The organism is Kribbella sp. NPDC004536 (genome assembly GCF_042873835.1).
Classification (GTDB): Bacteria; Actinomycetota; Actinomycetes; order Propionibacteriales; family Kribbellaceae; genus Kribbella.
On record NZ_JBIALY010000002.1, the window covers coordinates 1,519,836 to 1,746,617 of the forward strand.

The 226,782-nt window shown below is 68.6% G+C and carries 207 protein-coding genes, 7 tRNA genes, 1 pseudogene and 1 riboswitch (2 of these 216 running past the window's edge); of the genes and pseudogenes, 89 read left to right on the top strand and 126 right to left on the bottom strand.

The window, feature by feature from the left end:
• The 4 genes from ACFYRU_RS22050 to ACFYRU_RS22065 form a co-directional block, all read right to left on the bottom strand.
• Positions 1-37: the 5' end (the start) of an MFS transporter gene (locus ACFYRU_RS22050; protein WP_387661841.1), read on the bottom strand. The gene continues 1,223 nt to the left of window position 1, outside the view; the window shows 37 of its 1,260 coding nt (coding positions 1-37); the start codon lies at positions 35-37; its stop codon lies beyond the left edge, outside the window.
• Positions 38-86: 49 nt separating this feature from the next.
• On the bottom strand, positions 87-938 hold the full coding sequence (locus ACFYRU_RS22055) for an alkaline phosphatase family protein (RefSeq protein WP_387661843.1): 852 nt from the start codon (positions 936-938) through the stop codon (positions 87-89).
• A gap of 128 nt (positions 939-1,066) precedes the next feature.
• A complete protein-coding gene (locus ACFYRU_RS22060) occupies positions 1,067-1,783 on the bottom strand; it encodes a polysaccharide deacetylase family protein (protein ID WP_387661845.1) in 717 nt (238 codons plus the stop codon).
• Positions 1,780-2,631 carry a glycosyltransferase family A protein gene (locus tag ACFYRU_RS22065; RefSeq protein WP_387661847.1) on the bottom strand — a complete coding sequence of 284 codons (852 nt, stop codon included), beginning with the start codon at positions 2,629-2,631 and terminating at the stop codon, positions 1,780-1,782. Before ACFYRU_RS22065 ends, ACFYRU_RS22060 begins: the two co-directional genes overlap by 4 nt.
• A gap of 149 nt (positions 2,632-2,780) precedes the next feature.
• On the opposite strand from ACFYRU_RS22065, the gene ACFYRU_RS22070 reads away from it, so the two are divergent.
• Positions 2,781-6,029, top strand: a complete 3,249-nt coding sequence (locus ACFYRU_RS22070) for a hypothetical protein (protein ID WP_387661849.1) — start codon at positions 2,781-2,783, stop codon at positions 6,027-6,029.
• Here ACFYRU_RS22070 and ACFYRU_RS22075 read toward each other — a convergent pair.
• Positions 6,001-6,633, bottom strand: a complete 633-nt coding sequence (locus ACFYRU_RS22075) for a DUF2461 family protein (RefSeq protein ID WP_387661851.1) — start codon at positions 6,631-6,633, stop codon at positions 6,001-6,003. The genes ACFYRU_RS22070 and ACFYRU_RS22075 overlap by 29 nt on opposite strands.
• A 141-nt stretch (positions 6,634-6,774) precedes the next feature.
• Between ACFYRU_RS22075 and ACFYRU_RS22080 the strand changes: the two genes are divergently transcribed.
• Positions 6,775-8,370 carry a SpoIIE family protein phosphatase gene (locus tag ACFYRU_RS22080; RefSeq protein WP_387661852.1) on the top strand — a complete coding sequence of 532 codons (1,596 nt, stop codon included), beginning with the start codon at positions 6,775-6,777 and terminating at the stop codon, positions 8,368-8,370.
• A gap of 32 nt (positions 8,371-8,402) precedes the next feature.
• Here the strand turns inward: ACFYRU_RS22080 and ACFYRU_RS22085 are convergent, their stop codons facing one another.
• Positions 8,403-9,149: a methyltransferase domain-containing protein gene (locus ACFYRU_RS22085; RefSeq protein WP_387661854.1), complete on the bottom strand. Its 747-nt coding sequence runs from the start codon at positions 9,147-9,149 to the stop codon at positions 8,403-8,405.
• On the opposite strand from ACFYRU_RS22085, the gene ACFYRU_RS22090 reads away from it, so the two are divergent.
• Positions 9,148-9,591, top strand: a complete 444-nt coding sequence (locus ACFYRU_RS22090; RefSeq protein WP_387661855.1) for a MerR family transcriptional regulator — start codon at positions 9,148-9,150, stop codon at positions 9,589-9,591. The genes ACFYRU_RS22085 and ACFYRU_RS22090 overlap by 2 nt on opposite strands.
• Positions 9,592-9,902: 311 nt before the next feature.
• Here ACFYRU_RS22090 and ACFYRU_RS22095 read toward each other — a convergent pair whose 3' ends face one another.
• Positions 9,903-10,592 carry a VOC family protein gene (locus ACFYRU_RS22095; protein ID WP_387661856.1) on the bottom strand — a complete coding sequence of 230 codons (690 nt, stop codon included), beginning with the start codon at positions 10,590-10,592 and terminating at the stop codon, positions 9,903-9,905.
• Between the two features lie 66 nt (positions 10,593-10,658).
• Here ACFYRU_RS22095 and ACFYRU_RS22100 point away from each other — a divergent pair, with 66 nt between their 5' ends.
• The 3 genes from ACFYRU_RS22100 (at position 10,659) to ACFYRU_RS22110 (ending at position 14,416) form a co-directional block, all read left to right on the top strand.
• Positions 10,659-11,564 carry an alpha/beta fold hydrolase gene (locus tag ACFYRU_RS22100; protein ID WP_387661857.1) on the top strand — a complete coding sequence of 302 codons (906 nt, stop codon included), beginning with the start codon at positions 10,659-10,661 and terminating at the stop codon, positions 11,562-11,564.
• 10 nt (positions 11,565-11,574) lie between these two features.
• Entirely contained in the window at positions 11,575-12,168 is a 594-nt protein-coding gene (locus tag ACFYRU_RS22105; protein WP_387661859.1) for a DapH/DapD/GlmU-related protein, read from the top strand.
• A 79-nt stretch (positions 12,169-12,247) separates the two neighbouring features.
• Positions 12,248-14,416 (top strand): MMPL family transporter, encoded by a 2,169-nt coding sequence (locus ACFYRU_RS22110; RefSeq protein ID WP_387661861.1) that lies wholly within the window; start codon positions 12,248-12,250, stop codon positions 14,414-14,416.
• An 81-nt stretch (positions 14,417-14,497) separates the two neighbouring features.
• Here the strand turns inward: ACFYRU_RS22110 and ACFYRU_RS22115 are convergent, their stop codons facing one another.
• A complete protein-coding gene (locus ACFYRU_RS22115) occupies positions 14,498-15,901 on the bottom strand; it encodes an FAD-dependent oxidoreductase (protein ID WP_387661862.1) in 1,404 nt (467 codons plus the stop codon).
• Between the two features lie 78 nt (positions 15,902-15,979).
• On the opposite strand from ACFYRU_RS22115, the gene ACFYRU_RS22120 reads away from it, so the two are divergent.
• Complete coding sequence (locus ACFYRU_RS22120) at positions 15,980-16,327, top strand: metalloregulator ArsR/SmtB family transcription factor (RefSeq protein ID WP_387661864.1); 348 nt, start codon at positions 15,980-15,982, stop codon at positions 16,325-16,327.
• An 11-nt stretch (positions 16,328-16,338) separates the two neighbouring features.
• Here the strand turns inward: ACFYRU_RS22120 and ACFYRU_RS22125 are convergent, their stop codons facing one another.
• From ACFYRU_RS22125 to ACFYRU_RS22145, 5 genes are all read right to left on the bottom strand, one after another.
• The gene (locus tag ACFYRU_RS22125; protein ID WP_387661866.1) at positions 16,339-16,740 is read right to left on the bottom strand and encodes an arsenate reductase ArsC; all 402 of its coding nucleotides are present in this window, start codon (positions 16,738-16,740) and stop codon (positions 16,339-16,341) included.
• Positions 16,737-17,441, bottom strand: coding sequence for an aquaporin (locus ACFYRU_RS22130; protein WP_387661868.1), 705 nt, complete (start codon positions 17,439-17,441; stop codon positions 16,737-16,739). The genes ACFYRU_RS22125 and ACFYRU_RS22130 overlap by 4 nt, the downstream gene beginning before the upstream one ends.
• The gene (locus tag ACFYRU_RS22135) at positions 17,438-18,127 is read right to left on the bottom strand and encodes an ArsR family transcriptional regulator (RefSeq protein WP_387661869.1); all 690 of its coding nucleotides are present in this window, start codon (positions 18,125-18,127) and stop codon (positions 17,438-17,440) included. The genes ACFYRU_RS22130 and ACFYRU_RS22135 overlap by 4 nt, the downstream gene beginning before the upstream one ends.
• 63 nt (positions 18,128-18,190) lie before the next feature.
• Positions 18,191-19,138: a magnesium/cobalt transporter CorA gene (gene corA / locus ACFYRU_RS22140; protein ID WP_387661871.1), complete on the bottom strand. Its 948-nt coding sequence runs from the start codon at positions 19,136-19,138 to the stop codon at positions 18,191-18,193.
• Positions 19,138-20,073, bottom strand: coding sequence for a hypothetical protein (locus ACFYRU_RS22145; protein ID WP_387661873.1), 936 nt, complete (start codon positions 20,071-20,073; stop codon positions 19,138-19,140). Before ACFYRU_RS22145 ends, corA begins: the two co-directional genes overlap by 1 nt.
• Before the next feature lie 214 nt (positions 20,074-20,287).
• On the opposite strand from ACFYRU_RS22145, the gene ACFYRU_RS22150 reads away from it, so the two are divergent.
• Both ACFYRU_RS22150 and ACFYRU_RS22155 read left to right on the top strand, forming a co-directional pair.
• On the top strand, positions 20,288-20,743 hold the full coding sequence (locus ACFYRU_RS22150) for an Hsp20/alpha crystallin family protein (protein WP_387661875.1): 456 nt from the start codon (positions 20,288-20,290) through the stop codon (positions 20,741-20,743).
• Positions 20,744-20,773: 30 nt separating this feature from the next.
• A complete protein-coding gene (locus tag ACFYRU_RS22155) occupies positions 20,774-21,652 on the top strand; it encodes a DnaJ C-terminal domain-containing protein (protein WP_387661877.1) in 879 nt (292 codons plus the stop codon).
• A gap of 127 nt (positions 21,653-21,779) precedes the next feature.
• Here ACFYRU_RS22155 and ACFYRU_RS22160 read toward each other — a convergent pair whose 3' ends face one another.
• The 15 genes from ACFYRU_RS22160 to ACFYRU_RS22230 form a co-directional block, all read right to left on the bottom strand.
• Positions 21,780-22,388, bottom strand: coding sequence for a manganese catalase family protein (locus ACFYRU_RS22160; protein ID WP_387661879.1), 609 nt, complete (start codon positions 22,386-22,388; stop codon positions 21,780-21,782).
• Positions 22,389-22,437: 49 nt separating this feature from the next.
• Entirely contained in the window at positions 22,438-22,692 is a 255-nt protein-coding gene (locus ACFYRU_RS22165; RefSeq protein ID WP_387661881.1) for a UBP-type zinc finger domain-containing protein, read from the bottom strand.
• Between the two features lie 142 nt (positions 22,693-22,834).
• Positions 22,835-24,454, bottom strand: coding sequence for an FAD-dependent oxidoreductase (locus tag ACFYRU_RS22170; RefSeq protein ID WP_387661883.1), 1,620 nt, complete (start codon positions 24,452-24,454; stop codon positions 22,835-22,837).
• 22 nt (positions 24,455-24,476) lie between these two features.
• The gene (gene trxC, locus ACFYRU_RS22175; RefSeq protein ID WP_387661885.1) at positions 24,477-24,911 is read right to left on the bottom strand and encodes a thioredoxin TrxC; all 435 of its coding nucleotides are present in this window, start codon (positions 24,909-24,911) and stop codon (positions 24,477-24,479) included.
• Complete coding sequence (clpB, locus tag ACFYRU_RS22180; RefSeq protein ID WP_387661886.1) at positions 24,908-27,535, bottom strand: ATP-dependent chaperone ClpB; 2,628 nt, start codon at positions 27,533-27,535, stop codon at positions 24,908-24,910. The genes trxC and clpB overlap by 4 nt, the downstream gene beginning before the upstream one ends.
• The gene (locus ACFYRU_RS22185; protein WP_387661888.1) at positions 27,526-27,834 is read right to left on the bottom strand and encodes a chaperone modulator CbpM; all 309 of its coding nucleotides are present in this window, start codon (positions 27,832-27,834) and stop codon (positions 27,526-27,528) included. Before ACFYRU_RS22185 ends, clpB begins: the two co-directional genes overlap by 10 nt.
• On the bottom strand, positions 27,831-28,787 hold the full coding sequence (locus tag ACFYRU_RS22190; protein ID WP_387661890.1) for a DnaJ C-terminal domain-containing protein: 957 nt from the start codon (positions 28,785-28,787) through the stop codon (positions 27,831-27,833). The genes ACFYRU_RS22185 and ACFYRU_RS22190 overlap by 4 nt, the downstream gene beginning before the upstream one ends.
• Complete coding sequence (locus tag ACFYRU_RS22195) at positions 28,787-29,281, bottom strand: nucleotide exchange factor GrpE (protein ID WP_387661892.1); 495 nt, start codon at positions 29,279-29,281, stop codon at positions 28,787-28,789. Before ACFYRU_RS22195 ends, ACFYRU_RS22190 begins: the two co-directional genes overlap by 1 nt.
• Positions 29,282-29,286: 5 nt before the next feature.
• The gene (dnaK, locus tag ACFYRU_RS22200) at positions 29,287-31,161 is read right to left on the bottom strand and encodes a molecular chaperone DnaK (protein ID WP_387661894.1); all 1,875 of its coding nucleotides are present in this window, start codon (positions 31,159-31,161) and stop codon (positions 29,287-29,289) included.
• A 120-nt stretch (positions 31,162-31,281) separates the two neighbouring features.
• The gene (locus tag ACFYRU_RS22205; RefSeq protein WP_387661896.1) at positions 31,282-31,773 is read right to left on the bottom strand and encodes a general stress protein; all 492 of its coding nucleotides are present in this window, start codon (positions 31,771-31,773) and stop codon (positions 31,282-31,284) included.
• Between the two features lie 19 nt (positions 31,774-31,792).
• The gene (locus ACFYRU_RS22210) at positions 31,793-32,245 is read right to left on the bottom strand and encodes a Dps family protein (RefSeq protein ID WP_387661898.1); all 453 of its coding nucleotides are present in this window, start codon (positions 32,243-32,245) and stop codon (positions 31,793-31,795) included.
• A gap of 110 nt (positions 32,246-32,355) precedes the next feature.
• Positions 32,356-35,160 (bottom strand): ATP-binding protein, encoded by a 2,805-nt coding sequence (locus ACFYRU_RS22215; protein WP_387661900.1) that lies wholly within the window; start codon positions 35,158-35,160, stop codon positions 32,356-32,358.
• Positions 35,160-36,494, bottom strand: a complete 1,335-nt coding sequence (locus ACFYRU_RS22220; protein ID WP_387661902.1) for an AAA family ATPase — start codon at positions 36,492-36,494, stop codon at positions 35,160-35,162. Before ACFYRU_RS22220 ends, ACFYRU_RS22215 begins: the two co-directional genes overlap by 1 nt.
• Positions 36,495-36,596: 102 nt before the next feature.
• Positions 36,597-38,012 (bottom strand): RAD55 family ATPase, encoded by a 1,416-nt coding sequence (locus ACFYRU_RS22225; protein ID WP_387661904.1) that lies wholly within the window; start codon positions 38,010-38,012, stop codon positions 36,597-36,599.
• Positions 38,009-38,674 (bottom strand): response regulator, encoded by a 666-nt coding sequence (locus ACFYRU_RS22230; protein WP_387661906.1) that lies wholly within the window; start codon positions 38,672-38,674, stop codon positions 38,009-38,011. Before ACFYRU_RS22230 ends, ACFYRU_RS22225 begins: the two co-directional genes overlap by 4 nt.
• A gap of 241 nt (positions 38,675-38,915) precedes the next feature.
• Between ACFYRU_RS22230 and ACFYRU_RS22235 the strand changes: the two genes are divergently transcribed.
• The 3 genes from ACFYRU_RS22235 to ACFYRU_RS22245 all read left to right on the top strand — a co-directional run bounded on the left by ACFYRU_RS22235 (position 38,916) and on the right by ACFYRU_RS22245 (position 40,750).
• Complete coding sequence (locus ACFYRU_RS22235; protein WP_387661907.1) at positions 38,916-39,185, top strand: hypothetical protein; 270 nt, start codon at positions 38,916-38,918, stop codon at positions 39,183-39,185.
• Positions 39,186-39,191: 6 nt separating this feature from the next.
• Entirely contained in the window at positions 39,192-40,109 is a 918-nt protein-coding gene (locus tag ACFYRU_RS22240; protein WP_387661909.1) for a PrsW family intramembrane metalloprotease, read from the top strand.
• Between the two features lie 191 nt (positions 40,110-40,300).
• Complete coding sequence (locus tag ACFYRU_RS22245) at positions 40,301-40,750, top strand: DUF1931 family protein (protein WP_387661910.1); 450 nt, start codon at positions 40,301-40,303, stop codon at positions 40,748-40,750.
• A 21-nt stretch (positions 40,751-40,771) separates the two neighbouring features.
• Here the strand turns inward: ACFYRU_RS22245 and ACFYRU_RS22250 are convergent, their stop codons facing one another.
• Positions 40,772-41,131 (bottom strand): hypothetical protein, encoded by a 360-nt coding sequence (locus tag ACFYRU_RS22250; protein WP_387661912.1) that lies wholly within the window; start codon positions 41,129-41,131, stop codon positions 40,772-40,774.
• A 331-nt stretch (positions 41,132-41,462) separates the two neighbouring features.
• Here ACFYRU_RS22250 and ACFYRU_RS22255 point away from each other — a divergent pair, with 331 nt between their 5' ends.
• Both ACFYRU_RS22255 and ACFYRU_RS22260 read left to right on the top strand, forming a co-directional pair.
• Positions 41,463-41,822 carry a hypothetical protein gene (locus tag ACFYRU_RS22255; protein WP_387661914.1) on the top strand — a complete coding sequence of 120 codons (360 nt, stop codon included), beginning with the start codon at positions 41,463-41,465 and terminating at the stop codon, positions 41,820-41,822.
• 314 nt (positions 41,823-42,136) lie between these two features.
• Entirely contained in the window at positions 42,137-42,385 is a 249-nt protein-coding gene (locus tag ACFYRU_RS22260; RefSeq protein WP_387662928.1) for a cation transporter dimerization domain-containing protein, read from the top strand.
• 81 nt (positions 42,386-42,466) lie between these two features.
• On the opposite strand, the gene ACFYRU_RS22265 is transcribed toward ACFYRU_RS22260, so the two are convergent.
• The 3 genes from ACFYRU_RS22265 to ACFYRU_RS22275 form a co-directional block, all read right to left on the bottom strand.
• Positions 42,467-43,330 carry an alpha/beta hydrolase gene (locus ACFYRU_RS22265; RefSeq protein WP_387661916.1) on the bottom strand — a complete coding sequence of 288 codons (864 nt, stop codon included), beginning with the start codon at positions 43,328-43,330 and terminating at the stop codon, positions 42,467-42,469.
• A 74-nt stretch (positions 43,331-43,404) separates the two neighbouring features.
• Positions 43,405-43,536 carry a hypothetical protein gene (locus ACFYRU_RS22270; RefSeq protein WP_387661918.1) on the bottom strand — a complete coding sequence of 44 codons (132 nt, stop codon included), beginning with the start codon at positions 43,534-43,536 and terminating at the stop codon, positions 43,405-43,407.
• Between the two features lie 934 nt (positions 43,537-44,470).
• Positions 44,471-45,838, bottom strand: a complete 1,368-nt coding sequence (locus ACFYRU_RS22275; RefSeq protein ID WP_387661920.1) for an acyl-CoA dehydrogenase family protein — start codon at positions 45,836-45,838, stop codon at positions 44,471-44,473.
• Positions 45,839-45,922: 84 nt separating this feature from the next.
• On the opposite strand from ACFYRU_RS22275, the gene ACFYRU_RS22280 reads away from it, so the two are divergent.
• From ACFYRU_RS22280 to ACFYRU_RS22295, 4 genes are read left to right on the top strand one after another with little or no spacing between them, the layout of a single operon-like run.
• Positions 45,923-46,708 carry a TetR/AcrR family transcriptional regulator gene (locus tag ACFYRU_RS22280; protein ID WP_387661921.1) on the top strand — a complete coding sequence of 262 codons (786 nt, stop codon included), beginning with the start codon at positions 45,923-45,925 and terminating at the stop codon, positions 46,706-46,708.
• The gene (locus ACFYRU_RS22285) at positions 46,705-47,982 is read left to right on the top strand and encodes an acetyl-CoA C-acetyltransferase (RefSeq protein ID WP_387661923.1); all 1,278 of its coding nucleotides are present in this window, start codon (positions 46,705-46,707) and stop codon (positions 47,980-47,982) included. Before ACFYRU_RS22280 ends, ACFYRU_RS22285 begins: the two co-directional genes overlap by 4 nt.
• Before the next feature lie 8 nt (positions 47,983-47,990).
• The gene (locus ACFYRU_RS22290) at positions 47,991-49,337 is read left to right on the top strand and encodes a 3-oxoacyl-ACP reductase (protein ID WP_387661925.1); all 1,347 of its coding nucleotides are present in this window, start codon (positions 47,991-47,993) and stop codon (positions 49,335-49,337) included.
• A gap of 1 nt (position 49,338) precedes the next feature.
• Entirely contained in the window at positions 49,339-50,196 is an 858-nt protein-coding gene (locus tag ACFYRU_RS22295) for a MaoC/PaaZ C-terminal domain-containing protein (RefSeq protein ID WP_387661927.1), read from the top strand.
• Positions 50,197-50,240: 44 nt separating this feature from the next.
• On the opposite strand, the gene thrS (ACFYRU_RS22300) is transcribed toward ACFYRU_RS22295, so the two are convergent.
• From thrS (ACFYRU_RS22300) to ACFYRU_RS22315, 4 genes are all read right to left on the bottom strand, one after another.
• The gene (thrS, locus tag ACFYRU_RS22300; RefSeq protein ID WP_387661929.1) at positions 50,241-51,488 is read right to left on the bottom strand and encodes a threonine--tRNA ligase; all 1,248 of its coding nucleotides are present in this window, start codon (positions 51,486-51,488) and stop codon (positions 50,241-50,243) included.
• A 151-nt stretch (positions 51,489-51,639) separates the two neighbouring features.
• A complete protein-coding gene (locus ACFYRU_RS22305; protein ID WP_387661930.1) occupies positions 51,640-52,497 on the bottom strand; it encodes a HEAT repeat domain-containing protein in 858 nt (285 codons plus the stop codon).
• On the bottom strand, positions 52,494-53,339 hold the full coding sequence (locus ACFYRU_RS22310; protein ID WP_387661932.1) for an acyl-CoA thioesterase: 846 nt from the start codon (positions 53,337-53,339) through the stop codon (positions 52,494-52,496). The genes ACFYRU_RS22305 and ACFYRU_RS22310 overlap by 4 nt, the downstream gene beginning before the upstream one ends.
• A 51-nt stretch (positions 53,340-53,390) precedes the next feature.
• A complete protein-coding gene (locus ACFYRU_RS22315) occupies positions 53,391-54,305 on the bottom strand; it encodes a proteasome assembly chaperone family protein (protein WP_387661934.1) in 915 nt (304 codons plus the stop codon).
• 147 nt (positions 54,306-54,452) lie between these two features.
• On the opposite strand from ACFYRU_RS22315, the gene ACFYRU_RS22320 reads away from it, so the two are divergent.
• From ACFYRU_RS22320 to ACFYRU_RS22330, 3 genes are read left to right on the top strand one after another with little or no spacing between them, the layout of a single operon-like run.
• Positions 54,453-55,469 (top strand): hydroxyacid dehydrogenase, encoded by a 1,017-nt coding sequence (locus ACFYRU_RS22320; protein WP_387661936.1) that lies wholly within the window; start codon positions 54,453-54,455, stop codon positions 55,467-55,469.
• Positions 55,466-57,367, top strand: a complete 1,902-nt coding sequence (locus tag ACFYRU_RS22325) for a DUF2264 domain-containing protein (protein ID WP_387661938.1) — start codon at positions 55,466-55,468, stop codon at positions 57,365-57,367. The genes ACFYRU_RS22320 and ACFYRU_RS22325 overlap by 4 nt, the downstream gene beginning before the upstream one ends.
• 4 nt (positions 57,368-57,371) lie before the next feature.
• Complete coding sequence (locus ACFYRU_RS22330) at positions 57,372-57,899, top strand: ferritin (protein ID WP_387661940.1); 528 nt, start codon at positions 57,372-57,374, stop codon at positions 57,897-57,899.
• A gap of 49 nt (positions 57,900-57,948) precedes the next feature.
• On the opposite strand, the gene ACFYRU_RS22335 is transcribed toward ACFYRU_RS22330, so the two are convergent.
• A complete protein-coding gene (locus ACFYRU_RS22335; RefSeq protein WP_387661942.1) occupies positions 57,949-59,829 on the bottom strand; it encodes a DUF2207 domain-containing protein in 1,881 nt (626 codons plus the stop codon).
• Between the two features lie 120 nt (positions 59,830-59,949).
• On the opposite strand from ACFYRU_RS22335, the gene ACFYRU_RS22340 reads away from it, so the two are divergent.
• Positions 59,950-62,100 (top strand): elongation factor G-like protein EF-G2, encoded by a 2,151-nt coding sequence (locus tag ACFYRU_RS22340; RefSeq protein WP_387661944.1) that lies wholly within the window; start codon positions 59,950-59,952, stop codon positions 62,098-62,100.
• Here ACFYRU_RS22340 and ACFYRU_RS22345 read toward each other — a convergent pair whose 3' ends face one another.
• From ACFYRU_RS22345 to ACFYRU_RS22355, 3 genes are read right to left on the bottom strand one after another with little or no spacing between them, the layout of a single operon-like run.
• The gene (locus tag ACFYRU_RS22345; protein ID WP_387661945.1) at positions 62,101-63,351 is read right to left on the bottom strand and encodes a tetratricopeptide repeat protein; all 1,251 of its coding nucleotides are present in this window, start codon (positions 63,349-63,351) and stop codon (positions 62,101-62,103) included.
• Complete coding sequence (locus tag ACFYRU_RS22350) at positions 63,348-64,223, bottom strand: tetratricopeptide repeat protein (protein WP_387661947.1); 876 nt, start codon at positions 64,221-64,223, stop codon at positions 63,348-63,350. Before ACFYRU_RS22350 ends, ACFYRU_RS22345 begins: the two co-directional genes overlap by 4 nt.
• Positions 64,220-64,669: a hypothetical protein gene (locus tag ACFYRU_RS22355; protein ID WP_387661948.1), complete on the bottom strand. Its 450-nt coding sequence runs from the start codon at positions 64,667-64,669 to the stop codon at positions 64,220-64,222. Before ACFYRU_RS22355 ends, ACFYRU_RS22350 begins: the two co-directional genes overlap by 4 nt.
• Positions 64,670-64,726: 57 nt before the next feature.
• Here ACFYRU_RS22355 and ACFYRU_RS22360 point away from each other — a divergent pair, with 57 nt between their 5' ends.
• A complete protein-coding gene (locus ACFYRU_RS22360) occupies positions 64,727-65,134 on the top strand; it encodes an HIT family protein (RefSeq protein ID WP_387661950.1) in 408 nt (135 codons plus the stop codon).
• On the opposite strand, the gene ACFYRU_RS22365 is transcribed toward ACFYRU_RS22360, so the two are convergent.
• From ACFYRU_RS22365 to pgsA, 3 genes are read right to left on the bottom strand one after another with little or no spacing between them, the layout of a single operon-like run.
• A complete protein-coding gene (locus tag ACFYRU_RS22365; RefSeq protein WP_387661952.1) occupies positions 65,106-66,224 on the bottom strand; it encodes a glycosyltransferase family 4 protein in 1,119 nt (372 codons plus the stop codon). The genes ACFYRU_RS22360 and ACFYRU_RS22365 overlap by 29 nt on opposite strands.
• 10 nt (positions 66,225-66,234) lie before the next feature.
• Entirely contained in the window at positions 66,235-67,101 is an 867-nt protein-coding gene (locus ACFYRU_RS22370) for a phosphatidylinositol mannoside acyltransferase (RefSeq protein ID WP_387661954.1), read from the bottom strand.
• The gene (pgsA, locus tag ACFYRU_RS22375; RefSeq protein ID WP_387661956.1) at positions 67,101-67,736 is read right to left on the bottom strand and encodes a phosphatidylinositol phosphate synthase; all 636 of its coding nucleotides are present in this window, start codon (positions 67,734-67,736) and stop codon (positions 67,101-67,103) included. Before pgsA ends, ACFYRU_RS22370 begins: the two co-directional genes overlap by 1 nt.
• Positions 67,737-67,844: 108 nt before the next feature.
• Here pgsA and ACFYRU_RS22380 point away from each other — a divergent pair, with 108 nt between their 5' ends.
• A complete protein-coding gene (locus tag ACFYRU_RS22380) occupies positions 67,845-68,798 on the top strand; it encodes a hypothetical protein (protein ID WP_387661958.1) in 954 nt (317 codons plus the stop codon).
• Between the two features lies 1 nt (position 68,799).
• On the opposite strand, the gene ACFYRU_RS22385 is transcribed toward ACFYRU_RS22380, so the two are convergent.
• Together ACFYRU_RS22385 and thrS (ACFYRU_RS22390) are read right to left on the bottom strand one after the other, a co-directional pair.
• A complete protein-coding gene (locus tag ACFYRU_RS22385) occupies positions 68,800-69,369 on the bottom strand; it encodes an HIT family protein (protein WP_387661960.1) in 570 nt (189 codons plus the stop codon).
• On the bottom strand, positions 69,366-71,387 hold the full coding sequence (gene thrS / locus ACFYRU_RS22390; RefSeq protein ID WP_387661961.1) for a threonine--tRNA ligase: 2,022 nt from the start codon (positions 71,385-71,387) through the stop codon (positions 69,366-69,368). The genes ACFYRU_RS22385 and thrS (ACFYRU_RS22390) overlap by 4 nt, the downstream gene beginning before the upstream one ends.
• Before the next feature lie 107 nt (positions 71,388-71,494).
• On the opposite strand from thrS (ACFYRU_RS22390), the gene ACFYRU_RS22395 reads away from it, so the two are divergent.
• A complete protein-coding gene (locus ACFYRU_RS22395; protein WP_387661963.1) occupies positions 71,495-72,145 on the top strand; it encodes a DedA family protein in 651 nt (216 codons plus the stop codon).
• Here the strand turns inward: ACFYRU_RS22395 and ACFYRU_RS22400 are convergent.
• From ACFYRU_RS22400 to ACFYRU_RS22415, 4 genes are all read right to left on the bottom strand, one after another.
• Positions 72,117-73,631 carry an AAA family ATPase gene (locus ACFYRU_RS22400; protein WP_387661964.1) on the bottom strand — a complete coding sequence of 505 codons (1,515 nt, stop codon included), beginning with the start codon at positions 73,629-73,631 and terminating at the stop codon, positions 72,117-72,119. The genes ACFYRU_RS22395 and ACFYRU_RS22400 overlap by 29 nt on opposite strands.
• Positions 73,632-73,763: 132 nt before the next feature.
• Positions 73,764-74,426, bottom strand: a complete 663-nt coding sequence (locus tag ACFYRU_RS22405; protein ID WP_387661966.1) for a response regulator — start codon at positions 74,424-74,426, stop codon at positions 73,764-73,766.
• Positions 74,423-75,958 carry a sensor histidine kinase gene (locus ACFYRU_RS22410; RefSeq protein ID WP_387661968.1) on the bottom strand — a complete coding sequence of 512 codons (1,536 nt, stop codon included), beginning with the start codon at positions 75,956-75,958 and terminating at the stop codon, positions 74,423-74,425. The genes ACFYRU_RS22405 and ACFYRU_RS22410 overlap by 4 nt, the downstream gene beginning before the upstream one ends.
• 47 nt (positions 75,959-76,005) lie before the next feature.
• Positions 76,006-77,079 carry a LacI family DNA-binding transcriptional regulator gene (locus ACFYRU_RS22415; RefSeq protein WP_387661969.1) on the bottom strand — a complete coding sequence of 358 codons (1,074 nt, stop codon included), beginning with the start codon at positions 77,077-77,079 and terminating at the stop codon, positions 76,006-76,008.
• An 82-nt stretch (positions 77,080-77,161) separates the two neighbouring features.
• Between ACFYRU_RS22415 and ACFYRU_RS22420 the strand changes: the two genes are divergently transcribed.
• The 3 genes from ACFYRU_RS22420 to ACFYRU_RS22430 are packed head-to-tail and all read left to right on the top strand — an operon-like array spanning position 77,162 to position 79,970.
• The gene (locus ACFYRU_RS22420; RefSeq protein ID WP_387662930.1) at positions 77,162-77,878 is read left to right on the top strand and encodes an SDR family NAD(P)-dependent oxidoreductase; all 717 of its coding nucleotides are present in this window, start codon (positions 77,162-77,164) and stop codon (positions 77,876-77,878) included.
• 32 nt (positions 77,879-77,910) lie between these two features.
• A complete protein-coding gene (locus ACFYRU_RS22425) occupies positions 77,911-79,374 on the top strand; it encodes an ArnT family glycosyltransferase (RefSeq protein WP_387661971.1) in 1,464 nt (487 codons plus the stop codon).
• A 2-nt stretch (positions 79,375-79,376) separates the two neighbouring features.
• Positions 79,377-79,970, top strand: a complete 594-nt coding sequence (locus ACFYRU_RS22430; protein ID WP_387661973.1) for a formylglycine-generating enzyme family protein — start codon at positions 79,377-79,379, stop codon at positions 79,968-79,970.
• Here the strand turns inward: ACFYRU_RS22430 and ACFYRU_RS22435 are convergent.
• The 4 genes from ACFYRU_RS22435 to ACFYRU_RS22450 all read right to left on the bottom strand — a co-directional run bounded on the left by ACFYRU_RS22435 (position 79,960) and on the right by ACFYRU_RS22450 (position 82,101).
• A complete protein-coding gene (locus tag ACFYRU_RS22435; RefSeq protein WP_387661975.1) occupies positions 79,960-80,946 on the bottom strand; it encodes a zinc-binding dehydrogenase in 987 nt (328 codons plus the stop codon). The genes ACFYRU_RS22430 and ACFYRU_RS22435 overlap by 11 nt on opposite strands.
• Positions 80,947-81,805: 859 nt before the next feature.
• Positions 81,806-81,877: transfer RNA gene (locus tag ACFYRU_RS22440), tRNA-Val, on the bottom strand.
• A 31-nt stretch (positions 81,878-81,908) separates the two neighbouring features.
• Positions 81,909-81,979: transfer RNA gene (locus ACFYRU_RS22445), tRNA-Cys, on the bottom strand.
• 49 nt (positions 81,980-82,028) lie between these two features.
• A tRNA-Gly gene (locus tag ACFYRU_RS22450) sits at positions 82,029-82,101 on the bottom strand.
• Between the two features lie 177 nt (positions 82,102-82,278).
• Here ACFYRU_RS22450 and ACFYRU_RS22455 point away from each other — a divergent pair.
• Entirely contained in the window at positions 82,279-83,097 is an 819-nt protein-coding gene (locus tag ACFYRU_RS22455) for an aminotransferase class IV (RefSeq protein WP_387661977.1), read from the top strand.
• 1,120 nt (positions 83,098-84,217) lie between these two features.
• On the opposite strand, the gene ACFYRU_RS22460 is transcribed toward ACFYRU_RS22455, so the two are convergent.
• Entirely contained in the window at positions 84,218-84,784 is a 567-nt protein-coding gene (locus tag ACFYRU_RS22460; protein WP_387661979.1) for a CGNR zinc finger domain-containing protein, read from the bottom strand.
• A gap of 121 nt (positions 84,785-84,905) precedes the next feature.
• Here ACFYRU_RS22460 and ACFYRU_RS22465 point away from each other — a divergent pair.
• Positions 84,906-84,977: transfer RNA gene (locus tag ACFYRU_RS22465), tRNA-Val, on the top strand.
• A gap of 925 nt (positions 84,978-85,902) precedes the next feature.
• Positions 85,903-87,075, top strand: a complete 1,173-nt coding sequence (locus tag ACFYRU_RS22470) for a M20/M25/M40 family metallo-hydrolase (protein WP_387661981.1) — start codon at positions 85,903-85,905, stop codon at positions 87,073-87,075.
• 10 nt (positions 87,076-87,085) lie between these two features.
• Here ACFYRU_RS22470 and ACFYRU_RS22475 read toward each other — a convergent pair whose 3' ends face one another.
• Entirely contained in the window at positions 87,086-88,051 is a 966-nt protein-coding gene (locus tag ACFYRU_RS22475; protein WP_387661982.1) for an aldo/keto reductase, read from the bottom strand.
• Between the two features lie 43 nt (positions 88,052-88,094).
• On the bottom strand, positions 88,095-88,535 hold the full coding sequence (locus ACFYRU_RS22480) for a pyridoxamine 5'-phosphate oxidase family protein (protein ID WP_387661984.1): 441 nt from the start codon (positions 88,533-88,535) through the stop codon (positions 88,095-88,097).
• 92 nt (positions 88,536-88,627) lie between these two features.
• Between ACFYRU_RS22480 and ACFYRU_RS22485 the strand changes: the two genes are divergently transcribed.
• From ACFYRU_RS22485 to ACFYRU_RS22500, 4 genes are all read left to right on the top strand, one after another.
• Positions 88,628-89,494: a sigma-70 family RNA polymerase sigma factor gene (locus ACFYRU_RS22485; RefSeq protein ID WP_387661986.1), complete on the top strand. Its 867-nt coding sequence runs from the start codon at positions 88,628-88,630 to the stop codon at positions 89,492-89,494.
• A gap of 146 nt (positions 89,495-89,640) precedes the next feature.
• Positions 89,641-89,713 (top strand) — tRNA-Gly (locus ACFYRU_RS22490).
• A 24-nt stretch (positions 89,714-89,737) separates the two neighbouring features.
• Positions 89,738-89,808: transfer RNA gene (locus tag ACFYRU_RS22495), tRNA-Cys, on the top strand.
• A 31-nt stretch (positions 89,809-89,839) separates the two neighbouring features.
• Positions 89,840-89,911: transfer RNA gene (locus ACFYRU_RS22500), tRNA-Val, on the top strand.
• Between the two features lie 231 nt (positions 89,912-90,142).
• On the opposite strand, the gene ACFYRU_RS22505 is transcribed toward ACFYRU_RS22500, so the two are convergent.
• From ACFYRU_RS22505 to ACFYRU_RS22520, 4 genes are all read right to left on the bottom strand, one after another.
• The gene (locus tag ACFYRU_RS22505; protein ID WP_387661988.1) at positions 90,143-90,955 is read right to left on the bottom strand and encodes an EamA family transporter; all 813 of its coding nucleotides are present in this window, start codon (positions 90,953-90,955) and stop codon (positions 90,143-90,145) included.
• A 175-nt stretch (positions 90,956-91,130) separates the two neighbouring features.
• Positions 91,131-91,874: an SDR family NAD(P)-dependent oxidoreductase gene (locus tag ACFYRU_RS22510; RefSeq protein ID WP_387661990.1), complete on the bottom strand. Its 744-nt coding sequence runs from the start codon at positions 91,872-91,874 to the stop codon at positions 91,131-91,133.
• Positions 91,875-91,923: 49 nt separating this feature from the next.
• Positions 91,924-92,994: a ribosome small subunit-dependent GTPase A gene (gene rsgA / locus ACFYRU_RS22515; RefSeq protein ID WP_387661992.1), complete on the bottom strand. Its 1,071-nt coding sequence runs from the start codon at positions 92,992-92,994 to the stop codon at positions 91,924-91,926.
• Positions 92,995-93,147: 153 nt separating this feature from the next.
• A complete protein-coding gene (locus ACFYRU_RS22520) occupies positions 93,148-94,335 on the bottom strand; it encodes a YhjD/YihY/BrkB family envelope integrity protein (protein ID WP_387661994.1) in 1,188 nt (395 codons plus the stop codon).
• 18 nt (positions 94,336-94,353) lie between these two features.
• Here ACFYRU_RS22520 and ACFYRU_RS22525 point away from each other — a divergent pair, with 18 nt between their 5' ends.
• Positions 94,354-95,976, top strand: a complete 1,623-nt coding sequence (locus tag ACFYRU_RS22525; protein WP_387661996.1) for an acyl-CoA dehydrogenase family protein — start codon at positions 94,354-94,356, stop codon at positions 95,974-95,976.
• A riboswitch (ZMP/ZTP riboswitch) is annotated at positions 95,975-96,057 on the top strand. (Overlaps the previous gene by 2 nt.)
• Before the next feature lie 31 nt (positions 96,058-96,088).
• The gene (locus ACFYRU_RS22530) at positions 96,089-97,555 is read left to right on the top strand and encodes a glycine hydroxymethyltransferase (RefSeq protein ID WP_387661998.1); all 1,467 of its coding nucleotides are present in this window, start codon (positions 96,089-96,091) and stop codon (positions 97,553-97,555) included.
• Positions 97,556-97,590: 35 nt separating this feature from the next.
• On the opposite strand, the gene ACFYRU_RS22535 is transcribed toward ACFYRU_RS22530, so the two are convergent.
• The 3 genes from ACFYRU_RS22535 to ACFYRU_RS22545 form a co-directional block, all read right to left on the bottom strand.
• Complete coding sequence (locus ACFYRU_RS22535; RefSeq protein ID WP_387661999.1) at positions 97,591-98,769, bottom strand: acetyl-CoA carboxylase biotin carboxylase subunit family protein; 1,179 nt, start codon at positions 98,767-98,769, stop codon at positions 97,591-97,593.
• Entirely contained in the window at positions 98,766-99,896 is a 1,131-nt protein-coding gene (locus ACFYRU_RS22540; protein ID WP_387662001.1) for an aminotransferase class I/II-fold pyridoxal phosphate-dependent enzyme, read from the bottom strand. Before ACFYRU_RS22540 ends, ACFYRU_RS22535 begins: the two co-directional genes overlap by 4 nt.
• A gap of 89 nt (positions 99,897-99,985) precedes the next feature.
• Positions 99,986-101,524 carry a DHA2 family efflux MFS transporter permease subunit gene (locus ACFYRU_RS22545; RefSeq protein WP_387662003.1) on the bottom strand — a complete coding sequence of 513 codons (1,539 nt, stop codon included), beginning with the start codon at positions 101,522-101,524 and terminating at the stop codon, positions 99,986-99,988.
• A 62-nt stretch (positions 101,525-101,586) separates the two neighbouring features.
• Between ACFYRU_RS22545 and ACFYRU_RS22550 the strand changes: the two genes are divergently transcribed.
• Positions 101,587-102,057, top strand: a complete 471-nt coding sequence (locus tag ACFYRU_RS22550) for a GbsR/MarR family transcriptional regulator (RefSeq protein ID WP_387662004.1) — start codon at positions 101,587-101,589, stop codon at positions 102,055-102,057.
• Positions 102,054-103,142 carry a hypothetical protein gene (locus ACFYRU_RS22555; RefSeq protein ID WP_387662006.1) on the top strand — a complete coding sequence of 363 codons (1,089 nt, stop codon included), beginning with the start codon at positions 102,054-102,056 and terminating at the stop codon, positions 103,140-103,142. Before ACFYRU_RS22550 ends, ACFYRU_RS22555 begins: the two co-directional genes overlap by 4 nt.
• A gap of 69 nt (positions 103,143-103,211) precedes the next feature.
• Here ACFYRU_RS22555 and ACFYRU_RS22560 read toward each other — a convergent pair whose 3' ends face one another.
• Genes ACFYRU_RS22560 through ACFYRU_RS22570 form a run of 3 tightly spaced genes read right to left on the bottom strand, consistent with a single transcriptional unit; the run spans position 103,212 to position 105,575 of the window.
• A complete protein-coding gene (locus ACFYRU_RS22560; RefSeq protein ID WP_387662008.1) occupies positions 103,212-103,814 on the bottom strand; it encodes a hypothetical protein in 603 nt (200 codons plus the stop codon).
• Positions 103,789-105,009, bottom strand: a complete 1,221-nt coding sequence (locus tag ACFYRU_RS22565; RefSeq protein ID WP_387662010.1) for an MFS transporter — start codon at positions 105,007-105,009, stop codon at positions 103,789-103,791. Before ACFYRU_RS22565 ends, ACFYRU_RS22560 begins: the two co-directional genes overlap by 26 nt.
• Positions 105,006-105,575, bottom strand: coding sequence for a winged helix-turn-helix domain-containing protein (locus ACFYRU_RS22570; RefSeq protein ID WP_387662012.1), 570 nt, complete (start codon positions 105,573-105,575; stop codon positions 105,006-105,008). The genes ACFYRU_RS22565 and ACFYRU_RS22570 overlap by 4 nt, the downstream gene beginning before the upstream one ends.
• Positions 105,576-105,986: 411 nt before the next feature.
• Between ACFYRU_RS22570 and ACFYRU_RS22575 the strand changes: the two genes are divergently transcribed.
• The 5 genes from ACFYRU_RS22575 to ACFYRU_RS22595 all read left to right on the top strand — a co-directional run bounded on the left by ACFYRU_RS22575 (position 105,987) and on the right by ACFYRU_RS22595 (position 111,477).
• On the top strand, positions 105,987-107,678 hold the full coding sequence (locus ACFYRU_RS22575) for a nitrite/sulfite reductase (protein ID WP_387662014.1): 1,692 nt from the start codon (positions 105,987-105,989) through the stop codon (positions 107,676-107,678).
• Positions 107,679-107,820: 142 nt separating this feature from the next.
• Positions 107,821-108,504, top strand: coding sequence for a phosphoadenylyl-sulfate reductase (locus ACFYRU_RS22580; protein ID WP_387662016.1), 684 nt, complete (start codon positions 107,821-107,823; stop codon positions 108,502-108,504).
• Complete coding sequence (gene cysD / locus ACFYRU_RS22585; RefSeq protein WP_387662017.1) at positions 108,501-109,400, top strand: sulfate adenylyltransferase subunit CysD; 900 nt, start codon at positions 108,501-108,503, stop codon at positions 109,398-109,400. The genes ACFYRU_RS22580 and cysD overlap by 4 nt, the downstream gene beginning before the upstream one ends.
• Positions 109,400-110,686 carry a sulfate adenylyltransferase subunit 1 gene (locus ACFYRU_RS22590; RefSeq protein WP_387662019.1) on the top strand — a complete coding sequence of 429 codons (1,287 nt, stop codon included), beginning with the start codon at positions 109,400-109,402 and terminating at the stop codon, positions 110,684-110,686. The genes cysD and ACFYRU_RS22590 overlap by 1 nt, the downstream gene beginning before the upstream one ends.
• A complete protein-coding gene (locus ACFYRU_RS22595) occupies positions 110,683-111,477 on the top strand; it encodes a sirohydrochlorin chelatase (protein WP_387662021.1) in 795 nt (264 codons plus the stop codon). The genes ACFYRU_RS22590 and ACFYRU_RS22595 overlap by 4 nt, the downstream gene beginning before the upstream one ends.
• 85 nt (positions 111,478-111,562) lie before the next feature.
• On the opposite strand, the gene solA is transcribed toward ACFYRU_RS22595, so the two are convergent.
• From solA to ACFYRU_RS22615, 4 genes and pseudogenes are all read right to left on the bottom strand, one after another.
• On the bottom strand, positions 111,563-112,687 hold the full coding sequence (gene solA / locus ACFYRU_RS22600; protein ID WP_387662023.1) for an N-methyl-L-tryptophan oxidase: 1,125 nt from the start codon (positions 112,685-112,687) through the stop codon (positions 111,563-111,565).
• A 12-nt stretch (positions 112,688-112,699) separates the two neighbouring features.
• A complete protein-coding gene (locus ACFYRU_RS22605) occupies positions 112,700-113,686 on the bottom strand; it encodes an aldo/keto reductase (RefSeq protein WP_387662025.1) in 987 nt (328 codons plus the stop codon).
• Between the two features lie 9 nt (positions 113,687-113,695).
• Positions 113,696-113,905, bottom strand: a complete 210-nt coding sequence (locus ACFYRU_RS22610; RefSeq protein WP_387662931.1) for an aldo/keto reductase — start codon at positions 113,903-113,905, stop codon at positions 113,696-113,698.
• Between the two features lie 150 nt (positions 113,906-114,055).
• A pseudogene (locus ACFYRU_RS22615) lies at positions 114,056-114,420 on the bottom strand (aldo/keto reductase); the annotation flags it as partial.
• Positions 114,421-114,515: 95 nt separating this feature from the next.
• On the opposite strand from ACFYRU_RS22615, the gene ACFYRU_RS22620 reads away from it, so the two are divergent.
• Together ACFYRU_RS22620 and ACFYRU_RS22625 are read left to right on the top strand one after the other, a co-directional pair.
• Positions 114,516-114,743, top strand: a complete 228-nt coding sequence (locus ACFYRU_RS22620) for a ribbon-helix-helix protein, CopG family (RefSeq protein ID WP_387662027.1) — start codon at positions 114,516-114,518, stop codon at positions 114,741-114,743.
• Complete coding sequence (locus ACFYRU_RS22625; RefSeq protein ID WP_387662029.1) at positions 114,743-115,822, top strand: Clp protease N-terminal domain-containing protein; 1,080 nt, start codon at positions 114,743-114,745, stop codon at positions 115,820-115,822. The genes ACFYRU_RS22620 and ACFYRU_RS22625 overlap by 1 nt, the downstream gene beginning before the upstream one ends.
• Before the next feature lie 2 nt (positions 115,823-115,824).
• Here the strand turns inward: ACFYRU_RS22625 and ACFYRU_RS22630 are convergent, their stop codons facing one another.
• Together ACFYRU_RS22630 and zapE are read right to left on the bottom strand one after the other, a co-directional pair.
• Complete coding sequence (locus ACFYRU_RS22630) at positions 115,825-116,694, bottom strand: polyphosphate kinase 2 family protein (protein ID WP_387662031.1); 870 nt, start codon at positions 116,692-116,694, stop codon at positions 115,825-115,827.
• A 35-nt stretch (positions 116,695-116,729) separates the two neighbouring features.
• Entirely contained in the window at positions 116,730-117,749 is a 1,020-nt protein-coding gene (zapE, locus tag ACFYRU_RS22635) for a cell division protein ZapE (RefSeq protein WP_387662033.1), read from the bottom strand.
• A 152-nt stretch (positions 117,750-117,901) separates the two neighbouring features.
• On the opposite strand from zapE, the gene ACFYRU_RS22640 reads away from it, so the two are divergent.
• Genes ACFYRU_RS22640 through ACFYRU_RS22665 form a run of 6 tightly spaced genes read left to right on the top strand, consistent with a single transcriptional unit; the run spans position 117,902 to position 124,002 of the window.
• Entirely contained in the window at positions 117,902-119,203 is a 1,302-nt protein-coding gene (locus ACFYRU_RS22640; protein WP_387662035.1) for an ABC transporter substrate-binding protein, read from the top strand.
• Between the two features lie 4 nt (positions 119,204-119,207).
• Positions 119,208-120,086 (top strand): carbohydrate ABC transporter permease, encoded by an 879-nt coding sequence (locus tag ACFYRU_RS22645; protein ID WP_387662037.1) that lies wholly within the window; start codon positions 119,208-119,210, stop codon positions 120,084-120,086.
• A gap of 34 nt (positions 120,087-120,120) precedes the next feature.
• Positions 120,121-120,930 carry a carbohydrate ABC transporter permease gene (locus ACFYRU_RS22650; protein WP_387662039.1) on the top strand — a complete coding sequence of 270 codons (810 nt, stop codon included), beginning with the start codon at positions 120,121-120,123 and terminating at the stop codon, positions 120,928-120,930.
• Between the two features lie 14 nt (positions 120,931-120,944).
• Positions 120,945-121,721: a VOC family protein gene (locus ACFYRU_RS22655; protein WP_387662041.1), complete on the top strand. Its 777-nt coding sequence runs from the start codon at positions 120,945-120,947 to the stop codon at positions 121,719-121,721.
• Positions 121,718-122,659 carry an aldo/keto reductase gene (locus tag ACFYRU_RS22660; protein WP_387662043.1) on the top strand — a complete coding sequence of 314 codons (942 nt, stop codon included), beginning with the start codon at positions 121,718-121,720 and terminating at the stop codon, positions 122,657-122,659. The genes ACFYRU_RS22655 and ACFYRU_RS22660 overlap by 4 nt, the downstream gene beginning before the upstream one ends.
• Positions 122,656-124,002, top strand: coding sequence for a GH1 family beta-glucosidase (locus ACFYRU_RS22665; protein WP_387662045.1), 1,347 nt, complete (start codon positions 122,656-122,658; stop codon positions 124,000-124,002). The genes ACFYRU_RS22660 and ACFYRU_RS22665 overlap by 4 nt, the downstream gene beginning before the upstream one ends.
• Before the next feature lie 165 nt (positions 124,003-124,167).
• Here ACFYRU_RS22665 and ACFYRU_RS22670 read toward each other — a convergent pair whose 3' ends face one another.
• Positions 124,168-125,388: an ROK family protein gene (locus tag ACFYRU_RS22670; protein WP_387662047.1), complete on the bottom strand. Its 1,221-nt coding sequence runs from the start codon at positions 125,386-125,388 to the stop codon at positions 124,168-124,170.
• A gap of 91 nt (positions 125,389-125,479) precedes the next feature.
• Between ACFYRU_RS22670 and ACFYRU_RS22675 the strand changes: the two genes are divergently transcribed.
• Complete coding sequence (locus ACFYRU_RS22675) at positions 125,480-126,454, top strand: zinc-binding dehydrogenase (protein ID WP_387662049.1); 975 nt, start codon at positions 125,480-125,482, stop codon at positions 126,452-126,454.
• Between the two features lie 199 nt (positions 126,455-126,653).
• Positions 126,654-127,646: a LysR family transcriptional regulator gene (locus ACFYRU_RS22680; protein ID WP_387662051.1), complete on the top strand. Its 993-nt coding sequence runs from the start codon at positions 126,654-126,656 to the stop codon at positions 127,644-127,646.
• Between the two features lie 7 nt (positions 127,647-127,653).
• Here ACFYRU_RS22680 and ACFYRU_RS22685 read toward each other — a convergent pair whose 3' ends face one another.
• The 5 genes from ACFYRU_RS22685 to ACFYRU_RS22705 are packed head-to-tail and all read right to left on the bottom strand — an operon-like array spanning position 127,654 to position 130,283.
• Positions 127,654-127,989 carry a YnfA family protein gene (locus ACFYRU_RS22685; protein WP_387662053.1) on the bottom strand — a complete coding sequence of 112 codons (336 nt, stop codon included), beginning with the start codon at positions 127,987-127,989 and terminating at the stop codon, positions 127,654-127,656.
• Positions 127,986-128,396 (bottom strand): MerR family transcriptional regulator, encoded by a 411-nt coding sequence (locus ACFYRU_RS22690; protein WP_387662055.1) that lies wholly within the window; start codon positions 128,394-128,396, stop codon positions 127,986-127,988. Before ACFYRU_RS22690 ends, ACFYRU_RS22685 begins: the two co-directional genes overlap by 4 nt.
• Positions 128,393-128,677 carry a hypothetical protein gene (locus ACFYRU_RS22695; protein ID WP_387662056.1) on the bottom strand — a complete coding sequence of 95 codons (285 nt, stop codon included), beginning with the start codon at positions 128,675-128,677 and terminating at the stop codon, positions 128,393-128,395. The genes ACFYRU_RS22690 and ACFYRU_RS22695 overlap by 4 nt, the downstream gene beginning before the upstream one ends.
• Before the next feature lie 41 nt (positions 128,678-128,718).
• Positions 128,719-129,603: a hypothetical protein gene (locus ACFYRU_RS22700; protein ID WP_387662058.1), complete on the bottom strand. Its 885-nt coding sequence runs from the start codon at positions 129,601-129,603 to the stop codon at positions 128,719-128,721.
• Between the two features lie 53 nt (positions 129,604-129,656).
• The gene (locus tag ACFYRU_RS22705) at positions 129,657-130,283 is read right to left on the bottom strand and encodes an FHA domain-containing protein (RefSeq protein WP_387662060.1); all 627 of its coding nucleotides are present in this window, start codon (positions 130,281-130,283) and stop codon (positions 129,657-129,659) included.
• Between the two features lie 72 nt (positions 130,284-130,355).
• Between ACFYRU_RS22705 and ACFYRU_RS22710 the strand changes: the two genes are divergently transcribed.
• The 3 genes from ACFYRU_RS22710 to ACFYRU_RS22720 all read left to right on the top strand — a co-directional run bounded on the left by ACFYRU_RS22710 (position 130,356) and on the right by ACFYRU_RS22720 (position 132,768).
• On the top strand, positions 130,356-131,432 hold the full coding sequence (locus tag ACFYRU_RS22710; protein WP_387662062.1) for an ATP-dependent DNA ligase: 1,077 nt from the start codon (positions 130,356-130,358) through the stop codon (positions 131,430-131,432).
• Positions 131,429-132,187, top strand: coding sequence for a polyprenyl diphosphate synthase (gene uppS / locus ACFYRU_RS22715; protein WP_387662064.1), 759 nt, complete (start codon positions 131,429-131,431; stop codon positions 132,185-132,187). The genes ACFYRU_RS22710 and uppS overlap by 4 nt, the downstream gene beginning before the upstream one ends.
• Positions 132,188-132,249: 62 nt before the next feature.
• Positions 132,250-132,768, top strand: a complete 519-nt coding sequence (locus ACFYRU_RS22720) for a hypothetical protein (protein WP_387662065.1) — start codon at positions 132,250-132,252, stop codon at positions 132,766-132,768.
• Here ACFYRU_RS22720 and ACFYRU_RS22725 read toward each other — a convergent pair.
• On the bottom strand, positions 132,740-132,916 hold the full coding sequence (locus ACFYRU_RS22725; RefSeq protein WP_387662067.1) for a hypothetical protein: 177 nt from the start codon (positions 132,914-132,916) through the stop codon (positions 132,740-132,742). The two genes, ACFYRU_RS22720 and ACFYRU_RS22725, sit on opposite strands and share 29 nt — an antisense overlap.
• On the bottom strand, positions 132,916-134,790 hold the full coding sequence (locus ACFYRU_RS22730) for an ABC transporter ATP-binding protein (RefSeq protein WP_387662933.1): 1,875 nt from the start codon (positions 134,788-134,790) through the stop codon (positions 132,916-132,918). Before ACFYRU_RS22730 ends, ACFYRU_RS22725 begins: the two co-directional genes overlap by 1 nt.
• 140 nt (positions 134,791-134,930) lie before the next feature.
• Here ACFYRU_RS22730 and ACFYRU_RS22735 point away from each other — a divergent pair, with 140 nt between their 5' ends.
• Genes ACFYRU_RS22735 through ACFYRU_RS22745 form a run of 3 tightly spaced genes read left to right on the top strand, consistent with a single transcriptional unit; the run spans position 134,931 to position 136,143 of the window.
• Positions 134,931-135,371, top strand: coding sequence for an SRPBCC domain-containing protein (locus ACFYRU_RS22735; RefSeq protein ID WP_387662069.1), 441 nt, complete (start codon positions 134,931-134,933; stop codon positions 135,369-135,371).
• Positions 135,368-135,697, top strand: coding sequence for an ArsR/SmtB family transcription factor (locus tag ACFYRU_RS22740; protein ID WP_387662071.1), 330 nt, complete (start codon positions 135,368-135,370; stop codon positions 135,695-135,697). The genes ACFYRU_RS22735 and ACFYRU_RS22740 overlap by 4 nt, the downstream gene beginning before the upstream one ends.
• A gap of 5 nt (positions 135,698-135,702) precedes the next feature.
• Positions 135,703-136,143 carry an SRPBCC domain-containing protein gene (locus ACFYRU_RS22745; RefSeq protein ID WP_387662073.1) on the top strand — a complete coding sequence of 147 codons (441 nt, stop codon included), beginning with the start codon at positions 135,703-135,705 and terminating at the stop codon, positions 136,141-136,143.
• Here the strand turns inward: ACFYRU_RS22745 and ACFYRU_RS22750 are convergent.
• Both ACFYRU_RS22750 and abc-f read right to left on the bottom strand, forming a co-directional pair.
• Complete coding sequence (locus tag ACFYRU_RS22750; RefSeq protein ID WP_387662074.1) at positions 136,140-136,904, bottom strand: enoyl-CoA hydratase/isomerase family protein; 765 nt, start codon at positions 136,902-136,904, stop codon at positions 136,140-136,142. The genes ACFYRU_RS22745 and ACFYRU_RS22750 overlap by 4 nt on opposite strands.
• Positions 136,905-136,928: 24 nt before the next feature.
• Positions 136,929-138,527, bottom strand: coding sequence for a ribosomal protection-like ABC-F family protein (gene abc-f / locus ACFYRU_RS22755; protein WP_387662076.1), 1,599 nt, complete (start codon positions 138,525-138,527; stop codon positions 136,929-136,931).
• Positions 138,528-138,591: 64 nt separating this feature from the next.
• Here abc-f and ACFYRU_RS22760 point away from each other — a divergent pair, with 64 nt between their 5' ends.
• On the top strand, positions 138,592-139,494 hold the full coding sequence (locus tag ACFYRU_RS22760) for a neutral zinc metallopeptidase (RefSeq protein ID WP_387662078.1): 903 nt from the start codon (positions 138,592-138,594) through the stop codon (positions 139,492-139,494).
• A gap of 59 nt (positions 139,495-139,553) precedes the next feature.
• Here the strand turns inward: ACFYRU_RS22760 and ACFYRU_RS22765 are convergent, their stop codons facing one another.
• The 13 genes from ACFYRU_RS22765 to ACFYRU_RS22825 all read right to left on the bottom strand — a co-directional run bounded on the left by ACFYRU_RS22765 (position 139,554) and on the right by ACFYRU_RS22825 (position 151,453).
• Positions 139,554-142,577, bottom strand: coding sequence for a hypothetical protein (locus ACFYRU_RS22765; RefSeq protein WP_387662080.1), 3,024 nt, complete (start codon positions 142,575-142,577; stop codon positions 139,554-139,556).
• A gap of 33 nt (positions 142,578-142,610) precedes the next feature.
• Positions 142,611-143,543 (bottom strand): hypothetical protein, encoded by a 933-nt coding sequence (locus tag ACFYRU_RS22770; protein ID WP_387662081.1) that lies wholly within the window; start codon positions 143,541-143,543, stop codon positions 142,611-142,613.
• A 108-nt stretch (positions 143,544-143,651) separates the two neighbouring features.
• The gene (locus ACFYRU_RS22775; RefSeq protein ID WP_387662083.1) at positions 143,652-144,293 is read right to left on the bottom strand and encodes a hypothetical protein; all 642 of its coding nucleotides are present in this window, start codon (positions 144,291-144,293) and stop codon (positions 143,652-143,654) included.
• 13 nt (positions 144,294-144,306) lie between these two features.
• Positions 144,307-145,062 (bottom strand): pilus assembly protein TadG-related protein, encoded by a 756-nt coding sequence (locus ACFYRU_RS22780; protein WP_387662085.1) that lies wholly within the window; start codon positions 145,060-145,062, stop codon positions 144,307-144,309.
• Positions 145,049-145,465 carry a TadE/TadG family type IV pilus assembly protein gene (locus ACFYRU_RS22785; protein ID WP_387662087.1) on the bottom strand — a complete coding sequence of 139 codons (417 nt, stop codon included), beginning with the start codon at positions 145,463-145,465 and terminating at the stop codon, positions 145,049-145,051. Before ACFYRU_RS22785 ends, ACFYRU_RS22780 begins: the two co-directional genes overlap by 14 nt.
• Positions 145,466-145,476: 11 nt before the next feature.
• Positions 145,477-145,908 (bottom strand): TadE/TadG family type IV pilus assembly protein, encoded by a 432-nt coding sequence (locus ACFYRU_RS22790; protein ID WP_387662089.1) that lies wholly within the window; start codon positions 145,906-145,908, stop codon positions 145,477-145,479.
• 11 nt (positions 145,909-145,919) lie between these two features.
• Entirely contained in the window at positions 145,920-146,141 is a 222-nt protein-coding gene (locus tag ACFYRU_RS22795; RefSeq protein ID WP_387662091.1) for a hypothetical protein, read from the bottom strand.
• A 100-nt stretch (positions 146,142-146,241) separates the two neighbouring features.
• The gene (locus ACFYRU_RS22800) at positions 146,242-147,159 is read right to left on the bottom strand and encodes a type II secretion system F family protein (RefSeq protein WP_387662093.1); all 918 of its coding nucleotides are present in this window, start codon (positions 147,157-147,159) and stop codon (positions 146,242-146,244) included.
• Positions 147,156-148,061 (bottom strand): type II secretion system F family protein, encoded by a 906-nt coding sequence (locus ACFYRU_RS22805; protein WP_387662095.1) that lies wholly within the window; start codon positions 148,059-148,061, stop codon positions 147,156-147,158. Before ACFYRU_RS22805 ends, ACFYRU_RS22800 begins: the two co-directional genes overlap by 4 nt.
• A 4-nt stretch (positions 148,062-148,065) precedes the next feature.
• On the bottom strand, positions 148,066-149,376 hold the full coding sequence (locus ACFYRU_RS22810) for a CpaF family protein (protein ID WP_387662096.1): 1,311 nt from the start codon (positions 149,374-149,376) through the stop codon (positions 148,066-148,068).
• Positions 149,373-150,173: a hypothetical protein gene (locus tag ACFYRU_RS22815; RefSeq protein ID WP_387662098.1), complete on the bottom strand. Its 801-nt coding sequence runs from the start codon at positions 150,171-150,173 to the stop codon at positions 149,373-149,375. Before ACFYRU_RS22815 ends, ACFYRU_RS22810 begins: the two co-directional genes overlap by 4 nt.
• Positions 150,173-150,910 (bottom strand): hypothetical protein, encoded by a 738-nt coding sequence (locus ACFYRU_RS22820; RefSeq protein WP_387662100.1) that lies wholly within the window; start codon positions 150,908-150,910, stop codon positions 150,173-150,175. The genes ACFYRU_RS22815 and ACFYRU_RS22820 overlap by 1 nt, the downstream gene beginning before the upstream one ends.
• A 63-nt stretch (positions 150,911-150,973) precedes the next feature.
• Positions 150,974-151,453 (bottom strand): hypothetical protein, encoded by a 480-nt coding sequence (locus ACFYRU_RS22825; RefSeq protein ID WP_387662102.1) that lies wholly within the window; start codon positions 151,451-151,453, stop codon positions 150,974-150,976.
• 150 nt (positions 151,454-151,603) lie between these two features.
• On the opposite strand from ACFYRU_RS22825, the gene ACFYRU_RS22830 reads away from it, so the two are divergent.
• The 5 genes from ACFYRU_RS22830 to ACFYRU_RS22850 all read left to right on the top strand — a co-directional run bounded on the left by ACFYRU_RS22830 (position 151,604) and on the right by ACFYRU_RS22850 (position 166,990).
• Complete coding sequence (locus ACFYRU_RS22830; RefSeq protein ID WP_387662103.1) at positions 151,604-158,698, top strand: hypothetical protein; 7,095 nt, start codon at positions 151,604-151,606, stop codon at positions 158,696-158,698.
• Between the two features lie 24 nt (positions 158,699-158,722).
• Positions 158,723-159,265, top strand: a complete 543-nt coding sequence (locus ACFYRU_RS22835) for a hypothetical protein (protein ID WP_387662104.1) — start codon at positions 158,723-158,725, stop codon at positions 159,263-159,265.
• 3 nt (positions 159,266-159,268) lie between these two features.
• Positions 159,269-159,859: a hypothetical protein gene (locus ACFYRU_RS22840; RefSeq protein WP_387662106.1), complete on the top strand. Its 591-nt coding sequence runs from the start codon at positions 159,269-159,271 to the stop codon at positions 159,857-159,859.
• A 133-nt stretch (positions 159,860-159,992) separates the two neighbouring features.
• A complete protein-coding gene (locus ACFYRU_RS22845) occupies positions 159,993-166,493 on the top strand; it encodes a hypothetical protein (protein WP_387662108.1) in 6,501 nt (2,166 codons plus the stop codon).
• Positions 166,490-166,990, top strand: coding sequence for a hypothetical protein (locus ACFYRU_RS22850; RefSeq protein WP_387662110.1), 501 nt, complete (start codon positions 166,490-166,492; stop codon positions 166,988-166,990). The genes ACFYRU_RS22845 and ACFYRU_RS22850 overlap by 4 nt, the downstream gene beginning before the upstream one ends.
• On the opposite strand, the gene ACFYRU_RS22855 is transcribed toward ACFYRU_RS22850, so the two are convergent.
• Genes ACFYRU_RS22855 through ACFYRU_RS22895 form a run of 9 tightly spaced genes read right to left on the bottom strand, consistent with a single transcriptional unit; the run spans position 166,978 to position 174,126 of the window.
• Positions 166,978-167,595 (bottom strand): acVLRF1 family peptidyl-tRNA hydrolase, encoded by a 618-nt coding sequence (locus ACFYRU_RS22855; RefSeq protein WP_387662112.1) that lies wholly within the window; start codon positions 167,593-167,595, stop codon positions 166,978-166,980. The genes ACFYRU_RS22850 and ACFYRU_RS22855 overlap by 13 nt on opposite strands.
• A complete protein-coding gene (locus tag ACFYRU_RS22860; protein WP_387662114.1) occupies positions 167,592-167,963 on the bottom strand; it encodes a metal-sulfur cluster assembly factor in 372 nt (123 codons plus the stop codon). The genes ACFYRU_RS22855 and ACFYRU_RS22860 overlap by 4 nt, the downstream gene beginning before the upstream one ends.
• Positions 167,956-168,414, bottom strand: coding sequence for a Fe-S cluster assembly sulfur transfer protein SufU (gene sufU, locus ACFYRU_RS22865; RefSeq protein WP_387662116.1), 459 nt, complete (start codon positions 168,412-168,414; stop codon positions 167,956-167,958). The genes ACFYRU_RS22860 and sufU overlap by 8 nt, the downstream gene beginning before the upstream one ends.
• Before the next feature lies 1 nt (position 168,415).
• Positions 168,416-169,672, bottom strand: coding sequence for a cysteine desulfurase (locus ACFYRU_RS22870; RefSeq protein ID WP_387662118.1), 1,257 nt, complete (start codon positions 169,670-169,672; stop codon positions 168,416-168,418).
• A complete protein-coding gene (gene sufC / locus ACFYRU_RS22875; RefSeq protein ID WP_387662119.1) occupies positions 169,669-170,430 on the bottom strand; it encodes a Fe-S cluster assembly ATPase SufC in 762 nt (253 codons plus the stop codon). Before sufC ends, ACFYRU_RS22870 begins: the two co-directional genes overlap by 4 nt.
• A gap of 24 nt (positions 170,431-170,454) precedes the next feature.
• Positions 170,455-170,793, bottom strand: a complete 339-nt coding sequence (locus ACFYRU_RS22880; RefSeq protein WP_387662121.1) for a non-heme iron oxygenase ferredoxin subunit — start codon at positions 170,791-170,793, stop codon at positions 170,455-170,457.
• Positions 170,790-171,992, bottom strand: coding sequence for a Fe-S cluster assembly protein SufD (sufD, locus tag ACFYRU_RS22885; RefSeq protein WP_387662123.1), 1,203 nt, complete (start codon positions 171,990-171,992; stop codon positions 170,790-170,792). The genes ACFYRU_RS22880 and sufD overlap by 4 nt, the downstream gene beginning before the upstream one ends.
• A complete protein-coding gene (sufB, locus tag ACFYRU_RS22890; RefSeq protein WP_387662125.1) occupies positions 171,992-173,404 on the bottom strand; it encodes a Fe-S cluster assembly protein SufB in 1,413 nt (470 codons plus the stop codon). The genes sufD and sufB overlap by 1 nt, the downstream gene beginning before the upstream one ends.
• Positions 173,401-174,126: a helix-turn-helix transcriptional regulator gene (locus ACFYRU_RS22895; protein ID WP_387662127.1), complete on the bottom strand. Its 726-nt coding sequence runs from the start codon at positions 174,124-174,126 to the stop codon at positions 173,401-173,403. Before ACFYRU_RS22895 ends, sufB begins: the two co-directional genes overlap by 4 nt.
• Positions 174,127-174,255: 129 nt before the next feature.
• On the opposite strand from ACFYRU_RS22895, the gene ACFYRU_RS22900 reads away from it, so the two are divergent.
• From ACFYRU_RS22900 to ACFYRU_RS22910, 3 genes are read left to right on the top strand one after another with little or no spacing between them, the layout of a single operon-like run.
• On the top strand, positions 174,256-174,963 hold the full coding sequence (locus ACFYRU_RS22900) for an ABC transporter ATP-binding protein (RefSeq protein ID WP_387662935.1): 708 nt from the start codon (positions 174,256-174,258) through the stop codon (positions 174,961-174,963).
• Positions 174,960-175,736, top strand: coding sequence for an ABC transporter permease (locus ACFYRU_RS22905; protein WP_387662129.1), 777 nt, complete (start codon positions 174,960-174,962; stop codon positions 175,734-175,736). Before ACFYRU_RS22900 ends, ACFYRU_RS22905 begins: the two co-directional genes overlap by 4 nt.
• Before the next feature lie 19 nt (positions 175,737-175,755).
• Complete coding sequence (locus ACFYRU_RS22910; RefSeq protein ID WP_387662131.1) at positions 175,756-176,682, top strand: heme A synthase; 927 nt, start codon at positions 175,756-175,758, stop codon at positions 176,680-176,682.
• Here the strand turns inward: ACFYRU_RS22910 and ACFYRU_RS22915 are convergent.
• The 4 genes from ACFYRU_RS22915 to ACFYRU_RS22930 form a co-directional block, all read right to left on the bottom strand.
• Positions 176,679-177,125: an ester cyclase gene (locus ACFYRU_RS22915; protein ID WP_387662133.1), complete on the bottom strand. Its 447-nt coding sequence runs from the start codon at positions 177,123-177,125 to the stop codon at positions 176,679-176,681. The two genes, ACFYRU_RS22910 and ACFYRU_RS22915, sit on opposite strands and share 4 nt — an antisense overlap.
• A gap of 112 nt (positions 177,126-177,237) precedes the next feature.
• Positions 177,238-180,960: a kelch repeat-containing protein gene (locus tag ACFYRU_RS22920; protein ID WP_387662134.1), complete on the bottom strand. Its 3,723-nt coding sequence runs from the start codon at positions 180,958-180,960 to the stop codon at positions 177,238-177,240.
• Between the two features lie 374 nt (positions 180,961-181,334).
• Entirely contained in the window at positions 181,335-182,333 is a 999-nt protein-coding gene (locus tag ACFYRU_RS22925; protein ID WP_387662136.1) for a winged helix-turn-helix transcriptional regulator, read from the bottom strand.
• Between the two features lie 186 nt (positions 182,334-182,519).
• A complete protein-coding gene (locus tag ACFYRU_RS22930; RefSeq protein ID WP_387662138.1) occupies positions 182,520-183,605 on the bottom strand; it encodes a ScyD/ScyE family protein in 1,086 nt (361 codons plus the stop codon).
• 195 nt (positions 183,606-183,800) lie between these two features.
• On the opposite strand from ACFYRU_RS22930, the gene ACFYRU_RS22935 reads away from it, so the two are divergent.
• Positions 183,801-185,012 carry an ABC transporter substrate-binding protein gene (locus tag ACFYRU_RS22935; protein WP_387662140.1) on the top strand — a complete coding sequence of 404 codons (1,212 nt, stop codon included), beginning with the start codon at positions 183,801-183,803 and terminating at the stop codon, positions 185,010-185,012.
• A gap of 42 nt (positions 185,013-185,054) precedes the next feature.
• Here ACFYRU_RS22935 and ACFYRU_RS22940 read toward each other — a convergent pair whose 3' ends face one another.
• From ACFYRU_RS22940 to ACFYRU_RS22955, 4 genes are all read right to left on the bottom strand, one after another.
• On the bottom strand, positions 185,055-185,846 hold the full coding sequence (locus ACFYRU_RS22940) for an ABC transporter permease (protein ID WP_387662937.1): 792 nt from the start codon (positions 185,844-185,846) through the stop codon (positions 185,055-185,057).
• A gap of 86 nt (positions 185,847-185,932) precedes the next feature.
• Entirely contained in the window at positions 185,933-186,709 is a 777-nt protein-coding gene (locus ACFYRU_RS22945; RefSeq protein ID WP_387662142.1) for an ABC transporter ATP-binding protein, read from the bottom strand.
• On the bottom strand, positions 186,706-187,896 hold the full coding sequence (locus ACFYRU_RS22950; protein ID WP_387662144.1) for an MFS transporter: 1,191 nt from the start codon (positions 187,894-187,896) through the stop codon (positions 186,706-186,708). Before ACFYRU_RS22950 ends, ACFYRU_RS22945 begins: the two co-directional genes overlap by 4 nt.
• 281 nt (positions 187,897-188,177) lie before the next feature.
• Positions 188,178-188,507, bottom strand: coding sequence for a YciI family protein (locus ACFYRU_RS22955; protein ID WP_387662146.1), 330 nt, complete (start codon positions 188,505-188,507; stop codon positions 188,178-188,180).
• Positions 188,508-188,881: 374 nt separating this feature from the next.
• Here ACFYRU_RS22955 and ACFYRU_RS22960 point away from each other — a divergent pair, with 374 nt between their 5' ends.
• From ACFYRU_RS22960 to ACFYRU_RS22980, 5 genes are read left to right on the top strand one after another with little or no spacing between them, the layout of a single operon-like run.
• Entirely contained in the window at positions 188,882-190,300 is a 1,419-nt protein-coding gene (locus ACFYRU_RS22960; protein ID WP_387662148.1) for a serine hydrolase domain-containing protein, read from the top strand.
• Between the two features lie 19 nt (positions 190,301-190,319).
• Positions 190,320-190,739: a nitroreductase/quinone reductase family protein gene (locus tag ACFYRU_RS22965; protein WP_387662150.1), complete on the top strand. Its 420-nt coding sequence runs from the start codon at positions 190,320-190,322 to the stop codon at positions 190,737-190,739.
• A 28-nt stretch (positions 190,740-190,767) separates the two neighbouring features.
• Positions 190,768-191,976, top strand: coding sequence for an ABC transporter substrate-binding protein (locus ACFYRU_RS22970; RefSeq protein ID WP_387662152.1), 1,209 nt, complete (start codon positions 190,768-190,770; stop codon positions 191,974-191,976).
• A 16-nt stretch (positions 191,977-191,992) separates the two neighbouring features.
• Positions 191,993-193,294, top strand: coding sequence for an NtaA/DmoA family FMN-dependent monooxygenase (locus ACFYRU_RS22975; RefSeq protein WP_387662154.1), 1,302 nt, complete (start codon positions 191,993-191,995; stop codon positions 193,292-193,294).
• A gap of 33 nt (positions 193,295-193,327) precedes the next feature.
• Positions 193,328-194,590, top strand: a complete 1,263-nt coding sequence (locus tag ACFYRU_RS22980; protein ID WP_387662156.1) for a cytochrome P450 — start codon at positions 193,328-193,330, stop codon at positions 194,588-194,590.
• Here the strand turns inward: ACFYRU_RS22980 and ACFYRU_RS22985 are convergent.
• The gene (locus ACFYRU_RS22985; protein ID WP_387662158.1) at positions 194,574-195,719 is read right to left on the bottom strand and encodes a cytochrome P450; all 1,146 of its coding nucleotides are present in this window, start codon (positions 195,717-195,719) and stop codon (positions 194,574-194,576) included. The genes ACFYRU_RS22980 and ACFYRU_RS22985 overlap by 17 nt on opposite strands.
• Positions 195,720-195,988: 269 nt before the next feature.
• Between ACFYRU_RS22985 and ACFYRU_RS22990 the strand changes: the two genes are divergently transcribed.
• Entirely contained in the window at positions 195,989-197,407 is a 1,419-nt protein-coding gene (locus ACFYRU_RS22990; RefSeq protein WP_387662159.1) for a serine hydrolase domain-containing protein, read from the top strand.
• Between the two features lie 14 nt (positions 197,408-197,421).
• Here the strand turns inward: ACFYRU_RS22990 and ACFYRU_RS22995 are convergent, their stop codons facing one another.
• Complete coding sequence (locus ACFYRU_RS22995; RefSeq protein WP_387662161.1) at positions 197,422-199,311, bottom strand: BTAD domain-containing putative transcriptional regulator; 1,890 nt, start codon at positions 199,309-199,311, stop codon at positions 197,422-197,424.
• A 200-nt stretch (positions 199,312-199,511) separates the two neighbouring features.
• Here ACFYRU_RS22995 and ACFYRU_RS23000 point away from each other — a divergent pair, with 200 nt between their 5' ends.
• Positions 199,512-202,322: an ATP-binding protein gene (locus tag ACFYRU_RS23000; RefSeq protein ID WP_387662163.1), complete on the top strand. Its 2,811-nt coding sequence runs from the start codon at positions 199,512-199,514 to the stop codon at positions 202,320-202,322.
• Positions 202,323-202,325: 3 nt separating this feature from the next.
• On the opposite strand, the gene ACFYRU_RS23005 is transcribed toward ACFYRU_RS23000, so the two are convergent.
• On the bottom strand, positions 202,326-203,261 hold the full coding sequence (locus tag ACFYRU_RS23005; protein WP_387662939.1) for a heme o synthase: 936 nt from the start codon (positions 203,259-203,261) through the stop codon (positions 202,326-202,328).
• A gap of 304 nt (positions 203,262-203,565) precedes the next feature.
• On the opposite strand from ACFYRU_RS23005, the gene tkt reads away from it, so the two are divergent.
• The 8 genes from tkt to ACFYRU_RS23045 are packed head-to-tail and all read left to right on the top strand — an operon-like array spanning position 203,566 to position 213,317.
• Positions 203,566-205,737: a transketolase gene (gene tkt, locus ACFYRU_RS23010; RefSeq protein WP_387662164.1), complete on the top strand. Its 2,172-nt coding sequence runs from the start codon at positions 203,566-203,568 to the stop codon at positions 205,735-205,737.
• A gap of 37 nt (positions 205,738-205,774) precedes the next feature.
• The gene (gene tal, locus ACFYRU_RS23015; RefSeq protein ID WP_387662166.1) at positions 205,775-206,884 is read left to right on the top strand and encodes a transaldolase; all 1,110 of its coding nucleotides are present in this window, start codon (positions 205,775-205,777) and stop codon (positions 206,882-206,884) included.
• Positions 206,881-208,455: a glucose-6-phosphate isomerase gene (locus tag ACFYRU_RS23020; protein WP_387662168.1), complete on the top strand. Its 1,575-nt coding sequence runs from the start codon at positions 206,881-206,883 to the stop codon at positions 208,453-208,455. The genes tal and ACFYRU_RS23020 overlap by 4 nt, the downstream gene beginning before the upstream one ends.
• 29 nt (positions 208,456-208,484) lie before the next feature.
• Positions 208,485-210,035, top strand: coding sequence for a glucose-6-phosphate dehydrogenase (zwf, locus tag ACFYRU_RS23025; protein ID WP_387662170.1), 1,551 nt, complete (start codon positions 208,485-208,487; stop codon positions 210,033-210,035).
• The gene (locus ACFYRU_RS23030; RefSeq protein ID WP_387662172.1) at positions 210,032-211,201 is read left to right on the top strand and encodes a glucose-6-phosphate dehydrogenase assembly protein OpcA; all 1,170 of its coding nucleotides are present in this window, start codon (positions 210,032-210,034) and stop codon (positions 211,199-211,201) included. Before zwf ends, ACFYRU_RS23030 begins: the two co-directional genes overlap by 4 nt.
• On the top strand, positions 211,198-211,917 hold the full coding sequence (pgl, locus tag ACFYRU_RS23035) for a 6-phosphogluconolactonase (protein ID WP_387662174.1): 720 nt from the start codon (positions 211,198-211,200) through the stop codon (positions 211,915-211,917). The genes ACFYRU_RS23030 and pgl overlap by 4 nt, the downstream gene beginning before the upstream one ends.
• A gap of 40 nt (positions 211,918-211,957) precedes the next feature.
• Positions 211,958-212,773 carry an oxaloacetate decarboxylase gene (locus ACFYRU_RS23040; RefSeq protein ID WP_387662176.1) on the top strand — a complete coding sequence of 272 codons (816 nt, stop codon included), beginning with the start codon at positions 211,958-211,960 and terminating at the stop codon, positions 212,771-212,773.
• The gene (locus ACFYRU_RS23045) at positions 212,763-213,317 is read left to right on the top strand and encodes a hypothetical protein (protein WP_387662178.1); all 555 of its coding nucleotides are present in this window, start codon (positions 212,763-212,765) and stop codon (positions 213,315-213,317) included. The genes ACFYRU_RS23040 and ACFYRU_RS23045 overlap by 11 nt, the downstream gene beginning before the upstream one ends.
• A 239-nt stretch (positions 213,318-213,556) precedes the next feature.
• On the opposite strand, the gene ACFYRU_RS23050 is transcribed toward ACFYRU_RS23045, so the two are convergent.
• Complete coding sequence (locus ACFYRU_RS23050; RefSeq protein WP_387662179.1) at positions 213,557-213,886, bottom strand: NADPH-dependent F420 reductase; 330 nt, start codon at positions 213,884-213,886, stop codon at positions 213,557-213,559.
• A gap of 65 nt (positions 213,887-213,951) precedes the next feature.
• On the opposite strand from ACFYRU_RS23050, the gene ACFYRU_RS23055 reads away from it, so the two are divergent.
• Together ACFYRU_RS23055 and ACFYRU_RS23060 are read left to right on the top strand one after the other, a co-directional pair.
• The gene (locus tag ACFYRU_RS23055; RefSeq protein ID WP_387662181.1) at positions 213,952-214,290 is read left to right on the top strand and encodes a winged helix-turn-helix transcriptional regulator; all 339 of its coding nucleotides are present in this window, start codon (positions 213,952-213,954) and stop codon (positions 214,288-214,290) included.
• 53 nt (positions 214,291-214,343) lie between these two features.
• Positions 214,344-214,745, top strand: coding sequence for an SRPBCC domain-containing protein (locus ACFYRU_RS23060; protein WP_387662183.1), 402 nt, complete (start codon positions 214,344-214,346; stop codon positions 214,743-214,745).
• Positions 214,746-214,871: 126 nt separating this feature from the next.
• On the opposite strand, the gene ACFYRU_RS23065 is transcribed toward ACFYRU_RS23060, so the two are convergent.
• Positions 214,872-216,377: an AAA family ATPase gene (locus ACFYRU_RS23065; RefSeq protein ID WP_387662185.1), complete on the bottom strand. Its 1,506-nt coding sequence runs from the start codon at positions 216,375-216,377 to the stop codon at positions 214,872-214,874.
• Between the two features lie 71 nt (positions 216,378-216,448).
• On the opposite strand from ACFYRU_RS23065, the gene ACFYRU_RS23070 reads away from it, so the two are divergent.
• Positions 216,449-217,264 (top strand): LLM class F420-dependent oxidoreductase, encoded by an 816-nt coding sequence (locus ACFYRU_RS23070; RefSeq protein WP_387662187.1) that lies wholly within the window; start codon positions 216,449-216,451, stop codon positions 217,262-217,264.
• A 52-nt stretch (positions 217,265-217,316) separates the two neighbouring features.
• Positions 217,317-217,916, top strand: a complete 600-nt coding sequence (gene def / locus ACFYRU_RS23075) for a peptide deformylase (protein ID WP_387662189.1) — start codon at positions 217,317-217,319, stop codon at positions 217,914-217,916.
• A 4-nt stretch (positions 217,917-217,920) separates the two neighbouring features.
• Here def and ACFYRU_RS23080 read toward each other — a convergent pair whose 3' ends face one another.
• From ACFYRU_RS23080 to cobA, 9 genes are all read right to left on the bottom strand, one after another.
• A complete protein-coding gene (locus ACFYRU_RS23080; RefSeq protein ID WP_387662191.1) occupies positions 217,921-218,469 on the bottom strand; it encodes a hypothetical protein in 549 nt (182 codons plus the stop codon).
• On the bottom strand, positions 218,457-218,975 hold the full coding sequence (locus ACFYRU_RS23085; protein ID WP_387662193.1) for a GNAT family N-acetyltransferase: 519 nt from the start codon (positions 218,973-218,975) through the stop codon (positions 218,457-218,459). Before ACFYRU_RS23085 ends, ACFYRU_RS23080 begins: the two co-directional genes overlap by 13 nt.
• Positions 218,976-219,011: 36 nt before the next feature.
• Positions 219,012-219,692, bottom strand: a complete 681-nt coding sequence (locus ACFYRU_RS23090; RefSeq protein WP_387662195.1) for a hypothetical protein — start codon at positions 219,690-219,692, stop codon at positions 219,012-219,014.
• 22 nt (positions 219,693-219,714) lie between these two features.
• Positions 219,715-220,500 carry an HAD-IIA family hydrolase gene (locus ACFYRU_RS23095; protein WP_387662196.1) on the bottom strand — a complete coding sequence of 262 codons (786 nt, stop codon included), beginning with the start codon at positions 220,498-220,500 and terminating at the stop codon, positions 219,715-219,717.
• Positions 220,497-221,900, bottom strand: a complete 1,404-nt coding sequence (locus ACFYRU_RS23100; protein ID WP_387662198.1) for an iron-containing alcohol dehydrogenase — start codon at positions 221,898-221,900, stop codon at positions 220,497-220,499. The genes ACFYRU_RS23095 and ACFYRU_RS23100 overlap by 4 nt, the downstream gene beginning before the upstream one ends.
• On the bottom strand, positions 221,897-223,357 hold the full coding sequence (locus tag ACFYRU_RS23105) for an FGGY-family carbohydrate kinase (RefSeq protein ID WP_387662200.1): 1,461 nt from the start codon (positions 223,355-223,357) through the stop codon (positions 221,897-221,899). The genes ACFYRU_RS23100 and ACFYRU_RS23105 overlap by 4 nt, the downstream gene beginning before the upstream one ends.
• A gap of 74 nt (positions 223,358-223,431) precedes the next feature.
• Entirely contained in the window at positions 223,432-224,904 is a 1,473-nt protein-coding gene (locus tag ACFYRU_RS23110; protein WP_387662202.1) for an APC family permease, read from the bottom strand.
• A 201-nt stretch (positions 224,905-225,105) separates the two neighbouring features.
• Entirely contained in the window at positions 225,106-225,912 is an 807-nt protein-coding gene (locus ACFYRU_RS23115) for a TrmH family RNA methyltransferase (protein ID WP_387662204.1), read from the bottom strand.
• On the bottom strand, positions 225,909-226,782 hold the 3' portion of the coding sequence (gene cobA, locus ACFYRU_RS23120) for a uroporphyrinogen-III C-methyltransferase (protein ID WP_387662206.1). Its footprint extends 365 nt past the window's final position; 874 of the gene's 1,239 nt are visible here — the last part of the coding sequence; the start codon falls outside the window, past its right edge — the gene reads right to left on this strand; the stop codon is at positions 225,909-225,911. Before cobA ends, ACFYRU_RS23115 begins: the two co-directional genes overlap by 4 nt.

Here is a 226,782-nt window from a genome sequence, read left to right on the forward strand (position 1 = left end):
CGATCGAGGACAGGTACACGAGGACCACCTCCGACATGAGCAGGCACCCGCTCGTGGACCAGGTCCACGAGCGGGCTTGCGGCGAATCAGTTCCAGACGTTGGTGATCTCGGCGGCCGAGTTCAGGTGCGTCAGGCCGTACGCGCTCTCGATGGTGCTCAGGACGTTGTAGTGGTTGATCTGGTTGGCGAACGTGCCCACCTGGGTGTGCGCGCCCACGAAGGCGGTGAAGATGTGGTTCGACGAGCTGCCGTTGTCCTCGTCGAACGTGATGACCAGCAGGCTGTTGTGGGTCTTCGCCCAGGTCGCGTACGCGGTCAGGTTGTTCTTCAGCCAGGTGTCGCCGGTCCCGACCGAGCAGTCGTGCATGTCGTTGCACATGTTCGGGGTGACGTACGAGACGGTCGGCAGGCTCGCGTAGTTCGCCGAGCTCGGGAAGTCGGCGTACGTCAGGTTGCTGGCGGCCGGGACGTTGCTGAAGTTGACCCAGCCGTTGTGCTTGCGCCGGTACTCGCCGCTCGAGCAGCCGGTGTAGCCGTCGGAGGGCATGCTCTCGGAGTAGCCCTTGAAGGACTTGCCCGCGCCGATCAGCTGGCTGCCGAGATTGCTCCCGCTGAACGTGTGCGGGCAGCTGTCGTCGGTGATCCCCTGGGTCTTGCCCGAGAAGATCGCCAGGTAGTTGGGCTCACTGGGGTGCGTCACGCCGTACGCCTGGGTGAACTTCGCGCCCTGGCTCGCCAGGCTGTTGAACGTCGGGGCGCTGGAGCTGCCGTTGATCTGCGAGTACGCGTGGTTCTCGAACATCACCAGCACGATGTGGTCGAAGACCGGGACGCTGGTCGCCGCTTGCGCGGTGGACGAGCTGCCGTGGGCGACCGTCACCGAGGCGATGACGGCAGCCGCCGCACAGACCGCGGCCGCGATGCGCTTGCGTATCACGATTCCTCCTCACAGGGATGGGCGGCCCTGCTGGGACCCTCAGGGCCGCGACCAATCCTGTGAGCCGAGCGCCAACCCCAGATGTGCGCGAGGTGAACAAACCACGCTCACTCCCAGAAAGATCCTCGTCACACAGCGAGACCGAGGAGTTTGTCGACCGTCGTGAAGGTGTAGCCCTGGGCGCGCAACCGGGGAACGAGGAGGCGGACGGCCTCGACGGTCGCTGCCCGGTCTGCCGACTTTCCGTCCCAGCCGTCGTGGAAGATGACGATCGAGCCGGGGCGGGCCACCCGGAACGCCTGGGCGGCCATCCGCTGCGGGCTCGGTTGGGCGACCTCGAGCAGATGGCAGAACTCGCCCGACACCACGTCGAGACCGTGCTCCTGGAGCAGACCGGGTAGCGCTGGGATGCGCAGCAGCCACGGCGGACGGTAGAGGGTCGGGCGGATGCCCAGCTCGGCGAAGGCGCCCATACCGCGGTCCAGTTCGTCGGCAAGGGTACGGCGGCGCAGGTACTGCGTGAACTCGTGCGTGTACCCGTGGAGCCCGACCACGTGCCCTGTCGACACGAGGCGGTTCGTCACGTCGGGGTGGCGCTGGACCGCCTTGCCTACCTGGAAGAACGTTGCCCGGATGTCCTGGTCGTCGAGGTAGTCCGCGAGCTGCGAGGTGTACGGCTCGTTCGGCCCGTCGTCGAAGGTGAGCGCGACCGTCCGTTCGGCGGCCGGCCCGCGGTACGGGAACCGGCCGAGCGCCTGCGAGTACGGCGACATCATGAACCAGTACGCCGCACCGACCGCACCGGCGGCACCGGCGGCGGTCCCGGCGATCGCCCGTTTCCTCATCGCTTCGCCAGCCACGAGTTCTCGACCAGCCCGGCCGCCATGACCGCTCCGGCGATGATCGCCGCCAGCCAGGCCAGCGCGGCCGTACGCGCCCGGACCCGCTGCCAGCGCAGACCGGGCTGTGAACTCCGGAACGCCGGCGCGGTGCCGATCACCGGCCGGCCGGCCACGCGGTTCACCGTGACCGCGAGCGCGTAGTAGAAGAGGAACGACACAGCGACGTTGTACACCAACCCGCGTGCCAGCCGCCGCGCGGAGGTGAAGGTCGGGTTGGCGCGGTCGAAGGCAACTCGCCCGCGGGTCCGCAGTTGCCCCAGCAGGCCCAGCTCGTCCGCGCCCTGGGTCCCGGTCAGGTCGTACCCCGACCAGGCGTCCTTCCGGAACGCGATGTTCGTCGCCGTCACGTACATGACCCGCCCGGTGACCCGGTAGATCAGGTGCACCAGGTAGAACAGGATGCCGGCGTACACCCGGCCCCACCACGGGCCACCGACATAGCGGCACGGCCCTGCCACGGCGACCCGCTCCGGATCCGCCCGAAAGCTCCGGTCGATCCGCGACAACCAGCCCTGGTCGAACACCGTGTCGGCGTCGCTCGACACCACGATCTCGCCGCGCGCCACCGCACTCCCCCGGTGCCGGGCCGGGCAGACGCCCGGTGTTTCCTCGCTCACCACGACCGCTCCGTACGACCGGGCGATCTCCGCGGTCCGGTCGGTGCAATTGTTGTCAACCACAACCACCTCGACCCCACCCCCGAAGTCCTGCTCGGCGAGTGATCGTAAACAGTCCCCGATCAACCGCTCCTCGTTGTAGGCAGGTATGACCACAGTGAATCTGATCGACATGGCGGCAACGTTAAGGCCATCCAGATCTTCCGACGATGGTGCTAGCCCCCGTATCGTCGGACGGGTTAACCCCCTGCGGTCGGCGTATCAATTTCCGTGTTCGAGCCTCCTTTAGGTAAGAACCGATCTCGTGAGCGGGGGCGCAGCAGATGACGAATCTCGTCGATCAGCCGGCCGGCGGTCTCGACCAGCAAACGGACGTCTCGTTCCACTACTGGCGCCGGGTGCTCTTCCTCGTCGTGGGCGCCGCCGCGTTCGCTGGGCTCGCGGTACTGCTCGGCGACAGCCTCGGCGGTGGGCCGCAGGCGGTGTGGATCGCGCTGCTGGTCATCGCCGTCGTACTCGGCCTGGTACTGGTCTTCCGGACCGACCTCGTCTCGCGGGTGCTGCCTACCCCCGGCTCCGGGCAGCTTTCGACCCAGCTCACGGTACTGCGCTGGGGCGCACTCGCCCTCGCGGTACTGGTCAGCGCACACTTCGGCAACACCGCGAGCATCAAAGGTCAGCGGCGGTCCATGGCCGGCATCGAGCTCGCCGGCAACAGCGGCGCGAAGACGGCCTGCGACTGCGACGGCCCGTTCACCCGAGCCGTACACCAGGACTTCTGGTTCATCATTTCGTACGTTCTACTGCTCGTCGTACTGGTCCTGTGGGCCGGCCTGTACTTCCGGCTGCCCACGCTCCGGCGGGCGCGCAAGGCCGTCGCCATCTCGGTCCTCGTGGCCGGGGCACTCGACATCGCCGAGAACATCCTCATGCTCACGGCGGGGTCGGCGGACAGCTCGTGGCAGTTCGTCGCGGTCTGCGCGTGGGCGAAGTTCGCCATCCTGCTCGCCGCGGTCGTCTACAGCGCGGCCGGCGCCTTCGCCTGGTGGTCGACACCGCGCTGGGTCCGGCTCGCCTCGTGGGCGCTGCCGACATACGCGCAGAAACCGGACGGTTCGGACGGGCCGTCCGCGGGCGGTACGCCGGTGGATCGGGGTACCGCTCCCCGAGGGACGGCGGCGCACGGCATCGCGCTGTCCGGCGGTGGCATCCGGGCGTCGTCGATCAGCCTCGGCGCGCTGCAAGTACTCGACGGTGGCATCCTCGGCTGGTCGACGGCGCGCGCGGTGACCGCGGTGTCGGGTGGATCGAACATGGCGGCGGGTTGGAGTATCGCGCGGTCCAGCTACCTGACGGAGGACGGTGGCGATCCCGACCGGGTCCAACCCGGCAACCTGGCACCGACTCCCTGGGCGATGCAGCCCAACGGCTGGCTCACCCCGGAGGAGCGCCACCTCGTCGACAACCTCGGGTACCTCGCGTCGAACGAACCTCGCGGATCGGACACCGACCCGGCCGCCACGGACAACACCAAGCAGGACGCTCTCGCAGGGCAGCAGCCTTCCGGCAAAGCGTCGTACAAGCCGACCGTCTGGGCGACGGTTATCGCTGGGCTCACCGTCAACGCGCTAGTACTGGTCAGTATCCTGTGGGCGATCACGCGACCCGTGGGCTGGATGCTGCGCAAGTTCTCCGGCGGGCACGGCACGCTGCCGGCCGGCGCCATGCACCGGCTCGTCACGGACCATGGGCTCGCCCGGCCAGGCATCGTCTTTCTCGTCGTCGGGTTCGCGATCGTGCTGCTCTGGACCCTCGCCGGTCAGTTCCTCGTCGGTCCCGCCCAGAAGCAGCAGTGGGCGCGCCTGACGATGGTTGCGCTCAAGTGGGCCTCGTACGCCGCACTCGCCATCGGGATGTCGCTCGCCCTCACGATCTGGGCGTTCGTCGAACTGGTCGGCGGCGTCGCGCATCTGTCGTTGGCCACCACGGTCGCCGGTGTCACCGCCGGCGCCGGGGTCGTCGGTTCGGCCGTTCGTATCCTCCGCAAGCCGGCCGCACGGTTCGCTCCGATGCTCGGCGGCTTCGCGTTCATCGTCGTCGTACTGTGCCTGGCCGCGCTCTCGACCTGGACCGCGGCCGAACACGGGGTGCAGTGGTCCGGCAACGAGCTGGTCAGCTGGCAGTCCGGCTGGAACTGGATCCTCGCGCTCGCGATCGTCGCGTACGTGATCCTCGGTCCGAGCCCGGAGGACTGGTCGCTCGCACCGTTCTACCGCGGCAAGCTGCGGCTCGCGTACGCGACGTACCGGACCGCGAACGACGAGCGCGTTCAGGCGTACCAGAACGACAACGTGGCAGGTGGCGAGCTGGCGAAGCGGGAACCGGCGCTGTTCTCGTTCAACGCCGACAGTGGGGTGCGAACGCCGCTGGTGGTGTGCACGACGAGCACGGTCACGTCGCGTGCGGTCCGCAGCCACTACGGCACGCCGGCGCTGAGCGTGACGTTCGATCCGGAGCGGACCACCTTGCACCTGCCACAGGACAGGCGCGGTCATACGCTCGAGTTCGCCGCCCTGACGGGCGTGGTCGACAAACTCGGGCAGGGCCTGCACAAGCGGATCACCACGATGATGGCGGTCGCCATCTCCAGCGCGGCGGTCTCCCCCGCGATGGGCCGCATCGGCATCGGACCGACCAGCATGTTGCTGACGTTCTTCAACATCCGGCTCGGCGTCTGGATCGCCAACCCGCGGTTCATCACCCAACTGGAGGCGAACGGCCTGCAGGTCAAGGAGGAGTTGCGGTACGCGCGTACCGGGCTGGGCTATCTGTTCAAGGAGTTCTTCGGGATCCACGACCTCGACGACCCGTACCTGTACCTCACCGACGGCGGGCACTGGGAGAACACCGGGCTGGTCGAACTGCTGCGGATCCCCGAAGTCACCGAGATCGTCTGCGTCGACGCCGACTCCGGCCCGGGCGACGCGACCAGTTCGCTCGGCAAGGCGATCGCGATCGCGCCCAGCGAGTGCGACATCCGGATCGACATCAGCCTCGACCCGCTCCGGGCGACGCCGAGCAGTTCGCGCGTACCGGCGTACTCACCGCGGACCGTCAACATCGGGTTCTTCACCAAGGGTGCGGGGTTCTTCACCGATCAGACGCAGGTCGGGGTGCTCTGGTACGCCAAACCCGGTCTGGCCAAGGAGATGCCCGCGGGGCTGCTCGCCTTCCACGAGCGGTACCCGACCTATCCGCGCGAGAGCACGCTGAACCAGTTCTTCGACACCGCGAGCTTCGTTGCCTACCGCAACTTCGGCCGCTACAACGCCGGGCAGATCCTACTGGCCCGCGAGAAACTGCTGGAGGCGCTCACCGACCTGCTGGTTCTGGACGCCGCGGCTCTCTACCAGAAGTTGGTGGAGATGGCCGCCGATCCGCAAGGCCACTGGGTCATGGCCGAGCTGCTGCGCGCCGCCCGGAGCGCGGCCGGCTCCGACACGTCCGCCACGGCATCGCGCGTGGCCCTGTACTGTCGAGCGGTCAGGAACTCCCTGGTGACACAGACCTGACGAGCCAGCGTGACAGCGGACGCAACTCGGTGAAGGCGGCCAGTACTCGATCGGCGGCCGCGGCGGTGTGGACCCAGTCGTCGCAGCCGAGCGACCGCGATGCGATCAGCGACCGGTGCCGGAGCAGCTCGGCCCTCGGGTGGTCAGCTGCGAACCCCCGCGGCGGCCGCTTCATCAGGTCGCCGGACAGCTGGTACCCCTCGAGCCGGTTCAGGATCGCGACGAGCCGCCGCCCGGTACCGGCGTCGGCCACCGCGGCGCGGTAGCGCTCGATCTGCTCGGACGGCGCGTACCACCACGCCAGGCTGACGTGCAGGCCGTCCAGGTCGAACCCGATCCCCAGCTCGACGTTCTTCGAGATCCGTACGATCGCGCCCTGCCGCTGCCACGCGCGGAGCAGGACCTCGCCGTACCGCCACACCGCGAAGTCCTCGTAGGCCGGATCCGCGTCCGCGACCGCGTTGAGCAGACCGATCATCGGCTGCCGTACCAGGTCCTCCCGCTGCCGCCGCACCTGTCGCCGTACGTCGACCGAAGGCTCGCCCTCGAGCTGCAACAGCACGTCGAAGGCCGACCTCGGCCATCCCTCGAAACCCCCAGTCACGATCCGCAGCCTAGCGCGACGCGCTGTGCCTTGACGTGACGTGGATTCCAGCGTCCCATGAGCTGACAGGGGTGGGGGGTCAGGGTGGTTGCATCCTCAGCAGAGTTCGGGTTGCGTCGACGAGAGCATCTTGCTCGCACCGTGGTCGTGCTCGTCCTGGTCGGCGCTGCCTACTATCTCGGTGCGCGCCTCGGCCTCAGCCTCTCGCTGGTCGCGCGGAACGTCACGCCGCTCTGGCCGCCGACCGGAATCGCGCTGGCGGCGTTCCTCGTACTGGGGAGGTCGATGTGGCCGGCAGTGACGCTGGCGGCTCTGGCCGTCAACCTGCCGATCAGCAGCGGGCCGGTGCCGGCGCTCGTCACCGCGGCGGGCAACACGCTCGCGCCGCTGGCGGCGGCGATCGTCCTCGAACGGGTCGGTTTCCGGCGCGAGCTCGACCGCCGGCGTGACGCGCTGGCGATCGTCTTCCTGGGCGCGCTCGCGAGCATGACGATCAGCGCCACCGTCGGCTCAATCACGCTCACAGCCTCGAAAGGTCTGCACGATCTGGCCGGCGCCTGGGCGGTCTGGTGGACCGGCGACGCGATGGGCGTCCTCGCCGTCACCCCGTTCCTGCTGTGCCTCCCGCTGTTCCGCGAGCTCGAGCCGTGGCCGCTACGGCGTTGGCTCGAAGCCGTTCTGATTCTCGTACTGACGACCGTCGTGACGTCGTGGACGACCCACACCGACCAGCCTCTGCTGTTCCTGGTGCTGCCGCTGCTCGGCTGGGCGTCGTGGCGCCTGCAGTTGCGCGGCGCCGCCCCCGCCGCGTTGATCGCCTCGCTGATCGCGACCTGGTCCGCGACCCACGGCCGAGGGCCGTTCGCCGGCATGTCACTGCTGTCGCAGATGCTCACCCTCCAGGCGTTCAACGCGACCGTTGCTTTGATGTCGTTCTTCCTCGCCGCTCTCGTCAGCGAGCGCACGAGGCTTGCGAGCGCGCTGATGTCGGCCGCGCGTCAGCAGCTGAGCCTCGAGGAGGCGCGAGCCCGCCGGGAGCACACGATCGCCGAAACGCTGCAACGGAGCCTGCTTCCCGACCGGATGCCCATCATCCCCGGCGTTGCGGTCGCTGCCCGGTACGTCCCCGCGACGGCGGACCTCCACGTCGGCGGCGACTGGTACGACGTGATCCAGCTCCGCGACGGCCAGATAGCTCTGGTCATCGGCGACGTAGCCGGCCACGGCCTCCAGGCCGCCGCCGCGATGGCACAGCTGCGGATGGCCGTGCGCGCGTACGCCGTACATGACCCGTCTCCCACCACCGTCATGACCGGCCTGCACGACCTGGTCAACGACCTACCGATGGCCGAACTGGTCACCCTGCTGTACGTCCTGTACGACCCCGACACGGGCTCTCTGCGCTTCAGCAACGCCGGCCATCCGCCCGCGCTGCTGATCGACAACGGCAACACCCGCTACCTGGAAGGCGGCCTTGCGCCGCCCCTCGGCGTCCTCGCTCAATGGCAGTACACCGAAGCCACGCACCACCTGCCGCCCGGCGCAACTCTCCTGCTCTACACCGACGGCCTGATCGAACGCCGCACCCGCTCGATCCAGGAAGGCCTGGACCAACTGGAAACCGAAGCAACCACCCACCCCGACCTGGAAACCCTCTGCGACCACCTCCTGTCCACCCTCCTGGACAACGAGGTAGCCGACGACATAGCCCTGATAGCCCTCCGCCCCCAGACCTAATCAGACCAGCCACCTCCCGCGTCCTGACATCGTCATGGCCTCCAGGTTGCGGCTGCGACGAACAGTGGGAGCGCCAGGAACAGCCGGTCTGTTCGGGCGCGGCGTGTCTGCTCCGCCGTCCAGGAATCAGCCTGCGCGCGGTCGACCGCTCCGGCGGCGCGTGCGGCGTCGGCGAACTCCGTCAGCATCGGCAACATCGTGGCGCCGGTGAACACCACGGTTCGCACCTCGACGGTCACCTCGGTGAAGCCTCCGTCCAGCAGGAGGTTGCGGTAGCCACGGGCGACCCTCGGGTTCGGGACCGTATCAGCGCGCGCATGCACGACGGCCCGGGTCAGCTCGGGCTCGTCGGAATCAATGACGACGGTGTCCCAGTCCTGACCCATGAGCACGATCCGCCCGCCCGGAGCGAGCACCCGCCGGGCCTCGGCCAAGGCACCCACGGGATCTGCCAGCGCATGGAATACCTTGTCCGCCCGGTAACCGGCGACAGAGTCGTCCGGCAGGTCCAGCGCTTCTGCGGTACCCAGCCGGAAGTCGTGCTCGGGCCGGCGTTCGACGGCCACCGCAATCATGTGCTCGCTGACGTCGATCCCGGTCGGCCGCGCACCAAGGCCGGCCAGTTCCGCGACCGCCCGGCCGGTGCCGCAGCCGACATCCACGACGGGATCACCGGCCGCGAGTTCGAGCAGCTCGTAGGAGCGCGTACGCAGCTCGGCGGCGCCAGGCATCGCGTCGGCCGCGTCGAGCAACTGGATGAGTGTTGGGTGATTGGACATGGTCGCCATGCTGCGACTTAATGTCGATGTGAAGTCAAGCGGCGAGAACGCGGCGACACTCAGCATCGGTGAGGTCGCAGACCGGTTCGGACTCGGGACCCACGTGCTCCGGCACTGGGAGTCGATGGGCCTGCTCGCTCCGGCCCGGATCGCTGGATCCCGCCGCCGGTACGGTCCCGACGACGTCTACCGGATCGGCGTGGTCCTTCGCGCCAAGGAAGCGGGCTTCGGTCTGGACGACATCCGCGACATGATCACCACCCGCGACGCAACGGCCCGTACCGCCATCCTCCAGCGCCAGCGCGCCGCCCTGACGTCCCGAATCGCCGCCGCCGAGACCTCCCTCGCCATGATCGACGGCGCCCTCGACTGCGACCACCCCGACTTCACGCAATGCCCCCACTTCCGAGCCATCGTCACCGACCGCATCGCCGGCGGGTGACACCGACTACCCGGGGAGCTGTGGGCGGCGGCCCCAGGTTGACATCAGTGGCGCGAGGGTGAGGTCCAGTTTGCCTGCGCGGATGGCTTGCAGGTGGTGTCAGTACGAGGCGGGCGTGCACGAGGTCAAAGGTCCCCGGCTCCGGAGGCGGGCCAGCCGCGACGTCGTGCCGGCGTACGTCGTACTGATCGTTCGTCTGCAGCCACGACGGATCGCTCGCCGGCTTCGGTGCGCGCGTTGTCCAGCAGCCACGTCGTCGGCCTCCCCAAGCCGGCGGCGCTACGACGACGGGGACATGTCACACCCCTGTTTCAGTCTCGGCCTTGCCAGGTGGTCACGCAGACTTCGTTTCCCTCGGCGTCGGCGAGGACCCAGAAAGCCGGGGCGCGGGTTGCGGAGACGAGTTGGCCTCCGGCGGCCAGTGCTGCCTCGACGCGTTGCGGTGCCTCGTCATGTGGAACAGAGACGTCGAAGTGGATTCGATTGCGCTGGGGGCGCGGCTGATCCATCTGCTGGAACCAGACGGCCGGGCATTGCCCAACCGGGTCTACGAGCGGATCTGTCGGTCCGTCGGCGCCCGACTCGTCGGCATAGCCCAGCACCGCCTTCCAGAACGGCCGAATCGCGGCAATGTCCATCGCATCGATCGCGATCTCCAGCAGCTGGACGGATCTGGGTGCGCCTGTTCCGACTTCAGGCCCGGTCGCTAACCCGGATTTCTCCGCGATCGCGGTGATCCGAAGCGCGAGTTCGACGTCGCGGGAGGTCACCGCCGCGGATTCCAGCGACTGCAGCGTGAGGACGACCCGATCAGGACGAGCATCGACCCGAAGGTGCCCGTCGGCATCGTCCCCGCATGCCGCGACAGCGTCCGCTGCCAAGCTGACCGCCTGAGCCAACGATCCGACCGGAACCGACGTCCGCAAAGTACCCAGCAAGTATCGCCAGCCGATGTCGACAACCGCATCCGACGCTTCCGGCCGACTCAGAATCCGTTCCATCCCCACATCCTCGCAGCCGCAGGCTCGGAGTGGCTCGACAGGTTGGGAGGGTGCTTGACTTGGCGGATGAACGCTCGTGGTCTGAACGAATCGCATGTTGTCTCGACGCCGGCGCTCGACATCGCGTACGAGGCTGCTGGGCCGCCGGACGGGCCGACCGCGGTCCTCATGCACGGCTTCCCGTACGACGTACGTTGCTACGACGAGGTGGCAACGATTCTCGCGGCCGCCGGGATGCGCGTCGTCGCGCCGTACCTGCGGGGATACGGCCCGACACGCTATCGCGATCCGGACATCATGCGCTCCGGTCAGCAAGGCGCGCTCGGCCAGGATCTGCTCGATCTCCTCGATGCGCTGGAGCTCGAACGCGCCGTCGTCGGCGGGTTCGACTGGGGTGGCCGAGCTGCCTGTATCGCAGCGGCGGCAGCACCGGAGCGAGTCGTGGGCCTGGTGACTGTCGGCGGGTACAACGTCCAGGACATCGCCCGATCCGGCGAGCCCGCCCCACCCGAAGCCGAGAGCGCCGCCTGGTACACCCACTACTTCCTCACCGATCGTGGACAGGCTGGGCTGGAGCGGTACACGGACGAGTTGTGCGGACTGTTGTGGCGCCAGTGGTCGCCGCTGTGGGCGGAGTGCGAAGCCGCCTTCGAAGCCAGCGCGCCGAGCCTGCACAATCCCGATTTCGTTGCCACCGTCATCCACTCGTACCGGCATCGACGCGCCGCCGCCCCGGGTGACCCGCGCTACGACGGCCTCGAGAAGTTCTTGGCGACGACACCAGCCATCACCGTGCCGACCATCGCCCTCGACGCGTTGGCAGACGGCCTCGGCGCCGACGACTCGCGCGTCGACGAGCCACTGTTCACCGGCGGCTTCGACCGACGCGAGCTACCGGGCGTTGGGCACAATCCGCCGCAGGAGGATCCGGCAGCGTTCGCGCAGGCAGTACTCGACATCACAGCCGCGTAGCCTGGCGCAGGTGGAGGAGCTTCGTGGGCAGCTGACGGTCTGGGCACAGAAGTGGCGCTGGTACCAGCGGAACTCGCTGCCGTGGAACCGGGCGCGGATCCACTGGGAGTTGATGCGGCGCGGTGCGTTCGCGCGCTGGCCGTTGCACGGCGACGTACTCGAGGCGTTGCGGGACGGGCGGCTCGAGGTCGGGGCCAACACGATGTTCGAGCCCAACGTGTGGATCACGACGGGCGGCGTGGGGCGGGTGCGGATCGGCGAAGGTACGTTCCTGAACATCGCGGTGATGGTGGCGTCCCTCGACCTGGTGGAGATCGGCTCGCACTGCATGCTCGCGAACGGCTGCTTCGTGACCGATGCCAACCACCGCTTCGACGACCCGGATCGACCGGTGCCGTGGCAGGGGTTCGACTCGAAAGGCCCGACGCGAATCGGCAACAACGTCTGGCTGGGCGCGAACGTAGTCGTCACCAGCGGCGTAACGATCGGCGACCGCTGCGTAATCGGCGCCAACAGCGTCGTCACCCACAACATCCCCCCGTACTCCATCGCCGCAGGCGCCCCCGCCAAGGTCCTCCGCACCATCACCTACGGAACCGAGTAGGTCTAGCCCTGCGCCGCCGCCGGGTGAGCTGTCAGGTCGATGACAGCGCGGTGTCAGCACGCCCGGAGATGGTGGTTCCATGACCGAAATGTTCCACCGCATCGGGCGCGTCGCCGTCCGTCATCCCATCTGGACGATCGTGGCCTGGCTCGTGATCGCGGTCGCCGTGGTGGCGACCGCGCCGAGCCTGCCGTCGAGCAGCGACCAGAGCAGCTTCCTGCCGAAGAGCTACGAGTCGATCCAGGCCGCGGAGCTCCAGCAGAGCGCGTTCCCGAGCGCGTTCACCCCGTCGGCGATCGTGTTGTACCAGCGTGCCGACGGAGGCCGGCTCACCCCGGCCGACCTGAAGGACGCCGCGAACATCACCACCGAGCTCGGCGCGAAGAAGATCGACCAGGTCGAGCAGGTCGTACCTGGCCCACCCTCGAAGGACGGCCGGTACGTACTGGGCCTGGTGTCGATGAACACCAACAACGCAGGCCAGCAGAGCCAGCTCGACGCCGCGAAGACCTTGCGGGACGACGCGAAGGCGCTCACCAAGGGCACCCACCTCAACGCCAAGCTCGGCGGTTCGGCCGCGCAGGGGCTGGACCAGCAGGAGTCGTCGACCCGCGCGAACCTGCTGACATTCGTCGGTACGTTCGCGATCATCCTGATCACGCTGCTGATCATCTTCCGCTCGCCGATCCTCGCGCTGCTGCCGCTGATCGTCCTGCTCGCGCTGGTCTCGTCGACGGCCAACGGGCTGATCGCCGACGCCACGCAGCTGTTCGGGCTGGAGGCGAGCAGTTCGATCTCGGCGTTGCTGATCGTGGTCCTGCTCGGGGTCGGTACCGACTACTACCTGTTCCTGATGTTCCGCTACCGCGAGCGGTTGCGGGCCGGCGACCAGCCCAAGGAGGCGATGATCAACGCGGTCGGACGCGTCGGCGAGGCGATCGCCTCTGCGGCCGGTGCGGTCATGATCGCGTTCCTCGCGCTGCTCCTGTCGACCCTGGGCTTCCTCAAGCAGATGGGCCCGGCGCTGGCGATCACGGTCGCGGTGACGCTGGTCGCGGCGTTGACGCTGTTCCCGGCGATCTGCTCGCTGATCCCGCCGCGGGTGTTGTTCTGGCCGTCGAAGGCTTGGCGCAAGGAGCCCACGAACGCCCGGTTCGCCGCGCTCGGTCGCGGCGTACAGCGCCGTCCGGCCGTCTTCGCGGCGGTGTCCGGGATCGTGATGGTCGCTCTCGCGCTCGGTACGCTCGGCTTCAAGGCGACGTTCGACCTGGCAGCCGGTTCGATGCCGAAGACCAAGGAGTCGATGGTCGTCCAGACCGAGATGCAGTCCGCGTACTCGGCCGGCGCCGCCGAACCGACCTCGGTGCTGGTCAGTACGACCGGTGGCGGGCGGCTCGATCCGGCGGTGTTGCCGGCGTACGAGCAGAAGCTCCGCGCGGTCGCGGGCGTTGCCGACGTACAACCGGCCGCTCTCAGCAAGGACGGGCGGACTGCGAACATCACGGTCACGCTCGCGTACGGGTCCGCGACAGATCAGGCGCTGAGCACAGTCGGTGACGTTCGCGAGGTCGCGCACGCAGACACACCGGCTGGTACGAAAGCGCTGGTCGGCGGCATGTCGTCGATCTACAAGGACATCAACGCGGCGGTCAACCACGACTACCGCACGGTGTTCCCGCTGGCCGCGCTGCTGATCATGATCATCCTGGGCCTGCTGCTGCGCAGCGTCGTGGCGCCTTGGTACCTGATGGCCTCGGTCGGCCTGGGCTTCGGCGCCACGCTCGGTGCGACCGTACTGATCTTCCAGAAGAGCATGGGACATTCCGGACTGATGTTCATGCTGCCGGTGATCATGTACCTGTTCGTGGTTGCCATCGGCACCGACTACAACATTCTGATGATCGCCAGGCTCCGCGAGGAGGCACGGGAAGGCCGCGATCCACGCGAGGCGGCGAGTATGGCCGTACGGCACGCGGGTCCGACCGTCGCCGCGGCCGGGTTCATCCTCGCGGCGACGTTCGCCACGCTGATGCTCGCCGGCAACTCGCTGCTGACCGAGATGGGCTTCGCGGTCTCGTTCGGCATCGTGGTCGCGGCCTTCGTGATGGCGATGTTCTTCACCCCGAGCCTGACCGCCCTGATCGGCCACGCCGCCTGGTGGCCGGGTCACCAGGACCGGCAGACTCGCCCCGAACCCACGAGCGCCGATCCAGAGCTGAGCGAGCTGGAACCTTCCGGCCGGGGCTGACACCAGCACACCACGGGTCTGCGGGCTCGCGCTCTTCGGTTCCCTTGCGGACCGCTGAGCGCGAGTCGGGAGGTCGCGTCGTCAGTTGCAGCACCCGGACTGCGTGCTCGGCTCGGGCTCGATGACGGTCAGCAGGCCGCCGCTGATGCCGGTGGACAGGCCACGGCTCGCCGGAGCCTCGATGCTGACCGATGCGTCGATGCCCGGCGACGTCGGGCCGCAGCAGCCGCCTGCCCCGCCGGCCTCGTTGGCCGCGCCGCCGTAGGCGAGGTTCGACGAGCAGACGCCGGTCTCCGGCAGGTTCAGCTGGACGTCGCGCGCCGCGTCCCAGTCGCCCGCGAGCGCGGCGACGACCGAGCGCGCCTGTTCGTACCCGGTGGCCAGCAGGAACGTCGGCGCCCGGCCGTACGACTTCGCGCCGACCGCGAAGTACCCGGGCTCGGGATGTGCGAGTTCGTCGACGCCGTGCGGCGGGACCGTACCGCACGAGTGCTGGTTCGGGTCGATGAGCGGAGCGAGCGCGCGGGTCGACCCCAGGATCGGGTCGAGATCGAGGCGGAGTTCGCTCACCATGTCGAGGTCGGGCCGGAACCCCGTCGAGTTCACCACCGTGTCCACGACGATCTGCTGGTTCCCGGCAGTCAGCGCCACCCGGCCGTCCGCCGTACGCGCCATCGACTCAGTACGGAAGCTGCTCACCAACTCGACCCGGCCCGACTGTACGAGCGCCTTCAGCCGGCTGCCCAGCGCACCCCGAGCGGGCAGCTCGTCGGAGTCCCCACCGCCGTACGTCCGCGCCTGGTCCGTACCACGCACGACCCAGACCACCTCGGTGCCAGGCTCGTGCTCGGCCAGTTCACCCAGCTCGAGCAGCGTCGTCGCGGCCGAGTGGCCAGCGCCGACAACCGCCGTACGACGACCGACGAACCGCTCACGGTCGCACCCGAAGACGTCCGGTAGCGCATGCGCGATCGCATCGGCCACCTCGACCTCGCCGCGGGCCGGGATACCCGAGGCGCCGAGAACGTTCGGGCGGCGCCAGGTTCCGGCGGCGTCGATCACGGCCGAGGCGAGGATTTCCTCGCCGTCCGCGAGGCGCAGCAGGAGCGGCGCGCCCGCGCGGCCCGCCGTACGGATCCGGTCGTAGCCGACGCGGGTCACCGCGACCACCTCAGAGCCGTACCGGATGCTGCCGCTCAGGACCTTCGCCAGCGGCGCGAGGTAGTCGTCGATCAGGTCGCCACCGGTCGGCAGCGCGTCCAGGTCCGGCTCGATCCAGTCGGCCGCCTCCAGCAGCCGGCGGGCGGCACTGTCGATGTCGTAGCGCCACGGACTGAACAGCTTCACGTGCCGCCATTCGTCGATCGCAGCTGCCACGCCCGGCCCCGACTCGAGGACCAGGAACTCCACGCCTCGTTCGGCCAGGTGCGCCGCCGCGGCCAGTCCGACCGGGCCTGCTCCGATGACTACCACCGGCTGGTTCACGACGATCCTCCGCGCTGTCTAGATGTTTATCTAATCAGGCAGCTTGCCCGTTGATTCGACAAGAGTCAAGATAGACGTATGTCGAAACAGCAGTTGCCGGTGCTCACCACGTGCTGCGCGCCGATCTCCGAGGCCGCGCTCGAGCCGGCGCAGGCGGCGGATGGTGCCGCGGTGTTCAAGGCACTGGCGGATCCGATCCGGCTCCGGCTGATGTCGATCATCGCCTCGGCCGGCGACGAGATCTGTGTCTGCGACATCACCCCGCAGTTCGACGTCAGCGGCCCGACCATCTCCCACCACCTGAAGGTGCTCCGCGCGGCAGGCCTGGTCGACTGCGAACGCCGCGGCACCTGGGTCTACTACTGGCCGATCCCCGAACGCCTGACCTGGCTGTCGACCCTGCTGTCCGTACCCGCAACCGCCTGACCACGGACGGATCAGGTGGTGTGCAGTTCGCTGATGAGCTTCTCCACGCGACTGCGGATCTCGTCGCGAACCTGGCGGACGACCTCGATCGGCTGGCCTGCGGGATCGGTGAGTTCCCAGTCCTCGTAGCGCTTGCCCGGGAACACCGGACACGCGTCGCCACATCCCATGGTGACGATGACGTCGCTGCCCTGCGCGACGTCGTACTCGAGCTTCTGTGGAATCGCGCCGGTGATGTCGATGCCGACCTCGCGCATCGCCTCCACCGCGACCGGATTGATCTGGTCCTTCGGTTCCGAACCGGCCGAACGGACCTCGACCGCGTCGCCCGCCAGGTGCCGCAACCAGCCCGCGGCCATCTGCGATCGGCCGGCGTTGTGAACACAGACGAACAGAACACTCGGCTTACTCACTTGGAAGCTCCAGTCGTGACAGCGTGAACGCTCGGATACAGCACAGCCAACAGCCCCACCCCGACGGCAGCCCCGGCCAGCTGAGAGATCACAAACCCCGGTACGGACGCCGGCGCGATCCCGGCAAACGTGTCGCTGAACGCCCGCCCGATCGTCACCGCAGGGTTGGCGAACGACGTCGACGACGTGAACCAGTACGCCGACCCGATATAAGCACCGACCGCCGCCGGCGCAAGGGCCGCCCGGTTGGATGCGGCCAGCGCGAAGATCAACACGACCAGCCCCGCCGTCGCGACAACCTCACCCAGCCACAGATGCCCCGCGCTACGGTCCTTCGTCGACCACGACACGGCCGCCTCGCCGTACATCAGGTTCGCGAGTACGGCACCCAGGATCGCGCCGACGACCTGCGCCGGCACGTACGCACTCACGTCCCGCGCAGACAACCCGCCGCCGTTACGGCGACCAAGCCACCAGTCCACGAGCGACACCACCGGATTGAGATGCGCACCCGACACCGGCCCGATCATCAAGATCAGCACGGCCAGACCGAGCGCAGTCGCGAACGCGTTCTCGAGAAGCTGCAGCCCGACGTCGTCCGGCGACATCCTCGCCGCAGCGATACCCGATCCGATCACAACGGTAACCAGCAAACCAGTTCCGATGCCCTCAGCAACAACCCGCCGCCACAACGCCGTCATCGTCGCGCTTCCCTCTGTGAAACCAGTGGTGCCAGCCGATCGATGCGGCCGGCCAGGTCGTCGTACGCAGCCTCGAAGGCCGCATCTGTGTCCGCCCGCGCCGGGTCAGGCACCGACCAGTGCACCCGCGGCCGCGCGTCGGCAGGCAGGTGCTCGTACGCGATGTCGCACACCGCGATCACCAGGTCGTCCGGTTTCACCACATCCACGACCTGAGCGGTCCGCCACTTCTGCGGATGCAGCCCACGCCGCCGCGCCACCTTCACCGCCCGCGGATGCACTCGCTCCGCCGGCCGCGTCCCCGCCGACACCGCAGGCACATGACTGCGCCGCGCCCAGATCGCCGCCGCCAACTGCGACCGCGCCGAGTTGTGCGTACACACGAACGCCACCCGCGGTACGTCACCCAACGACGGAGCGGTCACCGACGCCAACCGCTCCGGCACCAACCGCACGTACGTACGCCGGTGGTCCCCCTCCGACCGCCCCCGCACCACGAGCCCGGCCTCTTCCAACACCTTCAAGTGATGTGCCACCAGATTCGTAGGCATCCTCAACAACGCCCCCAACTCCCCCGGCGCCGCATCCCCCACGACCAACGCATCCACAATCACCAACCGAGCAGCATCCGCGAGCGCCGCATGCACCCGAGCCCGCTCCACCAAGGAATCCCGCTCAACGTTCATTGCCTCAATAGTCGCTGAGCTACCTGCCGGCGTCAATTCCGACCGGCAGAGAATCGACGAGTCTCAGAACCAGCGGCGGCGTTTGAAGAAGATGACCATCAGGAGGACGGCGACGAGGTTCAGACCGACGCCGAGGGCTGCGAACTCGGCCGCGCCGCCGAGGTGATCGACCATCCAACCGAAGTTCTGCCCGAAGAAGCCACTGATGAAGCTGAGCGGCAGGAAGACTGTCGAGATGACTGTCAACTGCTTCATCACGGCGTTCTGGCGGTTTGACACCGTCGAGAGGAAGACGTCCGTCGAGGTCGTCAGAAGATCGCGATAGGTGTCGATCAGACCGCTGACGCGGATCAGGTGATCGTGCGTGTCGCGGAAGTACCGCTCCGCCTCGTGCGTCATTCCGGGTAACTCGACGACACCACCGACCAGGCTCGCGAACACATCCCGCTGAGACTCGACGACCTTGCGCATCCTGACCAGCGTGCGCTTCAACGCCGAGATCTCCTGGAGTTGCTGTTCGTCGGCGACATCGTGGAAAGCCCGGTCCTCGACATCCTCGACGCGGTCGTCGAAGCCTGCGAGGACGGGCATGAAGCTGTCGACGAGAGCATCGACGAGTCGATGGGCGAGCCAGATGGGCTCCCGGACAGACTTGGTGCCGGCCTCGTACTTGCGCCGCACCTCGGAGACAGCCGGAACCCTGTCATGGCGGATGGTGACGAGGAAACGCTGGGAGTAGAAGCAGTGCACCTCGACGAGCCGGCCGTCGTCCGGCACCGCGCCGTACAGCACCAGGAAGACGAAGTCGTCGTACTCCTCAACCTTCGGCCGCTGACCGAAGTGTTCGCTGTCCTCCAGCGCCAGCGGGTGAAACCCGAAGACCTCGCGCAGAATCGCGAACTCCTCGGCGGTGGGCCGGTGCAGGTCGATCCAGAAGAAGGTGCCACTGGCAACCAACCGCTTGGCCTCCTCGCGGTCGAGACGTGCCTCGCCGGTATGTTCGTCCACCATCAGCCGGGCTTCCGGTCGTGCGCGAGCCGGTCGCGACGGTCCTGTTCACGCTTCGAATAGGCAGCGGCGCGGATCGCCTCGTCGGACTCCAGACCGGAGCCGAGGCCACCGCCGACGGTTGCCGCGGACGCGACGAACCAAGCAACGACGAACAGGTCACCGTGGCCGAGCGGCGTCTGGAGATAGTTGCCCATCACGTGGGGGTCGAGAATGAACAGCGCCCATACCGCGTTCACAACGTAGAGCGCCACGTAACAGATCAGCACCCCGACCACCAACGTCACCACCGTCGAGGCGTTGTACAGCCGCGACCTCTCCCGCGCTTGCGGCGAGTCGTCGTCAGGCCGGTCCCACAGTTCCCCGTCGACCACCAGCCAGCCGACAGCAAGCGCGATCGACGCGACGGTCGCAACCACCAAGCGCCACCACGACATCGTCCCCGCCAGCAGCCAGACCGTGGAATTGATCGTCGCCACCGCTCCGGTTGCCAACGCCGCCACGAGCGCAGACTTCAGCCCGGGGACCAACAGCCACGGACGATTGGCGAGTACCATGCCGACGAGAAGACGCCAGCGGCCACGTCGGCGCGGTAGAGCCACGCGGCGCTCATCGTTGCTGTTCGCATCGACCATGCCGCTGACCAGCGAGCGCACCGCCCGGCGGGCGCGGGCACGCATCCGTAGGCCACCCAAAGCAGGCAGCGACAACACGGCGGTCTGTTCGCCTGGATCAGTCGTGACCAGCAAGTGCCGCCCCTCGTCGTCGTGGAGCGGAAGTTCGGTCAGACCGACCACCAGATCCCAATCCCGTCGGCGAGCTTGCTCCTGGAGCCGGCCCACGGCAGTGTCGACGTCCTCAGACCCGGTGGTGAACGGCTCGCTCACCACAGTGACCTCCCACGCGTCACCACCACCGACCGGGCACAGATCGGTCATACCCCTCGCAATCTCAGTCGGCGCGGCCGGATCCGCAACCAAACCAACACGGACAGCTCCCATCTGAACCCGGTACCCACTTCGCCCACCCGGACACCGATGCGGAGCACGCTCACCCACTGCGCGGTCGCGGGATGTGCGGAGCGGCTCGGCGTAGCAGCCTTACAGATATGGCCTGGCGATCCGACCGGCCACAGGAGGAAGGGAGCAGAGGATGGCAGTGCCCGCACAACGCACCAGGAACGATGTCGCCCATTGGGACACGGCGAGCGAGTTCGACCGGCTGACGCAGCAGATGTCTCAGCTGTTCCAGGGGCAGTGGCCGGATTTGCCGTCGCTACTCGGTTCGGACGGCTTCACCCCGCTGGCCGACTTGGAGGAGACCGACGACGCCTATCTTCTGGAGATCGAACTGCCAGGCGTCAAGAAGAAGGACATCAACATCGACGTCGAGGACCGGCGGATCGTGATCAGCGGCGAACGCCCGGAACAGAAGCGGACCGGTTGGTTGCGCCGCCAGAACCGCTCATGGGGCCGCTTCCGCTACGAGGTCGTCCTGCCGGACCCCGTGGACGAGGATGGCATAGAAGCCACGCTTGACGACGGCGTACTCCACGTGCGGGTGCCGAAGAGCTCCGCCCGTCAACGCCGCCACGTCGAGGTGAAGTAGGCAGCGACAACTCCGCGAGGCGGTAGGCCGATGGCGGAACGTGGATTCTACGAGGTGCTCGGGCTGCGGCCCGGCGCCTCGTCGGACGAGATCCAGCGCTCATACCGCAAGCTCGCCAGCACCTTCCACCCGGATATCAACAAGGGCCCCGAAGCCGAGAAGCGGTTCAGGGAGATCTCCGAGGCGTACGACGTGTTGTCCGACCCCGAGCTTCGCAAGCGGTACGACGAGGTCGGCCTCGACCTCGATGATCTCTTCGGGCCGCGCAGTCGGCCGAGCTCGGCGCCCGTCTCAGGGGCGGATCAGGAGTTCGAGCTCGAACTCTCGGTCGACGACGCGTACAAGGGCGTGCATCGGTGGCTCACCATCGCGGGGCCCGGCGGAACGCGCAGCGTGGAGGTGACCATCCCGCCCGGTGCCACCGACGGTCAGCGCATCAGGCTGACCGGCCAAGGCGGACAGGGAAGCGGAGGCGCCGGCGACCTGTACCTCGTCGTACGCATCGCTCCTCATCCCCGATACCGGGTCGAAGGGCGTGACATCTGGGTCCAGCTGCCGCTGACGCCGTGGGAAGCAGCCCTGGGTGCCAGGGTCGCCGTGAACACGCCGGGAGGCGAGGCGAAGGTGCAAGTCCCGCCAGGTTCGTCGAGCGGGCGACCCTTACGTCTGCGCGGCCGCGGAATGCCGGGGACGGCCGGCCGCAGAGGTGACTTGTGCGCGGAGGTCCGAATCATGGTGCCCAGCCGGCTCACCGACGAGGAGCGGCGCCTGTTCGAACAACTGGCCGCCACGTCCACGAGCCAGATCGGGTCCTCGACAGATTTCGTGCCGCCCTCGTACGTGCGCCGTAGGTCGGTCAGCGCCGGAACCTCGTCACGGTGGATGGTGACCATGCGCCGCTCGGAGTAGAGGCAATGCACCTCGACGAGGCTGCGGTCGCCCGGCTCCGCGGAGGGTCGGTGCAGGTCGATCCAGTGGACGCTGCCACCGGCAAGCGGCCGCTCGGCGTCTTCGCGGTTGAGGCGCGTCTCGGCCTTTACGTCCGTCCCCGCTGCGACGGCGCTTCTTCCGCCAGTTCTGCGGAGACGGATCGGCACAGCCGCTGGTTGGCCGCGGCTCGTGCCAACAAGAACGAGAGCAGGTACCGGATGTCGGCGTCGTCGGTCAGCCGATAGAGCCGCGAGAGCTGCGTCCGGCGGTTCAGTTCGGCGGCGGCATTGGTCCGGAAGTCGGCGGCGAGATTCCCGCTGACGTTGCCGGCGGCCCCTTTCCACGGGTTGGCCGCGGCATGCGCTCCGGCACCGGTGGCGATCGCCTGCTCGAGATCGGTGCCGGCGATCACCGCGGCGACCGTCGGGTCGAGCCGGACAGCGGCGTCGAGGACATCCACCGGCGCATGCTCCAGCAACTGCGCGATCATCGTGGCCAGCATCTCGAGGCTGGCGACCTGTTCGGTGCCGAGGCCGAAGAGCAGGTCGCGATACCTGCCCGGAACGTGCATGTCCCACGACTGGAACATGTAGTGCATGGCGACGCCGATCTCGTCGTACTGGCTGCCGATCACGTCCTCCAGACGGCGGGCGTACACGGCGTCCGGGTGCTCGGGAACCGTGGTGAACTGAAGGTCCTGACGGTGGTTGAACATAAGTCGATCCTCAGTGGGATGAGTGGGTGGTTCCGTCCGGTGGTGCACGTCAGACGAAGGCTTCGTCGAAGTAGCACCAGCGCCAGTTCTCACCCGGTTCGAACGACTGCACGATCGGGTGTCCGTCGTACGCCGCGTGAGCGCGGGCGTGCTTCAGCGGCGACGAGTCGCAGCAGCCGACGTGGCCGCAGCTAAGGCACAGCCGCAGGTGCACCCATGGTGAGTTCAGCTCGAGGCACTCCTCGCACCCTTCGGGTGTGCGTGGCCGGACCGGCCTGACCTGGGTCACATGAGGATCCACCATGCTCGACCTCCCGCTGTCATGGGTCGTGCTCGTTCGCTTCCAAATCTCGTCCACCAGCGGATGACACACATCCCCAGAACAGGTGGTCGTCCATCCGTTCGGGTCACCTGCAGTTCCGCGCTCTTGCTGCCTCACGGCGGGTTCAGGTGTGGGCCAGGTGGAGGTGTTCGTGAACCATGCGGATCGCAAAGGCGCCGTCGCCGACAGCGGCGGCCACTCGCTTCACCGACCCACTGCGGACGTCGCCGACGGCGAAGACTCCCTTCCTGCTGGTCTCGAGCAGCTGCCGCTCGCCGGGAATCTGGCTGCCCGTGAGGACGAACCCCCGATCGTCCAGGTCGATTCGACCACGCAGCCAGCCGACGTGCGGGATGCCGCCGATGAACACGAACAAAGCTTTCGCCGGTACTGCGCGGCGCTCGCCCGTCTTCAGGTCCTCGACCACGACTTCCTCCAGCGCGCGTTCACCATGGACCTCGCGGAGTTCGCTGTGTACCAGGACCTGGATCCGCTCGGTCCGCTCGATCCGGTCAGCCAGGTAGCGGGACATGTCCCGGCCAAGTTCGTTGCTCCGGACAACAAGCAGCACCTCGGCCGCGTGCTGGGCCAGGAACACCGCGGCCTGCCCGGCGGAGTTGCCGCCCCCGACGACGACCACCGGGTCGTTCCGGCACAGGTTCGCCTCCAGTTCGGTCGCCGCGTAATAGACGCTCGCCGACGTGACGCCGTTCATTCCGGGCAGGTCGAGTTGCCGGTAGCGGATGCCGGAGGCGATCAGCACCGCTCGACCGCTGATGCGTGTTTCGTTCTCCAGCAGTACGACGTGGTGCCCGTCCCGCTCTTCCAGTGCGAGGGCAGTGGCAGGCACCGTGATCTCGGCGCCGAAGCGGTTGGCCTGGATCTCGGCGCGGTCGGCCAGCTCGGCGCCGCTGATGCCCGCCGGAAAGCCCAGATAGTTCTCGATCCTCGACGACGTGCCCGCCTGGCCGCCGGTGGCCACGGCATCCAGGACCACAGTCGCCAAGCCTTCCGACGCGCCGTACACCGCCGCAGCGAGACCAGCCGGTCCAGCGCCGACCACGATCAGGTCGCACACCGACTGCACCGGCGCCGCAGGGCGGAGCCCCACCGCAGCTGCCAAGCGTGCGTTGTCAGGGTTCCGCAGCACCTCGCCCCGCCAGATCACCACGGGCGTCTCGTCCCGCTCGATGCCGAGTTCGCGCAGCAGGCGTTCGGCCTCCGTGTCGGTCTCCAGGTCGATCCACTGATGCGGCAGGCGGTTGCGCGCCGCGAACTCACGCAACCGGCGCGTGTCCGCCGAGAACCGTGACCCGATGATCGCGAAGCCGGCGCCGAGCGTGAGCTGCAGCGACCGGCGGACCAGAAACGCTCGCAGAATCAGGTCGGCCAACCGTGCGTCGCGCTGTGTCAGGTCTGTCAGCCGGTCGAGCGGCACGGCCAGCACCTCGCCCGGCTCCGGCGCCATCGCGGTGAGGAACAACGGCCGGCCGGACAGCATGCCGATCTCGCCGAGGAAGCGGCGTGGGCCGTGAACGGCGATCACCCGCTCCTCGTCGGCCACATCCTGCACGCTGGCCACGGTGCCGTCGAGTACGACGATGAACTCGTCCGGCGACTCCCCCGCCTGCTGCAACACCTCGCCCGTACTGGTCGTACGGCGCTCGCCGAGCGAGTTCAGCTCGGCCAGCTGGGATTCGTCCAACCGGGGATAGGCGCCGTACAGATCGGGCGTTTCCTTCATCGGGACCGCTCGGGCACGCTGCTCACGGGGCCGGCTCCTTGGCCAGTGCGCCTTCCAGCCATGGCCGCAGGGCCGACGCCTGGGCGGCGCCGATCTGCGTGGCGACAACCTGGCCATGCCGGAACACCATCAGGGTCGGTATGGATCTCACGTCGAAGCGCTGGGACAGCCCCGGAGCCTGGTCGGCGTTGATCTTGACCAGCTTGAGCTGTCCAGCCTTCTCGGTGGCGAGCTGCTCGAGTACGGGACTGACCATGCGGCAGGGTCCGCACCACGGAGCCCAGACATCGACCAGGACGGGCAGTTCCGACTGCTCCACGACCTCGGCGAAATCGTTGTCGCCGGCGTCGACGATCCACGGCAGTGGCTGCTGGCAATTACCACACCGGGGCGTGCCTTCCGCCGCGCCAGGCACCCGGTTGCGGCGCTGACAATTCGGGCACGTCACGACGTTCATGCCGCCACCTCCACCGGGTTCTCGCGCGTGACGGTGATGTCGCCGTCCTCGACGGTCACCCGGATCACCGCTCCGTCCAGCACGTCACCGCTGAGGAGTGCGCGACCGATGCGCGTCTCCACCTCGCGGGCGATGAACCGCCGCAACGGGCGGGCGCCGTAGACCGGGTCGAAGCCCTGAGCGGCGATGTGCCGAGCCGCCTCCGGTTCCACCTCCAGCGTCATCCGGCGATCCGCCAGCCGGGCGCGCAGGTCGTCGAACATCAGGTCGACGATGCGCTCGATCTCGGACATGGTCAGCGGCTTGAACAGCACGATCTCGTCGACGCGGTTGAGGAACTCCGGCCGGAACTGGCGCCGCAGCTCCTCCATCACGGCGTCCCGGGCATCCTCCTTGACCTGCCCGTCAGCCGTCACGCCGTCCAGCAAGTACGCCGAGCCGATGTTCGAGGTCATGATGATCACGGTGTTGCGCATGTCGACCGTCCGCCCCTGCGCATCGGTCAGCCGGCCGTCGTCGAGGATCTGCAGCAGTGTGTTGAAGACATCGGGGTGTGCCTTCTCGATCTCGTCGAACAGCACCACCGAGTACGGTTTGCGCCGGACAGCCTCGGTCAGCTGGCCACCCTCCTCGTACCCGACGTACCCGGGCGGGGCTCCCACCAGCCGGCTCACCGTGTGCCGCTCCTGATATTCGCTCATGTCGATCCGGACGATGTTCTCCTCGGTGTCGAACAACGCCGCCGCGAGCGTCTTCGCGAGCTCGGTCTTTCCGACCCCGGTCGGTCCCAGGAAGATGAACGAGCCGATCGGCCGGCGCGGATCCTTGATCCCCGAACGGGCCCGGACGATCGCATCCGCCACCAACTGGACCGCCTCGTCCTGACCGACGAGGCGCTCGTGCAGCACCTCGTCCAGCCGCAGCAGCTTCTCCCGTTCGCCCTCCTGCAGCCGGCTGACCGGGATGCCGGTCCAGCGCGACACGATCGAGGCGATCTCTTCCTCGGTCACGACCTCTCGCAGCAGCCGGTGACTGTGCTGCTTGCCGGCCAGTCGTTCCTCCTCGGCCGCGAGCTGGCGTTCGAGTTCCGGCAGCCGGCCGTGCCGCAGTTCGGCGGCCCGGTTCAGGTCGTAGTCGCGTTCGGCCTGCTCGGCCTCCTGCCGGACCTGCTCCATCTCCCGCCGAAGGGTCTGCACCTTGCGCAGTGCCTGCCGCTCCGCCTCCCACTGCGCCTGCATGGCGTCAGCCTCGGCCCGCAGATCGGCCAGCTCCTTGCGCAACTCGTCCAGTCGCTGCCTGCTGGCAGCGTCTTCTTCCTTGGCCAGCGCGGCCTCTTCGATCTCCAGCCGGCGGACCCGCCGGGTCAGCTCGTCCAGCTCGGCCGGCATCGAGTCGATCTCGGTCCGCAGCATCGCGCACGCCTCGTCGACCAGGTCGATCGCCTTGTCCGGCAAGAACCGGTCGGAGATGTACCGATGGCTCAGTACGACGGCCGCCACCATCGCCGCGTCCTGGATCTTCACGCCGTGGAAGACCTCGAGCCGCTCACGCAGACCACGCAGGATCGAGATCGCGTCCTCGACCGTCGGCTCGTCCACGATCACCGGCTGGAACCGGCGCTCCAGCGCCGCATCCTTCTCGACGTGCATCCGGTACTCGTCCAGCGTGGTCGCGCCGATCATGTGCAGCTCACCGCGGGCCAGCATCGGCTTCAGCATGTTGCCCGCGTCCATCGCCCCCTCGGTCGCCCCCGCGCCGACCACTGTGTGCAACTCGTCGACGAACAACAGGATCCGGCCCTCGGCCGCCTTGACCTCGTTGAGCACGGCCTTGAACCGTTCCTCGAACTCGCCGCGATACTTCGCCCCGGCAACCAGCGACGCCAGGTCCAGCGCGAACACCGTCCGGTCCCGCAGCCCCTCCGGTACGTCGCCGTTGGCGATCCGTTGCGCGAGCCCCTCGACGATCGCCGTCTTGCCGACACCCGGGTCGCCGATCAGCACCGGGTTGTTCTTGGTCTTGCGGGACAGGATCTGCACGACCCGGCGGATCTCGTTGTCGCGGCCGATGACCGGATCCAGCCGGCCCTGCGACGCGTCCTTGACCAGGTCCCGGCCGTATTTTTCCAGCGCCTCGTACGACGCTTCCGGCATCGCCGAGGTGACCCGCTGGTTTCCCCGGACGGCAGTCAGCGCCGACAGGAAGCCGTCGCGCGTCAACCCCTGCTCGGCGAGCAGTCGTCCGGAGGTGCTCTGCCGCCCCTCGTCCAGCAAAGCGACGACCAGATGCTCGATCGAGACGTACTCGTCCTTGAGCCGCTTGGCCTCCCGGTCCGCGGCGTCGAGAAGCCGGGACAACCGCTGGGTGACCAGCACCTGTCCGGGCTCCGCGCCCGGACCGCTGACCTTGGGACGCCGGTTCAGCTCCTGTTCCAATCGGTCCCGCAGCCCGTCGGGATCCGCACCGGCCTGCGCCAGCAGTCTCGGGGCCAGGCCGTCCGGTTGCTCCAGCAGCGCAAGCAGCAGGTGCTCGCCGTCGATCTGACTGTGCCCGAACCGCAGGGCCTTGGTCTGAGCGTCGTGCAGAGCCTCCTGCGACTTCTGCGTCAGCCGGTTCATATCCATGTTCTGGCTCCTGTCCGGGCGAAACGCCGGCGCTCCGCCTCCAGTACGGTGATCCGGTCCAGCAGATCCATCACCAGCCCCAGCGCCGCGTAGTTCAAGGCGAACCCGGCGCGCAGCCGCTGGATCCGGGCCACCCGGCCCAGCTGCAGCGGGCTGAACCACAACTCACCGCCGCGGTCGGTCGTGGCCTCGAGCAGTCCGAGGGCGACGAACCGCCTGAGCAGGTCCGGATGTATCCCTGACAGCCGGCCGAAGTCCTCCAGTGCGAACCTGCTGGGTCTGGTCAACTGCCGGCTCATGACCGCCTCCTCGGGTCGAACTTCGACGTACCGGCCAGCTCCTCGAACAGGCGCTTCTCCTCACGGCTGAGCTCGCCGGGCACCATCAGCTTGACCTCGGCGTACAGGTCGCCCGGCGTCCCGCGCGGGTTCGGCAGACCGCGCCCCTTGAGTCGCAGTCTGCGTCCGGTCGAGCTGCCCTTCGGCACCTTCACCGTCGCGTCGCCGCCGGGCGTCTCGACTGTCACCGACGCCCCGAGTGCACCTTCCCAAGCGGCGAGCGGCAGATCGACGACGAGATCACGACCCGACAGCCGGTAACGCGGATGATCCGCGATCCGGACGACCAGGTACAGGTCGCCCGCGGGCGCGCCGGCCGTGCCCTGGCCGCCCTGCCCGGCGAGCCGGATCCGCTGGCCGTTCGTCACACCGGCCGGGATCTTGACGTCGATCGCCCGCTCCGCGCCGGTCGGACCGCGCACGGTCAGCTTCCGGTTCCCACCCCGGTAGGCCTCCTCGACCGACAGCTCCAGCTCCACTTCCTGGTCGGAACCCGGGATCCGGCCCCAGCCGCGCCCAGCTCGCCCACCGAACATCCCGCCGAGCAGATCCTCCAGATCGATGCCCTCGGCATCGAAATCCCCCGCTCCGGTCTGCCGGCTGCCTTCCCAGGCCCGTCCGCCGGGCCCGGCCCGGCCACCGGCGCCGGCGCGGGAACGGGCGTACGTGTCGGGGTCGACGTCCGGAGGGACGCGCCGGAAGTCTGCGCCGAAGGCGTCGTACCGCTTCCGCTGCTGCGGATCGGACAGTACGTCGTAGGCCTCCGAGATCTGCTTGAACCGTTCCTCCGCGCCGGGGTCCTTGTTGACGTCCGGGTGGTACTGGCGAGCCAGCCGGCGGTAGGCGCTCTGGATCTCGTCGGCGCTCGCGCTGCGGGAGACCCCGAGGATCTCGTAGAAATCCCCGGCAGGCATCAGCTCTCCCCCGCGGAGACTATGACGGCAGCCGGACGAAGCACCCGGGTCCCGTCGCCGTACCGGGGCCTGATGACATGCACGATCGTCCCGGCCGGTACCTCAGGGTCCGGCGTGGTGCCGACCGCCTCGTGCAGGCCCGGGTCAAAGGATTTGTCGCGGTCGTCGAACCGGGGGTAACCGAGTCCGGCGAGTACTGCGAGCGCCTGGTCCCGCACGGCCTGGACACCCTTGACGATCGCGTCGTCTCCGGCGTCGGCGTGCTCCAGCGCCAGCTCCAGGTTGTCGACGATCGGCAGCCAACTGGCAGCGACCCTGGCTCGTTCGGCCTCCCGCTCCTGGCCGGCCTCCCGGGCGACCCGCTTGCGGAAGTTGTCCAGCTCGGCAGCCGTGCGCCGCCACCTGTCCTCCATCTCGGCGGCTTTCTCGCGGGCTTCCTCCAGGTCTGGCCCGTCCGGCTGCGCCGTACCGGTGCCGGTCTCTTGGTCAGCCATCCCCATCAACTCGTCGTGAACTCGGCGTCGATGACGTCGTCATCACCGCCGTCCGCGGGCGGCGTACCGGTGGAGCCCTGCGGCGGCGGATTCAAGTTCAGCGCCTGCGCGACCTGCTGCAACTCCCCGGTCAGCGAACGCAGCCGATCCAGCGGCGTTTCCTGGTCCTTGAGGGCCTCGCGGGCGTCGCCGACCAGCATGCCGGCCCGGGCGCGGTCGTGCTCAGCCACCGCGTCGCCGCGTTCGGCGAGCACCTTCTCCACCTGATAGGCGGCCGAGTCCAGCGCGTTCCGCGCATCGACCAGCTCACGCAACCGGCTGTCGTCGCTGCGGTGCGCTTCGGCATCCGCGACCATCCGTTCGACCTCGGACTGGTCCAGGTTCGAGGTCTCGCTGATCGTGACCTTCTGCTCCGCGCCGGTGTCCTTGTCCTTGGCCGACACATGGAGGATGCCGTTGGCGTCGATGTCGAAGGTGACCTCGATCTGCGGTACGCCGCGCGGCGCCGGGCGGATGTTCTCCAGCCGGAAGCGGGCCAGCACCCGGTTGTCCGCCGCCAGCTCCCGCTCGCCCTGCAGGACGACCACGTCCACCGCGGTCTGGTTGTCCTCGGCGGTGGTGAAGATCTCGGACCGGCGGGCCGGGATGGTGGTGTTGCGCTCGATGACCTTCGTCATCACGCCCCCAATGGTCTCCAGCCCCAGCGACAGCGGCGTGACGTCGAGCAGCAGCACGTCCTTGACCTCGCCCTTGATGATCGCGGCCTGGACCGCAGCGCCGATGGCGACCACCTCGTCCGGGTTCACGGTCATGTTGGGGTCCTTGCCGCCGGTCATCCGGCGGACCAGCGCCTGCACCGCCGGGATCCGGGTCGAGCCGCCGACCAGGATCACCTCGTCGATGTCGTTGGCGGTCATCTTGGCGTCGGCCATCGCCTGCTCCACCGGGCCGAGGCACCGATCGATCAGGTCAGCGGTCAACTGCTCGAAGGTGGATCGCATCAGTGTGGTGTTGAGATGCTGCGGACCCTGCGCGTTCGCGGTGATGAACGGCAGACTGATCGTCGTCTGGGTGACCGACGAGAGCTCGACCTTCGCCTTCTCGGCGGCCTCGAAGAGCCGCTGCAGCGCCTGCGGATCGCTGCGCAGGTCGATCCCGACCTCGCGGTGGAAGTCGTCGGCCAGCTTGTCGACGATCCGCCGGTCGAAGTCGTCGCCGCCGAGATGCGAGTCACCGGCTGTGGCCCGGACCTCGACCACCCCGTCGCCGACCGTGAGCACGCTGACGTCGAACGTGCCGCCGCCGAGATCGAAAACCAGAACCGTCTCGTTCTCCAGCTTGTCCATGCCGTACGCGAGCGCCGCCGCAGTCGGCTCGTTGATGATCCGCAGTACCTCCAGGCCGGCGATCCGGCCGGCGTCCTTGGTCGCCTGACGTTGGGCGTCGTTGAAGTACGCGGGCACCGTGATGACGGCTTCGGTGACCTTCTCCCCCAGGAACTTGCCGGCGTCCTCGACCAGTTTGCGCAGCACCAGCGCGGAGATTTCCTCGGGCGCGTGCAGCAGGCCCCGGATCTCGAACCTGACGGCTCCGTCCGGCCCGGCGACCACGTCGTACGAGACCGCGGACAGCTCGGAGGAGACCTCCTCGAACCTCCGGCCGATGAACCGTTTGGCCGAGGTGATCGTGCCCTTGGGGTTGAGTACGGACTGACGGCGTGCCAGTTGGCCGACCAGCCGCTCACCGGAGTCCGTGAACGCCACCACCGACGGCGTGGTTCTGGCTCCCTCGGCGTTCGGGACGACCGTTGGCTGGCCGCCCTCCATCGCCGCGATCACTGAGTTGGTCGTGCCCAGGTCGATGCCGACGGCCTTCGCCATGGTCTTCCCTCCTGTGTACTCCGGGTGTACTCCGGGCCTTCGTCTGGCTTGTCACGGATACACCCCCAACCTGCTCCGGTCAGGATGGGTGCACATCCCTGGAACATGTGGTTCCGGGAATCAGGCGGTCGTCGCGCCACGGGTGGGCATGCGCGCCAGCATTTCGGCGGCCCTGGCCGCGTGCTCGGACGTGCAGTACACCTCGTACCGGGTCGCCACGGTCATCCCGGAGGCGGAGAAATCGCGCTCACCGAAAGTCAACAGGTGCGCGATGAATCCGAAGATCGCCCCGAAGATCGCTCCGTAGAGCAAGCCCCAGAGCAGAATCACCACGACGGCGGTGCCGGAGTCCGCGAACAGCGACAGCAGCAGGCCGATCAGCACGCCGAACCAGGCGCCGGTTCCGGCACCGGCCAGCGCGGCCTTCCATTTCGTCATCCGGCCGAGCACCCGCTCGACCTGTTTCAGGTCGGAGCCGACGATCGTGATGTTCTCGACCGGGAAGCCGTTGTCCGACAGGTAGTCCACCGCGCGCTGGGCCTCGGCGTAGCTGGTGAACGAAGCGACGGTCCGGCCGCGGATGAGGGCGGTTGTCTGCTCGGTCGTGGTCATGGGGAGTCCTTCCACAGTTCTACGGGTGCTGACTCGGTTGTTCGGCGGCAAACATCCACTCGTGCTTCTGCAGGCCGCCGGTGATACCGATGACCAGGTCCTGACTGACGAGGTCGACAGCGCCGAGCTTCTCGATCCGGCTCTGGTTGTTCTCGGTGACCTTGCTCAGCCGTTCGACGATGAGCGGTGCCACCGTCGTACTGCCGACGAAACCACTGGGGAAGCCGGCGAACGGGGTTTTCGCCGCGACCGTCGCGACCCGCGCATCAGCGGCGATGCCGATCGTCGTCAGGCGCTCGGCGACGTCGTCGGACCAGAGCCTGACGTCGTCGGCAAGTTCGTCGAGTTGCGTGTGGAGTTGCCTGAACCACATGCCGCTGACGTTCCAGTGCGCCTGCTTCGCGGTGAGTGCGAGATCCACCAGCTCGATCAGCAGCGGGGTCAGTTCTCGTTCGGCAAGCTGCCGCTCCATAGCACTGCTCCTGCCTAGAGGGATCACCTCATCGTGGCGAGCACCTCGAGTGCCGGCATCCCGCGACCGCGTAGTACGTGAGCCCCCGCGCACATCGAGCGATCAAGCGATCAAGCGTCCGCGGCCAGGACGATGCGGGTCAGTTCGACCCGGGACCGGACGTCGAGTTTCCGGAAGGAGTGCCGCAGGTGCGACTCCACCGTGTACGGGGACAGGCCGAGCTCGTCGGCGATGGCCCGATTGGTGAGTCCGGTGGCAGCAAGTCGCGCGACCCGCAGCTCCGCGGCCGTCATGCTCGCCCAGCCGAAGGCCGGCCGTCCGGTTCCCGGATTCGGGACATCGGCCAGTCGCTCTCGGACGCGCTGAGCGAGTACGACGGCGCCGGCCCCGTCGTACTCGGCAAGTGCCGACTCGAACTCTTCGACGGCCTGGGTACGCCGACCCCGCTGAAGGAGACCCCGTGCCGCATCCTCGGCGGCACGTGCTCGGGCCAAAGGGCGGGGACTCGCTTCGAACGCGGCCGCAGCCGCTACCAGGCGGTCGACGTCGTCGCCGAGTAGGCCACCGGCCTGCATGGCCGCGGCGCCGAAGGAGATCACCTCGCGGTTGATACGGCCGAGGGACTCCGTCGCCTCGGCGGCCGTGCCGGCCCACTCGGCATCGTCGGCTCGCATCGCCAGTCCTACCAGGAACGGTCCCGCCATGGGATCGAACGCGAGCCCCTGCCAACCGTTCGGCAGCTGATCACAAGCCGGGGCAAGATCTGCCAGCACGCGCGAAGGGTCCGCACCGGCCGCCTCGTCGAGCACTGCCGTCGCCCAGGCCAACCGCTGGGCACCGACGCTCCTCGGCTCGGACACCATACTGACCCCATGGTGCAGCCGGCGGCGGCCCGGCCCGAACTCACCGCGATAGGCGTGGGCCTCCGCGAGTACGGCGCACAACTCGGGCACCTGCGTCGACAATCCCAGCTCCTCGGCCCGGATGAGGCCTTCATTGCCTTCAGCAACGGCTTCGTCCAGCCGTCCCCGGTGCAGGTGCAGCATGGCGCGGCAGGTGTACCCGGCTACGTCCAGGTACGCGGTGCCGGGCTCGCCCACCCATCGGCTCCCGGCATCGAACGCGGCCTGTGCCTCCTCGAAGCGATCGAGCGCCATCAGCGTGCGCCCCCGCGTCCAACTGGCCTCAGGACGCTGCGCCTCCGCCGGATCGGCGGCCAGCAGCTGAACGGCTCGATCGACCAGTTCGAGCGATCTCGTCAAGCGGCCGCGCACCCGCTCGGCCGCGCCCATCGTGAGCAACGCCCGGCCGGCGCGAACCGGCGTCCTGCCGACGGTGATCGCCTGTTCGCCCGCCCGCAGCGCCGCGGCGGCGTCGCCGGCTACCAGATGCGCGTTCGACGCTGCGGCGAACAGCAGGGCTCGCGTCGAGTCGTCGACGCCCTGGAGGCCGAGCGCGGTCGTTGCGTGGTGCAACGCAGAGGCCGAGTACCCGGCGATGCCGAGCGAGTCGGCCAGTTGGCAGCGAAGACTCGCCTCGACACCGACCGGTAGGTCGGCGCGCAAGGCGTCCTCGACGAGGGTTTGGGCCTCCGCGCTCCGCCCTGCGCGGAGGAGCAGCCTTGTCGCCTCCATGACGCGCTGTGGACGGTCGGCGTCGACGGTCGGCATCAGGTCGACAGCCCGCAGCCGCAGGTCTCCGGCGGTGCCAGGAGCATCGGCCGCAACTTCGTCGGAGGCACGAATCAGCAAGGCGACGAAGTGGGCGTCTCCACGCTCCGCACCGGTGATCGCATGGGCTGCCGCCTCGGAGATCGAGCCGCCGGTGGCGAGCACAGCGTCAGCAGCCTCCCGGTGCAGACTCTTCCGCGCATCCGGCGGGAGCGCACCATAGGCCGCCTCGCGGACGAGTGCGTGCTGGAAACTCAGCTGCGCGCCCTCCTCCACCAGCAGACCCACCCCGAGCGCCTCGTGGATCGACGGCAACAACTCGGCGACCGTGCGACGCAAAACCAGTGCGACAGGGGGTACGTCGAAGGTCCGGCCGAAGATCGAGGCGACGCTCAGTAGTTGCTGGGTCAGCGGACCCACGGGCGTGAGCCATTCGCGGAGCCGCTGCTCCCGGGAGGGCAGAAGCCGGGCGAATGCCGCGTCGATGATCAGCTCGTCGTCCTCGGCGAGTGTCGAGAGGAGATCCACGACCATGGAGGGATTGCCGGCGCACTTGTCCAGCAGTTCCAGCAGAGTGGTATCCGGAGCGGCACCCAGTAGATCACCGGCCACCCCCGCGACGGCCGCCGGCGGCAGGGGCGCCAGCTGGAGCTGGACCGCACCGGTTGCGACCATGTCCGAGACCAACGAGTCCAGCGCCGGCATCGACGGCCAGGGGCGCCGACTCAGAAGCCACAGGATCGGGCTGGTCGCCAGACGTTCGGCCAGGGCCCTGAGAGCGACCACTGTGAGTGAGTCCGACCACTGCAGGTCGTCCAGCGCGATCAGGACGGGGTGCCGGACGGCGGCTCCTCTGAGCGCACTCTCGAGCTGGTCGATGAGCCAGTGGGGGCCGTACTCCAGCACCTCCGCGGGATCGAACTTCGCCTGGCCGATGATCGGTGGACTACTGCCGCGCATCGCCTCGAGCAGCGGCGCCAGTGGCGAGGCCCGACGCAGCTCGTCGGCGACTCCGGGCGCTACAGCGACCCCGAGGCGCCGCGCCTGCGTCGCGGCCTCCAGCACCAGCCGGCTCTTTCCGAGGCCCGCCGTACCGTCGACGATGACGGCACCTCCCTGGCCGGCCGCCGCCGCCATGACGGATTCACTGAGGCGGCCGAGCTCCGCCTCCCGGCCGTGCAAGGGTCGGTGCGACACGCCGGACATCGGCGTACTGCGGACGTCGAACCGCGCAAGCCGTCCCATCACATCAGCGCGCCGGCGGTGACGTCGGCGGCGACGCGTTGATCACCTTCGCAGTGGACGAGCGCGCGCGTCAGCTCCACGCGGCTTCGGATGCCGAGCTTGCGGTACACCTTGCGGAGGTGAAAGGACACGGTGTGCGGCGAGAGGAAGACGCGCTCCGCCACCTCGCGATTGGTCAGCCCGTGGGCCACCAGCTCGGCCACCGTCCGCTCGGTGCCGGTCAGCGCGTCCCACGCCTCGGCACCGCGCCGGTCGGTTCCGGGAATCGCAGGCAGTGCGGTAGAAGGCGGCCGTTTCGCTACCTGACCACGCAGTGCGAGCCGTACAGCCGCCGGAACGCCATTGGCCACCGATTGCCGGACCAGATCGTGGTGGAAGCCCCACACATCTGGCCCGGCGACCGTGAGCAGGTCCGCCGCGACGATCTCCTCGAGCGGCGGCCGCACCTGCTCGTCCGGCCACCCGAGGAGCTCAGTCAGGTCGTCCACGCTGAACACCTGATCCAACGCCGCGGCGACGCCGAGGAGGTGGCGAGCCTCGGAACTGAGCCGCACGAGCCATCCATCGACGACTTCCCGCACCTGCCCCGGTGGCTGCTCGGACAGCAACTGCGCGCGGCCGCCGGCGATGGCGACGCCGCCCTCGTCCCGCAGTCCGTCCAGGAGCGCTCTGACAAGTTGCGGATTCCCCGCCGCGCCGCGAGCCATGGCCAGCAGGTCGTTGTCCGGCCGCGCCCTCAGTACGTCCGCGATGAGGTCGGCGACGGCGTCGTCCGCAAGGGGTCCGAGGGCGAGCCGAGCCGCTCCCTGGCGCTCCCACTCGCCGAACAACCACTCCGTCGAGGGTTGCCGCGTCCCCATCCGGCGTACCAGCACCCATCCGACGGGGTAGTCCGTCCCCAGCCACGTGGGCATCTCCCGCAGCGCCGTGACGGTCGTCGCGTCGGCCCACTGAACATCGTCCAAGGTGATGAAGACCGGGCCGCGAGCGGCCAGTTTCCGGGTGTGAACTGCCAGCTTCTCGAGGCACGCGGCGCTGTGCACCTGGGTCGCGGATGCCTGGGCGGACGGACCGTCCGGTGGTGTCAGGTCCAGTCCGGAGAACACGGCCGCCAGCGGCAGCTCGTCGGCGTGAGCGCTCACGAGGCTGAACCCGTTCTGTGTTGCCCGCTCCTCGGCCGCGGCGAGAAGCCGGGTCTTCCCGATACCGGGCGCACCGTCCACCAGCAGGATCGCTCTGTGGCCGGTCTCCACGGAGTCGAGCAGGCCGGCAACCGCCCTGAGTTCCCCCGACCGTCCGCGAAGCCGACCGTCCGCGGGCCTGTGCGTATCCATGGGAGCCTGTCCCTCTCGCTGGTCGAGTGCGTCGCGGTACACCTCGACACTCCCTCGGGTGGCTACGACCCGCCAGACCTGTCGAGGAAGTGCCGAAGGCAACTACACCTGCGGAGTACCCTGCCCAGCCCCAAAGTCATTCATCGACTGCGCCGGGACGAGCATGATCCCGTCGTCGGTGATCTGAAACTCGCGCACCCCGGACCGGTGATTGGCCGCCCGGGTCTTCAGCACCGTCAGCGTGCGCGACATCAATCCGGTGAGGCCTCTGTACTGCAGCAGTACGACGTTGTCGGCCATGTGCGACGCAGCCACGTCCGAGAGTTTCGACACGCCGAACAGCTCAGGAAGCTCATACGTCATCATCAGGCTCGTGCCCTGACGCGACGACCTGTGCAACAGAGAATACAGGTACTCCCGGAAGCGCATCTCGTCCGGTGCCGCGGCCTGCAGGTCCGCGAGGCTGTCCAGGAGCACCCTGCTCGCGCCGGTCGTCTCGATCATGTCGAGCAGCTCGTACACCCACTGATCCACGTTCAGGTCGACGGGGCTGCGGTACATCACCTTCAGGTGGTCGGACTTCACAGACCAGCCGAACTGCGACGCCGTCCGCTCCAGCTGCGACGGGTCCTCCTGCATCGTCGCGATGATCGCGGCGTCGCCCTGGCCGACGGCATAGGACACGAAGTGCAGTCCCATCAACGTCTTCCCGATACCGGTGGGCCCCGCCAGCAGGGTCGAGGACCCCGACCAGTAGCCGTTCTCGAGCATGTCGTCGAGCGCGTGGATACCGGACGGAACCCGCTCACCGCGCAGGTCGTAGTCCCTCGCATCAGCCGGGTCCGCGAGCCGGGGATAGACCGTGAGGCCATCCTCCGACAGACGGTAGGAGTGTGTCCCCGCCAGGAAGCCGCCGCCGCGGAGCTTGTGGACCTGGAGAGCCCGGGACGTGCGTTCGGCGGCATGCACGCTCTTCAGCGCGATGATCGCATCGGCCACCGCGAACTCGGGAGAGCGCTGGATCTCGTCCTCCAGGTACTCACCTACCCACATCGAGGTCGCCGGGTAGGCGCTCAGCATGCCCGCCAGATCGTGGAGGAACGCGCGGAAGGCACCACTGCGACCGGCGTAGGGATGCATCGCCTTGAAACTGTCGATCACGATCATCGCGGGCTGCTTGACCAGGATCAGGTCGCGCACGCGCTTGAGAACGCCCGGCAGGCCGTGGTCGCGAAGCGTCCCGCCGAGGTCCTCGTACCACACGCTGCGCCCGACCGCGGCCGGATCGAAGAACGACAGCATCTGGCCGTACCGCAGGATCTTCTCCAGCGGCTCGGAGACCGTGGACAAGTACAGGGCCGGCCGTTCCGGGGTGGCGTTCGCGAACACCCATTGCTGCGCGAAGATCGTCTTGCCGTCCCCCGGGGCGCCCATCACCACGATGATCGCGTTGCGGGGCAGTCCGCCGCCGAGCACGACGTCGAGCGGATCCGATCCAGACGTCGTCCGGTCGTTCATGGGCTCCGTTCCAGGGCGGCGCCGGACCGCAGGTAGGCGCTTTGCCCCAGCAGATCCCGGACGACCGACACCAGTCTCAGCGGTTCCAGCGGTTTGCTCAGGAAGACGGCCGCGCCTGCCTCGAGCGCCTCGTCCCGCAGGTCGAGCGTCGAGATCGCCAGCACGGGGAGATCGAATTGCTGTTTCAATTGGCCACAGAGCCGCAGGCCCTGCGCCTCCGAGATCAGCAGATCGATCAGTACGAGATCCGGAACCTCCCGGACGGCTTCGGCCAGGGCCTGCTCGACCGTGGAGACAACCGTGACGCCGTACCCTTCCGTCCGCAGGAAGTAGTCGGAGAAGTCGGCCGCGAACGGATCCTGCTCGGCCAGCATGACGAGCAGCCCGTCCCCGTCCGGGATCCTTGCCTGCTCCAGCGGTACGCCGCTGGCGATGCGGCCCTCCAGCACGCGGTAGGCGTCACTGGCCGCCATTCCGTCCGACAATCGGTCGCGGACGAAGCGCAGTTGCTCGACCTGCAACCGCGAGTACAGGCGTTGGCCGCCCGGACTCCGCTCGGGCACCACGACGCCGTAGCGGTCCTCCCACGTACGTAGCGTCGCCGCCGGAACGCTGAGCATCCGCACGAGCGCGCCGATACTGTAGACAGGCGAATCAGGCATTGGCCGAACGCATCTCCCAGAGGTGTCGACGACACGCGTTCTACCGGCGGAAACCGCCGCTCAGGCTCCTGATCGCTGGAGCATAGGTGCTCGGCTCGATACGTATTGTGATGATCCGCAGACTACCTCATCCCCTGTACCCGACCTCTAACGCCAAGGAGCGGTGGACTACAAGTTTCCGGGATGACGGCACCAGCCTCTCCGACGAGACTCGGCAAATCGCCGAGACTGGAGGCACACCGTGGACCTGCGACTGAAGGCCTGGGAGGTACCGCTGCAGATCGCCGCGGGAGCCTTCATTCTCAACTCCGGCCTGACCAAGCTCCCCACGGACGACACGGCCGCCGAGCAGACGCACGGATACGCCGCAGGTGCCTACCCCGCCCTCCGCCGGCTCGATCCCCGCCGGTTCGTGGGAGCGCTTTCTGCGGGAGAGATCGCACTCGGTACGGCGCTCCTGGTCCCGATCGTCGCCGACGAACTCCGCGAGCGGATGCGCGGGGAGAGCTGAACCGGCATGTCCGCCGTCACAGCCGGCAGATCGGCACATCGCCGCGGCCGCCGTGAGTGGATTCAGATCCTCGGCGGTGGGTTCGCGCTGTGGCTCGCCTGCCTCGTCGTCACGCTGCTGACTTCCAACGCCAACCTCGTACCAACGCTGATCCTGCTCGGCAGCTTTCTCATCCCCGTCACGTTCGTCGCCTGGTCGTTCCAGAGATGGCGGGACGAGCACCTCACGGCCGAACTCATTGTCAGAGCCTTCGTGGTCGGCGGACTGCTGGGAGTGTTGTCGGCAGCCCTGCTTGAGACGTACCTGCTCGAGCCCTCCGCCTGGCTGTTCCTCGGTGTCGGCCTCATCGAAGAGGCCGCCAAGCTCGGCGCGCTCGTCTTCGTCACCCGCCACTTGGCCGTGCGCCATGGCCGGGACGGATTCGTCCTCGGCGCCGCGGTCGGCTTCGGGTTCGCAGCGTTCGAGTCGGCCGGGTACGCGTTCAACGCGCTGCTGACCGTCAAAGGCCTGTCGTTGCCTGCTCTCGTCGAGACCGAGCTGGTCCGCAGCCTCCTGGCGCCGTTCGGGCACGGGCTGTGGACGGCGATCCTCGGCGGAGTCCTGTTCCGGGAAGCCCGCGTCGGCCGGCTCCGCTTCAACGGTGTCGTTCTGCTGATGTATCTATGGGTCTCGGTGCTGCACGCATTGTGGGACGACTCCCACAGCATCGCGCTCGCGCTCACCTTCGTACTCACCGGCACGCCGTGGCAGTACCGGCTGCTGTCCGTGGGCTATCTACCCACACCCACCTCCGAGCAGGTGCACCTGTTCACCGTGCTCTCGATGGGCTTCCTGGCTCTGGTGTCGCTGCTGGGCCTGGCGACCCTCTGGGCGACCTGGCGGAGTAACCGGCCTGCGAAGACGCATTCGGCAGTCCTGCCGTGACGTCGCGGGCCGCGATCGTCGAGCCCGCGCCGACCTTGTTCGTCACGCCGGAGCGCTGCCGAAGGTGCGCGCGGCCGTGGTCGAATCCGCGGTACCGGCGAACTGAACCATCGTTGTTCTACACGTTTCCGTGGTGACCCGGACATCTCGTCGCGGCAGCATGGCAAGCACCCGCATCTGGAGGAGACGGAATGGCAGTCATGGCTGTGCCCAGGTTCGAGCGCTTCTTCCGCGCCGCCGCGGGTCTGGACGTCGACAAGGACGACCTCAAGCGCTACAGCGACTTCGTTTACGACAAACTCCACGACCTGCTGGTGATCGGGCAGGGCACCGCCAAGGCGAACAGCCGCGACATTCTCCAACCACGTGACCTGCCCATCACGAAAGGCTTGCAGGAGAGCATCCATGTCTTCCGCGAGATCGACGAGGACGTCGAACTGCAGCCGATCTTGGCGCAGCTGACGAAATATCCCCCGCTCGACGTAACTGTCAGCGAGGAGACCGAATCCCACTTGCCGGAAGTGGTCGGAGGATTGAGCGTCGCACTGGCCCGCACCCTCAAAGTCATCGACCCCGGCATCAAGAACCCACAAACAGCCCACTGGGAAGACGCCTTCCGCATCTTCGGCCTCCTGCTGTAACTCCAGCAGCGACCGCCATCCTCAGGACTGTGCGGTCTCCCGAAGGAATCCGTCCGGATCGGTGAATGGCTCGGTGGTGCCGCCGAGGACGATGCGGTGCCAACCGACTCCGCCGGCGGAGACGCCGAGGTCCTTGGCCAGGGCGCCACGCTTGTACAGCGCCAGCTTGGCGCGACCGGACTCGCCCGCCGCGAACTCGGCGGACTTGCCACCGAAGCTCCTCGACACGGTCAGACCCCGCCTCGTGTAGTACTCCTTGCTGGCGAGCTCGTCGATCTCGCGTGTGGCTGGCCCGGTGTTCTTCTTCGGCGACGTCGCGATCTTCCAGATCGCCCCGTCCGGAGCCTGGACGACACCGCAGTACCCCCAGACCGATTTCACCGCGGGCTTCAGTCCACGCCGAACGCAGCGTAGAACCTCCGAGCCACCTCGAGATCGTCCACCTCGAGGGTGACGGACGAGATGTGCGTAAGCGATGCAGTAGAAGCGCTGGTTTCCATGCCCCAAACGCTACGAGCGAGCCCACCCAGCCCGCTGCTCGATTCCTGACGTGATCCGTTCCCGACCCCTCGCAGTCCCCAGTGAGTAACAAACGTGGCCCGACGCCCCTCTATCAAAGTGGGGACGGATTTCTGAGAGGCCAAGACCGCGGCGGATGCACGCGGCCGACGACCGACACGCGAGTCTGGGGCCAAGCAGTAAGGAAACCAAGATGTTGCACGTACTGTCCCGCGGCCTGGTGCTCAGCGGGATGCTCTGCCTACCACTGACCAACTGCGGCTCCACGAACGATCCACCGGCGGCTACGCCCCCAGACGAGAAGGCCGCAATCGCCCTGCTCGCCGAAGCCTGCCAAGCAATGATCGTCGACAACCACCGATGGGAAGCCAACGACAAAGCCGAACACCTCGCCCGCCAGGCCGCCGCCCAGAACCCCGCCGCCGACGGCTTCGCCGACATGATCGCCCAACTCAACACCGAAGCCCACCACCCCACCGACCAGATCCACTACCACCAACTCCGCAACGCCCTGACCAACGCCTGCACAACCGTAGAAGCCCCCCTCCCCTGAGCCCACATCCAAACTCACCGCGGCACCTCGTCAGCCATCCACCCGGCGCGAACCCCAGGCAAGTCTGTTCCTGCAGCGCGTGGCTGAACCCAAGGCGATTCGCTCCACCGGCCAAAACGACCGTCGCCACAGGCTGCTCGCTCACGCACGCCAGCCGCCCCGCCGCCAACCCGCATCGCTTCTGCCGACTGCCGGCCCATCGGTCTGCTGATCACGGTCGCGATCCTGTTCGTACTGCGCGACGAAGCCCGCGAGGTGTACCGCCGTCTGATGGACGCCGTTGAACCCCGCGCTGCCATCTGGTCGAAGCCGTCATCCGCTCCACCCCAGGCGTCGTCGAGGTCACCGGTGTCCAGCTCCGCTGGGTCGGCCAGGCACTCCGCGCCGAGGCCCGGGTCGCCGGCGACTCCACCCTCTCCCTCGTCGACGCCCACCACCTCAGCCACCAGGTCGAGCACGACCTCCTCCACGGCGTACGACGCCTCACCACCGCCACCATCCACGCCGAGCCCGTCCCCCACGACGCCACCGCAGCTCACGCCCTCGTCAGCCACCACCGCTGACTCACGTCAGCTGAGGCAACCGCTCCGCCGCCGCGACTGCTGCGGCGGCGGCGCCTGTTGTCGGGTGGCCAACGCTCTCACTCAGGCGGGACGTTGGAGGAGGGATGCGAGGGCCTTGCCAACGACCGCGGTCACCGCGCGCGGATGCGAGACCAGCGTCACGTGCGATCCGCCGTGGAAGATCGTGATGTCGGAATGGGCCCGGTGCGACATCGCGAGCAAGGACTCCGGCGTGATGATCTGATCTCCGGTGGAGATGAAGGACCAGGACGGCAGCGTCTTCCAGCCGGCGTGAGCGGTCGGCGCGTTGAGCGCCACGGTCGATGCCACTGACTGCGTCGCCCATTGCTCCAGCGCCTGCGGCCGTGGCAGGTCGTTCGCGAAGTAGTTCAGGTAGGTGCCCTGCTGAAGGATGATGCCTGACGTCCCAGGGATCTGCTCGAAGAGATCGGCGGGCGGGTGCGTGGCAAGGGCCGACGTCGCTCCGCCCAGGGCGCTGATGGGTTCCCCGACCTCGGGTTCGTAGGCGTCGACGTAGACCAGTCCGACAACGTTGCTCACCTCGGCGACGGCGTTCGAGATGACCGCGCCGCCGTACGAGTGTCCGACCAGCAGCACCGGCCCTGGAACGGTACGCACGAAGTTGGCGACTGCCGTCGCGTCGGCGGCGAGATCCTGCACGTGTACGTCGACGGCGCGGACCTTGCATCCGTCGCGCTGCAACTGGCTGACCTCCCCCGCCCAGCTCGAGTTGTCGGCCCACGCTCCGTGGACGAACACGACGGTGATCGGAGCGCGGCCGGGAGCGCTGCAGCGGATCGGCTGTGCGTTGCCGGCCGCGGACGCTGTCGTGTTCTGCGCGTAGCCGGCAACCGGCGCGACCAGACCACTACTCACCAGACAAGCGGCGGCGAGGAGCGCCGAGGTCTTGAAGATTCTGCGCATGATGTTCTCCTTGTCCAGGCAGGTAGGTCTGCAAGGCGCCTTGTTCCAGCAGCTGGAGCGTCACCCCATGACGATCACTCCGACACGCCAGGGGTCACGCGGACCTTGATGTTCTTCACCAGCGGCTGGTCGCCTTCCGCACCGACAAGCGCCGCCTCCCAGCCGACCGCCGGGTGGTGGTAGTCCTGCTGCGACCAGTCAGGCATCAGCGGCGACCAACTCGACCTGGATGTTGTCGATCGGTTCACTCATCGGGCTGACCCCTCTTGGGCGATTCGGCAAGTCCGACGCTAGGAGACGCGACTTGACGAATAGTGAATTCCCGATCCGATCGATCTCCACTGGCTGTCAACAGCGGTGCGGACACTCTCCGCCGCCTGCGACGCCCGCCTCTTCGTACGCCACACAGTTCCTCGACGCCCTCGGCTGGTAGCGTCACCGTCGCCGGCCGGGGGTCGTGAGCGTGACGGGGTCTTCGTCAGCGATCCAGTCGCCGGTGGCGAGTCGGTGGAGCCTGTGGGTCCGGTCGAACGTCAGCCAGCGGGACAGCTTTGGGTGTGGTGCCCGCAGCGGGAGGCGAGGTCGAGGAAGAACGCGCGGTCGAAGGGGCCGCCGCGATCGCCTTGAGTCCCGATGGCCAGGAGCCGTCGGGCAGGCGCTCGCTGACGAGCCAGTCGTAGGCGCGTTCCGCCCGGTCGTCGAAGCTAGCCACCGTAGACGCCAGATTCACATTGAGCACATTCTGCGGAACCGAAACCGCCGGCCCAAGCCCACTGATCCCACGCACATCCGCAGCCGGCACCCGCCCCACGACCGCCCAACGCAAGGGCATCCACAAACCGCCGCCGGGCCTCGGAACACACCACGTCGAACGGAGCGCCTGCCCTAGCACGGCCAGGTTCAGCAGTCCTCCGATGGGCACCCGTGTCTGTGGCCGAGACCCCGGCGGTTCGCTTCGGTAGGTCGGGTGGCCGTGGGTACGGGGCGGTCGCTCGCGGGCGGTAGCCCGCAACTCGCCGGCGCTAGCCGGCAGGTCCGGCGCCAAGCCGGGGGTGGGTGGGTAGCGCGCGTAGCAGGTGCGGGAGGGAGCGGAGCGACCGGAGCACCTGCGTAGCACGCGGGGGTCTACTACATCCCCTCTTACCTGATGCGCATGCCGGAGATCGCGCGGGCGATTACCAAGCGCTGAATCTCGGAGGTGCCTTCGAAGATGGTGTAGATCTTGGCGTCTCGGTGCATGCGTTCTACTGGATATTCGCGGGTGTAGCCGTTGCCGCCGAGGATTTGGATGGCTTCTTCGGTGACCTTGACGGCTACTTCGCCGGCTTTCAGTTTGGCCATGGAGCCTTCGCCGTGGCGGTAGTCGGGGGTTTCGCCGCGCATCAAGGCTGCGGACATGTTGGCGGCTCGCCAGACGAGGAGGCGGGCGGCGTCGATTTCCATGGCCATGTCGGCGAGTTTGAAGGCGATGCCCTGGTTGTCGATGATCGGGCGGCCGAATTGTTCGCGGGTTTTGGCGTAGTCGAGGGCTACTTCGTAGGCGGCGCGGGCGATGCCGATGGCTTGGGCGCCGACGATGTGCCGGGTCATTTCGAAGGTGGCCATCGAGGCGTTCCGGCCGGCCGGGGCGGCGGCGGACGGAGCGGCGGCGCGGGCGCCAGCGTCCCGAGCGGCGGCCTCCCGAGCGGCGGATTCGCGGGCGCGGATCAGGCGTTCGTCCAGTTTTTCTTTGCCGCCGAGGACGTTGGCGGCGGGGATGCGGACGTTGTCGAAGAAGACGTCGGCGGTGTGCGAGGCGCGTAGGCCGTGCTTGCGCAGCTTGGTGCCCTGTTCGAGGCCGCGGACCTCGGACTTGGGTACGACGAACGCCGCCTGGCCCTTCGTACCGAGCGACGGGTCGACCGTCGCGACCACGACGTGGACGTCCGCGATGCCGCCGTTGGTGGCCCACGCCTTCTGGCCGTTGATGACCCACTCAGAAGTACGCTCATCAAACACGGCCCGCGTACGGATGGCCGAGACGTCGGACCCCGCGCCCGGCTCGGAGGAGCAGAAGGCGGCGACGCGTACGTCGTCGGGGGTGCCGTAGCAGCGGGGCATCCACTGGCTCCACTGTTCCGGCGTACCGTTCGAGAAGATCGCCGACGACGCGAGGCCGGTGCCCTTGAGCGACATCGCGATGCCGGCGTCGCCCCAGAAGAGTTCCTCGTGGACGAGCGGCATCAGCAGGCCGCTCGGGTCGACGAACAGGTTGATGTTCATGTCGAGGCCGTAGATGCCGACCTTCGCCGCTTCCTGGATGATCGGCCAGGGCGTCTGCTCGCGCTCGTCCCACTCGGCGGCGGCCGGGCGGATGACGTCGGCGGCGAACGTGTGCGCCCAGTCGCGGATCTCGCGCTGGTCGTCGTTGATCGCCAGCGAGAAGGTGCTCCAGTCCGGTTTCGAGCGCTCGGCACCGAGTTCGCCGGCCAGCGTCATCACGTCTGCGGACACAACAGGGTCGCTCATCAGGTCCTCACAAAAGCGGAGATGTTACCGATGAGTGTAACTGTCGTTTGCACCAAGGGGTACCACTGTGGCTAAGATCGATCCATGAGCTCCGCGCTGCTCGCGATCGGACGCCGCCGGACCACGGCGGAGCGTCGTCGCGACCGGGAGCGGGACATCATCCGCGCCACCCGGGAGATCTTCGACGAGCGCGGCACGATCGACGCCCAGATCGACGATATCGCCAAGCGGGTCGGGATCAACAAGGCGCTGATCTACCGGCACTTCGCCGGCAAGGAAGAGCTGTTCGCGCTCACACTGGTCGACTACCTCCAGGAGCTCGACGAACTGCTGCAACAGAAGGACAGTCCGAGAAGGGCCCCGCTCAACCGGCTCAAGTCGCTCAGTGAGACGTTCGTCGACTTCTGCCTCGGCTACCCGGCGTTCACCGACTGCGCGATGAGCCTGCTGCGCAGGACCGGCGACGAACTGTTCGGCGAGATCACCGAGCCGGTGATGGTCAAACTCGGTACGGCGATGGCCGCGCCGCTCGACCGGATCGCCGTCGTACTGAAGGCCGGCCAGCGGACCGGCGTGTTCGACGAGGTGGACACCGCCTACCTGGCCAACCACCTGTACACGCAGACCCTCGGGTCGTTGCACATGGCAAGGGTCGGGTTGATCGTGTCGAGCGGGCAGCCAGGGCACCCGGTGGTGCATCATGCCGATGTCGGTACGGTCCGCGAGACCGCGATCACCGCCACCCTCGCGACCGCCGTGGGACGCAAGGCCCTGTTCCCAGCCAAAGCAGTAGCGAAGTCAGCAGGCACCTCCGTGAGGCCGACCAAGAAATCCACCACCCGCTCCGCTAGAGCAGGAGAGACATCGTGACCGAACCGCGCAAGGTGGCCGTGGTCGCCGGGAACCGGATCCCGTTCGCCCGGCAGGACAAGACCTACCGGCACGCCTCCAACTCCGACATGCTCACCGCCGCGCTGAACGGTCTCGTCGACCGTACCGGCCTCGGCGGGCAGGAGGTCGGCGAGGTCGTCGCCGGCGCGGTCCTCAAGCACGCCCGGGACTGGAACATGGTTCGCGAGGTGGTGCTCGGCTCGAAGCTCGCGCCGACCACGCCCGCGTACGACATCCAGCAGGCCTGCGGCACCGGGCTGGAGGCGGCGATCCTGGTCGGCAACAAGATCGCGCTCGGCCAGATCGAGGCGGGCATCGCCGGCGGCGTGGACACCGCGTCCGACGCCCCGCTGAGCGTCAACGACCACCTGCGCAACGTCCTCCTCGACCTGAACCGCGCGAAGACGTACGGGGACCGTCTGAAGGTACTGGCCCGCGTCCGCCCGAAGGATGTCGTACCGGAGATCCCGCGCAACGCCGAGCCGCGGACCGGGAAGTCGATGGGCGACCACGCCGCGCTGACCGCGCTGGAGTGGGGCATCACCCGCGAGGCGCAGGACGAGCTGGCGTACCGCTCCCACATCAACCTGGCGAAGGCGTACGACCGGGGCTTCCAGCAGGACCTGATCACGCCGTACCTCGGGCTCGAGAAGGACCAGAACCTGCGGCCCGACACCACGCTCGAGAAGCTGGCGAAACTGAAACCGGTCTTCGGCAAGGGCGAGACCGCGACGATGACGGCCGGCAACTCCACCCCGCTCACCGACGGTGCTTCGACCGTACTGCTCAGCACTGACGAGTGGGCAGCCGAGCACGGGCTGCGGCCGCTCGCGTACCTCACCCACTCGCAGACGGCCGCGGTCGACTACGTCAAGGGAGCCGAGGGACTGCTGATGGCTCCGGCCTATGCGGTGCCGAGAATGCTGCAAAGGGCAGGTTTGACGCTGCAGGACTTCGACTACTACGAGATCCACGAGGCGTTCGCGTCCCAGGTGCTGGCCACGCTGAAGGCATGGGAGGATCCGATCTTCTGCAAGGAACGGCTCGGCCTGGACGCCCCGCTCGGCGAGGTCGACCGGGACAAGCTGAACGTGAACGGCAGCTCGCTGGCCGCGGGGCACCCGTTCGCGGCCACCGGCGGGCGGATCGTCGCCGCGCTGGCGAAGCAACTGGACGAGAACGGCGGCGGCCGCGGGCTGATCTCGATCTGCGCCGCGGGTGGCCAGGGTGTCGTCGCCATCCTCGAGAAGTAGGAGCTGAGATGACGGATCGCTACCAGACGTTCACCCGGACGCCGCTCGGCAAGACCCTGGTGAAGAACCTGGGTCTGCCCGACCCGATGCCGCTGCCGCGCTGGTACGAGGGCGCCCCCGTGATCGACGGTACGGTCGTCTTCGGGGCGATCGGCGAGACCGACGCCGGCAAGGCGATCCAGGCCCTGCTGCGTGACATCGGCGCCTCGTTCAGTACGGCGACCGAAGGCGTTGCGTCCAGCGAGATCCGCCCGAAGGCGCTGGTCTTCGACGCGACCGGCGCGGCCTCGACGGCGGACCTGAGCAGCCTGCAGCGGTTCTTCTCCCCCGTGATCCGCCAGCTCGCCCCCGCGGGCCGCGTCATCGTCGTCGGCCGGACGCCGGAACTCGCGAGCTCCACCGAGCAGCACGTCGCGCAGCGCGCGCTGGAGGGCTTCACCCGCAGCCTCGGCAAGGAGGTGAAGCGCGGCGCGACGGTCAACCTGGTGTACGTCGCTCCCGACGCGCACGAGCAGCTCGACTCCACGCTGCGCTTCTTCCTCTCCCCCAAGTCCGCGTACGTCGACGGTCAGGTCGCCCGGATCGGTACCGGTCCGCTCGTGAGCAACGACCCGCAGCGCCCGCTGGCCGGTCGTACGGCACTCGTCACCGGCGCGGCCCGTGGCATCGGTGCCGCGATCGCGAACACCCTCGCCCGCGACGGCGCGACCGTGATCGGTGTCGACGTACCGCAGAACGCGGACCCGCTGCGCAAGGTGATCTCCAAGATCGGCGGTACCGAACTCCTCCTCGACGTGACTGCCGTCGACGCGGCGCAGCGGATCGCGGCGCATGCGCAGGAGCAGCACGGCGGCCTCGACATCGTCGTACACAACGCCGGCATCACCCGCGACCGGCGCCTGGTGAACATGCGGACCGACGCCTGGGACGCCGTCCTCGACGTCAACCTCCGCGCCCCGGAGCGGATCACCCAGCACCTGGTCGAGTCCGGGGCGCTGCGCGACGGCGGGTCGATCGTCGGCGTCTCCTCGATGGCCGGGATCGCCGGCAACAACGGCCAGACGAACTACGCGACCTCGAAGGCCGGCGTGATCGGTCTGGTGCAGGCGCTCGCGCCGGTGCTCGCCGAGAAGCAGATCCGGATCAACGCGGTCGCGCCCGGGTTCATCGAGACCGAGATGACCGCGAAGATCCCGTTCACGATCCGCGAGGTCGGCCGCCGGCTGAACTCCTTGCAGCAGGGCGGCCTGCCGATCGACGTGGCGGAAACGATCGCCTGGTTCGCGGATCCGGCGTCCGCGGGCGTGACCGGCAACGTGGTCCGCGTCTGCGGCCAGAGCCTGCTGGGCGCCTGACATGCCCACCCGGCGGTACGACGACTCCCCCGGCCTCGGTTCGCTGTACGCTCGGACCGTCAAGGCCACGCTGCGCCGCGCCGACTACGAGCCGAACGAGGACGGCCTGACCCTCGAGCTGCCGCGGTCCGCGATCAACCAGGACCACCTGACGGCGTACCGCGAGGTCACCGGGTTCCAGGCCGGGCCGGCGCTGCCCCCGACGTACCCGCACGTCCTCGCGTTCCCGCTGCACCTGGACCTGATGTCCGACCCGTCGTTCCCGTACAAGCCGATGGGGATCGTGCACCTATCCAACACGATCACCCAGAAGCAGCCGATCCCGCTGCACGCCGAGCCGTCGATCCGCGTACACAGTACGCCCGAACGCCCGCATCCGAAGGGCACCGTGTTCGACGTGGTCAGCGAGGTATTCGTCGACCACGAACTGGTGTGGAGCGACCTGACCACGCTGCTCAGCCGGTCCGCGGGTACGCCGGACGCGCACGCCGACCTGCTGCCCGATCCGGTGCTGGCCGCGAACGCGTGGTGGGACCTGCGCGGCAACCTCGGCCGCCGGTACGCCGCCGCGTCCGGCGACCGGAACCCGATCCACCTGTTCAAACTCACCGCGCAGGCGTTCGGGTTCCCGCGCCAGATCGCGCACGGTATGTGGGCCAAGGCTGCCGCGCTCGCGTCCGTCCAGCGGGCCGGCGCGCTGCCGGACGCGTTCACGGTCCGCGTGGACTTCCGCAAGCCGTTGCTGCTCCCGTCACGGGTCCAGTTCGGCTACCAGCAGGACGGCAAGACCACCGACTTCGCGCTCTACGACGAATCACACGACGTGACGCACCTGATCGGCCAGCTGCAGGAACGCTGAACCGCCAGGCCATCACAATCGCTCCCCACCCGGGGCGCTCACGCTCACACCGCTTCCACGTCGGCGATTGCGATGGCCTGGGGCTCCGCCTCCCGCCGGATCCGGTCGAGCACCTCGCCGATCGGCGCGGCGTCCCACTTGCTGCCATCGCGTTCACGGACCGCGAGCTCGCTGCCGGAAGCCTCGCGGGGGCCGATGACGGCCTGGTACGGCGCCAGCCGGTTCTCCCGGATCCGCGCGCCGAGGCTGCCCTCGTCGGCGTGCGCGATCTCCACCCGCAGACCACGGTCCGACGCCCGCCGCGCAACGGCAGCCGCGACCTTCTCCTCGTCGTCCGAAATCGGCAGTACGACGACCTGCACCGGAGCGAGCCACGCGGGGAACGCGCCGCCGTGCACCTCGATCAGCTGCGCCATCGCCCGCTCGATACTGCCGACGATCGCCCGGTGCACCATCACCGGCCGATGTTTGTTGCCATCGGCACCGACGTACTCGAGACCGAACGCGGCCGGCTGGTGGAAGTCGATCTGGACGGTCGACAGACTGAACTCACGACCGGCCGAATCCATCATCTGGATATCGATCTTCGGCCCGTAGAAGGCCGCATCCCCCGGCGCCTCCTCGTAGTCGATGCCGGCCGCCTCCAGAACGTCCCGGAGCAGCGAGGCGGCGTGGGCCCAGCTGGCGGCGTCGCCGACGTACTTGCTGGACGGATCACCGAACCGCGCGTCCTCGGCGGGGAGTGCAAGGACGTAGCGGGACGCCGCGATGCCCATGTCGGCGTACGCCTGGTTGATCAGCCGCAACGCCGACGCGGCCTCGGACGCGACCTGGTCGAGGCGGCAGAAGATGTGCGCGTCGTTCAGCTGCATCGCGCGGACCCGGCTCAGTCCGCCGATCGCGCCGGACAATTCGGCCCGGTACTGGCCGCCGAGTTCGGAGATCCGCAACGGGAGCTCGCGGTAGCTGTGCGAGCGGGAACGGTACATCAGCGCGTGGTGCGGGCAGATGCTCGGCCGCAGGACGAGTTCCTCGCCGCCGATGTCCATCGGCGGGTACATGTCGTCGTGGTACTTCGCCCAGTGGCCGGAGATCTCGTACAGCTCCTTCTTGGCCATCACCGGCGAGTACACCTGCTGGTAGCCGGCTCTTCGCTCGACCTCGGCGATGTAGCTCTCGAGCGCACGCCGGACGGCGGCACCGGCCGGCAACCAGTAGGGCAGGCCCGCGCCGATCAGCGGGTCGGAGTCGAACAGGCCGAGTTCGCGGCCGATCTTGCGGTGGTCGTACATGGTGGTCTCCTCATTGAGAGTGGGGCGAGAGACCACCGGGAACGACGAAGCCCCGGGGCACTCGCCCCGGGGCTTCGGTCAGACAGTCAGGTGTCAGCGCGCCGGGACGTACTCCGGCGTCGTCGTGACTACAGCGCGCTGCAACATGCCCTCAAGGTAGCAGACGTTTCCGAATCTGGCTGACCAGGAGGCGGGAGCGGTTCGAATCGGCCGGGAGGTTGTCGACAGCGCGGGTCAGCAGATCGCGGTGCTGATCGATGCGGCCGGGCTGCGCCAGCTGCCACGCGACTTCGAGGCGCACGGCCGGCTCGTCGCTCTCGAGGGCACGAAGCAGTACTGGGTCGGCCGCGGGTCCGGCGGCACCGGCGAGGACGCGGAGTGCCCTTGTCCGGTGCTCCGAGTCCTCCGCCAGTCGGGCGACGACGTCGATCAGACGTGGATCGGTTGCCTGCAGCAACACTCGGTTGGCAGCCCAGAGCGCCTGCTCGCGGACCTCGGCCGACTGCGTGTGCTCCAGCAGGTTCACGACGAGGTCCGGGTCGGCGACGTCGGCCACCACCACGTCCAGCGCACTCAGATGGTTCGCGGCATCAGGTGCCACGGCCGTTTCGCGCAGTACGGCGTACGCGCGCCGCAGCACCGGCTCCTCGTCGAGATCCCAGCCCGCGGCGTTCTTGAAGTGGTCGAGTGCAACGCCGACCGCCATCGGATCGTCGCTGTACAGCAAGGTCAGAAAGGCGTCCCGGTCGAATCCGAACTGCAGTACCTCATGCGCGCCGCGCAACTCGGGGTCCCGCAACTCGCGGCCGATCCAGTGCCGGCTGTGAAAACCGGTGACCGCCCGGCGCACCTCGGAGTGGTCGAGAGCGATGCCCTGGGCAACGATGTTCCGGCTGTGCAGCAAGGTGGTGAACGCCTGCAGGTAGGCGCCGTCGGGATCCGTCAGGTCGGCGAGCGCGCGGTCGAGCTCGGGATCACCCGGCGTACGTCCCTCCCAGTAGAAACTCACTGCGACCCGTCGAGATCGAGCCCGACCGGGCGAATCAGGCCTTCCTGGGCGACGGACGCGATCAGCGTGCCGGTTTCGGTGTAGAGCCGTCCCGTCGCGAAGCCGCGCGCTCCGGAGGCCGAGGGCGACGCCTGGTCGTAGAGGAGCCACTCGTCGGCGCGGAACGGGCGGTGGAACCAGAGGGCGTGGTCGAGCGAGGCCGGCTGGATGCGGCGGTCGCCGATGACGATGCCGTGCGGGAGCAGGCTGGCGCCGAGCAGGGTCAGGTCGCTGGCGTAGGCGAGGACGCAGGCGTGCAGGGCCGGGTCGTCGGGGAGCTTGCCGGCGGCGCGGATCCAGAACTGGCGGCCGGTCACGCCGGCCAGGCGTACGTCGAGCGCTGCCCACTCGCGATCCCAGTCCGCCGCCGCACGACCGGACCGAGCCTCCAGAACGGTCGCGAGCCGCGGCGCCTCCTCCGGCGGTACGACGTCGTCCGGCACCGGGTCCTGGTGGTCCAGCCCGGGCTCCGGGCGCTGGAACGACGCGGACATGTAGAAGATCGGCTTCCCGTGCTGGGACGCCACCACCCGGCGGCTGCTGAACGACCCACCGTCACGCGTCGGCTCCGGACGGTACACGATCGGTACGGACGTGTCGCCGGCGCGCAGGAAGTACCCGTGCAGCGAGTGCACCACCCGCTCGGGATCCACGGTCCGGCTCGCCGCGGCCAGCGCCTGACCGAGCACCTGCCCGCCGAACACCCGCTGCATCGACGTATCGGGCTGACGACCGCGATACACGTCCGCGTCGATCATCTCCAGGTCGAGCAGCTCGACCAGATCCTCCAACGACTCAGGCATGCCTCATCCTGACAGGCTCCCGGCCAGGACGTACGCCCTCCCCGCTGTGACTTATTCGTTGTCCTCGCGGTTGAGTTCGGCGAGGAACTGTTCCACCTCGGCGCCGAGTTCGTCGGCGGACGGGGTGGAGTCGGCGAGCAGGCTCTTGCGGCTGAGCGAACCCTCGGCGGCGTCGTACTGGGTTTCGAGGGCCTTCACGACGGCGCTGGCGTCCTCGGAGGCCTCGACCTGCTCGTCGACCAGCCGGCCGGTGACGGCGGCCTCGTCGAGCAGGGCCTTGCTAGGGAGGAGCAGACCGGTCGCCGCGGAGATCGCATGTACGAGCGCCAGTGCCGCGCCCGGGAAGCGGTTCTCGGCGAGGTAGTGCGGGACGTGCACGGCGAAGCCCATCGCGTCCTTGCCGGCCTCGCCCAGGCGGACCTGCAGCATCGTCGCGGCGCTCGCGGGCAGCACCATCTCGCCGTCCCAGATGTTCGACCGGGTGACCAGCTCGGGCCGGGTCGCGTGTGCGGTCAGACCGAGCGGACGGGTGTGCGGCACGCCCATCGGGATGCCGTGCACGCCGACCGTCAGAGTCACGTTGTAGAGGTCGATCAGCTGCCGGACGGCACCGGCGAACCGGTCCCAGTGGTTGTCCGGCTCAGCGCCCTCGAGGAGCAGGAACTCGACCCCCGCGTCGTCGGTCAGCAGGTGCAGCGACAGGTGCGGCGGGGTGTAGTCGGTGAACCGGTCCTCGGCGAACGTCACCTCGGGCCGGCGGGCCCGGTAGTCGTGCAGCAGGTCGACGTCGAACCGCGCCAGCAACCGGTGGTCGAGCACCTCGAGCAGGTGGTCGGCGGTCACGCGCCCTGCCTGGCCGGCGTCCATGAACCCGTCCATCGAGTGCACCATGACCTTCGGCGTCGCCGCCGGGCCGGTCGCCACCGACTCGTCGACGATCTCGTAGAGGTCGTCCGGTCGCAGCATCGTCGTCTCCTTCGCAGTTGCCAGCCGTTCCATTGTCTCCAACGCCGGGGCCGCGCGGACAAATTCCGGTCCCCGGGAAGATTCAGGATGTTCCAAGACTCGGCACCGGCGCGACAACTCTGGAAAGCGCTTGCTAGCGTTGCCCTCGTGAGCCCAGAACCAAGTTCCGCCCCGACCGTCATGCTGGCGATGAACGACAGCAGCCGCGAGCGCGTGCTGGTCCCGTCCGTCCGGAAGCGCCTGGAGGCGGTCGCCACCGTCCTGCCGGTCGGTCCCGGTACCAGCTTCCTCTCCGACCCGGCCGTACGCTCGGCGCTCCCGGACGTCGACGTACTGCTCACCGGCTGGGGCTGCCCGCGAATCGGCCCGGAGGTACTGGACGAGGCGCCGAAGCTGCGGGCGATCCTGCACGCGGCCGGCTCGGTGAAGGCGATCGTGGACCCGGCCGCGTTCGACCGGGGTATCCAGGTCTCGTCGGCGGCCACCGCGAACGCACAGCCGGTCGCGGAGTTCACGGTCGCCGCGATCGTGATGGCCGGCAAGCGGGCCTTCCGGCTCGCGGCGCAGTACCGGCTGGAGCGGCGCAAAGCGGACCCGCACGGGATGCCGGGCAACTACGGCGCGACGGTCGGCCTGCTCGGGGCGTCCCGGATCGCGAAGCTGGTCGCCGAACGGCTGCGTACGTTCGACCTCGACGTCCTGATCAGCGACCCGTACCTCACCGCGGCCGAGGCCGCCGCACTGGGCGCGGAACTGGTCGACAACGACACGCTGTTCCGCCGCAGTGACATCCTCAGCGTGCACGCTCCGCTGCTGCCGGAGACTGTCGGCCTGGTCGACGCCCGTCTGCTCGGCCTGCTGAAGGACGGCGCGTCGCTGATCAACACCGCCCGCGGCAAGATCATCGACTCCGACGCGCTGCTCCGCGAGTGCACGTCCGGCCGGATCGACGCCGTCCTCGACGTGACCGACCCGGAACCGCTGCCGCCGGACTCGCCGTTGCTCGACCTGCCGAACGTCTTCGTCACCCCGCACGTCGCCGGTGCCGTCGGCAACGAGATCGCCCGGCTCGGCGAACTCGCTGTCAGCGAACTCGAACGCCTGACCGCCGGACAGCCCCTCGAACACGCCATCAGCCGCAGCGAACTCGGGAGACTAGCGTGAGCCGCCTCATCCTGCCGGACACCGACCGCGAACTGTCCCGCCAGACCGGCTGGGTCCGGGCGCACTGGGAGGCGCTCGCCGACCATCTGCTGGACTCGCTCGTCCCGTACTTCTCTCCCGGTATGTCACTGATCGAGCTGCCGGGCCGGCCGAGCCGCTCCGGTACGGCGTCCGACGCGCTGGAAGGGTTCGCCCGGTCGTTCATGCTGGCCGCGTTCCGGATCGCCGGCGTGCAGGGCAAGGGCTGCGAGCACCTGATCGAGCGGTACGCGCGCGGCGTCGCGAACGGCGCCAACCCGGACCACCCGGAGGCGTGGCTCCGGCTCACCCCGCGGTCGCAGCAGATGGTCGAGGCCGCGGCGATCGCGGTGTCGCTGCACGAGACCCGCGAGTGGATCTGGGACCGGCTCGACGACAAGGCGCAGCAGTACGTCGCGGAATGGCTCGGCGGGTTCAACGGATCCAGCACCCACGACAACAACTGGCGGCTGTTCCAGGTCGTCAGCGAGCAGTTCCTCGCCTCGGTCGGCGCGCCGTACCAGCAGGAGGACATCGACGGCGGCCTGGACCGGATCGAGGACTGGTACGTCGGCAACGGCTGGTACTCCGACGGCGACGGGCAGAACTTCGACAACTACATCGGCTGGGCGATGCATCTGTACCCGGGCCTGTGGGCGCGGATGGCCGCCGCGACGCCAGGTGCCCAGTACGAGGACCGCCTGAAGCTGTACAAGGAGCGGATCCGGCTGTTCCTCGAGGACGCCGTCCAGCTGGTCGGGAACGACGGCGCGCCGGTCTACCAGGGACGGTCGCTGACGTACCGGATGGCGGCCGCGGCGCCGTACTGGATGGGCGCGCTGCTCGACTCGACGCCGTTGACGCCGGGTGAGACGCGGCGGTTGTGCTCCGGGATCGCGCGGCATTTCGTCCAGCACGGTGTTCCGGACAACCGCGGTCTGCTGACGCTCGGGTGGTACGACACGTTCCTGCCGACCACGCAGCAGTACTCCGGACCCGGGTCGCCGTACTGGGCTTCGAAGGGGTTCGTCGGGTTGATCCTGCCGCCGGAGCATCCGGTGTGGTCGGATCCGGAGGACTCGATTCCGCTGGACGACGCGGATCAGCAGAAGGCGATGCCGGAGCCGGGATGGATCCTGCACGCGAGCCGGCACGATCAGGTGGTGCAACTGGTGAACCACGGGGCCGACCACGCGCCTGTCACCGAGCCTGCCGGGGTGGAACCGGCGGGCGACCCGCACTACAACCGGTTGGCGTACGCGAACCACGCAGGGCCGGATCTCTCCGATCGGGCGCCCGGGATCGACAACCTGATCTCGCTGGTCTCGCCCGAAGGCGTCGCGAGCGGGCGGGGGCGGATCCGGCGGCTGGGTGTCGAGGGGCGTACGGCATCGTCCTGGCACCGGGCGTGGCTCGGATCCGAGGGCCCGTGGAAGATCGAGATCACCTCGCTCGTCCGCAACGGGTGGGAGATCCGCTGCGCGCTGGTCGAGGGGCCGGACGGCGCGGTCGTCCGGAGCGGCGGCTTCGCCGTCGCCGGCGAGTCCTTGCCTGAGGCAACAGCAAGTACGACCGTCGCCTCGGCACGGAACGCGAACGGGCTGGTGTCCGCGGTCGTGGGACTGTACGGGTACGACGCGGCCGGCGTACGTCGGGCGGTCGGCGTGAACCCGTACGGCGCGCATTCGGCGACGCCGTACCTGACCGCACAGCATCACGGCGAACCGCTCGTGCTGGTCAACGCCGTACTGCTGACCCGGGACGCACTCCGGCCGGAAGCGCTTGCCGAAGGCATCCGCGTGCAGGTGGAAGGTACGACGGTCCGGATCGGCCTGCCTGGCGGCGATACCGAGGTGATCGAGCTGGGCAGAGTAGATTGACGGGATGAGCACGTACGAAAAACTCCTGCAGGAACAGATCCGGAACGAATTCACGGCGTCGCAGCAGTACGTGGCAGTCGCTGTCTGGTACGACGACCAGGATCTCCCGCAGCTGGCCGCGCACTTCTACAAGCAGTCGCTGGAAGAGCGCAACCACGCGATGATGATGGTGCAGTACCTGCTGGACAAGGACATCCGGCCGCAGATCCCGTCGGTCGGCGAGGTCGAGTCGGACTTCAAGACCGCGATCGAGCCGCTGGAGCTCGCGCTGGCGCAGGAGATCACCGTCACCAAGCAGATCGAGACGCTGGCCCGGACGGCGCGTGACGAGAGCGACTACATCGGTGAGCAGTTCATGCAGTGGTTCCTCAAGGAGCAGGTCGAGGAGGTCGCCGCGATGAAGACACTGGTCAACGTCGCGCAGCGGGCCGGTGACAACCTGTTCCACCTCGAGGACTTCCTGGCCCGCGAGGTGGTCGGCACCGCCGGCGCCGACCCCACCGCCCCGGCCACGGCCGGCGGCGCGGTCTGACTTCAGCCGCACCCTGCGCCCGCGGCTCGGCCGCGGGCACTGCGGACCGTTACCAGCTACCCCCTCCGCCGCCTCCGCCGCCGCCACCGGAGAACCCGCCGCTGAAGCCGGAGGAGCTACCACCGCCGCCCGAGCTGGACGGGGTGGGCGGCGGGTCGAAGCTGTGCGCGAGCGTCGACCCGACGGCTCCCGCGGTCCAGCCGGAGGTGTAGTACGACGGGCCTGAGTACCAGTACGGGTCCGGCGGGATGCGGCCCGCGGCGACCAGCTGTTCGCAGACCTTCTGCCAGCGGTCGGCGAGCCCGAACGCGATCGCCCAGGGCAGGTACTTCGAGAAGATGTCCTCGCCCTCCTCGAAGCGGAGCTGGTCCGCCTCGGCGGTGGCCAGGTACTTCCGGAAGCCGACCAGCTGGTCGGCGACCGCCCGGCCCGCCGGATTCCGTTGCCCTCGGCCACGGATCGCGATCCAGATGCCGATGGCAACGACCACGGCGATGACCGGGATCGCGACCACGATCCCACGGCCGGTGCTACCAGTCGCGGAGCTGCTGACGATTCCGAACAGTCCGGCGCCGACGATCCAGATCGCGATCATCGCCGTGCAGGCGCCGCCGAAGCGGTTCCGGAACGCCGAGCCGCCGCCGGCCCGCGGCATCCGCAGGTACCACTCGCGGGCCCTCACCTGCTGGCGGAGCGCCGCGATCATCGCGTCGTGCGCCCGGCGCCTCGTGTGGTCGCCAACCGCGCCGCGCTCCAGGACCACCTCGGAGCCGGGCTGCAGGGTCGGGAACAGCCCTGACATCAGTGCCTGCTCGTGCGGCGCGGTCGCGGCCGCCGGGTTCAGCAGTACGGCCTTCTGAGTCGAACCGTCGTTGTCGATCCGGACGCCGCCGCGGACCGCCATGTCGATCAGGGTCGCGGCCGTCTCGACAGTAGTGGCCTTCGCGTCGATCAGCAGGCCGCCTTCGGCGACCGGGATCCTCGGCGGCGCGAAGTTGACCGGGAGCTGGTCCTCGCTCAGGTTGTCCTTCACCGGCTCGGCGGCGACCCCGTCCGGCGGGAACGTGCCCGGCGGCATCCCGGCGTACCGCTGGTCCTTGTTGCCCAGCTTCGCGTAGAGCGCCGCGGCCACGGTCGCGAGTGCGGTGACGACAGCGGCGGCGATCACCTGCAGCCAGGACAGGCCGGCGCGCTCCATCCAGCTCGGCGGGTCGACCAGGATCGGGGTGTCGTTCCGGACTGCGCCGGCCGTGATACCGGCCACGATCGTGAGCTGGTTCCCCGTCTCCAGCGCGGTCGCACCGAACGTACCCTTGCCGCCGATCACAGCGCTGGACGGGCAGTTCTGGTTCGAGCCGACGGTGCCGATGAAGCACTCGACCTTGGTCACGCCCTGAGGGACGGTCGCCTCGACCCGGACGTTGTCCATGGTCGCGCTCCAGGCGTTGCCGGTCGCGTCCCAGTACAGCTCGCTGTGATCGGCGAAGTGCCGCAGCGCGCCGCGGACGTCGTACTTGATCACGTACGTCGCGTCGGTGCCCGGGACGGTCCTGTCCGCGGACCCGATCTGGAGGCGCTCGACCGAGTAACGACCCTTGTTCGACGTGTTCGTGGTCTGGGTGAACTTCGCCGAGGCGCCTGTGGGCGAGGACACCTCGACGTTCGAGATCTGGTACTCCTGGTCCTTGGAGTCGTCGTCGACGTAGGGCTCACGGGTCACCAGGTCGCGGTAGATCCCGTGCCGGCCGCTGCTCGCGAAGTGGTAGTCGATCGTCTCCTTGACCTGCAGCACGCCATCCGGTGTGACGGTGTAGTCGATCGCGAAGTTCCTGATCTCGTCGCCGGGCTCCGCCGATGCCGGCAGTGCGAATCCGGCCAATGCCAGTACGGCCACCAGCATGGTGACGACTACCCCGAATGCCCTACGCATGCCTCGGACCCTACCGATCGTGAGGGTCCGGGCGAGGGAGGCCCGACACGAATCCGCGCGCTGAAGGCTCTTGTGCGAAATGTCCGATAGGGGAATCGTGGGTGGACCAGGAGGAACGTCATGGCAGACAAGACGAACACTTCCCAAGGCACCGGAGCCGCGCCCGCTGTGGACAGCCCGGCCGCCATCCGCAACGTGGTGCTGGTCGGCCCGTCGGGCGCCGGCAAGACCACCCTCGTCGAGGCCCTGCTGGTGGCCTCCGGAGTCCTGAACAGACCCGGCACCGTCGTCGACGGAACCACGGTGTGCGACTTCGACGACGCCGAGATCCGGCAGCAACGCTCGGTGGGGCTGTCGCTCGCGTCGCTCCCCCACGACGGCGTGAAAGTGAACCTGATCGACACCCCTGGGTACGCGGATTTCGTCGGCGAGCTGCGGGCCGGCCTGCGCGCCGCAGACTGTGCGCTGTTCGTGATCTCGGCGAGCGAGGGCGTCGACGAGCCGACCCGTACGGTCTGGCAGGAGTGCCAGGAGGTCGGGATGCCGCGCGCGGTCGTGATCACCAAGCTCGACCACGCCCGGGCGAACTACCAGAACGCGCTCGCGGCCGCTCAAGCGGCGTTCGGCGACAAGGTGCTGCCGCTCTACCTGCCCGCTGGTGACGGGCTGATCGGGCTGCTCTCCCAGTCGTACTACGAGTACTCCGGCGGCAAGCGCACCGCTGTCGCGGCCGACCCGTCGTACGCGGACCAGATCGAGGAACTGCGCGGCACCCTGATCGAGGGCATCATCGAGGAGTCCGAGGACGAGTCGCTGATGGACCGGTACCTCGGCGGCGAGGAGATCGACCAGAAGGTGCTGATCGAGGACCTCGAACGGGCGGTCGCCCGCGGCTCGTTCTTCCCGGTCGTCCCGGTCTGCAGCGCCTCCGGCGTCGGTACGTACGAACTGCTCGAGGTGATCACCAGCGGCTTCCCGTCGCCGCCGGAGCACACCATCCCGGAAGTCTTCAACCCGCACGGCGTCGCCCGCCAGGGCCTCGCCTGCGACCCGGACGGCCCGCTGCTGGCAGAGGTGGTGAAGACGACGTCGGACCCCTACGTCGGCAGGGTCAGCCTGGTCCGGGTGTTCTCCGGCACCATCAGGCCCGACGCGACGGTTCACGTGTCGGGCCATTTCACGTCCTTCTTCGGTGACCACAACGGTGCGGCTCATGGGGCCGGGCACGCGCACGAGGACCACGACGAGGACGAGCGGATCGGCACGCTGTCGTTCCCGCTCGGCAAGACCCAGCGACCGGCCGGCGAGGTGGTCGCCGGTGACATGTGCGCGATCGGCCGCCTGACCCGGGCGGAGACCGGCGACACGCTGTCGGACAAGGCGGATCCGCTGCTGCTGAAGCCGTGGAACATGCCCGAACCGCTGCTGCCGATCGCGGTCCAGGCGCACGCCAAGACCGACGAGGACAAGCTCGGCGTCGGGCTGCAACGCCTCGCCGCGGAGGATCCGACGCTGCGGATCGAGCAGAACCCGGAGACGCACCAGATCGTGCTGTGGTGCATGGGCGAGGCGCACTCCGACGTCGTACTGGACGCGCTCTCGAACCGGTACGGCGTGACCGTGGACACCGTGGAGCTCCGGGTGCCGTTGCGGGAGACGTTCGGCGGACCGGCCAAGGGGCACGGGCGGCACGTGAAGCAGTCCGGCGGCCACGGGCAGTACGCCGTCTGCGACATCGAGGTCGAGCCGCTGCCCGAGGGCACCGGGTTCGAGTTCGTCGACAAGGTGGTCGGCGGCGCGGTGCCGCGGCAGTTCATCCCGAGCGTGGAGAAGGGCGTCCGGGCGCAGATGGAGAAGGGCGTCGCGGCCGGGTACCCGATGGTCGACATCCGGGTCACCCTGACCGACGGCAAGGCGCACAGCGTCGACTCGTCGGACATGGCGTTCCAGATGGCCGGCGGGCTCGCGCTCCGGGAGGCGGCGGCCGCGTCCCGGGTCGCGATGCTCGAGCCGGTGGATCTGGTGTCGGTGCTGGTGCCGGACGACCTGGTCGGTGCCGTGATGAGCGACCTGTCCGGGCGGCGCGGCCGGCTGCTCGGGACGGACAAGGTCGGCGACAACCGGACGCTGGTGAAGGCCGAAGTACCGCAGGTGGAGATCACCCGCTACACGATCGACCTGCGTTCGCTGTCGCACGGCGCGGCGTCGTTCAGCCGCGAGTTCTCCCGCTACGAGGCGATGCCGGACTCGATCGCTTCCAAGTTGAAGTAGTCAGTTCTTGTTGAGGCGGCGGCGTACGTCGCGGGACTTGAGGTACGCCGCCACGTCGTCGTAGCGCTCGCTCTGGTTGGCGAACTCGACGTACGAACGGACGCGGTGCAGCCAGTCGAGCGTCGACGGCTTCACCGCGGCGAGCGCCTCGGTCAGGTGCGGCATGCCGAGCGGCGGCTCGCCACCGGTGGACAGCGCCTCGTCGATCACCTTGTCCACGCCACGCTCGATCAGCGCGCGCAGGTCGGCGCCGCTGAACATCGCGGTCTGCGCGGCGAGCGCCTTCAGGTCGAGGCCGTCGGCCGGTACGTCCTTCGTGAGCACGCTCAGGATGTCCGCACGGGCCGGCTCGTCCGGCGGCGGTACGAAGATCACCCGGTCGAACCGCCCCGGCCGGAGCATCGCCTCGTCCACGTCCCACGGCGCGTTGGTCGCCGCGAGGACGAGGAGGCCGTCGTTCTCGGAGCCGATCGCATCCAGCTCCTGGAGCAGTACGTCGACCAGCCGGCGCGACTCGGACCCGCCGTGCTTGTGCCGGGCGAACGCCAGCGCGTCCAGCTCGTCGAGGAACAGTACGCACGGACCGTTCGCGCGGGCGCGTTCGAACGCCTCGTGCAGGTTCCGCTCGGAGACGCCGAGGTACGGGTCCATCACGTCCTCGATCCGGACGTTGACGAACGGCAGCCCGCACTCCCCCGCGGTCGCCCGGGCGAGCAGCGTCTTGCCGCACCCGGGCGGCCCGTACAGCATCACACCGCCACCGGCCTTGCGCCCGTACTTCTCGTACAGTTCCGGCCGGCTCTGCGGGAGGATCACCATCCGGTGGATCACCCGTTTGATCTCCTCCATGCCGCCGACCTGGTCGAAGGTGGTCGTCTCCTTCACCAGGTCCTGCTCGTACGGCGCCTCGGTCTCGGGGCCGACCTTGATCCGGACGCCGCTGCGCTCGGCGATCATGCCGTCGACGAGCTGCTGCAGGCGGCCCGTACCTTCGACGACGCCGCGCTGACGGGCCGCCTCGAGCAGGTTCCGGAGCAGCGCGAGCCGTCCGTTCGCCGCGGCCAGCTCCCCCACCGGTACGAACTGGTCGTCGGGCAGGCCGTGGTGGTCGAGGAGTACGACGTACTGGTCGAGCGCCTCCTCGGTCTCGCCGGCCACGTTCAGCGACTCGGCCAGCACCAGCCGCAGCAGCACATCGTCCGGGTTCGCCTCGACGGCCTTTCGCAAGGCCTCGATCCGGTCGTTGCTCATGATCCCCATCTCCGGTTGATCCAGCGGCGGACTAGTGGTGGGACGACCCACGAATAGACGCAGAACGCGAGCCAGACCATCGCGAAGGCGAACGACAGCGGACCGAGGCCGACGGCGCGGAGGCCGTAGATGACCACGACCGCGCCGATCCAGACGACCAGCGGGTTCACCCGCGCGAACGGCCGCAGCGGCATCATCAGCGGGTGGTTGTACAGCTTCGCCTCGCGAGCCGCCGCGCGCAGGTCGGCGTCACCCGGCTCGGCGGCCGCGGCCGAACGCAGTGAGTCGTACCCGGCGCGCGCGTCGCCGGTCAGCATCGACGCCGTACCGTGCAAGGCGCGAGCGCCCGGGTCCTCGGGGTCGTACGACAACGCCTCGGCGCTGTGGCGATGCATGTCACGGTCCTTGCCGAGCGCGAACGCGACCTGCGCCCGGGCCGCGGAGACGGCCACGCTCTCCGGCGCGTGGGAGGCCGCCCGCTCGACCAGTGCGCCCGCCTTCTCGGCCTGTCCGGCGGCGAGGCAGACGCGCGCGTAGCCGATCAGGAGGTCCGGGTCGTTGGGGTCGAGGCTCAGGCCCTGCAGGAACGCGGCCTCTGCCTCGGGCAGCCGGCCCTCGGAGCGCAACGTGGACCCGAGTACGTGCAGCATCGCGGGGAACGGACCGTGCTGCGTCAGGCCGTCCCGCAGTACGTCGATCGCCTCGGCGTTCCGGTCGAGGGAGTGCAGCGCCGCGCCGCGGAACAGGTACGCGCGGTAGTCCAGCGCGGCGTCGCCGGAAAGGCCCTGCAGTTCCTCGAGAACGCGTTCCGGACGGCCGATCCGCAGCCAGTGCGCGGCCATCTGCAGGCGGGACTCGCTCGGGTCGTTCACAGCACCACCGTCACCAGGTAGAGAACCACACCTTCGACGACCGCGCCGCCGATCGTCACCGCGATCCCGATCCCCCACAGGGATCCGTAGTCCGAGCCACGCAACTGGAACGCCCGGTCCATCGGCCGCTGCAGCCGTAGCTGTGCCATGCAACAGAGCACCGCCACGACCCGGATCCCGACCCGGAACCCCGACGTGATGCCGGAGTCGTCGTACAGCAGCAGGAACACGCCGATCACCACGACGAACCCGGCCAGGCCCGTCAGCAGGACCAGCCGGCGCTTGGCGGCGTCGACGCCGAGCCGGCCCGCGTTCAGGTACGCGATCGTGGTCGACGCGAGCACCCCGCCGAAGAACGCGACGTACGTCTGCGACATCAGCCGCCACGGCCGCGCCGACATGTCCACACCGGCGCCGACGGTCGGGCGCAGGAGATCGTCCGGCATCGGGCTCCTCGGTGCTTGGGCGGCGGACTCGGCTCGCGCAGTGTATAGCCTGTCCGGATGAGCGAGAACTGCATCTTCTGCGGGATCGTGGCCGGAACCATCCCGTCCACCCGGGTCGCCGAGACCGACCGGGCGATCGCCTTCATGGACATCGCCCCGGCGACGCCCGGGCACTTGCTGGTCGTCCCGCGCACCCACTCGACCGATCTCCGCGAGGCAGCCCCCGAGGACCTGACCGCCGCGACCTTGCTCGCCCAGTCGCTGGTCGGTCGCGTCATCGAGCGTCTCGACGGCGCCACCGGCGCCAACCTGCTCAGCTGCATCGGCGCCGACGCCTGGCAGTCCGTCTTCCACACCCACCTGCACGTGATCCCGCGCTACCCCGACGACCCGATGGTGCTGCCGTGGAAGCCCGAGTCGGGCGACCTGGACGAGATCAAGGCCGTCCACGCGAAGCTGGTCTAGCCACCAGTTCGTAGACCGACAGCAGCTCCGGCAGCAGCACCGACCAGTCGTACTTCGGCACCGCGGCGAGTCCGGCCGAGCGGAGCCGCTCGCGTTCTTCCGGCCGGCTCAGCAACCGCAGCACCCGCGCAGCCAGCTCACCGGAGTTCCCGGGTTCGAACAACTCCCCGAGCCGGCCGCCTTCCAGCACCTGCCCGAACGCGGGGAGATCGCTCGCGAGCACCGGCGCACCCGCCGCCATCGCCTCCAACAGGACGATCCCGAAGCTCTCACCGCCCAGGTGCGGAGCGACGTACACGTCCGACCCGGCCAGCATGTCCGCGCGGGCCTCGTCGTCGATCGCGCCGAGGAACAGTACGTTCGCGTGGTATCGCGGCGGCAACGACCGGCGTACCTCGTCGGCCTGCCCCGACCCGGCGACCAGGAGCTTCAGGCGGGGGCGCTCGGCGAGCAGCTGTGGTACGGCGTCCAGCAGTACGCCGAGGCCCTTGCGTGGCTCGTCCAGGCGGCCGAGGAAGCTGATCGTGCCGTCCTCACCCATCCACTCGGCGCGCGGGCTGCCCTTGAAGCGGGCGGTGTACAGGCCGTTCGGGATCACGACCGCCTCGCCGCCGACGTGCTGCACCATCATCGAGCGGGCGTTCTCGGACACGGCGATCCGCGCGTCGATCTTCTCCAGCGCGGGGCGGAGCAGGCTCGACGCCACGCTCATCGCCCGCGAGCGCACCTGCCAGGTGTGGAACGTGGCCACGAACGGCCCGGCCGCGGACCAGAGCGCGATGATCGACGCGCTCGGCGTGGTCGGCTCGTGGACGTGGACGACGTCGAAGTCTCCCTCGGCGAGCCAGCTCTTCACCCGCGCCGCCGTCCGCGGGCCGAACGTGACGCGCGCGACCGACCCGTTGTACGGGACGCCGACCGCGCGGCCGGACGAGACCACGTACGGCGGGACGCTGCCGAAATCGTTCACCGGGGCGAGGACCGAGACCTCGTGGCCGACGGCGAGCAGGGCCTCGGCGAGGTCGCGGACGTGGTTCTGTACCCCGCCGGGCGTACCCAGCGAGTACGGGCACACCACGCCGATCCTCACGGGAAGATTCTTACCCGTCCAGAAAAATCCTCTGCAGCATGTGCCAGTCCTGCGGGTGTTCGGCGATGCCTTGGGCGAAGGCGTCTGCGCAGCGTTGGGTCATCTCGGCCGCGCTGTCCGGCTCGATCGTGTCGTGGAACGTGATCACCAGGTCGCGGTCCTCGTAGTGCAAGGTCGCCGGGATCAGTGGCGCACCCGCCTTCAGGCTCAACGCGGCCGGGCCGACGGGCATCCGCGACGGGCGGCCGAAGAACGTCACCGGTACCCCGCGTTCGGACAAGTCCCGATCGGCGACCAGGCAGACGAATCCCCCGGCACGCAGGCGGTCCGCGAGTACTGCGGTGACGTCGTCGTCACCACCGGTGAGCGGCAGCACCTCCATCCCGAGCTTCTTGCGATAGGCGATGAAGCGGTCGAACAGCGACTCCGGCTGCAACCGCTCCGCGACGGTCGACACCGGCATCCCGGTCAGACCGGCCCAGGCACCGGCGTGGTCGTAGTTCGCGAGGTGCGGCAGCGCACAGATCACCCCCTGGCCGGCGGCGTACGCGTCCCGGAGCAGCTTCTCGTTGACGGTCCGCACCCGGCCGACGATCTCCTCCGCGGACCACTCCGGCAGGCGGAACGCCTCCTGCCAGTAGCGCAGGTACGACCGCATCCCGGCGCGGGTCAGCTCGTCCAGCTCGGCCTCGGTCGCGGCCGGACGTACGGCGGCCAGATTGCCGCGCAGGCGCCGTACACCCCGGCCGTTGCGACGGTACGTACGGTCGGCGGCGCGCGTGAACAGCCACGTCACGGTCCGTTCGGGCAGCCGCCGTACGAGCGTCCAGGCGAGCGCGAACGCCAGGTCGACGGCGCGCTGCCGGGCGCCTTCCATCAGGAGTCGAGGTCGTTCTTCGCCGGGTCGGACAGGACCTGCTTACGGACCGAGAGCGAACGCTGGATCACGGTGATCGTGCTGGCCGCGGCGACGTACCAGATCACCAGCTCGAGCAGGATCGGCAGGTTGAACACGTCGGAGAAGAACGCCAGGATCAGCGTGAACACCAACCGGTCGGCGCGCTCGGCGAGCCCGCCGCTGGCCTTCAGGCCGAGGCTCTCCGCCTTGGCCCGGGCGTACGACGTGACGGCGCCCATCACCAGCGCCCACAGCGTGACCGCGGCCATCAGCGTCGAGTCGCCGGCCCGCGAGTTCGCGTAGTACATCACCAGGCCGCCGTAGATCGCGCCGTCGGCGATCCGGTCCAGCGTCGAGTCCAGGAACGAACCCCACTTCGACGACGTCCCCGAGGTCCGGGCCATGTAGCCGTCGATCAGGTCCGAGAACACGAAACAGGTGATCACCACGACGCCGAGCCACAGGTGACCGCTCGGGAAGAAGATCAGCGCTCCGGCGGACACCCCGATGGTGCCGACCAGCGTGACCATGTCGGCGCTCACGCCGAGCTTGAGCAGGAGGGTGGCGATCGGCGTGATCACCTTGGTCCAGAACTGCCGGAATCTGTTAAGCATGGCGACGCGATCGTAGTTCACCCGGATCTCCATCCGGTGACAAGGCACGGGTTTCGGCCTGCGGTGGGCCGTTCGGCGCGCGATCCTGGGGTTGAGGAGGTGACCGGGATGCGTCTTGCGGCCGGCCTCGTACTGGTGCTCGCGGTCAGCGGCTGCACCAGTGGCTGCACCGTCGCCCAACGCGCCGACGGCCTCCGCCCCTCCACCCCTGTGCCGACCGCAGTCGTCCCGACCGTGATCGCACCCCCGCAGGCCGAAGGCCTCGACGGTACGGCCGGAGCGCCCGGACCGCAGGTCTGTACGGCGATCACCCGCACGCTCACGGCCCGGTTCCGTGGACCCGTGACGGCGAAGCCGTACGCGTGGAACGACGGCGGGCTCCCGGCGATGGACCTCTGCACACTGCTGCTCGGGGACCTGCCGGTCACCATCGGCGTGAGTGCGCTGCCGGTCCAGCCCGACACGCTCAGCCGGCTGGTCGAGAATCCCGGCAGCGTCGAACCGCTCCCGGAGTTCGGGCCGGATGCGACGATCAGCGAGTCGCGGATCGTCTTCCGGGTGGCCGACCGCGCGGTCCGGATCATGCCGGCCGGTGGCATCGACCGCGATCCCGCCGACGGGATCGAACGGGCCCGGGCCGTCGCGATCGCGGTCGCGGTGCGGGCCGCCGTACCGAAGAGCCTGCGGCCGGCGCGCCAGTCGGACGAGACCTGTCAGCTGTCGACGTCGGCGGCGGAGCGGTTCGTCCAGCTGCAGGTCCAGCTGCGCCGGGACTACCGCGTGCATGGCGCGCTGACCTGTATCTGGGGGACGTTCGACGCCACGGTCTCCGTCGTGGAGGCGTTCAACCAGACGACCATTCCGGAGGCGGACCGGGTGCCGGCGCCGGCGTTCGCGCCGCTCGGCCAGCCCGGCTACTACCTTCCCGACGCGGGCGAGCTCGTCTTCCGTCAGGGCAAGCGAGTGGTCCGCGTGACCGCGCTGACGAATCCGCCGCGGGAGGTCACGCTGGACGCGCTGACGACCATCGTCGACCCGCTGCTGCCGCTGTTCATCAACTGAACTACGGCCAGTTCTTCGCGAGCAGCGCGCGGGTGTCCGGCAGGAGTTGCGGGAGGACCTTCGTGTTCGCGATCACCGGCATGAAGTTCACGTCGCCGGACCACCGCGGGACCACGTGCTGGTGCAGGTGGGCGGCGATGCCCGCGCCGGCGATCTCGCCCTGGTTCATCCCGATGTTGAACCCGTGCGCCGCGGACACCGTACGGATCGCCTGCATCGCCTGCCGGGTCAGGTCCGCGACGTCGCGGACCTCCGCGTCGGTCAGCTCGGTGTAGTCGGCCACATGCCGGTACGGCACGATCATCAGATGGCCCGGGTTGTACGGGTACAGGTTGAGCACGGCGTACGCCGACTCGCCGCGGTGCACGATCAGCGCATCGGCGTCCGGGAGGCTCGGCAGCCGGCAGAACGGGCAGCCGGAGCCGGCCTCCGAGCTCGTGGGCTTGTTCTCGCCCTCGATGTAGGCCATCCGGTGCGGCGTCCACAGCCGCAGGAACGCATCCGGCACCCCGACACCGTCCTGCCGCACCAACTCCTCCGGTGTGTAGGGCGAGTCGGGGTGATCGGTCATACCTGGACGCGCTTCGTGACGGACTCGACGATCTCCGCGACCGCGTCGGCGATCGGTACGCCGTTCTTCTGCGTGCCGTCGCGGTACCGGAAGGACACCGAGCCGGCCGCCATGTCGTCGTCGCCGGCGATCAGCATGTACGGCGTCTTGGCCTTCTGGGCGTTCCGGATCTTCTTCTGCATCCGGTCGTCGGACGCGTCGATCTCGACCCGGATGCCCTGTGCCTTCAGCTGCTTCGCGACCTCGAACAGGTAGTCGACGTGCCCGTCGGTGATCGGGATGCCGATGACCTGGACCGGGGCCAGCCACGGAGGGAAGGCGCCGGCGTAGTGCTCGGTCAGGACGGCCACGAACCGCTCGATCGAGCCGAACAGCGCGCGGTGGATCATCACCGGCCGCTGCCGGGACCCGTCCGGCGCCGTGTACTCCAGCTCGAACCGCTCCGGCAGGTTGAAGTCCAGCTGGATCGTCGACATCTGCCAGGTCCGGCCGATCGCGTCCCGGGCCTGCACCGAGATCTTCGGGCCGTAGAACGCCGCGCCGCCCGGGTCCGGGACCAGCTCGAGACCGGAGCCCTCGGCAACTTCGCGGAGCGTCTCGGTGGCCTCCTCCCAGACCTCGTCGGAGCCGACGAACTTGTCCGGGTTCTTGGTGGAGAGCTCCAGGTAGAAATCGTCGAGGCCGTAGTCGGCGAGCAGCCCGAGCACGAAGGTCAGCAGGTTCCGCAGCTCGTCGCGCATCTGCTCACGGGTGCAGTAGATGTGCGCGTCGTCCTGGGTGAAGCCACGGGCCCGGGTCATGCCGTGCACGACGCCGGACTTCTCCAGCCGGTACACCGTGCCGAACTCGAACAGCCGCAGCGGCAGCTCCCGGTACGACCGGCCGCGGGCCGCGAAGATCAGGTTGTGCATCGGGCAGTTCATCGGCTTCAGGTAGTAGTCCTGGCCCTGCTTGCGGATCTGCCCGTCCGCGCCACGCTCCTCGTCCAGGTGCATGGGCGGGTACATGCCGTCGGCGTACCAGTCCAGGTGGCCCGAGGTCTCGAACAGCTGGCCCTTGGTGATGTGCGGCGAGTACACGAACTCGTACCCGTCCTCGACGTGGCGCTGGCGGGAGTAGTCCTCCATCACCTTGCGCAGCACGCCGCCCTTCGGGTGGAACACCGCGAGCCCGGAGCCGATCTCGTCGGGGAAGCTGAACAGGTCGAGCTCCGTACCCAGCTTGCGGTGGTCGCGCTTGGCGGCCTCCTCCAGGCGGGTCAGGTACGCCTTCAGCTCGTCCCGGGACTCCCAGGCTGTGCCGTAGATCCGCTGCAGCTGCGGGTTCTTCTCGCTGCCCCGCCAGTACGCGGCAGCCGTACGCATCAGCTTGAAGTTGCCCAGGTAGCCCGTGGCCGGGACGTGCGGGCCGCGGCACAGGTCCTTCCAGGCGACGCTGTCGTCACGCCGTACGTTGTCGTAGATCGTCAGCTCGCCACCGCCGACCTCGACGGACGCGCCCTCGGCGGCGTCCGCGGCCGACCCCTTGATGCCGATCAGCTCGAGCTTGTACGGCTCGGCGGCGAGCTCGGCCCGCGCGTCGTCGTCGCTGACCACCCGGCGGCTGAACCGCTGCCGCTCCTTGATGATCTGCTGCATCTTCTTCTCGAGCTTGGTCAGGTCGTCCGGCGTGAACGGCGTCTCGACGTCGAAGTCGTAGTAGAACCCGTTCTCGACCGGCGGGCCGATGCCGAGCTTCGCATCCGGGAACAGGTCCTGCACGGCCTGGGCGAGGACGTGCGCGGTCGAGTGCCGGATGATCGCGCGGCCGTCCTCGGACGCGGCCTTGACCGGCTCGATCTGGTCACCGTCCTGGACGACCCGGGACAGGTCGCGCAGTTCACCGTTGACGCGGGCGGCGATGGCGGAGCGGTCCTGGCCGAAGATCCCGGCGAACAGCTCCCCGATCGTCGTCGTCTCGGTGACGCTGCGCTCGGCCTCGCCTTCGACGCCGATCAGGTGGATCTTGACTTCGGGCACGTTCGCTCCTTCGTTCACGAGCAGATGGTATCGACAACGAAAGTAGGGGGTCGGACCAGCCGGTGGTCAGATGTGCCGGACCGGTCCGGATTTCTAGGTTCTACGGTATGAGTGACGCGATCCTGCACTTCGCCGGTGAACTGATGTCCTCGTGGTGGATCTACCTCGCGTTGTGGGGTTTCGCCGCGCTGGACGGGTTCTTCCCCGCGATCCCCAGCGAGACCCTGGTCGTCACGGCCGGCGTCTTCGCCGCCTCCACCGGCGAACCCAACCTGTACGCCGTCATCCTGGTTGCAGCTGTCGGCGCGTTCGTCGGCGACCACGTGTCGTACGTGCTGGGCCGCGGCGCCGGCGGCCGGCTACTGGACCGCGTCAAACCAGGAACCCGTCGCTCTGCTGCCATTCTCTGGGCCCGCGCCGCATTGGACGAACGCGGACCACTCGTCCTCGTCGTAGCCCGTTACATCCCCGGCGGCCGCACCGCGGTCACGCTGACGATGGGCTCGGTCCGCTACCCACTACGCCGCTTCACACCGTTCGCAGCGGTGGCCGCGATCAGCTGGGGCCTGTACTGCACGCTGGTCGGCTACATCGGCGGCAAGGCCTTCGAGGACAACCCGCTGAAAGGGGTTGTCCTCGGTATCGGCCTCGCGCTGGCGGTCACACTCGTCGTCGAGTTGGTCCGCCACCGCCTGCGCCGCAGGCCTCGACCTCAGGTCGAGCCTGAGCTCAGCGTGGAGTATTCAGAGCGGTCGTGATCTGCTCGGAGACCTTCGCGGCCAGCTCCAGGGCGGCGCGGCGGGTGGCCGGCTGCAGGGCGGAGTGGTCGAGCGGTCCCTCGGCGGCGATGTGCATGTCGGTCGGGATGTCGATGACCGCCGCCGCCCGCGACTCGAAGTACGGCCGGAGCTGCTTCTCGACGTCCTTGTTCACGTCGCCCGGACCGTTCGAGACCGCGATCACCGCGCGCCGGATCAGCCGCTGCGCCTCGGGGCCCTGGTTGTCGAGCTCCTCCAGCATCTGCACGGCGGCCGCGCAGGACAGGCTCTTCCACTTGATCGGGATGACCAGGGCATCGGCCGCCTTCATCGCCTCGCGCCAGTTGCTGGAGCCCTCGTTGTTCCCGGTGTCGATCACGAGCACTTTGTAGAACCGGCTCAGCAGGCGGTGGATCTGGTCGAAGTCCTTCGCCTCGATCTGCGCGTACGTCGTGGTCGCGGACGTCAGTACGTCGTACTGACCGGCGACCTGGTGCCGCAGGTAGGCCGCGACGTCACCGAGGCGGGCGTCCGGCTGGGTCAGCATCGGCATCGCCTGCAGCATGTCCGTGACCGTGGACCGGCTGTTGGTGTCGTGCGTACGCAGGTGCATGTTGCCGCGCAGCTCGTTGTTGTCCCACGCGACCACACCGCCACCACGGGCCTGGCCGAGCGCGCCGGACAGCAGCAGCGTGGTCGGCGTCTTGCCGGAGCCGCCCTTGGGGTTCGCGACGACGATCGTCACCGGGCGGCGGAAGGCCGTCGCCGCGGTCGCGCGGGCGAGCCGCTCGGAGCGTTCCGACGTTCCCGGACGGAGCTTCAACATGCTCCGGACGCCGCGCTCGGCCGGGGCTTCGCGCGGCAGCGGCAGGGCCTGGATCAGGTCGTCGGTGCGGAACGACAGGTTCTGCGGCGGTTGCGGGGCCTGCTGCTGGCCGGGGATGCCCTGCGGGAAGAAGTGCTGCGCGGCCGGGGACAACGGCTGGCCCGGGTTCTGGCCTCCCTGACCCTGCTGGAACTGGCCTGGCTGCGGCTGACCTGGCTGCGGCTGGGCCGCTTGGGTCGGCTGTGCAGGGGGCGGCGTGGGCTGCTGGTCCTGGTTCTGGAACGAGGAGCCGCCGAAGACCGGGGCGTCGTGCTGGGGCTCATCGGTCGCCGGGACGACGTCCTCCTCGTCGTCAGCCTCCGGCTGGCTCCACGAGGAGGCTGCGGAATCAGGCACCGGCTGCGCCCAGGACGGGGCCGGCGGGGTCGTCTGCGGCTGGGTCCACGGCGCCGGCTGGTCGACGGGCTTCGCGGACCACGAGTCGCCCGGGAAGTCCTGGGACAGCGCGTCCGCCGGCTCGGCGGCGTCCTCGGTCTTCTCCTCGACGGCCTCGTTGTCGTCCGGCTGGGTCCAGGAGGGGGTCGGCTGCCACATTCTCCGGACCTCGGCCGCCGCCGCTTCCCGGTCCTTGTGCTGTCCGGAGTTGTGCGAGTCGGTCACGACCTGGATCCCCGATTCTGTCAGAGGGGGCGGGTGGCCCCTGGAGCTTGCTGGGTGGTCCCGGAGGTGAGGTCCCCAGGAGGGTCCACTATCCCATGACCGGGTGTCCTCACAACGTCACCACCCGGAGCGTCAGGTCACGAGACCGGCCTCGTAGGCCACGATCGCGGCCTGGACCCGGTTCTTCACCCCGAGACGTTGCAGGATCGCGCTCACGTACGCCTTGACAGTGCCCTCGACGAGGTAGAGGCGGCCCGCGATCTCGGCGTTCGACAAGCCCGCGCCGACCAGGCCGAGGACGTCCAGTTCGCGCGGCGTCAGGACGGCGATCTGCTCCTTCGCGGCCGCCGCCCGGGCCATCGCTCCCCCGCCCGCCCCGGCGCTCAGCTCGGCGATCACCCGCTGCGCGACCTTCGGCGACAGGTACGCGGCGCCGTCGGCGACCGCCTTCAGACCCGCGATCAACTCGCGCGGATCGCCGGACTTCAGCAGGAACCCGCTGGCGCCGTCGCCGAGCGCCCGGGCGATGTACGCGTCCTCGGAGAACGTGGTGAGTACGACGACGGCCGTCTCCGGCACGGTCCGCCGGATCTCCGCGCCGGCCGCGAGCCCGTCCATCCGGGGCATCCGGATGTCCAGTACGGCGACGTCCGGGCGGTGCCGCCGGACCGCTTCGACCGCCTCGACGCCGTCGGCCGCCTCGGCGACGACCTCGATCTCGTCGTCGGTGCCGAGGATCGCGCGGACACCGGCCCGCACCATCGCCTCGTCGTCGGCGAGCATCACCCTGATCATCGATTGCCTTCCGGGGTCGGTGGGACAGAGCCGCTCTGTACGACGGCCTTGGCGACCAGTGCGCCGTTCGCGAAGCACAGGCGGTACACGTAGTTGCTGGTGAAGGGAGGCGCCGGACGGTAGTACTGACAGGTCCAGCCGTTCGGTGGGGTGTAGCCCTGTGTCGGTGCGTCGATCATCTGCATGCGCGGGAGCACTTTGGCCACCTCCTGCTTCGACTGGCCGATGGCGAGCGTGTCGTACTCGGCCGGCTTCAAGATCGCGCTGTAGCCGGCGAGCAAGTAGTAGCCGAGGGCAACCGCGCCGATGAGAACTCCCAGCAGCACCGGGGCAGCGATCGCCGTGATCAGTCCGCGGCGGGCGCTTCGTCGTACCGTTGCTCGTTCTACTGCTGCAGTAGGCGGCTCAGGACGGCCGCCGGCGCAGGGCATCGTGGCCGTCACCTGGAAACCGCCATGTGGTTGCTTGGCAGCCGTTAGTGATCCGCCCGCCAAGCGGACGCGCTCTCGTAGCCCGTCGAGACCACGGCCTCCTGACGGTGCATCGACGGGCTTGGTGGCTCCCGTGTCGGTTATGTCTACCTGGACGTTGTCGTCGCGTGTGGTGACGGTGACGGTGACAGCGGCGCCCGGCGCGTGCTTGCTGGCGTTGGTCAAGGACTCCTGCACGACCCTGTGGACAGCACGGTCGACCATGGGTGCCAGTACGTCGTCCACTTGCTCAGTGAGCTGCACAGACAGCCCGGACGCCACAGCCCGGTCCACCAGTGCGCGCACTGATTCGTCGTGCGGCATGGTGGGCGCGTCTTGATCCCGCAGTACGCCGACGATCTCGCCGAGACGCTCCGTGGCCGTTCCTGCTGCCTGCCTCAGCTCCCCGGCTGCCAGGCGGTGCTGCTCGGGCAAGGACGGGTCCAGCTCGAGGGCTGCTGCTCGCAGTGCGATCAGGCTGAGCTCATGGCCGACCGAGTCGTGCATGTCCTCAGCGATCCGGGAGCGTTCGCGTAGACGTTCCTGGTTGATCTCCAGTTGCAGGCGCTCTGCCCGCTCCCAGCCTGCTGTTGCGAGCAGGGCCTGCTGTGCGCGGTATCGACCGATCAGCCAGGGCAGTACGACGACAAGTAGTGAGGACAGGAGCGTTATGAGCCAGGTCAGGATCGCTTCTGTTGCCAGGCGCGCTGTCAGAGCGAGTACGAGCATTCCTAGCAACGACATGACGCACAGGAGCACGAAGTGCCTGAGCTGTGTCGCTCTGCGGCCAGCCAGGTAGCTCAGCACGCTGACGGCCGGTATCAGGGCGATCTGCACGCCGTTCGACGAGCCAAGGGCGAAGGCCAGTACGACGATCTCTGTCCACGCGACGACGCCCAGTGCGAGCAACGGCCACCTGCGACGGATGGCGATCGCCAGAGCGAGTACTGCGATGCAGAGCGCGCGGTACCAGTACGGGTCGTTTCGTGCGCCGCTCTCGCCGAGCACGAGGAAGCTCAGTGCGGCCCACAGACCCACGTCCCCCAGGAGCCGCCACTTCATGCGGTAGACGCTACACAGTCGCAGCACCGCGCCCGTACTGCCGAAAGTCAGGTCTCTGCCTCGACCAGCTCGAACGGCACGTACGAGATGTTCGGTACGGGTTCACCGCGAAGCTGGGCGAGCAGAAGGTCGACCGCGCGGTGGCCCATCTCCAGTTCGTTCTGCCGGACGTACAGGTAGGGCGGTCCGCCGATGGAGTCACCTGGCGAGTCGAAGCAGGCCACCACGCGGTCACCGCCCAGCGCCCTGTCGACCATGCGGGCCAGGTTGTACTCACAGGCGACGTACGCCGTCACCTCGGGCATGCGGTCGCGGAACGCGCGGATGACGTCCATCTCCGCGTGCACGCTTTCCGTCGTCGTCGAACCGGGGATCGTGCTGCGCAGGTCGATCAGCTCGTGCGGCCGGCCGCGGCCGGTGAACGCGGAGCGGAAGCCTTCCAGGCGGTCCTCGATCGAGGACGTGTTCACGGGCGGTGGCGAGACGAACGCGATGTGTTCGTGGCCCTGGTCCAGCAGCCGCGTGGTGAGTGCCCTGGCCGCGGCCACGTTGTCGGTGAGGACCGCGGCGACTGGGATGCCGGACAGGTGGCGGTCGACCAGCACGACCGGGAACCCGTCGAGCACCTGCCGCAGCAGGCTGGCGTTGTAGAAGTCGCCGTACACCGGGAAGACGATCAGACCGTCCACGGTCGCGACCAGCGAGTCGACGGCCTTCTCCTCGTCGGTCTGGCGGCCGTGCGTACGCCGTACGACCAGCTGGACCCCGTGCTCCGTACAGCGTTCCTCGATGGCGTTGAACAGGTCCAGCCCGAACGCCTCGGACATGCTCGGAACGATCAGCGCGATCGAACGCGCCTCACGCCGCGGCGTCTGACGCAGCGGGACGGTCAGGTCGGTCAGATCGGGCAGCCGCCGTACGACGAAGGTGCCTTTGCCGCGGACACGCTCCACCAGGCCGGCTTCCCGCAGTACCTCGAGCGAACGCTTCGAGGTGATCCGGCTGACCCCGAACTGGGCCGCCAGCTCCATCTCGGACGGCACCCGGTCCCCCGGGCGCAGCGCACCACGCCGGAGCTGCTCCAGCACGTGAGCACAGATCCGCTCGTACAGCAGCGCCACAGCCCGTCCTCTCCACAACTCCCCGGTTGACATATCCAATCATCCCCGCCAACTGTCGGTGCCGGGTGGCAGCGTGACGACCATGGACATCACCGGACGTACTGCAGTCGTCACCGGAGCCGCGGTCGGCATCGGCCGTGCGATCGCGATCCGCCTCGCCGCGGCCGGGGCCTCGGTGGTGGTCGCGGACCTCGACGGACCGCGCGGCCGGGAAACCTGCCGGCTGATCGGGGCTGCGGCGCGCTTCGTCGAGGTCGATATGCGCGACGACGACGCCGTCCGCGACCTGATGGCATGTCAACCGCAGATCCTGGTCAGCAACGCGGGCGGCGGCGCTGTGCTCACGCCGTGCTTCCCAGACGCTCCAGCCGCGCGCTGGACGGCTTCGCTCGAGGTGAACCTCAGAGCGCCGATGTTCGCCACGCAGCTCGCGCTGCCCGGCATGCAGGCGGCGGGTGGCGGCGCGGTCGTCAATGTCGGGTCGACCGCGGGGCTGGGGTTCGGACCGCATGTCTCGCCGGAGTACAGCGCGGCCAAGGCCGCACTGATCCGGCTCACTGCGACGCTGGCGCCGCTGCACGCCAGCCATGGGGTGCGGGTGAACTGTGTCGTCCCGGACTGGGTCGCGACACCGCGCGGACTTCGCGAGCGCGCCGCCCTGCCGGCGTCTGAGCGCGGCGCTGAGTTGGTTCCGCTGGCGGCGGTGACCGACGCCGTCGTGCGCTTCGTCTCGGACGAGACGCTCGCCGGCCGCGTATTACTCCTGGACCGCGGACAGGAACCACGCTTTCTGGACTAGTCGCGGCCCCCTTCGGCTGACACCATTCCGGCATGACCCGCCCTTCGGTGCCCGCCTTCGCGGTGCGGCCTGTGCTGTCGGTTGCGTTGATCGTCGGAGCGGTACTCACCGCGCTGTCCGGCCGGTACGGGTACCACCGCGACGAGCTGTACTTCCTGGTCGCCGGGCGGCACCTCAGCTGGGGGTACGTCGACCAGCCGCCGCTGACGCCGTTCATCACGAGGGTGTCGACCGCGGTCTTCGGTGACACCGTGATGGGGCTGCGGGTGCTGTCGACGGTGAGCAGCGTCGTGACGATCGTGGTCATCGCACTGCTGGCCCGCGAGTTCGGCAGCGACCGGCGCGGTCAGGTGCTGGCCGCGATCTGCGCCGCGGTGTCGGGGTTCGTGCTCGGGGTCGGACACATGGTGTCGACGGCGACGTACGACCTGCTGGCCTGGATGTTGATCGGACTGTTCGCCGTCAAGCTGCTGCGGACCGGCGACGGTCGCTGGTGGCTGGCGCTCGGTCTGACAGCCGGGATCGCGTTGGAGAACAAGTACCTCGTGGTGCTGCCGATCGGCGCGCTGCTGGTGTCGTTGCTGATCGTCGGGCCGCGGAGCGTCCTGCGATCGTGGTGGGTGCTCGCCGGCGTCGCCGTCGCGGGACTCATCGCGTTGCCGAATGTCGTGTGGCAGTTCCAGCACGACTGGCCGCAACTCAAGGTCGCGGGCGGGATCAGCTCGGACGACGGCACCGAGAACCGGATCATGTTCGTACCGCTGCAGATCCTGCAGCTGTCACCGTTCCTGGTTCCGTTCTGGATCGCGGGATTCCGCCGACTGTGGCGGTCGTTGCCGTGGGCGCGGTCCGTCGCACTGGCGTACCCGGTGCTCTGCGTCGTCGTACTCGCGGTCGGCGGCAAGTCGTACTACGCGCTGCCGCTGCTGCTCGTCCTGGTCGCGGCCGGGTGCGAACCGATACTCAGCTGGGTCGACCGGCGCCGGCGGGCGGCCGTCGTCATGCTCGTCCTGACGGCGTTGACGTCCGCCGTGTTCACCTTGCCCGTACTGCCGGCGTCGGCAGTCGACCTCGTCATCCCGGTGAACAAGGAGCAGGGCGAGCAGATCGGGTGGCCCGCGTTCACGGACGCGGTGGCTGCCGCGTGGTCGCAGGTGCCTGCGTCTGAACGATCCACCGCCACGATCTTCGCCGGCAACTACGGCGAGGCCGGTGCGATCGTCCGCTACGGACCAGCGCGTGGGCTGCCGTCGCCGTACTCGGCGCATATGAGCTTCTGGCAGTGGGCACGCCCACCGGACACGAACACGGGCCCGGTGCTGATCGTCGAGTTGGAGCGGACGCCGATCTTCGAGTCGTACTTCCGCGACTGCAAGCAGGTCGGCACGGTCCAGAGCATCGTGTCGAACGACGAGGACGGTACGGCGCTGGTGCTGTGTGCGGGGCCCGCGGAATCTTGGTCGACGCTGTGGCCGAAGATCCGCCAGTATTACTGACGATGCTTGACTTCGTAGACATCCCGTCCGGCCTGATCTTCCTCCGCGACGACAGGGTCGGGCGGCGGTGGCATGTCGACGTACCTGCGTTCCGCCTGGCTCGATACCCGTTCGCCCGCGACGGGATTCCGCTGACCGGCGTGAGCTGGCACGACGCCGTTGCCCTGTGCAACGAGTTGTCGGTGGCGGACGGGCTGCCGCCCGCGTACACGGCCGACGGCTGGGATCGCTCCTCCCCCGGCTACCGCCTCCCCACCGAGGCCGAATGGCAGCACGCCTGCACCGCGGGCACACCTGCGTACCGGTACGGCCCGCTCGACGAGATCGCCTGGTACGCGGGCAACTCGGGTGGTGCCGTACATCCGGCCGGCGACCGTACGCCGAACGCGTGGGGCCTGCACGACATGCTCGGCAACGTGTGGGAGTGGTGCTGGGACCTGTACGACCCGTCGACGTACGGCGAGTACCGCATCTTCCGCGGCGGCGGCTTCGCCGACCCGGACCGCTCGATCGGCTCCACAGTCCGCCGCCGCTCCCACCCGACCTTCGCCATCGAAGACCTCGGCTTCCGCCTCGCTCAGTCGATCACGGTCTGAGCGCGAGCTTTCCCACGGTGCGGCCGGCCTCGAGTTCGGCGAGCACCTTCGGCCCGTCGGCGAGGTCGTACACGGTCGGCCGTCCCGGCGGGTAGACGCCTGCCGCGATCAGCCGGTCCAGTTCGGCCAGCGTCTCGGCGTACAACTCCGGCGCCTCGCGAATCGTCGTCGGCAGGTGCTGCCCGATGACCTGCACCGGGTGCCTGAAGTTCAGCTCCAGATTGCTCACCACAGCCTCACCGGCCGCGGCCCCGATGACGACAACCTTCCCAGTCACCCGCCGCGCCACCTCAACACTCCGCCGGAACATCACGCCGCCAACGGACTCGAGTACGACGTCGGCACCGCGCCCCGCCGTCAACCGCAGCACCTCCTGGGTGAAGTCGTTGTTTCGGTAGTCGACCGCGTGGTCCGCGCCAACCCGCCGTACGGTCTCGTGCTTCTCCGGTGACGCCGTACCGATGACTGTCGCCCCGTAGTACTTCGCAATCCGCACCGCAGCCTGCCCAACACCACCGGCGGCCGCGTGCACCAACACGAAGTCCCCGCGCTTGACCTGACCCAACCCGCGCAAGGACACCAGCGCTGTAGCCCAGTTCAGCACCAGCCCCAACGCTTCCTCGTCCGTCCACCCCGCCGGCACCGGCACAACCTCGTCCGCCCGCATCACCACGAACTCGGCGAACGCCCCCGCCCCCGTACCGACCACCCGCTCCCCGACCCGGGACGCAACCACCCCGTCCCCCACCGCGACCACTTCCCCGACAGCCTCGAACCCCGCCAGATAAGGCACCACCGGCCCACCGTCGTACGTTCCCCGAGCCTGCATCACGTCGGCAAAGTTCACCCCCGCAACCCCAACCCGCACCAACAAGTCCCCGGCCCCCACCCCCGGCACCCCAACCTCAACCACCCGCAACCCCGCTGCCCCACTCAACACAACCTGCTCCAAAGCCCGCACAACCCACCCCTCCACCAACCAACAGTTCGACCCCAACCATACACATGTTCGCTCCCCATCAAACACTGAGCCGCGCGATCCGAGCGCGTGCGGTCGAGCGAGGCGAAGCCCGGTGGCGAGCACGGGCCAACCCGATCACGACACCTGAGCCGACCAGTCATCCACCCACCCCCGGACAAGGCGAAGTTGTCACACCCGGCCGGCCTTCACCCCGGCGACGAACGAGCGGCGAACTCCACTCCACCAGGCGAACCGACCACCCAACCCGCCCCGAAACCCAAACGAACCTCTTCGGCGGGGTCAGGGTGACCGGCGTCGGCTGGGCCGAGCCATCACCCACCGGGACGTCGGCCCACGAGCTACCAACAGCCAACCCCGCCCCGGGCACATCCGCCCCCCAACCCAGCAGCCGAGCGCAGCGAAGGCACCCCCAACGCAGACATCAGCCCCGACAGCGACCCGAACAACCAGCCCAACCCCGACCCGTGAGCAGACCACCCAACCAGCTAGCCAGCCGACCGAAGCGACCCCAACGCAGACATCAGCCCGGATGGTGACCCGAACAACCAGCCCAACCCCAACGCGTGAGCAGACCGCCCAACCGAGCCCAGCAGCCGAGCGCAGCGAAGGCGTCCCCCGCAGAACATCAGCCCGGACGGCGACCTGAACAACCACCCCAGCCCAAGCAGGTGAGCCACCCGCCCAACCCAACCCAGGAGCCGAGCGAAGCGAAGGCCGCCGAGCGAAGCGAAGGCGCAGGGGGTGCGGGTGGCGAAGCCCCCGCAACGCGGCAAGCGAAGCGCAGCCGCACAAATGACGAAGGCGACGTGGTCAGCGCACGTTAGTGCGCGACACACGTCGCCCATCGCCTTCGTGGACGATACTGGGATCGAACCAGTGACCTCTTCCGTGTCAGGGAAGCGCGCTACCGCTGCGCCAATCGTCCGTCCGGAACACTCACCAACGTGAGGTTCCCGAGGTGGAGACGGGATTCGAACCCGTGTACACGGCTTTGCAGGCCGTTGCCTCGCCTCTCGGCCACTCCACCACTGAGGCTGTTCGACATCTGAGGACGGTGGCCTGCCGAACCCTCTCCGAGCGGACGACCGGGTTCGAACCGGCGACCTCAACCTTGGCAAGGTTGCGCTCTACCAACTGAGCTACGTCCGCGTTGCGCCCGGGTTTTCGTGTCCCCCGGCGCGAGAAGAACATTAGCCCATCTCCGCCCGACTTCAAAAATCGGGGTCCCCCGGTACGTCGACGTACGGTCATCAACTGCTCACGTGGCAACGCCTGCGCGAACCCGGATCGCCTGCGCACTAAGGTGTTCGGCGGAAGGAGCACCACATGCGTATCTGGCTGAACGGCGCCCTGCTGGACGGCGCGGCGACGGTCTCGCCGCTGGACCACGGGCTGACCACGGGTGACGGCGTCTTCGAGACGATCAAGATCGAGAACGGCAGGCCGTTCGCGGTACGCCGGCACCTGGAGCGACTGGTCCGTTCGGCGGTCGGGCTCGGCCTGCCGACGCCGGACGTGGCCGCGATCGAGGACGGCATCGCGACGGTGGTGGCGGCGGATCCGGGTATCCCGTTCGGCCGGCTGCGGATCACGTACACGGGTGGTGTCTCGCCGCTGTCGTCCGACCGCGGTACGGACGGTCCGACGGTGCTGGTCGCGACGCAGGAGATCAAGCGCCCGTCCGCAACGTCGGCGATCGTCACCGTCCCGTGGGTCCGCAACGAACGCAGCGCAGTCGCCGGCCTGAAGACGACGTCGTACGCCGAGAACGTCCGCGCGCTCGCCTACGCGAAGGACCGCGGCGGCAGCGAGGCGATCTTCGCGAACACCGTCGGCCAACTGTGCGAGGGCACCGGTTCGAACATCTTCTGCGTGTACGACGGCGAACTGGTCACGCCGACCCTCGCGTCGGGCGCACTGGCCGGCGTCACGCGCGCCCTGGTCCTGGAGTGGTTCGGCGGCACCGAACGCGACGTACCACTGGAGCAGCTCTCCGAAGCCGAAGAGATCTTCCTCACATCCACCACCCGCGACATCCAAGCCATCCACCGCGCCGACGACCGCACCCTCCCCGCCCCCGGCACCCTCACCGCCCAGGTCGCAAAGATCTTCGCCGAACGCTCCGCCGAGCACCCCAACCCCTAACCCCCGGACCTGCCCCCTGCCCCCTGCCCCCTGCCCCCTGGACCCTGGACCGCAACCCCTGCACCCGGGCCCCAGTCACTCACCAACCAGCACCCAGGCGAGGAGCACGCCCGGTCCCACGCGGGCGCCGAGTCCCACTCCCCGCATCCCAGCGCCGCCCCACACAGTTGATGAGTGCCACACGTCCGCCTTCTCCGAGAAGCCACAGCGCCCCCGGCCAGGCGGACCCCCGCCCGACCCGGATCCCCACGCCATCACAATCGCGTTCCACAAGCCCCGCCCCACGCGAAGCCATCGAACTACCCCGATTGTGATGGCCCGGAGAACCGCACCAGCACTCGCCATAGCTCATGCGGCGAGCAACCCCGCCACACCAGACCTCCCGCCGCACCCCACCCATACGCACAACACAACTCGACCTGCACCCCGCTCGCCCCGCCTCACACCCCCCGACCGCCTCACACAGTCCCCGGCCCGCCCGGGCCGGCCACAGTCCCGCCCGTCAGCCGCACCCGCGGCACCCGACCCCTACCGCGCCCGCATCCCCCTCGGCGAGCACGCCACTCGACGCGCACGCCACTCAGCCCGCAGTCGGCTCAGCTCGTACGACGGTCGACCCGTACGCCACTCGACCCGTACGCCACTCGACCCGGACGCCACTCGACCCGGACGCCACTCGACCCGGACACCATTCGACCGGCAGTCGACTCGGCGAGCACGACACTCGGCCTGCACACCACTCGACCCGTACGTCGCGCCGTCCGTACTCCGCTCGCGTGCAAACCCGCAGCGCCGCACCCGCGACCGCCGTTCCGGCCAGCCTGCCCCAGACCTGCCGACCGGGTCTCCGCTCGGCGGGCTGCACGGACAGCCGACGTGGCTGCGACCGCCCGCGCCCGGATCGCCAGGCCACCACAATCGCAGTCCGCGGAGGTGCACCCGGCGGGTGCGGCCGGGTGCGCGTCCGGGACGCGCCGGTTGTGATGGCGTGCGGAACCGCGCTGGGGTGCTCGCACCAACGGCTGCTACCCGGCCTGACGCGTAGCGCCGGGTAACTCGCGCCGCCCCCGCCGCGAGTGCGGCCGGGGCGGCGGATGTGGTGGTGAGGGGATCGCGGCGGTTACTCGCCGGATGCTTTTCGGCGTTCTCGGTAGGCGGCTACGTGTAAACGGTTGCCACAGGTACGGGCGTCGCAGTAGCGCTTGGACCGGTTGCGAGACAGGTCGATGAGCGCGTCGTCGCAGTCCGGCGCCTCACAGCGGCGCAGGCGTTCGCGCTCCCCCGCCGAGATCACCTGCGCGAGCGCGATCCCGCATTCCACCGTGATCCGGCAGGCCAGCGACGCGCCCGCCCTCGAATAGTGGATGTGCCACGGGTGCCCGTCGTGGTTGGTGAGCCGCGGCGTCGACGTACCGCGCGCGATGATCGCGTTGATCATCGTCGCCGCCGACGCGTCGGAATCAGTCGTGAACACCGGCGCGAACAACGGCCGCAGATCGCGAACCTCGGCCAGGTCCTTCTCCGACAGCGAATCGACCGCGCTGAACTCCCGTTCCTGGACGAACTTCTCCAGCTCCTCCAGGGTCTCGAGCGAATCGACCTGGCTGTTCGGTCCGGGCATGGTGTTGACGAGCCGGACCAGCGTCCCGAGCGCCTGCTCGGTGTCGTGCGAGAAAGTCACAATCACGTCTCCAACGCGACGGGATCTCCGTCCTGGAGCAAGAGTAGCCCGGCCCGATTAGATCGTCGCTGCATCATGCGCTATGGTTTCACCCGCAACACCCCATCAGAAACACCAGCACCACGCCGGGCGATTGGCGCAGTGGTAGCGCGCTTCGTTCACACCGAAGAGGTCACTGGTTCGAACCCAGTATCGCCCACGAAGGCGACAGGCGACGTGTGTCGCGCACTAACGTGCGCTGACCACGTCGCCTTCGTCGTTTTGTGCGGCTGCGCTTCGCTTGCCGCGTTGCGGGGCTTCGCCACCCGCACCCCCTGCGCCTTCGCTTCGCTCGGCTCCCGGGTCAGGTTCGGCGGGTGGCTCACCTGCTGGGTTGGGCTGGGCGGCTCGCTCACCTGCTGGGTTGGGCTGGGCGGTGGCTCACGTGCTCGATTGGGTTCGGCGGGTGGCTCACGTGTTCGGTTGGGTTGGGCGGTCCGGGTCGGGGGCGGGGGTTGGGTGGTTCGGTCGGGGCGGGGTCGGGAGCGGCGCAGGCGAGGTGATCAGTTGCGGCGCGTGCAGGTGTCGGAGGTCTGGAGTTGCGGCTCGCCTTCGGTGGTGGGGCACGGGCTTTGCGGTCTGGAGCGTCGGCATAAGACGAGGGAAAACCGCCGCGCTGAGGGGCTGACGGGGTGCGGGGTGGGTGTCAGAGTGAAGGGCGAGGTGTAATTCGCGCGCACTCAGGAGGCGCCATGTCTGGCTCCCGTTCGTCTCGATCCTCGTCACCTTCGTCATCCTCGGCGTCCTCGTCACCTTCGTCGTCCTCGTCAGCTTCGTTGTCCTCGTCCTCGTCGTCGGCTTCCTCGGATTCCTCGGTGTCCTCGGTGTCCTCGGGATTCTCGGTGGGAGCTAGTCGGCGGGTGTTTTTGGTTGGGTCGGGGGCTGTGGCTGCGGGGGCTGTTGGGGCGGTGTTGGTGGGAGGCTCGGGTGCAGCGGTCGCTGGGGCGGCTGAGTTGGGGCCGACGACGTTTGATCCTCAGTTGCGGGCGTTGCTGCGGAGTGTTGATGCGAGGCGGATCGGTGCGACTGTTCAGCGGCTGACTGAGTTCGGGACCAGGCATACCTTGTCCAGTCAGGACGATCCGGTGCGTGGGATCGGGGCGGCCACGGACTGGGTGGTTGCGGAGATGGAGGCCATCGCTGCGACGTCCGGCGGACGGATGACGGTGGAGCGGCAGTCGTTCATCCAGCCGGTCGCCAGCCGGATCCCCGTACCGACCCGAATCACCAACGTCATCGCCACGTTGAAGGGAACCGCGTCGCCCGAGCGGTTCTACGTCGTCACGGGGCACCTCGACTCGCGAGTCACCGACGTCATGGACGCCGTCAGCGACGCCCCGGGTGCGGACGACGACGGGTCGGGCGTCGCGTGTGTGCTCGAACTCGCCCGGGTGTTCGCGGGCCACCAGTTCCCCGGCACGATCGTCTTCGCGACGGTCGCCGGCGAGGAACAGGGGCTGTACGGCTCCTCGTTCATGGCGCAGCAGATGGCCGCGGCCAGCAACGACGTACAAGGCATGTTCAGCAACGACATCATTGGGGCCAGCCGGTCGTTCGACGGCCACAAACCCGACCCGTTCACCGTACGGATGTTCCTCGAAGGCGTACCGACCAACGTGACCGCCGCCCAGATCTCGTTGCTGCAGTCGACCGGCGGTGAGAACGACGGGCAGGCGCGCCAGCTCGGTCGCTTCGTTCACTCGGTCGCGCCGTACAGCCTGACCGGCATGAACATCCGGCTTGTCTGGCGGCGCGACCGGTACCTGCGCGGCAGCGACCATCTGTCCTTCCAGGGACAGGGCTACCCCGCCGCCAGGTTCACCGAACCGCGGGAGAACTTCAACCACGAGCACCAGGACGTACGGGTCGAGGACGGCGTGCAGTTCGGCGACCTGATCGAATTCGTGGACTTCGACTACATCGCCCGCGTCACCAGGGTGAACGCGGCCGCGCTGTGGGGACTGGCGACCTCGCCCAGTACGCCCAAGAACGCCCAGATCCATACGACGCCGCCCGGCACCCTGTCCGGTACCAACCTCACCACGCTCTCGTGGAACGCCAACCCCGAAGCGGACCTGACCGGGTACGAGGTGGTGCTACGCGAGACCACGGAGTCCGATTGGACCAGCGCGATTCCGGTCGGGAACGTCACCACAGCAACGCTCGACATCTCCAAGGACAACGTGCAGATGGGCATCCGGGCGATGGATCAGAACGGGAACCGTAGCCCGGCCGCGTTCCCACGGCCGGTGGCCTAATCGCACAAGCTCAAGCCTTGTCGAGTTGAGCTACGAGGTCAGCGTCGAGCTGCAGATCGACCGCGGCGAGGGCCTCCTCGAGTTGCGCGATCGACGACAGGCCTACGAGTGGTACGACTCCGTGGTGCATGAGCCACGCGAGTACTACCTGGTTCACCGTTGCGCCCAGGTCACCTGCAGCTTGGCGGAGCGCTTGGAAGCGTACGTACGCAGTCGGGTGGGCGTAGCCGCGCTCGACTGAGAAGGGCCGGTCGGGGCGGGCGTACGAACCTGTTAGGAGGGGCTGGTGCGCGACAAGCGTGACGTCGGGGTGCTCCGCCAGGTAGTCGAAGTGTTCGATGCCTGCGTGCTGGAAGTGCGGTGTGCCGCGGCGCAGGACTCCTTGTAGTGCGGGCGGGTTCGGCCACAGGTAGGTCGCGTGCTGCTGGATGACTGAGTACTGCGAGAGCCCCTGGGCGGCGGCTGTCTGCCGGGCGCGGTCAAGGCGCCACGTGGCCGTGTTGCTGCAGCCGATGAGGTCTACGACACCCCCCGTAACCAGTTGCCCGAATGCCCGTACGGTCTCCTCAAGTGGCGTACTGCGGTCGTCTATGTGCGCGTAGTACAGGTCGATCCTGTCCACGCCCAGCCGCGACAGGCTGCCCTTGACAGCCTCATGCACAACCCCCGCACTCAGCCCTTCCCAGTGCGCATCCCCCGGGTCACCAGGCACAGTCGTACGCGCACCGCACTTCGTAGCGATCACCAGGTCGTCACGGTTACCCCGCGAACGCATCCACTCCCCCAGGAGCTCCTCACTCTCGCCGCCGTCCCCGAGCCACTGGTTGTAGTTGTTCGACGTGTCGATGAACGTCCCACCGGCGTCGACAAACCGGTCCAGAATCGCCACCGCCGTGTCGGCCGGCGTCGACGTACCGAAGTTCATCGCCCCCAGACAGAACGCACTGACAGGCCTGACGTTCCCAAGAGACACCATCCCCCCACCCTGCCTTTTCGACCGCGCTCTAGGTCAAGACGAATCAGACCAGCCAGTTGCCGTGCTCCATCAGGAGGCGGTGGTTCAGTTCGTTGGCCTCTCGCCAGGCCTGGATCTTTGTGGGTGTCACTCGGAAGAACGGGTAGTTCGTGAGCGGGCGGGGGTCGAAGCCGGCCTTCAGCGCGAACGCCTCGCCCTCTGCGTCGGTTACCTCGGCGACCTCGGCTGTGGCGGTGATGTGGATGACGTCGCGGACTTCGCCCAGGGTCAGCTGGAGGAGAGGGTTGGCCAGGAGGTTGCGGGCGGTCGGGTTCGTGCGGGACGTGGACAGGAGCAGCGTGTCGGCGGTCCACAGGAACGAGAGCGGCATCAGGTACGGCGTACCGTCCAGGGAGGCCGTAGCCACCCAGGCGTCGACGTCCTGGTTCAGGCGGGCCAAGGTGTCCTGTTTGCGGACGTCCAACGGGCGGGGTGCTGCCGGCATCGTCGCTCCTCTGTCACATCTGCTGCTCGGGCTCCGTCAAAGCGATGACGGCGCTGAGCCGCACAGTGTGACAGGTGAAAGGTGTGGTCCGGATGACCGGGGACGACTGGCTGGCAACACGGTTCGAGGAGAACCGCGATCGGCTGCGCGCCGTCGCGTACCGGATCCTCGGCTCCGAGCCCGAAGCGGAGGACGCCGTCCAGGAGACGTGGATCCGGCTCAGCCGCAGTGACACCGGCACCATCGACAACCTCGGCGGCTGGCTCACCACGGTCGTCGGGCGGATCTGCCTCGACATGCTGCGCAGCCGCCGCGGCCGGCCCGAACTCCCCGTCGGCGACCACTCCGCCGTACTCGCCGACGACGTCCCTGATCCCGAACTCGAAGCAATCCAGGCCGACTCGGTCGGGCTCGCGCTGCTGGTCGTACTCGAGACGCTGTCGCCGGCCGAGCGGCTCGCCTTCGTACTGCACGACCTCTTCGCCGTACCGTTCGAGGACATCGCGCCGATCATCCGCAAGTCGCCCGCCGCTGCGCGGCAGATCGCCAGCCGGGCCCGACGGCGGGTTCGCGGTACGCCGGAACCGACCGACGTCGACGTCGTACGCCAGAAAGAAGTCGTGAACGCCTTCCTGCTCGCGGCCCGTGGTGCGAACTTCTCGGCGCTGCTCGACGTACTCGACCCCGATGTCGTCGTCCGCGCGGACGCCGGCGCCGGGGCGTACGGGTCGGAGCCGGTCCTCGCCGGAGCAGACGCCGTCGCGCGTGAGTTCACCGGACGGGCCGCGGCCGCGAAACTCGTCCTCGTCGACGGGAAGCCCGGGCTGGTGTGGATGCAGCACGGCGAACCCCTGATTGTGTTCTCTTTCACGGTCACCGACGGGCGTGTCGCCGCCATCGACCTCCGCGGCGACGCCGACTACCTCGAAAGCGTCGATCTCGTGACCTTGAAGGCCTGAACCGGCGGCGTGGCGAGTGGACAGCGCGAATGCCATTCGTACGCCGAACGAGGTGCCTTCAACGGCAACCGAATCCGGTTTTTCCCGGCGCTCAAAGTGCGCTACTGTTCTGCTCTCGCACCGAGCGGAAACGCTCCGGATGCGGCGCGGACGTAGCTCAGTTGGTAGAGCGCAACCTTGCCAAGGTTGAGGTCGCCGGTTCGAACCCGGTCGTCCGCTCGGAGAGGGTCTTCGGCTTTCTACGGTGGAGTGGCCGAGAGGTTAGGCAGCGGCCTGCAAAGCCGTCCACGCGGGTTCGAATCCCGTCTCCACCTCGGGAACCTCACGTCGGTGAGTGTTCCGGACGGACGATTGGCGCAGCGGTAGCGCGCTTCCCTGACACGGAAGAGGTCACTGGTTCGATCCCAGTATCGTCCACGAAGGCGATGGGCGACGTGTGTCGCGCACTAACGTGCGCTGACCACGTCGCCTTCGTCATTTGTGCGGCTGCGCTTCGCTTGCCGCGTTGCGGGGGCTTCGCCACCCGCACCCCCTGCGCCTTCGCTTCGCTCGGCGGCCTTCGCTTCGCTCGGCTCCTGGGTTGGGTTGGGCGGGTGGCTCACCTGTTGGGGTTGGGTTGGGCGGTTCGGTCACCGCCACGTGGAGGTTCTAGGTGTGGCGGGACTGTGCTGCTACTGCGGCTAGGAGGATTACAGCTCCGCAGATAGCTACTGCTGTTAGGTGTTCTTTGAAGAAGAGGATGCCTATGGCTGTGGCTATTACTGGTTCCAGTAGGGCTATTACTGCTGCGGTGGAGGGCTTCAGGGTTCTTAGGCCTTCGTAGAAGAGGGTGTAGGCGAGGGCTGTGGGGACCAGGCCGAAGTAGGCGACCAGGAGCCAGCCTGTGGTGGTGGTTGGGAGGGTGGCGAAGGGGGCTAGGAACAGTGCTCCTGCTACGAAGCCCAGGAGGGCCGTGGTTTGGGGGTCTTGGGTGTTGCGGTTCAGGAGGGTGGTCAGGGAGTAGCCGGCGGCTGAGGCTACGGCGGCTGCTATGCCTACCAAGTTGGTGGAGCCTGTGGTTGCGGTCAGCAGGGTTAGGCCGACCAGGGCTGCGGCGGTTGCGCTGGTTGGGCGTTCTCTCGTTGCCAGCGTGATGATCAGCGGCGCTGTGCCCAGGGAGATCACCGTGGCTATGCCGACGCCTACCAGTGGGATTGCCGTGAAGTAGCCGAGTTGGCAGATGGCCAGGCCGACGCCGGTGAAGACGTCGCGGGGTCTTGGGCGGATGGGGGTGCGGGTGCGCCTTGCGAGGCGTACCAAGGCCAGCCAGGCTGCTGCGGCTGCTAGGCGCCAGAAGGAGGTGGAGAGCGGCGTGAGGCCTGCGTCCTGTAGTAGGGCGCCGGTTGGGCCGCCTGTGCCCCAGGCCAGGGCGGCGAGGACTACTAGGGCTAGGGCACGCCTGGTCGAGACGCGTTGGTGCATCGGGTGCTCCGGGTGTTCGCAATGGGTGGTGGGGCGTCTGCGAACAGCCCGAAGGAGCTCAGGTCGTAGCGACCTGAGCGGTGGGGGTGGCCGTCCGCTAAGCGGCGGCCGGCGGGGTGATGATTCGATGCATGGGAGGGACCCTAACCGTGGCCCAGGCAGTTGAGCCAGCGGATTACATGCGGAGGTAGGAGCCGCCGTTGAAGTCGAGGACGGTGCCGGTGGCGAACTCGGCCTCGGGGCTGGCCAGGTAGAGGATGGCGGCAGCGACTTCGGACGGGTCTGCTACTCGTTCCAGGGGGCTTTCGAGGCGGCGGCGGTCGTAGCCTTCGCCGGCCAGGTTCACCGCGGCCATGTCGGTCACCGTCCAGCCGGGCGCGATCGCTGTGACGGCGATTCCTGAAGGCCCGAGAGCGCGGGCCAGGGATTGGGTGAACGAGACGATGGCCGCCTTCGAGGCACCGTACGCGGGCTGGTTCGGTTCGCCGCGGAAGGCGCCTCGCGAGGACACGTTGACGATCCGGCCGCCGCGAGTCATGTGCCGGACGGCACACCACGTAACGTTGGCGGGTCCAACGAGATTGACGGCCAGCGTGTCGGTCCACGCCTGTTGCCATTCGGCGTACGTCGTCTCGCGGATGCGGTGCGGGTGGTAGACGCCGGCGTTGTTCACCAGTACGTCGATGCTGCCCAACGCGGACGCGGCGTCCGACACCATCGTCTCGATGGCGTCCGGGTCCGCCAGATCCGCGGGCACCGCGAGGTGGCCGGAGCCGGGGAGCTCCTTCACCACCTGGGCGGCCGCCTCGGCGGAGGAGCTGTAGTGCACCGCCACCCTGTCCCCCGCGGCGGCGAAGGCTCGCGCCGTCGCCGCACCGATCCCCCGAGAAGCTCCCGTCACCAGCACCGATCGGTTCATACAACCGATCCTTTCATCACCGAATGCGAGCTTCGACCAGCAGAGCCGCTTACTTGGGCCGGGATTTAAAGTCGCGACGGTAGGCCTTCGTGTCGCGCGCCCACTCCTTCCGCGCCTCCGAGCGAAGCCGAGCATCAGAACGACGTGCCATGTACGCCGCCTCCCGCTGCAGCTTTACCCAGCTGTCGTAGCGCCGGTACGGCAGCGAGCCATCCTCGAGCGCCGCTTGTACCGCGCACCCAGGCTCGGTCACGTGCCCGCAATCCTTGAACCTGCAGGAGGCTGCGAGCACCGTGACATCCGGGAATGCCGCCGCCAGCCCTTCGCCCGACTCCTGCAGACCGATCCCTCGCAGCCCGGGCGTGTCGATCACGACGCCGCCCTCAGGCAAGACGATCAGCTCGCGCCGCACGGACGTGTGGCGGCCCTTCCCGTCCTCCCGGATCTCCTGTACGTCCAGCAGCTCTACCCCAGCGAGCGCGTTGACCAACGATGACTTGCCTGCACCGCTCGACCCGAGCAACGCCACCGTCGCGTTGCCGTCGAGCAACGCGCGCACGGCTTCCAGACCGTCGCCGGTCTGAGCGCTGCACACCAGCACGTCGGCGCCCGGCGCAGCCATCGCCACATCCTCGGCCAGGCCGTCCGCATCACTGACGAGGTCCGATTTGGTCAACACCACGACAGGACGCGCTCCGCTTTCCCACGCCAGCGCCAGGAAACGCTCGATCCGGACGATGTTGGGCTCCGGTACGAGACCGACGACAATCGCGATGACGTCGACGTTGGCAGCAAGCACCTGGCCCCGTGACGAGCCGCCGACCTCCGCCCGGACGATCGCGGTCCGACGTGGTAACACGGACTCCAGCGTGATCCGGTCGTCGGACCAGAACCGGAGGACTGCCCAGTCCCCAGTGCACGGGCCGGCCTGTGGGTCGTTGGCGACTGCGGTCAGAAGTCCGCCGGACCAGGTCGCCCGAACGGGTCCGCGCTCAGTGAGCACGGTCGCCAGGCCTTTGTCGACCCGGCTGACTCGTCCCGGCACGACATCGTCCGGGAGGGACCTGAGAGCATCGGCCATGGACTCGTCGAGTCCTAGGGCCTGAAGCGTGACTGACATGCGACGAACCTTTCAGAGGGCCCGGCCGCCAGATCAGATCAGAGCGGACGGGCAGTATAGGAGACAGCGGCCTGTCGGCCTCGCGAGCTCATGGCGGGTGCCTCCCTTCCGGTCCGAGGCGGTCCTGAGCGAGGACCGCGTGTCGTACTCAGCCTAGGTCTTCGGCCTCGCCGTGCGCACCGGATTATCCGCCGAAGTGGGCTCCCGTACACCATCAACCTCAGATTCAGGATCTTCGGTGGACTGCTTCTGCGCTGTCGGCCGCGGGATTGGCCTCGGGTGCTCGGTCAGCGCGACCAGCTTCCGCGCGGCCTCTGCCTCCGGGCGTTCCTCTGACTCGACCGGTGTCAACGGATGGTCGTGGTGCGGCTCCGGCTCCGCCTTCATCACGGGCTCGACCTCGTCCTCCTCGGCGACGGGCTTGACCTCCGCGACATGCGCCTTGTGCGGCCACAGGCGGTCCACTACAGCATTGAGCGCAGCACCGATCAGTACGGCGATCGCGGTCATGTACAGCCACATCAGTACGGCGATGGGCGCCGCAAGTGGCCCGTAGATCGACGTACCGCCCACTGTGCTCTGCAGGATCCACCGGAGCACGAAGCTGCCCAGGATCCAGATCGACAACGCCAGGAAAGACCCCGGCAAGTCGGAGACCCACGGCGTCCGGACGGGAACGGACAGGTGGTACAGGGTGTTCAAGAAGCCCGCAGACAGGATCGTGACGACGGGCCAGTACAGCTGGTTCAGGAAGTCGAGACGGTGGGGCAGCAGGTCGTTGACGGCGTCCGGACCGGCCAGCACCAGCGGCAGCACGATCACACCGATGACCAGCGCTGCGCAGTACAGGCTGAAGGACAGCGCGCGGGTCCGGACGATGCCGCGCTTGCCGCCCATCCCGTACATGATCGTGATGGTGTCGACGAACACGTTCAGCGCCCGGCTGCCGGACCACAGCGAGAGCACGAAACCGATCGAGATCACGTCCGGCCGGCCGCCGTTCAGCACCTGGTCCAGGGTCGGCGAGATGACGCTCTTGATCGAGTCGTCGGTCAGCGCCCGGGCCGCCAGGTCGACGATCTGCTGCTTGATGTCGTTGATCGTCTCGACCTCGAACCACTTGCTCGCGATGTAACCGAGCGAGCCGGCCAGCCCGAAGATCAGCGGCGGCAGCGAGAGGATCGCGAAGAACGCCCCCTCCGCAGCCAGACCGGTGACCCGGTAGCGCAGACAGACCCCGATGGTCTGGGTGAGCAGCTTCCAGGTCGTCGCGGGGATCTTCCGGACCCATGCCAATGAGAGGGAGCTCCCACCAGTGGGTCCTGCCCCAGAACGTGCCATACCGCTTACCGTACTGACATGGCGGACCCATTCGCGGTAACGAACCAGGCTCCCCCACTGCGGGGCGTGAACTTCTTCACCCGCGACGCGGCGCTCGGTGACGCTCTGCGTCCGTACGCCGACCTCGCCGGGGATCCCGGGCTACACCGCATCGGCGAGCTGGCCGGCTCCGAGGAGGCCCGCGCGCACGCCCTCCCGGCGAACCAGAACCCGCCCGTACTGCGGACCCACGACCGGTACGGCAACCGGGTCGACGAGGTCGACTTCCACCCGTCCTGGCACTGGCTGATGCAGCAGGCCGTCGGGTTCGGGCTGCAGGCGGCACCGTGGACGAGCGAGGCGCCCGCGCCGCACCTGACCCGCGCGGCCGGGTTCTACCTGTGGTCGCAGGTCGAGCCGGGACATGGTTGCCCGATCTCGATGACGTACGCCGCCGTACCGGCGCTGCGGGCCGACGAGGCGCTGGCGAAGGAGTGGATCCCGCAGCTGGCGTCGACGGAGTACGACGTACGACGTCTGCCGGCCGCGGCGAAGAACGGCGTCCTGGCCGGGATGGGGATGACCGAGAAGCAGGGCGGGTCCGACGTACGGGCGAACATCACGACGGCGACCCCGGTCGGGGACGTGTACCAGCTGCACGGGCACAAGTGGTTCTGCTCCGCGCCGCAGGTGGACGTGTTCCTCGTCCTGGCGCAGGCGCCGGACGGGCTGAGCTGCTTCGTGGTGCCGCGGGTTCTTGCCGACGGCAACCGGAACCCGTTCGCGCTGCAGCGGCTGAAGGACAAGCTCGGGAACCGGTCGAACGCGTCGTCCGAGGTGGAGTTCCACGGAACGATCGGGTACCGGCTCGGGGACGAGGGTGCCGGAGTCCGGACGATCATCGAGATGGTCGCGGCTACCCGGCTGGACTGTGTGCTCGGGTCGGCTGCGCTGCAGCGGCGGGCGCTCGTTGAGGCGGTTTGGCATACGCGGCATCGGTCGGCCTTCGGTGGGCTGCTGGCGGACAAACCTGCGATGCAGAACGTGCTGGCGGATCTGGCGCTCGAGTCCGAGGCTTCGATGGCCCTGGGGATGCGGTTGGGAGCAGCAGTTGATGCCGCCGCGGGTGGTGACGCGCAGGCGGCGGCGTTTCGGCGGATTGCTTTGCCGCTTGCCAAGTTCTGGGTGTGTAAGCGGACGCCGTTCATGGTGGCGGAGGCGCTGGAGTGTCTCGGTGGGAACGGGTACGTGGAGGAGTCGGGGTTGCCGCTGCTCTACCGGGAGTCGCCGCTGAACTCGGTCTGGGAAGGGTCGGGCAACGTGAACGCGCTCGACGTACTCCGAGCCCTGCAGAAGCCGGAGTCGCTCGAGGCCTGGTTGCTCGAGGTCGGTTCCGTCCGAGGTGCCGACGCGCGGCTGGACGCCGCCGTCGAGGATGTCTTGCAAGCGCTTGCTGATCACGAGAACGCCGAAGCGGGTGCGCGACGGCTGGCCGCGCAGATGGCCCTCTGCCTGCAGGCTTCGTTGCTCCTCAGGCACTCGACACCGGAGGTCGCCGACGCGTTTGTGGCGTCGCGGCTGGCCGGTGACTGGGGTGGTGTGTTCGGGACGTTGCCGAGGACGACTCCGTTCGAGAGGATCGTCGAGCGCACGATAGGGTGAGCGGCGTCGCGACTGGCGCGCTGAAGGTGGATAACCACCGGGGAGCGAAACCCGTCGGCACCGTGCGCCTGGGTGCCTTCGAACCACTGCAAAACCCGCAGGAGAGACAACGATGCCTCAACCCATCGACAACACAGCATCCTTCGATGCCGCCGCCGCGTCCGCAGCGTACAACAACGCGCTGCAGGTGATCGCCGCGGTCGAGCCCACGATCGCCGGCGCGATCAAGGCCGAACTGGCCGACCAGCGGTCCTCGCTGAAGCTGATCGCCAGTGAGAACTACGCCTCCCCCGCCACCTTGCTGACGATGGGCAACTGGCTGTCGGACAAGTACGCCGAGGGCACCGTCGGGCACCGCTTCTACGCCGGCTGCCAGAACGTCGACACCGTCGAGCAGACCGCCGCCGACCACGCGCAGGCGTTGTTCGGCGCGCCGCACGCCTACGTCCAGCCGCACTCCGGCATCGACGCGAACCTGGTCGCGTTCTGGGCGATCCTGGCGCAGCGGATCGAGTCCCCGGCGCTCGCCGAGGCCGGCGCGAAGCACGTCAACGACCTGACCGAGGAGGACTGGACCAAGCTCCGCAAGGCGCTCGGCGACCAGAAGATGCTCGGTATGTCGCTGGACGCCGGCGGCCACCTCACGCACGGCTTCCGCCCGAACATCTCCGGCAAGATGTTCAACCAGCACTCGTACGGCACCGACCCGGAGACCGGGCTGCTCGACTACGACGCGGTCGCCGCGGCGGCCCGTGAGTTCAAGCCGCTGATCCTGATCGCCGGCTACTCGGCGTACCCGCGCAAGGTGAACTTCGCGAAGATGCGCGAGATCGCCGACGAGGTCGGCGCCACCCTGATGGTCGACATGGCGCACTTCGCCGGCCTGGTCGCGGGCAAGGTGTTCGCCGGCGACTTCGACCCGGTGCCGCACGCGCACGTCACCACGACGACCACGCACAAGTCGCTGCGCGGCCCGCGCGGCGGCATGGTGCTCTGCCAGCCCGAGTACGCCGAGTCCGTCGACCGCGGCTGCCCGATGGTGCTCGGCGGCCCGCTCAGCCAGACGATGGCCGCGAAGGCGGTCGCGCTGGCCGAGGCCCGCCAGCCGTCGTTCCAGCAGTACGCGCAGGCCGTCGCCGACAACGCGGTCACGCTCGCCGAGGGCCTGATGAAGCGCGGCGTGAAGCTCGTGACGGACGGTACGGAGAACCACCTCGTCCTGCTCGACGTCTCGTCGTACGGCATCACCGGCCGCCAGGCCGAGTCCGCTCTCCTCGACGCGGGCATCGTCACCAACCGCAACGCCGTACCGCGCGACCCGAACGGCGCCTGGTACACCTCCGGCGTCCGGATCGGTACGCCGGCCCTCACCACCCGCGGCTTCGGCGCCGACGAGTTCGACCGGGTGGCCGAGCTGATCGTCGACGTACTGTCCGCGACCACCCCGACCACCACCTCCGCCGGCGCCCCGTCGAAGGCGAAGTACGTCCTGGCCGACGGCGTCGCCGACAAGACCCGCGCCGCCTCCGCCGAAATCCTCGACAAGCACCCGCTCTACCCGGGCCTCGAGCTCAACTGATCACCTGCTGCCCGCCCTCCCGAGGGCGGGCAGCGTCAGCCCGTGACTGTTCCGGCCGGCGGATGACTCGGCAACGCCTTGCACACCTGCTCGGCGATACCGGCCGCCTCGGTCGGATCAGCGCCGTACGTCAGGACATAACCGAGCCGGCGATGGTACGTGGTCGGCTCCCAACGCCATCGGATCAGTCCGTCCAGTGCATCGATCGGATCCGGCGGCTGTGCGGGCAGCCCGTCGGCGAACAGCTCGCGGTCGCCATGGACGAATCGGATGGCCGCCGCCGCCCGGGCCGCACGGCCGACCGGATCCGTGCTGGGATCGAGGGCATCGAGCAGTACCTGACGCAAGACGTCAACGCCGGTGCTCAGCTGCAGCAGTTCCCAGATACGGTCACCACCGAGCCGGCGGTTGACCTCGACGACCTTGGGTCCGTCGTCGGTCAGCATGAGTTCCACATGCGCCGGCCCGTCGACGTGTCCCAGCGCTGTCAAGGCTCGGAGCGCCTCGGTCCGTAGCTCGTCGACGTCGCCCCGGGCCGGCATGAGATGACCGACCTCGACGAAATGCGGCGGCCCGGAGGTGAACTTCTCGGTCACCATCAGGGCCTCGTGCCGGCCGGCGACCGATCGGGTCTCGACGCTGAACTCCGGCCCGGACAAGCGCTCCTCCGCGAGCACCGCACCCAGACCGGCCGCGTGGACCCATCGCCAGCCCTCCTCGGCCTGCTCGGCGCGGTCGACGGCGAAGACGCCCAGGCTTCCGTTGCCCAAGTCCGGTTTGAGAACGATCGGGCCCGTCGCGGCGAAGGCACGCACCTCGGCCGGATCGGAACACAGCCGGTGCCGAACCGGCCGGCACCCTCCGGCCGCGAGCAGCTCCCGCTGAGCGCTCTTTCCCGGTCGCTGATCCGCCGGCCCCGGGACGGACCGGATCCCGAGCTGCGCGGAGATCGCGGCCACCGCGGGCAACGCGAACTCGCCGTACCCGGCCACGACGTCGAGGGGATCACGCCGATGCACAGCGGCGGCGGTTTCGAGGATCTCCGCCGGCTGATCCCAGCGCGCCACCCGCAGCCCGGCGGCCCATCGCTGATACGGCGCGAGGTCGTAGCCACCGGGCATCCCGTCGAGCTGGAGCAGCGTGACGCGACCGGGCAGTCCGACGAGCCGGGCGGCCAGCTCCGGCCAGGCACCGACGAGCAGCAGATGGGTCATGACACCGCGGCCTTGTCGAGTGCGTCCCGTACGTCGCCGACCAGATCGGCCGTCGCCTCACAGCCACATGAGATCCGCACCAGCCCGGCGGGCACTGCGAGATGCGGCCACGCACCGATGTCGTTGGCGGTCGACTGCAGACCGCCGTAACTGGTGGCGGCTGCGATCAAGCGGCTCGCGCGGAGGAACCGATGCAGGTACGCGCGACCGGGCAAGCGGAAGGCCAGCAGACCACCGCCGAGCGTCATCTGCCGGGACGCGAGCTGGTACTGCGGATCGGACGGCGAACCCGGCCAGCGCAATCCGGTCACCTCGGCGCGCGTCGCGAGCAGCTTCACCAGAGCCGCCGCGTTCGCATTCTGCCGTTGCACCCGCAGTTCCAGAGTCCCGATCGACCGGAGCGCCAGCCAGCAGGTGAAGGCGGCCGGAATGCCGCCGTGCAGATAACGCCAGTCCCGCAACGCCGTCAGCAACGCGGGGTCGCGGGCGCTGACATGGCCGAGCACCAGGTCGTGATGACCACCGACGACCTTGGCATCGCTGCACATCACCAGATCCGCGCCCAGGTCCAGCGGACACTGACCCAGTGGCGAGGCAACCGAGTTGTCCACCGCCACCAATGCGCCCGCCGCGTGCGCGATCTGGCTGATCTCGCGCAGGTCGTAGAGCTCCAGCAGCGGATTGCTCGGGGACTCGACCACGACGAGACGAGCCCCGGCGACGGCGGCCGGCAGGTCGGCCGTGGTGTCGAGCACAGCGGTCTCGATGCCCCGCCCAGCGAGCTGATCGGCGATCTGCCGGGTCTCGTAGTAGGTCCCGCCCTCGAACAGCACCAACCGGTCGGCGGGCCGCAGCAGTCCGAGCAGTACGGCCGACACTGCCGCCATCCCACTGTTGAAGACGACCGACCGGCCACGATCGAGTGCCCCCAGCGCATCCTCGAGCTGATCTGCCGACCGATGCCCCCACCGGCCGTACCGGACCGGCGCGAGGTCGTCCAGATCCTGGTGGTACGCCGAAGCGAACTCAGGCGAGACGACCAAGGGGCCGGCCGGCTCCGGAACCGGAATCGCGGCCCGCGCGGCGAGGGTCCCTACTCCCAACTTTTCACGGTTCGTCCAGTCCATCAGCGCTCCCCTCCGTGACCGGTCGTTCACCGGACGCTGACGTACATTAACCGGTTAACAGCCGCAGGCACAGAGCTCGGAAGACCTTTTCATCTGGATCGAATCGCGTCCGCCGCCGACGCCTGTACGGCGTGTTTCGGCATCAGTACGGCTGCGAGGAAGGCGCCGGCGACCGCGATGCCGGCGGAGACCCACATCGTGATGTTGAGGCTGGTGAGGAACGCGTCCCGTACGTTCGCCGCGAGCGCCGGTGAGCCGGCCTTGGCGGCGGCCGCGAGTCCGCCGGCGAGACTCCGCTGCGCCGCATCGGCCAACTGTGCGGGCAGGCCGGTGGTGTCGACGTGGTGGCGGTAGACCGAGTTCAGGACGGTGCCGATGACGGCGACGCCTACCGTGCCGCCGACCTGGCGGAAGGTTTGCAGGAGGGCTGAGCCGGTGCCGGCGCGTTCGGGGTCGAGGACGCCGAGGGCGGCGTTCATTGCCTGGGGCATCGAACAGCCGAGACCGAAGCCGACGACGACGATCCAGCTCGCGGTGAAGCCGTAGCCGGAGCCGAGGCCGGTGAACGCGCCGGCGACGAAGCCGGCGGCCATCACCACGAACCCGGCGAGCATCACCAACCGCGTACCGAGCTTCGACTCCACCGGGCCGGCGAGTTTGGCGCCGACCGTCATGCCGCCGATGAACGGCAGCAGCTTCAGTCCGGTGTACAGCGCGTCCGATCCGCTGATGCCCTGGAAGTACTGCGGCAGCGTGAACAGCAGGCCGAAGAGCGCGAACACCGACACCGTCAGCAGTACGGCGCCCCCGGTGAAGACCCGCTCGCGGAACAGCCGCAGCTGGATCAGCGGCTCAGTGGTCCGGCGCTGCCAGAGCAGGAAGCCCGCGATCAGTACGACGCCCAGTCCGAGGAACACGATCGTCACGCTGTCCGTCCACGAGGACTCGCCCGCCTTCGTCACGCCGTACACCAGAGCTGCAAGACCGGTACTCGACAGCAGGATGCCGAGCCAGTCGATCGCCGGGCGGTTCGCGCTCCGGCTCTCCGGGACCAGCAGGGTGACGGCGAGCGCGGCGAGGAACGCGATCGGGATGTTGATCACGAAGATCCACTGCCAGCCGGCGTGGTCGAGCAGCAGACCGCCGACGATCGGGCCGAGCGGCATACCGATGCTGTTGGCAACGACGAAGAAGCCGATCGCCTTCCGCCGCTCGTCGTCGCCGCGGAACAGCACGGTGATCAGCGACAACGTCACCGGCACGATCATCGCGGCACCGATCCCGAGGAACGCCCGGGCCGCGATCAGCTGACCGGCCGAGTCCGACAGCGCGCACGCCAGCGACGCGAGCCCGAACAGTGTCAGCGCGATCGCGATGATCTTGCGCCGCCCGTACCGGTCCCCGAGCAGTCCGGCCGGCAGCAACAGTGCAGCGAGTACGAGGTTGTAGCTGTTCGCCATCCACTGCAGCTGGCCGGTGGACGCGTCGAGATCCTTGGCGAGCGTCGGCAGCGCGACGTTCAGCACGGTGGCGTCGAGGCCGAGCACGAGGACGGCGAGACACAGCGCGATCAGTACACCGAAACGGCGGGCGCCGGTCAGGGTCGGCTCCGGAGTGGTCGTGGTCATGAACTCAAATTATCAGAAGTCTGTGATAATTGCGATAAATCAAATTACTGTAAGCTTCAACCATGGTGGAGGAACCCAGTCCGGAGGCCGTCAGCCAGTTCGTCGAGCGGTTCGCGGGCGCACTGGCGAACGCCGGCGTACCGACCATGGCGGCCCGGGTGATGGGCGCCATGATGGTCAGCCCGAACGGGACGATGACCGCGGCCGAACTCGCGGACATGCTGAAGATCAGCCAGCCCGCGGTGTCCGGCGCGGTCCGGCAGCTGCTGCAGGTGTCGTTCATCTCCCGCGAGCGGCTGCGCGGTTCCCGCAAGGACCACTACCGGATCCGCGAGGACGTGTTCGCCGCGATGCTCGAACGCCGGAACCTCGCGCTCACCGAGTGGGAGGCAGCCAGCCGCTCCGGCGCCGCGCTGTTCGCCGACGACTCCCCCGTCTGCCGGCGGCTGACCGAGGCGGCCGACTTCTTCGCGTTCATCCACGCCGACATGGACCAGATCATCAAGAACTGGCGCGCGGAAAACCCGCGGTGAACCGGCGCGAGGCCGGGCAGCTCGTCGGTGAGGCGTGGCTCGGCAGCGAGTACCGGATCGCCTGGGAGACCCGGATCATGCGCCGGCGGGTACCGCTGTACCGGGCCGGGATCGCCGCACTGCGCGCGCTGAACGCGGTCACCGCCGGGCCGACCCGTCCCTCGTTGCAGGTCACCCGCTGGAACCGCGTCGGTCCGCACGGCACGACCTTCGTGATGGACAAGCTCGAGACGATGACCGGGCGGACAGATCACCCGGTCACGTCGCGGGCCGAGCTGCGGGCGCGTACGTCGTTCGCCGCCCGGCTGGCGCGGTCGATCTCGGCGGACGAGTGGCCGCAGATCATTGCCGAGTACGACCGGCGCCGACATGGTGAGCGGCCGCAGTACCACTATGTCGGGCACCGTCCGCTGAACGCCGAGTCGCATGCGCTGATGGACGAGGCGTGGGTCCGCGGCGAGCTGCCGACCGACAAGTTCCGGGCCTGGAACATCACGAAGAACGACGAGGACGGCGCCTTCTTCAGCGAGTTCTTCACCCACGGGAACGCACGCGGCTATCCGGGCGGCGAGACGAACCCGGGGTTCCGCCTCGGCCGGATCATGTTCGACGTCAGCTGGCGCGACAAGGCGACACTGACCCTCGAACACGAGGTCCTGCGACGCAGCCGGGTGCTACGCGCGAAGGAACTCGTGAAGTTCCTCCGGATCGAGCTCGTGGAGGTGTTCCGCCCACCGGCCCCCGCATCCACGGCGCCGGCCGCGAAACGTCAGGACGTCTACACCCCTGAGGTCGTCGCCGCTGTCGCCGACTTCGCGAAGCCCGCCGAGCTCCGCTCCCCGACCGCCCGCGGCGAGACCACACCCGACCTCAAGCAGGCCTCGGCGATCGACGTCGCGAACACCATGCAGAAGGCCCTGTCGCCACCCGTCACCGGGCAGGTGGCGACAGCTCAACCATCAGCCGTCGCGCCACCGCCAGCGCAGTCGCATCCGACCCATGCGGCGCAACCACCTGAGCCCCCACCGGCAGCCCACCCGACAGCCCGACCGGCACACTCACCGCGGGATGCCCAGTCACGTTGAAGACCCAGCACAGATCCCGGTGACGATGCTCGTGCATGGTCTGCGGCGAGCTCCGCGACCAGGGGCACGTCACGTGGCGATCAGGCAATAGGCGAACGGGAGGCGGCGGTCCAGCCAGTCGGCTTGGATGGTGACGAGGCTCGTGCCCTCCGAGTACATGGCGACCTCGTTTCCTGCGCGCCACTCGAGGGTGCGGGTCTTGGTGGGCTGGTCGCCGCCCTCGTCGCCGATGCCGGTCAGGCCGTCGAGGACGCCGACCAGGAGGCGGCTCGCGGCCTTGGCTGCCAGCCGGGTGGGTGGGCCGCTCAGCCACTCCGTGCGACCGAGGAGCTCGGGGTGGCCGGGTTGGGTGATGGTCCAGTTGGGGCGGAGCAGCGGGCGAGCCGATGGGATCCGGGTGATGGTGCCGAGCTCGGTGCCGTCGGCGTCGAGGACCGACCAGGTGTGCTCGGACGTTCCGTGCACCCGGCACAGCAGTTGCGTCAGGTCCGCGTCGAGGTAGAGCGAGCGGTCGGTGCCGACGTACGCGCATGGCGTGAGCACCCGGTCGTCCTTGGCGCCGGACGCGACGCGGATCGCGTTGGGTCCCCACTCGATCCGGTTGCGGGTCCGGGTCGCCGGGCGTTCGACGTTCCCCAGCGTGAACTCACGGACGCTCTCCCAGCCGGACACCCGCCGAGTGTACGGGGCGGACCCGCACGGCGGCCCACAGTACGAGGGCGGCGAAGAGTACGGCGACCAGCGCGCAGGCGATCGGGATGCTCGAGAGGCTGATCAGTGCGCCGAAGCCGATCATGGCGAGCGGCATCAACGCCTCGTCGGACAGGTTCACGATGCTGTAGCTGCGCCCGAGGTACGACGGATCGACGGACTGCTGGAACGCCGCCGACAACTGCGCGGACGCGATCCCTGCCGTACTCCCGATCATCGCCATCGCGACGAACACCGCGACCTGCGGGACGAACCCGATCATCGCGCACCCAGCGGCCTGTACGACGAGCGCGAGCAATCCGGACCGCGCCAGATCCACGGGCTTCCACCGCATCGCGACCACCGCACCGGCCGCCGCTGCGATCCCGGAGGCGGCCTGGAACCACCCGTACCAGGCCGACCCCCACCCCGCCGCATGCGTACGCTGCACCAGCCCGACCGCCAGGATCGGCCCGACGCAGAGGTTCAGCCCGGAGAACGCGATCACCAGCGTCCGCGCCCGTACGTCCCGCTTCAGGTACGCGAACCCGGCCCGCAGATCGGCACGGATCGACCCGCCCGACGACACCGGCTGCGGCAGCCGCGGCTTCACCACGAACGCGAGCGCGACCGCGATCACGGCGAACGACGCAGCGTCGGCGATCATCACCGTGACCAGCCCGCCGTGCGCCACCAGCAGACCGCCCAAGGGAGCTCCCGCGAACGCCGCGAGACGGGTGGCCAGCTGCGTACCGGCGGACAGCTTCACCAGGTCCTCGGACCGCACCATCCGTCGCGGCAGCGTCCCGGACGCCGGCGTGTACAGCGCGTCGACCGCCCCGAAGACGACCGCCACCGCCACCAGCAGCGCCAGCGACAACCCCCACAGCATCACTGCCACGGCGGCGAGAACGAGTACGACGATCCGCGCCAGGTTGGCCAGGATCATCGTCCGCCGCCCGTCGAGCCGGTCCGCGAGCGCCCCGCCGTACAGCAGGATCAGCGCCTTCGGGAGCGCGCCGATCCCCATCACCAGGCCGGCACCGGCCGGCGTCGTGACCTGCGCCGCGCTCCAGGCGAGTCCGACGTACCAGGCTGTGTCCCCGGCCCACGAGATCGCCGCCGACAGGATCCAGGCCTGAACGCGGCGATCCCGACGCAGCGGCGGGAAGGTCATGGCCGGGCAGGTACCGCGTGGGCGAAGAAGAACACGCGGTGTGCGTCCTCACCCTCGGCGGGATTGTCGTAGTACTCCCGGACCAGGTCCTCGACCCGTTCGCTGAGCTCGACGAGCTGCGCAGGCGTCAATGTGAGCCATCTCTCGGTCGCGTACGCCGCCCGCACCCAGGGTTCGCCGAACTCGTACCTCATGTCGAACCACTGCCGCACCTTGCCGACGTGATGCGCGAGGTTCGCGTCCTCGGCCGAAGCCGCCACCAGCTCCCCCGCCGGGTCACCCTGCGCGTCGGCGATCGACCACGAGTACTCCGAGGTGTCGCCGAGCTTCCACCAGCGCTCCCGCCGGGTCTTCGCCAGCTCAGGCGCTTCGACGATCACGCCCGCGGACGCGAGAACTTTCAGGTGATGGCTGATGTTGCCGACAAGTTCTCCGGTCGCCCCGGCCAGCCGGGACGCGGTCGCCGGCCCGTCGACGTACAGCAGGTCGAGCAGCCGGCGGCGCAGCGGATGGTGCATCGCGGCGAGCACGGACGGCGTCACGGTACGGCGGTTCGCAGGCGTCATACGCCGTACCGTAGCTCCCACAAGATCTCTTGCACAAGAGTTCTTGCACAACGCGTCAGGTAGCAGAATCAATCCCCACCAGACTGATAGACATAGCCACATCGTGAGATCGGATCTCAGGATGCAGGATTGGGAGTTGATTTGTCAGGCTCTGGAGCTGAGTCTTGTGGACATGCTCGCTGCCCTGTCCACCCACCTCGTAGGTCGCATTCATGTCGACCTCGGGCGGATGCGCAGCGCCATCTGTTGTCCTTCGATGTTCTGACAGCCACCCTGCCCGGGCCAACGACGGCCCCCTGATCATCCCCGATCACCGCTGGGTGCGCACCGCGCGGAACGCATCGAACCGACGACGCTTCGATCTCCCCGCCGCTGGTGAGCACCTGTCACGAGGACAAGGACACGCCCCCGATGACTGCCGGCGTCACCACTGCTGCTGCCCGCAAACCCGCCCGCCCCCGCAAGGGCAAGGGCGAAGGCCAGTGGGCACTCGGATACCGCGAGCCGCTGAACAAGAACGAAGAGAACAAGAAGAACGACGACGGCCTGAACGTCCGGGCCCGGATCGAGAACATCTATGCGCACCGCGGGTTCGACTCGATCGACCCTGCCGACCTGCGAGGCCGGTTCCGCTGGTGGGGGCTGTACACCCAGCGCAAGCCCGGAATCGACGGCGGCAAGACCGCGACGCTCGAGCCGGAGGAGCTGGACGACCGCTACTTCATGATGCGGGTCCGGGTCGAGGGCGGGCAGCTGACCACCGAGCAGCTCAAGGTGATCGCCGAGGTCTCGACCAAGTACGCACGCGACACCGCGGACATCACCGACCGGCAGAACATCCAGCTGCACTGGATCGCGATCGAGGACGTGCCGGCGATCTGGCAGGCGCTCGAGGCCGTCGGGCTGTACACGACCGAGGCCTGCGGCGACGTGCCGCGGGTGGTGATCGCCAGCCCGGTCGCCGGGATCGCCGCGGACGAGATCATCGACCCGACGCCGGCGATCGACGAGATCGTCGAGAAGTACATCGGCTCGAACGAGTTCTCCAACCTGCCGCGGAAGTTCAAGACCGCGCTCACCGGGCACCCGTCGCACGACGTGGTTCCCGAGGTCAACGACATCGCGTTCGTCGGCGTCGTACACCCCGAGTACGGCCCGGGCTTCGACCTGTGGGTCGGCGGCGGCCTGTCGACGAACCCGATGCTCGCGCAGCGGCTCGGCACCTGGATCCCGCGGGACGAGGTGGCCGAGGCGTGGTGGGGCGTGACCAGCATCTTCCGCGACTACGGGTACCGGCGGCTGCGGACCCGGGCGCGGCTGAAGTTCCTGCTCGCGGACTGGGGTGTGGAGAAGTTCCGCGAGGTGCTGGAGACCAAGTACCTCAAGCGCAAGCTGATCGACGGCCCGGCGCCGGAGGTGCCCGCGGTCCAGGGTGACCACGTCGGCGTGCACAAGCAGAACGACGGCAAGTACTTCGTCGGCGTCGCGCCGGTCGTCGGCCGGGTCTCCGGTACGACGCTCGCGCAGGTCGCGGACGTGGTCGCGGCGCACGGGTCGAACCGGATCCGGACCACCGCGCAGCAGAAGCTGCTCGTGCTCGACGTCGAGGAGTCCCAGGTCGACTCGCTGGTCGCCGAGCTGGACAAGCTCGGCTTCCAGGCGAAGCCGAGCGCCTGGCGGCGGAACACGATGGCCTGCACCGGGATCGAGTTCTGCAAGCTGGCGATCGTCGAGACCAAGGCGAAGGCGGCCCAGCTGATCAGCGAGCTCGAGGAACGGATCCCCGACCTCGACGTACCGATCACCGTGAACGTGAACGGCTGCCCGAACTCCTGCGCCCGGATCCAGGTCGCCGACATCGGGCTCAAGGGCCAGCTGGTGATGGATGCCGACGGCAACCAGGTGCCCGGGTACCAGGTGCACCTCGGCGGCGGTCTCGGGCTGGACGCCGGCTTCGGCCGGAAGCTCCGCGGCCACAAGGTCACCGCGGACGGCCTCACCGACTACGTCGAGCGCGTCACCCAGAACTACCTGAAGGAGCGCAACGAGGGCGAGCGGTTCGCCCAGTGGGTCACCCGGGCGGACGAGGAGGCCTTGACATGAGCGAGCGTGCGGCACCTCTGTACTGCCCCTACTGCGGAGACGAGGACCTCAGGCCCTCCGAAGAAGGCCATGGCGCGTGGGAGTGCCGGCCGTGTGCACGGGTGTTCCAGCTGAAGATGATCGGGTTGCGGGTGACGGTGGAATGAGTGACTTGAAGACGATCGCCGAGGAGGCGAACGAACGGCTCGCGGACGCGTCGGCCGTCGAGGTGCTGGCCTGGGCCCGCGAGACGTTCGGCGACGAGCTCGTCGTGACCGCCTCGATGGCCGACGGCGCACTCCCCCACCTGGCGGCGCAGGCCGCGCCCGGGGTCGACGTACTGTTCCTCGACACCGGCTACCACTTCGCCGAGACGATCGGGACCCGGGACGCGGTGGCGGCGACGCTGCCGATCCACCTGATCAACGCCACCCCGAAGCAGACCGTCGCCGAGCAGGACGCGGAGTACGGCGAGAAGCTGCACGACCGCGACCCGAACAAGTGCTGCGCACTGCGCAAGGTCGAGCCGCTGAACCGGTACCTGTCCGGCTACAAGGCGTGGGTCACCGGCATCCGCCGCGAGGAGGCGCCGACCCGCGCGAACACGCCTGTCGTCGAGTACGACGAGAAGCGCGACATGGTGAAGCTGAACCCGATCGCACCGTGGACGCAGGACGACCTGGACAGCTACATCCAGGACAACGGCGTACTCGTGAACCTGCTGCAGTACGACGGCTACCCGTCGATCGGCTGCGAGCCGTGCACGCAACGCGTCGCGCCGGGCGAAGACCCGCGCAGCGGCCGCTGGGCAGGCACCGGCAAGGTGGAATGCGGGTTGCACACATGAGTACAACCGTCACAGAGCTTGATGCTCTCGAGAGCGAGTCGATCTTCGTGTTCCGTGAGGTGGCGGCGGAGTTCGAGCGGCCGGTGATCCTGTTCTCCGGTGGCAAGGACTCGATCGTGATGCTGCACCTGGCCCGGAAGGCGTTCGCGCCGGCGGGTGTGCCGTTCACGTTGCTGCACGTCGACACCGGGCACAACTTCCCCGAGGTACTGGCGTACCGGGATGCGGTCGTGCAGGAGCTCGGGCTGCGGCTCGAGGTCGCGAAGGTCGAGGAGTACATCGCCGACGGCCGGCTGCGGGAACGTACCGACGGGACCCGGAACCAGCTGCAGACGATTCCGTTGCTCGACGCAATCAACGCCCACCGGTTCGACGCCGTCTTCGGCGGCGGCCGGCGGGACGAGGAGCGGGCCCGGGCGAAGGAGCGGATCTTCAGCCTGCGCGACGAGTTCGGCCAGTGGGACCCGCGCAACCAGCGGCCGGAGCTGTGGTCGCTGTACAACGGCAAGCACCGGCCGGGCGAGCACGTCCGGGTGTTCCCGCTGTCCAACTGGACCGAGCTGGACATCTGGAACTACATCGAGCGCGAGCAGATCCCGCTGCCGTCGATCTACTACGCCCACGAGCGGGACGTGTTCGAGCGCGACGGCATGTTGCTTGCCGTCGGCCCCTACTCGCAGCCGCGCGACGGCGAGACCGTTGCCCCGCGCACGGTTCGGTACCGGACCGTGGGCGACATGTCCTGCACCGGCGCCGTCGCGTCCACGGCGACGACCGCGGCGGACGTGGTGGTCGAGGTCGCGGCCAGCGAGATCACCGAGCGTGGCGCCACCCGGGCTGACGACCGGGCCAGCGAGGCCGCGATGGAAGACCGTAAACGAGAGGGGTACTTCTGATGAGCACCCTGTTGCGGCTGGCAACGGCCGGCTCGGTGGACGACGGCAAGTCGACGCTGGTCGGGCGGCTGCTGCACGACTGCAAGGCGATCCTCGCCGACCAGATCGCGCACGTGAAGACGGTTTCCGAGGCCCGCGGCGGCGACTTCGACTTCGCGCTGCTCACCGACGGCCTGCGGGCCGAACGTGAGCAGGGCATCACGATCGACGTCGCCTACCGGTACTTCGCCACCGACAAGCGCTCGTTCATCCTGGCCGACTGCCCCGGCCACGTGCAGTACACGCGCAACACCGTCACCGGTGCGTCCACCGCTGACGTGGTGATCATCCTGGTAGACGCACGCCACGGCGTACTCGAGCAGACCCGCCGGCACCTCGCGGTGGCCGGGCTGCTCCGGGTGCCGCACGTCGTGCTCGCGGTGAACAAGATCGACCTGGTCGGCTACGACGAGGCCGTGTTCACCAAGATCGCCAAGGAGGTCAACGAGGTCGCCGACCACCTCGGCATCGCCGACCTGCAGGCCATCCCGGTCTCCGCGCTGGTCGGGGACAACGTGGTCGAACGGTCCGCGCAGACCGAGTGGTACGACGGCCCGACGCTGCTCGAGCTGCTGGAGAACGCGAACGGACGTACGGACACCTCGCAGCAGCCGCTGCGGTTCCCGGTGCAGTACGTGATCCGCCCGCAGACCGACGACGAGTACCGCGACTACCGCGGCTACACCGGAACCGTTGCCTCCGGCACCGTTACGGTCGGCGACCCGGTGATCGTGCTGCCCGCCGGCCGCCGTACGTCGATCGCCGGCATCGACCGGCCGGTCGTCACGGCCATGTCGACCGCGGTCGCCGAACGGCCGTCCGCGATCGCCGGCGAGGCGGTCACCGTCCGGCTCGCCGACGACATCGACGTCGCCCGCGGCTCGGTGATCGTGGCGGCCGAGGCCTCCCCCGGTACCCGCCGGGAACTGGCCGCCACCGTGAGCTGGCTGTCCGACCGGCCACTGACCGTCGGGGCCCGGGTGCTGATCAAGCACACCACCACCACCGCGCAGGCGATCGTCACCAAGATCACCGGCGCGCTGGACCTCGACACGCTCGGAGTCATCGACGCCGCCGAGCTCGCACTGAACGACATCGGCAAGGTGCAACTCAAGATCGCCGCACCGCTGGCCGCCGACCCGTACTCCCGCAACACCATCACCGGATCGTTCCTGCTGATCGACGCCCACGACGGGTGGACGCTGGCAGCCGGCATGATCGACGACGAAGAAGGGGAACTGCTGTGACTGCTCCAGCACTCGTGATCCTCGCCCACGGCAGCCGCGACCCGCGGTCGGCCGCCACCGTGCACGCTCTCGTCAAGTGCCTGCGCGGGATGCGCGACGACCTGCGGATCGAAGCCTCCTTCCTCGACCACTGCCCGCCGACGCCGTACCAGGTGCTCGGGAAGCTCGCCGCCGAAGGTGTCGAGGAGGTCGTCGTCCTGCCGCTGCTGCTGTCGGCCGCGTACCACGCGCGGATCGACGTACCGGCCGTCGTCGACGAGGCGCGCAGCCGGTTCCCGGGGCTGCGGATCATCGCCTCCGACGTGCTCGGGTACGACGACACGCTGCTCGACGTCCTCGACCGGCGGATGCGCGCCGAACTGAAGGACGGCCGGGTGCGTGAGCTGGACGCGCTGGTGCTGGCGTGCGCCGGCTCGAGCGACTCGCACGCCAACGCGAGCGTCACGCGCCTGGCCCGGCTGTGGGGTCAGCGGCACAAGCTCCCGGTGACGGCCGCGTTCGTGTGCGCCGCGTCGCCGTCGCCCGCCGAGGCCGTACTGCAGTGGCGGCTCGAGGGCCGTCGGCACGTCGCGGTCGGCTCGCTCTTCCTGGCGCCCGGCGTACTGCCCGACCGCGCCGAGTCGACCTCGCGTCGCGCGGGTGCCGTCGCGGTCTCGCAGCCGCTCGGCGTCAGCGCCGAGGTCGCGCGCCTGGTCATGCTCCGCTACGGCGTTGCGGGCCTCGACCTGCTCACGCTGGAGCCGGCCCCGCGCCCGGTCATCGCCCGCCCGGAGCTGGTGCGTACCGCCTGATCGGCGGACCGCCACCACTCATCAACCAAGCCGTGCGGCGTCGGGCTGAGCCTGCTCAGCCCGATCAGCCGGCCCGACGCGCAGGTTAGTGAGTGTTGTAGGTCCGCTGTGGATCGAGGAAGGAGACGTCCGTGTAGGGCGTCTCCTTTGTCGTTGCCTGGGCCAACAGTTCGCCGATTCCGGCGCAGTGCTTGAATCCGTGGCCGCTGTCGCCGCCTGCGATCACCACGCGGTCGCCGTACCGCCCGGCCAGGAACTGGCCGTCGAGCGAGTCCGTCACCATGCACGGCATCAGTTTCACCGGCTCAGGATCGAGGTCCGGGAAGTGGTCCGCGATCGCGGCGGACAGTTCGGCGATGTCCTTGCGTGGGTGGATGTAGCGGTCGAGTTCGTCCGGGTCGACGTCGCGGTCGCGCTCGGCGCCGTCGAGGCCGACCTTGACCAGGAAGTCCTCGTCGGAGCCGTGACCCCACAGGCCGCGGCCGTCGGCGAACTCCCAGATGAACGACGGGAAGTTCCGCAGCCGGAACGCCTCCGAGGCCGGGTCCTTCGGCTGGAACCAGAACAACGGCGTACGCCGCGGTGACAGCGACACGTCCGGCACCAACTTGCTCAACCACGCGCCGGTCGCGATCACGACCTGCTCGGCGTCGATCGTCGTGGTCGGCGTCCGTACCGTCACGCCGTCCGGCCGTACGTCGATCCCCGTGACCATCGTGTGCGGATAGACCGTCGCCCCGAGCCGCTCCGCCTCGGCGACGTGCGCCCGGACGGTCGGCTCGGCGTAGCAGATCCCCGCGTCCGGGTCCCACACGGCAACGTCCTGATCCGCCAACGCGTACTGCGGGAATCGTGCCGCCAGCTCTTCGTGCGCGAGATCGGTCGTCCGCGCACCGGCAGCGGCCCGCGCGCCCTTCACCGGTCGGCTCTCGGAGGCACCGACGTTGAGCGACCCGGTCTGACGGACGTACGTCTCGCCGGTCCGCTCGCCCAGCTCCGTCCACAAGGCCAACGACTTCCGAGCGATCGCCGTCAGCCCCGGATGCTCCATACAAGCCACCCGGAACAACCGCGTCGTCCCATGCGACGACCCGAACGAGTGCCCGATCCCCTGCCGCTCGACCCCGACCACGTCGATCCCCCGAGCAGCCAACCGCCACAACGCCGCCGATCCGAACGCCCCCAACCCGACCACCACAACATCCACCATGCAGTCACCCTGTCACAGACCGACCATTGCCATTCCGGCTGGGTTGTAGCGGTCACCTTGTACCCCGACCCGAGCGGCGAGGGTGTTGAGGTCGGCTAGTTCGTCGGCGGAGAGGGCGACCTGGGTGGCGGTCGTGTTCTCGTCGATTCGGTTGCGGCGGCGGGTGCCGGGGATCGGGACGATCCACGGGTGCTGGGCGAGCAACCAGGCGAGCGCCACCTGACCCGGTGTGCACCCCTTCGGCTCCGCGAGCGCACGTACGTAGCTCACCAGAGCCTCGTTGGCGCTCAGGTTGCCGGCCTCGAACCGCGGAACCCTGGTCCGGATGTCCCCGGCACTGAACTCGGTCGTCGTGTCCACCGTACCGGTCAGGAAACCCTTGCCCAGCGGGCTGAACGGCACGAACCCGATCCCGAGCTCGGCGCAGGCAGGAAGCACCTCAGGCTCGGGATCCCGGGTCCACAACGAGTACTCGCTCTGCACGGCCGTGACCGGATGCACGGCATGCGCCCGGCGGATCGTCGCGGCACCGGCCCCGGACAACCCGAAATGACGTACCTTGCCCGCCTGGACGAGTTCGGCCACCGCCCCCGCGACGTCCTCGATCGGTACGTCGGGATCCACCCGGTGCTGGTAGAAGAGGTCGATCACGTCGATCCCGAGCCGGCCCAGCGACTCGTCGGCCACGCGCCGGATCTGCTCCGGGCGCGAGTCCGTCCCGAGCATCTTGCCGTCCTGGATGTTCCACCCGAACTTCGTCGCGATCACCACCTGGTCCCGCACCGGTGCCAGCGCCTCCCCGACCAGCTCCTCGTTGACGTACGGCCCGTACACCTCGGCCGTGTCGAAGAACGTGACGCCCTGCTCCACGGCGTACCGGATCACCCCGATCATGTCGTCGCGATCCCCGGGGTTCGGTCCGTAGCTCTGCGACATCCCCATGCAGCCGAGACCGACCGCCGACACCTGCAGACCTTGACCGAGCGTACGTGTGTGCATGCCGCCTCCTCAGGCTTCGGGAATGTCGATGCAGCGGTTCTCGCGGGTCATCGACTCCGGCTCCGGACCGCCGCGCACACCGGTGTCGAGAGCGTCGATCGCGCCGAGCTCGGCATCGGTGAGAACGAAGTCGAAGACCGCGAAGTTCTCCGCGATCCGTGCCGGGGTGACCGATTTCGGGATCACCTGACGGCCCTGCTGCAGGTGCCAGCGCAGCATCACCTGCGCGGGCGTCCGATCATGCGCCGCGGCGATCCCCTTGATCGTGGCGTTGTCCAGCGTCGACGGGTTCGCACGTCCCGGTAGAAGGTGGTTCGAGACCCCGACCGCCCGTACGTTGCCGTCGGCAAGCAGCGTCTCGAGGGCCCGGTAGGCGCCGACGGTCAGCTCGAACTCGCTCGGCAGCGCCTGATGCAGGATCAGCAGGTCGATCCGATCGACGCCGAGCTTCACGGCGCTCTTCTCGAACCCGTGCAGTGTCTGTTCGTAGCCGTAGTCGGAGATCCAGATCTTGGTCTGTACGAAGATCTCGTCACGAGCGAGGCCGGAGCGCCGCAGCGCCTCGCCGACCTCCCGCTGTTCTGGTAAGCCGCCGCCGTGTCGATGTGCCGGTATCCGGCGTCGAGAGCCGTCGACACGGCCGCGATCGTCTGCTCCGGTGCGGTCTGGAAAACCCCGAACCCGATCGCCGGGATCTCCACCCCGTTGTTCAGCGTGATCAGCGGAACGCGCATGAACCCAACCTAGGCCGGGTCGCACCGCGCAGGGAGTTCCTGGTGTTCGCGGTACTGGCAGTACCCCGCACGGATAGCGTGATATCTTGATATCCATGGCGAAGGACGTGACCAAGAACATCCTGTTGCGGCTCGATCCGGAGTTGGCGGAGCGGTTGCAGACGGTGGCTTCGGTGGAGGGCCGGTCGGTGTCGGACGTTGCGCGGGAGGCGATCGCCGCGCTGGTGGATCAGCGGCGGCAGGACGCGCAGTTCAGTCAGCTGCTCGAGGAGAACCTGAGCCGGCACGAGGAATCGCTGCGCCGGCTGCGTGGAGACGACTGATGCGCTACCTCGGCCGGTACGACGTACTCGCCGTCGCGGCCCGGGTGCTGCGCTGCGCCTCGGACGAGGTCGTACGCCGGTCGAACCTGGACGCCATCGATCGCGTGCTGGACGGTGTACGGCTGACCGCTGGGTTGTCCGAGTCGGCCGGGGTGTTGCTCGCCGGGCTGGTCCGGGCGCGGCCGTTCGACGGGGCGAACCGGGTCGTCGCGGTCGCTGTGGTGCTGCAGTACGTCACGATGAACCGGGCCGAGCTGCAACTCGAGCCCGTGGACGACGTCGACGAACTGCTCGACCGAATCGCCGCCGGTGCAGCCGGCCACGCCGAAGCCGCGACATTCATCCGGAGCCGGCTCGAACATCGCCCGGTCACTGCGGAGGACCTGCAGGAGCACCTGAAGATCGAACTGATGCTCGGTGAGGTCGTCGAGGACGTGTTGAGGGGAGATCCGATGTACGAACAATTCGACGCAGAAGCCCGCCGCGCCATCGTGCTCGCCCAGGAGGAGGCACGAGGTCTCGACCACGTGTATGTGGGCACGGAGCACCTACTGCTCGGCGTGATCATGCTCGGGTCGGGCGACGCTTCGCGCGTGCTGGCCGACCTGAGTATCACGGCGCCGGCGGTACGCGACCTCGCCTTGGAGATCGTCGGGCGCGGCAAGAGCGGCGCGGGTACGGCCGCGATCCCGTTCACGCCGCGAGCGAGGAGCACGTTCGAGTTCGCCTGGGGCGAGGCGCGGGCGCGCGGCGCGGAGCAGGTCGGGCCGGAACACCTCCTGCTCGGCGTACTGCACGACGGCGACGGCGTCGGCGGGCAGATCATCACCAAACTCGCCGACAGCACCGACGAGGTCCGGCGCAAGCTCGAACAGCGGATGAACTGGCGCCGGCGGTCCGCGGACCTGGTGACCGGCATGCTCGCCGACGACGCTGCGGAAACCTGGCCGACGTACGGCCGCAGGCACCACCTGATCGCCGAGCTGAACTCGGTCCTGGACGAGAACGAGCGCCTGCACGAGCAGGTCGCGAAGCTCCGCGACCTGCTGCGGCGGCACGGCGTCGACCCGGACAGCTGAGGTCAGGTCGCCGCGAGGCGCTTCTTCTCCTTCTCGACGTCGAAGTCCGCGGCCGGCCACGTCGGGTTCAGCTCCTTGAGCGTCTCCAGCAGGATCGTGGTGACGGCCCAGTTCCGGTACCACTTGCGGTCGCTCGGGATCACGTACCAGGGCGCATCCGCGGTGTTACAGCGCTCGATCGCCGCGTGGTAGGCGTCCATGTAGTCCGGCCACAGCTGCCGCTCGTCGACGTCGCCCGGGTTGTACTTCCAGTGCTTGGTCGGGTCGTCCAGGCGTGCCTCGAGGCGGGCCTTCTGTTCCTCGGGCGAGATGTGCAGGTAGCACTTCACGATCGTCACGCCGCTCGCGGTCAGCTCGGCCTCGAACTCGTTGATCTGGTCGTACCGCCGGGTCCACACGTTCGGCGTGACCAGCTGCCGGACCCGGGCGATCAGTACGTCCTCGTAGTGCGACCGGTCGAAGATGCCGATCATCCCCGGACCCGGAACGGCCTGCCGGATGCGCCACAGGAACCCGCGGCGCTTCTCGGCCGGCGTCGGCGCCTTGAACGACGTGATCTTCAGCCCCTGCGGGTCCATCAGCCCCGCGCCGTGCCGGATCACCCCGCCCTTGCCGGACGTGTCCATCCCCTGCAGCACCAGCAGCACCCGGCGTTCCCCGCCGGTACGTCCCTCGGCGAACAACCGCTCCTGCCAGTCCGAAACCTCGACCCCGAGCTGTTCCATCGCGGCCTTGCTGTCGTCCTTGGAGCCACCGAAACCGGCCGTCGACCGCGTGTCGAACTTGGTCAGGTCCACCTCGCCCGCAGGCACCCGCAACAGCTCCCGCAGTCCCCCACCGGCACCCTTCTGGCCCTTCTTCTCCTTCGCCATCCACTCATCCTGCCTCATCCACCCGCGAATGACGGTCAGGCGGCGCGGGCGAGGGCGATCAGTCTGGAGAGGGCGCGCAAGTACTTCTTGCGGTAGCCGCCCTTGAGCATGTCCTTCGAGAACAGTTGGTCGAGCGGTACGCCGCCGGCCAGGAGTGGGAGGTTGCGGTCGTACATGCGGTCGGCCAGGACGACCATCCGGAGCGCGATGTTCTCGTCGGTCAGCGGGCGGATGTCGGTGATCGCGACCGTTTCGATGCCGTCGAGCAGAGCGCCGTACTTGCTGGGGTGCAGTTCGGCCAGGTGGCGGTGCAGGTCGACGAAGTGGTCGCACGACGCGTTCGGACGTACGGCTGCCTCCTGCTCGACCTTCTCGTCCGGCCACGGATCGGGCGCGGTCGGGAGGCCGCGGTGGCGGTAGTCGGGGCCGTCGATCCGGCGTACCTCGAAGCGGGCGGCCAGGGCCTGGATCTCGCGGAGGAAGTCGACCGCCTGGAAGCGGCCCTCGCCGAGCTTGTCCGGCAGCGTGTTGGAGGTGGCTGCGAACTGGACGCCCGCCGCTGCCAGCTGGGCGAGGAGGCGGGAGATCAGCATGGTGTCGCCGGGGTCGTCGAGTTCGAACTCGTCGATGCAGATCAGGCGGTAGGGCGAGAGTTCTTCGACCGCCGTGCGGAGGCCTAGGGCGCCTACCAGGTTCGTGAGCTCTACGAAAGTGCAGTACATCTTCGGGGTGGCTGCTTCGTGCCAGAGCGAGGCCAGGAGGTGGGTTTTGCCTACTCCGAATCCTCCGTCCAAGTAGATGCCCTGTTTGCCCGGGACTGGAGAGGAGGGGCGGAGGCGGGACCACGGAGACCAGCGGGAGCGGGTGGGGCGGGGGGTGGCTAGGTGGGTGGCGCGGTCCGTTAGGGCGGTCAGGGCTTCGGACTGGGTGGGTTCGTCGGGGTTGGGGCGGTACGTCGTGAAGCGCACGTCGGCGAACCGCGGTGGCGGCACGCATTCGGCCAACAGCCGATCCGGGCCGACCTCCGGCCACCGCGCACTCAACCGACTCACCACGAAGCCACCCTAAACGCTTCTCACCACCCGGCTCCGCACACCCTCCTGCCGCCGGATATCGGGCCGTGCAGACACAAAGTCTGGCTCGCGGCCTTGACCGCTTTCTTACTTTCAGTTAGGAAGTTGGAGTACCGATCGATGAGGAGTCTCCGATGGGCGAACAGCACGTGCGGCGGCGGACAGTTCTCAAGACGGCGGTAGGTGCGCTCGGCCTCGGGCCGGCGCTGGCCGCCTGCGGTGGCAGTGACAGTGGTGGCGGTACGACCAGCGGCGGCAAGGCCGTGGTCCGGATGTGGTCCTGGTACAACGACCAGGAGGACCAGTTCCCCAAGCTGATCAGCGCGTTCGAGGCCGCGCACAGCAACATCAAGATCGAGAACCGGATCTTCGGTACGCCGGACCAGTACCTGCCGGCGCTGCAGGCCGCGGTCGCCGGTGGCGACGTACCGGAGATCTTCGCGCCGCACACGCGGGCGCTGACGTACGGCACCGGCGGGGTGTCCGCCGACCTGAAGAAGGAGCTCGGCGACGACTTCCTGAAGGACTTCTTCGACTCGGCCAACCAGGAGTACACGCTGGACGGTAAGCAGTACGCGGTCGGCTGGATGGCGCAGACGTTCGGCCTGTTCTACAACCCCGACCTGCTCAAGGCGGCCGGGGTCGGCGAGGACGAGATCGAGACCTGGGACGACCTGATCGCCGCGGCCGCGAAGATCCGGAAGACCGGCAAGCACCCGGTCGCGCTGAGCTGCAACCCGACGACCAGTTCGCTGGACTTCTTCCTGCCGCTGATCACCCAGGTCGCCGACGACCCGACGTACTACCTGAAGCTCGACCAGCTCAAGGACGGGGCGACGTACGAGGACCCGAAGGTGGTGCAGGCGATCGAGCTGCAGCAGAAGATCGTCAAGGCAGGGGTCTTCCAGCCCGGTACGACGGGGACCAGCGGTGATCAGGCGCCGCAGATCTTCTACACCGGCAAGTCCGCGATGCTGTTCAACGGCAGCTGGACACCGCAGGGCCTGACGAAGGACGCGACGCCGGCGTTCAACAAGTTGTACAAGGTGATGAAGACGGCGGCGATCGCGCCGGGCAAGCGGCACTGGACGGCGAACCAGGCCGGCGCGGGCTGGGCGGTCTCGGCGACCAGCAAGAACAAGGACGCGGCGCTGGAGTTCCTGAAGTTCATGTACTCGGCCGAGCAGTACTCCCCCACGATGAACGACTCGAACTCGATGCCGGCCACGAAGAGCGCGGCGGCCCGGATCGAGCTGCCGATCATGAAGCAGATGACGTCCTGGCTGCTCGACGGCGACGGTTGCCCGCACATCCCGTTCGGGCCCGGATCGGTGGCGGCGGGCGATCCGCTGGCGAAGATCTTCGACGGCAGCGGCGAGCCGGCCGCGGTCGCGAAGGCGATGCAGCAGGCGGTCCAGAACGCCAAGGGCGGCTGACTGGATGAGTGCTGGCCAATTCTTCGGAACACCACTCAGAAAATCTCAAAGACTTGCGGGATACCTGTTCGTCGCGCCGACGTTCGTGCTGTTCCTGGCGTTCGTGCTGTGGCCGATCCTCTACACGGCGTACCTGAGCCTGACCTCGTGGGGCGGGTTCGGGGCGCCGCGGTTCGTGAACTTCGACAACTACAGCCGGATGCTGCACGACCCCGTCGCGCGCCGCGCGCTGATCGTCACGCTGGCCCTCACCGGCGTGACGACCGCTGTACTCACGTTCCTCGGACTGGTGACAGCGGTCCTGGTGAACACGATCTGGCGCAAGGTCGGTGTCGTCGTCCGGACCATCCTGTTCATCCCCGGGATCGTGTCGTTCGTCGTCTCGGCCGTGCTGTGGAAGCTGATCTACGACCCGAACATCGGCACGCTCAACCGGTTGCTCGGCGCAATCGGCCTGGGCGGCCTGCAGCATCCCTGGCTGGCCGACCACAGGACCGTACTGCCGGCGATCGTCGTGGTCACGGTGTGGGGCGGGCTCGGGTTCAACATGCTGATCTACTTCGCCGGCCTGCAGAGCATCGACCCGAACCTGTACGAGGCGGCGGCGATGGACGGCGCGAACGCGGTCCAGCAGTTCCGGCATATCACCGTACCGAGTCTGCGCGTGGTCACCGGTCTGATCGTGAGTCTCGGGCTGCTCAACGGCTTCAAGGCGTTCGACGTGATCTTCGTGATGACCGGCGGCGGTCCCAACCACGGCAGCGAAGTACTCGGTACCTACCTGTATCGCTGGCGTTCGGTACGACGTCCGGTTCGCTCCCGCAACTCGGGTACGCCAGCGCGTTCAGCGTCGTCACGATGGTGCTCTGCACGCTCGCGGTGATCGCGCAGCTCTGGCTGACGCGGAGGGCGGACCGATGAGGAAGGCTTTCGCGACGTTCGTACTGGCGCCGTTCTGCGTGCTGATGGCGTTCCCGTTCGTCTGGATGCTGCTGACCTCGTTGCGCGAGCAGAACACGATCTTCAACGGCCCGGTCATCCCGCGGAAGCTCACCGGAGCGGGCTACCGGGAGGCGTGGACGTCGATCCAGTTTCCGCTGCACTTCTGGAACAGTGTCTGGATCACCTCGGTCACAGTGATCGGCGTACTGGTCTTCGCCACGCTCAGCGGGTACGCGTTCGCGAAACTGGACTTCCCGTTCCGGAACACGCTGTTCGTCCTGCTCCTGACCACGCTGATGATGCCGTCGACAGCGCTGATCATCCCGCTGTACCTCGAACTCAAGTCGTTCGGGCTGCTCGACACCCAGGCCGGTCTGCTGGTGCTGTACATCTCCGGATCGGCACCGTTCGCGATGTTCCTGATGCGAGCGTTCTTCCAGACGTTGCCGGACGAGCTGATCGAGGCCGCCCGGGTGGACGGCGGCAGCGAGCTGACGATCTTCCGCCGGGTCATCCTGCCGCTCACCCGGCCCGGAATCGCGACTGTCGTAATCTTCCAATTTCTTTCCACTTGGAACGAGTTCCTGATCGCGAACACGGTGCTGCGGAACACCGACTCGCTCCCCCTCCAGCCGGTGCTGTTCACGCTGATGGGTCAGTACTCCACGAACTGGCCGGCACTGACGGCCGGCCTCACGTTGTCCGTCGTACCGGTCGTGATCGTCTACGTCCGGATGCAGCGGCAGTTCGTCGCCGGGATGATGCTCGGCGCCGTCAAGAACTAATCGAAAGCGGGCACATGCCGATCAAGAACGTCGTCGTCAACTGCACCGATGTCCACCGCTCCGTTGCCTTCTACACCGAATTCCTCGAGCTCACAGTGTTGGGCGAACCAACATCCGATCGAGCCGTTCTCGACGCGGTGACCGCGACGGTCGAACTACGGGCCGTGCGCAACGGCCGTGACGAGAGCACGTGGTCGCCGGACGATCTGCAAAAGGGGTTCCGGCATGTCGGCTTCAAGGTCGACCGCATCGACTCGCGGGCCGCTCGGTTGAAAGCGGCCGGCGTCGAGTTCAAGTTGAATCCACTGGATGCCGAGGGCAACGTACGGATCTGCTTCTTCTACGACCTGGACGGCACGCTGCTCGAAATGATCCAGGGCGACCTGGAGTACGCCGAGGTGCTGGACGCCGACGGGGTCGCGCGGGAGCGGGCGCTCGGCGTGCCTTCGCGGCCAAGGTTCGACCACGTCGCGGTGACGATCGCGGACCGGGACGCGACGGCCGCGCACTATCGCGATCACCACGGGTTCAGCTTCATCGGCACGATCGAGCAACCGCACGATCACCGTGGGTTCCACATCGGCTACCTCAAGGGCGGCGACACCGTGATCGAGGTCTTCACGTACGACGTGGACACGACCGGTCGCGCTCCGCAGTTGGACGTGGCGGGTTTCGCGTACGCCGAACTGACCGGCGGCGTACCGGCGCTGCCGGTCGTCGAATCACCTGATGGGACAAAGGTCTACGTCGACCCCGACGGGTTCGCGTACGCCGTAGGCTCCGGCACATGATCGACAACTGGCTCCGTCCGCTGGGCACCACCGGCCTGACCGTGTCGGCCGTCTGCGCCGGCGGCAGCGGCATCGCGGGCATGCCTGCCGTCTTCGGGTACGACGTGACCGCGGCGGAGGCGGTGGACCTGGTACTGCGGGTGTTCGACAGCCCGCTCACCTGGATCGACACCTCCAACGGGTACGGCGACGGCACCAGCGAGACCCGGATCGGGCAGGCCATCCGCGAGTACGGCGGACTGCCCGACGGGTTCCTGGTCGCGACCAAGGTGGACGCCAAGGACGGCGACTACTCCGGTGCGCGGGTCCGCGCGAGTGTTGCCGAGAGCAAGGAACGGCTCGGGCTCGACGACCTGCCGCTGGTCTACCTGCACGATCCCGAGTTCCACGACTTCGACGGGATGCGCGACGCCGTCGATGTGTTGATGCAGCTGCGCGCCGACGGGGAGATCGGGCACGTCGGCCTGGCGGGTGGCGATACCCGGGAGCTGTCGCGGTACCTCGACCTCGGCGGATTCGAAGTACTGCTCGTACACAACCGGTGGAGCCTGGTCGACCACTCCGCCGGCCGCATCTTCGAGCGGGCGCGCACCGAAGGCCTCGGCGTGGTGAACGCGGCCGTGTACGGCGGTGGCATCCTCGCGAACCCGAGCGGCGCGACGAAGTACGCGTACCGCGAGGCCCCGGCCGCGCTGCTCGAGGCGGTGGCGGAGATGGAGAAGGCGTGCCAGGAGTACGGCCTCGACCTCGCGACCGCGGCCCTGCGGCACTCGACGGACGACTCGGCGATCGCCGGCACAGTCGTCGGGATCACCAAGCCGGCCCGCGTCGACGCCCTGCTCGCCGCCCGCGATGCGGACCTGCCCTCCGCGTTGCTTAACCGGTTAGCTACCCTGCTGCCGGATCAGCAGTACTGGGTGGAGAAGGAGACGACGTGACGAACGGCTTCCCGAGCGGGTTCACCTGGGGCGCGGCGACCGCGTCGTACCAGGTCGAGGGCGCGGTGTCGGCGGACGGCCGCGGGCCGAGCATCTGGGACACGTTCGCGCACACCCCGGGCAAGATCGCGGACGGTACGAACGGCGACGTCGCCGACGACCACTACCACCGGTTCGAGGACGACATCCGGCTGCTCGCCGACCTCGGGCTGAATGCGTACCGCTTCTCCATCGCGTGGCCGCGGATCATGCCCGGCGGCGTGCTGAACCAGGCCGGCCTGGACTTCTACCGGCGGCTCGCGGAGGCGTGTCTGGCGAACGGCGTCACGCCGTACGCGACGCTCTACCACTGGGACCTGCCGCAGCCGCTCGAGGACGCGGGCGGCTGGCTCGTCCGCGACACCGCCTTGCGCTTCCGCGACTACGCGGTTGCCGTGCACGACGGGCTGTCGGACGTCGTCAAACACTGGATGACGCTGAACGAGCCGTGGTGCTCCGCGTTCCTCGGCTACGGGAACGGCGAGCACGCGCCGGGGCGGACCGTCGGCGCGGACGCGCTCAAGGCGGCGCACCACCTCTTGCTCGGGCACGGTCTCGCGCTGGACGCCATCCGTACGGAGGGTTCGACGTACGGCATCGCGCTGAACCCGGCGCCGATCCACGCTGCGTCCGACTCCCCCGCCGACCGGGACGCGGCGCGGCGGATCGACGGGCTGCGGAACCGGCTGTTCCTCGAGCCGTTGCTGGCCGGGCGGTACCCGGCCGACGTGCTGGAAGACACCGGGACGACGGAGTGGTTCGCGGCGCAGGAGGCGGACCTGCCGCTCATCGGTGCGCCGCTCGACTTCATGGGCGTGAACTACTACTGCCCGACCACGGTCGCCGCGCCGGACGGGCCGATCTCGACGCCCGGCCCGTCGACGCAACCCGGCAGCGAGAACGTCGTTGCCGTCGACACCGGTCTGCCGAAGACCCAGATGGGCTGGCCGATCCAGGCGTCCGGGCTGCGCGACATCCTGGTGACGATCAACAAGCTCGCGCCCGAGCTGCCGTTGTACGTGACCGAGAACGGGTCGGCGTACCCGGACGTGGTGACCGCCGACGGCGAGGTCGAGGACGACGAGCGGCTCGACTACCTGCGGCAACACGTTGCCGTGTGCAAGGACCTGGTCGGCGAGGGGTTCCCGCTGAAGGGGTACTTCGCGTGGTCGCTGCTCGACAACTTCGAGTGGGCGTGGGGCTACAGCCGGCGCTTCGGCATCGTGTACGTCGACTACGCCACCCAGCAACGCATCGTGAAGAAGAGCGCCCGCTGGCTGCAGGACTTACTCGCGGACGTGTGACACTCACCAACCGCGGCTCGCGCGGCGTGTCGCGGATGGTGCCTCGGCGTGTCGCGCACTTGGTGAGTGCCGGACGTCCGGGCCATCACAATCGCAGCGGCGGCGCGGGGCCGCGCTGGACGGTGCGGCGTCTCGCGGATTGTGATGGCCTGGCGGTCCGCGACCTCAGGCGCGGGCGTTCTGGTGTGGGGTGAGTTGGCTGTGCAGGACGAGTGAGGCGGCACCCAGGGCCGCCGCGCTCGGGCCGAGTTTGGAGAGCTCGATGCGGGTCGGGTGCATCGCGCGGACGAACGACAGGCGGTTGAGTTCCTGCGCGGCGATCCGGACGTAGATGTCGCCGGCCTCGCTGAAGCCGGGTCCGGCCAGGATGATCTGGTCGAGGTCGAGCAGGTTGGTGATCGAGAGCAGCGCCTTCGCGAGGTACGTCGCGGACTCCTCGATCAGCTCCAGGCAACGGTCGTCACCACCGGCCGCCAGGCGTGCGATCCGCGCGAAGTCGGAGCGTACGGACGACTGCCGGCCACGGAGACCGAGCTCGACGGCGAGAGACTCGTTCCGTTCCGCACGGGCGACGACGGCAGCGGGCGCGGCCAGGCTCTCCAGACAGCCCTGCCCCCCACACCAGCACTGCGGTCCGTTCACGTCGAGGACCATGTGGCCGATCTCGCCGACGTTCGAGGACGAGCCGCGGTACACGTCGCCGTTCGTCACCAGGCCCAGCCCGAAGCCGGCCGCCATGTAGACCGTCGCGAAGTCGTTCGCGGACGGAATCCGGCCGGCCCAGAACTCCCCGATCGCCGCGCAGGTCGAGTCGTTCTCGACCACGATCGGGTGGTCGATCGCCGCCTTCAGCGTGTCCCGCACGGCGAACGGCTCCCAGGCGTACTTCTCCGAGTCCGTCCGCAGCATCCGGATCCCGCCGCGCCCCTGCCGGCCGGCCAGCGCGACCCCGACCCCGACGAGGGTCGAGGGCTCGATCTGCGCCTTCACGATCAGGTCCTCGAGTTCCGCGGTGATCCGCTGCACCGCGGTCGCGGGCGCTTCCTTCCCGATCCCGCGCGCGGACAGCTGCTCGATCACGCGCCCACTCATGTCGGTGACGACGTACGTCGTACTCGGCGTGTCGACGGCGATGCCGACGGCGTGCCGCGCACGCGGGTTGAACTGCAGCAGCGTGGCGCGTTTGCCGCCGGTCGGGTCGCCGTACCCGGTCTCGACGATCAGGCCGTCGGCGAGCAGCCGCTTCACCACCCGGGAGATCGACGCGCCGGTCAGCCCGGACTGGTCGGCGAGGTCGACCCGGGTCACCGTCCCGCTGGACCGGATCAGGTCGAGGATCGCGCTGTGCGTCTCCTGTGCGGTCGCGCCTCTGAGTATCTTGGCCACGTCACCCTCCCTCGACGCGCACTTTAGTACACAACGTAAGGAAGTGGCAGTGGTTGACCTCAACTAATATTGAGGTTCTACCGTCGTCGGTGTGAAAGCGATCAGACTGCACACGTTCGGGCCGGCGGAGAACCTCGTGTACGAGGACGTGCCGGACCCGGTCCCTGGCCCCGGGACGGTCCTCGTCGACGTCGAGGCGGCCGGCGTCCACCTCGTCGACACGATGATCCGCGCCGGCACCACCGGCGACAGCCCGATCCCGGTCCCCGACCTGCCGACCGTCCCGGGCCGCGAGGTAGCGGGCCGGGTCAGTGCGGTCGGCGCCGACGTCGACCCGTCGTGGATCGGGAAGCGGGTCGTCGTACATCTCGGCATGGTCCCGGGCGGGTACGCCGAACGCGCGGTCGCGAAGGTCGAGTCCCTGTACGAACTCCCGGACCACGTCGACGCCGCCCAGGCAGTCGCCGCCATCGGTACCGGCCGTACGACCGCCGGCATCCTCCAGCAGGCACAGCTCACGAAGGAGGACGTCGTACTCATCACCTCAGCAGCCGGCGGAATCGGCAGCTACCTGGTCCAGGCCGCCCGCAATGTCGGCGCGGTGGCCATCGGCCTGGCCGGCGGCCCGGGCAAAGTGGAGCTGGTCCGTTCGCTGGGCGCCAACCACGCCCTCGACTACCGTGACCCAGCCTGGGCCGACCAGCTCAGAACCATCCTTGCCGATCATCCGGCCACCGTCCTGCTCGACGGCGTCGGCGGCCCCAACGGGCAGCAGGCGTTCGAGCTCCTCTCCCCCGGCGCCCGAGCCCTCCTCTTCGGCTGGTCCGGCGGCGGCCCGATCGAGTTCACCCACACCGACCTGATGACCCGAAGCCTCACGGTCGGCTGGACCCTGGGCGCGCGGATGGCCCGCCAACTCCGAACCCTCGAAGCCGCCGCCCTCGAAGAAACCACCACCGGCCGCTGGAAGGCCCTGACCACGACCTTCCCCCTGTCCGAAGCAGCCACCGCTCATAAAGCCCTGGAGGACCGCGCCACCACGGGCAAGGTCGTTCTCACCACCTGACGGCGTGCACCCCGGAGTCACCCTGGTGGGTGTGGCTCCGGGGTCCGGGGCGGCGGCTCAGTCGGCGAAGTCGCTGTACGTGTGCACGGGGCCGTTCCTCTCGTCGGTGGGCGGGGTACGGAGGAGGTACTCCGTACCGAGAAGATTGACACCGCCACGTGATGGCTGTGATATCCCACCAGGGCATAACGTTCCCGCTATGGAGCTCGAACTACGGCATCTGCGGACCGTCTGCCGGCTCGCCGACACCGGCAGCGTCTCCAAGGCCGCGGCGTCGCTCGGCGTCTCGCAGCCGTCGTTGACCGCGCAGCTGCGGCGGATCGAGACCGCCGTCGGCGGAGCGCTGTTCGAGCGCGGTACGCACGGTGTACTGCCGACGCCGCTCGGGCGGCACGTACTCACCCGGGCGCGGGCCATGCTCGCCGACATGGACGAGCTGATCGGGTCGAGCCGGCGCTACACCTCCGGATCCGGGCCACTGCGGCTCGGGTCCGTACGGACGGTGATGTTCGGGGAGTGGTTGTCCCGGGTCGAGGAAGCGCTCCCGGCGCGCGAGATCAGTACGCAGGTCGATCCTTCGTGCGCTGTACTCACCGAGCTCCTCGCGGCCGACGTACTGGACATCGTGCTGCTCGGCCGCTGCGACGATGCGCACGCGCCGCCGTGCCCGCAGGGAGTACGCGAGCAGACGATGGTCTTCCCGGAGCCGTTCGCGGTCGCGCTACCCGCCGATCACCGGTTGGCGGACGCAGACGAGGTCGCGTTGGCGGACCTCGCTGACGACGTGTGGATCTCCCCGCCCGCCGGGAAGGAGGACGGCGATCTCGCCTACCTCCGCGACGCGTGCGAGGAGGCCGGCTTCGTACCCGACTTCCGCTACGCCAACCTCGACACCACAGAGATCGAGCAACTGATCGGCGCCGGCCGCGGCGTCAGCCTGTGCGCTCCGACCGTCCGCGACCTCCCCCGCACAGTGGTCAAGCCGCTGACCGGCCAACCCCTGCTGTGGCGCCGCGCCCTCCGCTACCGCGCCGACACCGTCGACCAACAAACCGTCGACGCCGTCCACCAAGCCTTCGTCACCACCTACCGCGAAACCATAACCACCAACGCCGCCCCCCGCGCTTGGTGGCCCACCCATCCCGAAACCCACCCGACGATCATCGACGCCGCCCGACCAGCTTCGGCCTGAACGATGGTCAGGTGCCGCGGGGGGCGTACATGATGATGGCTACGCCTAGGAGGCAGAGGGTGGCGCCGGTTAGGTCGTAGCGGTCGGGTTTGAAGTTGTCGACGAGGACGCCCCAGGCCAGGGAGCCGGCGACGAAGATTCCGCCGTAGGCGGCGAGGATGCGGCCGAAGTTGGGGTCGGGCTGGAAGGTGGCGACGAAGCCGTAGGCGCCTAGGGCAACTATTCCGCCGGCGACCCAGAGTACGCCGCGATGCTCACGCCAGCCCTGCCAGATCAGCCAGGCGCCGCCGATCTCCGCAATCGCCGCCACCACGAACAGCAGCACCGACCGCAACACCGTCACTGGGCGATCTCCGCGAACGGGAGAGGGCAGGTGGGGTCGCCTGCGCAGGTTTGTAGGTCGTTGCAGCCGGCGGCGATGGCGGCGCGGAGGGTTTCGGCGATGACTGTGAGGTCGGCTAGCTTGGCTTCCACGTCGGCCAGTTTCTCCTGGGCCCGCGCCTGCAGGCCGGATCCCTCGCCGCGGGGGTGCCGGTGGCGTGCGGTGTCGAGCAGGTCCGAGACCTCGGACAGGGTGAATCCGAGGCGCTGGGCCGCCTTGATCACTCGCAGCGTGGTGACAGCCTCGGACGGGTAGATCCGGTGGCCGCCGAGGGTGCGCGACGGCTGGTCGAGCAGTCCGCGGCGTTCGTAGTACCTGAGGGTTTGCAGGTTCACGCCCGCGGCGGCTGCTACTTCGCTGGATCTCATAGCCGGGCCGTCAGGCCGTCCAGTACGGCGGTGTGCGCCGGCGGGACCGTGACCCGGAGATTGAGCGTGAAGGTGAAGAACGAGCAGCAGGCGGACTCGCGGGCGATGAGGTCCGCGGCAGCGGCGTACGCGGCCGGATCGAGCGTCAACTCGAGGGTCTGGTCGTCGACGCGGTTCGCTCGCCGCAGGTACGTCGCGAACAGTTGGTCGAACTCGGCGACGCGCAGTGGTCGCTCGGCAGTTGGGAGGGTGCAGGCGTCCGGGGCCCAGGTTTCGTCCATGAGTCGACGGTAAACCTGTACCGAAGTACCGGATGCAAGTCCTACTTGCCCGTGCCCTGCCCGCGGGTGACCGGCTTTCCGCCGGCGCGCAACCGCAGATCCTGTTCGGACGACGGGGCGGCCGACTGGACGGACTCCGAGCCAGCGGGTTCCGCTGCGTACGCCTCCAGCTTGGACGCGAGTCCGTCGAGCTGGGTGGAGGCCGACTCGAGGCGCGCGGCGGCTCCCCCGCGCAGGTTGTCGGTCCACTGGATCGAAGACGCGGCGTCCCGGATGTCGCTGTGCCAGTCCGGCGGCGGATTGTCTGCCTTGCCCAAAACGTCGTACTTCAGCGTCGTCAGGTCCTGGTCGAACCGTTCGCCGAGGAAACGTGCCTGATCCTGCGCGGCCTTGAGGTCGTTCGCCATGGTCGTCAGGTCCTGCTCAACCCGAGCACCCGTCGACGGAAGCATCCCAGGTGTCGCGGCGGCGCTGCGGTGCTCGATGGCACCGGCAAGTGCGGTCGCCGCGGTGTCCAGGTGCGTGGTCGCCTCGGCGAGGTGTTCCTGCCCGCGGGTCAGCCGGTCGTTCCAGTCGTCGGCAGCCTGACCGAGACGGTGATTCGCGTCGTCGCCACGGTCGAGGAGCATCACCGTGAGGTTGTTCGGTGCGGTCAGCGGCTGGTCCAGGCGGAGCGTGTCGGGGATCAGATCGATCTGGTCCATCGAACGGCGTGCCGCGGCGGCCGCGTCCCTGGCCTGTTGGACAGCCTCGACGTACTCAGGCGCGTTCTGCACTGCGGTCGCCACTTGCTGCTCGAACGTCGGAGGGGCGGCCGCTGGCTCCGCCGCGACGACCGGCTCGCGCCGCGGCCGCTGATCGACGACGCCGCCCAGCGCCTTGTTCACCATCGAACGCAACTGCTCGGCATCGTTGTCCTGGGCCACTCCGCGGACCCTATCCAGCACGCGGGGTCAGCTGTCGGTCACGCGGTCGGCGGCTAAGGCTGGTAGGTCAGCGTGAAGACGACTGCTCCGAAGCTGACGCGGTCGCCTGGGCGGACCTGGATCGTGGTGGTGATGCGCTGGTCGTTCACGCAGGTGCCGTTCATCGAGCCGAGGTCGCGGAGCAGCCAGCCGTCGTCGACGTGCCGGAGCTCGGCGTGGCACCGCGACACGGTCTCGTCTCCCAGCCGAAGCGTTGCCCCCGGCCCTCGGCCTACCCGGACGGTCGGCGACCCCGGCGCAGGCAAGGCAAGAGCGGGCGGCGGCAGAGCCGCCACCTCCCGCACGACAGTCAACCGAGGCACCGAATCAAGCCACGACCGCCGCCGCCTGCCAACCACCCCGCGCCCGTCCAACCCACCGCGCGCCCCGCGCCCGTCCAACAGGCGTGGGAGCTTGGATCGGACAGCTCGGGTCCAGGTGGTGAAGCGGGACTCGCGAGTCGGGAGGTCGCGGAGGACGTCGGCGAGTTCGCCGTTCGTGCGGGCGCGGAGTACGACGTTCATCCGGCGGACGAAGGTGTCGTGGGAGAGGCGGCCGGAGCCGGCGCCGTCACGGAGGACGGCCAGGGCGCGGTCACGCTCCGCGTCCGACGGACGCGTACTCACCCCGATCGTGCTCATACAGGCATTGTCCGAGGCGACTCGGCCACTGTCCACCTGGGATGTGTCCGTGGCGTGGGACAGAATGACGGGATGCGACTGCCTGTGATGCCGCCGGTCAAGCCGATGCTCGCCAAGCCGGTCAAGGAGATCCCCCGCGGGGCGATGTCCTACGAGCCGAAGTGGGACGGGTTCCGTTCCATCATCTTCCGCGACGGCGACGAGGTGGAGATCGGCAGCCGGAACGAGAAGCCGATGACGCGGTACTTCCCCGAGCTCGTCGAGGCGGTGAAGGCGAATCTCCCGGAGCGCTGCGCGATCGACGGCGAGATCATCGTGATCGGCGAGTCCGGCGACCGGCTCGACTTCGAGGTGCTGCAGCAGCGCATCCACCCGGCCGCGAGCCGGGTGAACATGCTGTCGGAGAAGACGCCGGCCCGGTTCGTCGCGTTCGACCTGCTCGCGCTCGGCGACGACGACTACACCGAGCGCCCGTTCAGCGAACGCCGTGCGGCGCTGCTCGACGCGCTGGCGCGCGTACAGGAACCGATCCACGTCACCCCGGCGACCGCCGACCACGACACCGCGGAGCAGTGGTTCGAGCAGTTCGAGGGCGCCGGCCTGGACGGCCTGATCGCGAAGCCGCTCGACGGGCTGTACGTGCCCGACAAGCGGACGATGTTCAAGATCAAACCGGAGCGTACGGCCGACTGCGTCGTCGCCGGGTACCGCCTGCACAAGAGCGGCCCGGACCGGATCGGCTCGCTGCTCCTCGGGCTGTACAACGACGACGGCACGCTGGCCAGCGTCGGCGTGATCGGCGCGTTCCCGATGGAGCGCCGCAAGGAACTGTTCGAGGAAATGCAGCCGCTCGTCACGACGTTCGACGAGCACCCGTGGGCATGGGCGAAGCAGGAGGAAGGCGTCCGTACGCCGCGCAACGCCGAAGGCAGCCGTTGGCAGGCCGGCAAGGACCTGTCGTTCACGCCGCTGCGCCCGGAGCTGGTCGTCGAGGTGCGGTACGGCCACATGGAAGGTGTCCGCTTCCGGCACACCGCGCAGTTCGTCCGCTGGCGCCCGGACCGTACTCCGGAGTCCTGCACCTACGAGCAGCTGGAGGAGCCGGTGAAGTTCGACCTGGCCGACGTCCTGTCCAGCGCCCAACGATGATGCTGTACTCGCTCTACACGCGCCGGCTCCGACGCCAGCTCAACGGCCTGCCCAAGCCACGCCACGTCGCGATCGTGATGGACGGCAACCGGCGCTGGGCCCGCGGCGCCGGGTACGACGACGTACGCGTCGGGCACCGGTTCGGGGCGAAGCACCTGGAGCAGTTCCTGCAGTGGAGCGCCGACGCGGGGATCACCTGTGTGACCGCGTGGGTCGCATCGGCCGACAACATGCGCAAGCGGGACTCGGCCGAGGTCGGCTATCTGATGGAGCTGACCGAGAGCGTGCTGGCCGAGCACGTCCGGCGCGACCACCGTTGGCGGCTGCACGTCGCAGGCCAGCTGGATCTGTTGCCCGACTCAACGGCCCGGGTGTTGAAGGAGGCTGTCGAGCTCAGCCGCGATCGCGACGCCGGTGACCTGACGCTCGCGATCGGCTACTCCGGGCGGCTCGAGGTCGTGGACGCCGTCCGTGCAGTGCTCGACGACGCCGCTGCGGACGGGCGGTCGCTCGAGGAGGTCGCCGACGCGCTCAGCGAGGAGGAGATCGGGCGGCACCTGTACGTTCCCGGCCTGCCCGATCCCGAGCTGGTGATCCGGACGAGCGGCGAGCTGCGGATGTCGGACTTCCTGCTCTGGCAGGCGACCGGCTCGGAGATCGAGTTCTGCGACCTGTACTGGCCCGCGTTCCGCGAGGTGGACCTGCTCCGCGCACTGCGAACGTACGGAAGGCGAAGACTGCAACGATTCAGTTGAATACTTTCGTCGCGGTCCGGGGCACTATGGGGCTATACCGACTGGTAAGCGGAGGTGGCGCGATGTACGACGTCGTACTGCTTGTCGAGCAGGAACTGTCCGGGCCGGACGCGAAGCGCGTCGTCGAACTCCATCAGGACATGCCCGAGCCGGTCAAGTACCACGTGCTCGTGCCCTGCCACAACGCGGAGGCCGGCGTCGAGGCGTCGATCAGCGCACTCGGTACGGCGGACCTCTACGGGCCGGGCCTCGCCGGTCAGCGCAAGGATCTGGCGGAGGCGCAGAAGGCGATCGACACCGAGGCGAAGGGCTGCAGCGGACGCAGCGTGCAACGGCTGCGCGACCTCGGCCAGCAGGCCGAGGGTGGCATCTCGCACGACCGGGCGATCGACGCGCTGGTCGCGACCGTGAACCACGTCCAGGGCCAGGAGGTCATCATCCTGACCAGGCCGCACATCGTCGCGGAGTTCTTCCATCTGGACTGGACCAACTCCGCCCGCCGGCACCTCGGCGTACCCGTACTCCACCTGCTCGAGCACGAGTCGAAACCCGCTAGTGCTGGAGCAGAACCGCGTAAGTGAGGCCGCCGGCGAGGCTTGCGATCAGCAGCGACAGCGTCGTCCTGATCGCGCGCTCGCCGGTCCGGCCGTAGTGCCGGCCGTCCTCGGAGTGGTACGCGACCTTGTAACCGACGTACCCGGCCGCCAGGACGAGCCCCAGTTTGATCATCAGACACCTGCCGCCGTGCCGGATTCCTTGAACTGCGTGTGGTACAGATCAGCGTACTCGCCGCCGGCCGCGAGCAGCTGGTCGTGCGTGCCGCGTTCGATGATGTTGCCGCGGTCAACGACCAGGATCTGGTCCGCGTTCCGGACGGTCGACAGCCGGTGTGCGATCACCAGCGATGTACGGCCTTCGAGCGCGGTGTCCAGCGCCTGCTGGACGGCGACCTCGGACTCGGAGTCCAGGTGCGCGGTCGCCTCGTCGAGGACGACGATCTTCGGGGCCTTGAGCAACAACCGGGCGATCGCGAGTCGCTGCCGCTCGCCACCGGACAGCCGGTGCCCGCGGTCGCCGACAACCGTGTCGAGGCCGTCCGGCAGCTCCGAGACCAGCTCCCAGATCTGGGCGGCGCGCAACGCTTCCACCATCTCCTGCTCGGTGGCGTCCGGCTTTGCATAGACGAGATTCGCGCGGATCGTGTCGTGGAACATGTGCGCGTCCTGGGTGACGTACCCGATCGTGTCGTGCAGCGACTGCAGGGTGACGTCACGTACGTCGTGCCCGCCGATCCGCACCGCTCCCCCGGTCACATCGTACAAGCGAGCGACCAGGTTGGTGATCGTCGTTTTGCCTGCGCCCGAAGGCCCTACCAGGGCGATCATCTGGCCGGGTTGCACGGCGAAGTTCACGTCCTCGAGGACCTGCGCCGACGCCCGCTTGTCCAGGACGGCCACCGACTCCAGGCTCGCAAGCGAGACCTGCTCGGCGGTCGGGTACGCGAACGCGACGTGGTCGAACTCGACGCTCGCCGCGTCGTCCGGCAACGGCTGCGCATCGGGGGCGTCCTTGATCATCGGCTCCAGGTCGAGCACCTCGAAGACCCGCTCGAACGACACCAGCGCGGTCATCACGTCGACGCGGACGTTCGACAGCGCGGTCAGTGGACCGTACAACCGGCCGAGCAGGGCGACCAGCGCGAGCAGCGTCCCGACCGTCAACGTCTGGCGGACGGCCAGGTTGCCGCCGACGCCGTACACCAAGGCTGTCGCGAGCGCCGCGACCAGCGTCAACGCGGTGAAGAAGACCCGGCCGAGCATCGCGATCCGGATCCCCAGGTCGCGGACGCGCCCGGCCCGTTCGCCGAAGTCGCGCTCCTCCAGCGCCGGGTGCCCGAAGAGCGTGACGAGCAACGCGCCGCCGACGCTGAACCGCTCGGTCATCGCGGTGGACATCTCGGCGTTCAGGTTCATCTGCTCGCGGGTCATCGCGGCCAGCCGACGGCCGAGGATGCGGGCCGGGATCAGGAAGACCGGCAGCAGCAGGATCGCGACCACGGTCAACTGCCAGCTCAGCGCGAGCATCGCGCCGACCACGAGGATCAGGCTGATGATGTTCGAGACGACGCCGGACAGCGTGGAGGTGAAGGCCTGCTGCGCGCCGATCACGTCGTTGTTGAGCCGCGACACCAGCGCACCGGTTTGAGTCCGGGTGAAGAACGCGACCGGCATCCGCTGAACGTGGGCGAACACCTGGGTCCGCAGGTTGTAGATCAGCCCCTCACCGATCCGCGCCGAGAACGACCGCTGGACGAGGCCGAGCACGGCCTCCACGACCGCGAGCAGCGCGACCACCAGGGCCAGCGCGGTCACCAGACCCGCGTTCCCCTTGGTGATGCCGTCGTCGACGATCTTCTTGAACAGCAACGGCGACGCGATCACCAGGAACGCGGACAGGATCACGAGGACCAGGAACGCCGTGATCTGCCACCGGAACGGGCGCGCGAACCTCAGGATCCGCCGCACCGTGCCCTTGGCCAGCTTCCGCCCGACGATCGACGCGTCCTGGCGCCGCCAGCCGGCCGCGGCCATCCCACCCATCATCGACATACTGCCGCCTCTCTTTGTACTGATCTTCTCAACAGCCGGGGACAGAACACACTTCCCGCAACTTTTGGTTGCGCGTTGGGCCGGACCTGGTCTACAGTCATGAGCAACCAAAGGTTGCGAAAGGATGAGGACCCATGAGCAGGAGCATCGAGCGGGAGATTCGGGTCGAGGCGGCACCGGAGGTCGTCTACGAGGTGGTCAGCTCGCCGGAACACCTGCGCGAGTGGTGGCCCGACGAAGCCGACTTCAAGCCCGTCCCCGGCGGCCGCGGGACGATCGGCTTCAAGCAGGACGCGGGCACGATGACCGTCGGGCTGACCGTGCTCGAGGCCACGCCGCCCCACCGGTTCACGTTCCGCTGGGACTACGAGGGCGAGACCGCGACCCCGGAGAACTCGGTACTGGTCACCTTCGACCTGACCGCTGTGGACGGGGGCACGCTGCTCCGGTTCGCCGAGACCGGGTTCGACGAGGCCGGCAAGTCCGACGAACTGTTCGACGACCACACCAGCGGCTGGAACTACTTCCTCCCGCGGATCGCGCCGTACGTCGATCGGCTGGTCGCCAGGTCATGATCGACGACGAGCTCTGGTCCGCGATCGGCGACCCGACCCGGCGGCGGATGCTCGACCTGCTGCTCGCCGACGGCGGCGGTACGGCGACCAGTCTCGGCGAACAACTGCCCGTCACCCGGCAGGCGGTTGCCAAGCACCTCGGCGTACTCGACCGGGCCGGGCTCGTGCACTCCACGGCGTCCGGCCGGGAACGCCGCTACACCGTGGACGAGGACCGCCTCACCCACGCCATCAACCAGCTGGCCGACGTCACCCACGCCTGGGACCGGCGGCTGCAGCGCATCAAGACGATCGCCGAGGCGTTCGAGAAGAAGACGGAGAGGTAAGAACCATGAGCAACATCTTGCACCGGGTCGGCATCATCGCGCCGACCAAGGACGTGTACGACGCACTCACCACGATCGACGGGCTGGCCGGGTGGTGGACCGAGGACACCACCGGTGACGTCGACGGCGTGATCGCGTTCCGCTTCGCCAGCGCGGGCGGGGACGGGTTCGACATGAAGGTCCTGGAGAAGACCCCGGAACTGATCCACTGGGAGGTCGTTGGTGGACCCGACGAATGGATCGGTACCCACGTGACCTTCGAGCTCTCCCGGGCCGACGACTACACGATCGTCTTGTTCAAGCAGGAAGGCTGGCGGGAACAGGTCGAGTTCATGTACCACTGCAGCACCAAGTGGGCCACGTTCCTGATGAGCCTCAAGCAGTACGTCGAAACCGGCAAGGGCGAGCCCGCGCCGAACGACGTACTCGTGAGCAACTGGCACTAACCGAAGGCGGCGATCAGTTCCTTCAGCCGGCGGGCCTGCGCGGCGCGCTCCGCCTTCAGCTGGTCGTCGTACGAGCGGTCCGCGGCACCGAGGAGCAACGCCTTGGTCTCGCGGATCGCTCCGGGCAGCGGGGTCAGCAGCGCGTCGGTCAGGTCCTTCACCGTCGCGGCCAGCTCGTCGGCCGGTACGACGATGTTCGCGAGCCCGAGCTCCTTCGCCTCGTCCGCCTCGACCCAGCGGGTGGTCGCGCAGATCTCCAGCGCCCGGGCGTACCCGATCAGCTCGACCAGCGGCTTCGTACCACCGAGGTCCGGGACCAGGCCGAGTGCGGGCTCCCGCATGCTGAACCTGGCGTCCGGGGTGACGACCCGCAGGTCGCATGCGAGGGCGAGCTGGAAACCGGCGCCGACCGCGTGCCCCTGGACGGCCGCGATGCTGATGATCTCCGGCTTTCGCAGCCAGGAGAACCCGGCCTGGAAGTGCGCGATCAGCGGGTCGAGCTCGTCGGCAGGCTTCGCGCCGAGGCTGAGCAGCGGCTCCTGCCCCAGGTCGTTCTCGCCCATGATCAGCCGGCGGTCGAGACCCGCCGAGAACGACTGCCCCTCCCCCGACACCACGACCACACGGACCTCAGCCGGCAGCGCCGCACCGAAGTCGGCCAGCTCGGCCCACATCGCCGGCGTCTGCGCGTTCCGCACCTCCGGCCGGTCGAGTACGACGCGCGCGACCGGTCCGTCCACTGACAACCGCAGATCCGTCATGGACGGAACATTACTGGGAAGTAATCAGGCAAGCGAGACCAGGTCGGCGTAGTCGTTGGTCCAAAGGTCTTCGACGCCGTCCGGGAGCAGGACGACGCGTTCCGGTTCGAGGGCCTCGACGGCGCCCTCGTCGTGGGTGACCAGCACGATCGCGCCGGCGTACGAGCGGATCGCGTTCAGCACCTCGGCGCGGGAGGCCGGGTCGAGGTTGTTGGTCGGCTCGTCGAGCAGCAGTACGTTCGCCGCCGAGACGACCAGGGTCGCCAGCGCGAGCCGGGTCTTCTCGCCACCGGACAGCACCCCGGCCGGCTTGTCGGCGTCGTCGCCGGTGAACAGGAACGAACCGAGCACGCTGCGCGCCTGGGTCTCGTTCAGGTCCGGGGCGGCGGACTTCATGTTCTCCAGCACGGTCCGGTTGACGTCGAGCGTCTCGTGCTCCTGCGCGTAGTACCCGAGTTTGAGGCCGTGACCGTCGATGATTTCCCCGGTGTCCGCCTTCTCGATCCCGCCGAGGATCCGCAGCAGCGTGGTCTTCCCGGCGCCGTTCAGCCCGAGGACGACGACGCGCGAGCCCTTGTCGATCGCCAGGTCGACGTCGGTGAAGATCTCCAGCGACCCGTACGACTTCGACAGCTCCCGCGCCATCAGCGGCGTCTTGCCGCACGGCGCCGGCGTCGGGAACGCGATCTTCGCGACGCGGTCCTGCGCGCGGACCTCGTCCAGCGACGACATCAGCTGCTCGGCCCGGCGGAGCATCTGCTGCGCGGCGGTCGCCTTGGTCGCCTTCGCGCGCATCTTGTTCGCCTGGTCGACGAGCTGGGACGCCTTCTTCTCCGCGTTCGCGCGCTCGCGCTTGCGGCGGCGTTCGTCGGTCTCGCGCTGGCTCAGGTACGCCTTCCAGCCGACGTTGTAGATGTCGATCTCGGCGCGGTTCGCGTCCAGGTGGAAGACCCGGGTGACGGTCTGCTCGAGCAGGTTCACGTCGTGGCTGATCATGATCACGCCACCGGCGTACGACTTCAGGAAGTCCCGCAGCCAGACGATCGAGTCGGCGTCCAGGTGGTTGGTCGGCTCGTCCAGCAGCAGCGTCTCGGCCTGCGCGAACAGGATCCGGGCCAGCTCGACCCGGCGGCGCTGACCACCCGACAGCGTCGACAGCGGCTGGCCGAGGACGCGGTCCGGGAGGCCGAGGTTGGCGGCGATCCGGGCCGCCTCGGACTCGGCGGCGTACCCGCCCGCGGCGTGCAGGTCGGCCTCGGCGCGCTCGTACCGGCGCATGCCCTTGGCGCGGGTCTTCTCGTCGGTGCTGCCCATCGACTTCTCGGCGCTGCGGAGGCGCCGGACGACGTCGTCCAGCCCGCGGGCGGACAGGATCCGGTCGCGGGCCAGTACGTCGAGGTCGCCCGTCCGCGGGTCCTGCGGCAGGTAGCCGATCTCGCCCGAGGACGTCACCGACCCGCTGGCCGGCAGGCCCTCACCGGCGAGGATCTTGGTCAGCGTGGTCTTGCCGGCCCCGTTCCGCCCGACCAGCCCGACCTTGTCGCCGGGACCGACCCGGAACGACGCGGGCGCGAGCAGCTGGCGGGCACCGACGCGAACCTCGAGATTGGAAACAGTGATCATCGGGGTTCGCAGGGGTCCTTTTCGCTAGGGCTTCAGCAGTGGTTGCCGGTCTAGTGTATGTGTCGTGAAATTCAATCCGGATGCGGATCTCGACACCAGCGGTGTCGAGGACACCCGCGGTAGTGGTGGTGGCGGCCGCAGTGGGCTGCCGACCGGGATGATCCCGGTCGGTGGCGGCATCGGCGGCATCATCCTGCTGGTCGTGATCCTGCTGCTGTCCGGTGGCCTGCCAGGCGGAGGTGGCAGCGACCAACCGGCGACGCAGAACACGGCAGCAGGCAGCCTGAGCAACTGCAAGAAGGGCACCGACCTGCAGTCGAACTCGAACTGCCGGTTCGTCTTCTACCAGAACTCGATCCAGAGCTTCTGGGCGACCGAACTCCCCCGGCGCGGCAAGAAGTACACGCCGGCCGCGATGCGGGTGTTCGACGGCTCGGTGAACACCGGCTGCGGCCCGGCGACCAGCGCGGTCGGCCCGTTCTACTGCCCGCCCGACAAGCGCGTGTACCTGGACATCGGCTTCTTCCAGACCCTGCAGACCGACCTCGGCGCCCGCGGCGGCGAGTTCGCCGAGGCGTACGTGGTGGCGCACGAGTACGGGCACCACGTACAGAACCTGTACGGCATCCTCGACCGGATCAAGACCCGCAACGGCCCGACCTCGGACTCCGTCCGCTCCGAGCTCCAGGCCGACTGCCTGGCCGGCGTCTGGACCAACCACGCCACCACCGTCCCCGGCAAGAACGGCAAGCCGCTGATCACCGACCTCACCCAGGACGACATCGCCCGCGGCCTCGACGCCGCCGCCTCCGTCGGCGACGACCGCATCCAACAGAAGACCCAGGGCCAAGTAACCCCCGAATCCTTCAGCCACGGCACCGCCGCCCAACGCATGCACTGGTTCCAGACCGGCATGGACAGCGGCGACCTAACCGCCTGCGACACCTGGTCCGCCCGCACCCTCTGACAACGAAGAAGACCGCCCTGCACTCGCGCATTGAGTGCAGGGCGGTTGTTTGTTGTGTGTCAGGCGACCTGGGCGGGGCGGTGGTAGCCGGGGAGGAGTTCGTCGACGAGGGCGTCGGTTTCGGCTTCGGGGCCGCGGGGGCCGCTGTGTTTGGTGAGGGCGGCGTACATCTGGCCGGCGACGTTGGTGACGTCGGCAGTCGTACCGAAGTGGGACGCGAGGCGGAGGGTGGCGCGCCACAGCTCCTCGGAGGCCGGCGAGAAGCTCAGGCCGGTCTGCAGCGCCGTGCGGGCGAGGTTGCCGTCGTTGTGGCTGAGGGACGCCTCGGCGAGCCGCAGGGCGGCGTCGACGACGGCCTCGACCATCCGGCGTTCGATCCCGGACGCGGCGAGCCATGAGTAGCGGCCGCCGGGCAGGTTCGACCAGGCGGGGCCGTGCACCAGGCTGAGCGCCGTGGACAGCGGGCCGCGCGGGTCGTCCACCATCGAGGCCTGCTTGGCCAGCGTACGGAACACGTCCCAGTCGACCCGGACCACGCTGCGGTTCAGCATCCAGCGGCCGGACTCGTCGGCGTACATCGCGTCCACGCCGACCCAGCGGCGGGTGTGCTCGAGCGCCGAGTCGCGCAGCTCCTGGCTGATGCCACGCGGCCAGATCGCACCGGCGAGCACGTTCGGGTGGACGCCGTAGTCCTGGCTGGCCAGGAACGCGACGATCTCCGTGGACAGCGCGATCCGGCCTTCGTCGATCGCCCCGCGGGCGTCCACCTCGACCGGGCCGAGCAGGTCGACCTCGACCGGGGCCGGCTGGCTCAGATCGGTGGTCGAGAACTCGTACGCCGGCATGTCCTGCTCCGAACGGCGCTTGTCCCGGGCGTCCGCCTCGGCCGCGTCGAACAGCTGGACCAGGTCCGCGAACTGCTCCGGGTTGACGCTGTGCGCGTCGACCTCGAGTCCGAGCAGCCGGCAGACGGCCTGGTTCTTCTCGTCCACCACGAACCGCCACGGCGAGTTCAGTACGTCGCCGACCACGACCACCGAGATGCTCCGCTTGGCGTCCGCGGCCAGCCGGTTCAGCTGGTCCTCCTCCTCCGGCGACGGCGGCGCCGACAGGAAGATGATCTCCGAACCCCACAGCGCCGCGTCCGGATGCGTCATCCGGGCCTCGGAAACCGAGCCGGTGTCCCGCCGTTGGCAGGCCTGGACCTGGGCCTCGGTACGGCGGACGACCTCGGCCATCGCGTCGTCCAGCCGGACCCAGTAGCTCAGCCGGGCCGGCGCCAGCGACGACAGGTCGTCACCGAATCCGACCATGCTGATGTGCGCGCCTTCGGACCACAGGTTGGTGGCCAGCTCGACGGCCAGCGAACCCACCACGTCGCGGGAGGCGTTGGTGACGCCGCCGAACGCGACGATCCCGTTCGCGGTGTCGAGGTCGATCAGTACGGTCGCACCGTCCGCGTTCTGGCCGACGGTGACCAGCGTCGGGTACGGCGCGGGCGCGTTCACGTCGGCGTTCGGGGCGTACGCCCGGCGCAGCGTCCAACGGGTGCCTTCGGCAATCGCCTGCCACGGACCGGGCGGGGCGGGCTGCGCCTCGTACGGGTCCAGGACCAGCGTCAGCGCCCGGTCGGTCACCAGCGCGGCGACCACCTTCGGCATCGGCCGGCTCAGCTGGGTCATGTCCGCGCCGAGCTTGCGCAGCGAGTTGTCCACGAACTGCGCGGTCGGTACGTCGGCCGCCAGCCGCAGGTCGATCTCGGTCTGCCGCTGACCGGCCGCCTTCGGACCCGGGCCCTGCGCCCAGCCGCGGCGCCGCTTCAGCGCCAGCGCCAGGCCGGCCGCGAGCAGCGTCGCCCCGAAGCCGAAGATCCCGGCCTCCTGCAGGCTGATCCCGCTGTGCGCCTCGACCGGAACCGCGACCGGCACCTGCGTGCCGCCACCGGCCGGTTCGCCCTGCTCGTTCGTCCCGGCACCCGGGACGTGCGGCTCGGCGATCACGTTCGGCCCGGTCGGCTTCGCGTTCTTCGCTCCCGGATCCGTGGTCGAACTGACGATGCCGAGCGAGGAACCCTTCTCGGTGCCTTGCTCGGAGAACCGGCCCGGGCCGCTGGTCTTCGACTCGTGTTTGTGGTCGACCGTGACCTTCGGCTTCGTGGCCGTCTTGGTCTCGGTCGTCTTGGTCTCGGTCGGCCTGGTCGTCGTCTTGGTCTCGGTGGTGGACGTCGTCGTGTGGTCACCGACGCTCACCCGGACCGTGTGCACGCCCGGGCCCTTGGCGTCAGCCGGGAGGCGTACCTGCCAGCCCGGCATGATCAGGTCCGGGTTGGTCAGCCGGCGGCCGTCCGGCTGCAGCTTGTTCTTGTTGAGGTCGTAGATCTCCTTGTACCGGCGACCGTCGCCGAGGTGGCGCTCCGCGATGTCCCACAGGCAGTCGTAGTTGCGGCCGTGCGGCGGACGGACCTCGGTGTACTTGATGACCTGACCCTTGTGGTCGTGGTTCGTGCGTACGCCGGTGGTGGTCTTCTTCGCGTGCTGGTTGTTGCCGGTGAGGATCGTGCTGGACGCCTCGGTCTGGCGGAACTGCGACGCCGCCGAGTCCCCGCCGCTGTGCCGCGCGGTCACCGAGGTGGGAGCGGCCGGGCCGCTCGTCGTCACCGCGCTTGCCACGGGCAGGCTGACACCCGCGCCGGCGGCGATCAGTACGACGGTGCCGATCAGGCGGCGCGCCAGTACCTGCGAACCGCCGCCGAGCGGGACCCGCGGGGACAGGCCGTGACCGCGGACCTCCGCGACCGCTTCCGCGATCAGGCAGATCACGAAGTGCAGCCAGGCGATCCAGATGAAGAACGCGATGATGCCCAGCACGGTCTCGATGCTCAGCTCGCTGAACAGCATGCTCTTGCTGGGCATCTTGTCCGGCCACGGCGTACCGAAGAACCGCAGCAGCACGTACGGCACCCCGCCGACGATCGCGAGGATCGCGAGCAGCGCGACGAAGCCCTTCAGCCGGTCCGCGCCCGGACTCCCCACCCGCCGCTGCGGCAACCGAGCCGCCTGCACCGGATCATTGGTCCTTACCATCGCTCCTCCATACCCCCACCATCAGCCACCACGTCATCCACCGATGGCCTCGACTTCCTGCACAGGCAGTCGCTGTACGGCGTGGACCTCCGCCTGCCCGATCGGGTGCCAGCCACCCTGGTCCTTGCCGATCCAGTACGACACCTCCCAGGTGATCGTCAGCTTCACGGTGTACATCGCGTCCGGCTGACTCGCGCTGGACTTCTTGTAGATGTGCTTGCACGGGTTGATCTGGTTGTACGGATCCTTCGTCGGGTCGTACCCGGTCGGATTGTCCAGCGGAGTGACTCCGGTCTTGCAGTCGAACGGAGCCGTACCGTCACCCGGGTCGATCTTCAGGTTCACGACCATGCCGCGCATCGTCAGGTTGTGCCCCGGGCTGAAGTAGCTGCTGGTCGTACCGTCGATCTCGTAGACCTCCGACGTCAGCGGCGTCAGCGTGAAGTACGCCGGAACGTTCACCCGCGGCGTGAACGTCGGCATGATCTGCAGCGCGGGATCCGGGTAGTTGGTGTCGAACCGGTACCAGAACTGCTTCATGTAGTCCGGGAACGGGCACTGGGCTTCCTCAGCCGCGTCGACCGGCATGTAGGCGCGCTCGAGGTGCGCGTTCTTGCCGCCGTTGTACGTGTCGAGGTCGTAGCCGGTGATCGTGACCCGGAGCACCCACTTCTTGCCCTCGGGCGCTTGTGGCAGCCGGATGCCGGGCGGGATGTCGAAGTTGCGGCACGGCACGAACGGCTTGCCGTCGAGGCGGTCCCGCCAGGTCGGCGGCGGCGATCCGTCGCCGAGGTAGGGCGCACCGGAGCTGCAGTACGAGCCGAAGCCGATGGAGTTCACGTACATGCTGCAGACGGAGTTGCCTGTCGTGATGGTGTCCGCGGAGGCCGTGGTTGCAGGGGTGACCAGGAGCAGTGCGAGTACGGCACTCAAGGCGAGCAATGTGCGGGCTACCCGGTTGTGCATCCTCACTCCCCAGACTCGTCTACGCGCAGATTATCTTCGACCAGGGGCATCATGCCCGTTGCCCAGTACCCCGTCACCTCTTCGCAACCTGAATTCCGTGGTACCGATCTAGGCCGGATAATGCACTCCGGCGCAGTTCACGCCCTTGCTCGTTGCCAGCCGGTACGGGAGCCAACCCATGCCGGTCTGTACCATCTCGATCACCTCGGGTGACCCTTTGGGCGTCACGACGGTCCAGTTCCGCGCCTTCGGGTCCCAGTACTGGGTGGTCTGCGAGCGGCACGTCTGCACGGCGACGGTGCCGTCCTTCGTACTGTGCGCACCGACGACGACCACGCTCCCCGGCGGCTTCATCACCCAGCCGTTCCGCTTCGCGTCGGCGATGCCCTGGGCCACGTCCGCGTAGAAGAACGACGGGAAGCGCTGCTTCAGGATCGTGTCGTCGCGGTCGACGAGGGCCTTGAAGTAGAGCGGGTAGCTGGTCACGAGCCCTTGGACGGCGGGGTTGGACGCGTAGTTCCCGGCCTGGACGATGACCTGTTTCGCGGCGGGCGCGGTCGGCTGCGTGGTGGTGGCGGGCAGGGTCGGCGCACTGGTCGGTTGGCTCGGACCCGCGGACGGGGTGCTCGACGATGTCGTCGTACCGGACTCGCCGGCCGGTTGCGGCAGACCGCCGTCGTTCGAGTCCTTGCCGCAGGCACTCAACAGCAGTACGCCGACCAGCGCGGCGGGAATGGCAAACCTACGCACGAACAGAATCCTCCTAGCGCCCCGGCGGCTTGCTCTTGGTGGTGGTGGGCGGTTCCGACGGACCGGTCGGCGGTGTGCCGGACGGGTCCGGTTTGTCGGTCGGTGACGGGGTGACGTTCGGCGAGCAGGTCGCGGGGAACGGGAACGGCGACAGCGTCCAGGTCGGGGTCGGTGAGCCGACGGTCCAGGTCGGGCACGGCAGGTCGATCGTCGGCGGCTGCGCCGTGGTGATCGGGATGTTGCCGGGGCCGTCGGTGGTTGGGTTGACCACGATCGGGGGGACGCTGGGGCTGTCGTCGGCTTTGTCGATGCCTTGTTCGGGGTGGGCCTGGCCGGTGCCTACGGCTTTCAGGGACTGTTTGCCGATCAGGCCGAGGAACGTGGTCTTGTTCTGGATGGCGACCTGGATGTCGACTTCCTTCTCGGTCAGGGTGGTCGGGCCGCAGGCGGTCACGGTCGGGTCGTTCGACTGGACCTGGCCGCAGAAGCCGGCGATCGCGGTCGTGGCCTTGGTGGTGTCGATCTTCGCCTCGGCCGAGTTCAGCTGGATCGCGGCGGCGCCGACGCGGGCGGCTTCCTGTGCGTACCCGACCGCGCGCGAGCGGGCGCCCAACTGCCGGCCGCCGTCGATGACCAGGCCGGCGAGGGTGAAGATCATGACCGCGAGGATCGCGACCGCCGGGCTCAGCGCACCCCGGGAGAACAGCCGATGGTTGCGCGGGGCATCGATCCGGAAGAAGTCGACGACCCGCGACCTACGACCCGTCACCGCGCACCCCCCGGTACGGATCGAGGGACGACGTGAAGCGCTTGGTGATCGTGGTGTCGCCACCGAGGCCGAGCAGGCCCAGGTCGCGGTAGTTGATCGTGCACGTGACCTCGACCGACAACGGCTGCCCGGCAACGAATCCGGTGGTCAGCGAGCCGGCAGCAGTCTCCTTGCAGGACTTGACCGCATGCCCCATCGCGTCCGAGACGGCCTGGTCGACCCGTCCTTGCGCCTCCTGGGCCGAACGCGACTGGCTCGCGCCGCGGGCGCCGTCGCGGGCCGCGCCCTCCAGCTGCGACGAGGTCTGGAAGTACCGGCCGCAGGCGAGCAGGAACATGAACAGCGCGAGCAGCACCGGCGCCAGGATCACCATCTCGAGCGCCATCGTCCCGCGCTCCCGCATCGAACGTACCCTCACTTGTCCGCCTGGAACTGCTCGATCGGTCCGGTCGCGGTCTGGGTCACGGTCAGGTTCAGACCGGGGACCAGCGAGACAGTGTCGCCCGTGACGGTGAACGACACCATGCCTTGCGGATTGTTGTACTCCGGGAACGGCACGCTCGCGTGCTGCAGCGTCGTACCGCCCAACTGCTGGGCGTAGGACTCGATGTCCGCGCGGACCTTCTCCCCCACCGCCGGCGTGTAGACCGGCGGCTGGACGAGCCGCAGGCGCGAGACGCCCTCCTGGGCCGCGTTCAGCGCGACGGATCGTCCGTACAGCCACAGCGCGGTCTGGATGGACATGAAGATCAGCGCGAGGATCATCGGCGCGAGGATCGCCAGCTCCAGCGTGCTGACCCCCCGTTCCGAGCGTCTCCGCCGTACCTTCTTCCACCCCAGCCGCATCGGTGTGTCCGTCAGCCCTGGTTGATGTCCGCGGTGTGCTTGCTGATCACGGCCTTCACCACGGCGCCGATCGCCAGCGCGGCGACGACCAGGATGCCCGAGATGATCGCCCACTCCAGCGCGGAGGCGCCGAGCTCGGTCGGGCCCTGCTTGGCGCGAGCGCGCTGGGCCTGGGCACGCGCCACCGCGTAGCCGGCCATCGTGCGCCAGAACGTCAACTCCGAGGAGGTCATCTGATTGCCTTTCAGATCGTGAGGTCGAGGCAGGCCTCAGTATGCAGTGTCGGACGGACCATTCCGCCCATCGGATCCCGTGCCCTGATCACTGTTCGGCCTAACTTCCCAGGATGGCCACCCCGGCCGGGAAGGCCAGGAACAGGAAGAACGCCGCGATCATGACGAGCTGGGCGACCAGCATGGACTGGGACCGCTCACCCGCCTTGCCTTCCACGTCGGCCAGCTCCTTGCGGCGCAGCGACGCGGCCCGGGCGAGCAGCGACGAGCGGATCTTCGCGCCTTCGTCACCGGCCAGCGCGAGCGCCGACGCCAGGTCGCGGAGTTCCTCGACACCGAGGTCCTCGCCGAGCCGGGCCATCGCGTCCCACGGCGTGATGCCGATCAGCCGCGCGTTCGCGAGCGCCTGCCGGATCCGGGCCATCGCCCAGTGCTCGCCGATCGTGGACGCGGTCATCAGCGCCTCGGGCAGACCGCGGCCGCCGGCCAGGTTCATCGCGACCAGGTCCAGGAAGCTGCCGACCACGTGCCGGAAGTCCCGGCGCCGCTTCTCCGCCTGCTGACGCAGGGCCAGGTCCGGCAGGAAGAACGCCAGCGCCATGAACGCGAGCGTCACGATCGCCGGCGAGAAGCCCGGAGCGGTCAGCCCGATCGCGGAGAAGAGGAACAGCACGATCGGGATGAAGACCAGCGCGCCGAGCGCGAACAGCACCTTGGTGGCAAGCATCGCGGCGAACGGCTGGTTCATCACCGCGAGGTCCCGGCGCAGCTTGCCGAACGCCCAGCCGCGCGCGTTCGCCTCCAGCTCCAGCCGGCGGCCGAGCGACTCGCGGGCCCGGTCCACGCCACCGAGCACCCGCTCCCCGGCCGCGCTCGTGGTCGCACTGGTGTACCCGCCACGGCCGGCGTCGATCCGCGCGATCGTCGACAGTACGTTGGCCCGCGGCTTGATGAACATCCGCACCAGCACGTACACACCGAGTCCGGCGATGCCGCCGGTGATGAAAGCCCACGTCATCCGCTCACCACCTCCATCCGCTCGTCACCCGGCCGGTTGTGCCCGTGGTCCTTGTTCATGCCGATCAGGAACCGTTCCGGCACCTCGATCTTCGCCAGCCGCCGCAGCCAGAGCAGGCCGATCGCGTACAGGCCGATCACGATCGCGAGCACGATCTGCCCGATGAAGCCGCGGTACGGCGCCATGTACGTCGGGTTGAACAGCACCAGGCCCGCCGCCATGATCAGCGTGATCGCGACCACGACCTGCACACTGCGCCGGGTGGAACGCCGTTCGGCGGCGACCTTCCGGCGGACGTCGAGTTCCTCGCGGGCCGAGTCGGCGAGCGCGCTGAGCACCTCGCGCAGACCGGGGCCGCGGAGCCGGGCGTTCAGTACCAGGGCCGCGACGATCAGGTCGGCGGACGGGTCGTCCAGGTCGTCGGCGAACCGCATCAGGGCCGACGGCAACGGTTCGCGGATCCGCAGCCGGTCGACCAGCAGGTTCAGGCTCGGCTTGATCGCCGGTGCCGCGTTCACCGCGGTGGCCGGGATGGCCTGTTCCAGGCCGACCGCGCCGGCGATGGTGTCGCGCAGCGCCTCGGTCCAGGTGGCGAGCGCGTCCAGGCGTTCGATCGCGCGGCGTTCCTCACCGGTACCGCCGAAGAAGCGGTCCGCCATCACGGCCAGCAGGCCGAGCGCGACGGCCAGCACCAGCCAGCGGGTGACCACCAGGACGAGCAGGCCGACCGCGAGCCCGGCGCCGAACCGGATCAGGTTCTTCCGGTTCTCGGCGCTCCGGTCGCGGAACAGCGACGGCGTCTCGTCCTTGGGCTCGGTGCCGCGGATCGCGACGATCAGCAGCAGGATCGCACCGCCCACCACCGCACCGCAGATCAGCGCCCCCAGCGTTTCGATGCTCACAGGATCACGCCCAGGTTCCGTGGACGAGGGGCTGGTAGCCGAAGTGTTCGAGTTCGTCCATGCAGGCGATCGGCGCGTGCGCCGCGGCGCGGCCGTCCGGGCCGGGCGCGAACACCTCGCCGGACAGCACCCGGCCGTCCCAGCCGGTCACCTCGCGGATGCTCTCGATGTACCGGCTGACGCCGCCACCGCGCTGGTAGTCGTTGTGCCGCCGCACGAACACGACGAAGTCGAGCGCGCCCGCGATCAGCATCTGGGTGGCGTCCATCGGCAACCGCTCCATCGCCTGGATGGCGTACGTACTGATCCGGTTGAACACCTCCATCGAGCTGTTCGAGTGGATCGTCGACAGCGAGCCGTCGTTACCCTGGCTCATCGCGTTCAGCATCGTGACGATCTCGTCGCCGAGCACCTCACCGACGATGACCCGGGACGGGTTCATCCGCAGCGACCGCCGGACCAGGTCGGCCATCGTGACCTCGCCGACGCCTTCGGAGTTCGGCAGCCGTTCCTCGAACGCGACCACGTTCGGGTGCAGGTCCTTGAACTCCCCCAGGCCGAGCTCCAGCGACCGCTCGACGGTGATCAGCCGCTCGTGCGGCTGGATCTCGTTGGCCAGCGCACGCAGCAGGGTCGTCTTCCCGGAGTTCGTCGCGCCGGCGATCATGATGTTCTTCCGGGCCGCGACCGCCGCCCGCAGGAACGAGCCGACGTCGTCGGTCATGGTGCCGTTGACAACGAGGTCGCGGAGGAACACCTTGCCGAGCCGGGCGCGCCGGATCGAGACCACCGGGCGCGCGGTCACGCCCATCACCGCGGACAACCGCGAGCCGTCCGGCAGCCGCAGGTCCAGCTGCGGGTTCGCGGAGTCGAACGGGCGGCTGGTCAGGCCCGCGTGCGAGGCCAGCACCTGGATCAGCTCGATCAGTTCGTCGTCGCTCTCGGCCACCGGGCCGGGCGTCTCCTCGCGGCCGTCGCCGTACTGCACGAAGACCTGGTCGCAGCCGTTGATGTCGATGTTCTCGACCTCGGGGTCGTCGATCAGCGGCTGCAGCCGGCCGACGCCGAACAGCGCCGAGTGGATCGCGCCGGCGATCTGCGCGTCGTCGTCCGGCGTCGGCGGCGTCCGCCCCTCGGCCAGCTCGTACCGCGCGTGGTCCTCGAGCACCTGCACGATCAGCGACCGGGCGTACTCGCGCTCGTCCTCCGCGCTCATCGGCGGTACGCCGTTCACCTGGTCGCGCCGGCGCTGCTCGTTCAGCCGCTCGGCGACCTGCACCCGAAGCCGGCGGACCAGCTCCTGGTCCGCGCTCATCTGTAATCCCCTGGCGGGAACGCCGCGTTCGCCATGTCGAAGTCCTGCGGCGGTGGCGCGGAGACGAGCGCGGCCATCTCCGCGGTGATCACGGACGCGGACCGGATCAGCTGGGTCTTGTCGAGCCGGCCGTGGCCGCGCCCGTCGAAGAACGCCGCACCCGCCGGGTCGTACGCCAGGTGCCAACGGTGCCGTACGGGCAGCGACATCGCGTCCAGCACGCTCCACACCTGCTTCACGCCGTCGCGCTGCTTCGGGTCGGCCACCACGACCACACCGAGTTGCGCGTCGACGTGGTGCACCAACGTCGACAGCCGCTCCCGCAGATGCGCGACGGACGAGCCTGTCGCGGTGCAGACGAGTACGACCAGACGCGCGGACTGGACGACCGGGAGTTGCGGTGACGACGCACCGATCCGCCCGCAGTCGGCCAGTACGTCGCTGTGCTGCATCTGGTTGAACGAGATGCCGAGCGGGTGCCACAGTCCGCCCATCCCGCCGACCTGCTCGGGCGAACGGACGCCGAGGAGTACGTCGAGACCGCCGTCCAGCTGCTGGCTGTGCGCGAGGATGACCTCGTCGCCGAGCCCTTTACGGCTGGCCGCGGCCAGGCTGACCAGGCCGCGGTCGGAGTTGAGCGCCGCGCCCGCCGGGCCGGTCATCCGGATCGCCACGTCGCTGCCGGCCGGGTCACACTCGGCCAGCAGCACCTGCCGCGGCCAGAGCGCACCGAAGACCAGGCTGGCCGTGGTCACGCCGGGAGAACCCTTCGCGCTCGCCAGTGCCACCAGTGCCATCAGTTGGACCCACCGTTGCGGGAGACCTCCGGCTTGGTGCCCGGCGCGAGCTTCCCGACAACGAGCGTCTTCGCCGCGGCGGCTGCGGCGACCGTGTTGAACTTCGCGGACGGAACCAGCACGGTGATGTTCAGCGAGCTGTTCGCGTTCGTCTTGCTGTCGGTGATCGCACCGGCTGTCGAGGTCACCTCGGCGGCGGTGACCAGCGGGACCGGGGACCCGCCCTCGTTGGCCGCGGGCACCCGGACGATCGAGACCATGTCGCCGACCTGCAGGCCGTCCGACGGCGCGTGCCCGGCGTCCAGGCTGATACCGACCAGGGCTCCGTCGATCGGGATCGGCTGCTCGCCTTCCTTGGTGAAGTTGGCCGGCGTGACGAACTGGTCCTTGTACAGCCAGCTGGTCGTGTACCGGCCGACGTACTTGCCGGCCTGGGACCACGGGATCAGCCCGCCGGTGGCGCCGGCCAGGTCGCCGCGGGAGAAGTCCTTGGCCTCGATCTTGTGCCCAGGGGCGAGCGCGGTGGCCGAGATCGCCACGAAGTCGGAGCGGTTGCCGCTGTTCAGCGCGATCAGCGCCGACCCGGCGGCGCCGAGCAGGATCAGGATGACCGCCAGGGCGGCCAGCGCCGGGCGTCTTTCCCGGCCGGTCGGCAGCCGGGTCGAGCCACCACCCGACGGTCGGCCCGCAGCCCGGGACCCTTGGGAAGAGGTACGCGTGGAGGACGAGAGACTCACGCGCCTACCGTAATGGCAGCGAGGTACCAATCGGGCCGGCAGGCCGGTCCTGTGCCACCCCTGTTACCGGGCCGCGACCCGCTCCCGCTCCCGCGGTGTGAGCAGCTGGTTGAACAGTCCCGGACCGCCGTACAACTGGTCTAGATAGGCGTACAGCGCCCGCAGGCTCAGGCCGAGCTGCCGTTCCCACTCCCGCCGTCCTTCCAGCCAGTCGACCAGCTCGCGGCCCTCGGCCAAGGTGACGGCCGCGTTCACCGGCTGGTCCATCCGGTTCGAGTTCGCGTCCCAGGCGGTTTCCGGCCCGCGAACCGCCTGTACTGCGGCCGCCAACTCGTCGAGCGCGGCGTCCTCGTAGAAGCTGCCGAACCCGTACCGCCCACGGTCACGGTCGGTGCCGTGCAACTCGTCCAGGTACTCGGACAACGCCAGGAACAGCTCGATCCCGTCGTACTCCGGGCCGTCCGGCGCCACCCGCCGCAGGTTGTGCACCAGGTCCCGGGCCTGGCTCACCGTCCACTCCGAGTCACCGAGCCGCTCAGCCATGGAACGGATCCTAGGTGGACACAGGGCGTAAATTGTTAACAGCTCGTGTGCTCCGTGTTGCTGGCAAGTAACCGATTCTTTGCTACATTCCGGAACCTGAGAGTCCCGGTGACAACTGGTGATCACCGGGCCTCTGTGCAGGGGGAGGCGGTGATTCGGCTGACCACACCTATGGTGTCCGCCGCGAACGCGACGGACCGGGCCCGCTTGCTGGTCGGGCGTGCCCTCGGGATCTTGTACCCGTCGGCGGTTCCGCTGCGTGACGGCCGCGTCCGGTTGACGTCCCGGCGCGACACGCTCGCGGCCGAGGTCATGCAGTCGCTGGAGGACTACCTCGCCCGGCGGGCGGCCCAGGGCGTGGCCGACGACCGCCTCACGGCGGAGGCGATTTCGATCCTCGGTGCCGACGTCGCACGCGCGCGCGAGCAGGACCCCGGCCGCGGCGCGACCGACGCCATCGACCGGTACCTGAGTGGCCCAGGGTTGGACCCGGGCAGCCGGACCGAGGCCGAGGCGATGCTGCGCGTCGCCCTCAGCAGCGCGTCCGCGAACGACCCGGCCGCCGCCGAGCGCCTCGCCCGGCTGTCCGCCGCGGGGGAGCCCCCGGCGCCTTCGGCGATCACCACCGCCTCGAGCGACATCTTCCGCGAGGCCGAGTACCTCGGCTCCCGGACGCCGGCGGCAACCAGTACGGCAACTACTACGGCAGGTGGCCGGCGGGGTGGCCGGACGGTCGGTGGCAGGCATCGCCGGGTGGACGGCAGGCGGCTGCGGACCCGGCAGGTTCGCGCCGCCGGGCTCACCGTCGCCGAGCGTCCCGGACCGCAGGTGACCGGTACGCACGTGCTCGACGTGCTCCGGTCCATCAACCAGGCCGACATCGCCGCCTCCGTGACGGAGCGCCCGGACGTGCAGGCCGGGTTGGCCGTCCTGCAACTGAGGGGTACTGAAGACCCGCAGCACGTCCAGGTCCAGCTCGGGAACGTCCCGCGCGGCGCGCTGGCGTCCACGACGATGAGCAACGGTACGGCGGGCAACCCGCACGTACTGCACATCGCCGACGGCCTCACCGACGCACAGCTCCGCGCCGTCTGGGCCCAGCAGCTCTCCCAGCTGTCACAGGTGTCCGCCGCGGGCGACACCGAACGCCCGCGCGGCATCCTCGGCCGGCTCAAGTCGTTGTTCGGCCACGAACGCCGCGACCGCCGGCTGCAGGCCGACGAAGCGATGTTCCAGGTGATGGTCCGCGACTGGCGCGACGCCCGTGCGGAGTTCCTGACGTACGGGCAGCTCAGCGGCGACCGCAGCCTCCCGGAGCTCGAGCGCGACCTGGAAGGACTCGCCCGGACCATCCGGCGCCACGGCGGCGCCGAGCCCGCCCTCCCCTGGGCCGGCGGCCCACAGGTCGACCAGCGGGCCGCCGAGTTCGGCCGCGAGGCGGAGCGGGTCCAGGCCGCGACGACCGCGGCGCCGAACACGCAGGCCCATCTGCGGACCCAGGTGGTCACGCAGATCGAGACCCTCGAGGCCGCGGTCAAGGACCTCGGCGACAAGGCCGAGACCAAACGGAAGAGTTCGCGGGGCGCGACCCTCGAGGCCGAGAAGGCCGAGTCCGACGCCGTCGAGGAGGACGGGCAACGCGACCTCGGCGCGCCCGAACGCGCCCGCAAGCTGCGGGCCGCGGCCACCGGCTCGACGGCCAAGGCCGCCCGGCACACCCAGATCGCCGACGGTTACACGGACGCGGCGGGCACGGCACAGCAGGCCCTGGACCGGTACCGCGAACTGCTGACCGAGCTCGACGACGGTGCACCGCCGGCGCGGGTCGCCGAGCTCGCCGGTACGGCGAAGAACCACGTCCAGGCGTACGAGCGCAGCCTCGACCGCGCGATGCCGGTCAAGAACCTGCTGATGACCGGTGTACCGGGCGAGGAGGTGGAGCTGCCGACCGGCGACATCAACCGGATCCTGGCTGCCCGCGGCCTCGGGCCGCTGCCCACCCGCGGACCGCTGCCGGTGCCCGCCGCGGAGTACCGCCGGCTGCTCTCCGGCGGCGGCATGGTGTTTGCTGTCGGCAACGATCCGGACGACGGCAGCAACCGGTTGGCCCAAGTCCGGTTGCGGCTGAAGCCGCGGGACCTCAGCGAGGTGACCGACCGCGACTACGAGCTGGCCGAGCAGCAGCACGGCACGCTCGGCGAGGGCGGTACCAACGTCGGCACCACCGACACGCACTCGACCAGCGCGAACTTCGGCCTGAGCCTGCAGCCGATCCTCGCCCTGGCTTCGGTCGGTACGCCGCTGCACGCCGCGGCGCAGCTCGTCTCGCCGCGGATCGACGTGTCCCGCGGCCGCACCCTGGCCAACAGCAGCGGCGCCACAGCGCACTACCAGTCCGGCTGGGTGGACGCGAACTCCGGCGAATCGCTGCTGTACCAGTGGTCCGGCACGTGGGAGGTCGAAGTACGCAACTCCCCCACCGAGCCGTGGTCGCCGGTCGAGACGCTGGACGCGGGCAAGCAGCAGACCTGGGTGTCCAGCGCGTACACGGTGCCGGCGCCGACCGAGACGGCGACGCTGGACGCCATCGGCTTCGGTGCCCAGGTCACCGGCGAGTTCCCGCGGCACGCGGTCACCAGCATCGACGGGCTGCAGGACGTCACCGACGGCCTGGTACGCAAGGCCCAGCAGCAGTACGGCGACCTGGACCGGGTCGCGTACCAGCAGATCGCGGGCCTGATGATCAACGACTCGTACCGCCTGCTGCGGGAGATGAGTCAGCCCGGTGGCATCACCCGGCGGATCCAGACCGGCGGCGAGTCCGAGTACGAACTCACCTGGGAGGTCGAACCGGTCTGGAGCCGGGCCGAGCTGGTCGGCGAGTCCAGCACCGAGCTCTGGCAGGAGGAGGTGCTGGTCGACTTCGCCGGCGTCAACGCGAGCCAGACGTTCGGTACGTCGGCCACGGTGAGCGGGACTGTGGCTTTCCCGGGCAAGGCCGACGCGGTGAACCCGCTGGGCGCCGCGACCGTGCTCAACAACGTCGGCGGCAGCGGTGTGAGCCTCTCGCCGAACGTCTCCGCCGGCCGCAACGTGTCCCGCTCCGGCGGCCAGAACGTCAGCATGACCGCGATCACGCCGGGCGTGCACCGCAACCACGGCCCGACCCAGGGCGTCCTGGTCGGGATGAACGTCCGCGCGACACTGCGCAGACTCGACGACCCGAAGGCGCAGCCGATCGTCGAGACCGGCAAGTGCAGCGCCCTGCTCCGGGTCGCCGAGAACGACCTGCTCCGGGTCGGCGCCCGCGCGGACAAGAACGCCGTACTGCTCGACGACAACGGTGACGTCCGGACGGATGCCAAGGGCAACGTACTGCTGCGCGGCGACGCGCTGCCGACGACCCAGCCGCAGCAGATGCCGCCCTGGATGGGCTTCGGGCCGAACCAGTTGCGCGGTATCGGCAAGGCCCTGCCGCGGAAGCTGCAGGGCGCCGAGGAGCTGCAGCGCAAGGCGCTGACCCAACTGGGGAAGATGGGTCTGGTTCCGCTGCCGGGCGCCGAAGGCACCGACGTGCAGCGCCGGAACCGGGAGCGGATCGTCCAGCAGATCAGCGCGCCGCGGATCGAGGCCGGCATCAACCAGGCCTGCCAGAGCGGCCTGATCGTGTCGCTCGAGGACCACGGCAGCCTGGGTACGCCGCGCTGGCGGAACTTCCGGTTGTCGCTGGAGCAGGAGCACGACGAGTTCGGGCAGTTCAAGCCTGAGGGTGCCGGTGCGACCGAGTCCGAGACCAACGTACGGCTGAACATCAGCTCGCGGGCCACCGGGCGGACGTCCGGGCGGTCCAAGGCACTGCCGTTGTCGGCCGGCATCGGCGGCACCCACGGCCCGGCAGCCGGGATGGCCGGCTTGATGGGCCGGCTCGGGCTGACCGGCAACCGGACCGCGCGCGGCCGGAACACCAGCCAGACGGCCGGCCGGCGCGCGCAGCGGGTGACGCTGAACCAGTCGACCCAGCCGGTCGACCTGGTCAACCAGAAGTTCCTGATGACGTTCGCCGAGATCACCGACCGCGGCGACGTCGAGCTGGCGAAGGCCGACGGCCGGATGGAGATCGCGTACGACAGCGCGATGACCCGGGTCGGCACCCCGGTGTACGAGCAGAACCCGAAGGCGCCGCACGACGCGGCCGTCCAGGCGGCGATCCCGGTCGCGGCCGATCCGGGCACCGCGGACCCGCTGCCGGGACAGACGCGCCGGCGCGGACCCGCCGAGGTGATCTGCGATGCTATCTCCGGGATCCGGGCCGATTCGACCGCGCTGCCGGCGTTGGAGGCCGCGCTGTCGCCGGACAGTCTGTGCGCGAACCGCGAGTGGCTGAACGGCGAGTTCCGGCTGCCGTTCACGGTGGTCAAGGCGCCGGGCAACCCGGTGCACATGCTCCGGGACCGCACGATCCTGCCGGAGGAGTACCGCATCGTGGTCCGCGGCAAGGCGGTCAGCCTGACGCACGTTGCGATGAGCCAGCAGAACACCCTCGACATCAACTTCACGATGAGCGACGTCGGCGCCACCACCGGCACGTCGTCGGCCGGCGGGTTCGGCGGCACCGCGGGCGGCGGCGGGGTGCACGCCGACGGCACCGGGCGCAGCGGCGGGATCTCGGCCGGCCGGACGGGTGGCCGGGCGCAGTCCACGACGACCAGCGAGACGACCGGTGACGAGCGGCTGCTGATCAACCCCGGCACGCATCACGAGTTCGTCGAGCGGTACGAGATGACCGCGGACATCGTGCACGACGGCAAGGTGATCGGGTCGATCCCGTTGCCGGACGCCCTGGCGCAGAAGGCGATGGCCGAGCGGCGGGCGCTGGAGCTGTACGCCGGGAACAAGCTCGACCTGCCCTTGTGGGTGGTGGCGGATGCCGCCGAGCGGTACCTGAACGACCGGCTCCCGATCAGCCACCGGACCGCGGCCGCGATGCTGACCCGGTACCAGCAGGAGAAGGCCGGCGTGACCACCGGCCTGGCCGCCGAGCACACGACCGAGCGGCTGACCGCGAAGCTGGTCGGGCTGAGCCGGATCCCGGCACCGCAGGCGGCCGGTGACGCCGAGCAGTTCGAGCAAGCCACCCAGCAGGTCGTGCAGCGCGCCGACGAGCGGCGCGAGGTGCACGCCACGGAGGCGTACGACGAGAGCCTCGGCGCCTCGCAGATCGAGTCGATCATGGTCGGCGACCGGATGCTCGACCTGCGCGAGCTGGTCCAGCCGCAGATCGACGAACTGGCGCCCGGCCTGCGGACCGCCAGCCTGCAACTGCAGGACGACCTCGACGTGGACCTGGACCCGCGGGGCTACCAGGGTCATCTCGAGGACATGCTCGGCGCCGGCGCCTTCGAGGCAACGCTCGAGGTGCCGATCCAGGGCCAGGACCGGCCGGACCTGCTGATCGTCCGGGTGCAGGCGCAGTACGTCGGCCCGCGCACCGTCGACAACGGCCCGAGCAAGCCCGACGGCAGCTCCGACCTCCCGAAGGAGGAGGTCGGCGGCATCGTCCAGCTCTACGGCTACGAGACGATCGACCGGCAGACCGGTCACACGGTGTCGATCACCGGCGGGATCGACGGCAAGGGCAGTACCGCCCTCGGCGGGGACGGGTCCGGCGGGCTGACGACGGACCGGACCACGACCAACAGCGCGGGCAGCAGCGAGACCAACGTCGGGATCCTCCGCGAGGGTGATTTCGACCAGAAGCGGACGCAGCAGGACATCCTGTTCACCACCCAGGTCTTCCGGATCCGCAACGCCGGCGCGGCCGCGCAGGCCAGCGCCCGGTGGAAGCTCGGCCAGATCGACTCGGCCGACATCACCAGCGTGTCGGCGCCGCGGCAGGTCCGCGCCACGATGGTCCAGTACATACCGCAGGGCGACCTGATGGACGGCCCGCCGCCGGCCCGGACCCCGGCGTCCGAGCAGGAGCAGGCGCTCGACCATCGTCCGTTCCAGTTGCCGGAGGGTGCGTTCCCGCTTCGCCTCGCGGTGCACGGCCGCGGTGACGCCCGGCAGCACGAGCTGCTGGCCAGGCTGTCCGGCGAGCTGGAAGAAGAGCTGGGCGAGGAGGGTGTCGCAGCGCATCGGCATCTGCTGCACACGAGCCTGAGGCCGACCGCGCTCAAGTCGAAGACCTACGAGCTGCTCGGCGACGGCATCAACCTGCGACCGATGACGAAACCCGGAAACGGACGCTCGACGGTGTACGTGTCCGTGCGCGCACGGAAGGTCGGCTTCGAGCTGCATGGGCGCGCTGTGGAGGGCCAGACAGGTACCGTGTGGCGTCACGAGGAGAAGTACCGATCGTCGCACACCAGCAACCGGCTGACGCCACTGACCGTGAGCGGTGGCCTCGACGGCGCGCTGGTGAGGGCCGGAGGGTCGATCGGTGAACAGGTCAAGGAGAGCTCGACCGACGCGAACGGCACCCGGCTCGAGACGAGCAGGTTCCTGGACAGCCAGCTGGTCACGGTACGGCTGCCGCTCGCGTTCGACGCCACGATCCAGACGGCGACCGAGCAGGGGCACGGCGAACCGGACGTCCGCAGGTCCAGAGAGCTGCCGGGCCTGGCCAGCGGCCAGATGTTCGTCCGGATGCCCCAGCACCAGTTCCTCGCCATCCTCGAGCAGCTGGAGCGCGGCGTCGACCTCGACAGCGCGCTCGCCGATGCGCGGCTGCAGTCGGCGCCCGAGGACTTCGGACCGCCGGACATCGTCGCGACCGAGTACCAGCAGGGCAAGAACGGCGCCGTGTACCAACCGTACCGGCCGCTGGTCGACCTGATCGCCCAGGCGAAGGCCAAGGTGCAGAAGCTGGTACTGCTGATGCAGCAGGCCGACGGCACCGAGCAGACGTACGAGGCCTCGGACCAGGGCGTGCTGCGCGGCGAGCGCGACGGCGGCTTTGGTGTCGCGTTCGGGCGGCTGGACCGGCGGATCGCGTTGATGGCCGAGGGCCGCGTCGACCTCCGCGAGGTGTTCAACAGCTCGCCGCCGGGGACGTTCAACGCGCGGGTGGCCGAGGCGCTGATCGCGAACGGCGTACCGCGGGACGTCCTGAAGGGTCTCGACTTCGGCACGACGGCCGAAACCATGGCGCACCCGGCCACCCACGGGACGCGGCCGCACACCGGCGCCACAGCTCGGACCATTGCACCGACCGGCCACGGACCGTCGCTGGCCGGACCGTGAGCCGATGACGAATTGGGGGCCCTGATGGCATTCGCGGTGGCGCGGACCCGGGACGAGGCGCAGCTCTACCTCGAACTGCATCCCTGCCCGGACTGCGGGGCGGACGAGGCGCCCTGGCAACAGGCGCTGGTCGACGTCGACGGTGAGCTCGCGTCGAGCTACGCCGCGACCTGCCCGGGTTGTGCGGCCGAGCGGGAGTACCTGTTCGGGTTGCCCGCGCGGGAGACGCCGGTGCATGGCTGGCCGACGTTCGGCGGACCGGAGCCGTCGGAGATCATCGACGCCGGCCAATGGCTGGACATCGCCGAACGCGCCGTCGCGGCGGTACCACCCGAACCCGCCGAAGCCGGTATGGTGCTCGCCATTGCACAGGCCGCCGTCGCCGAGGTGATCAAGTTCGTCCCGCCCGGCGCCGACGCCGTACCCGAGGACGAGTTCTGGACACCGGACGGACAGGCGGCCCGGGCCGCCGAGCCGGCCCGCTTCCGGCTGGACCGGTTGCTGCTGGCCCGGGACACCTACGCCGACCTGGCTCGTGACAGCGGACGAGAAATGGGAGCGAGATAACCGATGCTGATGGCGCGGAGCCTGTGGGAAGCCGAGATCTACGTGTCGCTGCGGATCGCCGAGAACGCACCCGCGGGCGAGCAGGTGTCACCGGCGCCGCCGCTGAAGGTCGGCACGAACATGATCGAGGGAGCCGACGCCTGGACCTATCGTTCGCCGGTCGGCGAGCTCACCGTCCCGTACGTGTCGGAGAAGACGACGATCCAGACCGGCGCGCACTTCGGCCTCGGCCGGTCCCGGCTGATCGACGCGGCCGAGTGGCTGCGGGTCGCGGACCTGTACGGCCGCCGGGCGCTCGAGGACCAGATGGCGTACGCCGGCGAGCCGAAGCCGGCCGGGGACGACCCGGCCGGGCGTGAGCGGCGGTACTACATCGAGCTCGGCTGGGAGCTCGCCGCGGACGCGATCCAGCAGGCGATGGCGTTCCTGCCCGACGGCGCGGACGACGTACCGGACGCGGAGCTGTGGTCGCAGTTCGGTGCGGGGGTGAAGGCGCAGGACCCCTACGCGCTGACGCGGGCGCGGCTGGAGGAGCACCTGGAGTACTACCGCGGGGTGCTGGAGGACTTCCGCGCGTACCACAACCCGTCGTGATGTGAGAATTGCCGCAGTAATCGCCGCTCTTTTGATGAGAAACATGGCGAAAAAGTGAACATCCGGTTGCTAATCTCCCGCCTCACGACCCGATGCACGCCTCGGTACCGGGTCCTGAACGGGGAGAGCTGGATTGACGACTGCGGCCACCACCGACGACGCTTCACGGGTACTCGCGCGGGCCCGGGCGCGCCGCGTACTCGGCGCGGCGTTCGGCATCGTGGCGCCGGAAGCAGTTGCCCTCCGCAACGGCAAGCTGCGGGTCGCTGACACCCGGCTGCCCGCCCGGGCGCTGCGCCAACTGGAACGCCGGCTGGCCCGGCGCGCGGCCACCGACGTCACCGACGACCGGCTACTCGCGGAGGCGGTCGCGTTCGCCGGCGCCGAACTGGACCGCAACCGGGGCGGCTCCCCCGCCGACGGCGCCACCGCCGCGCTGGACTCGCTGCTGGACCTCCCGTCCCTGCCCGCCACCCAGCAGGCCGAGACCGAGGCGCTGCTCCAGGACCTCCTGGACGGCAACCCGCTGGCGAGCGACGCCGACCTGCGCCGTCTGACGACGGCGCGGACCCGTCGCCCCGGCGAACGCCCACCGGCCGCACACCTCGTCACGGCGGCCCAGACGCTGGCCCGCGACGCCGAACAACTCGCGAGACCGCACACCACGATCCCGACGCTGCGCGCCCCAGGCCGCCCTCGTCCGGCCGTTGGTGGCACCCACCGCCGCGCGCATGCCGCGGAACGCACCAGCCGGCTCGGACGGCCGTTCCGGCGGTTCAGGGAGTACGTACAGGCCGTGCGCGCGGGAGTCCGGGCCGATCTGGAGGCGCTCGATCGGGCCGCAGCGGCGCAGTACGCGGAGTACCAGCAGCTCAGCCAGGAGTGGTGGGAGACCCGGGACGGACTCGGGGTACGGGACCTCGACGACATCGAGACCGACCTGAAGAACGTGACGCGAGCCCTCGCCCGTGGTGCGCACCCGCTGCCGGCGCACCCGAGGGCCGCGTTGCAGGTGGTCGCACCGGAGCGGGAGCGCCCGCCGGTCGTGTCGCCGGAGCAGCGGTTCGAGGCGCGCGTACGACGGCAGATCACGGAGCTCGAGTACGTCGCCGCACAGCACGACCAGCGTGCCGAGGCCCGCACCCTCAGCGCCCAGGACGCCAGCGAACGTGCCGCCGACCTCTTCGAACAGGCCGACCAGCAGGCCGCGGCGGCCGACTCGTCCGCCGGCGAGCGCGCTCGTCGGCTGCGCAACCGGGCAGTGGCCACGCTGCGCATCGCCGACCGGCACACCGCGATCGCAGCCGCCTGCACCAGAGCGGCCACCGAGGCCCGGGGCGCCGCTGCCGCCCACGAAACACTCCTCACCGATACCTCCGTCGACGCGGCGCGAGTGGCGGTCCAGCATGTGCAGGCGTACCAACGCGCTACTGCGGCCACGTTGCCGGCCGTCGACCTGCAGCACAACGGCCTGCCGTCGGGGCGGTTGCCGCACCTGACAACGCTCTGCCAGGAGCTCAACGATGCGCTGGAGGCCAGCAAGTCGCCGTACCGGTTCACGCCGGACGTCCTGCACCGGACGTTGCGGGGCGAGAGCCGGCGGATCCTGTCGCCCGACGGGTTCCTGCTGACGGTCGGGAACGACCCGCGCGCGGAGGCCGGCGAGCTGGTGCAGCTGCACCTGAAGCTCGAACCGGGTGAGCTGCACGAGGTGCTGAACAGCCCGATCGGGATCGACGAGGCGCAGGTCGGGCAAGTGGTGCAGGCAGGCTTCGGCGTCACGACGGATGCGACACACAGCTCCGGGAGGACCATCGGCGCGAGTCTGCGTTCGCTGACGACCGCGCTGCCGCCGACGAGCAAGGTCAGGGCGCTCGCCCAGCTGATCTCCCCCGGTGCCGAGTTCGACTACGGCCGGACGTACTCGGTCAGTGGCGGGGCGACCGAGTTCGCCCAGACCGGCGCCGTCGAGGCGCTCCGCGGCGAGTTCCTCCGCTACCGCGCCACCCGCCCGCAGTGGAGCTGGCGGATCCGTACCTCGGCGACCGGCGACTGGTCGACGGCCCGGACCGTGAGCTCCGGAGCCGACAACGACTCCCCCACCCTCGACCTCGGGTTCATCCACACGTACACGGTGCCGCCGCCGGACGAGCAGATCGACCTCACCAGCCTCGGTCTGGACGCGGAACGCATTACCGCGATGCCCGAGCACATGGCGACCCGCGTCGACGGCCTCAACGCCCTGTGCGACCGGACCGTCGCCGAGCTCACCCGGCGGCGCGGCACGCTCGACCGCGTCGGCCATGACCGCGTCCGCAGCCTGGTCGCCGAGGACGCGATGACCCGGCTGGACGAGACCACCCGCCCCGGCGGTCTGTGGCGGCTGATCACCGACGGCGGCCGCCCGGTCGCCTGGGCGCAGCTGGAGACCGTCGCCGACCTCGAGTCCGCCGAGCTCGTCAGCGACAGCTCCCCCGACCACAAGCTCGAGTTCTGGCGCGTCGGCAACTCCGGTGCGTCCGGCGGCCAGTCGTTCGGTTCGTCCAGGACGGTCGGTGTCTCGGCGACGTACGGCGGATCCGCACTCGCGGACGTCGGCCCGACCGGCGTCGACGTGGCACCGGGGCTGCGCGCCGGACGCAGTACGGGCCGCGACGACGCCGCGTCGACCGCCGACCTCGGCAGTCGTTGGAGCACCCAACGAGTAGCACCGACGGTCGGCGTGAAGCTCCGGCTGCGGCACAAGGTCACCGTGCATCGCCTGGACCGCGCGGAGTCGTTCAGCGCGACCTGCGAGGGCGACGCGTACCTGCGGATGGCCGAGCGCGACGCGTTCCGGTACGGCCTTCCCGTACCGGCCGCAGCGATCCTCCGCGACGCCGAAGGCAAACCCAGGCACGGTACGGACGGCCGGCTGCTGCTCCGCGGCGACGCGGAGCCCACCGCGACCACCCTGCGGTTGCCCGGTTGGCTCGGCGACGGCCCCGGCCGGCTCCGCGGCGCCGGCCCGGCGATGATCCGCAACCTGACCGGCGCCGACGAAGTACGCGAGGGCTTCCTCGAACACCTGACGCAGCAGTCGATGATCCCGCCGCTGGGTCCGAACGGGGTCCCGGAACCGGCCGGGCTCACCGGCCTGGACGAGGCCGTCCAGCTCAGCCGCTCCGAGAACTGGGAGCACGCCGTCCAGCAGCTCGCCCGCCGACGGCTCGAGACCGGCTACGACCACGCGGCGCAGGACGGCCTGACCTTCCGGATGACCGAACACCGCACCGGCGAGGAACCGCGGGTCCGGTCGTACCGGATCTCGATCCAGCAGCACTTCGACCGCGCCCGCCCGATCGGTCTGGCCGGCGACGACATGGTCGTCAACGTCGACATCGGCGTCAGTTCGTCGGGACGCACCGGTGGCCGGTCCCGGAGCCTGCCGTGGTCGGCCCGGCTCGGCCTCACCGACGCACCCGCCGAAGGCCGGTCCGGATTCGCTCCGCAGCTCGGGGCGTTCTTCGGCCGGACCTCGCTGGGCCGGTACGCCGGTTGGTCGTCGAGCCGCAGCGCCTACCGGATGACCGTGTCCGAGTCGAGCGCCCAGGTCGCGGTGTTCGAGGTGCCGCACACGATCACGATCAGCGAGATCACCGCCGACGGGACCGAGGTCGAGGTGGTCTCGTCCGAGGGCTCCGCCGAGATCTGGATGGACAGCGAGTTCTGCAACAGCACCGACGAGGCGACGCTGTCCGTGGCGGGCCGGGTCGACCCGACTCTGTTGCACACGGCAACCATTCAGCACGTCGACGCGCGGGACCCGGTCAAGCAGCTGGTCGCCGCGGTCCCCGAGCTCGGGCACGGGGACAGCTCCGCGCTGCACCACCTCAGCGCGTTCCTCGCGCCGCGGAACCTGATCGCGCGGCCGGAGCTGCTCACCACCGAGTACAGCACCGGCCTGGCGATCGGCCCGGGACCGTCGGATCCACTCGACGCGATGCGGCACCTCAGGCTCGCGCCCCGGCGGACGGCGCTCACCGTCAGCACGCGCGCCGAGAACCTGAAGTTCGTCGGTGCCGGCCGCCCGATCCTGGCCGAACTGAACCTTACCCTCGCGGGCACCAGCAACACGTCCGCGGTGTCGACCGGTACGACCGCGGGCGCGAGCGGTGGCGCCGGATCGGTGTCGGCCGACGGCTCGTCGATCGGCGGGACAGCAGGCGGTACCCGGTCGACCTCGGTCTCGTCCTCCGCGTCGCAGTCGGCCAGCACCGCCGTCGAGCGGACGCTGATGCGCGACGGCCAGCACTACCAGTTCCTCGGCGATCTCGTGTTCGAGGCGCAGCTGCGGGCCGAGGGCGCCGAACCGCGGGCGATCCCGCTCGAGTCCGGCGCCTTCGTCCTCACGCTCCCCGAGAGCGAGGCGCTGCGGATGTACGGGCGACGCCAGCTGGAGCTACCGCTGCACCAGGTCTCGGACGCCGTCGAACGCCTGCTGAACGGGAACCTCGACCTCTCCCGCCGTACGTCGATCGCGCTGTTGCAGCGCTACCGGGACGAGAAGGCCGGCGTCGTCGACGGGCTGACCCCCGGACACACCGACGAGCGGCTCGCCGACCTGCTCCGCGACATCACCGGCATCCAGCGGAACCCGGACGACCAGCTGGACGCCGTACTCGCCTCGGCCGAGATGCTGGCCAAGCAGCGGGTCGACATCCGCCTACCGCGGCACTACCAGCACCTGATGGGCGCGGCGCAGGTCGATCGGTCCGCACTGCAGGATCAGGCCGGCAACGACACCGACATGTTCCGCGAGGTGTGCGCGGCGGTCGGCGAGCACGATCCGGATCTGCTCACCGACCCGGTACTGATCAGCGCGCTGCGCGGTGACCTGTCCGGCACTCGTTGGCGCAACCAACTGGACGACATGCTCGACCCGCTCGGCTTCGTGCGCGAGCTCCCGGTCGGCGACCGTTCGGGTGCCCGCGACGTCCGGGTCCGGGTCCGGGTGCGCTTCGTCGGCCCGGTGACCGCCGAGGCCGGTGGTACGACCGGGCACAGCGGCAACGGGTTCGGTCTCGTCCAGCAGTGGAACATCCGGGAGCAGGACCGCAGCGTCACCCGCGGTACGACGTTCGGCGGCTCGCTCGGCCTGTCCCGCGCCGACGGCGCGTCGCTGACCGGGAGCGTCGGGGCGGAGCTCGGCGCGTCGACGACCGCGTCGAGCAGTCGGCTCAACACCAGGATCAGCACCGGCCTGTCCCTCACCACGGCCCGGGTCGAGCGCGACTACGAGGTGACGATCGAGGTCGACGACCCGGCGGGCGGGCCGACGACGCGCCGCGTGTCGACGGGCCGGATGAGTCTGGCCGTACCGGCCTCGGTCATCGACTCCGAACCGGCCGCGGTCGGCGAGCAGCTCGCCGACCACCGTTCGGTGCGACTGCCGGACAACTATCTGGTCGAAGGCACCACCGCGCATCCGGACGGCACCGAACCGGAGAACCAGCTGTTCGACGCCGCCTACCGACGGCTCGGCCGGATCGATCTGCTCGGCGGCGCCGGCGTCCGGACGCATCGGGCCGCGCTCGAGTCGCTGCTCGGCGGCAGCAACCGGATGGTCGCGTTCCAGGAGATGGCCGGACCGTCCGGCCACGAACTCGTCCCGCTCGCCGTTCCCGGCCGTCCGTCCCGGGCCGTACTCGTGCGGGTCCGCGCGGAAGCTTACGGCCTGGAACTGATCTCGGACCCCGACGAACTCGCCAGAACCCAGCTCGGCGAGAACACCCGCGAATTGCTGGTCAGCCAGCTGACGGCCAACAGCAACCGGCTGCTGCCGGGCTCGGGCACCGTCGGCGGCAGCACGCCCGGCGGGGCCGTCAACGCGAGCATGACCGAAGGCCGGAAGGTCGGCGAGCAGGACACCGGTACGGTCGGTGTCCGGCACGAGACCGGTGTGTACGAGTCCGGCGAGGTCGTGACGGTGAAGGTGAGCGTCGCGTACCACCTCGAGTTCGAGCGCCAACGCCTCGACCGGCACCAGCGTCCGACCGTGGACCACACCGCGTCGGTGCGGAACGCGGCGACCGGCGAGGCGTACGTGACGATGTTCCGGCACGACTTCGAGGCGATGCAGGCCCGGATGGAGGCCGGCCGGTCCGCCCTGGCCGGCTGGGACCCGGACCGGCAGCCGCGACCGGCGCGGGTCCGGACGGTCCGGCGCGACGTCACCGCCGACGCGGAGCACCCGTACCAGCCGCTGGTCGGTGCGCTCGAGCAGGCGCGGCGCAGCGGCACGAACGTCCGGCTCCGGATCCGCGAGGCCGACGGCACCCGCCGGGTGTACGTCGCCGGGCCGGACGGCACGCTGACCTGCCGCGGCGACAACGCGTTCGCGAAGGCGTTCGCGACCCTGCATCCGCGGCTCGCGCTGCTGGCCGAGGGGAACGTCGATCTCCGCGAGCTGCTCGCCGCGCAGAACGGGCCGGGGCGGTTCACCGCGACGGTCGTCGACGCGCTGCAACAGCGTGGCATCCCGGCGTCGGCGCTCACCGGTACCGACTCGCGGATCCGGCAGGCGAGGACCGAGGGCAGTCCGATGTACCGCCCGACCGCATCGGGCGCCGGGCAGGGGCTGGCGGTCGATTGAGCGCCTACGACCCGCCGTACGCGATCGCCCGTACGGCCGCCGAAGCGGCGCTGTACCTCGAACTCAGCCCGTGCCCGGACTGCGGCTCGACCGAGACTGATTGGCAGCACCAACAGACCGCGGAAGTGCTCAGCTGTACTGGGGTCTGCGCGGGCTGCGGGGCGCTGCGTGAGTTTCTGTTCTCGCGGCCGTCACACCCGTACGAAGGCTTCGGTGGACCGGAGGCGTCCGAGCTGATCGACGCCGGTCAGTGGCTGGAGTTCGCGGACCGGATCGCCGGGCAGGTCGCGGTCGACGACCAGAGCGACGAGGCCTTGGAGGCGATGACCGTTGCGCGGCAGGCGGTCGAGGAAGTCGTGAAGTTCGTCCCGCCGGCCGCGGACGCCGTACCGGACGAGGCGTTCTGGACCGAAGCAGGCCGGGCCGTACGGGCGCTCGACCCCGGACGGTTCCGGCTGGAGCGGCTGCTGTTGATCCGGGACAGCTACTCGGGCTGATCGATGTCGATCCGGATCGCTAAAGCGTCGGCCGCGGCCTGTTCCAGGACCTTCTGCTTCGGGTCGGGTACGCCGAGGAACGGCGGCTGCACCAAGGCCGCGACCTCGTGCAGCCGCGGGTCCTCGAGCACGGTGTCGACGGCCCGCCGGTCTCCCCCGCACACGAGCACGTCCAGCCTCGCAGGCGCCAGGATCCGCACCGCCACCTCGGTCGCGGCCGCGAACGCCTCCCGCGCCTGGTTGTCCCGCCGTCGCGCGTACCGCTGCTGGGACCACCCACCCGCCTTCGTGGTCCCCTGCACATGCCGAGCCCCGACCTTCGAGTCAAGAAGCTTGCCCCCGGCAAACACTCCCGCCCCGTACCCACCCCGCCGCACCAGCAGCACACCCAACCGCCGCTCCCGCAACACATGCGCAACAAGCCCCTCACGAGAAAGCTCCGCAAGGGACCCGAAGGGCACAGCAACAACGGCGCTCGCCCCGTCCTCACCGGACAACGTGACGCTCGTCGGCGTCACGTCGTACCGCACCGCACCGTGCCGCTCACCGAAGCCGTCCAGCCACCTGTCCAGTCGGCCCGCCGCCACCGAAACTGTTCGCGTCACACGTTGAAGCCGAGGGCGCGGAGTTGGTCGCGGCCGTCGTCGGTGATTTTTTCGGGGCCCCAGGGGGGCATCCAGACCCAGTTGATGCGGAAGTCGTTGACCAGGCCGTCGAGTGCCATCCGGGTCTGGTCCTCGATCACGTCGGTCAGCGGGCAGGCCGCGGACGTCAGCGTCATGTCGATGATCGCCGTACTGGTGTCGTCGACGGTGATGCCGTAGATCAGGCCGAGGTCGACGACGTTGATGCCGAGCTCGGGGTCGACCACGTCCTTCAGTGCCTCGGTGACATCCTCGACCTTCGCCGGGGCGGAGCCGGCCGCGAGGTCGACCTCGGGCAGCTCGATCTTCTCGTCGGTCTGGTCAGCCATTGCTCACTCCTTGGTCGGCTGCGAGGGCCTGTGCGGTGGCATCACGCCACGCGGACCAGCCCAGCAGTGCACACTTCACCCGGGCCGGGAACTGCGCGACGCCCGCGAACGCCACACCGTCCTCCAGAACCTCTTCGTCCGGTTCGACATTCCCGCGGCCCTGCATCAGTTCGAGGAACTTCTCGTACGTCGCCATCCCCTCGGACACCGGTTTGCCGATCACCAGGTCCGACATCACCGACGTCGCGGCCTGGCTGATCGAGCAGCCGACACTGTCGTGGGTGACGGCCTTCACCGTGTCGCCCTCGAGCTCGACCCGGAGCGTGACCTCGTCCCCGCAGGACGGGTTCACGTGGTGCACCTCCACGTCGTACGGCTCCGCGAGACCCGCGTGGTGCGGGCTGCGGTAGTGGTCCAGGATGATCTCCTGGTACAGGCTGTCGAGCTGCATATCAGTCCACCTTGAAGAACGATCGGACGAACCCGAGCCCGTCGACGAGCGCGTCGATCTCCTCGGGAGTCGTGTACAGGTAGAAAGACGCTCTGGTCGACGACTGCATTCCGAACCGCTCGTGCACCGGCCGCGCGCAGTGGTGCCCGGCCCGGACCGCGATCCCCCGGGTGTCGAGCACCGTCGACACGTCGTGCGGGTGTACGCCGTCCAGCGCGAAGCTGATCGCGCCGCCGTGGTCCTTGGCGTCGGTCGGGCCGAGCAGCTTCAGACCCGGTACGGTCTTCAGCCCCTCGAGCGCGTACTCGACGATCGCGTGCTCGTGCGCGGCGATCTTGTCCATCCCGATACCGGACAGGTAGTCGACGGCCGCACCGAGCCCGACCGCCTGCGCGATCGGCGGCGTACCGGCCTCGAACCGGGCCGGCGGGGCTGCGTACGTCGAACCGGTCATCCGGACGACCTCGATCATCTCGCCACCACCGAGGAACGGCGGCAGCGACGCGAGCAGGTCGTACCGCCCCCAGAGCACGCCGATCCCGGTCGGGCCGACCACCTTGTGGCCGGTGAAGGCCACCAGGTCCGCGCCGAGCGTGGACACGTCGACCGGGAACTGCGGCACCGCCTGGGACGCGTCGACGACCATGGTCGCGCCGACCGCGTGCGCCTTGGCGGCGATGTCGCTGATCGGGTTGATCGTGCCGAGCGCGTTCGACACCCAGGTCAGCGCGACGACCTTGGTCTGCTCGGTGAGCAGCTCCTCGATGTTCGAGAGGTCGAGCCGGCCGTCCTCGGTGACGCCGAACCACTTCAGCGTCGCACCGGTCCGCTCGCACGCGAGCTGCCACGGGACGATGTTGCTGTGGTGCTCCATCTCGGAGACCACCACGACATCGCCCGGCTTGAGCGACGCACCGAGCGTGTGCGCGGCCAGGTTGAGCGCCTCCGACGCGTTCTTCGTGAACACGATCTCGTCCCGCGACGGGGCACCGATGAACGCGGCCACCTTGTCGCGACCACCCTCGTACGCTGCCGTGGCCTCGGCACCGAGCTGGTGCATGGCGCGGGCCACGTTCGCGTTGTGCTTGAGGTAGTGGTCCTCGAGAGCCTGCACGACCTGACGCGGCTTCTGCGAGGAGTTCGCCGAATCCAGGTACACCAGGGGGAACCCGCCTGCCAGCTCGCGCGACAGGATCGGGAAGTCCGCCCGGACCGACTGCAGGTCCAGCGGACTGCTGAAGGTCCGGGCGTCGGTCACTTGGCGCCCGCCTTCAGGAACCGCTCGTACCCGTTGGCTTCCAGCTCCTCGGCGAGCTCCGGGCCGCCTTCCTCGGCGACGCGGCCGTCGACGAAGACATGGACGAAGTCCGGCTTGATGTAGCGCAGGATCCGCGTGTAGTGCGTGATCAGCAGGACACCCTTGTCGCCCTGCGAGGCGTACCGGTTGACGCCCTCGGAGACGATCTTCAGCGCGTCGATGTCGAGGCCGGAGTCGGTCTCGTCGAGGATCGCGATCTTCGGGTTCAGCAGCTCCAACTGGACGATCTCGTGGCGCTTCTTCTCACCACCGGAGAAGCCCTCGTTGACGTTGCGCTGCGCGAACTCGGGGTCCATCTGCAGCTCGGCCAGCGCGGTGTTGACGTCCTTGACCCAGGTGCGCAGCTTCGGCGCCTCGCCGTCGATCGCGGTCTTCGCGGTCCGCAGGAAGTTCGCCACCGACACGCCCGGCACCTCGACCGGGTACTGCATGGCCAGGAACAGGCCGGCCCGGGCGCGCTCGTCGACCTTCATGTCGAGCACGTCCTCGCCGTCCAGCGTGACCGTACCGCCGGTGATGTTGTACTTCGGGTGACCGGCGATCGAGTACGCCAGGGTGGACTTGCCGGAGCCGTTCGGGCCCATGATCGCGTGCGTCTGGCCACCGGCGATGGTCAGGTTGACGCCGCGCAGGATCTCCTTCGGGCCGGCCTCGGTGTCGACCGACACCTGCAGGTCGCGAATCTCGAGTGTCGCCATGAGGTTTCTCTATCTCCGTCTGGTTTACAGGGCTGCTTGGTTCAGGGGGTTCTTCACGTCCACGAGGACGTCGTCGCCGTCGAGGCGGACCGGGTAGATCGGCACCGGGTCGTACGCGGGCAGGCTGGTCGGCTCGCCGGTGCGCAGGTCGAACCGCGACCCGTGCAGCCAGCACTCGATCTCGCACTCGCCGACGTCACCCTCGGACAGCTGGATCTGCGCGTGCGAGCACTCGTCCCGGACCGCGAAGTACTGGCCTTCGCTCTTCACGACCGCGACCTCGACACCGCCGACCTCGACCGGGATCACTCCCTCATCGGGGACGTCGGCGACGGCGCACGCGCGCTCGAATGTGTCGCTCATCGGCCGGTGGCCGCCTTGGCTGCTTCGCTGAGCTCGGCGGTCCGGGCGAGCTTCTCCTCGATCACGTCGTGCAGGTGCTCGGAGACCTCGGGGACACCGATCTTGCCGATGATGTCGTTGAAGAAGCCGGACACGACCAGGCGCCGCGCCGCGTCCTCGGGGATGCCCCGCGCCTGCAGGTAGAACAGCTGCTCGTCGTCGAACCGGCCGGTCGCGGACGCGTGCCCGGCGCCCTCGATCTCACCGGTCTCGATCTCCAGGTTCGGCACCGAGTCGGCGCGGGCGCCGTCGGTGAGCACCAGGTTCCGGTTCAGCTCGAAGGTGTCGGTGCCCTCGGCCGCGGCCCGGATCAGCACGTCGCCGATCCACACCGAGCGGGCGTCGTCGCCGGCCAGCGCGCCCTTGTAGAGCACGTTGCTCTTGCAGTGCGTGGCCTCGTGGTCGACGAACAGCCGGTGCTCGTGGTGCTGGCCGGACTCGGCGAAGTACACGCCGACGAGTTCGGCGTCGCCGCCCGGTCCGGCGTACCGGACGTTGGTGTTCACCCGGACGACCTTGCCGCCGAGGGTGACCGTGACGTGGTGCAGGCGGGCGTCGCGGCCGACCAGCGCGTCGTGCTGCGCGAGGTGGATCGACTCGTGGTCGCCCTGCTGGATCGCCACCACCCGCAGGTCGGCGCCGTCGCCGACCTTGATCTCGACGTTGCCGCTCAGCTCACCGGCACCGGTGTGGTCGATGATCACGATCGACTTGCTGTGCCGGCCGGCGTCCACGATCAGGTGGCTGAAGCCGCGGGCGCCGAGGCTGGCGACGTTCACGTGCACCGGCTCGGACAGCTCGGCCTCGACCGGGATCCGGACCGCGAGCGCGTCGGGGGCGTGCGTCCAGGCGACGGCCGCGGTCCGGTCCTGCGGGGTGAGGACCTTCAGCGCGTCCGCGGCGACCGTCTCGATCACCACACCCTCCGGACCGGAGGCGTCGATCTTCGGGGTCTCGGTGCCGGCCGCGTCGTCGAACAGGGCCTTCAGCTGCTTGACCGGGGTGAAGCGCCACTCCTCCTCGCGCCCGGTCGGCACCGCGAAGTCGGCCACGTCGTACGACGTCGGCCGCTCGCTGCGCGCCTGGAGCGGGACCGGGGAGCCCGGCCCGTGGGAGTGCGCCTTGTTGCCAGTCGCAACAAGGGTTTCTGCTGACGACATCAGCCGACGGCCCCTTCCATCTGCAGCTCGATCAAACGGTTCAGTTCCAGCGCGTACTCCATCGGGAGCTCGCGGGCGATCGGCTCGATGAAGCCGCGGACGATCATCGCCATCGCCTCGTCCTCGGCCATGCCCCGGCTCATCAGGTAGAAGAGCTGGTCGTCGCTGACCTTGGACACGGTCGCCTCGTGCCCCATCGCCACGTCGTCCTCGCGGACGTCGACGTACGGGTAGGTGTCCGAACGGCTGATGGTGTCGACCAGCAGCGCGTCACAGCGCACCGTGGACTTGCTGTGGTGCGAACCCGGCGCCACCTCGACCAGACCGCGGTACGACGTCCGGCCGCCGCCGCGGGCCACCGACTTCGAGACGATCGAGCTGGAGGTGTACGGCGCGTTGTGCACCATCTTCGAACCGGCGTCCTGGTGCTGGCCCTCGCCCGCGAACGCGACCGACAGCGTCTCGCCCTTGGCGTGCTCACCCATCAGGTAGACGGCCGGGTACTTCATCGTCACCTTGGAGCCGATGTTGCCGTCGATCCACTCCATCGTCGCGCCCTCTTCGCAGGTGGCGCGCTTGGTGACCAGGTTGTAGACGTTGTTCGACCAGTTCTGGATCGTCGTGTAGCGGCAGCGGGCGCCCTTCTTCACGATGATCTCGACGACCGCGGAGTGCAGCGAGTCCGACTTGTAGATCGGCGCGGTGCAGCCCTCGACGTAGTGCACGTACGCGCCCTCGTCGACGATGATCAGGGTCCGCTCGAACTGGCCCATGTTCTCGGTGTTGATCCGGAAGTACGCCTGCAGCGGGATGTCCACCTTGACGCCCTTGGGGACGTAGATGAACGAGCCGCCGGACCAGACCGCGGTGTTCAGCGAGGCGAACTTGTTGTCGCCGACCGGGATCACCGAGCCGAAGTACTCCTTGAAGAGCTCCGGGTGCTCCTTCAGGCCGGTGTCGGTGTCCAGGAAGATGACGCCCTGCTCCTCCAGGTCCTCGCGGATCTGGTGGTAGACGACCTCGGACTCGTACTGCGCGGCGACACCGGCGACCAGGCGCTGCTTCTCCGCCTCCGGGATGCCGAGCTTGTCGTAGGTGTTCTTGATGTCCGGCGGCAGTTCCTCCCACGAGGTGGCCTGCTTCTCGGTCGACCGGACGAAGTACTTGATGTTGTCGAAGTCGATCCCGGACAGGTCGGCACCCCAGGACGGCATCGGCTTGCGGCCGAAGAGCTTCAGGCCCTTCAGACGCAGCTCGAGCATCCACTCCGGCTCGTTCTTGAGGGTGGAGATGCCTCTCACCACGTCCTCGCTCAAGCCGCGCTGAGCGACCGCGCCGGCGGCGTCGGAGTCGGACCAGCCGTACTGGTAGTTGCCGAGGCCTTCCAGTTCGGGGTGAGCGGTTTGCGTCATCGTGCAGTCCTCGCAGATTCGCCGTCGGTTACAGGGGTAACGGGGGTCGCACCCGGGATATGAGTCGTACACACACCGTCGCCGTGGGCGATGGTGGCCAGGCGCTGTACGTGCTTGCCGAGGAGTCTCGAGAACACCTCGGTCTCGGCCTCGCACAGCTGGGGGAACTGCTCGGCCACGTGCGCGACCGGGCAGTGGTGCTGGCAGAGCTGGGCGCCGTGGCCCGCCTCCGCCGTCGAGGCGGCGTACCCGTCGGCTGTCAGGGCCTGCGCGAGCACCTCCGTCTTCTTGCCCTCCGGGGCCTGCGCGAGCAGGTCCCGGTAGCGCTCCTCCACCTCGGCGACCCGGCGGCGCGCGAACTCCGTCACCGCGTCGTCACCGCCGGCCTCGGCGATGAATCGCATCGCGGTCGTCGCGAGGTCGTCGTACGCGGTGTGGAAGGCGTGCCGGCCGGAGTCGGTCAGCACGAACACCTTGGCGGGGCGGCCGCGGCCACGGGGGCCGTAGACACGCTCCTCGCGGGATTCCACCAGGCCCTCGTCGAGCAGGTGGTCCAGGTGCCGGCGGACCGCCGCCGGGGTGAGTTCGAGCCGCTCCGCCAGCACCGCGGCGCTGGACGGGCCATTGGTCAGGATCGAGCGGGCAACCCGGTCCCGGGTGGACTCGTCCCGCGCACCGGCGGTGCCGTGGGACACGGCCGAACCAGTCGCAGGAGTTTTCACAACATCAGTGTCGCGTAATTCCCCGGGGCCTTCAAATAAGGCTCGCCTAACCGGTCGGCGCGCTCAGGCGGGAGGCGTGAGCGAGGTCACTCCGGCCCGTTCTCTATGCTGCGGTACGTGCCAGTCGCGGTGGAGATCGACAACCTCGTCGTGCGGTACGGCGAGAAGTCCGCGGTTGACGGTCTCAGTCTCACCGTAACCGCCGGCACGGTGACGGCCGTGCTCGGCCCCAACGGTGCCGGCAAGACCACGACCGTGGAGACCTGTGAGGGCTTCCGGCGCCCGGACTCGGGCCGCGTCCGGGTGCTCGGCCTGGACCCGCTCGCCGACCACGACGAGCTGATGCCCAGGATCGGCGTCATGCTGCAGGAGGGCGGCGCCTGGTCCGGCGTCCGGGCGGTGGAGATGTTGCGGTACGTCGCGACGCTGCACACCCATCCGCTGGACGTGCCAGCGCTCGTGGAGCGGCTCGACCTGGGCAGCTGCGGGCGGACGCCGTACCGCCGGCTGTCCGGCGGGCAGAAGCAGCGGTTGTCGTTCGCGCTGGCGATCGTCGGGCGGCCGGAGATCGCGTTCCTGGACGAGCCGACCACCGGGCTCGACCCGCACGGGCGGCGCGAGATCTGGCAGCTGATCCGCGACCTGCGCGACGACGGCGTCACCGTCGTACTGACGACGCACGCCATGGACGAGGCCGAACAGCTGTCCGACCAGGTACACGTCGTCGCGGCCGGCAAGGTGATCGCGTCCGGCTCACCGGACACGCTGACCGAACACCACACCAAGTCCCTCGAGGACGTGTTCCTCGAGCTCACGTCACCTAGGCACGAGAAATGACCACCTACGCACCGCAGCCGGGAAGTGCGCCCTGGTCGCGCAAGGTGCTGGCGCACACCCGGATGGAGTTCAAACTCCTGCTCCGCAACGGTGAGCAGTTGCTGCTGGCACTGGTCATCCCGCTGGGCGTTCTCCTCCTGCTCGGCGCGACCGGCCTCGGCGACCGCCTCCCGCTCGGCAGCGGCCGCCCGATCGACGAGGCGGTCCCCCGCGTCCTCGCGCTCGCGGTCCTGTCCTCCTCGTTCACCTCGCTCGCCATCGCCACCGGCTTCGAACGCCGCTACGGCGTCATCAAACGCCTCGGCGCCTCGCCCCTCTCGAGAACCGGCCTTCTCGCAGGCAAAATCGGCGCCGTTCTCCTGGTCCAGGTAATCCAGCTCGCTGTTCTGATCAGTACTGGGTTCGCACTCGGCTGGAAACCAGTCGGAGGATTCGCAGCCGTCGTAGGCGTCCTCCTGACCGTCCTCTGCGGCACCGCAGCGTTCGCCTCCCTCGGCCTCCTGATGGCCGGCGTACTACGAGCCGAAGCAACCCTGGCCGCGGCCAACCTCCTCTACCTGCTCCTGCTGGTAGGCGGCGCGATCATGACCCCGGTCGACGAGTACCCGGCCGGCATGCAGAGCGTCGTACGCCTGCTCCCGAGCGCCGCCTTGGCGAGCGGAATCTCGAACTCGACCGTCACCGGGGTGATCCCGTGGGCAGCTGCACTCTCCCTGGCCCTGTGGGCCGCAGTCCTCGGATACCTGGTCTCCCGGACGTTCAAATGGGACTGAGCTTTAGAGTATGCCGGTGATGAGCACGGATAGCCCGCCCCAGGAGAGCGCGCCGGTCAGCCGGTTCTGGCGCCTGATCCCCGAGCCGAGCCTGGACGTGGTGCGGCGCTGGGGCTGGGCCTCGGTGGCGGTGAACATCGGCATCGTGGTGACCGGCGGGCTGGTCCGGCTGACGGGTTCGGGCCTCGGCTGCCCGACCTGGCCGTCCTGCACCGACGACTCGTACGTCCCGCACGCTGCGCTCGGGTACCACGGCGCGATCGAGTTCACGAACCGGATGCTCGGCTTCGTGGTCGCGATCGTCGCGATCATCACCTGGCTGGTCGTGATGCGCTACCGCCCGGTCCGCCGGGACCTGCGCCGGCTGGCGACCGCGGCGGCGCTCGGGGTGCCGCTGCAGGGCGTGATCGGTGGCATCAGCGTGCTCACCGGCCTGAACCCGTGGATCGTGTCGGCGCACTTCCTGGTCTCGCCGGTGATCATCACGCTGACCGTGTCGATGATGCGCCGGTCCCGCACCAGCCCGTACCCGCACACTCCCCCGGTGGTCCGCGCGCTCGCGACCGCAGCGGTGGTGGCGGTCTGGCTGACCGTTGCCCTGGGCACCATTGTGACCGGGGCCGGTCCGCACTCGGGCGATCCGGAGACCGGCCGGAACGGGTTCGACCCGGAGCTGGTCAGCCAGCTGCACGCCGACGTCGTGTTCGGCCTGCTCGGCATCACCATCGCGCTGGTGATCGCGACCCGGGTGACCGCGACGTCGCGGACGTTGCGCAAGCTCGCCGCCTGGCTGCTGGCGATCGAGCTGCTGCAGGGCGCCGTCGGCTTCACGCAGTACTTCACCGGCCTGCCGTGGGGCGTCGTTCTCGTCCACATGTTCCTCGCCGGCCTCCTGATCGCCCTCGTCACCGCCGTCTACGGCGAACGCGGGACCCCCTCGGCCTAGACGCTCGACGGGGTTGGCAGCACGCCCAGCTGGGTCAGCCAGCTGAACTGGTCGACGACGTTCCAGTGCTGGACGATCCGCCCGTCCCGAACCCGCATGATGTCGACGTACTGGAACGTGACCCGCCTGCCGGTCGCGGGAACCCCGGCGAAGTCCCCGGTATTCGTACCCGACATCGTCTTCTTGGTCACGACCTGATCGCCCTCGGCAATCATCTCGTCGATGGTGAATGTCGCGTCTGGGTACGCCGCCGCGAACGCCTGCAGGAACACCTTCCCGCCTTCCCGGTCCGGCGGGACACCCGGAGGGCTGCTCAGGTTCACGAAGTCCGGTGCGTTCAGTTCGTCGTACGCGTCGAAGTCCTTCCCGTTCTGGACTTCCTCGACGAACCGCCTGATCACGGCCTTGTTCCGCTCGAGCTGGTCCTGCATGTCTGCGTTCATCTCTGCCACCACCTCTGGGTCTGTCGGCACCGACCACCGGTACCGACAGACCCAGCCTCACCTCCCGCTTTCCCGGCCGACAGAGCAACTTTCCCGACCGCCCGGGAAACCGTCAGGTGCGGCGCGTCAGCGTTACCGTCGCCGGGGCGATGGTGTACGGCGTGTCCGATGTGAAGGCCAGGCGGGCGTCGTACGTTCCTGCCGTGGACGCCGCAGTCGCGTCGAACCGTAGTCGTACCGTCACCGAACGACCAGCGGGAACGGTGATCTGCGTACGGTCCGCCGACAGCCAACTCACGTCCGCGCCGAGGACACACGCATCCTGACCGGACAGGTACTCGGCGAACGGCGTCGCGGTGAAGCCTCCGATCGAACCGCCGATCCTGCTCAGCCCGCAGGCCGCGCCGCCGCGGAACATGGTGTACGTCGCGTTCGGCAGGTCCGACCAGGCACCTGTCGCCGGATCGAACTGGACGGCCTGGTTGGTGAGGTAGCCACTACCGGTGATGCCGCCGACCAGTTGCAGCTTGCCACCACTGCCGGAGTACTCCATGCCCCAGGCGGGATACGGCATCTCGGCGATCCGGGTCCAACTGTCCGAGTCGGGTGCGTAGCGGTAGGCACTCGAGACCGGGAACTCGTGCCACGGATCGTCGAGCAGCGGCACGAGACCACCGGCACAGATCAGTCCCTCACCTGAACCCGTGCAACCCGCCATCACGACGTGCTCCGGGTACGCCGCAACCCGCGTCCACGTGTTGCGATTGGCGTCGTATCTGTACGTGTCAGTCGCTTCCGTGCAGGCCTGCGACTGACACCCGGCCACGACGTACAACGCGCCGCCGACGACCGCGCCCGCCGCCGCGGTGCTAGGCATCGGCAGGTCTGCCACGCGTGACCACTTGTTCTTCACAGGGTCGTACGCGTACGTCGCCGAGCTCAGGTTGCCCTGAGCGTCCCAGCCGCCGGCGACGTACAGCTTGCCGCCCACGAAGCCGCCGACCGCACGCTCCAGCGGCTCGGGCAGGTCGGCGATCCGCCGCCACGACCCGGCCGTTCGGTCGTACGCGTACCCGGCGGCGGTCAGGCCGTCGTCGGTCGCGCCGCTGACCGAATAGACGACTCCGTCATTCGCGGCGACGACGTTGTCCATGATCGGCGTCGGGTAATCCGGCAGCTGCGACCACGCAGGATTCGCCGACGCGTCCCGGGACGGCACCGGGTTGTGCCCGCCCTGGTGCAGCTTCGCGAACGACAGTGCGGACGCGTCCACCTTCTCCCGCCGCAGCGGCGCTCCGGGAGCCGTCAGCCGATGACGGCCGTCGGCCGCCGTGAACCCGCGGTCCTGCTCGACGAGTGACACCTGAGCGGGCTTCGTGCCGTGGTTGGTGAGCGTGATCGTTCGGGAGCCGATGGCCCCCTTGCCTGCGTTGACCGAGATCCTCGACGGAGTCACGGTCACCCGGCCCGCCTCCAGCGACCAGTCGAGGCGGGTCGCCCGGTGCGCGACAACCCGGGCCGTCTGCCGCGCCTCGGCGTAGTTCCGCCCGGTGGCGCTGAGCGCAACGTTACCGGTGCTGCCGAACAGCCAGTAGTAGCCGTCGTCGGTCTGCGGGTCGTCGGTCGTCGCATGGCTGACCGCCGGAGCGGTGCCACCGCTGACCTGCACGCCGGTCAGTGCGGCACCGGTGTTGCGGTCGCGGACGAAGCCTGCCACGAGCCCACCCGGTGTCGCGGCGCACGACCGGCTGCCGACGTACACGTCGTCCAGTTCCCAGTAGTTGTCGGCCGCCCCGCTGAAGCGGAACCGTACCCGGACGTCGGACTTGTGCGCAGCCTGCGGGATCGGCACCTCGACGTGTCCCTTGACGAAGGCGTCCGGCGCGCGCCAGACGTTCTGCCAGGTCGCGCCGCCGTCGAGGCTCAGGTCGACGACACCGTCCTGCTCACCGAACCCGTAGTCGTAGTAGTAGGTGTCGAAACCGACGGTCGGCTGGGACAGGTCGGACAGGTTCGCGGCCGGGCTGACCAGGCTCGTGTCGTTGCGATCGACCGGCGACGACCAGTTGTCGACGATCGCGAACTGTCCACCGGCGCCGGTGAGGTTGCCCTTGGCACCCGGATCGTCGAACGTCCAGGTCTTGCCGGTTCCCGCATCGTCGGTCACCTGCCAGCCGTCCTTCGGTCCGGACCAGCCCTCGAACCCGGTACCGGCGCCCCGGAACGCGTGACCGTACCCGGCGGCTGTGCAGCTCGAGTCGTCCACGCCCAGTGCGACGTCGCGCAGCAGCGAACCCTTTCCGTTGCCAACGGCAACAGTGGAGTCGGCGGCCCGGTAGCCGGGCAGGCCGGCTGCCTCGACGTGCAACTTGTAGGTCGTACCGACAGGAAGCTCCACGTGGTATCGACCGGTGAACGGATCGGTGTGGACGGCGCCGTCCGGGTAGCCGTCGACGGAGATCTTCGCGTACAGCGGCCAGCCCTGACCGGACCCGTCGGTGACGGTGCCGGTGACCGTACGACGCGCTACGGCCGTCAGCGCGAAGTTCCTGGACAGCGTGGCGCCCGCGGACACAGTGACCTGGTCGAGCGCCACGTCGGCGTACCCGAACTTCGACGCGACGACCCGGTAGGTCCCTGCGGCCACCGCGACCTGGTAGCGACCGGACTTGTCGACGACGGCGCGGGTGCGATAGCCGTTCGCGTCGGTGAAGGTGACTGTCGCGCCGTCGAGCGCCTGGTTGCGCGTCCGCACCGAGCCCGCGGCCCAGCCGTACGATCCGAGCGTCAGGGCGGACACACCGTTCGGCGTACCGACACCGGTCGGTGCATCCCAACCGGGGCCTGCAGTGCACCGCACGTCACCACACGAACCGTCGGCACCCTCGGTGACGTCGGTGAGAGAGTTGTGCTGGCGATACAGGTAGGTGACCGGGTTGGTACCAGGGACGGGCGTGCCCGCCAGCGCGTACATCGCAGCGACCAGCGGTGCGGACAGGGACGTACCGCCGTACTGCGCCCATCCGTCCTGTCCGAGGGTGTTGTAGACAGCGAGCCCGGTGTCCGGATCGGCGACCGCCGCCACGTCGGCGGAGGCCCTGGTGTCGGGGCACCCGGTGTCCAGGCCGCTCTGGTAGTCCGGGCGCGGCTCGTAGAGCGAGCAACCGCTACCGCCGCCGGCCCACGCCGCCTCGTGCCATCCGCGCGGCGTCGAGTCGTCCCGGGTCAACGTTGTACCGCCGACCGAGATGACGTTGGGTGAGGTGGACGGATAGCTCTGGACGTTGCCGTTGTCGCCGGACGAGACGGTGACGGCGATACCGGGGTGGTCGTAGTGGTGGTCGTAGTACGTCTCGAACGGGAGTTCACCGTCGATGCCGTACGAGTTGGAGATCGCCACCGCGCCCAGCGACGCGGCGGTGTCGACCGCCTGGCCGAGACTCGGTGAGCTGTTGCTGTCGGCCTGGACGAGCAGGATGTGGCAGTCGGGACAGGCCGACGAGACCGCGTCCAGGTCGAGGGCCGTCTCGATGGACCAGCCGGGATCCTCTTGCGGGTAGTCCGTCCCGCCGCGCTGGTCGACCTTGCGGAAGCAGCCGTTGTCCGTCGTACACGGCGCCAGGCCGTAGTGCGCGCGGAACACGGCCAGATCGGATTCGGCGTTCTCGTAGCCGAAGGCGTCGACGATCGCCACGGTTCTTCCGGCGCCGCCGTCCGGCAGGGCGTACGCCGCCTTGATGTCGGTCGGCCCCAACGAGCCGGGGATCGGCCCGGCCGTACGCTGCGCCAGCGCGCCGTGATCGCCGGCCCGCCCGACCGCATAGCAACGCGCCAACGGCGTCGAACCGTCGGCAGCCGTCCGGGCGGCATTACACCCCGCCGGGACGGCCCGACTGCCGTACGACCCACCTGCCGACGACCCACGCCCCGTCGATCCACTCGCCGTCGGTCCACTCGCCGTCGGTCCACTCGCCGTCGGTCCACTCGCCGTCGGTCCACTCGCCGTCGGTGCGCTTGCCGTGGCCGCGGCGGCGGGCGTCAGGGTCGATGCTGTCACCGCCGACGCCGCCAAGGTGGCGATCGTCGTCAGGACGACCGTGAAAGTACGAATGACCCGGGCCCGTCGTCTCGTCGAGCCGCTATGTCCTCTTCTCGTGCGTTGCACGCCTCACCCCTCGCTCACTCGACCGGCGGGACATTCCCGCCGGCTCACAACCAGCCCGCGCGCGCTGCGTGCAGACCGGCCTGGAATCGCGTCTCGGCCCCCAGGACAGCCATCAAGTTGGCGAGCCGCCGCCGGGTGGTTCGATAGCTCCAGCCCAGGTGCCGCGCGATCGCCTCGTCCTTCATCCCGCTGGCGAGCAGCACCAGGACGCGTCGATCGTCCTCGGTCGGTTCGAACGTCAGGTCCTCGTCGCCCACCCGCAGCGAGCCACGCATCGTCAGCGGCGTCGCCTGCTGCCACAGCTGGTCGAAAACGAGCAGCAGGACGTCGAGCAGGCTGCACGGGTGCACGACGATCGCACTGGCGATATCGCCCTGGTCGATCGACTGCGGTATGAACGCCGTCCGCCGGTCGAAGGTCGCCAGCTTCAACGGCAGCTCGGATGTCACCCGGGCCTGCTCGCCGGCGGCGACGTACCGCAGGATCGCGCCGACCGCGTTCGGTGCCTGTTCCAGCGCGGCGCGGTCGTAGATCGCGCGGCAGGTCACACCCCTGGCCAGCACCTCGAACTCGACGTCGTTCGTGTCCGGCCCCTCGGCGCGTATGTACGGCGGGGTGTCCAGCACCTGCACCTCCGCCGTGGCGGCGCGCTGGAGCTGGTCGAAGCGGCTCAGTACCGCGTCGGCACCGACCACGACCTCGATCAGTTCGGTCGGTCCCGTACTGCGACCCGCGCGGAAGTCGGCGACCCAGGCCGTCGCGAGGGCCCGGATCCGCTCGAGTTCGGACTCCTGCCGGCGCACGAGCGCATCGATCGCCGCGTCCGGTGCCACCGGCAACAATCGCGGTGTGGGCACCGGCGACCGGGTGATCAACCCGATCTGTTCGAGCCGGGCGACCGCGCGGCGGACCCGCCCGGCGGGCGAACCGATCCGGTCCGCCAGCCCGTTCACCGTCAGGCCCGGCCAGCGCAGCAGGATCCGGTACGCCCGTTCCTCGAACTCGCCGACGCCGAGGATCGACAGGTCAGTCCCGGTGCGCATGCCGAACCCCTCCCTGACGGTGCGCCTGGGACCTCACCGCCCGGCACGCGCAGCAGTCTCGTCAGCGCCACATCAGGGTGTCCAGCAATTCTCCGGCCTGAATCGGCCACGGCCACAACTGGCCATTCGCCGCCGTCGAACGGCGAACGCGGGACGCCCGCGACCTGAACGGGCGTCCCGCTGCTCTCAGTAGCGGACCTTGTAGACGGCGCCCGGGCCGAAGACCGGGCCGGCGACGTACAGGCCGCCCCATCGGTCGAAGGCCGTGCCGCCTGGCAGGTTCAGCTGGCCGCGGACCAGTTCGCGCTTGTACCCGGCCTGGTGGTGCCGGCCCGGGTACTGCAGGAACAGTGCGCCGACAGTCGGGCCGCCGGACTCGAACGCGAGCCAGCTGGCTGTGTCGAGCTCGACCACGGCGAGTGTCCCGTGCGGGCCACCGGCCAGGTCGACGATCGACGTGTACCCGTCGGCGTACCGCGTGCAGCTGCCCTTCCACGGCTTCACCGGGTCACACACCGCGCCCACCGAGCCCGGCCTGATCCGCCAGATCTCGGACGTCCCGGGGGTCGCCGGGAAACCACGGAGCTCACCCACGTACCAATAGCCGTCCGGCCCTACGGTCACCGACGTCGCGACCGCCTCGGCCACGAACGGTGAACCGGCCGGAGGTGCCTCGTCACCGAGACCGTCCGGCACCTTCACGGTGCGCGGCTTCAGCCGTGCGACGGTCCTGATCAGGCCGTTCGGCCAGACCCGGAGCAGGTCGTTGTTGGCGGCGTCGGACACCAGCACCGTGCCGTCCCTGAGCGCGGCGACCCCGAACGGGTTCGACTCGGTCGGCGAATCGGCCTGGTTGTACGGATCCGGGTCGGTGGCCTGGTACTTGGCGATGTCGGCGACCACGACCGGTGTCTTGCCCGGCCGCACGCGGTACAGCGTGGCGCCGCCTGGCGGGGTGTCGCCCTCCGGACCGCCACCGCCGGTCAGGGCGTACGTCCGGCCCCACTTGTCGGTGTCGATGGCCGGCGCGAAGCCGCCCGGGACCTGGCCGAGCTTCCAGGTCTTGTGACCGTCGGTCGCGTACACGGACCCGTCCGTGACGCTGTAGATGACCTGATTCTTGTACGTCGAGACTCCACGCGGCCCGTCCAGCCCCGTGACGACCGGCTTCAGACCGCTGCTGTGACCACCGGCGTCGGCCTGACCCGCGACCAGGACGGACGCCGTCAGTGCGAGTGCCGCGAGCGCGGCAATACGTGTTCGTACCCCCATGTATCCCCCTGAAGCTGTGTCTCCCCAGGCGTGGATCCCCCTCCACAGACCCGACCATGGCAACAAAAGATCACGGCCAGGTCAACGGATCGACTTCAGATGTGCCTCAGATCGGCTTCAGCTCCGCTCAATATTCTCGGTCTAGGGCGGGCCCACTCCTTGACGTGTACACGTTCTTTCAAAGGAGATGCGTTGATGAACCCGATTGACAGGCGGGCAGCTGCGCTGGCCGCTCTAGCAGCGCTGGCGCTGACAGCTTGCACCGCAAGCGGAAACGGCTCCGCAAACGCCCCCGCGGCTGCCAACACCCCGGAAGGAACCAGCAGCCTCCCGTCTGCGGCGACGACACCGGACAAATTGAATCTGGCCGATGTCTGCCCAGCGACCGTTGTGCTCCAGCTCGACTGGCAGCCTGAGGCGGCGTACGGCGGATGGTGGACGCTGCTCGGCGACGGCTACACGTTCGACAGCAAGCTCAAGCGCGCAAAGGGCCCGTTGGTGGCGCAGGGACACGACACCGGGGTCGATCTGGAGGTTCGCATCGGCGGGCCTGGCATCGGATACCAAGCGGTTTCCGCGGTGATGTACTCCGATCCATCGGTCACCGTCGGGCAGGTTGCGACCGACGAGGCTATCCAGTTCTCCGCAAAGCAGCCGACAACGGCGATCTTTGCACCGTTGGACATCAGCCCGCTCGGCATCATGTGGGATCCAGCAACCTACCCGAACGTTCACTCGATCGCCGATCTCGGCAAAGAGGGCGTGAAGATCCTGTACGCCGAAGTCGCGGGCGGCTACCCGATCGACTACCTGACCGGAATCGGCGTGCTGAAGAAGAGTCAGCTCGACGGGAGCTACGACGGCTCACCTGCCCCGTTCGTAGCGGCCGGTGGCAAGGCGGCGCTGCAGGGCTTCGCAGGCTCCGAGCCGTATCGATACGAGCACGACGTGAAGGCCTGGGGCAAGCCGTCGAAGTTCCAGACGTACTACGACACCGGCTATCAGCCATACATCGGGGCACTGTCCATCCGCTCCGGGGACAAGCAAAAGCTCGCGCCCTGCTTGAAGCGCCTGGTGCCGATCATGCAGCAGTCGCAGGTCGATTACGTTCACAGTCCCGATCGGGCGATCGGCATCATGGTCGAGGCCGCGGGCAAGTACAACACCGGGTGGACCTACAGCGATGGCAACGCACGGTTCGAACTCCAGAAGATGGCCGAGCTGAAGCTCGCCGGCAACGGGCCGAACAAGGCGATCGGGGACTTCGAGTCGTCGCGTGTGCAAAAGGTGATCGACGTCAACACCCCCGTGCTCACCAAGGAGCACAAGGCCCCGAAGCCTGGGCTGACGGTCGATGACATCGTGACCAACGAGTTCATTGATCCCAGTGTCGGATTCGCGCAGTAGCGGCTTTGGTGACGTGGCTGGGCCGGTCGAGTCGATCTTCGGCTAGGAGGATCCGAGTTGGTTCGGGTGCCGCCGCGCCTTTGGGCGCGATCGGCGCCCGCCGGCCTCGACCGGCCGGTACCAGGCACCGATCGTCAGCTTCATCAGGAACCCGAAGAACCAGAACACAGCGATGCCAAGCAGGGATGACAGCACGATCGCGGCGAACATCTGTTCCGACTGCAGCCTCGACCTGTACAGGTCGATCAGGATCCCGACGCCAGGATCGCCTTGGCGGAAGAAGAAGTCCCCCACGATGGCACCGATCACCGACAGACCGGCGGACGTTCGCAAGCCGACGAAGATCGCCGGCAGCGCCCCCGGCAGCTGCAATCGCCACAATCGAACGAGCCGGCCCGCACGATGCAACGTGAACAGGTCGTGGGCGTCGCTTCCGAGCGACTGCAGGCCGAAAAGCGTGTTGGAGATCATCGGAAAGAGCGAGATCAGGACACAGACCAAGACCCGGCAGGCGATCCCGTACCCGAACCAGAACCCGAACAACGGGACCAAGGCAAGAATCGGGATCGTCTGCAATGCCACCGCGTAGGGATAGAGGGACCGCCGCAACCAGGCCGCCTGGCTCATCAAGACCGCCGTGCCCACACCGATGAGGCTGGCAACGACCAGGCCGGCCATCGCGATACGAGCGGACAGCCAGAACGCGGCGAGCAGTTCCGCCCGGTTCTCCCCGTTGAGGAATCCCTCCTGGACGACCGTATGCGGCGGCGGGAGCAAGAACCTTCGCGCGGGATCCAGCGCCAAATACGTGATCGAATACCAAATCGACAGCATCGCCAGCAACACGATGAGCGGTGGCAGCCAGGCGGGCGACCCGCGATGCCTGCGCGCACTCGGCTCACTGTTCGCATGTAACGGGATCATGACTGCTCCTGACGCAAGAGACCCGATACCCGTCCGGCGAGCGCGGCGAAGTCGTTCCCGTAACGCAATGCCGGAGACCGCGGATACGAGAACGGGATCTCGACTTCACCGATGATCGTTCCCGGCCGATCGGACATCACGACGACCCTGCTTGCCAGGAACACAGCCTCGGCGATCGAGTGTGTAACGAACAGCGCGGTGGTGAACCGCTTGGCCACGAACAGTGCCTGCAGCTCATCGTTCAGTCGCTGGCGAGTGAGCTCGTCCAATGCACCGAACGGCTCGTCCAGAAGGAACAGATCGGGCTCCATGGTCAGAGCTCGCGCAAGCGAGGTCCGCATGCGCATCCCACCTGAGAGTTGGTGCGGGTAGTGTCCGGCGAAGTGCTGCAGGCCGACGAGCGCGATCGCGGCGTCCCGGCGGTCGCGACGGTCGCGCTTCGGTAAGCGATCCAGCTGACTCAGCAACTCGACGTTCTGACGAACTGTGCGCCACGGCAGCAGGGTTGGGTCCTGGAAGACATACCCCAAGCGATTCATGGCAACCCGCAGCATGCCTTCGGACGGGTCGCTGAGACCCGCCACGAGGCGAAGAAGTGTTGTCTTGCCACATCCAGATGGACCGACGATGCAGACGAACTCGTTCGCGGCCACTGTGAGATCGACCCCGCGCAGCGCCGCAGTGCCGTCGGCGAACGTCACGCCGACGCGGCGCATCTTCAGCGCATCAGCGACAACGGCTCCCTCGCGGACGGGAAATGGATCAACCGTCATACCTCACTACCCCCAAACATCCGTTCATGACCGACGAGCTGACGGTTCGACAGGCCAGGGCCTGCCTTCCAACGCAGGACGAGCACCATGACGAGCATCGCGAGATCCAGGGCAGCTGCCAGCGGCGGGAGATAGCCGATGCCCAGATCTTGAATGACGAGTCCGCCGAGAACCGCGGACAAGCCGGATCCCAGATAGATCACGGAGGCCTGGACAGCAATCAGCATGCCGCCACCCAGCCGAAGAAGAAGTCGCTGTACCGGAGGATTGAAGGCCCAGGTGAACAGGCCCCACGCGAACAGGACGATCGCTGCCCCCGCACCAGACTGCACCGCAGCATTAAGCGTCGCCAGCAGGGTCGTCAGCGCAACAGCGATGACGTACAACGTCGGGAAGCTTCCAAATCTGTCGGCCGCCTGACCGGCAAGCATGTTGCCGGCGACCGCTCCGATTCCGTAGATGCAGAGCAGCAGGCTGACGCTCTGACGCGTCAGCCGTCCGGTCTGCTCGACCACCGGGACGATGTAGGTATAGACACCGATCGAGGCCACCAGATGCAGCATGGTGATCACCAACAGCAGCCGAACCGGGCGTTCGGACAGACTCGCGAATCTCTGCCGGAGACCGACAACCGGCGGAGGCGCGACACGGGGTAGGAGCGCCCGTGCGGCAACTGCGACCAGCCCTGCCAAGACTGCGATTCCGGCGAAAACACCACGGAAGCTCAACACGGGTCCCAGAACGCTCGCTGCCGGAACTCCGAGCATCAGACAGAGCGTCAGCCCGCTGTAGACGACAGCGGCAGCTCGGGCGTGACGCTGCCGACCGAGTAGCCCTGATGCGACCAGAATGGCGGCGGGCATGTACAAGGCAGCGCCCAGCGCGGTCACAATCCGGCCTGCAACCAGGAGCGGATAGTTGCTGGCGATCGCGGTGAGGAGATTGCCTGCTCCGGCGAGCGCGAGCGCCGAAACCAGGACAGTACGACGCTCCCAACGACCGGTGAGCGTCGCAAGGACGGGTGCACCGATGGCATACGCCAGGCAGAACGCGGTCGCCAATTGTCCTGCCGCACTGACCGACAGATGCGCCCCATCGCTGATGTCCGGAAGTAGGCCGGCCACAACGTACGCGCTGGTTCCAGCCACAAAGGATCCGGCGCCGAGCGGCCAAGTGCGCGCAAGCATGGACCCTCCAGGCAATATCGCCGGGCATCAGAACCCACGGACGCCTCGCACCCGATGCGGTTCAGCTACTCGTCAAGTTTGCCGATGGCCACTGAAGCGGACCTGAATCCCGCACAAGCGCTGCCGCCGCCACCAGATAATCGGCACACCAGTGCACGCTCGATTCGGCCAAAAGAATTACTCATCGCCGGCACGAGACCAACCTGGACGGGCGGCGGGCGACAGCGCTGCGCGCAACCTCCTCAATTACCGCGCGGAAACACAAACCCAGTCCACCGGCATTACGCAGGAACCGGCAGAATTTCAAAGATCTCGACCGTGAAACGACCTTGGCCCTCGCTCAGGAATGGATGACCATCGAGTAGCGACTTGGCTTCTTCCAGAGTCTCGGCTTCGACGACCGTATCTCCGTACAGCTGGCTCGGCTCGGTCTCGGTCCCGTCGTCACACACAGAGGCTCTGCCCGCGAGCGGGTTGCCCTGGTCAATGACCGCGTGACCGGCCTTACTCATCCACTCCGCCCAGGCCTTCAGCTCCTGCTCCGCCTCGAGATCGGAGTACTCCTCGCGCGGGGTAGCTGGTCCCCGGTAGAGGTAGAGGTACTTGCTCATGATGGCCCCCTTCTGTCTGTGCACGGTCAGACCGTCGCGTACCTCATTCCAGTCCCGAGCATTCTCTTGAGCGACTCGACGCGCAAGGGGGTCAACTGGGGAAATTCGGCGTGTCAACGAGGAGTACCTCAAAGTGACGCAGATTTGCGATCGAAAACGATGTAACAATTCGTATTCGAATTGCGACGGATTGAAATCCGTGGGACAACCTGGCCATAATTCAGCCGCGCTTCAGGTTCACTTCAGTGTGGCTCAATACCGTCGGCTTGGAGAGCCGCCCCCTCCGCCCGGCGCCAGGTGTTCCAGGGATTCGTCACCAAGGGGCGGTGTACAAGTTGTCACTACAGGTACTGCATTCGCGATCGCTCGATGAGGTGGCAGCAGCTGTCAGGCCATACGCCGAGTACGCCCTGGAAGCAACCGGTACCCCTGGCGGTGTGTTGGCCATCGGGGACAGCACCGGCCAGGTGATCGAGATCGGCGTTGGATGGGCGAACCTGGCCACCCAGACCCCAATGTCGCCGGAGCTCACCTTTCCGGGCGGCAGTCTCGGCAAGCTGCTCATCGGCCTCGCGGCTACCCGTCTCGCGGACGAGGGACAGGTCGACCTCAACCGGCCGGCCGCGGACTACGGCATCGACGTCTCCAATCCACTAGGGGACCGGGCGGTGATGCTGCGTGATCTCCTCACGCATCGCAGCGGGCTGCGCGTAGACACGTTCGACGCGAGCTTCACCGTCGACCCGCCGAGTGTCGAGCAGCTCACCGAGCCAGCCGCGAGAGCGCCCGAGTACGGCGGAGCGCGGACGCGCTGGGCCTCACCTGTCGGGCAGCAGTTCGAGTACTCGAGTCTCGGGCTCGACCTTGTAGCTCGGGCCCTTTCGTCCGCGATCGGCATGCCGTTCGCGGACTACGCGCGGACCGAACTCCTCGAGCCGTTGGGCATAGAGCACACGTCCTGGCCGCTGGCGTTGCCGGAGGCGACGTCCTGGACACCTGGAATGACCGGCTACATGGTCTTCGGCGGGACGGCTGTCCCAACCCCAACGGTCCGGGCGCGAACCGTGTACGGCACCGGCATCGAGACGACAGCCAGCGATTTCACCCGCCTGCTCGCTGCGTTGCTACCAGAGGTAGCCGAGACCGGTCGCGCGCCGCTCAGCCCTTACGCCTTGCAAGCGATGACGACGCCCCATACCGAGGTCACGTTCTTCGGGAAGCCGAGCGGGATGTACACCGGACTCGGAATCGAGGTCCGCGGTGAAGGCACAGTCATGCATTCGTACGGACACGCGGGCTGCTATCCGTTCGGATGGTGGTCGACCGCCTGGGCCTACCCGCAGCTCGACCTCACGGTGACCACGGTGGGTAACGCTTGGGACATGCGCCAGTACGAGTACCTGCCCGGTTGCTGGGCGTGGCTGGTCGCGGAGGAGATCTCCAGGTTGCGCGCTGAGGGCACACGGGGTGGTCACAGCGGTCCTAGCGCTTCGGAGATTGCAGGAGTTGTCACGGCGGAACGCCTGTTCGGGCTGCTCGGAGTGACAGATCAGCTGCCTCAGCACGCAGTCGAGCAGATGGCACGAGGCGCGCGCCCGCTGCCGCATCAGCACCGGGCGCAGTGGAGCGAAGACGAGTTCAGCGACGGTCTCCGATTGCTGGAAGACGCTCACACGTCGGCGCAGATCCGGGAGCGGCTGGTTTCACGGCCGGGACTTGCGCAATACCTCGAGCTTGTCGGGTTGAGCTGGGGGGCACGGGATCTTTTGCTCGATCCCAAGCTGGGCGCCTGACCACTGGAAAGGGGTAGTCATGCCGGACGACAACAACGAAGAAATCATCGAGGAGTTTCGTGCGAACGGCGGTCAGGTGACCGGATTCGCAGGAATCCGGACCTTGCTGCTGCTGACGACCTTCGGGCGCCACAGTGGCACCTCGCACACGGTGCCACTGATTCCGATCCAGCAGGACAGCGACCTCGTGATCTTCGCCTCCAACGCCGGGGCCGAGGTGGCTCCGGACTGGTACTACAACATCCTGGACAACCCCAACGTCGTCGTGGAGTTCGGGGCTCAGACGTTCGGTGCGAAAGCCTCCGTCCTGGACGGCGCCGATCGCGACCGGATGTACGCGCGGAGGGTCGAGATGATTCCGCAGTACGCCGGTTACCAGGAGATGGCGAAGCGGGTCATTCCGGTGCTCTCGCTGCACGATCTGCACGAAATGAATTGACTCCACCGCACGAGAAGGAGATCTGCGAATGAACGCGATGGCCAAGCGTGTGGTGCTGCCGGCCGTTCTCGCCGCGCTGGTGATCACCGGTTGCGGCGGAAACAGCAAGAACACAGGCAGCTCAGCCGTCAATGCGGCCACCCCGGCAGGGGCCGGCAGCTCCGCGTCCTCCTCCACCCCGGAGGCCTTCGATCTGGCCGGCGTCTGTCCGGCCACCGTCACGCTACAGCTCGACTGGCAACCAGAAGCGTCGTACGGCGGCTGGTGGTCCCTTCTCGGTGACGGCTACACGTTCGACACCAAACTCAAGCGCGTGAAAGGCCCGTTGGTCGCCCAGGGGCACGACACCGGCGTTGATCTGGAGATCCGCATCGGCGGGCCGGGCATCGGATTCCAGCCGGTCTCGTCGGCCATGTACAGCGACTCGTCGATCACGATCGGGCAGGTCGCCACGGACGAGGCGATCCAGTTCTCCGCCAAGCAACCGATGACGACGATCCTGGCCCCAATGGACATCAGCCCACTTGGCCTGATGTGGGACCCGGCAACTTATCCGAACGTCCAGTCGATCGCCGACCTCGGCAAGTCGGACGCGAAGATCTTGTACAACGAGGCGGCCGGCTCCTACCCGATCGACTACCTGACCGGAATCGGTGTACTCAAGAAGAGCCAGCTCGACGGCAGCTACGACGGCTCGCCGGCCGCATTCGTCGCGGCGGGCGGCAAGGCTGCCCTGCAGGGCTTCGCGGGCTCCGAGCCGTACCGCTACGAGCACGATGTCAAGGCTTGGGGAAAGCCGTCCAAGTTCGAGACCTACTACGACACCGGCTACCAGCCGTACATCGCGGCGGCAGCGATCCGCAGCGGAGACAAAGAAAAGCTGACCCCGTGCCTGAAGCGACTGGTCCCAATCATGCAGCAGTCGCAGGTCGACTTCATGAAGAGCCCCGATCGAGGGATCAGCATCATTGTGGAAGCGGCCGACAAGTACAAGACCGGCTGGTCCTACAGCGACGGTAACGCTCGATTCGCGCTGCAGAAGATGACCGAGCTGAAGCTCGTCGGGAACGGGACGAACAAGGCCGTCGGGGACTTCGATCCGGCGCGTGTTCAAAAGGTGATCGATGTGGTCACACCCATCCTGACGGCTGAGCACAAGGCGCCGAAGCCGGGACTCACGGTCGAAGACGTGGCAACGAACGACTTCATTGACCCCAGCATCGGTTTCGCACCGTGACCGCCAGGAAGTTCTGATGGCTCCGAAACCTTTTCATCTCGCCTGGTTCTGCACCTTCATCGCCGACTCGTGGATGGGCACCTGGGGCTCCGACGGCAGCCCGTGGAACGGACAGTTCTACGTAGACCTTGCCAAGGACCTCGAACGGGCGTGCTTCGACTACGTTCTCCTCGAGGACAAGTCGGTCGTTGCGACAGCGTTCGGCAATTCGATGGAGTCGTCGCTGAAGTACGCCAGCGTGCCCAAACACGACCCGATGCCGCTCGCCACCCTGATGGCGCACGCCACCGACCGCATCGGCATCGCCGCCGCGATGTCCACCAGCTTCTATCCGCCGTGGATCACGGCGCGGCTCGCGGCGACGATCGACCACATCGCAGACGGCCGATTCGGTTGGAGTGTGGTCACCACTGTCGACGATCTCGCCGCCGAGAACTTCGGGCAGCCGAAGCTCCCCGAACACGACACTCGCTACGACATCGCAGACGAGTACGTCGACCTGGTCTGCCAGTTGTGGGACTCGTGGGAGCCCGATTCCATCGTGCGCGATCGGACGCGGGGCGTGTACGCCGACTACACGAAAGTCCACGCGATCAACTTCGAGGGAAAGTACTTCAAGTGCCGCGGGCCGCTGAACACTGCGCCGCCGCCACAAGGCCGCCCGGTACTCGTGCACTCCAGCAGATCGCCACGGGGGCGCCAGGTCGCCGCGAAGTACGCCGACACGATCGTCACCGTCGGCAACTCGGTCGAGGACATGAAGGAGTACCGGCAGGACATCCATCGGCTGCTTGCCGAACACGGGCGCTCTCCCGACAGCTGCAAGATCCTCTTCATGGTGAACCCGGTCGTCGACGAGACCGACGCGGACGCCCACGCAAAGGTGGAGCGGTGGATCACCGACCCGACACACATCGCCTACATGCTGAACGAGATATCCAAGATCACGGCCCACGATTTCTCTCAGTACGACCTCGACAAGCCACTGCCCGACGACATCACGACCGACGGCGAGCGGTACTCGTTCGAGAAGTTCATCCAACGCGGCAGCGGCAAGGCGCTGCGTGAACTCGTAGGTCTCGGCATCGAGCAGACCGTTCCGCTGATCGGTTCACCGGACACCGTCGCCGAGCGAATGGGCGAGATCATGGCCGAGGTCGGTGGCGACGGCTACCTGGTCAACAGCCCTTCACAGCGGCTCAACCGGCGCTACATCACCGAGATCACCGACGGCCTGGTGCCGGCTCTCCAGCGCCGGGGTCTGGTCCGAACCGCGTACGACCACCGGCACTTCCGCGACAACCTGATGGCATTTTGAGCTAAGCGGCCCGCCAGGCAGGAGGCAAGGACGATGTCACAAGATGTCGACTCACGACCGCGAACCGATGAGCGGCCGATCAGGGACTACAACCCGTTCGTCGAACCGGATCTCAGTGACCCCTACACCCCGCTCGCGGAGGCACGGAAGAACGCGCCGGTCTTCTACAGCCCGGCCATGGGAGCGTGGGTCGTCACCAGGCACGAAGACGTCAAGTACGTCCTCGCCGAGACGGAGCTCTTCAGCTCCACCCAGTCGATCTACAGCAACCTCGATCCGCTGCCCGAGCCGGTAGCGGAGATTCTCCGCACCGGCTTCCCTTACTCCGGTGGCCTGGTCGACATGGACCCGCCGGATCACGCACCGGCGCGCCGTCTGTTCAACCACCGCTTCGTCCTCAGCAGCGTGACTCGCCTACAGGCGCACATCCGTGCGCAGGCACACCGGCTGGTCGATGAGATGGGCGGTCCACCGGCCGACATCGGTGCTGCCTTCGCGAACATGTTGCCCGTCGTGGTGATCACCACCCTCCTCGGCGTCCCGTCCGGCGACGTGGCGGCGGTCAAGTTCTGGGCGGACGAGTGGCTCGTCCTGAACTCGCGCCAAGGTGACATCGAACGGCTGACAGCCGCCGCACGTGCCCTGCTGGATTTCCAGAGCTACGTTGACGAGCTCCTCGCCCAACGCGAAACCGGCGGGATGACCGACGACCCGCTGAGCGACCTCCTGGCGATCAACGACACCGGCGTCCGACCCATCGACCGAACGACCATGCACAGCGTCCTGATGAGTGTCCTGCTGGCAGGCTACAAGACGACCAGCGGCCTGCTGGCGAACTCCGTTTACCAGCTCAGCCGGCGACCTGAGGTCGTCGAGGAGCTTCAGCGCAGCCCGGAGCTCATCGACAAGTTCCTCCTCGAGGTAGTCCGCTTCGACACCGCGGTGCCAGGCATGTACCGAACGGCGACGCAGGACGTCCAGATCGGAGGGACGGTCGTTCCGGCCGGGTCGCATCTCCAGGTTTCGTTCCTGTCTGCCGACCGCGACGAGACCGTTTTCGACCACGCCGATCGCTTCGACCTGCACCGGACCGACGGCGCCGCCCAGATCGGGTTCGGGCGTGGCATCCATCACTGCATGGGTTCCAGCCTCTCGATGCTCGAGGCACACATTGCTGTGGAGACCGTCATCGACCGACTGCCGGGACTTCGCCTGGCGGACGGTTGTGAGCGTGTGTTCGCGCAGAGTGCCACAATCCGGAACACCCCGTCGCTGATGGTCACGTGGAGGAAGTAAGCCGGCCGGCCGCGCCGTCCAGGTCGTACTCGGCCACCGCCGTGTCGACCACGTCCACCAGGCGGGCCAAACGCTCCCAGGTTGTCAGGCGCAGGTCGGGCAGGTTGCCATACACAACGAGCGCGGCGACCTCGGTAGCAGCCTTCGCGAGCGCCGCGCCGGCGCAGTAGTGCAACCCGTGGCCGAAGGCAAGATGCGGCCGGTCGGCTTCGCGCCCCGGCCGGTACTCGTCGGCGTCGGGGCCGAACACCGCAGGATCGCGATTGGCAGTGCCCCAATGCAGCATCACCTCGCCACCGTCGGCAACAGCCGGCCCGCAGTCCAACCGGACCTCCCCCACGCTGAGCATCGGAGTGCTCGGGAACGGTGTGAAGCGCAACGCCTCCTCGATCGCCAGGGCCCGCCACCGAGCACCCGCGTCGTCCAGATTCGCCATCATCGTGGCGTGCAGTCCTGCTTCGTCGACGAGTCCGAACAGCAACGCGATGAGGGTGGCGGTGGTATCACGCCCGGCAGTCCAGCAACCGAAGATGAGTCCGTCCCGCTCGTCACGTCTGATCACGCCGGCGTCATAGGCAGCAACGATTCTCCCGAGCAGACCGGCACCGCCGCGCGCCCGGTGCTTCCGGACGATGTCCTCGAAGTAGGAGCGCAGCTCCGCTGGTTCTGGCTCAAGGGCTGCGAGCAGCGTCGGGTTGCGTGCAAAGGCATCCAGATGCGAGATCATGAATGCCTCGTCGTCCGGCGTGTGCGGGAAGCTTGCCAGGGCAGACATCGAACGAAAGGCAAGGGTGGCAGAAAACCGCGCCAAGTCGATCGTTCCCGTGCGTGAGCCACGACCGAGCTGCTCGGTGACGTTGTCGCGGAGCAGCTCGAGCGCCAGCTGTTGGATGACCGGCCGCAGCTCACGCGCCGCGTCCTTGCTGAGATAGTCGGCCAGAATCGAGCGCAGCACGGTGTGCCGGCCCGGCGAGCCGTCGGCTTCGACCGGTTCCTGCGCCCAGGGAAACTGCTGCGCGATGTGGACTCGCTCCGGCGGAATCACGCCCTGACGTTCCATCGCCCGCCGCCGGACCGAGAACGCGAGACTGAACTGCCCTCGTCGTTGTCGTCCGGTCACCTCGGTCACGTCCGCATACCGGGTCAGGTGGAGTACCCCCGCGTGATCGAAGAACGGGACACCCGGGGTACTGACAGGTCCCGTCCGGACCACGTCGGATGGCTTCATGCGAAACACATACCTCGGCACTCTGAAGCGCTTCTGAAGTAGATCTGACTCCGGTCACGGCACAGCCACCGAGAAACATGCACCGAATTCAGAGCCGCTTCAGTTCCGCTCAATATCCTGAAAGTGCCGCCCCGCCTTTCATGTTCGTCAACACACCGGCGGGAGCCGCAATGTTCGGAGTATCGACGGACTTTGGTGGTCCGGCAACCGACGACGTCACGCATTTGCGGTCACTGGACCAGGTTGCGCGTGCTGTCGCCGGCTATGCCGCGTACGCTCTCGAGGCAACCGGGACTCCAGGTGGAGTGCTTGCGCTCGGAGACAGCACCGGGCGCGTGATCGAACTCGCGATCGGTTGGTCGAATCTTGCCGAGCGAACCCGGATGACACCGTCGCTCCCGTTCCCAGCGGGCCGGCTCGGCGCGCTCGTGATCGGCATGGCCGCCAACCGGCTGGCGGCTCAGGGCGTTGTCGACCTGAATCAACCCGTCATGCGATACGGCGTGCAGATCGAGAATCCGCTCGGGCGGCGGCCGGTGACACTCCGAGATCTCCTCACCCATCGAAGCGGCCTCTGCGCGGACACGTTCGAAGCGACCTTCACGGCCGGACCGGTCAGCGTGGAGCAGCTCGCCGGCCCGTCCGCCAGAGCCCCGGAGTACGGCGGTTCCAGGCCACGATGGTGTTCGCCACCTGGACAGCGTGCCGAATACTCCAGCGTGGGGCTCGAGATCGTCGTCCGGACGCTGGCCGCGGCTGTCGATGCGCCGTTCGCCGAGTACGCGCACGACGAGCTTCTCGCTCCACTCGGACTGGATCGGACCAGCTGGCCGCTCGCCGGACCGACCCCGTCGCTGTGGCAACCCAAGATGACCGGCTACATGGTGTTCGGTGACACGGCCGTGCCGACCCCGACGATCCGGGCACGGACGTCCCACAGTGCCGGTATCGAGACGACCGCCGGAGACTTCGTCCGGCTGCTGACAGCATTGCTTCCCGGCAGCAACACGCCAGACAGCGCTGAACTGACCGCCGGTCTGGGGATCGAGGTTCGGGATGCCGGCTCGCCCATGCATTCGTACGGCTGCTCAGGCTCGTACCCGTACGGCTGGTGGTCGACCGGCCGGGCATTCCCCGCGCTGGATCTCGCGGTGACCGCGGTCGGCAACGCCTGGAACATGCGGAAGTACGACAATCTGTCCGGCTGCTGGGCGTCGCTCGTCGCGGACAAGGCGGCCGAGCTCCGGGCCGACGACCAGTCCAACGATCTCGTCGGCGGGACCGATTCGGAGATCGCCGGGGCCGTCGCCGCGGAGCGTATCTTCGGGCTGCTCGGGGTGACGGAGCATCTGCCGCACCACGAACTCGAGCGGATTGCGGAGGAAGCCTGCCCGCTGCCGCACCGAACCTCGGCTGACTGGAGCCGAGCCGAGTTCATGGCGGGTCTGGAGTGGCTGGAAGATGCCCATACGCCGGCGCAGATCGAACATAAGCTGGCGGCTCGCCCTGAGCTCGCGGAATACCTGGATCTGGTCCGTCGGAGGTGGGGTGCGGGGCCCCTGATGCTCGATCCCGAATACCGAGCCTGATCCAGCTGATGTGGTCATACGGCAACTGGGTGCACTGTGCGAGCCGATGTTGTGTATTGAGCCAGCTCGCGTGCGTACGATCCCAGCAGCGGCGAGATCAAGTACCGGTCGTGCGCCTGTTGCTCGAGCAGGCTTGCGCGGGAAAGTTCGGCGAGGCCGTTGCGAACCGCCGTCTCCGGCAGCGCAAGTTGCGTGGCGACTGCCCGGACGGCAACGATCGGCCCACTCAGCCGGCCGAGCTCCGCGAAGAGCTGCGCGGCCCCGTCACTCAGCAGACGGCACGACGCCGCAAACACGGACCGGATGTTGGTGCTCGGATCCCCACCGTCGAGGATGTCGAGCATCCCGCAGTCCGCCAGGGTGGCGTCCGCCAGCTCCGGCATTCGCTCGCCGGAATGGACGAGCTGCCTGTTCGCGAGAACCGCAAGCGCGAGCGGCAGACCGCCGCACGCCGACACCAAGCTCAGGATCGCTTGCCGATCGTCGGCGCGCTGCCATTCACTGCGCCGGCTGCCGAGCAACCGCGCACTCGCGGCTGATGTCAATGCTCCCAGATACAACAGCTGGGCGGCGTTCTTGATGGCCAGAGACCGCAGATCAGTTCGACTCGTCACGAGGACAAGGCAGCCAGGAGCGCTTGGCAGCAAAGGCCGGACCTGCTCGGCATCTCGGGCGTTGTCCAGCACGATGAGGACCTGCCGGCCTACGAGTGCTGTCCGGTAGAGACCGCTCAACGCGTTCGCGTCTGCCGGCAGCTGCCGGTCGGAGATGCCGAGACCGCTGATCAGGCAACGGAGCGCATCGACGGCAGCGACAGGTTCCTGCACCGCATCGAAGCCTCGCAGATCGACGTACAACCGGCCGTCCGGGAACTGCGCGGCCGCCCGATGTGCCCAGGACAACGCGAGCGCGCTCTTTCCGACGCCCGGCGTTCCGACCACCGCGATCACAGGTGTCGCGGTCGCCGGCGCACTCTTCCGTCCGTCATCGGCGAGCGCTTCCAGCTGCTCCAGCTCGCGCTCACGACCGATCAGCGATGTCGCCATCGGAGGAAGCTGCGTCACCGCAGCGGCAGACTCGGTGCTGATGCGGACTTCGGTCGCCCGCCCGTCGAGCCGCTCGTCCTGTCGAAGTACGGCTTCCTGGAGTTCGCGAAGGCGCCGGCCCGGTTGAATGCCGAGTTCGTCGTCAAGCCTCCGGCGCAGGTCCTGGTAGGCGGCGAGGGCATCTGCCTGCCGTCCGGCGCGGTACAGGGCGGTGATGAGTTGCGCGCACAGGTCCTCGTCGAAGGGGTGATGTTCGACGAGTTCCTGGGTGAGAGTCACGACGCCGAAGTGGTCGCCCAACGCCAGCCTGGCATCGACCAGAGACCTCGCCGCCGTGTACCGGAGGCGGTCAATACGCTCGCACTGGTCGTCGATCCACGCATGGCCGCGGGTGTCGTTCAATGGCTCGCCACGCCACAGGTCCAACGCTGTCTGCAACTTGTCCGCCCGCCGCCGCAGGTCGACGCACGCATTCGCGCCGGTCACAAGCCGCTCAGCAGCTTGCAGATCGGTATCGATGGTGCGGACGTCGAGCCGGTAGCCGGGAGAGTTCGTCAGGATGCAGCCTGGTACGCCCAAGATACGTCTGAGGTACGAGAGATGACTCTGCAGGGTGTTGACGACCGTGGCCGGCGTGTGGCCCGACCAGACGATGTCGATCAGGAAGTCGCTGCTCACCGGCTGACCGATCCGCAACGCCAGCGCCGCGAGCGCGAGCTTTCGCCGCACTCCTGAAATGGGTTTCGCGACACCGTCACCGACGACATCGATCGATCCCAGCAGCCGGATCTGCACAGGTCGAGCTTCGAGATCGCCTGCGGCGCGGTCCACCGACGACGCCGACAACGTAGCTGTCATTTCTTCCTCCGCAGTGTGATTCCGTTTCTGACAATACTGCGGAGGCTGCGCTCGGCAATTGGGGGCGAACCCCAAGATCGCCGGATTCGCGCATTTCTGCCTTCCAACTCCGGCAGTCGAGGAGCATTCTGAGAAATGTCTAGGGGTAGTACTAGGGGTTGTCCCCCTATCCGGCCACTGTTTCAAGGAGCTGATCGGGTATGACGGTGGGTACGGCGCGATCAGCTGACAGCGGGCTCGTCGAACGCGCGGACGAGATGCTGGGCATCGAGGCAACGCTCGACGAGGTCGCCGAGTCAGGTGCCGGCCGGATGGTGATCGTCCAAGGGCCTGCGGGAATCGGGAAGACGAGCTTGCTCAACGCCGCGGGCACCGCGGCACGCCGGCGCGGCTACGCGGTCCTGGCCGCCCGTGGCAACGAGCTCCAGCAGGAGTTCGGCTGGGATTTGGTGCTGGGACTGTTCGAACGCGTACAGGCGGAGAGCACCGAGATCGTTCGGGCCACGCCGGCGGCGGCCCTGGCGGTCGAGATGCTGGCAAGCGAGCAGCTGATGCCGCCCGAGGCTCAGTCCGGCGAATATGCGATGCTGCATTCCCTGCTGTGGCTGACCAATCACCTCGCGTCGCGGCAGCGACTGATGCTCGTCGTTGACGACCTTCATTGGGCCGACCAATCTTCCCTGAGATACTTGGCCTACCTCGCGCAGCGGATCGACGGCATGCCGGTTGTCGTGCTGGCGGCAGCACGACCGGGAGCCGCCACGCTCGAGCGCAGCTTGTCGATGATGGTCGAGAGCCCAGCTGCCATGGTTCGCGTGCTCCGTCCGCTCAGTCCGGAGGGCGTCAGCGAGATGCTCGCCGGAGCGCTTGGCCGGCCGCAGGACGCAGCGACCGTGGCCCGGTGCCATGAGCTGACGCTCGGGAATCCGCTCTTCGTCCGGGAGCTCAGCCGTGAGCTCGCGGGAGCCGGGAACACCTCCGGAGTTCAGGCGGTACTGAGCGACAGCGTGCCTGGCATAGACCGCTACGTCATGCGTCAGGTTGGCCGGCTGCCGAAGTCGAGCCGAGATGTCATCGAGGCACTCTCGGTACTCGGAGATCAATGCGCCGTGAATCGCCTCGCCCTCGTCGTCGATCAGCCGGTGATGACGGTCCTCGAGGCGCTCTCGGTTCTGCAGGTGGGCGAGCTTGTTCGTGGTACCGGCGAACCCCGCAAGTACTCGATTGCGCATCCCCTCGCCCGGGCTGCGATCTACCGAGCGCTGCCTGACCTGACGCGAGTCGAGCTACGGGCACGGGCCGCGGCCGTAGCGCTTCAGCATCACGAGATCGACCAGGCCGCCGCGCACGTGTTGCTCCTGCCGCCGGGCGCGGCATCTTTCGAGATCTCGGGCGTACTCGCCGAGGCCGCGCACCGTTCCATGGTTCGAGGCTCGACCAAAGGCGCAGTCGCTTTCCTTCGCCGGCAGCTCGACGAAGACCTAGGGATCGAGCGCCAGGACGTACTCGTACGGCTCGCAATGGCCGAGGTCGCAACCAACGACCCTCGGTCACAGCAGGATCTCGCTGACGCACTCGCGAATGCGACGGATCCGGAGCAACGGACGATGCTCACCATCGCCCTCGTCGCGACGATGTTCGACACCCCCGACAGAGGCCTGGCGCTGCTCAAAGCGATTCTGGACGCCGCGCACGAGCTGACCGACAGCGATCGGTTCGCCGTCGAAGCGTTCCGGACATTGTTCGTACATTTGGCAGCGACGAAGCTCGATCTGGACAGTCTTCTCCGGGGCCTGGAACTCCTGCCGACCGACAGGTCGTTCGGGGGCCGCGCCCTGGATATCGAGATCGGGCTGATGCGGTACTTCCGGGCGAACCGGCCGGCCGCGCTCGAGCGGGTCGCGCGCGGCATGGAGGACGACACCCTGTTCGCCGATCCGCGCGCCGAGTTCGCGGTCGGCTCCGCCTGGCATGTCATGCTCGGATGCGACGCACCGGAACTGCTGGGATCACTGGATCGCGCCATCCAGTACGGCCGGAGCGTCGGTTCGGCTCGAGTGCTGGGCGTCGCGCACTGTTACCGGTCCGGCCTGATGCTCGCGCACGGTAATCTGCACGAAGCGATCGAGGACGGCGAAGTGTCGTGGGAAACGTGCCGGGTGACTGAGGCCGACGGACGCCTCTTGTGGATCGGCAACTACCTCATGCAGGCCTTGGTAGCCGCGGGTGACGTGCGCAAGGCAGACTCGATTCGCCAGGAGCTCAAACGCGACCGGCCGCCGCTGGCAAGTCCGATCGAAGCCGATGGCGAGATCACCGTCCTGATTGCACAGCGCCGGATCGACGAGGCTCTGGCGGCAATCGAGGAAGCGCGCAGGGGGTGCGAGCGGCTGGGCATCAGAAACCCGGTCTTCACCGATTGGCGGTCACACTTGGTGCGCTGCCTCCACCTGCGTGCCGAAGACGACGAGGCCAGGGCCATCGCCGACGAGAACCTCTCGTTGGCTCGTGAGTGGGGCACTCCGGCCGGTGTCGGTAGCGCCTTGCGAACGCTCGCGACCGCGTCAGAGACCGATGAGCTGCGAATCGAGATCCTACGGGAGGCGGAGCGCCTCCTAGCGACGTCGAGTGCCCGCTACGAGCTCGCCCAGTGCCAATTCGAGCTCGGCGACGCCCTTCGGCGCGTCAAGCACGTGGCCGATGCGCGGCGGTACCTGCAATCGTCACTCGAGCTTGCCGAAGTGTGCGGGGCCAAGCCACTGCGGAGCCAAGCGATCTCCACCTTCCGCCTGATCGGTGTCCGACCAGTGACGTCGACCCGGCTCGGTGCTGGTTCGTTGACACCGGGTGAGATTCGCGTCGCGCAGCTCGCCGCGGAGGGTATGAGCAACCGCGATATCGCCCAGAGCCTCTTCGTGACGGTGAAAACGGTTGAGGTTCACCTCGGCAATACGTACCGGAAGCTAGGCATCAGGCAGCGCAGGGAGCTCGGCCAAGCCTTGACAGTTTGATACTCAGCGCAGCAGCGGATCGATGGCCGCGGCAATGAACAGCAGCGCGAGGTAGATATTCGAGAAGTGGAAGAGCCGCATCGGCCGCAGGGCGGCGCCTTCCGCGCCGGTGTGGGCCCGGAGCAACAACCGGCGGGCCTCGCGGAGGAACACGAAGCCGAGCACGATCGCGGCCGGCCCGTACACGTAGCCGGTGCCGGCGACCGGCCAGAGCGCGAGCGACGTGATCACCATGACCACGGAGTACGCCATGATCTGCCGCGCGGTGGCGACCGGGGTCGCGACCACCGGGAGCATCGGCACGTCGACCGAGGCGTAGTCCTCGCGGTAACGCATCGCGAGCGACCAGGTGTGCGGCGGCGTCCAGAAGAACACCACCAGGAACAGCACGACCGGCGTCCAGGCCAGCTTGCCGGTGACCGCGGTCCAGCCGATCAGGGTCGGGAAGCAGCCGGCGATGCCGCCCCAGACGATGTTCTGCACGGTCCGGCGCTTCAGCACCATCGTGTAACCGAAGACGTAGAACAGGTTCGCCGCCAGCGCGAGGCCGGAGGACAGCCAGTTCACGAAGAGACCGAGCTCCAGGGTGGCCAGTACGCCGAGCACGACGCCGAAGATCGTCGCCGACCGCGGGCTGACCGCGTGCCGCGGCAGCGGGCGGCGCCGGGTCCGGCGCATCTGCTCGTCGATGTCGCGGTCGAACACGCAGTTGATCGTGTTCGCGCTGCCGGAGGCGAGGATGCCGCCGATCAGGGTCGCGACGACCACCTTCAGCCCGGGCACTCCCCCGGCGGCCAGGAACATCACCGGCACGGTGGTGATCAGCAGCAGCTCGATGATGCGTGGCTTGGTCAGACCGACGTACGCCTTCACCACGTCGCGCACCGACGGACTCACTGTTGCAGCTGACACAGATGACACAGCAGCAGCGTCCGGCAGCGGCGTCGGGTACGACGTCGTCGCGGCGGGACGCGGGTCGACGGCCGTCACGAACACCTCGAACAGATCTGGGTTGACGCCGGAGCACCGGCGCTGACGATTCAGCAGTCTACGACGCCTCGTAGGAGGGTTCTGCCACCCCCCTCCGATGAGCCTTGTGTGACCTCCCGGACGTCCGGGAACAGGGTGAGTTGCTGAACGGTTGACAAACAGTCGAGCGGTGCGCAACAGAGACAGTCGGTCACAGTAGGCTCGTCCTGAGCAGACACCCTGAAGAGATTCCATCGAGAGGAGCGCCGCCGGCGTGACGGAGAAGACCAAGCTTGAATGGACCGAGCTCGACCAGCGCGCGGTCGACACCGTACGGGTGCTCGCGATGGATGCGGTCGAGAAGGTCGGGAACGGACACCCCGGTACGGCGATGAGCCTGGCGCCGGCGGCGTACCTGCTGTTCCAGAAGGTGATGCGGCACAACCCGGCGGACCCGCACTGGGCCGGCCGCGACCGGTTCGTGCTGTCCGCGGGCCACTCCAGCCTGACGCTGTACATCCAGCTGTACCTGGCCGGCTTCGGCCTCGAGCTGGACGACCTGAAGTCGCTGCGGACGTGGGGCAGCAAGACCCCGGGCCACCCGGAGTACCGGCACACCCCAGGCGTCGAGACGACCACCGGGCCGCTCGGCCAGGGCGTCGGCAACGCGGTCGGGATGGCGATGGCGGCCCGCCGCGAGCGCGGCCTGCTGGACCCCGAGACCGCCAAGGGCGAGAGCCTGTTCGACCACAACGTCTACGTGATCGCCTCCGACGGCGACATCGAGGAAGGTGTCGCGTCCGAGGCCTCGTCGCTGGCCGGACACCAGAAGCTCGGGAACCTGACCGTCATCTACGACGCGAACAAGATCTCGATCGAGGACAACACCGACATCGCGCTGTCCGAGGACGTCGCGGCCCGCTACGCGGCGTACGGCTGGCACGTCCAGGACGTTGACTGGACAGGAGGTGGGACCGGCTACGAGGAGAACGTCCAGGCGCTGTACGACGCACTCGAAGAAGCAAAGGCGGTCACCGACAAGCCGAGCTTCATCCGGCTGCACACGATCATCGGCTGGCCATCGCCGGGCAAGCAGAACACCGGCAAGATCCACGGCTCGGCGCTCGGCGCCGAGGAGGTCGCGGCCACCAAGAAGGTGCTCGGCTGGGACCCGGAGCAGACCTTCCAGGTCGCGGACGACGTGATCGCGCACACCCGCGAGGCCGTCGACCGCGGCAAGGCGCTCGAGGCCGAGTGGGACAAGGGTTTCGAGGCCTGGAAGGCGGCCAACGGCGAGCGCGCCGAGCTGCTGGCCCGGCTGCAGAAGCGGGAGCTGCCGGCCGGCTGGAAGGACGCGCTGCCGAGCTGGGACGCCGACGCCAAGGGTGTCGCGACCCGCGCCGCGTCGGGTGACGTGCTGACCAAGCTGGCGCCGGAGCTGCCCGAGCTGTGGGGTGGTTCGGCCGACCTCGCGGGCTCGAACAACACCACCCCGAAGGGCCAGCCGTCGTTCATCCCGGCGGAGTACTCGACCAAGGAGTTCTCCGGCGACGAGTACGGCCGGGTGCTGCACTTCGGCATCCGCGAGCACGCGATGGGCGCGGTCCTGAACGGCATCGCGCTGCACGGCTTGACCCGTCCGTACGGCGGCACCTTCCTGGTCTTCTCCGACTACATGCGCCCGTCGGTGCGGCTGGCCGCGCTGATGAAGCTGCCGGTCACGTACGTCTGGACGCACGACTCGATCGGCCTCGGCGAGGACGGCCCGACGCACCAGCCGATCGAGCACCTGTCGGCGCTGCGCGCGATCCCGGGCCTGGACGTCGTCCGCCCGGGTGACGCCAACGAGACGGCTGCGGCGTGGGAAGCGATCCTCGAGCACACCGACCGCCCGGCCGGCCTGGTCCTGACCCGGCAGAACGTGCCGACCTTCCCGCGCGGTACGGACGGCTTCGCCACGACGGAGAACGTCCGCAAGGGCGCGTACGTGCTGCTCGACACCGATGACGCCGAGGGCACGCCGGACGTGGTGCTGATCGGCACCGGCTCGGAGCTGCAGATCGCCGTCGAGGCGCGCACCAAGCTGGCCGAGGAGGGCGTCAACGCCCGGGTCGTGTCGATGCCGTCCCGCGAGTGGTTCGACGAGCAGGACGACGCGTACCGCGAGAGCGTCATCCCGGCGGACGTCCGGGCCCGGGTCTCGGTCGAGGCCGGGATCGCGCTCAGCTGGCACGACATCGTCGGTGACTCCGGCCGTTCGGTCAGCCTGGAGCACTACGGCGCCTCCGCGGCGTACCAGACGCTGTACGACGAGTTCGGCATCACCACCGAGGCCGTCGTCCAGGCCGCCAAGGACAGCATCGCTGCCGCCGCACAGATCAGCGGTCCGGGTGTCCCGCCCGGCCGTTCCGCCGCCGGGCCGGTCGGACCGGCCGACGCCAACTGACACCACACCAGAAAATCCGGAAGAAGGCATCGGACCCATGAACGATCGCTTGAAAGCACTCGCCGACGCGGGTGTCTCCATCTGGCTCGACGACCTGTCCCGCGAGCGGCTGACCAGCGGCAGCCTGCGGGCGCTGATCGAGGACAAGTACGTCACCGGCGTGACCACCAACCCGACGATCTTCGCCAAGGCGATCTCGGACGCCGACGCGTACGCCGAGGTGATCGGCAAGCTGGCGGCGCAGGGCATCTCCACCGACGAGGCGATCCGGGTGATCACCACCAGTGACGTCCGCGACGGCGCCGACGTGTTCAAGCCGACGTACGACGACACCGAGGGCCAGGACGGCCGGGTGTCGATCGAGGTCGAGCCGAGCCTCGCGCACGACACCGAGGGCACGATCCGGCAGGCCAAGGAACTGTGGGACATCGTCGGCCGGGAGAACATCTTCGTGAAGATCCCGGCCACCAAGGCGGGGCTGCCGGCGATCACCGCGACGCTCGCCGCCGGGGTCAGCGTGAACGTGACGCTGATCTTCTCGCTGGACCGCTACAAGGCCGTCACCGACGCGTTCCTGTCCGGTCTCGAGCAGGCCGTCGAGAACGGCCACGACGTCAGCAAGATGGCCAGCGTCGCGTCGTTCTTCGTCAGCCGGGTGGACACCGAGGTGGACAAGCGGCTGGACGCGATCGGCACCGACGAGGCGAAGGCGCTGAAGGGCAAGGCCGCGATCGCCAACGCCCGGCTCGCGTTCCAGGCGTACGAGGAGATCTTCGACACCGACCGCTGGCGCGAGCTGGAGACCGCGGGCGCGAAGCCGCAGCGGCCGCTGTGGGCGTCGACCGGCACCAAGGACCCGTCGTACTCCCCCACCCTGTACGTCGACAACCTGGTTACCCGCGGCGTCGTGAACACGATGCCCGAGGCAACGATCAAGGCGGTCGAGGAGCACAGCGAGATCACCGGCGACACGGTCCGCGGCAACTACGCGGCCGACCGTAAGGTGATCGACGACCTGGAGCGGCTCGGCATCTCCTACGACGAGGTCGTCCAGGTGCTCGAGGACGAGGGCGTCGCGAAGTTCGACGCGTCCTGGTCGGAGCTGCAGGACACCGTCACCGCCGCACTGAAGGGCGCCGCCAAGTGACCGCTGTAACTACGCTCAACGGCGACTGGACCGAGGTCGTCGCCAAGCTCGTCGACGAGAAGATCGCGTCCCGGATCGCCGCGAAGGACGCGACGATCTGGGGTCCGGAGGCCGAGCACGAGGCGTCGATCCGGCTCGGCTGGGTGGACCTGCACGAGACCTCGCGGCCACTGCTGGCCGAGATCGAGGCGCTGCAGGCCGACCTGCGCGCCGAGGGCCTGGACCGGATCGTGCTGTCCGGTATGGGCGGTTCGTCGCTGGCTCCCGAGGTGATCACGCGGACCGCGGGCGTCGAGCTCGTCGTGCTGGACTCGACCGACCCGAGCGTCGTGAAGCGCGCGCTGGACGGCGACCTGTCGAAGACCGTGATCGTGGTGTCCAGCAAGTCCGGCGGCACGGTCGAGACCGACAGCCACCGCCGTACGTTCGCGAAAGCGTTCACCGACGCGGGCATCGACGCCGCGTCGCGGATCGTGGTCGTGACCGACCCGGGTTCGCCGTTCGAGCAGCTGTCGAAGGACGAGGGGTACCGCAAGACGTTCCTCGCCGACCCGAACATCGGCGGCCGGTACAGCGCGCTGACCGCGTTCGGCCTGGTGCCGTCCGGGCTCGCCGGTGCAGACATCGCCGAACTGCTCGACCAGGCCGCCGAGGCCGCGCCGGCGCTGCAGGCCGACTCGACCGACAACCCGGCGTTGTGGCTGGGCGCGGTGCTCGCGGCCAGCGGGGGCCGGGACAAGGCGATCATCACCGCTGACGGCTCTGACATCGTCGGGTTCCCGGACTGGGCCGAGCAGCTGATCGCGGAGAGCACCGGCAAGAACGGCACCGGCGTACTGCCGGTCGCGGTCGAGGTGACCGCGCCGGAGCTGACCAGCGACGCGGCCGACCTGACCAACGCGCTGCTTGCGGACAAGGCGACCAGCAGTGTGCCGACGGCGCTGACGTCGGGGTCACTCGGTGGACAGATGCTGCTCTGGGAGACGGCGACCGCGGTCGCCGGGTATCTGCTCGGCATCAACCCGTTCGACCAGCCAGACGTGGAGAGCGCGAAGAAGGCGGCGCGCGGTCTGCTCGACGCGCAGCCGGAGCCGGAGGCGGCAGCCTTCACCGAGGGCGCTGTCGAGGTTCGCGGTTCCGAGGGTCTGCTCGACGGTGTGGACTCGCTGCAGGGTGCGGTCGACGCGCTGCTCGGCAAGCTCGACTCGGTCGGCTACGTCGCAGTCATGGCGTACCTCGACTCCGAGCGGGACGCCGACCTGGTCGCGGTCCGCCCGGCGCTGGCCACGAAGACGGGTCGTCCGACGACCTTCGGTTGGGGTCCGCGGTTCCTGCACTCGACGGGTCAGTACCACAAGGGCGGCCACCCGGAAGGCGTGTACCTGCAGATCACCGGCGCACACCCGGTGGACGTGGAGATCCCCGACCGGCCGTTCACGTTCGGCACGCTGATCTCGGCGCAGGCCGCCGGTGATGCGAACGTACTGGCCGAGCGCGGCCGTCCGGTGCTGCGGTTGCACCTGACCGACGTCGCGGCCGGCGTCCAGCAACTGCTGTCGCTGTTCAAGTAAAGCCACCTGACACGGGAGGAAGGCGGCTCATGACCGCTGAGCTCGACGAAGAGCCGACAGGTCCGGTCAACCCGCTGCGCGATCCGCAGGATCGGCGGCTGCCGAGGATCGCCGGGCCGTGCGGCCTGGTGATCTTCGGGGTGACCGGTGACCTGGCCCGGAAGAAGCTGATGCCGGCGGTCTACGACCTGGCGAACCGGGGGCTGCTTCCCCCGGGTTTCGCTCTGGTCGGGTTCGCCCGCCGGGACTACACCAACCAGGACTTCGCCCAGATCGTGCACGACTCGGTGAAGGAGCACGCCCGGACGCCGTTCCGTGAGGAGGTCTGGCAGCAGCTCGCCGAGGGCTTCCGGTTCGTCCCGGGTGACCTGACCGACGACGAGGCGTTCAAGCGGCTGCGGGAGACCGTCGACGAGCTCGACGTGACCCGCGGTACGGGCGGCAACCACGCGTTCTACCTGTCGATCCCGCCGGGGCTGTTCCCGGAGGTTGTTCGGCAGCTGTCCGAGCACGGGCTGACCGACGAGAAGCCGGGCTCGTGGCGGCGGGTGGTGATCGAGAAGCCGTTCGGGCACGATCTCAAGAGCGCCCGCGAGCTCAACCACGTGGTCGAGTCGGTGTTCCCGCCCGAGGCTGTCTTCCGGATCGACCACTACCTGGGCAAGGAGACGGTCCAGAACATCCTGGCGCTGCGGTTCGCGAACGCGATGTTCGAGCCGATCTGGAACAGCAACTACGTCGACCACGTCCAGATCACGATGGCCGAGGACATCGGCATCGGCGGTCGCGCCGGGTACTACGACGGGATCGGCGCCGCCCGGGACGTGATCCAGAACCACCTGCTCCAGCTGCTCGCGCTGATCGCGATGGAGGAGCCGGTCAGCTTCGACGCCTGGTCGCTGCGCCAGGAGAAGAAGAAGGTGCTGAACGCCGTCCAGCTGCCGGAGCGGCTGGACCTGCACAGCGCCCGCGGGCAGTACGCGGCCGGCTGGGCCGGTGGCGTGAAGGTGAAGGGCTACCTGCAGGAGGACGGCATCCCGTCGACCTCGACGACCGAGACCTTCGCCGCGCTGCGGGTCGACGTCGACACCCGGCGCTGGGCGGGTGTGCCGTTCTACCTGCGTACGGGCAAGCGGCTGGGCCGGCGTGTCACCGAGGTCGCGGTGATGTTCAAGCGGGCGCCGCACTTGCCGTTCAACAAGACCGAGACCGAGGAGCTCGGGCAGAACGCCCTGGTTCTGCGGATCCAGCCGGACGAGGGCATCACGCTGCGCTTCGGCGCCAAGGTCCCTGGTACGTCGATGGAGATCCGCGACGTGAACATGGACTTCGCGTACGGCGGCTCGTTCACCGAGTCCTCCCCGGAGGCGTACGAGCGGCTCATCCTCGACGTACTGCTCGGCGACCCGCCGTTGTTCCCGCAGCACACCGAGGTCGAGCTCGGCTGGAAGATCCTCGACCCGGTGCTGGACTACTGGGCCCGGCACGGTCAGCCGGAGCAGTACGCGTCCGGCGACTGGGGCCCGGACTCGGCGCACGAGATGCTCGCCCGCGACGGGCGTTCCTGGAGGCGGCCATGATCATCGACCTGACCGACACCACGTCGAGCGAGATCGCGTCCGCGCTGCTGAAGGCGCGGCGGAACGCCGGATCGCCGGCGATGGGCATGGTCGGCACGATCGTGGTCGTCGTCGACGAGGCGTCCCACCACGACGCGATGAAGGCCGCGAACGAGGCCGGACGGGAGCACCCGTCGCGGGTGCTGGTGGCGATCCTGCGGCCAGGTAAGGGCGCCGCTGGGCTGGACGCCGAAGTCCGTGTGGGTGAAGGGATTCCGGGCGAAGCGGTGCTGCTGCGGCTGCACGGTGAGCTCGCGAAGGTCCCGGAGTCCGTGATCACTCCGCTGTTGCTGCCGGACTCCCCCGTGATCGTGTGGTGGCCGGGTGGCGGGCCGCGCGTTCCGGCCGAGGATCCGCTGGGCAAGCTGGGTCGGCGACGCGTGACGGATGCGGCCGCCACGCGGCGGGCGTCCGTGGACTACACGGCTCGGGCCGAGGGGTACGCGCCTGGAGACACGGACTTCGCATGGACCCGGTTGACGCCTTGGCGGGCGTTGATGGCGGCCGCCTTGGATCAGTACCCGACGAAGGTGACCGGGGCCGAGGTCACGGCTGCTCGTGGGAACCCGAGTGCCGACCTGATGGCTGCCTGGTTGCAGTCCCGGTTGAAGGTGCTGGTCGAGCAGCGGACCTCGCGCGGGCCGGGCGTGACGGCCGTACGGCTGTTCACGCCGTCGGGGGCGATCGCGCTGACCCGGCCGGACGGTGCGGTGGCGACGTTCAGTGTGCCGGGACAGCCGGATCGGCCGGTGGCGTTGAAGCGCCGTACGACGTCGGAGCTGTTGAGCGAGGAGCTGCGGCGGCTCGACCCGGACGACGTGTACGCGCAGACCCTTGCCTGCATGGTGGAGCGGGATGCGATGCCGGCCGACGAGAAGAAGGTCGGGGCGACGGCGCGGAAGTCCACGGCGGCGAAGGTGTCGGCTGCCGGGAAGAAGGTGGTGGCGCCGAAGCAGGCTGCGGCCAAGCAGACGGTTGCCAAGAAGGCCGTTGCGGCGAAGTCCGTTGCCAAGAAGTCCGTTGCCAAGAAGTCCGTTGCCAAGAAGTCCGTTGCCAAGAAGGGCGTTGCGAAGAAGGCCGCACCGGCGAACAAGGCTGCTGCGCGGAAGAAGGCGGTGAAGCGGTGACTGTTGATCCGGAACTGCTGGTGCACTCCGACGCCGAAGACCTCGCGTTCTCGGTGGCCGGGCGGTTCGTCACGGCGATCGTCGACGCGCAGAGCACCGGCGGCGTCGCGCAGGTCGTACTCACCGGCGGGCGGGTCGCCGCGAAGGTGTACGAGGCGGTCGCGGAGTCGCCCGCGCGGGTCGAGGTCGACTGGCAGCGGGTCGAGTTCTGGTGGGGCGACGAGCGGTTCCTGCCGGTCGGCGACCCCGAGCGGAACGAGACCCAGGCGCGGGAGGCGTTCCTGTCGGCGCTGGACGTCGACCCGGCGCGGGTACACCCGATGGCCGCCGACACTGGACAGGGCGCTGAGGCGGCTGCGGCGGCGTACGCGGCTGAGCTCGAGGCGGCCGGTTCACCGACGTTCGACGTACTGATGCTCGGTGTCGGGCCGGACGGACATGTGGCCTCGCTGTTCCCGGGGTATCCGCAGCTCGCGGTGACCGACGTCGCGGCGGTCGCCGTACACGACTCGCCGAAGCCGCCGCCGACGCGGGTGTCGCTCACGCTGCCGTTGCTCAACCGGAGCCGCGAGGTTTGGTTCGTGGTGTCGGGCGAGGACAAGGCCGACGCGGTCGCGACCGCGCTGGCCGAGGGCGACGTTCCGGCCGCGCAGCCGAAGGGGCAGAACCGGACGCTGTGGTTGCTCGACGAGGCGGCCGCGTCGAAGGTGTCCTAGTTCGGCGGTGGCCGCACCGCCGGGGTGAAAGACTCGCGGTATGACTTTCCGAGAGTTGCATGCCGGGCGGTTCGTGATGCCGAACGCCTGGGATGCCGGCAGTGCGGTGCTGCTCGCCGCGGCCGGCTTCCCGGCGATCGCGACGACGAGCGCGGGGATCGCGTTCTCGATGGCGAAGGGCGATCACACGCTGCCCGACGGCGCGCCGGCGGTGTCGCGGGATCAGATGTTCGAGCGCGTCCGCGAGATCACCGCGGCGGTTCACGTACCGGTGAACGGGGACCTCGAGGACGGGTACGGCGCCGGACCGGCGCGGGTGGCGGAGACGATCAGCCTGGCGCGTTCGGCCGGGCTGGCGGGTGGGAACATCGAGGACTACGACGGGCGGGAGCTGTACGACGTCTCGCTCGCGGTGGAGCGGATCGTGGCGGCGCGGGAGGCGGCGGGCGCCGACTTCGTGCTGACCGCGCGGACGGACGGCCAGTTGCTCCGTACGCCGACCTCGCTGGACGAATCGATCGACCGGGCTAATCGCTTCCGTGCTGCGGGCGCGGACTGCCTGTACGTGCCTGGGGTGAACTCGCTCGACGCGATCCGCACGCTCGTACGGGAGATCGACGGGCCGTTGAACGTGGTGATCGGCCTCGGTACGTCGACGCTGACCGTCGCCGATCTGCAGTCTGCCGGGGTGACGCGGATCAGCCTGGGCGGGTCGATCGCCCGGGCCGCGCTCGGCTTCATCCGCCGGAGCGCGGAGGAACTGGCTACCTGCGGCACGATCACGTTCGCGGCGGACCAGATCCCACAGGCTGACCTGAACCAGCTCTTTGCGCGATCATCCAAGGGTGAATACTGATCGGTCGTTGCGGCAGGTGGCGCTGACCCACGCGATCGTGGGTTTCGCCACCTGCCTGTGCCTGATTGTGTTCTACGGCGGAGCGGGTGTCTTCGGTCCGATCAACGACGTCGGTAACGCTGTGCTGGGTGTCCTGAGCTTCGCGCTCGCCTGGGTACTACGGCCGCGCCTCACCGTGCTGCTCGGGTTCGCCGCGGTCGGCGCGGTGGTCACCGTTGTCGGCACGGTCCTCGTCCTCGGCGGCATCACCGGGTTCTATCTCGCGGGGTTGTGGTCGAGCTTCGGGTTCGGCTTGATCGGGGTGTGGTTGGTGGCGGTCCACTGGCACAAGTCGTCAGCGCTCAGGCGCCCCGCGCTCCTCGCCGGGGTGGTCATGCTGCTCGGCCTGGTCGGCGTACCGGGCATCCTGATGGGCGTGGACGACATGGACAACGCACCGGCCTGGACGTTCGTCGCCGGCCTCAGCTGGGCCGGAACCTACCTGCTGTTCCCCGCCTGGAGCCTCCGCCTAGCCCGGCAAGACCGTCCCGAACGCGTCCGCTAGCGGCGGAAACATCCCGCGCACGTCTCCCCCGCCCACCCAGATCCCGATCACCAACGCAGCCGTTGCCTCCAGCAACTTCGCCCTCCTCAACCCACCCGCGGACACCGGCACACACCCGAGGTCCCGCACCAGCCCCGCCACCTGCTCCACCCCGGCATCGCCGCAGATGGGCACACCCAGGTCCGGCGGTGGCTTCCGCCAGACGGTGTCAGCGGCGAGGTTGAATGCCTTCACCACCCTCACCCCAGGCCCGACCGCGGCCGCCACATCCTCTGCAACAGAGTCCAGGGCCAGCGTGAAATTATCGCATTCGTGCAGTCGATCAGGGTCGTGCCGTCGGGGACGAGGCGGGCTACGTCCGCCGCGACCTCGGCTGGTACGGCCAGCAGTACGACCTGGCCGTACGACGCCGCTTCCTCCAGCGTGCCTGCGACCGCGCCGACGCGTTCAGCTGTTTCGGCGGCGCGTTCGAGCGAGCGGCCGCCGATCATCACGTCGTGTCCGGCGCGGATCCAACCGTCCGCCAGTGCCTCGGCCATCAGTCCGTTGCCCAGTGTTCCTATTCGCATGGTCCTGACGGTAGACAGTTCGATGCGCACCTCCCGGTGCCCAACGGACCGCGCACAATGGACGGGTGGAGCCACGATTCTTCGCGGACTGTCAGGCGCGGGTCGCCGCCGACGTGATCAGCGGGCGCTGGCCGATGGTCGTCCTGTACTCACTCGCCCACGGCCCGGCCCGCCCGGGCGAACTCCGCCGGCAGATCGGCGGGATCAGCCAGAAGGTACTCACCGAGACGCTCCGCCGCCTCGAACACAACGGCCTGGTCGAGCGGCAGCGGTACGCCGAGGCGCCGCCACGCGTCGAGTACTCGCTGACCACCGCGGGCAAGGATCTGCTGGTACCGATCCGCGCGCTCGGCGACTGGGCCGCGGTTTACGCCGACCAACTCCCGACCGGAAACAAACCGTAAGCCCCCGGCCGCACGCTGTTGGAGTCAGCCCGATTCCGATGGAGGTACGAGCCATGTTCACCCTGCAGCAGATCGTCGACGCACCACCCGCCGAGGTCGTCCGCGCCTTCACCGACCCCGAACCGTTCGCCGCCTGGTTCGTCGCCGACGGCTTCCGTACGCCGTCCGACCGGGTCACCATCGACGCCCGCCCCGGCGGCGAGATCTCCGCAGTCTTCGTCAACGACGACACCGAGGTCCCCTTCACCCTCCACTTCGGTGCCCTGGACCTACCCCACCACGTCGAACTCGACTTCGCCGAACCCGCCGAGCACATCACGATCACCCTCACCGCCCTGGACGGCAACCGCACCCAACTCGACTACCAGAGCGTAGGCCTGACCGACGACCAGGAGATCCCCATCAAACCCGGCGTAACCACCATGCTCACCCACCTCGCCACCTACTTCAGCTGAACGCGAGCACGCTGGTGGTGCGGATCCCCAGGCCATCACAATCGGCCGGCACCGGCGCAGCTCAGCGGGAGCGCGCCGAGATCTGCTGATTGAGATGGCCTGGGGATTCACCCTACGGCCAAGATCTCAGCCGATGGTGCCCTTGTAGACCGCGGGCAACGGCCCTCGCCGAGGCACCGCACCGGACCCCGCGGCGGGCGGCGCGATCCCCGGCCCGGGACCGCCCGGGCCTGCCTCGCTGGGGCCAGCACCGGGCTCCGGCGGTTCAGTGTTGGTGGCGCCTAGTAGGCGGCGGGTGAGGGTGTCTTGGGAGGAGAGGAGTTCGGCGGCGGCTGCGCGTAGGTGGTTGGCGGCGGGGGGCTCGGCTGACTCGGCGGCCAGGAGGACCGTGCGGCGTACGAGCTCCTTCATGAACGATGCCGTCGTGCCGGCCGTCTGCTCGACGACTTCCGCCACCAGCTCGGGTGACAGGTCGAGACCAGGTCCGTAGAGGTGCAGCAGCCGCGCCCGACCGTCCGCGTCCGGGAGCGGGACCTCGACTGCCATGTCCACCCGCCCGGGGCGCTGCATGAGCGCGGGCTCCAGCAGGTCCGCCCGGTTCGTCGTCAGCAGGAACGCGACATCCGCGTCCTGCGCCAACCCGTCCATCTCGTTCAGCACCTGGAACAGCAGCGGATTCTCCGCGCCCAGCGAGAAGTCACGGGCCTCGGCGACGAGATCGCAGTCCTCCAGGACGACCAGCGCCGGCTGCAACATCCGCGCCAGCGCACAGGCCTGCGCGATGAAGTGGATGCTCGTCCCCGCCAGCAGCACGACCGTGAAGGCCGGCAACTGCGACAGGACATACCGGATCGTATGCGTCTTCCCAGTGCCCGGCGGCCCGTACAGCAACACCCCGCGCCGCAGGTGCTGCCCGGCCGCCAGCAGCGTCTCGCGATGCTCGGCGATCCCGACAACCTCGCGCTCGATCCGCTCCAGCACGCCGTCCGGCAGTACGACGTCCGCCCGCGTGAGCCCCGGCCGCGGATGCAACCGGAACGGCCCCACGCCGTGCCCGAACTCGTGCCCCTCGAACGACACCACCTTCCCCCGGAACACGTTGTACTCCCGGATCAACTCCGGCAACGCCCCGAGGAACCGGTCGCCCGCCTCCTTCGAACCGACGAGAATCTCCAGATCGACGCTGGAACGCCCGTACTGCGGGTTCGCCGCCCGCAGCAACGCGACGTACCGGTCCTCCCCTCGCACCCCGAGGTAGAACCCGAACGCGACGCAGTCCATGTCCTCGTCCACGTCGATCTGCAGCCGCTGGTAGTCGACCGCCCCGATCCAGAACCGGTCGTACTCGGCCAGCTCCAGCAGCTCGCCCAGCGAGTGGTGGCTCCGGTTCGACCCGGCGAGCCCGATCACCTCGAACGAGTCGAACCACGCCTCGATCGCGCGCTGGACGTTCGGCAGGTCGTACGACGGGTACGACGTCGCGACCACCGGCACCTGCTCGGGGTCGAGACCGAGATGCCCGCGCAGCCGCTCCCGCAGGCCCTCCCGTTCCGGGCGCGACCCACCCGCCGCCTGCATCCGCTCCAGGAAGCGCGTGAACAACCGCGCGAACTCGTCGACGTCGTCCGCCATCCCGCCGTACCCCCTTCGAAGATTCCGGTCTATCCGGAGGCTCCTCCGAAAAGCCGGATAGGATCTCCACCATGACAGCTTCCGAGTCCACCGACCGGCCGTACGGTGCGTTCCCCGTCCGGATCGGTCTGCAGGTCCAGCCCCAGCACGCCCAGTACGCCGACATCCGGCGGACGGCCGCCGCGGCCGAGGAGATCGGCGTCGACGTCCTGTTCAACTGGGACCACTTCTACCCGTTGAGCGGTGAACCCGAGGGCCTGCACTTCGAGTGCTGGACCATGCTCGCCGCCTGGGCCGAGGCGACCGAGCGGGTCGAGATCGGCGCCCTGGTCACCTGCAACTCCTACCGCAACCCCGACCTGCTCGCCGACATGGCGCGCACCGTCGACCACATCAGCGACGGCCGGCTGATCTTCGGCATCGGCTCCGGCTGGTTCGAGAAGGACTACGACGAGTACGGCTACGACTTCGGTACGGCCGGCGGCCGGCTGGACGCGCTCGGTGAGGCGCTGCCGCGGATCGAGCAGCGCTGGACCAAGCTCAACCCGAAGCCGACCCGGGACATCCCGGTGCTGATCGGTGGCGGCGGTGAGAAGAAGACGCTGAAGCTGGTCGCGCAGCACGCCAACATCTGGCACGGGTTCGGCGACGCCGAGACGATCGCGCACAAGCACGCCGTCCTGGACGAGCACTGCAGGACGATCGGCCGCAACCCCGGCGAGATCGAGCGCTCGGTCGGCGTCGGCGACAAGAAGCCGGAGGAGATCGGCAAGCAGCTGCTCGACGTCGGCACCCGGCTGTTCACGGTGCACGCGGGCGGTCCGGACTACGACCTCGGTCTGCTCCGTGAGTGGGTCGCCTGGCGCGACGAGGTCAACTCGAAGTAGCACAACCGGCCGGGTGACCGCCGTTGCTGTCACCCGGCCTACACTTTCCGGCATGTCTACGTTGCCTGGGAACGGTTCGGTGCGGCCTATCACCCGCTGGGGTGAGGACGTCATGCACCGGGTCAATCAGCCTGTCACCGACTTCGGGGACGAGCTGCAGACGCTGGTCGCCGACATGGTCGCGACGATGAACGCGGCCGAAGGCGTCGGCCTGGCCGCGAACCAGGTCGGGGTGGACCTGCAGCTGTTCGTGTTCGACTGCCCGGACAAGGACGGCAACCACGTACAGGGCGTGGTCTGCAACCCGAAGCTGGAGCTTCCGGAGGGCAAGGACCGCAACCTGGACGAGGGCGACGAGGGCTGCCTGTCGCTGCCCGGTGCGTTCACCAAGTGCGCCCGCCCCGACTATGCGAAGGTCACCGGCGTCGACCACCACAACCAGCCGGTCACGTACGAGGGCAACGGCCTGCTGGCGCGCTGCCTGCAGCACGAGACCGACCACACGCAGGGCATGGTCTTCGGCGACCGGCTCTCCCGCAAGTACCGCAAGCGCCTGTTCGCGGAGGCCGAGGAGTTCGCTCCGGACTACCCGACCGACTGGCCGGTCTCCCCGATGGTCGACCACGACCAGGCGGAAACCCCGGCGACCTGAGCGGTCACCAGTGGGCCTTCTCCAGGTCGATCGCGTCGACGGTCTCCTCCGGGGTCTGCCCGGTGGTGTCCAGCCACAGCCCGCGGCACGGGATCTCGTCCAGCCCGGCCTGGAGTGCTCGTACGGCGTTCTCGAGCGAGCCGCCCGGTTCCTGCCAGTCGCGGTACGAGTTTCCGCCGCCGCGGCCGAGTTCCCGCGCCACGATCGACTCGACCGACGGCACGAGTACGACGAGGTACGGGTCGACGTCGCGCAGCCGGGAGAACCAGCGCGCGACGTGCTCCCCCAGCACGATGTCGCTGCAGACGAAGCCGAACCCGTTGTCCGCGTAGTGCTGAGCGACCAGGGCGCTGGCGTCGTACCGCAATTCCAACTGGCGGATCGCCTCGGCGGACGGGTCCGGTGTCATCTGGGCCGCACCCGCAACCACGCCGCGGTAGAACACATCCCCGTCCAGCGTCGCGGCCGGCGGACCGAGGCGCGCGGCCAGCAACGGCGCGATCGTGGACTTCCCGGCGGCCTGCATGCCGGTGACGAGTACTACCTTCGCCATGCCTCAGGCTTCAGTGAGTAGATGGTGGCGTCGAACGGTACGCCGTCCTCGGTCAGCACCGCCTCGTGGTCGAAGGTCATCCCGAGTCGGCGCATGACCGCGATGCTACGGACGTTCGGGGTGTCGGTCACCGCAATAACCCGGGGCAGCCCGAGGGTCGTGAAGCCGTGGTCGAGCCACGAGGCCGCCGCTTCGGTTGCGTAGCCATGGCCCCAGTACTCGCGGGCGAGGCGCCAGCCGATCTCCAGGTCGTCCGGGTACCACTGTTCGCGCGAGAGTCCGGCTGCGCCCAGGAACGCCCCGTCGGCGCGACGCTCGACCGCGAGGAAGCCGTACCCGTTCTGCTCGTACGACGCGTTCACCGCCGCGGCGATCCGGTCGGACTCCGCCCGGGTCAGTGGCGGGCCGAGGTACTGCGTCACGTCGGGATCCGCGTTCAGCGCGGCCCACGGGTCGAGATCGGATTCGCGAAACGGCCGCAGTACCAGGCGTTCCGTCGTACGCACGGCTCCCCCCTCAGGGCCGGGTGGCGGACCTCTCGATCACTCCGTTTTGCGGTTCGTGATGTCCAGGACAGCCCGTACCTGGCCGGCGACCGTGTCGCCGCCGGGCAGCTTGCGCTCGAAGATCGCGCCGCCAATCGTAAAGCCCCACGCCCCGGCGGCCGCAAGCAACTCGATCTGCTCCACTCGCGAGACCGAACCGGCCGCGATGACTGGTCCTGAGCACGCGGCGACCACGGCGCGGGTCAGCTCGGCCGGATCTGCTGTCCGGTGGCGGTAGGTGAGCAGATCGACTCCTGTTACTCCACCGTGCCCGCTGAGCACCTTCGCATCTCTGGCGATGTCCTCGATCTCTCCCGTCAGCTCGCTGGGATGCCCAATGATCGTCCCGGGGAAAGGACAATAGCGAATACCGGTGTCGTCGAGGAGCGCCATCCCGAGATCCGGGTTGGTCCCGCCCAGAACCCAATCGACTCCCGCGTCTCGCGCGGCGTGCAAGGATTCGAACTCCTCGTCCACGCTCGTCGACACGACTTCGAGCATGACCTCCATTCCGGCATCGTGAGCCCGGTCCGTCAGCTCACGCTGGCGCGCCGGCGTCGCGCCGACATCCTTGAAGCCCACATAGCGCAACCCGGTGCCGGTGAGCGTCTCCAGCACCTCGAGTGCGTCGTCCACAGTGCGGTCGTCATGGGTGAGCATAAAAATGAACTCGACCATCAATACTTTCCTCTCGGCACAATCAGAGCAGTGCTTTCAGCGATTCGATAACCGCATCCGGGTGAATGTCAGAGTCAGTCACATCACGCAGCGTCGACGCTCCGGTCAGAGTGAGGATTCCCGCGGCCCCGACGCGCTGGGCCATCACAACATCCGTTGTCAGCCGGTCTCCGACAAATGCGGCATCCTGCGCCGGAACTCCAAGACGGTCGAGGAAGGCAAGCCCCATGTACGGGCTGGGCTTGCCTACCACCGCTTCCGCGCGTTCGCCCGTGCAGGCCTCGATTGCGGCCAGCATCGCCGCGCAGTCCGGCAGGCCGCCCTCCGGCGTCGGACAATAGGCGTCAGGATTGGTGGCCACAATGACGGCTCCCGAGCGCACCGCCTGATACGCCGCCACCAGCTTCGCGTAGTCGAAGGTTCGATCGAACGAAACCACAACCACAGATGCCTTCTCGGGGATGTCCGTGACCTCAAATCCCCGCAGGGTCAGCGCCTCTTTCACGAGCGCCTCTGCAACCGTAAGAACGGTCGCACGGGGATGGCGGTGGTCGAGATAATCGAGAAGCACATCCAGCGCGGTGATCACGTCCTGCTCGACCGCGTCGATACCCAGAGAGGTCAGCTTTGCGGCGTATTCAGCCGCACGCTCAAGAGGCTTATTGGTCACGAAGACAACCTTGGCGCCGCGCGCTCTCAGCAGCTGGACCGTCATGGCTGCGTCCGGCAGCGCCTCATCGCCCAGGTACAGCGTTCCGTCAAGATCAAAGCCGTAGCCCGCATACTGCTGCACCTTCTGCGACGTCATGCTCCAGCTCCCAACTGCGCCAACCCGTCGAGCAGCGCCTCGACATCCCCGTGGTTCCAGATACCGAGCAGATCGGCAAGGTCCGCAACTGTGAACCGGTCTCTCATCAGATGCGCGTTCGCGACAGCCCACGCGACGGTTGGTCTGTCGTACTGTGGTCCGAGGTCCCCGAATCGCAGCGGAATCGGGGTGTCATGCAGCGCGCTGGTCAGCTGTTCTGGAGTGACCAGGAGCCGATCAACCTCGCTGTCGATCCGGCTCCAATCGCCCAGGAATGCCTCCAGGTGGCCGGCGTGGCTCCGGAGCCAGTTCAACTTGCGCGAGTAGGCGTTCCAGCATTCCTCAGCCGTACGCCCCTTGGGCTCCAGGTCCGCGAACGCCGACAACACGCGAGCACGTGCGACATCGGTCTCCGGGATGTGGCACCTGATCTCTCCAGTGCGCAAATGAGCTCTCACCCGTGCCCACAGAGCGGACGCGACGACCGTCGCGACGCCCACCTGTGCACCGTGCCACGCAGATCTCGATCCGAGCCGCATCTCCAGCAGGTGTGAGATCACGTGTTCAGATCCGGACGACGGCGATGTGCAACCTGCCGCCCCCATCGTCAGACCGCTCAGCGTCAGCAGCCGGGTGAGATCGAGAAGAGCCTCAGGGGCGCCGTTCTCGATGTCCCTGGCCAGCGACAGCAAGCGCGGCCCATGCACACGCACCAGGTCGACGAGCTCCGAGCTGTAGCGCGCGCCCAACCCGAGCGCAGACGACAGTAGCCAGTCAGCGGGTGCGACGAACATGGACAGCAGATCACCGACACCAGCTGCATTCAGCGACACCGGGGCGTCCCGGATGACGTCGGCATCGACAAGGAGGGCGTCCGGCCAACGCGTCGGAGTGGTGCGCTTCGCGCCGTCCCGCAGCAGGACGCTTTGGTCATCGGCAAACCCGTTCACGCTCGCCGCGGTCTGAACGACAACATGAGGCAGATCGCGCTGGGCTGCGGCTGCCTTGCCGAGATCCACCAGCGTTCCTGAGCCGACCGTGACCAGCAGATCGGCGCCACGTGCGGCGTAGTACAGGAAGGCCAGAGTCGTCTCGTCGGCATGAACCCGGCGCTGCGGAGTGTCGCCGCCCAGTACGGCACGCCGTACAAGGTGCCGTGTGCTGAGACGACTCGCCACCAGATCCTTCAGATCCTGGCCACACCGCCTGTACTGGACCGCGTCCATCACAAGCAGAACCGTGCGACGCGGGCCGACCAGCAGGCTGTCGACCACACTCATCAAGTCATCGAGAGCGTTGGCACCGATCACCACGGTACGAAGACCGATCGCCGCAGGATCGGTCGCGAAGGTCTTGACCTCCTGTAAGCCGGCGATGCCGGTTTCGGAAACCGCGTTCATGTCAGTGCCGCCTCGACACCGTCGAAAAGGGAGCGGTACTCCTCGTATGCCTGCTCGTAGACGCCAACGCGCGACGGGTCGGGGTCGACGGCTGATCCGGTCAACTGCACAGCTTGCCAAACAGCATCGTCGCAATCCTTGAACTGCCCGGTCGCAACCCCTGCGAGCATCGCGGCGCCAAAGGCTGTGGGCTCGGGCGCCAGGACTGCGCGCACCGGCCGGCCGAGCACATCCGCCTTGATCTGCATCCAGAGCGGGCTTCGCGCGCCACCGCCGACGACCCGTACGTCGTCGCCGGCGATGCGCATGGCCGCGAGCCGATCGACGATGTCTCGGAGAGCGAATGCGCATCCTTCAAGCACGGCCCGGGCGAGATGGCCGCGCCCGTGGTTCATCGACAACCCAGCGAAACTGCCGCGCATGCGATCGTTCCATCGCGGTGCCGTCGCACCGGACAACGCCGGGAGAAAACGAACACCGTCGGCGCCCGCGGGCACGCTCGCCGCGAGGTCGAACACCTTGGACTGCGGGACGCTCAACACCTCGCTGGCCAGCCAGAGCGTGCTGCCGCCGGACACGAATCCCGGGTTCTCGATCAGGCAGCGACCCGGCACGGCATGACGGTGCGTTTCAACGAGCCGCTCGGCATCGAATACCGGCGTCAGAGTCGCGACCGTGACCGGCTCTGCGGTACCTGTGACGTCCGCGACAACGCCAGGAAGTACCGCACCAGCCGCGAGCGATGCAGCGTGTTCGTCGCCAGTCCCGACGATCACCTTGCAGTCCGCACTCAGGCCGAGTCGCTTCGCCATCTCCGGCTGGACTGTTCCCACGACATCAGTGGACGCCAGCACCTGCGGGAGCAGGGCGGGATCTATGCCGGCGGCATCGCAGAGCTCCGCACTGAAGGTTCCGGTCGACAGGTCATACAGCATGGTCGACGTTGCGTTGGCCGCATCCTGAGCGAGCTCGCCGGTCAAGGCGGCTACCAGATAGGTCGAGACCGGCGCCAACAGCGCGGTCCGCTCCCAGACCTCCGGCTCATGCCGGCGGAGCCACATCATCTTCGGGGCAGTATGCGAGGCATCAGCGTTCAGCCCCGTGAGGTCGAACAGGCGGTCTCGACCCACGGCAGCGACGAGCTGATCAGTTTCCCGTGTGGCCCGTCGATCAAGCCAGATGATTGCTGGTCGGAGTGCTCGGCCGTCTGCGTCCATGGCGACCAGACCGTCAACCTGGCACGCGAGGGCCAGGACGTCGATCTGTGCGGATGGCCGCCATGCCTGCAGCTGGCCGATGACGTTGCGCAGAGCCTGAAGCCATGTATCCGGATCTTGCTCTGCCCAGCCGGCCCGCGGATACGACATCGTCAGCGGGGAGGACGCTGTCCCCACTGCGACACCGTCAGGATCCACCAGGACGGCCTTGACGCTCTGCGATCCCACGTCGACGCCCATCAGATATCCCACGTCAAGCCACTCCTCGTCGGCCTTGCTTCTTCTGCGGACGGTCCGGGACGCCGGCCCGCCGGCTACCGGCTGGTCCCCGTGTCCGACGCTTCGCCGGTTGCCATCACCGCGCCGGCGACCGCCAGCTTGTCCGGACGATTGACCCCAAGCCAGATCGCTACCGCGGAGATCACTACGACCCAGCCGACGATGACCCAGGGAAACCAGGTGTACGGCGCGGTCGTTTGCTCGTCGACCTGGCCGGCGAGCAAACCGACCATCAGCAGAATTGCCAGCACAGGAAGGACTCCGTGCCGAAGCACGCTGAACTCACGGCGGGCCCGGAAGAACCGGATCACTGCGACATTGGTCAGAACGTAGACCGGCAGAATGCCCAGCGTGAGCAGGAATCCGAGGTAGCCGTACACGTTCGAACCACCGACAGGATTGCCGAGACCACCCGCGATGCTGCCTACTACGAAAGCGATGACGACGGAGAACACGCCTTGCACCAGCACAGCATTCGTTGGTGTCTTGTGGCGCGGATGGATGTGCGCGAACAGTTTCGGCAACATGCCCTCGCGCCCCATCACGGCGAGGATTCGCACGATCCCGTTGTTCGAGTTGACCATCACGGCAAACATCGACGACGCGGCCGCCAGCACCACCAGCAGCTTCATCCAGGGTGCGTAGGTGGATGCCAGATCGTTCCACGGCGTCGACGTCCCGTCCAGCTTGTTGGCCGCCTGCGTACCGACCCCGATGACCTCGGCCCAGATGCAGAACACGTACAACACACCGACGCAGATCACAGAGAGGGCGATCGCTTTCGGCACATTGCGTGCCGGCTGACGTACCTCCTCACCCAGCGTCGCCGCAGCCTCGAAGCCCACGAAGCTCAGGGCCGCGAAGACGAAGCCGGTCACCAGACCGCTGACCCCGTGGGGAGAGGCTCCAGGAGTGAGTGGGGCCGCGCTCAGCCCGTCGGCACCGCCCCGGGCGACCACGATCACCGCGAGCGTCACGACAACGATCACTTCCGCCGTGAAGAAGACCAGCGCCGTCCTCAGCGACGACTGAATGCCACCGAACGCCAGCACGGTCATCGCGACTGCTGGGACCAGACCGATGAGCCACCACGGCAGGCTGATCCCGAACTCGGACTTCAAGGTCGCCTGCAGGTACGACCCGATCAGTCCGATCTCGGCCGGTGGTAGGAGCGCGTACGCCACGAACATCAGGCCGCCGGTCACGAAGCCGGCCCGCGGGCCGATGCCTTGGGACACGTACGTGTAGAACGCACCGGCGCTCGGCAGCCGCGCCGACATCTCCATGATTCCGGTGGCGGTGATCAGGATCGCGACCAGGCAGAGCAGGTACACGAACGGCGTCGCCGCACCGGAGAACGGCGTGGAGAACTGCGGGTTGAAGAACGTCGACACGGCCGGCCCCATGATGGCTGCCGACATGATCACCGCGCCGCCGAGCCCGACCGCATTGCGCCGGAGTCCCGAGCGCTGCGCCGGCATCTCGGACTCGAATTGTTTTGTGACCACGAGGAACTCCCACTCAAACGCGCAGCTCTCGGCTGCGATCGCAGCCACAAGGAGACAATGAGTCAGAGGTGCACTGAAGTCAACGAAGAAATACTCGCGGGGGAATCACACAGGCGCTAATTCTGGGTCCACTTCAGCGGCATTCCAGCCTATTTTCAGGGCGCCAATGTCAAATATGCTTGGAAAGCCCTGGTGTGTTGCTCAGGGTCGGGTGGCGTAGAACGCTACTGCTGCTGAGGATGCCACGTTGAGGGAGTCGACGCCGCCTGCCATCGGGATCTTCACCGTGAGGTCGGCGTGCCGGAGGACGTTCGGTTTGAGGCCGTGGCCTTCGGTGCCGAAGATCAGCGCGAGCTTCTCGTCGTTGCGGGCGGCGAGTTCGTCGAGGGTGATCGAGTCGTCGGTGAGCGCCATCGCGGCGGCGACGTACCCGTTGTCCTGCAGCAGTTTCAGCTCGCCCGGCCAGCTCTGCAGGCGGGTCCACGGGACCTGGAAGACCGTACCCATCGAGACCTTGATCGACCGGCGGTAGAACGGGTCCGCGCAGGTCGGCGTGATCAGGACGAGCCCGACGCCGAGCGCGGCCGCGGCCCGGAAGCCGGCGCCGACGTTGGTGTGGTCAACGATGTCGTCGAAGATCGCGATCCGTCGGACGCCGGTGCCGAGCAGCTCGGGAAGTGGTAAGGCGGCCCGGCGCTTGTACGAGGCGAGCGCGCCGCGGTGTACGTGGAACCCGGTGACCTGTTCGGCCAGCTCCTCCGAGACGACGTACACGGGCTTGTCCGGCCACTGCTCGAGGACGTCCCGCAGCGAGTCGAGCCAGCGCGGCGCGAGTAGGAACGAGCGCGGCTCGTACCCGGCGCCGGCGGCGCGGCGGATCACTTTGTCGCCCTCGGCAATGAACAGCCCGTGTTCCTCCTCGAGCAGGCGGCGCAGATTCACCTCCCGCAGCTGCACGTAATCAGCAAGCCGCTCGTCGGCGGCGTCCTCGATCGGAACCAGCGTCACGCCCGCCCCGCTCCAGCACCCCGCTCGGCCGCGACCTGTGCGGCGACCTCGACTACGTTGCCGATGACAACGATCGCCGGAGCGCCGACGCCGTTCTCCTTCATCACGCCGGCGATCCCCGCCAGATCGGAGGTCACCAGCTGCTGACCAGGAAGGGTGCCGTCGGCAATCGCCGCCGCGGGAGTGTTCGCCGGCCGGCCGGCTTCGATCAGCCGGGCGGTGATAGCCGGCAGGTTCTCGACCGCCATCAGCAGGACGAGCGTCCCGTGCAGCTGCGCCAGCGCGTCCCAGTTCACCAGGGAGTCCGGGTGCGAGGGCGGGATGTGGCCCGACACCACGGTGAACTCGTGCGTCACCCCGCGGTGAGTGACCGGGATCCCCGCCACCGCGGGAACCGAGATCGAGCTCGTGATGCCCGGCACCACGGTCCACGGTACGCCGGCTGCCGCGCACGCCAGCGCCTCCTCGAACCCGCGGCCGAACACGTACGGATCGCCGCCCTTGAGCCGGACGACGACCTTCCCCTGCTGACCGCGTTCGACCAGGATCCGGTTGATCTCCTCCTGCTGCGCCGCCCGGCCGCGCGGCAACTTCGCCGCGTCGAACAGCTCGACGTCCGGATGCAGCTCGTCCAGCAGCTGCTGCGGCGCGAGCCGGTCCGCGACCACCACGTCCGCCTCGGCGAGCAGCCGCCGCCCGCGGACCGTGATCAGGTCCGGATCGCCCGGCCCGCCGCCGACCAGGTACACCCCGGGCCGCCGGTCGACGTCCCGCGCCGCCAGCTCACCGGTCCGCAGGCCCTCGAGGATCGCGTCCCGTACGGCGGCCGACCGGCGGTGGTCGCCACCACCGAGCACGCCGATCGTCACG

Excerpts from the sequence above, each read along its gene's own strand:
- ACFYRU_RS22060 (WP_387661845.1), bottom strand. The coding sequence starts at position 1,783 with ATGAGGAAACGGGCGATCGCCGGGACCGCCGCCGGTGCCGCCGGTGCG.
- ACFYRU_RS22065 (WP_387661847.1), bottom strand. The coding sequence starts at position 2,631 with ATGTCGATCAGATTCACTGTGGTCATACCTGCCTACAACGAGGAGCGG.
- ACFYRU_RS22070 (WP_387661849.1), top strand. The coding sequence starts at position 2,781 with ATGACGAATCTCGTCGATCAGCCGGCCGGCGGTCTCGACCAGCAAACG.
- ACFYRU_RS22090 (WP_387661855.1), top strand. The coding sequence starts at position 9,148 with ATGGTCGCCATGCTGCGACTTAATGTCGATGTGAAGTCAAGCGGCGAG.
- ACFYRU_RS22085 (WP_387661854.1), bottom strand. The coding sequence starts at position 9,149 with ATGTCCAATCACCCAACACTCATCCAGTTGCTCGACGCGGCCGACGCG.
- ACFYRU_RS22095 (WP_387661856.1), bottom strand. The coding sequence starts at position 10,592 with ATGGAACGGATTCTGAGTCGGCCGGAAGCGTCGGATGCGGTTGTCGAC.
- ACFYRU_RS22100 (WP_387661857.1), top strand. The coding sequence starts at position 10,659 with ATGAACGCTCGTGGTCTGAACGAATCGCATGTTGTCTCGACGCCGGCG.
- ACFYRU_RS22110 (WP_387661861.1), top strand. The coding sequence starts at position 12,248 with ATGACCGAAATGTTCCACCGCATCGGGCGCGTCGCCGTCCGTCATCCC.
- ACFYRU_RS22120 (WP_387661864.1), top strand. The coding sequence starts at position 15,980 with ATGTCGAAACAGCAGTTGCCGGTGCTCACCACGTGCTGCGCGCCGATC.
- ACFYRU_RS22130 (WP_387661868.1), bottom strand. The coding sequence starts at position 17,441 with ATGACGGCGTTGTGGCGGCGGGTTGTTGCTGAGGGCATCGGAACTGGT.
- ACFYRU_RS22135 (WP_387661869.1), bottom strand. The coding sequence starts at position 18,127 with ATGAACGTTGAGCGGGATTCCTTGGTGGAGCGGGCTCGGGTGCATGCG.
- corA (WP_387661871.1), bottom strand. The coding sequence starts at position 19,138 with ATGGTGGACGAACATACCGGCGAGGCACGTCTCGACCGCGAGGAGGCC.
- ACFYRU_RS22145 (WP_387661873.1), bottom strand. The coding sequence starts at position 20,073 with ATGACCGATCTGTGCCCGGTCGGTGGTGGTGACGCGTGGGAGGTCACT.
- ACFYRU_RS22150 (WP_387661875.1), top strand. The coding sequence starts at position 20,288 with ATGGCAGTGCCCGCACAACGCACCAGGAACGATGTCGCCCATTGGGAC.
- ACFYRU_RS22155 (WP_387661877.1), top strand. The coding sequence starts at position 20,774 with ATGGCGGAACGTGGATTCTACGAGGTGCTCGGGCTGCGGCCCGGCGCC.
- ACFYRU_RS22160 (WP_387661879.1), bottom strand. The coding sequence starts at position 22,388 with ATGTTCAACCACCGTCAGGACCTTCAGTTCACCACGGTTCCCGAGCAC.
- ACFYRU_RS22165 (WP_387661881.1), bottom strand. The coding sequence starts at position 22,692 with ATGGTGGATCCTCATGTGACCCAGGTCAGGCCGGTCCGGCCACGCACA.
- ACFYRU_RS22170 (WP_387661883.1), bottom strand. The coding sequence starts at position 24,454 with ATGAAGGAAACGCCCGATCTGTACGGCGCCTATCCCCGGTTGGACGAA.
- trxC (WP_387661885.1), bottom strand. The coding sequence starts at position 24,911 with ATGAACGTCGTGACGTGCCCGAATTGTCAGCGCCGCAACCGGGTGCCT.
- clpB (WP_387661886.1), bottom strand. The coding sequence starts at position 27,535 with ATGGATATGAACCGGCTGACGCAGAAGTCGCAGGAGGCTCTGCACGAC.
- ACFYRU_RS22185 (WP_387661888.1), bottom strand. The coding sequence starts at position 27,834 with ATGAGCCGGCAGTTGACCAGACCCAGCAGGTTCGCACTGGAGGACTTC.
- ACFYRU_RS22190 (WP_387661890.1), bottom strand. The coding sequence starts at position 28,787 with ATGCCTGCCGGGGATTTCTACGAGATCCTCGGGGTCTCCCGCAGCGCG.
- ACFYRU_RS22195 (WP_387661892.1), bottom strand. The coding sequence starts at position 29,281 with ATGGCTGACCAAGAGACCGGCACCGGTACGGCGCAGCCGGACGGGCCA.
- dnaK (WP_387661894.1), bottom strand. The coding sequence starts at position 31,161 with ATGGCGAAGGCCGTCGGCATCGACCTGGGCACGACCAACTCAGTGATC.
- ACFYRU_RS22205 (WP_387661896.1), bottom strand. The coding sequence starts at position 31,773 with ATGACCACGACCGAGCAGACAACCGCCCTCATCCGCGGCCGGACCGTC.
- ACFYRU_RS22210 (WP_387661898.1), bottom strand. The coding sequence starts at position 32,245 with ATGGAGCGGCAGCTTGCCGAACGAGAACTGACCCCGCTGCTGATCGAG.
- ACFYRU_RS22215 (WP_387661900.1), bottom strand. The coding sequence starts at position 35,160 with ATGGGACGGCTTGCGCGGTTCGACGTCCGCAGTACGCCGATGTCCGGC.
- ACFYRU_RS22220 (WP_387661902.1), bottom strand. The coding sequence starts at position 36,494 with ATGGATACGCACAGGCCCGCGGACGGTCGGCTTCGCGGACGGTCGGGG.
- ACFYRU_RS22225 (WP_387661904.1), bottom strand. The coding sequence starts at position 38,012 with ATGAACGACCGGACGACGTCTGGATCGGATCCGCTCGACGTCGTGCTC.
- ACFYRU_RS22230 (WP_387661906.1), bottom strand. The coding sequence starts at position 38,674 with ATGCCTGATTCGCCTGTCTACAGTATCGGCGCGCTCGTGCGGATGCTC.
- ACFYRU_RS22240 (WP_387661909.1), top strand. The coding sequence starts at position 39,192 with ATGTCCGCCGTCACAGCCGGCAGATCGGCACATCGCCGCGGCCGCCGT.
- ACFYRU_RS22245 (WP_387661910.1), top strand. The coding sequence starts at position 40,301 with ATGGCAGTCATGGCTGTGCCCAGGTTCGAGCGCTTCTTCCGCGCCGCC.
- ACFYRU_RS22255 (WP_387661914.1), top strand. The coding sequence starts at position 41,463 with ATGTTGCACGTACTGTCCCGCGGCCTGGTGCTCAGCGGGATGCTCTGC.
- ACFYRU_RS22265 (WP_387661916.1), bottom strand. The coding sequence starts at position 43,330 with ATGCGCAGAATCTTCAAGACCTCGGCGCTCCTCGCCGCCGCTTGTCTG.
- ACFYRU_RS22270 (WP_387661918.1), bottom strand. The coding sequence starts at position 43,536 with ATGCCTGACTGGTCGCAGCAGGACTACCACCACCCGGCGGTCGGCTGG.
- ACFYRU_RS22275 (WP_387661920.1), bottom strand. The coding sequence starts at position 45,838 with ATGAGCGACCCTGTTGTGTCCGCAGACGTGATGACGCTGGCCGGCGAA.
- ACFYRU_RS22280 (WP_387661921.1), top strand. The coding sequence starts at position 45,923 with ATGAGCTCCGCGCTGCTCGCGATCGGACGCCGCCGGACCACGGCGGAG.
- ACFYRU_RS22290 (WP_387661925.1), top strand. The coding sequence starts at position 47,991 with ATGACGGATCGCTACCAGACGTTCACCCGGACGCCGCTCGGCAAGACC.
- ACFYRU_RS22295 (WP_387661927.1), top strand. The coding sequence starts at position 49,339 with ATGCCCACCCGGCGGTACGACGACTCCCCCGGCCTCGGTTCGCTGTAC.
- thrS (WP_387661929.1), bottom strand. The coding sequence starts at position 51,488 with ATGTACGACCACCGCAAGATCGGCCGCGAACTCGGCCTGTTCGACTCC.
- ACFYRU_RS22310 (WP_387661932.1), bottom strand. The coding sequence starts at position 53,339 with ATGCCTGAGTCGTTGGAGGATCTGGTCGAGCTGCTCGACCTGGAGATG.
- ACFYRU_RS22315 (WP_387661934.1), bottom strand. The coding sequence starts at position 54,305 with ATGCTGCGACCGGACGACCTCTACGAGATCGTCGACGAGTCGGTGGCG.
- ACFYRU_RS22330 (WP_387661940.1), top strand. The coding sequence starts at position 57,372 with ATGAGCACGTACGAAAAACTCCTGCAGGAACAGATCCGGAACGAATTC.
- ACFYRU_RS22335 (WP_387661942.1), bottom strand. The coding sequence starts at position 59,829 with ATGCGTAGGGCATTCGGGGTAGTCGTCACCATGCTGGTGGCCGTACTG.
- ACFYRU_RS22340 (WP_387661944.1), top strand. The coding sequence starts at position 59,950 with ATGGCAGACAAGACGAACACTTCCCAAGGCACCGGAGCCGCGCCCGCT.
- ACFYRU_RS22345 (WP_387661945.1), bottom strand. The coding sequence starts at position 63,351 with ATGAGCAACGACCGGATCGAGGCCTTGCGAAAGGCCGTCGAGGCGAAC.
- ACFYRU_RS22355 (WP_387661948.1), bottom strand. The coding sequence starts at position 64,669 with ATGCCGGACGATCTCCTGCGCCCGACCGTCGGCGCCGGTGTGGACATG.
- ACFYRU_RS22360 (WP_387661950.1), top strand. The coding sequence starts at position 64,727 with ATGAGCGAGAACTGCATCTTCTGCGGGATCGTGGCCGGAACCATCCCG.
- ACFYRU_RS22370 (WP_387661954.1), bottom strand. The coding sequence starts at position 67,101 with ATGGAAGGCGCCCGGCAGCGCGCCGTCGACCTGGCGTTCGCGCTCGCC.
- pgsA (WP_387661956.1), bottom strand. The coding sequence starts at position 67,736 with ATGCTTAACAGATTCCGGCAGTTCTGGACCAAGGTGATCACGCCGATC.
- ACFYRU_RS22380 (WP_387661958.1), top strand. The coding sequence starts at position 67,845 with ATGCGTCTTGCGGCCGGCCTCGTACTGGTGCTCGCGGTCAGCGGCTGC.
- ACFYRU_RS22385 (WP_387661960.1), bottom strand. The coding sequence starts at position 69,369 with ATGACCGATCACCCCGACTCGCCCTACACACCGGAGGAGTTGGTGCGG.
- ACFYRU_RS22395 (WP_387661963.1), top strand. The coding sequence starts at position 71,495 with ATGAGTGACGCGATCCTGCACTTCGCCGGTGAACTGATGTCCTCGTGG.
- ACFYRU_RS22405 (WP_387661966.1), bottom strand. The coding sequence starts at position 74,426 with ATGATCAGGGTGATGCTCGCCGACGACGAGGCGATGGTGCGGGCCGGT.
- ACFYRU_RS22410 (WP_387661968.1), bottom strand. The coding sequence starts at position 75,958 with ATGAAGTGGCGGCTCCTGGGGGACGTGGGTCTGTGGGCCGCACTGAGC.
- ACFYRU_RS22420 (WP_387662930.1), top strand. The coding sequence starts at position 77,162 with ATGGACATCACCGGACGTACTGCAGTCGTCACCGGAGCCGCGGTCGGC.
- ACFYRU_RS22425 (WP_387661971.1), top strand. The coding sequence starts at position 77,911 with ATGACCCGCCCTTCGGTGCCCGCCTTCGCGGTGCGGCCTGTGCTGTCG.
- ACFYRU_RS22430 (WP_387661973.1), top strand. The coding sequence starts at position 79,377 with ATGCTTGACTTCGTAGACATCCCGTCCGGCCTGATCTTCCTCCGCGAC.
- ACFYRU_RS22455 (WP_387661977.1), top strand. The coding sequence starts at position 82,279 with ATGCGTATCTGGCTGAACGGCGCCCTGCTGGACGGCGCGGCGACGGTC.
- ACFYRU_RS22475 (WP_387661982.1), bottom strand. The coding sequence starts at position 88,051 with ATGGTGTCTCTTGGGAACGTCAGGCCTGTCAGTGCGTTCTGTCTGGGG.
- ACFYRU_RS22480 (WP_387661984.1), bottom strand. The coding sequence starts at position 88,535 with ATGCCGGCAGCACCCCGCCCGTTGGACGTCCGCAAACAGGACACCTTG.
- ACFYRU_RS22485 (WP_387661986.1), top strand. The coding sequence starts at position 88,628 with ATGACCGGGGACGACTGGCTGGCAACACGGTTCGAGGAGAACCGCGAT.
- ACFYRU_RS22505 (WP_387661988.1), bottom strand. The coding sequence starts at position 90,955 with ATGCACCAACGCGTCTCGACCAGGCGTGCCCTAGCCCTAGTAGTCCTC.
- ACFYRU_RS22510 (WP_387661990.1), bottom strand. The coding sequence starts at position 91,874 with ATGAACCGATCGGTGCTGGTGACGGGAGCTTCTCGGGGGATCGGTGCG.
- rsgA (WP_387661992.1), bottom strand. The coding sequence starts at position 92,994 with ATGTCAGTCACGCTTCAGGCCCTAGGACTCGACGAGTCCATGGCCGAT.
- ACFYRU_RS22520 (WP_387661994.1), bottom strand. The coding sequence starts at position 94,335 with ATGGCACGTTCTGGGGCAGGACCCACTGGTGGGAGCTCCCTCTCATTG.
- ACFYRU_RS22525 (WP_387661996.1), top strand. The coding sequence starts at position 94,354 with ATGGCGGACCCATTCGCGGTAACGAACCAGGCTCCCCCACTGCGGGGC.
- ACFYRU_RS22530 (WP_387661998.1), top strand. The coding sequence starts at position 96,089 with ATGCCTCAACCCATCGACAACACAGCATCCTTCGATGCCGCCGCCGCG.
- ACFYRU_RS22535 (WP_387661999.1), bottom strand. The coding sequence starts at position 98,769 with ATGACCCATCTGCTGCTCGTCGGTGCCTGGCCGGAGCTGGCCGCCCGG.
- ACFYRU_RS22540 (WP_387662001.1), bottom strand. The coding sequence starts at position 99,896 with ATGGACTGGACGAACCGTGAAAAGTTGGGAGTAGGGACCCTCGCCGCG.
- ACFYRU_RS22545 (WP_387662003.1), bottom strand. The coding sequence starts at position 101,524 with ATGACCACGACCACTCCGGAGCCGACCCTGACCGGCGCCCGCCGTTTC.
- ACFYRU_RS22550 (WP_387662004.1), top strand. The coding sequence starts at position 101,587 with ATGGTGGAGGAACCCAGTCCGGAGGCCGTCAGCCAGTTCGTCGAGCGG.
- ACFYRU_RS22565 (WP_387662010.1), bottom strand. The coding sequence starts at position 105,009 with ATGACCTTCCCGCCGCTGCGTCGGGATCGCCGCGTTCAGGCCTGGATC.
- ACFYRU_RS22570 (WP_387662012.1), bottom strand. The coding sequence starts at position 105,575 with ATGACGCCTGCGAACCGCCGTACCGTGACGCCGTCCGTGCTCGCCGCG.
- ACFYRU_RS22575 (WP_387662014.1), top strand. The coding sequence starts at position 105,987 with ATGACTGCCGGCGTCACCACTGCTGCTGCCCGCAAACCCGCCCGCCCC.
- ACFYRU_RS22580 (WP_387662016.1), top strand. The coding sequence starts at position 107,821 with ATGAGTGACTTGAAGACGATCGCCGAGGAGGCGAACGAACGGCTCGCG.
- cysD (WP_387662017.1), top strand. The coding sequence starts at position 108,501 with ATGAGTACAACCGTCACAGAGCTTGATGCTCTCGAGAGCGAGTCGATC.
- ACFYRU_RS22590 (WP_387662019.1), top strand. The coding sequence starts at position 109,400 with ATGAGCACCCTGTTGCGGCTGGCAACGGCCGGCTCGGTGGACGACGGC.
- solA (WP_387662023.1), bottom strand. The coding sequence starts at position 112,687 with ATGGTGGATGTTGTGGTGGTCGGGTTGGGGGCGTTCGGATCGGCGGCG.
- ACFYRU_RS22605 (WP_387662025.1), bottom strand. The coding sequence starts at position 113,686 with ATGCACACACGTACGCTCGGTCAAGGTCTGCAGGTGTCGGCGGTCGGT.
- ACFYRU_RS22610 (WP_387662931.1), bottom strand. The coding sequence starts at position 113,905 with ATGCTGCGCTGGCACCTGCAGCAGGGCCGTCAGGTGATCCCGAAATCG.
- ACFYRU_RS22620 (WP_387662027.1), top strand. The coding sequence starts at position 114,516 with ATGGCGAAGGACGTGACCAAGAACATCCTGTTGCGGCTCGATCCGGAG.
- ACFYRU_RS22625 (WP_387662029.1), top strand. The coding sequence starts at position 114,743 with ATGCGCTACCTCGGCCGGTACGACGTACTCGCCGTCGCGGCCCGGGTG.
- ACFYRU_RS22630 (WP_387662031.1), bottom strand. The coding sequence starts at position 116,694 with ATGGCGAAGGAGAAGAAGGGCCAGAAGGGTGCCGGTGGGGGACTGCGG.
- ACFYRU_RS22640 (WP_387662035.1), top strand. The coding sequence starts at position 117,902 with ATGGGCGAACAGCACGTGCGGCGGCGGACAGTTCTCAAGACGGCGGTA.
- ACFYRU_RS22645 (WP_387662037.1), top strand. The coding sequence starts at position 119,208 with ATGAGTGCTGGCCAATTCTTCGGAACACCACTCAGAAAATCTCAAAGA.
- ACFYRU_RS22650 (WP_387662039.1), top strand. The coding sequence starts at position 120,121 with ATGAGGAAGGCTTTCGCGACGTTCGTACTGGCGCCGTTCTGCGTGCTG.
- ACFYRU_RS22655 (WP_387662041.1), top strand. The coding sequence starts at position 120,945 with ATGCCGATCAAGAACGTCGTCGTCAACTGCACCGATGTCCACCGCTCC.
- ACFYRU_RS22660 (WP_387662043.1), top strand. The coding sequence starts at position 121,718 with ATGATCGACAACTGGCTCCGTCCGCTGGGCACCACCGGCCTGACCGTG.
- ACFYRU_RS22680 (WP_387662051.1), top strand. The coding sequence starts at position 126,654 with ATGGAGCTCGAACTACGGCATCTGCGGACCGTCTGCCGGCTCGCCGAC.
- ACFYRU_RS22690 (WP_387662055.1), bottom strand. The coding sequence starts at position 128,396 with ATGAGATCCAGCGAAGTAGCAGCCGCCGCGGGCGTGAACCTGCAAACC.
- ACFYRU_RS22695 (WP_387662056.1), bottom strand. The coding sequence starts at position 128,677 with ATGGACGAAACCTGGGCCCCGGACGCCTGCACCCTCCCAACTGCCGAG.
- ACFYRU_RS22705 (WP_387662060.1), bottom strand. The coding sequence starts at position 130,283 with ATGAGCACGATCGGGGTGAGTACGCGTCCGTCGGACGCGGAGCGTGAC.
- ACFYRU_RS22710 (WP_387662062.1), top strand. The coding sequence starts at position 130,356 with ATGCGACTGCCTGTGATGCCGCCGGTCAAGCCGATGCTCGCCAAGCCG.
- uppS (WP_387662064.1), top strand. The coding sequence starts at position 131,429 with ATGATGCTGTACTCGCTCTACACGCGCCGGCTCCGACGCCAGCTCAAC.
- ACFYRU_RS22720 (WP_387662065.1), top strand. The coding sequence starts at position 132,250 with ATGTACGACGTCGTACTGCTTGTCGAGCAGGAACTGTCCGGGCCGGAC.
- ACFYRU_RS22725 (WP_387662067.1), bottom strand. The coding sequence starts at position 132,916 with ATGATCAAACTGGGGCTCGTCCTGGCGGCCGGGTACGTCGGTTACAAG.
- ACFYRU_RS22730 (WP_387662933.1), bottom strand. The coding sequence starts at position 134,790 with ATGATGGGTGGGATGGCCGCGGCCGGCTGGCGGCGCCAGGACGCGTCG.
- ACFYRU_RS22735 (WP_387662069.1), top strand. The coding sequence starts at position 134,931 with ATGAGCAGGAGCATCGAGCGGGAGATTCGGGTCGAGGCGGCACCGGAG.
- ACFYRU_RS22740 (WP_387662071.1), top strand. The coding sequence starts at position 135,368 with ATGATCGACGACGAGCTCTGGTCCGCGATCGGCGACCCGACCCGGCGG.
- ACFYRU_RS22745 (WP_387662073.1), top strand. The coding sequence starts at position 135,703 with ATGAGCAACATCTTGCACCGGGTCGGCATCATCGCGCCGACCAAGGAC.
- ACFYRU_RS22750 (WP_387662074.1), bottom strand. The coding sequence starts at position 136,904 with ATGACGGATCTGCGGTTGTCAGTGGACGGACCGGTCGCGCGCGTCGTA.
- abc-f (WP_387662076.1), bottom strand. The coding sequence starts at position 138,527 with ATGATCACTGTTTCCAATCTCGAGGTTCGCGTCGGTGCCCGCCAGCTG.
- ACFYRU_RS22765 (WP_387662080.1), bottom strand. The coding sequence starts at position 142,577 with ATGGTAAGGACCAATGATCCGGTGCAGGCGGCTCGGTTGCCGCAGCGG.
- ACFYRU_RS22770 (WP_387662081.1), bottom strand. The coding sequence starts at position 143,543 with ATGCACAACCGGGTAGCCCGCACATTGCTCGCCTTGAGTGCCGTACTC.
- ACFYRU_RS22785 (WP_387662087.1), bottom strand. The coding sequence starts at position 145,465 with ATGCGGGAGCGCGGGACGATGGCGCTCGAGATGGTGATCCTGGCGCCG.
- ACFYRU_RS22790 (WP_387662089.1), bottom strand. The coding sequence starts at position 145,908 with ATGCGGCTGGGGTGGAAGAAGGTACGGCGGAGACGCTCGGAACGGGGG.
- ACFYRU_RS22795 (WP_387662091.1), bottom strand. The coding sequence starts at position 146,141 with ATGACCTCCTCGGAGTTGACGTTCTGGCGCACGATGGCCGGCTACGCG.
- ACFYRU_RS22800 (WP_387662093.1), bottom strand. The coding sequence starts at position 147,159 with ATGACGTGGGCTTTCATCACCGGCGGCATCGCCGGACTCGGTGTGTAC.
- ACFYRU_RS22810 (WP_387662096.1), bottom strand. The coding sequence starts at position 149,376 with ATGAGCGCGGACCAGGAGCTGGTCCGCCGGCTTCGGGTGCAGGTCGCC.
- ACFYRU_RS22815 (WP_387662098.1), bottom strand. The coding sequence starts at position 150,173 with ATGGCACTGGTGGCACTGGCGAGCGCGAAGGGTTCTCCCGGCGTGACC.
- ACFYRU_RS22825 (WP_387662102.1), bottom strand. The coding sequence starts at position 151,453 with ATGGCTGAGCGGCTCGGTGACTCGGAGTGGACGGTGAGCCAGGCCCGG.
- ACFYRU_RS22835 (WP_387662104.1), top strand. The coding sequence starts at position 158,723 with ATGGCATTCGCGGTGGCGCGGACCCGGGACGAGGCGCAGCTCTACCTC.
- ACFYRU_RS22840 (WP_387662106.1), top strand. The coding sequence starts at position 159,269 with ATGCTGATGGCGCGGAGCCTGTGGGAAGCCGAGATCTACGTGTCGCTG.
- ACFYRU_RS22860 (WP_387662114.1), bottom strand. The coding sequence starts at position 167,963 with ATGGCTGACCAGACCGACGAGAAGATCGAGCTGCCCGAGGTCGACCTC.
- sufU (WP_387662116.1), bottom strand. The coding sequence starts at position 168,414 with ATGCAGCTCGACAGCCTGTACCAGGAGATCATCCTGGACCACTACCGC.
- sufC (WP_387662119.1), bottom strand. The coding sequence starts at position 170,430 with ATGGCGACACTCGAGATTCGCGACCTGCAGGTGTCGGTCGACACCGAG.
- ACFYRU_RS22880 (WP_387662121.1), bottom strand. The coding sequence starts at position 170,793 with ATGAGCGACACATTCGAGCGCGCGTGCGCCGTCGCCGACGTCCCCGAT.
- sufD (WP_387662123.1), bottom strand. The coding sequence starts at position 171,992 with ATGTCGTCAGCAGAAACCCTTGTTGCGACTGGCAACAAGGCGCACTCC.
- sufB (WP_387662125.1), bottom strand. The coding sequence starts at position 173,404 with ATGACGCAAACCGCTCACCCCGAACTGGAAGGCCTCGGCAACTACCAG.
- ACFYRU_RS22905 (WP_387662129.1), top strand. The coding sequence starts at position 174,960 with ATGACCACCTACGCACCGCAGCCGGGAAGTGCGCCCTGGTCGCGCAAG.
- ACFYRU_RS22910 (WP_387662131.1), top strand. The coding sequence starts at position 175,756 with ATGAGCACGGATAGCCCGCCCCAGGAGAGCGCGCCGGTCAGCCGGTTC.
- ACFYRU_RS22915 (WP_387662133.1), bottom strand. The coding sequence starts at position 177,125 with ATGAACGCAGACATGCAGGACCAGCTCGAGCGGAACAAGGCCGTGATC.
- ACFYRU_RS22925 (WP_387662136.1), bottom strand. The coding sequence starts at position 182,333 with ATGCGCACCGGGACTGACCTGTCGATCCTCGGCGTCGGCGAGTTCGAG.
- ACFYRU_RS22930 (WP_387662138.1), bottom strand. The coding sequence starts at position 183,605 with ATGGGGGTACGAACACGTATTGCCGCGCTCGCGGCACTCGCACTGACG.
- ACFYRU_RS22935 (WP_387662140.1), top strand. The coding sequence starts at position 183,801 with ATGAACCCGATTGACAGGCGGGCAGCTGCGCTGGCCGCTCTAGCAGCG.
- ACFYRU_RS22940 (WP_387662937.1), bottom strand. The coding sequence starts at position 185,846 with ATGCTGTCGATTTGGTATTCGATCACGTATTTGGCGCTGGATCCCGCG.
- ACFYRU_RS22945 (WP_387662142.1), bottom strand. The coding sequence starts at position 186,709 with ATGACGGTTGATCCATTTCCCGTCCGCGAGGGAGCCGTTGTCGCTGAT.
- ACFYRU_RS22950 (WP_387662144.1), bottom strand. The coding sequence starts at position 187,896 with ATGCTTGCGCGCACTTGGCCGCTCGGCGCCGGATCCTTTGTGGCTGGA.
- ACFYRU_RS22955 (WP_387662146.1), bottom strand. The coding sequence starts at position 188,507 with ATGAGCAAGTACCTCTACCTCTACCGGGGACCAGCTACCCCGCGCGAG.
- ACFYRU_RS22965 (WP_387662150.1), top strand. The coding sequence starts at position 190,320 with ATGCCGGACGACAACAACGAAGAAATCATCGAGGAGTTTCGTGCGAAC.
- ACFYRU_RS22970 (WP_387662152.1), top strand. The coding sequence starts at position 190,768 with ATGAACGCGATGGCCAAGCGTGTGGTGCTGCCGGCCGTTCTCGCCGCG.
- ACFYRU_RS22975 (WP_387662154.1), top strand. The coding sequence starts at position 191,993 with ATGGCTCCGAAACCTTTTCATCTCGCCTGGTTCTGCACCTTCATCGCC.
- ACFYRU_RS22980 (WP_387662156.1), top strand. The coding sequence starts at position 193,328 with ATGTCACAAGATGTCGACTCACGACCGCGAACCGATGAGCGGCCGATC.
- ACFYRU_RS22990 (WP_387662159.1), top strand. The coding sequence starts at position 195,989 with ATGTTCGGAGTATCGACGGACTTTGGTGGTCCGGCAACCGACGACGTC.
- ACFYRU_RS22995 (WP_387662161.1), bottom strand. The coding sequence starts at position 199,311 with ATGACAGCTACGTTGTCGGCGTCGTCGGTGGACCGCGCCGCAGGCGAT.
- ACFYRU_RS23000 (WP_387662163.1), top strand. The coding sequence starts at position 199,512 with ATGACGGTGGGTACGGCGCGATCAGCTGACAGCGGGCTCGTCGAACGC.
- tal (WP_387662166.1), top strand. The coding sequence starts at position 205,775 with ATGAACGATCGCTTGAAAGCACTCGCCGACGCGGGTGTCTCCATCTGG.
- zwf (WP_387662170.1), top strand. The coding sequence starts at position 208,485 with ATGACCGCTGAGCTCGACGAAGAGCCGACAGGTCCGGTCAACCCGCTG.
- ACFYRU_RS23030 (WP_387662172.1), top strand. The coding sequence starts at position 210,032 with ATGATCATCGACCTGACCGACACCACGTCGAGCGAGATCGCGTCCGCG.
- ACFYRU_RS23040 (WP_387662176.1), top strand. The coding sequence starts at position 211,958 with ATGACTTTCCGAGAGTTGCATGCCGGGCGGTTCGTGATGCCGAACGCC.
- ACFYRU_RS23050 (WP_387662179.1), bottom strand. The coding sequence starts at position 213,886 with ATGCGAATAGGAACACTGGGCAACGGACTGATGGCCGAGGCACTGGCG.
- ACFYRU_RS23060 (WP_387662183.1), top strand. The coding sequence starts at position 214,344 with ATGTTCACCCTGCAGCAGATCGTCGACGCACCACCCGCCGAGGTCGTC.
- ACFYRU_RS23065 (WP_387662185.1), bottom strand. The coding sequence starts at position 216,377 with ATGGCGGACGACGTCGACGAGTTCGCGCGGTTGTTCACGCGCTTCCTG.
- ACFYRU_RS23070 (WP_387662187.1), top strand. The coding sequence starts at position 216,449 with ATGACAGCTTCCGAGTCCACCGACCGGCCGTACGGTGCGTTCCCCGTC.
- def (WP_387662189.1), top strand. The coding sequence starts at position 217,317 with ATGTCTACGTTGCCTGGGAACGGTTCGGTGCGGCCTATCACCCGCTGG.
- ACFYRU_RS23080 (WP_387662191.1), bottom strand. The coding sequence starts at position 218,469 with ATGGCGAAGGTAGTACTCGTCACCGGCATGCAGGCCGCCGGGAAGTCC.
- ACFYRU_RS23090 (WP_387662195.1), bottom strand. The coding sequence starts at position 219,692 with ATGGTCGAGTTCATTTTTATGCTCACCCATGACGACCGCACTGTGGAC.
- ACFYRU_RS23095 (WP_387662196.1), bottom strand. The coding sequence starts at position 220,500 with ATGACGTCGCAGAAGGTGCAGCAGTATGCGGGCTACGGCTTTGATCTT.
- ACFYRU_RS23100 (WP_387662198.1), bottom strand. The coding sequence starts at position 221,900 with ATGAACGCGGTTTCCGAAACCGGCATCGCCGGCTTACAGGAGGTCAAG.
- ACFYRU_RS23105 (WP_387662200.1), bottom strand. The coding sequence starts at position 223,357 with ATGGGCGTCGACGTGGGATCGCAGAGCGTCAAGGCCGTCCTGGTGGAT.